Annotated in this window: 218 protein-coding genes, 2 tRNA genes and 2 pseudogenes (2 of these 222 running past the window's edge); 116 read left to right on the forward strand and 106 right to left on the reverse strand. The window is 50.2% G+C overall.

The genetic code is table 11. The features are described from left to right. Nucleotides 1–532, forward strand: the 3' portion of a protein-coding gene (lpxA, locus tag M2371_RS03505) for an acyl-ACP--UDP-N-acetylglucosamine O-acyltransferase (RefSeq protein WP_259266897.1). It extends 260 nt beyond the left edge of the window; only the last 532 of its 792 coding nucleotides appear in the window; the start codon falls outside the window, past its left edge; it ends in the stop codon at nt 530–532. A gap of 56 nt (nt 533–588) precedes the next feature. On the opposite strand, the gene argS is transcribed toward lpxA, so the two are convergent. Then, nucleotides 589–2,322, reverse strand: coding sequence for an arginine--tRNA ligase (gene argS, locus M2371_RS03510; protein ID WP_034496038.1), 1,734 nt, complete (start codon nt 2,320–2,322; stop codon nt 589–591). A 248-nt stretch (nt 2,323–2,570) separates the two neighbouring features. Here argS and M2371_RS03515 point away from each other — a divergent pair, with 248 nt between their 5' ends. After that, nucleotides 2,571–3,137 (forward strand): VOC family protein, encoded by a 567-nt coding sequence (locus M2371_RS03515; RefSeq protein WP_172893879.1) that lies wholly within the window; start codon nt 2,571–2,573, stop codon nt 3,135–3,137. Here the strand turns inward: M2371_RS03515 and M2371_RS03520 are convergent. After that, nucleotides 3,126–4,268, reverse strand: a complete 1,143-nt coding sequence (locus tag M2371_RS03520) for a MalY/PatB family protein (RefSeq protein WP_259267264.1) — start codon at nt 4,266–4,268, stop codon at nt 3,126–3,128. The two genes, M2371_RS03515 and M2371_RS03520, sit on opposite strands and share 12 nt — an antisense overlap. A 91-nt stretch (nt 4,269–4,359) precedes the next feature. Between M2371_RS03520 and cutC the strand changes: the two genes are divergently transcribed. Both cutC and fumD read left to right on the forward strand, forming a co-directional pair. After that, nucleotides 4,360–5,100 carry a copper homeostasis protein CutC gene (gene cutC / locus M2371_RS03525; RefSeq protein ID WP_259266898.1) on the forward strand — a complete coding sequence of 247 codons (741 nt, stop codon included), beginning with the start codon at nt 4,360–4,362 and terminating at the stop codon, nt 5,098–5,100. 171 nt (nt 5,101–5,271) lie between these two features. Then, entirely contained in the window at nt 5,272–5,484 is a 213-nt protein-coding gene (gene fumD / locus M2371_RS03530; RefSeq protein WP_172893881.1) for a fumarate hydratase FumD, read from the forward strand. A gap of 31 nt (nt 5,485–5,515) precedes the next feature. On the opposite strand, the gene cmoB is transcribed toward fumD, so the two are convergent. The 5 genes from cmoB to M2371_RS03555 all read right to left on the reverse strand — a co-directional run bounded on the left by cmoB (nt 5,516) and on the right by M2371_RS03555 (nt 9,121). Continuing rightward, nucleotides 5,516–6,487 carry a tRNA 5-methoxyuridine(34)/uridine 5-oxyacetic acid(34) synthase CmoB gene (gene cmoB, locus M2371_RS03535; protein WP_034496023.1) on the reverse strand — a complete coding sequence of 324 codons (972 nt, stop codon included), beginning with the start codon at nt 6,485–6,487 and terminating at the stop codon, nt 5,516–5,518. Next, on the reverse strand, nt 6,484–7,227 hold the full coding sequence (gene cmoA / locus M2371_RS03540) for a carboxy-S-adenosyl-L-methionine synthase CmoA (protein ID WP_259266899.1): 744 nt from the start codon (nt 7,225–7,227) through the stop codon (nt 6,484–6,486). Before cmoA ends, cmoB begins: the two co-directional genes overlap by 4 nt. Nucleotides 7,228–7,274: 47 nt before the next feature. Then, nucleotides 7,275–7,670 carry an MAPEG family protein gene (locus tag M2371_RS03545; RefSeq protein ID WP_259266900.1) on the reverse strand — a complete coding sequence of 132 codons (396 nt, stop codon included), beginning with the start codon at nt 7,668–7,670 and terminating at the stop codon, nt 7,275–7,277. 69 nt (nt 7,671–7,739) lie between these two features. After that, a complete protein-coding gene (locus tag M2371_RS03550; protein ID WP_259266901.1) occupies nt 7,740–8,558 on the reverse strand; it encodes a DUF72 domain-containing protein in 819 nt (272 codons plus the stop codon). Next, nucleotides 8,555–9,121, reverse strand: coding sequence for a hydrolase (locus M2371_RS03555; protein WP_172893886.1), 567 nt, complete (start codon nt 9,119–9,121; stop codon nt 8,555–8,557). The genes M2371_RS03550 and M2371_RS03555 overlap by 4 nt, the downstream gene beginning before the upstream one ends. 363 nt (nt 9,122–9,484) lie before the next feature. Here M2371_RS03555 and aspS point away from each other — a divergent pair, with 363 nt between their 5' ends. The 6 genes from aspS to ruvB all read left to right on the forward strand — a co-directional run bounded on the left by aspS (nt 9,485) and on the right by ruvB (nt 14,714). After that, a complete protein-coding gene (gene aspS, locus M2371_RS03560; protein WP_259266902.1) occupies nt 9,485–11,257 on the forward strand; it encodes an aspartate--tRNA ligase in 1,773 nt (590 codons plus the stop codon). Then, nucleotides 11,258–11,707, forward strand: coding sequence for a dihydroneopterin triphosphate diphosphatase (gene nudB / locus M2371_RS03565; RefSeq protein ID WP_034496013.1), 450 nt, complete (start codon nt 11,258–11,260; stop codon nt 11,705–11,707). A 19-nt stretch (nt 11,708–11,726) separates the two neighbouring features. Beyond that, complete coding sequence (locus tag M2371_RS03570; RefSeq protein ID WP_034496310.1) at nt 11,727–12,470, forward strand: YebC/PmpR family DNA-binding transcriptional regulator; 744 nt, start codon at nt 11,727–11,729, stop codon at nt 12,468–12,470. Beyond that, complete coding sequence (gene ruvC / locus M2371_RS03575) at nt 12,470–12,991, forward strand: crossover junction endodeoxyribonuclease RuvC (RefSeq protein ID WP_034496011.1); 522 nt, start codon at nt 12,470–12,472, stop codon at nt 12,989–12,991. Before M2371_RS03570 ends, ruvC begins: the two co-directional genes overlap by 1 nt. Before the next feature lie 79 nt (nt 12,992–13,070). Continuing rightward, nucleotides 13,071–13,682 carry a Holliday junction branch migration protein RuvA gene (gene ruvA / locus M2371_RS03580; RefSeq protein WP_034496009.1) on the forward strand — a complete coding sequence of 204 codons (612 nt, stop codon included), beginning with the start codon at nt 13,071–13,073 and terminating at the stop codon, nt 13,680–13,682. 21 nt (nt 13,683–13,703) lie between these two features. Continuing rightward, entirely contained in the window at nt 13,704–14,714 is a 1,011-nt protein-coding gene (ruvB, locus tag M2371_RS03585) for a Holliday junction branch migration DNA helicase RuvB (RefSeq protein ID WP_259266903.1), read from the forward strand. A 48-nt stretch (nt 14,715–14,762) separates the two neighbouring features. Here the strand turns inward: ruvB and znuB are convergent, their stop codons facing one another. Next, nucleotides 14,763–15,548, reverse strand: a complete 786-nt coding sequence (gene znuB / locus M2371_RS03590) for a zinc ABC transporter permease subunit ZnuB (RefSeq protein WP_034496005.1) — start codon at nt 15,546–15,548, stop codon at nt 14,763–14,765. Continuing rightward, the gene (gene znuC / locus M2371_RS03595) at nt 15,545–16,300 is read right to left on the reverse strand and encodes a zinc ABC transporter ATP-binding protein ZnuC (RefSeq protein WP_259266904.1); all 756 of its coding nucleotides are present in this window, start codon (nt 16,298–16,300) and stop codon (nt 15,545–15,547) included. The genes znuB and znuC overlap by 4 nt, the downstream gene beginning before the upstream one ends. Nucleotides 16,301–16,379: 79 nt before the next feature. Here znuC and znuA point away from each other — a divergent pair, with 79 nt between their 5' ends. The 3 genes from znuA to lpxM all read left to right on the forward strand — a co-directional run bounded on the left by znuA (nt 16,380) and on the right by lpxM (nt 19,760). Further along, complete coding sequence (gene znuA, locus M2371_RS03600; RefSeq protein ID WP_259266905.1) at nt 16,380–17,324, forward strand: zinc ABC transporter substrate-binding protein ZnuA; 945 nt, start codon at nt 16,380–16,382, stop codon at nt 17,322–17,324. A gap of 15 nt (nt 17,325–17,339) precedes the next feature. Beyond that, nucleotides 17,340–18,662 carry a murein DD-endopeptidase MepM gene (gene mepM, locus M2371_RS03605; protein ID WP_115628154.1) on the forward strand — a complete coding sequence of 441 codons (1,323 nt, stop codon included), beginning with the start codon at nt 17,340–17,342 and terminating at the stop codon, nt 18,660–18,662. Nucleotides 18,663–18,785: 123 nt separating this feature from the next. Then, nucleotides 18,786–19,760, forward strand: a complete 975-nt coding sequence (lpxM, locus tag M2371_RS03610) for a lauroyl-Kdo(2)-lipid IV(A) myristoyltransferase (protein ID WP_259266906.1) — start codon at nt 18,786–18,788, stop codon at nt 19,758–19,760. A gap of 58 nt (nt 19,761–19,818) precedes the next feature. On the opposite strand, the gene pyk is transcribed toward lpxM, so the two are convergent. Beyond that, entirely contained in the window at nt 19,819–21,261 is a 1,443-nt protein-coding gene (pyk, locus tag M2371_RS03615) for a pyruvate kinase (protein WP_034496000.1), read from the reverse strand. 130 nt (nt 21,262–21,391) lie between these two features. Continuing rightward, nucleotides 21,392–22,261 carry a MurR/RpiR family transcriptional regulator gene (locus tag M2371_RS03620; protein WP_034495998.1) on the reverse strand — a complete coding sequence of 290 codons (870 nt, stop codon included), beginning with the start codon at nt 22,259–22,261 and terminating at the stop codon, nt 21,392–21,394. Nucleotides 22,262–22,616: 355 nt separating this feature from the next. Here M2371_RS03620 and zwf point away from each other — a divergent pair, with 355 nt between their 5' ends. The 3 genes from zwf to M2371_RS03635 all read left to right on the forward strand — a co-directional run bounded on the left by zwf (nt 22,617) and on the right by M2371_RS03635 (nt 26,984). Next, nucleotides 22,617–24,092: a glucose-6-phosphate dehydrogenase gene (zwf, locus tag M2371_RS03625; RefSeq protein WP_034495997.1), complete on the forward strand. Its 1,476-nt coding sequence runs from the start codon at nt 22,617–22,619 to the stop codon at nt 24,090–24,092. 379 nt (nt 24,093–24,471) lie between these two features. Then, nucleotides 24,472–26,283 carry a phosphogluconate dehydratase gene (gene edd / locus M2371_RS03630; protein WP_259266907.1) on the forward strand — a complete coding sequence of 604 codons (1,812 nt, stop codon included), beginning with the start codon at nt 24,472–24,474 and terminating at the stop codon, nt 26,281–26,283. 62 nt (nt 26,284–26,345) lie between these two features. Then, nucleotides 26,346–26,984: a bifunctional 4-hydroxy-2-oxoglutarate aldolase/2-dehydro-3-deoxy-phosphogluconate aldolase gene (locus M2371_RS03635; protein WP_034455128.1), complete on the forward strand. Its 639-nt coding sequence runs from the start codon at nt 26,346–26,348 to the stop codon at nt 26,982–26,984. Nucleotides 26,985–27,138: 154 nt separating this feature from the next. Here the strand turns inward: M2371_RS03635 and purT are convergent, their stop codons facing one another. Further along, complete coding sequence (purT, locus tag M2371_RS03640) at nt 27,139–28,317, reverse strand: formate-dependent phosphoribosylglycinamide formyltransferase (protein WP_259266908.1); 1,179 nt, start codon at nt 28,315–28,317, stop codon at nt 27,139–27,141. A 139-nt stretch (nt 28,318–28,456) separates the two neighbouring features. Here purT and M2371_RS03645 point away from each other — a divergent pair, with 139 nt between their 5' ends. The 3 genes from M2371_RS03645 (at nt 28,457) to ptrB (ending at nt 31,764) form a co-directional block, all read left to right on the forward strand. Beyond that, complete coding sequence (locus M2371_RS03645) at nt 28,457–28,807, forward strand: YebG family protein (protein WP_172893894.1); 351 nt, start codon at nt 28,457–28,459, stop codon at nt 28,805–28,807. A 117-nt stretch (nt 28,808–28,924) separates the two neighbouring features. Next, nucleotides 28,925–29,623 carry a tellurite resistance TerB family protein gene (locus M2371_RS03650; RefSeq protein WP_172893895.1) on the forward strand — a complete coding sequence of 233 codons (699 nt, stop codon included), beginning with the start codon at nt 28,925–28,927 and terminating at the stop codon, nt 29,621–29,623. A 92-nt stretch (nt 29,624–29,715) separates the two neighbouring features. Continuing rightward, nucleotides 29,716–31,764 (forward strand): oligopeptidase B, encoded by a 2,049-nt coding sequence (gene ptrB / locus M2371_RS03655; protein WP_259266909.1) that lies wholly within the window; start codon nt 29,716–29,718, stop codon nt 31,762–31,764. A 6-nt stretch (nt 31,765–31,770) separates the two neighbouring features. Here ptrB and exoX read toward each other — a convergent pair whose 3' ends face one another. The 3 genes from exoX to M2371_RS03670 form a co-directional block, all read right to left on the reverse strand. Continuing rightward, nucleotides 31,771–32,433: an exodeoxyribonuclease X gene (gene exoX, locus M2371_RS03660; RefSeq protein WP_259266910.1), complete on the reverse strand. Its 663-nt coding sequence runs from the start codon at nt 32,431–32,433 to the stop codon at nt 31,771–31,773. A 38-nt stretch (nt 32,434–32,471) separates the two neighbouring features. Further along, nucleotides 32,472–33,203 (reverse strand): carbon-nitrogen hydrolase family protein, encoded by a 732-nt coding sequence (locus tag M2371_RS03665; RefSeq protein WP_172893897.1) that lies wholly within the window; start codon nt 33,201–33,203, stop codon nt 32,472–32,474. 132 nt (nt 33,204–33,335) lie between these two features. Further along, nucleotides 33,336–33,566: a DNA polymerase III subunit theta gene (locus M2371_RS03670; RefSeq protein WP_034495983.1), complete on the reverse strand. Its 231-nt coding sequence runs from the start codon at nt 33,564–33,566 to the stop codon at nt 33,336–33,338. Nucleotides 33,567–33,724: 158 nt separating this feature from the next. Here M2371_RS03670 and yobA point away from each other — a divergent pair, with 158 nt between their 5' ends. The 3 genes from yobA to M2371_RS03685 are packed head-to-tail and all read left to right on the forward strand — an operon-like array spanning nt 33,725 to nt 35,345. Then, nucleotides 33,725–34,099, forward strand: coding sequence for a CopC domain-containing protein YobA (gene yobA, locus M2371_RS03675; protein WP_034495982.1), 375 nt, complete (start codon nt 33,725–33,727; stop codon nt 34,097–34,099). A gap of 5 nt (nt 34,100–34,104) precedes the next feature. Further along, nucleotides 34,105–34,977, forward strand: a complete 873-nt coding sequence (gene copD / locus M2371_RS03680) for a copper homeostasis membrane protein CopD (RefSeq protein WP_259266911.1) — start codon at nt 34,105–34,107, stop codon at nt 34,975–34,977. 26 nt (nt 34,978–35,003) lie between these two features. Further along, a complete protein-coding gene (locus M2371_RS03685; protein WP_259266912.1) occupies nt 35,004–35,345 on the forward strand; it encodes a YebY family protein in 342 nt (113 codons plus the stop codon). Nucleotides 35,346–35,869: 524 nt separating this feature from the next. On the opposite strand, the gene M2371_RS03690 is transcribed toward M2371_RS03685, so the two are convergent. Then, the gene (locus tag M2371_RS03690) at nt 35,870–36,784 is read right to left on the reverse strand and encodes a transporter substrate-binding domain-containing protein (RefSeq protein WP_259266913.1); all 915 of its coding nucleotides are present in this window, start codon (nt 36,782–36,784) and stop codon (nt 35,870–35,872) included. A 312-nt stretch (nt 36,785–37,096) separates the two neighbouring features. On the opposite strand from M2371_RS03690, the gene M2371_RS03695 reads away from it, so the two are divergent. The 4 genes from M2371_RS03695 (at nt 37,097) to M2371_RS03710 (ending at nt 40,142) form a co-directional block, all read left to right on the forward strand. Then, a complete protein-coding gene (locus M2371_RS03695; protein ID WP_259266914.1) occupies nt 37,097–38,587 on the forward strand; it encodes a SulP family inorganic anion transporter in 1,491 nt (496 codons plus the stop codon). Between the two features lie 94 nt (nt 38,588–38,681). Continuing rightward, nucleotides 38,682–38,810 (forward strand): hypothetical protein, encoded by a 129-nt coding sequence (locus tag M2371_RS03700; protein WP_256682659.1) that lies wholly within the window; start codon nt 38,682–38,684, stop codon nt 38,808–38,810. A gap of 104 nt (nt 38,811–38,914) precedes the next feature. Then, the gene (locus tag M2371_RS03705) at nt 38,915–39,442 is read left to right on the forward strand and encodes a GNAT family N-acetyltransferase (protein WP_259266915.1); all 528 of its coding nucleotides are present in this window, start codon (nt 38,915–38,917) and stop codon (nt 39,440–39,442) included. Between the two features lie 55 nt (nt 39,443–39,497). Beyond that, complete coding sequence (locus tag M2371_RS03710; protein ID WP_259266916.1) at nt 39,498–40,142, forward strand: metallophosphoesterase; 645 nt, start codon at nt 39,498–39,500, stop codon at nt 40,140–40,142. Between the two features lie 32 nt (nt 40,143–40,174). Here M2371_RS03710 and M2371_RS03715 read toward each other — a convergent pair whose 3' ends face one another. The 5 genes from M2371_RS03715 to yebS all read right to left on the reverse strand — a co-directional run bounded on the left by M2371_RS03715 (nt 40,175) and on the right by yebS (nt 46,190). Further along, complete coding sequence (locus M2371_RS03715) at nt 40,175–40,366, reverse strand: YebW family protein (RefSeq protein ID WP_034495974.1); 192 nt, start codon at nt 40,364–40,366, stop codon at nt 40,175–40,177. Nucleotides 40,367–40,472: 106 nt separating this feature from the next. After that, nucleotides 40,473–40,712, reverse strand: a complete 240-nt coding sequence (locus M2371_RS03720) for a YebV family protein (protein WP_034495973.1) — start codon at nt 40,710–40,712, stop codon at nt 40,473–40,475. A gap of 113 nt (nt 40,713–40,825) precedes the next feature. Further along, the gene (gene rsmF, locus M2371_RS03725; protein WP_259266917.1) at nt 40,826–42,268 is read right to left on the reverse strand and encodes a 16S rRNA (cytosine(1407)-C(5))-methyltransferase RsmF; all 1,443 of its coding nucleotides are present in this window, start codon (nt 42,266–42,268) and stop codon (nt 40,826–40,828) included. 72 nt (nt 42,269–42,340) lie between these two features. After that, on the reverse strand, nt 42,341–44,977 hold the full coding sequence (locus M2371_RS03730) for a PqiB family protein (protein WP_259266918.1): 2,637 nt from the start codon (nt 44,975–44,977) through the stop codon (nt 42,341–42,343). Further along, nucleotides 44,946–46,190, reverse strand: coding sequence for a membrane integrity lipid transport subunit YebS (gene yebS, locus M2371_RS03735; protein ID WP_172893904.1), 1,245 nt, complete (start codon nt 46,188–46,190; stop codon nt 44,946–44,948). The genes M2371_RS03730 and yebS overlap by 32 nt, the downstream gene beginning before the upstream one ends. A gap of 171 nt (nt 46,191–46,361) precedes the next feature. Between yebS and M2371_RS03740 the strand changes: the two genes are divergently transcribed. From M2371_RS03740 to htpX, 4 genes are all read left to right on the forward strand, one after another. Continuing rightward, nucleotides 46,362–46,850 carry a GAF domain-containing protein gene (locus M2371_RS03740; protein WP_259266919.1) on the forward strand — a complete coding sequence of 163 codons (489 nt, stop codon included), beginning with the start codon at nt 46,362–46,364 and terminating at the stop codon, nt 46,848–46,850. A gap of 104 nt (nt 46,851–46,954) precedes the next feature. Beyond that, entirely contained in the window at nt 46,955–47,635 is a 681-nt protein-coding gene (gene proQ, locus M2371_RS03745) for an RNA chaperone ProQ (protein ID WP_034495962.1), read from the forward strand. A gap of 20 nt (nt 47,636–47,655) precedes the next feature. Beyond that, nucleotides 47,656–49,704 carry a carboxy terminal-processing peptidase gene (prc, locus tag M2371_RS03750; protein WP_259266920.1) on the forward strand — a complete coding sequence of 683 codons (2,049 nt, stop codon included), beginning with the start codon at nt 47,656–47,658 and terminating at the stop codon, nt 49,702–49,704. Nucleotides 49,705–49,896: 192 nt separating this feature from the next. Continuing rightward, a complete protein-coding gene (gene htpX / locus M2371_RS03755; RefSeq protein ID WP_259267265.1) occupies nt 49,897–50,778 on the forward strand; it encodes a protease HtpX in 882 nt (293 codons plus the stop codon). 46 nt (nt 50,779–50,824) lie between these two features. Here htpX and M2371_RS03760 read toward each other — a convergent pair whose 3' ends face one another. Continuing rightward, a complete protein-coding gene (locus M2371_RS03760) occupies nt 50,825–52,201 on the reverse strand; it encodes an MFS transporter (protein WP_259266921.1) in 1,377 nt (458 codons plus the stop codon). A 177-nt stretch (nt 52,202–52,378) separates the two neighbouring features. Between M2371_RS03760 and kdgR the strand changes: the two genes are divergently transcribed. After that, nucleotides 52,379–53,170, forward strand: coding sequence for a DNA-binding transcriptional regulator KdgR (kdgR, locus tag M2371_RS03765; RefSeq protein WP_034495954.1), 792 nt, complete (start codon nt 52,379–52,381; stop codon nt 53,168–53,170). A 47-nt stretch (nt 53,171–53,217) separates the two neighbouring features. On the opposite strand, the gene M2371_RS03770 is transcribed toward kdgR, so the two are convergent. Next, entirely contained in the window at nt 53,218–53,460 is a 243-nt protein-coding gene (locus tag M2371_RS03770) for a YobH family protein (protein ID WP_172893908.1), read from the reverse strand. Between the two features lie 159 nt (nt 53,461–53,619). Between M2371_RS03770 and mgrB the strand changes: the two genes are divergently transcribed. The 6 genes from mgrB to rlmA all read left to right on the forward strand — a co-directional run bounded on the left by mgrB (nt 53,620) and on the right by rlmA (nt 58,091). Beyond that, nucleotides 53,620–53,763, forward strand: a complete 144-nt coding sequence (gene mgrB / locus M2371_RS03775; protein WP_034495950.1) for a PhoP/PhoQ regulator MgrB — start codon at nt 53,620–53,622, stop codon at nt 53,761–53,763. A 73-nt stretch (nt 53,764–53,836) separates the two neighbouring features. Next, a complete protein-coding gene (locus M2371_RS03780; protein WP_172893909.1) occupies nt 53,837–54,124 on the forward strand; it encodes a YebO family protein in 288 nt (95 codons plus the stop codon). 733 nt (nt 54,125–54,857) lie between these two features. Then, entirely contained in the window at nt 54,858–55,001 is a 144-nt protein-coding gene (locus M2371_RS03785) for a DUF2627 domain-containing protein (RefSeq protein ID WP_072011169.1), read from the forward strand. Nucleotides 55,002–55,014: 13 nt separating this feature from the next. Continuing rightward, the gene (gene cspE / locus M2371_RS03790) at nt 55,015–55,224 is read left to right on the forward strand and encodes a transcription antiterminator/RNA stability regulator CspE (protein WP_001062678.1); all 210 of its coding nucleotides are present in this window, start codon (nt 55,015–55,017) and stop codon (nt 55,222–55,224) included. A gap of 233 nt (nt 55,225–55,457) precedes the next feature. Beyond that, a complete protein-coding gene (gene ftsI, locus M2371_RS03795) occupies nt 55,458–57,203 on the forward strand; it encodes a peptidoglycan glycosyltransferase FtsI (RefSeq protein ID WP_259266922.1) in 1,746 nt (581 codons plus the stop codon). Between the two features lie 63 nt (nt 57,204–57,266). Beyond that, nucleotides 57,267–58,091: a 23S rRNA (guanine(745)-N(1))-methyltransferase gene (gene rlmA / locus M2371_RS03800; protein ID WP_259266923.1), complete on the forward strand. Its 825-nt coding sequence runs from the start codon at nt 57,267–57,269 to the stop codon at nt 58,089–58,091. On the opposite strand, the gene mntP is transcribed toward rlmA, so the two are convergent. The 5 genes from mntP to manX all read right to left on the reverse strand — a co-directional run bounded on the left by mntP (nt 58,070) and on the right by manX (nt 62,279). Next, nucleotides 58,070–58,642: a manganese efflux pump MntP gene (mntP, locus tag M2371_RS03805; RefSeq protein ID WP_034495945.1), complete on the reverse strand. Its 573-nt coding sequence runs from the start codon at nt 58,640–58,642 to the stop codon at nt 58,070–58,072. The genes rlmA and mntP overlap by 22 nt on opposite strands. Nucleotides 58,643–59,050: 408 nt before the next feature. After that, nucleotides 59,051–59,509 (reverse strand): DUF986 family protein, encoded by a 459-nt coding sequence (locus M2371_RS03810; RefSeq protein WP_115628272.1) that lies wholly within the window; start codon nt 59,507–59,509, stop codon nt 59,051–59,053. 59 nt (nt 59,510–59,568) lie between these two features. Further along, nucleotides 59,569–60,423: a PTS mannose transporter subunit IID gene (locus M2371_RS03815; protein ID WP_034495941.1), complete on the reverse strand. Its 855-nt coding sequence runs from the start codon at nt 60,421–60,423 to the stop codon at nt 59,569–59,571. A 12-nt stretch (nt 60,424–60,435) separates the two neighbouring features. After that, complete coding sequence (locus tag M2371_RS03820) at nt 60,436–61,236, reverse strand: PTS mannose/fructose/sorbose transporter subunit IIC (RefSeq protein WP_034455198.1); 801 nt, start codon at nt 61,234–61,236, stop codon at nt 60,436–60,438. Between the two features lie 74 nt (nt 61,237–61,310). Beyond that, entirely contained in the window at nt 61,311–62,279 is a 969-nt protein-coding gene (gene manX / locus M2371_RS03825) for a PTS mannose transporter subunit IIAB (protein WP_034495940.1), read from the reverse strand. Nucleotides 62,280–62,755: 476 nt separating this feature from the next. On the opposite strand from manX, the gene yoaE reads away from it, so the two are divergent. Next, nucleotides 62,756–64,321: a CNNM family cation transport protein YoaE gene (gene yoaE / locus M2371_RS03830; protein ID WP_259266924.1), complete on the forward strand. Its 1,566-nt coding sequence runs from the start codon at nt 62,756–62,758 to the stop codon at nt 64,319–64,321. Nucleotide 64,322: 1 nt separating this feature from the next. Here the strand turns inward: yoaE and M2371_RS03835 are convergent, their stop codons facing one another. The 3 genes from M2371_RS03835 to M2371_RS03845 all read right to left on the reverse strand — a co-directional run bounded on the left by M2371_RS03835 (nt 64,323) and on the right by M2371_RS03845 (nt 68,441). Beyond that, complete coding sequence (locus tag M2371_RS03835; RefSeq protein ID WP_259266925.1) at nt 64,323–65,921, reverse strand: EAL domain-containing protein; 1,599 nt, start codon at nt 65,919–65,921, stop codon at nt 64,323–64,325. A 140-nt stretch (nt 65,922–66,061) separates the two neighbouring features. Then, nucleotides 66,062–67,240, reverse strand: a complete 1,179-nt coding sequence (locus M2371_RS03840) for an amidohydrolase (RefSeq protein WP_259266926.1) — start codon at nt 67,238–67,240, stop codon at nt 66,062–66,064. Between the two features lie 10 nt (nt 67,241–67,250). Beyond that, nucleotides 67,251–68,441, reverse strand: coding sequence for an MFS transporter (locus tag M2371_RS03845; RefSeq protein WP_259266927.1), 1,191 nt, complete (start codon nt 68,439–68,441; stop codon nt 67,251–67,253). A 149-nt stretch (nt 68,442–68,590) separates the two neighbouring features. Between M2371_RS03845 and M2371_RS03850 the strand changes: the two genes are divergently transcribed. Further along, nucleotides 68,591–69,499 carry a LysR substrate-binding domain-containing protein gene (locus tag M2371_RS03850; protein ID WP_259266928.1) on the forward strand — a complete coding sequence of 303 codons (909 nt, stop codon included), beginning with the start codon at nt 68,591–68,593 and terminating at the stop codon, nt 69,497–69,499. Between the two features lie 56 nt (nt 69,500–69,555). Here M2371_RS03850 and sdaA read toward each other — a convergent pair whose 3' ends face one another. The 3 genes from sdaA to pabB all read right to left on the reverse strand — a co-directional run bounded on the left by sdaA (nt 69,556) and on the right by pabB (nt 73,141). Further along, complete coding sequence (gene sdaA / locus M2371_RS03855) at nt 69,556–70,920, reverse strand: L-serine ammonia-lyase (protein WP_259266929.1); 1,365 nt, start codon at nt 70,918–70,920, stop codon at nt 69,556–69,558. Nucleotides 70,921–71,196: 276 nt separating this feature from the next. Further along, complete coding sequence (locus M2371_RS03860; protein ID WP_172893918.1) at nt 71,197–71,775, reverse strand: CoA pyrophosphatase; 579 nt, start codon at nt 71,773–71,775, stop codon at nt 71,197–71,199. 4 nt (nt 71,776–71,779) lie between these two features. Then, entirely contained in the window at nt 71,780–73,141 is a 1,362-nt protein-coding gene (gene pabB, locus M2371_RS03865) for an aminodeoxychorismate synthase component 1 (RefSeq protein ID WP_259266930.1), read from the reverse strand. A gap of 109 nt (nt 73,142–73,250) precedes the next feature. Between pabB and M2371_RS03870 the strand changes: the two are divergent. Beyond that, nucleotides 73,251–73,424: pseudogene (locus tag M2371_RS03870) on the forward strand (YoaH family protein); the annotation flags it as partial. A gap of 116 nt (nt 73,425–73,540) precedes the next feature. On the opposite strand, the gene M2371_RS03875 reads toward M2371_RS03870, so the two are convergent. Continuing rightward, a complete protein-coding gene (locus M2371_RS03875; protein ID WP_172893921.1) occupies nt 73,541–73,885 on the reverse strand; it encodes a RidA family protein in 345 nt (114 codons plus the stop codon). Nucleotides 73,886–74,014: 129 nt separating this feature from the next. Here M2371_RS03875 and M2371_RS03880 point away from each other — a divergent pair, with 129 nt between their 5' ends. From M2371_RS03880 to rnd, 5 genes are all read left to right on the forward strand, one after another. Further along, nucleotides 74,015–75,925, forward strand: coding sequence for an ATP-dependent DNA helicase (locus tag M2371_RS03880; protein WP_259266931.1), 1,911 nt, complete (start codon nt 74,015–74,017; stop codon nt 75,923–75,925). Between the two features lie 70 nt (nt 75,926–75,995). Next, nucleotides 75,996–76,691, forward strand: a complete 696-nt coding sequence (tsaB, locus tag M2371_RS03885) for a tRNA (adenosine(37)-N6)-threonylcarbamoyltransferase complex dimerization subunit type 1 TsaB (RefSeq protein WP_034495921.1) — start codon at nt 75,996–75,998, stop codon at nt 76,689–76,691. 80 nt (nt 76,692–76,771) lie between these two features. Continuing rightward, the gene (locus tag M2371_RS03890; protein ID WP_115631818.1) at nt 76,772–77,338 is read left to right on the forward strand and encodes a Slp family lipoprotein; all 567 of its coding nucleotides are present in this window, start codon (nt 76,772–76,774) and stop codon (nt 77,336–77,338) included. A gap of 203 nt (nt 77,339–77,541) precedes the next feature. Further along, nucleotides 77,542–79,227, forward strand: coding sequence for a long-chain-fatty-acid--CoA ligase FadD (gene fadD, locus M2371_RS03895; protein WP_259266932.1), 1,686 nt, complete (start codon nt 77,542–77,544; stop codon nt 79,225–79,227). 82 nt (nt 79,228–79,309) lie between these two features. Beyond that, on the forward strand, nt 79,310–80,419 hold the full coding sequence (gene rnd, locus M2371_RS03900) for a ribonuclease D (protein ID WP_259266933.1): 1,110 nt from the start codon (nt 79,310–79,312) through the stop codon (nt 80,417–80,419). A 160-nt stretch (nt 80,420–80,579) separates the two neighbouring features. Here rnd and minE read toward each other — a convergent pair whose 3' ends face one another. The 3 genes from minE to minC are packed head-to-tail and all read right to left on the reverse strand — an operon-like array spanning nt 80,580 to nt 82,406. Next, nucleotides 80,580–80,858 (reverse strand): cell division topological specificity factor MinE, encoded by a 279-nt coding sequence (minE, locus tag M2371_RS03905; protein WP_034455225.1) that lies wholly within the window; start codon nt 80,856–80,858, stop codon nt 80,580–80,582. A gap of 3 nt (nt 80,859–80,861) precedes the next feature. After that, the gene (gene minD / locus M2371_RS03910; protein ID WP_034495914.1) at nt 80,862–81,674 is read right to left on the reverse strand and encodes a septum site-determining protein MinD; all 813 of its coding nucleotides are present in this window, start codon (nt 81,672–81,674) and stop codon (nt 80,862–80,864) included. 24 nt (nt 81,675–81,698) lie between these two features. Next, nucleotides 81,699–82,406 carry a septum site-determining protein MinC gene (gene minC, locus M2371_RS03915; RefSeq protein WP_172893926.1) on the reverse strand — a complete coding sequence of 236 codons (708 nt, stop codon included), beginning with the start codon at nt 82,404–82,406 and terminating at the stop codon, nt 81,699–81,701. A 126-nt stretch (nt 82,407–82,532) separates the two neighbouring features. On the opposite strand from minC, the gene M2371_RS03920 reads away from it, so the two are divergent. The 7 genes from M2371_RS03920 to M2371_RS03950 all read left to right on the forward strand — a co-directional run bounded on the left by M2371_RS03920 (nt 82,533) and on the right by M2371_RS03950 (nt 87,676). Then, complete coding sequence (locus tag M2371_RS03920; protein WP_259266934.1) at nt 82,533–82,808, forward strand: YcgL domain-containing protein; 276 nt, start codon at nt 82,533–82,535, stop codon at nt 82,806–82,808. 71 nt (nt 82,809–82,879) lie between these two features. Further along, entirely contained in the window at nt 82,880–83,950 is a 1,071-nt protein-coding gene (locus M2371_RS03925) for a lytic transglycosylase domain-containing protein (protein WP_259266935.1), read from the forward strand. Between the two features lie 78 nt (nt 83,951–84,028). Next, a complete protein-coding gene (locus tag M2371_RS03930; protein WP_034495908.1) occupies nt 84,029–84,688 on the forward strand; it encodes a fumarylacetoacetate hydrolase family protein in 660 nt (219 codons plus the stop codon). A gap of 90 nt (nt 84,689–84,778) precedes the next feature. After that, nucleotides 84,779–85,225 (forward strand): YcgN family cysteine cluster protein, encoded by a 447-nt coding sequence (locus M2371_RS03935; protein ID WP_172893928.1) that lies wholly within the window; start codon nt 84,779–84,781, stop codon nt 85,223–85,225. 298 nt (nt 85,226–85,523) lie between these two features. Next, entirely contained in the window at nt 85,524–87,047 is a 1,524-nt protein-coding gene (locus M2371_RS03940) for a sensor domain-containing diguanylate cyclase (RefSeq protein WP_172893929.1), read from the forward strand. Between the two features lie 144 nt (nt 87,048–87,191). Next, nucleotides 87,192–87,368: a cold-shock protein gene (locus M2371_RS03945; protein WP_404979380.1), complete on the forward strand. Its 177-nt coding sequence runs from the start codon at nt 87,192–87,194 to the stop codon at nt 87,366–87,368. 71 nt (nt 87,369–87,439) lie between these two features. Next, nucleotides 87,440–87,676, forward strand: coding sequence for a DUF333 domain-containing protein (locus M2371_RS03950; protein ID WP_115628293.1), 237 nt, complete (start codon nt 87,440–87,442; stop codon nt 87,674–87,676). A 48-nt stretch (nt 87,677–87,724) separates the two neighbouring features. Here M2371_RS03950 and dsbB read toward each other — a convergent pair whose 3' ends face one another. Then, nucleotides 87,725–88,255 carry a disulfide bond formation protein DsbB gene (gene dsbB, locus M2371_RS03955; RefSeq protein WP_115628294.1) on the reverse strand — a complete coding sequence of 177 codons (531 nt, stop codon included), beginning with the start codon at nt 88,253–88,255 and terminating at the stop codon, nt 87,725–87,727. A 143-nt stretch (nt 88,256–88,398) separates the two neighbouring features. Further along, nucleotides 88,399–89,964, reverse strand: a complete 1,566-nt coding sequence (nhaB, locus tag M2371_RS03960) for a Na(+)/H(+) antiporter NhaB (RefSeq protein ID WP_259267266.1) — start codon at nt 89,962–89,964, stop codon at nt 88,399–88,401. Between the two features lie 298 nt (nt 89,965–90,262). On the opposite strand from nhaB, the gene fadR reads away from it, so the two are divergent. Continuing rightward, nucleotides 90,263–90,982, forward strand: coding sequence for a fatty acid metabolism transcriptional regulator FadR (fadR, locus tag M2371_RS03965; RefSeq protein WP_034495902.1), 720 nt, complete (start codon nt 90,263–90,265; stop codon nt 90,980–90,982). A 64-nt stretch (nt 90,983–91,046) separates the two neighbouring features. Here fadR and M2371_RS03970 read toward each other — a convergent pair whose 3' ends face one another. Continuing rightward, nucleotides 91,047–92,582, reverse strand: coding sequence for a SpoVR family protein (locus M2371_RS03970; RefSeq protein ID WP_034496297.1), 1,536 nt, complete (start codon nt 92,580–92,582; stop codon nt 91,047–91,049). A gap of 326 nt (nt 92,583–92,908) precedes the next feature. Between M2371_RS03970 and M2371_RS03975 the strand changes: the two genes are divergently transcribed. After that, a complete protein-coding gene (locus M2371_RS03975; protein ID WP_259267267.1) occupies nt 92,909–94,207 on the forward strand; it encodes a D-amino acid dehydrogenase in 1,299 nt (432 codons plus the stop codon). Between the two features lie 21 nt (nt 94,208–94,228). Then, nucleotides 94,229–95,302 (forward strand): catabolic alanine racemase DadX, encoded by a 1,074-nt coding sequence (gene dadX, locus M2371_RS03980; RefSeq protein ID WP_259266936.1) that lies wholly within the window; start codon nt 94,229–94,231, stop codon nt 95,300–95,302. Nucleotides 95,303–95,366: 64 nt separating this feature from the next. Here dadX and M2371_RS03985 read toward each other — a convergent pair whose 3' ends face one another. Both M2371_RS03985 and ldcA read right to left on the reverse strand, forming a co-directional pair. Beyond that, on the reverse strand, nt 95,367–97,097 hold the full coding sequence (locus tag M2371_RS03985) for a potassium/proton antiporter (protein WP_172893932.1): 1,731 nt from the start codon (nt 97,095–97,097) through the stop codon (nt 95,367–95,369). A gap of 91 nt (nt 97,098–97,188) precedes the next feature. Next, nucleotides 97,189–98,109: a muramoyltetrapeptide carboxypeptidase gene (ldcA, locus tag M2371_RS03990; protein WP_259266937.1), complete on the reverse strand. Its 921-nt coding sequence runs from the start codon at nt 98,107–98,109 to the stop codon at nt 97,189–97,191. A 97-nt stretch (nt 98,110–98,206) separates the two neighbouring features. Here ldcA and emtA point away from each other — a divergent pair, with 97 nt between their 5' ends. Beyond that, nucleotides 98,207–98,815 (forward strand): membrane-bound lytic murein transglycosylase EmtA, encoded by a 609-nt coding sequence (emtA, locus tag M2371_RS03995; protein WP_259266938.1) that lies wholly within the window; start codon nt 98,207–98,209, stop codon nt 98,813–98,815. Here emtA and M2371_RS04000 read toward each other — a convergent pair whose 3' ends face one another. Next, a complete protein-coding gene (locus tag M2371_RS04000; protein ID WP_115631820.1) occupies nt 98,816–99,547 on the reverse strand; it encodes a flagellar brake protein in 732 nt (243 codons plus the stop codon). Nucleotides 99,548–99,778: 231 nt separating this feature from the next. On the opposite strand from M2371_RS04000, the gene M2371_RS04005 reads away from it, so the two are divergent. Further along, the gene (locus M2371_RS04005; RefSeq protein WP_034495894.1) at nt 99,779–100,030 is read left to right on the forward strand and encodes a GlsB/YeaQ/YmgE family stress response membrane protein; all 252 of its coding nucleotides are present in this window, start codon (nt 99,779–99,781) and stop codon (nt 100,028–100,030) included. 174 nt (nt 100,031–100,204) lie between these two features. On the opposite strand, the gene ygjK is transcribed toward M2371_RS04005, so the two are convergent. After that, the gene (ygjK, locus tag M2371_RS04010) at nt 100,205–102,577 is read right to left on the reverse strand and encodes an alpha-glucosidase (protein ID WP_259266939.1); all 2,373 of its coding nucleotides are present in this window, start codon (nt 102,575–102,577) and stop codon (nt 100,205–100,207) included. Nucleotides 102,578–102,586: 9 nt separating this feature from the next. After that, nucleotides 102,587–103,654, reverse strand: coding sequence for a protein YgjJ (ygjJ, locus tag M2371_RS04015; RefSeq protein ID WP_259266940.1), 1,068 nt, complete (start codon nt 103,652–103,654; stop codon nt 102,587–102,589). Between the two features lie 333 nt (nt 103,655–103,987). Between ygjJ and ebgR the strand changes: the two genes are divergently transcribed. From ebgR to M2371_RS04035, 4 genes are all read left to right on the forward strand, one after another. Beyond that, nucleotides 103,988–104,974 (forward strand): transcriptional regulator EbgR, encoded by a 987-nt coding sequence (gene ebgR / locus M2371_RS04020; RefSeq protein WP_259266941.1) that lies wholly within the window; start codon nt 103,988–103,990, stop codon nt 104,972–104,974. Between the two features lie 150 nt (nt 104,975–105,124). Next, nucleotides 105,125–108,154: a beta-galactosidase subunit alpha gene (ebgA, locus tag M2371_RS04025; protein ID WP_259266942.1), complete on the forward strand. Its 3,030-nt coding sequence runs from the start codon at nt 105,125–105,127 to the stop codon at nt 108,152–108,154. A gap of 13 nt (nt 108,155–108,167) precedes the next feature. Next, a complete protein-coding gene (locus M2371_RS04030) occupies nt 108,168–108,620 on the forward strand; it encodes a beta-galactosidase subunit beta (RefSeq protein WP_259266943.1) in 453 nt (150 codons plus the stop codon). 93 nt (nt 108,621–108,713) lie between these two features. After that, the gene (locus tag M2371_RS04035) at nt 108,714–110,198 is read left to right on the forward strand and encodes an amino acid permease (RefSeq protein WP_259266944.1); all 1,485 of its coding nucleotides are present in this window, start codon (nt 108,714–108,716) and stop codon (nt 110,196–110,198) included. Between the two features lie 50 nt (nt 110,199–110,248). Here M2371_RS04035 and M2371_RS04040 read toward each other — a convergent pair whose 3' ends face one another. From M2371_RS04040 to M2371_RS04050, 3 genes are all read right to left on the reverse strand, one after another. Beyond that, complete coding sequence (locus M2371_RS04040; RefSeq protein ID WP_259266945.1) at nt 110,249–112,426, reverse strand: TonB-dependent siderophore receptor; 2,178 nt, start codon at nt 112,424–112,426, stop codon at nt 110,249–110,251. Nucleotides 112,427–112,766: 340 nt separating this feature from the next. Next, nucleotides 112,767–114,479: an alpha,alpha-trehalase gene (locus M2371_RS04045; protein ID WP_259266946.1), complete on the reverse strand. Its 1,713-nt coding sequence runs from the start codon at nt 114,477–114,479 to the stop codon at nt 112,767–112,769. Nucleotides 114,480–114,649: 170 nt separating this feature from the next. Next, nucleotides 114,650–115,507 carry a helix-turn-helix transcriptional regulator gene (locus M2371_RS04050; protein ID WP_259266947.1) on the reverse strand — a complete coding sequence of 286 codons (858 nt, stop codon included), beginning with the start codon at nt 115,505–115,507 and terminating at the stop codon, nt 114,650–114,652. 165 nt (nt 115,508–115,672) lie between these two features. Here M2371_RS04050 and M2371_RS04055 point away from each other — a divergent pair, with 165 nt between their 5' ends. The 5 genes from M2371_RS04055 to M2371_RS04075 all read left to right on the forward strand — a co-directional run bounded on the left by M2371_RS04055 (nt 115,673) and on the right by M2371_RS04075 (nt 120,784). After that, complete coding sequence (locus M2371_RS04055; RefSeq protein ID WP_259266948.1) at nt 115,673–117,385, forward strand: solute:sodium symporter family transporter; 1,713 nt, start codon at nt 115,673–115,675, stop codon at nt 117,383–117,385. Further along, nucleotides 117,385–118,884 carry a sulfatase-like hydrolase/transferase gene (locus M2371_RS04060; protein ID WP_259266949.1) on the forward strand — a complete coding sequence of 500 codons (1,500 nt, stop codon included), beginning with the start codon at nt 117,385–117,387 and terminating at the stop codon, nt 118,882–118,884. The genes M2371_RS04055 and M2371_RS04060 overlap by 1 nt, the downstream gene beginning before the upstream one ends. Before the next feature lie 67 nt (nt 118,885–118,951). Continuing rightward, nucleotides 118,952–119,299 (forward strand): YidH family protein, encoded by a 348-nt coding sequence (locus M2371_RS04065; protein ID WP_259266950.1) that lies wholly within the window; start codon nt 118,952–118,954, stop codon nt 119,297–119,299. Continuing rightward, on the forward strand, nt 119,289–119,648 hold the full coding sequence (locus M2371_RS04070) for a DUF202 domain-containing protein (RefSeq protein WP_259266951.1): 360 nt from the start codon (nt 119,289–119,291) through the stop codon (nt 119,646–119,648). The genes M2371_RS04065 and M2371_RS04070 overlap by 11 nt, the downstream gene beginning before the upstream one ends. A 17-nt stretch (nt 119,649–119,665) precedes the next feature. Next, nucleotides 119,666–120,784, forward strand: a complete 1,119-nt coding sequence (locus tag M2371_RS04075) for an anaerobic sulfatase maturase (protein ID WP_310473310.1) — start codon at nt 119,666–119,668, stop codon at nt 120,782–120,784. On the opposite strand, the gene M2371_RS04080 is transcribed toward M2371_RS04075, so the two are convergent. The 3 genes from M2371_RS04080 to M2371_RS04090 are packed head-to-tail and all read right to left on the reverse strand — an operon-like array spanning nt 120,768 to nt 123,699. Next, a complete protein-coding gene (locus M2371_RS04080; protein WP_259266953.1) occupies nt 120,768–122,156 on the reverse strand; it encodes a protein kinase domain-containing protein in 1,389 nt (462 codons plus the stop codon). The two genes, M2371_RS04075 and M2371_RS04080, sit on opposite strands and share 17 nt — an antisense overlap. A 40-nt stretch (nt 122,157–122,196) precedes the next feature. Then, nucleotides 122,197–123,147, reverse strand: coding sequence for a hypothetical protein (locus M2371_RS04085; protein ID WP_259266954.1), 951 nt, complete (start codon nt 123,145–123,147; stop codon nt 122,197–122,199). A gap of 57 nt (nt 123,148–123,204) precedes the next feature. Next, entirely contained in the window at nt 123,205–123,699 is a 495-nt protein-coding gene (locus M2371_RS04090; RefSeq protein WP_172893952.1) for an SH3 domain-containing protein, read from the reverse strand. Nucleotides 123,700–123,986: 287 nt separating this feature from the next. Here M2371_RS04090 and M2371_RS04095 point away from each other — a divergent pair, with 287 nt between their 5' ends. Both M2371_RS04095 and M2371_RS04100 read left to right on the forward strand, forming a co-directional pair. Then, nucleotides 123,987–125,858, forward strand: a complete 1,872-nt coding sequence (locus M2371_RS04095; RefSeq protein ID WP_259266955.1) for a putative nucleotidyltransferase substrate binding domain-containing protein — start codon at nt 123,987–123,989, stop codon at nt 125,856–125,858. Nucleotides 125,859–125,860: 2 nt separating this feature from the next. Then, complete coding sequence (locus M2371_RS04100) at nt 125,861–126,586, forward strand: exonuclease domain-containing protein (protein WP_259266956.1); 726 nt, start codon at nt 125,861–125,863, stop codon at nt 126,584–126,586. Here M2371_RS04100 and M2371_RS04105 read toward each other — a convergent pair. The 4 genes from M2371_RS04105 to M2371_RS04120 all read right to left on the reverse strand — a co-directional run bounded on the left by M2371_RS04105 (nt 126,583) and on the right by M2371_RS04120 (nt 130,041). Continuing rightward, nucleotides 126,583–127,500: a dihydrodipicolinate synthase family protein gene (locus tag M2371_RS04105; RefSeq protein WP_034495869.1), complete on the reverse strand. Its 918-nt coding sequence runs from the start codon at nt 127,498–127,500 to the stop codon at nt 126,583–126,585. The two genes, M2371_RS04100 and M2371_RS04105, sit on opposite strands and share 4 nt — an antisense overlap. Before the next feature lie 259 nt (nt 127,501–127,759). After that, entirely contained in the window at nt 127,760–128,407 is a 648-nt protein-coding gene (zinT, locus tag M2371_RS04110) for a metal-binding protein ZinT (protein WP_259266957.1), read from the reverse strand. 36 nt (nt 128,408–128,443) lie between these two features. Beyond that, a complete protein-coding gene (locus M2371_RS04115) occupies nt 128,444–129,202 on the reverse strand; it encodes a helix-turn-helix transcriptional regulator (RefSeq protein WP_259266958.1) in 759 nt (252 codons plus the stop codon). Nucleotides 129,203–129,399: 197 nt separating this feature from the next. After that, complete coding sequence (locus M2371_RS04120; protein WP_259266959.1) at nt 129,400–130,041, reverse strand: helix-turn-helix domain-containing protein; 642 nt, start codon at nt 130,039–130,041, stop codon at nt 129,400–129,402. A 335-nt stretch (nt 130,042–130,376) separates the two neighbouring features. Here M2371_RS04120 and M2371_RS04125 point away from each other — a divergent pair, with 335 nt between their 5' ends. The 5 genes from M2371_RS04125 to M2371_RS04145 all read left to right on the forward strand — a co-directional run bounded on the left by M2371_RS04125 (nt 130,377) and on the right by M2371_RS04145 (nt 135,912). Further along, nucleotides 130,377–130,922: a fimbrial protein gene (locus tag M2371_RS04125; RefSeq protein ID WP_259266960.1), complete on the forward strand. Its 546-nt coding sequence runs from the start codon at nt 130,377–130,379 to the stop codon at nt 130,920–130,922. A 66-nt stretch (nt 130,923–130,988) separates the two neighbouring features. Further along, the gene (locus M2371_RS04130) at nt 130,989–131,678 is read left to right on the forward strand and encodes a fimbria/pilus periplasmic chaperone (RefSeq protein WP_310473311.1); all 690 of its coding nucleotides are present in this window, start codon (nt 130,989–130,991) and stop codon (nt 131,676–131,678) included. Between the two features lie 51 nt (nt 131,679–131,729). Beyond that, complete coding sequence (locus M2371_RS04135) at nt 131,730–134,270, forward strand: fimbria/pilus outer membrane usher protein (protein ID WP_259266961.1); 2,541 nt, start codon at nt 131,730–131,732, stop codon at nt 134,268–134,270. Further along, nucleotides 134,254–134,796, forward strand: a complete 543-nt coding sequence (locus tag M2371_RS04140; RefSeq protein WP_172893961.1) for a fimbrial protein — start codon at nt 134,254–134,256, stop codon at nt 134,794–134,796. The genes M2371_RS04135 and M2371_RS04140 overlap by 17 nt, the downstream gene beginning before the upstream one ends. 12 nt (nt 134,797–134,808) lie before the next feature. Next, nucleotides 134,809–135,912: a type 1 fimbrial protein gene (locus M2371_RS04145; RefSeq protein WP_259266962.1), complete on the forward strand. Its 1,104-nt coding sequence runs from the start codon at nt 134,809–134,811 to the stop codon at nt 135,910–135,912. 5 nt (nt 135,913–135,917) lie between these two features. Here the strand turns inward: M2371_RS04145 and M2371_RS04150 are convergent, their stop codons facing one another. Beyond that, complete coding sequence (locus M2371_RS04150; protein ID WP_259266963.1) at nt 135,918–137,384, reverse strand: PLP-dependent aminotransferase family protein; 1,467 nt, start codon at nt 137,382–137,384, stop codon at nt 135,918–135,920. 110 nt (nt 137,385–137,494) lie between these two features. On the opposite strand from M2371_RS04150, the gene puuE reads away from it, so the two are divergent. From puuE to M2371_RS04165, 3 genes are all read left to right on the forward strand, one after another. Next, a complete protein-coding gene (puuE, locus tag M2371_RS04155) occupies nt 137,495–138,760 on the forward strand; it encodes a 4-aminobutyrate transaminase (protein WP_259266964.1) in 1,266 nt (421 codons plus the stop codon). An 11-nt stretch (nt 138,761–138,771) separates the two neighbouring features. Next, on the forward strand, nt 138,772–140,220 hold the full coding sequence (locus tag M2371_RS04160; RefSeq protein ID WP_259267269.1) for an NAD-dependent succinate-semialdehyde dehydrogenase: 1,449 nt from the start codon (nt 138,772–138,774) through the stop codon (nt 140,218–140,220). A gap of 224 nt (nt 140,221–140,444) precedes the next feature. Beyond that, nucleotides 140,445–141,923 carry an APC family permease gene (locus M2371_RS04165; RefSeq protein WP_259266965.1) on the forward strand — a complete coding sequence of 493 codons (1,479 nt, stop codon included), beginning with the start codon at nt 140,445–140,447 and terminating at the stop codon, nt 141,921–141,923. Nucleotides 141,924–141,951: 28 nt separating this feature from the next. Here the strand turns inward: M2371_RS04165 and M2371_RS04170 are convergent, their stop codons facing one another. Further along, nucleotides 141,952–142,632 carry a hypothetical protein gene (locus M2371_RS04170; RefSeq protein WP_259266966.1) on the reverse strand — a complete coding sequence of 227 codons (681 nt, stop codon included), beginning with the start codon at nt 142,630–142,632 and terminating at the stop codon, nt 141,952–141,954. A gap of 14 nt (nt 142,633–142,646) precedes the next feature. Then, nucleotides 142,647–143,372 (reverse strand): FadR/GntR family transcriptional regulator, encoded by a 726-nt coding sequence (locus M2371_RS04175; protein WP_259266967.1) that lies wholly within the window; start codon nt 143,370–143,372, stop codon nt 142,647–142,649. A 243-nt stretch (nt 143,373–143,615) separates the two neighbouring features. Here M2371_RS04175 and M2371_RS04180 point away from each other — a divergent pair, with 243 nt between their 5' ends. The 4 genes from M2371_RS04180 to M2371_RS04195 are packed head-to-tail and all read left to right on the forward strand — an operon-like array spanning nt 143,616 to nt 148,603. Then, complete coding sequence (locus M2371_RS04180; protein WP_259266968.1) at nt 143,616–145,043, forward strand: gamma-aminobutyraldehyde dehydrogenase; 1,428 nt, start codon at nt 143,616–143,618, stop codon at nt 145,041–145,043. A gap of 12 nt (nt 145,044–145,055) precedes the next feature. Beyond that, nucleotides 145,056–145,532 (forward strand): ester cyclase, encoded by a 477-nt coding sequence (locus M2371_RS04185; RefSeq protein ID WP_034495856.1) that lies wholly within the window; start codon nt 145,056–145,058, stop codon nt 145,530–145,532. An 8-nt stretch (nt 145,533–145,540) separates the two neighbouring features. Then, entirely contained in the window at nt 145,541–147,433 is a 1,893-nt protein-coding gene (locus M2371_RS04190; protein ID WP_259266969.1) for an NAD(P)/FAD-dependent oxidoreductase, read from the forward strand. 6 nt (nt 147,434–147,439) lie between these two features. Then, on the forward strand, nt 147,440–148,603 hold the full coding sequence (locus M2371_RS04195) for a cytochrome c (protein WP_259266970.1): 1,164 nt from the start codon (nt 147,440–147,442) through the stop codon (nt 148,601–148,603). A gap of 69 nt (nt 148,604–148,672) precedes the next feature. On the opposite strand, the gene M2371_RS04200 is transcribed toward M2371_RS04195, so the two are convergent. From M2371_RS04200 to paoA, 4 genes are all read right to left on the reverse strand, one after another. Beyond that, nucleotides 148,673–148,921, reverse strand: a complete 249-nt coding sequence (locus tag M2371_RS04200; protein WP_259266971.1) for a CsbD family protein — start codon at nt 148,919–148,921, stop codon at nt 148,673–148,675. A gap of 93 nt (nt 148,922–149,014) precedes the next feature. Further along, on the reverse strand, nt 149,015–151,213 hold the full coding sequence (gene paoC, locus M2371_RS04205) for an aldehyde oxidoreductase molybdenum-binding subunit PaoC (RefSeq protein ID WP_259266972.1): 2,199 nt from the start codon (nt 151,211–151,213) through the stop codon (nt 149,015–149,017). Nucleotides 151,214–151,217: 4 nt separating this feature from the next. After that, nucleotides 151,218–152,168 carry a xanthine dehydrogenase family protein subunit M gene (locus M2371_RS04210; RefSeq protein ID WP_259266973.1) on the reverse strand — a complete coding sequence of 317 codons (951 nt, stop codon included), beginning with the start codon at nt 152,166–152,168 and terminating at the stop codon, nt 151,218–151,220. Next, nucleotides 152,165–152,692, reverse strand: a complete 528-nt coding sequence (gene paoA / locus M2371_RS04215) for an aldehyde dehydrogenase iron-sulfur subunit PaoA (protein WP_259266974.1) — start codon at nt 152,690–152,692, stop codon at nt 152,165–152,167. Before paoA ends, M2371_RS04210 begins: the two co-directional genes overlap by 4 nt. A gap of 217 nt (nt 152,693–152,909) precedes the next feature. Here paoA and M2371_RS04220 point away from each other — a divergent pair, with 217 nt between their 5' ends. The 3 genes from M2371_RS04220 (at nt 152,910) to M2371_RS04230 (ending at nt 157,288) form a co-directional block, all read left to right on the forward strand. Next, nucleotides 152,910–153,992 (forward strand): YncE family protein, encoded by a 1,083-nt coding sequence (locus tag M2371_RS04220; protein WP_259266975.1) that lies wholly within the window; start codon nt 152,910–152,912, stop codon nt 153,990–153,992. Between the two features lie 57 nt (nt 153,993–154,049). After that, entirely contained in the window at nt 154,050–156,251 is a 2,202-nt protein-coding gene (locus M2371_RS04225; protein WP_259266976.1) for a TonB-dependent siderophore receptor, read from the forward strand. 128 nt (nt 156,252–156,379) lie between these two features. Next, nucleotides 156,380–157,288 carry an SDR family oxidoreductase gene (locus M2371_RS04230; RefSeq protein ID WP_259266977.1) on the forward strand — a complete coding sequence of 303 codons (909 nt, stop codon included), beginning with the start codon at nt 156,380–156,382 and terminating at the stop codon, nt 157,286–157,288. Nucleotides 157,289–157,356: 68 nt separating this feature from the next. Here the strand turns inward: M2371_RS04230 and M2371_RS04235 are convergent, their stop codons facing one another. Both M2371_RS04235 and M2371_RS04240 read right to left on the reverse strand, forming a co-directional pair. After that, nucleotides 157,357–158,265 carry a DMT family transporter gene (locus tag M2371_RS04235; RefSeq protein WP_259266978.1) on the reverse strand — a complete coding sequence of 303 codons (909 nt, stop codon included), beginning with the start codon at nt 158,263–158,265 and terminating at the stop codon, nt 157,357–157,359. 107 nt (nt 158,266–158,372) lie between these two features. Then, on the reverse strand, nt 158,373–159,992 hold the full coding sequence (locus M2371_RS04240) for a phosphoethanolamine transferase (RefSeq protein ID WP_259266979.1): 1,620 nt from the start codon (nt 159,990–159,992) through the stop codon (nt 158,373–158,375). Between the two features lie 320 nt (nt 159,993–160,312). Between M2371_RS04240 and arnB the strand changes: the two genes are divergently transcribed. The 7 genes from arnB (at nt 160,313) to arnF (ending at nt 167,813) form a co-directional block, all read left to right on the forward strand. Further along, entirely contained in the window at nt 160,313–161,452 is a 1,140-nt protein-coding gene (gene arnB / locus M2371_RS04245; protein WP_259266980.1) for a UDP-4-amino-4-deoxy-L-arabinose aminotransferase, read from the forward strand. A gap of 1 nt (nt 161,453) precedes the next feature. Further along, nucleotides 161,454–162,437 carry an undecaprenyl-phosphate 4-deoxy-4-formamido-L-arabinose transferase gene (gene arnC, locus M2371_RS04250; RefSeq protein WP_172893986.1) on the forward strand — a complete coding sequence of 328 codons (984 nt, stop codon included), beginning with the start codon at nt 161,454–161,456 and terminating at the stop codon, nt 162,435–162,437. Beyond that, nucleotides 162,434–164,416 (forward strand): bifunctional UDP-4-amino-4-deoxy-L-arabinose formyltransferase/UDP-glucuronic acid oxidase ArnA, encoded by a 1,983-nt coding sequence (arnA, locus tag M2371_RS04255; RefSeq protein ID WP_259266981.1) that lies wholly within the window; start codon nt 162,434–162,436, stop codon nt 164,414–164,416. The genes arnC and arnA overlap by 4 nt, the downstream gene beginning before the upstream one ends. Further along, complete coding sequence (gene arnD, locus M2371_RS04260; protein WP_259266982.1) at nt 164,413–165,315, forward strand: 4-deoxy-4-formamido-L-arabinose-phosphoundecaprenol deformylase; 903 nt, start codon at nt 164,413–164,415, stop codon at nt 165,313–165,315. The genes arnA and arnD overlap by 4 nt, the downstream gene beginning before the upstream one ends. Then, entirely contained in the window at nt 165,315–166,976 is a 1,662-nt protein-coding gene (arnT, locus tag M2371_RS04265) for a lipid IV(A) 4-amino-4-deoxy-L-arabinosyltransferase (protein ID WP_259266983.1), read from the forward strand. Before arnD ends, arnT begins: the two co-directional genes overlap by 1 nt. Nucleotides 166,977–167,109: 133 nt before the next feature. Further along, nucleotides 167,110–167,433 carry a 4-amino-4-deoxy-L-arabinose-phosphoundecaprenol flippase subunit ArnE gene (gene arnE, locus M2371_RS04270; RefSeq protein WP_034495821.1) on the forward strand — a complete coding sequence of 108 codons (324 nt, stop codon included), beginning with the start codon at nt 167,110–167,112 and terminating at the stop codon, nt 167,431–167,433. Continuing rightward, a complete protein-coding gene (arnF, locus tag M2371_RS04275) occupies nt 167,433–167,813 on the forward strand; it encodes a 4-amino-4-deoxy-L-arabinose-phosphoundecaprenol flippase subunit ArnF (protein WP_259266984.1) in 381 nt (126 codons plus the stop codon). Before arnE ends, arnF begins: the two co-directional genes overlap by 1 nt. A gap of 123 nt (nt 167,814–167,936) precedes the next feature. On the opposite strand, the gene M2371_RS04280 is transcribed toward arnF, so the two are convergent. The 4 genes and pseudogenes from M2371_RS04280 to M2371_RS04295 form a co-directional block, all read right to left on the reverse strand. Then, nucleotides 167,937–169,490 carry a peptide MFS transporter gene (locus M2371_RS04280; RefSeq protein ID WP_259266985.1) on the reverse strand — a complete coding sequence of 518 codons (1,554 nt, stop codon included), beginning with the start codon at nt 169,488–169,490 and terminating at the stop codon, nt 167,937–167,939. Nucleotides 169,491–169,790: 300 nt separating this feature from the next. Continuing rightward, nucleotides 169,791–170,144: pseudogene (gene arsC / locus M2371_RS04285) on the reverse strand (arsenate reductase (glutaredoxin)); the annotation flags it as partial. 9 nt (nt 170,145–170,153) lie between these two features. After that, nucleotides 170,154–171,446 (reverse strand): arsenic transporter, encoded by a 1,293-nt coding sequence (locus M2371_RS04290; RefSeq protein WP_172893992.1) that lies wholly within the window; start codon nt 171,444–171,446, stop codon nt 170,154–170,156. Between the two features lie 46 nt (nt 171,447–171,492). Then, complete coding sequence (locus M2371_RS04295; protein ID WP_259266986.1) at nt 171,493–171,813, reverse strand: metalloregulator ArsR/SmtB family transcription factor; 321 nt, start codon at nt 171,811–171,813, stop codon at nt 171,493–171,495. 86 nt (nt 171,814–171,899) lie between these two features. Between M2371_RS04295 and arsH the strand changes: the two genes are divergently transcribed. Then, the gene (gene arsH / locus M2371_RS04300; RefSeq protein ID WP_259266987.1) at nt 171,900–172,604 is read left to right on the forward strand and encodes an arsenical resistance protein ArsH; all 705 of its coding nucleotides are present in this window, start codon (nt 171,900–171,902) and stop codon (nt 172,602–172,604) included. Between the two features lie 752 nt (nt 172,605–173,356). On the opposite strand, the gene M2371_RS04305 is transcribed toward arsH, so the two are convergent. The 5 genes from M2371_RS04305 to ycgZ form a co-directional block, all read right to left on the reverse strand. Continuing rightward, nucleotides 173,357–173,863: a ferritin-like domain-containing protein gene (locus M2371_RS04305; protein ID WP_259266988.1), complete on the reverse strand. Its 507-nt coding sequence runs from the start codon at nt 173,861–173,863 to the stop codon at nt 173,357–173,359. A gap of 85 nt (nt 173,864–173,948) precedes the next feature. Continuing rightward, complete coding sequence (locus M2371_RS04310) at nt 173,949–174,944, reverse strand: DivIVA domain-containing protein (RefSeq protein WP_259266989.1); 996 nt, start codon at nt 174,942–174,944, stop codon at nt 173,949–173,951. A 313-nt stretch (nt 174,945–175,257) separates the two neighbouring features. Continuing rightward, nucleotides 175,258–175,536 carry a biofilm development regulator YmgB/AriR family protein gene (locus M2371_RS04315; RefSeq protein ID WP_034495815.1) on the reverse strand — a complete coding sequence of 93 codons (279 nt, stop codon included), beginning with the start codon at nt 175,534–175,536 and terminating at the stop codon, nt 175,258–175,260. 39 nt (nt 175,537–175,575) lie between these two features. Then, nucleotides 175,576–175,899 carry a hypothetical protein gene (locus tag M2371_RS04320; RefSeq protein ID WP_172893997.1) on the reverse strand — a complete coding sequence of 108 codons (324 nt, stop codon included), beginning with the start codon at nt 175,897–175,899 and terminating at the stop codon, nt 175,576–175,578. A 171-nt stretch (nt 175,900–176,070) separates the two neighbouring features. After that, nucleotides 176,071–176,310 (reverse strand): regulatory protein YcgZ, encoded by a 240-nt coding sequence (gene ycgZ / locus M2371_RS04325; protein WP_034495812.1) that lies wholly within the window; start codon nt 176,308–176,310, stop codon nt 176,071–176,073. 345 nt (nt 176,311–176,655) lie between these two features. Between ycgZ and M2371_RS04330 the strand changes: the two genes are divergently transcribed. The 4 genes from M2371_RS04330 (at nt 176,656) to M2371_RS04345 (ending at nt 181,068) form a co-directional block, all read left to right on the forward strand. Continuing rightward, a complete protein-coding gene (locus M2371_RS04330; RefSeq protein WP_259266990.1) occupies nt 176,656–177,891 on the forward strand; it encodes a diguanylate phosphodiesterase in 1,236 nt (411 codons plus the stop codon). Between the two features lie 92 nt (nt 177,892–177,983). Further along, complete coding sequence (locus M2371_RS04335) at nt 177,984–178,721, forward strand: MerR family transcriptional regulator (RefSeq protein ID WP_034495809.1); 738 nt, start codon at nt 177,984–177,986, stop codon at nt 178,719–178,721. 304 nt (nt 178,722–179,025) lie between these two features. Next, a complete protein-coding gene (locus tag M2371_RS04340) occupies nt 179,026–179,937 on the forward strand; it encodes a LysR family transcriptional regulator (RefSeq protein WP_259266991.1) in 912 nt (303 codons plus the stop codon). Nucleotides 179,938–179,973: 36 nt separating this feature from the next. Then, a complete protein-coding gene (locus M2371_RS04345) occupies nt 179,974–181,068 on the forward strand; it encodes an FUSC family protein (RefSeq protein WP_259266992.1) in 1,095 nt (364 codons plus the stop codon). Nucleotides 181,069–181,082: 14 nt separating this feature from the next. Here M2371_RS04345 and M2371_RS04350 read toward each other — a convergent pair whose 3' ends face one another. Next, on the reverse strand, nt 181,083–182,189 hold the full coding sequence (locus M2371_RS04350; protein WP_259266993.1) for an alkene reductase: 1,107 nt from the start codon (nt 182,187–182,189) through the stop codon (nt 181,083–181,085). A 102-nt stretch (nt 182,190–182,291) separates the two neighbouring features. On the opposite strand from M2371_RS04350, the gene M2371_RS04355 reads away from it, so the two are divergent. Both M2371_RS04355 and M2371_RS04360 read left to right on the forward strand, forming a co-directional pair. Next, the gene (locus tag M2371_RS04355) at nt 182,292–183,203 is read left to right on the forward strand and encodes a LysR family transcriptional regulator (protein WP_259266994.1); all 912 of its coding nucleotides are present in this window, start codon (nt 182,292–182,294) and stop codon (nt 183,201–183,203) included. Between the two features lie 102 nt (nt 183,204–183,305). Continuing rightward, nucleotides 183,306–185,273: a PhoX family phosphatase gene (locus M2371_RS04360; RefSeq protein WP_259266995.1), complete on the forward strand. Its 1,968-nt coding sequence runs from the start codon at nt 183,306–183,308 to the stop codon at nt 185,271–185,273. Between the two features lie 68 nt (nt 185,274–185,341). Here the strand turns inward: M2371_RS04360 and M2371_RS04365 are convergent, their stop codons facing one another. Next, nucleotides 185,342–185,986: a helix-turn-helix domain-containing protein gene (locus M2371_RS04365; RefSeq protein WP_259266996.1), complete on the reverse strand. Its 645-nt coding sequence runs from the start codon at nt 185,984–185,986 to the stop codon at nt 185,342–185,344. Nucleotides 185,987–186,112: 126 nt separating this feature from the next. Further along, on the reverse strand, nt 186,113–186,772 hold the full coding sequence (locus tag M2371_RS04370; protein ID WP_172894005.1) for a helix-turn-helix domain-containing protein: 660 nt from the start codon (nt 186,770–186,772) through the stop codon (nt 186,113–186,115). A 333-nt stretch (nt 186,773–187,105) separates the two neighbouring features. Here M2371_RS04370 and M2371_RS04375 point away from each other — a divergent pair, with 333 nt between their 5' ends. From M2371_RS04375 to M2371_RS04400, 6 genes are all read left to right on the forward strand, one after another. After that, nucleotides 187,106–187,633 (forward strand): fimbrial protein, encoded by a 528-nt coding sequence (locus M2371_RS04375; protein ID WP_259266997.1) that lies wholly within the window; start codon nt 187,106–187,108, stop codon nt 187,631–187,633. 86 nt (nt 187,634–187,719) lie between these two features. Beyond that, complete coding sequence (locus M2371_RS04380) at nt 187,720–188,397, forward strand: molecular chaperone (RefSeq protein ID WP_115627941.1); 678 nt, start codon at nt 187,720–187,722, stop codon at nt 188,395–188,397. Nucleotides 188,398–188,470: 73 nt separating this feature from the next. Beyond that, nucleotides 188,471–191,035: a fimbria/pilus outer membrane usher protein gene (locus M2371_RS04385; protein ID WP_404979370.1), complete on the forward strand. Its 2,565-nt coding sequence runs from the start codon at nt 188,471–188,473 to the stop codon at nt 191,033–191,035. 52 nt (nt 191,036–191,087) lie between these two features. Continuing rightward, nucleotides 191,088–192,077: a fimbrial protein gene (locus M2371_RS04390; RefSeq protein ID WP_259266998.1), complete on the forward strand. Its 990-nt coding sequence runs from the start codon at nt 191,088–191,090 to the stop codon at nt 192,075–192,077. Between the two features lie 52 nt (nt 192,078–192,129). Further along, on the forward strand, nt 192,130–192,654 hold the full coding sequence (locus M2371_RS04395) for a fimbrial protein (protein WP_172894010.1): 525 nt from the start codon (nt 192,130–192,132) through the stop codon (nt 192,652–192,654). Between the two features lie 129 nt (nt 192,655–192,783). Beyond that, complete coding sequence (locus M2371_RS04400; RefSeq protein WP_259266999.1) at nt 192,784–193,446, forward strand: helix-turn-helix transcriptional regulator; 663 nt, start codon at nt 192,784–192,786, stop codon at nt 193,444–193,446. Between the two features lie 74 nt (nt 193,447–193,520). Here M2371_RS04400 and M2371_RS04405 read toward each other — a convergent pair. From M2371_RS04405 to mdtK, 3 genes are all read right to left on the reverse strand, one after another. Further along, nucleotides 193,521–193,597 (reverse strand) — tRNA-Val (locus tag M2371_RS04405). A 41-nt stretch (nt 193,598–193,638) separates the two neighbouring features. After that, nucleotides 193,639–193,715, reverse strand: a tRNA-Val gene (locus M2371_RS04410). Between the two features lie 153 nt (nt 193,716–193,868). Continuing rightward, entirely contained in the window at nt 193,869–195,212 is a 1,344-nt protein-coding gene (gene mdtK / locus M2371_RS04415) for an MdtK family multidrug efflux MATE transporter (RefSeq protein ID WP_259267271.1), read from the reverse strand. A gap of 257 nt (nt 195,213–195,469) precedes the next feature. Here mdtK and M2371_RS04420 point away from each other — a divergent pair, with 257 nt between their 5' ends. Further along, entirely contained in the window at nt 195,470–196,111 is a 642-nt protein-coding gene (locus tag M2371_RS04420; RefSeq protein WP_172894013.1) for a riboflavin synthase subunit alpha, read from the forward strand. An 87-nt stretch (nt 196,112–196,198) separates the two neighbouring features. On the opposite strand, the gene M2371_RS04425 is transcribed toward M2371_RS04420, so the two are convergent. The 5 genes from M2371_RS04425 to punC all read right to left on the reverse strand — a co-directional run bounded on the left by M2371_RS04425 (nt 196,199) and on the right by punC (nt 202,782). Beyond that, the gene (locus M2371_RS04425; protein WP_259267000.1) at nt 196,199–197,122 is read right to left on the reverse strand and encodes a LacI family DNA-binding transcriptional regulator; all 924 of its coding nucleotides are present in this window, start codon (nt 197,120–197,122) and stop codon (nt 196,199–196,201) included. Nucleotides 197,123–197,178: 56 nt separating this feature from the next. After that, a complete protein-coding gene (locus tag M2371_RS04430; RefSeq protein ID WP_172894015.1) occupies nt 197,179–198,570 on the reverse strand; it encodes a glycoside hydrolase family 1 protein in 1,392 nt (463 codons plus the stop codon). A 55-nt stretch (nt 198,571–198,625) separates the two neighbouring features. Beyond that, entirely contained in the window at nt 198,626–199,945 is a 1,320-nt protein-coding gene (locus M2371_RS04435; RefSeq protein ID WP_034495798.1) for a PTS sugar transporter subunit IIC, read from the reverse strand. 207 nt (nt 199,946–200,152) lie between these two features. Next, on the reverse strand, nt 200,153–201,301 hold the full coding sequence (gene cfa / locus M2371_RS04440; RefSeq protein ID WP_259267001.1) for a cyclopropane fatty acyl phospholipid synthase: 1,149 nt from the start codon (nt 201,299–201,301) through the stop codon (nt 200,153–200,155). A 287-nt stretch (nt 201,302–201,588) separates the two neighbouring features. Beyond that, on the reverse strand, nt 201,589–202,782 hold the full coding sequence (punC, locus tag M2371_RS04445) for a purine nucleoside transporter PunC (protein WP_259267002.1): 1,194 nt from the start codon (nt 202,780–202,782) through the stop codon (nt 201,589–201,591). Nucleotides 202,783–202,897: 115 nt separating this feature from the next. Between punC and punR the strand changes: the two genes are divergently transcribed. Then, nucleotides 202,898–203,827, forward strand: a complete 930-nt coding sequence (gene punR, locus M2371_RS04450; protein WP_259267003.1) for a DNA-binding transcriptional activator PunR — start codon at nt 202,898–202,900, stop codon at nt 203,825–203,827. 79 nt (nt 203,828–203,906) lie between these two features. Here punR and purR read toward each other — a convergent pair whose 3' ends face one another. After that, complete coding sequence (purR, locus tag M2371_RS04455) at nt 203,907–204,932, reverse strand: HTH-type transcriptional repressor PurR (RefSeq protein ID WP_034495794.1); 1,026 nt, start codon at nt 204,930–204,932, stop codon at nt 203,907–203,909. A 296-nt stretch (nt 204,933–205,228) separates the two neighbouring features. On the opposite strand from purR, the gene M2371_RS04460 reads away from it, so the two are divergent. Next, nucleotides 205,229–205,318, forward strand: a complete 90-nt coding sequence (locus tag M2371_RS04460) for a YnhF family membrane protein (protein ID WP_034495793.1) — start codon at nt 205,229–205,231, stop codon at nt 205,316–205,318. Between the two features lie 39 nt (nt 205,319–205,357). Here M2371_RS04460 and sodB read toward each other — a convergent pair whose 3' ends face one another. Both sodB and M2371_RS04470 read right to left on the reverse strand, forming a co-directional pair. Further along, entirely contained in the window at nt 205,358–205,939 is a 582-nt protein-coding gene (gene sodB, locus M2371_RS04465) for a superoxide dismutase [Fe] (RefSeq protein WP_259267004.1), read from the reverse strand. Between the two features lie 177 nt (nt 205,940–206,116). Then, complete coding sequence (locus tag M2371_RS04470; protein WP_259267005.1) at nt 206,117–206,968, reverse strand: C40 family peptidase; 852 nt, start codon at nt 206,966–206,968, stop codon at nt 206,117–206,119. A gap of 362 nt (nt 206,969–207,330) precedes the next feature. Between M2371_RS04470 and M2371_RS04475 the strand changes: the two genes are divergently transcribed. Beyond that, nucleotides 207,331–207,675 carry a Grx4 family monothiol glutaredoxin gene (locus tag M2371_RS04475; RefSeq protein WP_115628382.1) on the forward strand — a complete coding sequence of 115 codons (345 nt, stop codon included), beginning with the start codon at nt 207,331–207,333 and terminating at the stop codon, nt 207,673–207,675. 62 nt (nt 207,676–207,737) lie between these two features. Here M2371_RS04475 and rnt read toward each other — a convergent pair whose 3' ends face one another. The 5 genes from rnt to M2371_RS04500 all read right to left on the reverse strand — a co-directional run bounded on the left by rnt (nt 207,738) and on the right by M2371_RS04500 (nt 211,001). Next, nucleotides 207,738–208,391 carry a ribonuclease T gene (gene rnt, locus M2371_RS04480; RefSeq protein ID WP_172894021.1) on the reverse strand — a complete coding sequence of 218 codons (654 nt, stop codon included), beginning with the start codon at nt 208,389–208,391 and terminating at the stop codon, nt 207,738–207,740. 95 nt (nt 208,392–208,486) lie between these two features. Further along, nucleotides 208,487–208,894 carry a lactoylglutathione lyase gene (gene gloA, locus M2371_RS04485; protein WP_115628383.1) on the reverse strand — a complete coding sequence of 136 codons (408 nt, stop codon included), beginning with the start codon at nt 208,892–208,894 and terminating at the stop codon, nt 208,487–208,489. 87 nt (nt 208,895–208,981) lie between these two features. After that, nucleotides 208,982–210,079, reverse strand: coding sequence for an alkene reductase (locus M2371_RS04490; protein WP_172894022.1), 1,098 nt, complete (start codon nt 210,077–210,079; stop codon nt 208,982–208,984). Nucleotides 210,080–210,147: 68 nt separating this feature from the next. Continuing rightward, entirely contained in the window at nt 210,148–210,747 is a 600-nt protein-coding gene (locus M2371_RS04495; protein WP_172894023.1) for a TetR/AcrR family transcriptional regulator, read from the reverse strand. Nucleotides 210,748–210,788: 41 nt separating this feature from the next. Then, nucleotides 210,789–211,001, reverse strand: coding sequence for a phosphoethanolamine transferase domain-containing protein (locus M2371_RS04500; protein ID WP_259267006.1), 213 nt, complete (start codon nt 210,999–211,001; stop codon nt 210,789–210,791). 290 nt (nt 211,002–211,291) lie between these two features. On the opposite strand from M2371_RS04500, the gene M2371_RS04505 reads away from it, so the two are divergent. The 3 genes from M2371_RS04505 to sodC all read left to right on the forward strand — a co-directional run bounded on the left by M2371_RS04505 (nt 211,292) and on the right by sodC (nt 213,089). Beyond that, entirely contained in the window at nt 211,292–211,531 is a 240-nt protein-coding gene (locus M2371_RS04505) for a DUF1289 domain-containing protein (RefSeq protein WP_034495784.1), read from the forward strand. Nucleotides 211,532–211,588: 57 nt separating this feature from the next. Continuing rightward, the gene (locus M2371_RS04510) at nt 211,589–212,485 is read left to right on the forward strand and encodes an aldo/keto reductase family oxidoreductase (RefSeq protein WP_172894024.1); all 897 of its coding nucleotides are present in this window, start codon (nt 211,589–211,591) and stop codon (nt 212,483–212,485) included. 82 nt (nt 212,486–212,567) lie between these two features. After that, nucleotides 212,568–213,089: a superoxide dismutase [Cu-Zn] SodC gene (gene sodC / locus M2371_RS04515; protein ID WP_259267007.1), complete on the forward strand. Its 522-nt coding sequence runs from the start codon at nt 212,568–212,570 to the stop codon at nt 213,087–213,089. Nucleotides 213,090–213,091: 2 nt separating this feature from the next. Here sodC and M2371_RS04520 read toward each other — a convergent pair whose 3' ends face one another. The 3 genes from M2371_RS04520 to M2371_RS04530 are packed head-to-tail and all read right to left on the reverse strand — an operon-like array spanning nt 213,092 to nt 216,219. Beyond that, nucleotides 213,092–215,113 carry an FUSC family protein gene (locus M2371_RS04520; RefSeq protein ID WP_259267008.1) on the reverse strand — a complete coding sequence of 674 codons (2,022 nt, stop codon included), beginning with the start codon at nt 215,111–215,113 and terminating at the stop codon, nt 213,092–213,094. Between the two features lie 8 nt (nt 215,114–215,121). Continuing rightward, nucleotides 215,122–215,979, reverse strand: a complete 858-nt coding sequence (locus tag M2371_RS04525) for an HlyD family secretion protein (RefSeq protein ID WP_172894027.1) — start codon at nt 215,977–215,979, stop codon at nt 215,122–215,124. Between the two features lie 3 nt (nt 215,980–215,982). Continuing rightward, nucleotides 215,983–216,219, reverse strand: a complete 237-nt coding sequence (locus tag M2371_RS04530; protein WP_034495778.1) for a DUF1656 domain-containing protein — start codon at nt 216,217–216,219, stop codon at nt 215,983–215,985. Nucleotides 216,220–216,400: 181 nt separating this feature from the next. Here M2371_RS04530 and slyA point away from each other — a divergent pair, with 181 nt between their 5' ends. Then, nucleotides 216,401–216,835 carry a transcriptional regulator SlyA gene (gene slyA / locus M2371_RS04535; protein ID WP_115631824.1) on the forward strand — a complete coding sequence of 145 codons (435 nt, stop codon included), beginning with the start codon at nt 216,401–216,403 and terminating at the stop codon, nt 216,833–216,835. 57 nt (nt 216,836–216,892) lie between these two features. Here the strand turns inward: slyA and slyB are convergent, their stop codons facing one another. Beyond that, the gene (gene slyB / locus M2371_RS04540; protein WP_034495775.1) at nt 216,893–217,360 is read right to left on the reverse strand and encodes an outer membrane lipoprotein SlyB; all 468 of its coding nucleotides are present in this window, start codon (nt 217,358–217,360) and stop codon (nt 216,893–216,895) included. 264 nt (nt 217,361–217,624) lie between these two features. On the opposite strand from slyB, the gene anmK reads away from it, so the two are divergent. The 5 genes from anmK (at nt 217,625) to pdxY (ending at nt 222,252) form a co-directional block, all read left to right on the forward strand. Next, on the forward strand, nt 217,625–218,746 hold the full coding sequence (gene anmK, locus M2371_RS04545) for an anhydro-N-acetylmuramic acid kinase (protein ID WP_172894028.1): 1,122 nt from the start codon (nt 217,625–217,627) through the stop codon (nt 218,744–218,746). Nucleotides 218,747–218,858: 112 nt separating this feature from the next. Beyond that, nucleotides 218,859–219,182, forward strand: a complete 324-nt coding sequence (gene mliC / locus M2371_RS04550; protein ID WP_115628392.1) for a C-type lysozyme inhibitor — start codon at nt 218,859–218,861, stop codon at nt 219,180–219,182. A 57-nt stretch (nt 219,183–219,239) separates the two neighbouring features. Next, complete coding sequence (pdxH, locus tag M2371_RS04555) at nt 219,240–219,896, forward strand: pyridoxamine 5'-phosphate oxidase (protein ID WP_034495771.1); 657 nt, start codon at nt 219,240–219,242, stop codon at nt 219,894–219,896. 142 nt (nt 219,897–220,038) lie between these two features. Continuing rightward, the gene (tyrS, locus tag M2371_RS04560; RefSeq protein ID WP_172894029.1) at nt 220,039–221,313 is read left to right on the forward strand and encodes a tyrosine--tRNA ligase; all 1,275 of its coding nucleotides are present in this window, start codon (nt 220,039–220,041) and stop codon (nt 221,311–221,313) included. A 78-nt stretch (nt 221,314–221,391) separates the two neighbouring features. After that, complete coding sequence (gene pdxY, locus M2371_RS04565) at nt 221,392–222,252, forward strand: pyridoxal kinase PdxY (RefSeq protein ID WP_259267009.1); 861 nt, start codon at nt 221,392–221,394, stop codon at nt 222,250–222,252. A 43-nt stretch (nt 222,253–222,295) separates the two neighbouring features. On the opposite strand, the gene gstA is transcribed toward pdxY, so the two are convergent. The 9 genes from gstA to rsxA form a co-directional block, all read right to left on the reverse strand. Next, on the reverse strand, nt 222,296–222,898 hold the full coding sequence (gene gstA / locus M2371_RS04570) for a glutathione transferase GstA (RefSeq protein ID WP_034495767.1): 603 nt from the start codon (nt 222,896–222,898) through the stop codon (nt 222,296–222,298). Nucleotides 222,899–223,007: 109 nt separating this feature from the next. Then, the gene (dtpA, locus tag M2371_RS04575) at nt 223,008–224,513 is read right to left on the reverse strand and encodes a dipeptide/tripeptide permease DtpA (RefSeq protein WP_259267010.1); all 1,506 of its coding nucleotides are present in this window, start codon (nt 224,511–224,513) and stop codon (nt 223,008–223,010) included. A 616-nt stretch (nt 224,514–225,129) separates the two neighbouring features. Then, the gene (nth, locus tag M2371_RS04580; RefSeq protein ID WP_259267011.1) at nt 225,130–225,765 is read right to left on the reverse strand and encodes an endonuclease III; all 636 of its coding nucleotides are present in this window, start codon (nt 225,763–225,765) and stop codon (nt 225,130–225,132) included. Next, nucleotides 225,765–226,451 (reverse strand): electron transport complex subunit E, encoded by a 687-nt coding sequence (locus M2371_RS04585; protein WP_115628397.1) that lies wholly within the window; start codon nt 226,449–226,451, stop codon nt 225,765–225,767. The genes nth and M2371_RS04585 overlap by 1 nt, the downstream gene beginning before the upstream one ends. Then, the gene (rsxG, locus tag M2371_RS04590; RefSeq protein WP_172894033.1) at nt 226,448–227,074 is read right to left on the reverse strand and encodes an electron transport complex subunit RsxG; all 627 of its coding nucleotides are present in this window, start codon (nt 227,072–227,074) and stop codon (nt 226,448–226,450) included. Before rsxG ends, M2371_RS04585 begins: the two co-directional genes overlap by 4 nt. A 9-nt stretch (nt 227,075–227,083) precedes the next feature. After that, complete coding sequence (rsxD, locus tag M2371_RS04595; protein WP_034495760.1) at nt 227,084–228,133, reverse strand: electron transport complex subunit RsxD; 1,050 nt, start codon at nt 228,131–228,133, stop codon at nt 227,084–227,086. Beyond that, nucleotides 228,134–230,095 carry an electron transport complex subunit RsxC gene (rsxC, locus tag M2371_RS04600; RefSeq protein ID WP_259267012.1) on the reverse strand — a complete coding sequence of 654 codons (1,962 nt, stop codon included), beginning with the start codon at nt 230,093–230,095 and terminating at the stop codon, nt 228,134–228,136. It abuts the gene before it with no gap. Beyond that, the gene (rsxB, locus tag M2371_RS04605; RefSeq protein ID WP_034495758.1) at nt 230,088–230,666 is read right to left on the reverse strand and encodes an electron transport complex subunit RsxB; all 579 of its coding nucleotides are present in this window, start codon (nt 230,664–230,666) and stop codon (nt 230,088–230,090) included. The genes rsxC and rsxB overlap by 8 nt, the downstream gene beginning before the upstream one ends. Further along, nucleotides 230,666–230,686, reverse strand: partial view of an electron transport complex subunit RsxA gene (gene rsxA / locus M2371_RS04610; RefSeq protein ID WP_034455395.1) — the 3' portion only. 561 nt of this gene lie beyond the right edge of the window; the window shows 21 of its 582 coding nt (coding positions 562–582); its start codon lies off the right edge, out of view; its stop codon occupies nt 230,666–230,668. Before rsxA ends, rsxB begins: the two co-directional genes overlap by 1 nt.

The raw sequence follows: 230,686 nt of genomic DNA on the forward strand, positions 1-230,686 counted from the left end.
CGGCGATCGCAACCTTATCGGCCACCACGCCACGTTTCATCGCGGTACGATTCAGGGCTCAGGCGTGACCCAGATTGGTAACGACAACCGCTTTAGTAATGGCGTGCATATCGGACACGATTGCGTCGTGGGAGATCACACGCAGATTGGCGATAACAGCGGCCTGGCCGGGCACGTGGAGCTGGATGATGATGCGCAAATTGGTTATATGTGCGCGATTCATCAGTTTTGCATGCTGGGGAACGGGGTGAAGATCCTCGACCAATCCGGAGTCGTTCAGGATGTGCCACCGTTTGTGATGGCCGGTGGGAACCATGCGCAGCCGCTGGGCGTCAACGTAAAATCTCGGGCGTTTCTGGCACTCAATCAGGAACAGCAGGATTTGGTTCATACGCTTTATGAGCGTTTTTACCATCAGGCGCTGTCGATTGATGAAGTGAAAATGTCGTTAAAAGTGATGGAAAGCGATTTTCCGGTGATTGGATTTTTTGATCGCTTTTTTGCGCGGTCGGCACGGGGCATCGTACGTTAAACAAATTAAAAAAGGCTCGCCATCAACGGCGAGCCTTTTGTTCATAAAAGCAAAAATTACATACGTTCTACGGTTTCAATCCCCAACGTATCCAGACCCAGCTTCAGCGTTTTCGCGGTCAACAGAGCCAGTTTCAGACGGCTGTTACGCGCTTCAGTGCTGTCAGCGGCCAGAATCGGGCAATGCTCATAGAAGCCTGAGAACAGACCCGCTACATCGTACAGATAAGTACACATCACATGTGGCGTACCGTCACGCGCAACCACGTTCAGCGTTTCTTCAAATTGCAGCAGGCGAGCCGCGAGCTGCGCTTCGCGATCTTCGGTAATCACCACAGGCGCTTTCAGCAACTCGGCTTCATCAATATTGGCTTTACGGAACACTGACAGCACACGGGTATAAGCATATTGCATATACGGTGCCGTGTTGCCTTCGAAGGCCAGCATGTTGTCCCAGTCGAAGATGTAGTCAGTGGTACGATTCTTGGACAGGTCCGCGTATTTCACAGCTCCAATACCGACGGCGTTTGCCAGCGCTTCTAACTCATCAGCAGGCATGTCCGGGTTCTTCTCGGTCACCAGACGACGAGCGCGTTCAAGGGCTTCATCCAGCAGATCAGTCAGTTTTACGGTCCCGCCAGAACGGGTTTTGAATGGCTTACCGTCTTTGCCCAACATCATGCCGAACATGTGGTGCTCTAATGGCACAGAATCTGGTACATAACCGGCTTTACGCACGATAGTCCAGGCTTGCATCAGATGCTGGTGCTGGCGGGAGTCGATGAAGTACAGCACGCGGTCAGCATGCAGGGTTTCAAAGCGATATTTCGCACAAGCGATATCGGTGGTGGTGTACAGGTAGCCGCCATCCTTTTTCTGGATGATAACGCCCATCGGCTCACCGTCTTTATTCTTGTATTCGTCGAGGAATACTACCGTAGCGCCTTCGCTTTCAACCGCCAGACCTTTTGCTTTCAGGTCAGCCACAATACCCGGAAGCATTGGGTTGTAGAGGCTTTCACCCATCACGTCGTCACGGGTTAATGTGACGTTCAGACGCTTATAAGTGATTTGGTTTTGCGTCATGGTCACATCGACCAGTTTGCGCCACATATTGCGGCAGTATTCGTCGCCGCCTTGCAGTTTCACCACGTATGCGCGAGCACGCTCGGCAAATTCTGCATCTTCGTCATAATGTTTCTTCGCCGCGCGGTAGAACTCTTCGAGGTCAGCCAGCGCCATTTCGCCTGCGTTTTCCTGCTGCTGTTTTTCGAGATACGCAATCAGCATCCCGAACTGCGTGCCCCAGTCGCCGACGTGGTTGGCGCGGATAACTTTATGGCCAAGGAATTCGAGGGTACGAACAGCGGCATCACCAATGATGGTTGAGCGCACGTGCCCGACGTGCATTTCTTTCGCAACGTTTGGCGCGGAGTAATCCACTACCACTGTTTTCGGTTCGGAAACGGTGACACCGACGCGATCGGAGGCGACAGCTTCATCGACACTCTTCGCCAGAAACGCCGCGTCGAGGAAAATGTTGATAAAACCAGGACCGGCGATTTCGACTTTGCTGGCAATTCCGGTCAAATCCAGATTAGCAATCACCAACTCGGCGACTTGTCGTGGTGGCTTGCCCAGTGATTTCGCAACTGACATCACGCCATTGGCCTGATAGTCGCCGAACTGAACTTTTGCTGACTGACGAACCTGTGGTTCGCAATCCGCAGGAGCACCTGCGGCAATCAGTGCCTGACTGACTTTATCTGAGAGAAGTGCCTGAATATTCACCGGGATACCTTACATTTTGCTTAAGACTGCTGTGACTGATACAGCAGCCGTATCGTTGGGGATAAAATTAGGGCGTAAGTATAACTGTTTTTAATCTCCCGAGTCAGCAAAAGCCTTGCTCTACGCGCCCTGTACTAACCTTAACGGTATAGTGATTAACCATTCAGAGCGTTCGCGGCTCCATGGGTGTTGGTGATGCTGGCCGAAAAAGGTAGATTACGCGCATTCGTGATTTCGAGGATAAGGCGATGGCCAACTGGCAGACAATTGCAGAACTGAGTGATATTTCAGAGGATCTCCCGCGTTTTATACAAGCGTTAACCCAACTGGCTGCACGTCTGGATCTCGAGATTGCCCCGCTCGACGCCGATCATATTTCCTTGCGCTGCCACCAGAATACGACGGCTGAACGCTGGCGTGCTGGTTTTGAAAAATGCGGCACGTTGCTTTCAGAAAATATTATTAACGATCGCCCCATCTGCCTGTTCAAACTCGATGAACCGGTCTGCGTTGCGCACTGGGAATTTAGCGTGGTGGAACTGCCATGGCCGGGTGAAAAACGTTACCCGCACGAAGGCTGGGAGCATGTCGAAATTGTCTTGCCGGGTGAGACTGAAACGCTGAATGCGCGGGCGCTGGATTTAATGTCTGACGCGGGATTGCGCCAGACGGGGATTTCGGTGAAAACCAGTTCGCCAAAAGGCGAACGTGAGCGCCTGCCAAATCCAACGCTCGCCGTCACCGACGGCAAAGTGACGATCAAATTCCATCCCTGGAGTATTGAAGAGATTGTCGCCAGCGAGTTAGCCGATTGATTTTACAGCGCTGTTCATCCGTTTAATCGCTTCTTCAAGCGTTGCGGATGTGCAGCCAAAGTTAATCCGCACGAATTTTTTCTCGCCAAAATCTGCCCCTGGCGAGAAACCCAGGCCCGCTTTCTGGAAGAACAGAGTCGGGTTTTCTACGGGCAAAGCAGTGGCATCGACCCAGCCCAGATACGTCGCTTGCGGCGAAACCATCGTCAGGCCAGGCATCTCGTTTACCGCGCTGACCAGACGGTCGCGATTGCGGCGCAAATACGGCAGTAACTCTTGCAACCACGGCTCGCCATCACGCCAGGCCGCGGTGGCCGCCGTCAGGGCGAGCACATCGACGCTCGGCACAATTCCATCACGCACTGTGTTAAAACGTTTGCGCAATTCCGGATCGGGAATAATCGCCAGTGAGGCGCCAAGCCCGGCGATGTTGAACGTTTTAGACGGTGAAAGCAGGGTGACGGATCGTTGCTCGGCATTGGCGCTGAGAGTGGCGAAGGGAATATGCTTCGCACCCGGTTCGAGCAGTAAATCGCAGTGGATCTCATCTGAACAAACAATCAGGTCATGGCGTTGCGCGAAAGCCAACTGTTGCTCTAATTCTTCCCGGGAGTAAATCGTGCCGCCAGGATTTTGCGGATTGCAGAGCATCAGTAATTTTTCTTTGCCGGTCCACTGAGATTCAAGGGCGTCTAAATCCATTACCCAGCGGCTTTTCTCAAGGCGCAGAGGGGCATTGAGTTGTGGGCGTTGTGCAAAAGCGGATGATTTTCGGAAAGGGGGATAAATCGGGCTGGGCGCAATCGTCGTTTCATCGGCTGCGGTAAATGCGCGAACGCTTAAATTCAACCCGGCGACTACACCGGGTAAAAAGACAATCCATTCAGGTTTGATTTGCCACTGGTAACGGCTGGCCATTCGCTCAACGACAACATCGACTAACTCCTGGGGCCGGGCACCGTAGCCAAAAACGCCGTGTTCAACACGCTGATGAAGGGCATCGAGAATACAGGGCGGGGAGCGAAAATCCATATCGGCGACCCACATTGGCAATACATCATTACCAAATTTATTCCACTTCGAACTGTCGCTGTGACGGCGGTCGATGCCATCATCAAAATTGAATGCCATCATTGATTACCTTTTTTGTGACTGTCGTTTGAGATTATCATTCTGAACCGTTGGCACAACCGCCAGGCTAAAGATTTTTAAGGAGTAATCAATGCCTTTGCTTGAGATATGTTGTTATGGAATAGACTGTGCAGTTACTGCGCAACAAGCCGGAGCGGATAGAATCGAATTATGTGCAGCGCCGAAAGAGGGCGGATTAACCCCTTCAGCGGGCGTGCTGCGTAAAGTTAAAGAGCGGGTGTCGATTCCTGTGCATCCGATTATTCGCCCGCGCGGCGGTGATTTTTGTTACACCGATGCTGAATTCGACACCATGCTGGAAGATATCGCTTTCGTGCGTGAACTCGGATATCCGGGTCTGGTCATCGGCATGTTAGATGGTGAAGGTCATATCGATATGCCGCGCATGAAACGGGTGATGGAGCAGGCGCAGGGAATGGCGGTAACGTTCCATCGGGCGTTCGATATGTGTCACAACCCGCATCAGGCGCTGGAGCAATTAACCGATTTGGGCGTGGCGCGTATCCTGACTTCGGGCCAACAACAGAATGCAGAGACAGGACTTTCATTACTTAGGGAACTAAAACAACATTCCCGTGCTCCAATCATTATGGCGGGTGCAGGAGTCAGGCTGAGCAACTTGAAAAAGTTCGTCGAAGCGGGTATTGACGAGATGCACAGCTCCGCAGGGCAGTCAGTGCCTTCACCGATGCGATACCGTAAGGCTGGCGTGTCAATGAGTGCGGATGCCGAAGCCGATGAGTTTAACCGTTACTGCGTTGATGGCGATGTAGTAGCTGCAATGAAAACGGTGTTAGTTGCCAGCAACTGAGCAACCCGACACTTAGATTTTTGCCCGCGCATCATGTCGCCCATGTGATGCTGCTCGTACCAGGCCCCGATGTTTTATCGGGGCTTTTTTTATGGCGATATTTATTAAAAACTTAACATGTTAGTTAATGAATTAAACGTGTTAGGCTCCCTCTAAACGACGGAGGGCAACATGAGTACCAAAGACAAAGAACTCTATGACGAGATGTGTAGGGTTGTTGGAAAGGTTGTGCTTGAAATGCGTGACTTAGGCCAGGAACCGAAACACGTTGTGATTGCAGGTGTGGTCAGAGCAATGTCTGCCAACAGCAAAATTCAACGTTCGCCGCTGACAAGTGCAGCGATGAGCGAAGTGATTCGTGCACTCGGGTTCGCCTCAAAATAATTAAGGCCACAAAATGTGGCCTTTCTGACTCTTACGGCTTACGTGCTACCAACACAGCACGTAGCGGTGCAGGGTAGCCTTCGACGGTTTTGCGTGGATCATTCGGGTCGAGGAAATCGGCCAATGATTCTGTCGTCAACCAGCTTGTGCGGCGCTGCTCTTCGCTTGTGGTATAGCAATGATCCACAATTCTCACATCAACGAAGCCGCACTTTTCCAGCCAGTTTTTCAACGCTAACGCCGACGGAATGTAATACACATTGCGCATTTGCGCATAACGGTCACCCGGCACCAGCACAGTATTTTCGTCGCCTTCGACAACCAACGTTTCCAGTACCAGTTCGCCATCTTTCACCAGTTGGTTTTTCAACTGATAAAGATGATCAAGCGGAGAACGGCGGTGGTAGAGCACGCCCATCGAGAACACCGTATCAAAGATATTCAGCTCAGGAAGTTGCTCAATGCCCAGCGGCAAAACATGCGCACGTTGGTCGTTACCCAGCAGTTTACGCACGGCTTCAAACTGGCAAACGAACAACTGCATCGGGTCGATACCCACCGCCAGATGCGCACCCGCACCAATCATGCGCCAAAGGTGATAACCGCTACCGCAGCCAACATCCAGAATGGTACGCCCGGCGAGCGGGGAAATATGCGGCAGAACGCGGTCCCATTTCAGGTCAGAACGCCATTCCGTGTCGATATCCACACCGTAGAGCGAATACGGCCCTTTACGCCACGGCATCAGGTTGCGCAGCAGTTTTTCGATGCCCAGGCGTTGACCTTCGCTCAGTGGGGCTTCTGATTCCGCCGTCACGCTATGCAATAAATCCAGACGATACGGCGCAAGTTCCGGCAGGTATTCAACAGTGTTGTACCAATGTTTGAACTGTCCGTGCAGATTCTCGCGCTGCCAGGTGGCAATTTGCGCAGGCAGGGTTTCTAGCCACGGAGCCAACGGGCTTTTCGCGATAAGCTGATAAAAATTACCAAAGTCGATCATGCAGATGTTCCTGATTTCAGTGCAACCAAAGAGCCAAAGTTAAAGCACTGGAACCATAATTCTGCGTGGTCAAATCCGGCTTGTTTGAGGCGTTGTTTATGAGTTTCGACGGAGTCGGTGAGCATGACGTTTTCCAGCATGCTGCGTTTTTGGCTGATTTCCAGCTCGCTATAACCGTTGGCGCGTTTAAAGTCGTGGTGCATGTTGAACAGCAGTTCACCGACTTCGCCATCTTCAAAGCTGAACTTCTCAGACAGCACGAGCGCGCCACCGGGGTTCAGGCCTTGATAGATTTTTTCGAGCAGCAGTTTACGGTCGTCTGGCTCAAGGAATTGCAGGGTGAAGTTCAGCACTACCATTGACGCATTTTCGATAACAATATCGCGAATATCGCCTTCGATAACGTCCACCGGAGTTTGCGCTTTAAACGCGTCGAGATGACGGCGACAGCGTTCGACCATTGCTGGTGAGTTGTCTACCGCGATAATTTTGCAGTTATCATGATGAATGTTGCGACGCACCGACAAGGTTGCCGCGCCAAGGGAACAGCCGAGATCATAAACCTGGCTACCCGGTGCCACAAAGCGCTCCGCCAGCATGCCAATCATCGAAATAATGTTGGAATAGCCGGGCACCGATCGTTGAATCATATCGGGGAAAACTTCTGCTACACGTTCATCAAAAGTCCAGTCACCTAATTTGGCGATGGGGGCGGAAAACAGCGTATCGCGGTCAGACATAATGTTAAATCCGGAAATTCGAAATTTCGAAAGGGGCATATTTTGCGTTAATGCAGCGAGAAAACCAACTCCCATGGCATATACCACAGGTTAGCCAGCACCATCAGCAGCAAAGAACACCAGGTGGCACTCATGCCAGAACGACGCCAGGTAATTAAACGATGATGAAAACCATAAGCATGCATCAGGCGCCCGGCAATCAGCAGAAGCCCGCAAATATGCACCATCCAGGTTTCGGCACCGTTCATTTCCATCAGCAATAAAAGTAGCAATGCCACCGGGATATATTCCACGGCATTACCATGAATTCGAATCGCACTCTGAAGTTCGCTAAAACCGCCATCGCCATATGAGACGCGGTACTGCAAACGCATACGAACAACATCAAACGAGAACTTAATCAGCAACAAAGCACCCAAAACGGCATAGAGCGCGCTTACCATACTCACATCCTATAGAGATAGTTCCAGCACGCCTATGATAGCAGCGCGAACCATATGCTGTCGCTACCCCTAAAATAGGGAGTTTTGTTTTGGAATTGCCGGTTCGTTACCCAGTTCAGGGAAGGCGTGTTGCAGCCCTGGCCATAATGTATGAACCAGGTCCTGCACCAGCCCGATATCTGGCGTGTGTAAAAAGAGGTATGGCGTGGTGGTCTGTTCCCACTTTGGCAAGGTTTTAATCCAGGCGTTAAAGAACGTCAGATTCTGCTCCATATCGTCGCTGCCGATAAATCGCACCATGGGATTTTTGGCCGTCACGAGTGCGTGAACCGGAACTATAGGCTTTTTGCGTTGCGCTTCACGAATGGCTTCATTGTGAGGTTTCGCGCTGTGAACCGGGCGACTATCCAAAATCACACGATTGACGCCGCGCTCGTGCAGGCCACGATTAAGCGCTTGCTCATCAGCACTTTTATCGAAGAAAGAAGGGTGGCGAACTTCAACGCCATAGGTGAAATCTTTTGGCAACGAATCGAGGAAAATCCACAACGCGGGTAAGTCAGAAGGCCCAAAGGTAGCCGGAAGCTGCAACCAGTATTGCCCGATGCGGTTTGCCAGGGGCGACATGCGGTCGAGAAATTCGGCGGTCAAATCGCCGCACTGGCGAAGGGCTGCATTGTGGGAAATCGTCGCCGGAAATTTAAAGCAGAAGCGGAAATCATCGGAGGTCATCTCGCGCCAGCGAAGCACTATTTCTGCCTTGGGTAGGGCGTACAGCGTGGTGTTGCCTTCCACACAATTAAAGTGGCGAGCGTAATCTTCAAGAGAAGTTATGCCTAATCGCACCCATTTTGGATGCGACCATTGTGGAAGGCCAACGTAGATCACAGCGCTGCAATGACCTCTTCAGTGCTGCGAACGCGGCCAATGCGCGGGAAGATATTCGTCATGCTGCCCTGGTGTTGTTCGCTGCTGGCGGCGCTACACGCATCTTCGGCAATGACCAGGTTAAAGCCCAGTTCCCACGCGTTACGCGCGGTGGACTCCACACCGATGTTAGTCGAAATCCCACATAGCACGATGGTGTCGATACCACGGCGGCGCAGTTGGAGTTCCAGGTCGGTGCCGTAAAATGCGCCCCACTGGCGTTTAGTCACTTCGATATCACTGTCTTTTTTACCTAAAGCTTGAGGGTAAACCCACCAGTTATCAGGCAAAGAATGTGCGCCAGCCTGCGCATCAACCGGCTGCTTGAGCGCTTCGGCAAAATCTTTAGACCAGCCCACGCGGACCATAATCACCGGCGCACCCTTTGCGCGGAATTTCTCTGCCAGTTTGGCTGAACGAGCCACCACGTCCTGTGCACTGTGCGGACCGCCCGCAAATGGCAGGATGCCTTCCTGCAAATCAATAACGACGAGTGCGGTTTTGGAAGTATTCAGTTCTAACATGAGGTGACTCCGGGTCAAAATAAGGTTATCGCGTAATACCTTACGACGGAACAGGAGCGCGATAGTTTACAAATTTTGTTAATTTTTGTGAGAATAAGCTAAACGAGGCGCTTTGAAACGCGTCAGTCCTTATCTTGGGGCGTAATTTCCAGTATAATACCCCCCTTTTTTCATACCCGTCATCCTTCGAGCCGCAGGGGTGTTGGCTGCACTCATGAACCCCTGTCACTTACTTTAGTAAGCTCCTGGGGATTCATTCCCTTGCCGCCTACCTGCAACTCGAATGCTATAGGGTATACAGACAAATATAGTGGCCACCGTTGCAGGTAATGGACAGTGAGCGGCTAATTTAAGGGATATCTCATGCGTACAGTATATTGCGGGCAGCTCAATCAATCCCATGTGGGACAACAAGTAACACTGTGTGGTTGGGTCAATCGTCGTCGTGACCTCGGTAGCCTTATCTTTATTGATATGCGCGATCGCGAAGGCATCGTGCAGGTGTTTTTCGACCCGGATCGTCAGGATGCTTTCCAGCTTGCTTCCGAACTGCGTAATGAGTTCTGCATCCAAATCACCGGTACCGTTCGCCCGCGTGATGAAAAAAACATCAATAAAGATATGGCAACGGGTGCGGTAGAAGTCTTCGCCACCGATTTGACCATCATCAACCGTTCCGAAGCGCTGCCGCTGGACTCTAACCACGTCAACACTGAAGAAGCGCGCTTGAAATTCCGTTACCTGGATCTGCGTCGCCCTGAAATGGCGAACCGCCTGAAGACCCGTGCGAAAATCACCAGCTTCGTGCGCCGCTTTATGGATGACCACGGTTTCCTGGATATCGAAACCCCAATGCTGACCAAAGCCACGCCGGAAGGTGCGCGTGACTACCTGGTGCCGAGCCGTGTGCATAAAGGCAAATTCTACGCGTTGCCGCAATCCCCTCAGCTGTTCAAACAGCTGCTGATGATGTCCGGTTTTGACCGTTACTATCAGATTGTTAAGTGCTTCCGTGATGAAGACTTACGTGCTGACCGTCAGCCTGAATTTACTCAAATCGACGTCGAAACTTCCTTCATGACCGCGCCACAAGTGCGTGAAGTGATGGAAAAACTGGTGCGCGATCTGTGGCTGGATGTGAAAAACGTCGATCTGGGCGATTTCCCAATCATGACTTTCGCAGAAGCGGAGCGTCGTTACGGTTCAGACAAACCAGATTTGCGTAACCCAATGGAGCTGGTGGACGTTGCTGACCTGCTCAAAGACGTTGAGTTTAAAGTCTTCGCGGGCCCGGCAAATGATGCTAAAGGCCGCGTTGCAGCGCTGCGAGTGCCAGGTGGCGCACAGTTAAGCCGTAAACAGATTGACGACTACGGCAAGTTCATTGAGATTTACGGCGCGAAAGGGCTGGCTTACATCAAAGTGAACGAGCGTGCGAAAGGCATCGAAGGTATCACTAGCCCTGTGGCTAAGTTCCTGAATGCTGAAATCGTTGAAGCTATTCTGGAGCGTACTGGTGCGCAAGATGGCGACATGATCTTCTTCGGCGCAGACAGCAAAAAAGTAGTTGCCGATGCACTTGGCGCGTTACGCCTGAAAATCGGTAAAGATCTGAGCATCACCGATGAAAAAGCATGGGCACCACTGTGGGTTATCGACTTCCCTATGTTTGAAGACAACGGCGAAGGCGGCCTGACCGCAATGCACCACCCGTTCACCGCCCCGAAAGATATGTCCCCGGAAGAACTGGCGGCAGATCCAGAAGCGGCTGTGGCAAACGCCTACGATATGGTTATCAACGGTTACGAAGTTGGCGGCGGTTCCGTACGTATCCACAACGGCCAGATGCAACAGACTGTGTTCGGCATTCTGGGTATCACGGAAGAAGACCAGCGCGAAAAGTTTGGCTTCCTGCTCGACGCCCTGAAATACGGTACACCGCCACACGCGGGCCTGGCGTTTGGTCTGGATCGTCTGACTATGCTGTTGACCGGCACCGACAACATCCGTGATGTTATCGCGTTCCCTAAAACTACAGCAGCAGCGTGTCTGATGACCGAAGCACCAAGCTTCGCCAACCCAACAGCGCTGGCTGAACTGGGTGTGGCAGTGATTAAAAAGGCTGAGAAAGAATAAATGGCCTTTAAGCCTCCCGTTTCGGTGTTAGTGGTCATTTATGCTCAAGACACCGGACGGGTGCTCATGTTACAGCGGCGCGACGATCCTGAATTCTGGCAGTCGGTTACCGGCAGCATAGAAGAAGGTGAAACCGCGTTGTATGCCGCGCAGCGTGAAGTAAAGGAAGAGGTCGATATCGACGTTGAGTCAGAGCATCTGACCTTGAATGACTGCCAACGCTGCGTGGAATTCGAGATTTTTACACATTTGCGTCATCGCTATGCGCCGGGCATTACGCGCAACACAGAATATTGGTTCTGTCTTGCGCTGCCAAACGAACGCCAGATAACCATTTCGGAACATCTGGCCTGGGAGTGGACGGACGCACCAGCTGCGGCGGCTATGACTAAGTCGTGGAGCAACCGGCAGGCGATTGAAGAGTTTGTAATTAATGCTGCCGCCAGGTAGCCATTTTGGAGATATTTTTATGGCAGGTCATAGTAAGTGGGCCAACACAAAGCACCGCAAAGCAGCGCAGGATTCCAAACGCGGTAAAATTTTCACCAAAATTATCCGTGAGCTGGTAACAGCAGCCCGTCTGGGCGGTGGTGATCCGGGTTCTAACCCACGTCTGCGTGCAGCGATTGATAAAGCGTTATCCAACAACATGACGCGTGACACCTTAAACCGTGCGATCGCACGTGGTGTGGGTGGCGATGAAGATACCAACATGGAAACCATCATCTATGAAGGTTACGGTCCGGGTGGTTCTGCGGTCATGGTTGAATGTCTGAGTGACAACCGTAACCGTACCGTGGCAGAAGTGCGTCACGCGTTCAATAAATGTGGCGGCAACCTGGGAACTGACGGTTCTGTAGCTTATCTGTTCACCAAAAAAGGTGTTATCTCTTATGCCCCAGGCAAAGATGAAGACACCGTGATGGAAGCGGCGCTGGAAGCGGGTGCTGAAGATGTTGTCTCTTATGACGACGGCGCAATTGACGTGTTCACCGCATGGGAAGAAATGGGTGCGGTACGTGACGCGCTTGAAGCTGCAGGCCTGAAAGCCGACGAAGCAGAAATTTCTATGATCCCATCTACCAAAGCGGATATGGACGCAGAAACTGCACCGAAACTGATGCGCCTTATCGACATGTTGGAAGATTGCGATGACGTGCAAGAGGTTTATCACAACGGCGAGATCTCTGACGAGGTTGCGGCAACTCTGTAATGGCGATCATTCTCGGTATTGACCCGGGATCGCGCGTCACCGGTTATGGCGTTATTCGCCAGACCGGACGGCAGCTTACCTATTTGGGTAGCGGCTGTATCCGTACTCAGGTGACCGACTTACCCTCGCGTTTGAAGCTTATCTACGCGGGGGTGAGCGAAATTATTACCCAGTTCCAGCCAGAATATTTCGCCATCGAATCGGTATTTATGGCGAAGAATGCAGATTCTGCTTTGAAACTCGGTCAGGCTCGTGGGGCGGCGATTGTCGCCGCCGTAAACCATGATTTGCCGGTGTTTGAGTATGCTGCTCGTCAGGTAAAACAGACGGTGGTGGGCATCGGTAGTGCGGAGAAAAGCCAGGTGCAACATATGGTGCGCACCTTGCTGAAACTCTCCGCGAATCCGCAAGCGGATGCGGCAGATGCGCTGGCAATTGCTATCACGCATTGCCACGTGACGCAGAACTCGATGCAGATGAGCGATACGCGGCTTAATTTGTCGCGGGGACGATTAAAATAAATATGGCTGGATATTCATCCAGCCTTTTTTATATGATAAGCAAAATTTTTGGCATAACCGCTAAACGCAGGAGCATATTGTGATTGGTCGACTCAGAGGCATCATCCTTGAAAAACAGCCGCCGCTGGTACTTATGGAAGTCGGTGGCGTGGGGTACGAAGTCCATATGCCGATGACCTGTTTCTATGAACTCCCGGAAATCGGTAAAGAAGCGGTGGTGTTTACCCAGTTTGTGGTGCGTGAAGACGCGCAGTTGCTCTACGGTTTCAATAACAAACAAGAACGCACGCTGTTCCGCGAGCTGATTAAAGTCAATGGCGTCGGCCCGAAACTGGCACTCGCTATTCTTTCTGGTATGTCGGCACAACAGTTTGTGAACGCCGTCGAGCGTGAAGAGATTGGCTCGCTGGTTAAGCTGCCTGGCGTGGGTAAGAAGACCGCCGAGCGCTTAATTGTTGAGATGAAAGACCGCTTCAAAGGCATGCATGGCGATCTGTTTACCCCGGCATCAGATCTGGTATTGACTGCACCGGAAAGTGGAGTCACTGACGACGCTGAACAGGAAGCAGTTGCCGCACTGGTATCGCTGGGCTATAAACCACAAGAAGCGAGTCGTATGGTGAGCAAAGTAGGCAAAGCGGGTGCCGATTGTGAAACCCTGATCCGCGAAGCGCTCCGTGCCGCACTTTGAAGCCCCTGAGGTAGAGAAAGGATGATTGAAGCAGACCGTCTGGTATCGCCAGACACCATCACCCCTGATGAGTTAATTGACCGCGCAATTCGCCCGCGTTTCCTGGCGGATTATGTCGGCCAGTCGCAGGTCACATCGCAAATGGAGATTTTCATCCAGGCGGCGAAACTGCGTGGGGATGCGCTCGATCATCTGTTAATTTTCGGCCCGCCAGGGTTGGGTAAAACGACGCTGGCGAATATTGTCGCCAATGAAATGGGTGTGAATCTGCGAACCACTTCCGGCCCGGTGCTGGAAAAAGCAGGGGATTTGGCAGCCATGCTGACCAATCTTGAACCCCATGACGTTCTCTTTATCGATGAAATCCACCGTTTATCGCCCGTTGTTGAAGAAGTGCTGTATCCAGCAATGGAAGATTATCAGCTCGATATCATGATTGGTGAAGGCCCGGCGGCACGTTCGATTAAAATTGATTTGCCGCCTTTTACCCTGATTGGCGCGACGACTCGTGCAGGCTCGTTGACTTCGCCACTGCGTGATCGTTTCGGCATTGTGCAGCGTCTGGAGTTTTACCAGGTCGCTGATTTGCAGCACATTGTAGGCCGCAGCGCGAGTGTACTGGGGCTTGAGATGAGCGAAGAGGGCGCATTCGAAGTGGCGAAACGAGCGCGTGGTACACCGCGTATTGCTAACCGCTTATTGCGCCGCGTACGTGATTTTTCGGAAGTCAGACATGATGGCACCATTAATGGTGACATTGCTTCGCAAGCGTTAGATATGCTGAACGTGGATACCGAAGGGTTTGACTATATGGACCGCAAGTTATTGCTGGCGGTGATAGACAAGTTCCTCGGTGGCCCGGTGGGGCTGGATAACCTTGCGGCTGCAATTGGGGAAGAACGGGAAACCATCGAAGATGTGCTGGAGCCATTTTTGATTCAGCAGGGCTTCCTGCAACGTACTCCTCGTGGCCGAATGGCAACACCAAGAGCCTGGACTCACTTCGGGATTGTGCCGCCCTCGTTACCATGAATCGCCATCTCCTTCTCCCTCAGGGAGAAGGTTGGGATGAGGGTTGTTTTAAGCCGCTTGCTTCTTCGCCATACTCAACACAAACAACACCGCTGAACTCAGCACGACTGAAGGCCCGGCGGGCGTGTCATAAAACGCTGAAAACGTCAGTCCACCTGTGACTGAGAGCATCCCGATAATCACTGCAAAACCTGCCATTTGCTCCGGTGTACGAGCAAAGCGACGTGCGGTTGCCGCTGGAATAATCAGTAGGGAAGTGATGATCAGCGCGCCGACAAATTTCATTGCCACACCGATAGTTAGCGCCGTTACCAGCATTAACAGCATCTTCACGCGTTGCAGATTAACCCCATCAACATGGGCCAGGTCCGGGCTAATGGTCATCGACAACAGATTTCGCCACTGCCAGAGAAGCACGCCAACGACCACGGCGACGCCCAAAGCAATAGAAATAATATCGGGCATTGTCACGGAGAGCAGATCGCCAAACAGATACGCCATCAAATCGACGCGTACGTTTGACATTAAACTGACAACCACCAGGCCAAGAGAAAGGGCACTGTGCGCCATAATGCCCAGCAACGTATCCAGTGCCAGATGCGGGCGCTTCTCAAGCCACACCAAACCCAGAGCCAGCATTAAGGTCACGGCAATCACCGCATAAAACGGATTTATATTGAGTAGCAGACCAAATGCCACGCCTAACAACGAAGCGTGGGCGAGGGTATCGCCAAAGTAGGACATCCTGCGCCAGACAACAAACGAGCCTAATGGCCCAGCGGCACACGCCAGCAAAATCCCGGCAAGCCAGCCGGGCAACAACAATTCAATCATGGCTGGCCATTCCCTCTGCGCAAAACAATACGTCCTGTAAGATCGTGACGGTGATTGTGGTGGTGACGGTAAATCCCTAATTGCTCAGCACCGCGCGCACCAAACATCGAAATAAATTCTGGATGCATCGACACCACTTCCGGAGTGCCAGAGCAGCAAATGTGGTGGTTGAGACACAACACATCATCCGTTTTTGCCATTACTAAATGCAGGTCGTGGGAAACCATCATCACTGCGCAATTTAACTCATGACGCAATTGGTCAATCAAGTTATAGAGAGCCAGTTGCCCATTAACATCAACACCCTGGGTGGGTTCATCCAACACCAGTAACTGTGGCTGATTTAATAAAGCGCGCGCCAGCAGTACACGTTGGTTCTCACCACCGGAAAGCTTTTGCATTGGGGCTTCAATCAGGTGAGCTGCCTGAACGCGTTTAAGCGCGGGCATAATATCTGCTTTTTTTACGCCTGGGCGTAAACGCATAAATCGACTCACCGTTAACGGCAGCGTGGTATCGAGATGCAGTTTTTGCGGCACATAACCTATACGCAAATCGCGGTCTCGCTTGATAACACCTTCATCCGGTGCTACCAGACCCAGCACCACGCGAACCAGCGTCGATTTTCCTGCACCATTTGGCCCCAGCAGCGTTAAAATTCTGCCAGGTTTGAGATCGAGCGAAATATCAGACAGCACGCGGCGTTGTCCGAATGAAACAGAGATATTTTCCAGTGATACCAGATTTGTCATGACAATTTCAGGGGTTGCAGAAGTTAGCGGATGTTATAATATCACACATCTCATATTCATAACGATGAAAAGTCGCATTATGTTACATAAAAACTCATTTCTTTGCGCAGCTTTAACAACTGCATTTTTGGGTGCCGCAGCCGCTCCGGCTCAGGCCGCCGTTGTTGCTTCTATCAAGCCATTAGGATTTATTGCTGCGGCAATCGCAGATGGCGTCACGCCAACTGAAGTTTTGCTGCCAGACGGTGCTTCTGAGCATGATTATGCACTTCGTCCATCTGATGTAAAACGCTTACAAAGCGCGGACTTAGTGGTGTGGGTCGGCCCAGAAATGGAAGCCTTCATGCAGAAGTCAGTCAGCCAATTAGCTGAACAAAAACAAGTGCAACTGGCGGCTTTGCCAGGCGTAAAACCGTTGCTCATGAAAGGCGACGACGATGATGACCACGGCCATGAAGGTCATGACCATTCAGCCGAAAATAGTGACGAAGATCACCATCACGGTGAATACAACATGCATATTTGGCTTTCCCCAGAGGTAGCGCGGCTGTCGGCGGTTGCAATCCACGATAAATTAGTGGAACTTATGCCCCAAAATAGAGCCAAACTAGACGCCAACTTGCAGACTTTCGAGTTAGGATTAGCCAATATCGATAAGCAAGTTGGTAGCGTGCTCGCACCGCTCAAAGGAAAAGGGTATTTCGTTTTTCACGACGCTTATGGCTACTTTGAAAAACATTACGGTCTAACGCCGCTTGGCCATTTTACCGTAAACCCTGAAATTCAGCCCGGTGCGCAGCGTTTACATGACATCAGAACACAGTTGGTTGAGCAAAAAGCCGTATGCGTTTTTGCTGAACCGCAATTCAGGCCAGCCGTCATCAATGCCGTTGCCCGTGGCACTAACGTTCGTTCCGGAACGCTGGACCCGCTGGGGATTGAGGTTAAGCTCGGCAAAGACAGCTATATGCAGTTTTTGAACGGGCTTGCGAATCAGTATGCGAGCTGCCTGAAAGGAGAATAGTGAGGAAGTGAATACGTGCAACAGATAGCCCGCTCTGTCGCCCTGGCATTCGACAATTTGTCCCGGCCCCATCGCGTTATGCTGGGGTCTCTTACAGTTCTTACACTTGCGGTCGCTGTCTGGCGACCGTACGTCTATCATCCTGAAGCCAGCCCCGTTATCAAAACCATTGAGCTTGAGAAAAACGAGATTCGCTCGTTACTTCCTGAAGCCAGTGAACCGCTTGATCAGTCCCCGGACGCCGAAGATGACACCATCCCTCAAGATGAACTCGATGATAAAACAGCGGGTGAAACCGGTGTTCATGAGTATGTTGTCTCCACAGGGGATACGCTTAGCAGCATTCTTAACCAGTACGGCATTGATATGGGCGATATCGGCCAGCTTGCCGCAGTGGATAAAGACCTGCGTAATCTGAAAATTGGTCAACAAATTTCCTGGACGCTCAACGATAACGGCGAATTACAGCGCATGACGTGGGAAATGTCGCGTCGTGAAACCCGTACTTACGACCGTTCAGGCAGTACTTTCAAACTCAGCAGTGAAATGCAGCAAGGCGAGTGGGTCAATAATGTGCTCAAAGGCACGGTTGGCGGCAGTTTTGTCAGCAGTGCGAAAGACGCCGGTTTAACCAGTGCTGAAATCAGCGCGGTTATCAAAGCTATGCAGTGGCAGATGGACTTCCGCAAACTGAAAAAAGGCGATGAATTCTCTGTCCTCATGTCCCGTGAAATGCTTGATGGAAAGCGTGAGCAAAGCCAGCTGGTCGGCGTTCGTTTGCGCAGCAGTGGTAAAGATTATTACGCCATTCGTGCGGAAGACGGTAAATTCTACGACCGTAACGGTTCCGGACTGGCTAAAGGCTTTATGCGTTTCCCAACGGCCAAGCAGTTCCGTATCTCGTCAAACTTTAACCCGCGCCGCCTCAACCCGGTAACGGGCCGTGTGGCTCCGCACAAGGGTGTTGATTTTGCGATGCCTCAGGGTACGCCAGTGCTGTCAGTGGGTGATGGCGAAGTGGTGATGGCAAAACGCAGCGGCGCTGCCGGTTATTTTGTTGCTATCCGTCACGGTCGCACTTATACCACGCGTTACATGCACCTGAAGAAACTGCTGGTTCAGCCTGGTCAAAAAGTTAAACGTGGTGATCGTATCGCGCTTTCCGGAAATACCGGGCGTTCAACTGGGCCGCATTTGCACTACGAAGTGTGGGTTAACCAGCAGGCGGTCAATCCATTAACCGCGAAACTACCGCGTACCGAAGGGCTAACCGGTTCAGATCGTAGTGATTATCTGGCGCAGGTTCGTGAAGTTACACCACAGCTTAGATTCAATTAATTAAGCTGTGTGAAAAAAGCCGGTACTCAGTGACCGGCTTTTTCTTTGTCTGATGGGCATTACCCCGCTAATATACTTACAAATTCATGTCATCAATGATTTGATGCTGTACTGAGAATATGCATGGAAAAAGCAAAAAAAAGTCACAGTGAGTTCATTCCAGAATTTCAAAACGCCTTCTTGCATCCGAAATTTTGGGGCGCCTGGTTAGGCGTTGGCGCGTTCGCTGGACTGGCAATGTTACCGCCTTCATTACGCGATCCTCTACTGGGTAAAGTAGGGTGCCTTGCCGGACGCTTTGGGAAAAGTGCCCGCCGTCGCGCGCAAATTAACTTATTGTATTGCTTCCCTGATATGCCTGAAGCAGAGCGTGAAGCGGTCATCGACGAGATGTTTGCCACCGCCCCGCAAGCGATGGTGATGATGGCGGAGCTGGCGATTAAAGGCCCGCAAAAAATCATGCCGCGTGTTGACTGGCATGGTTTAGAGATTATTGAAGAGATAAAACAACGCGAAGAGAACGTTATTTTCCTCGTTCCGCATGGTTGGGCCGTAGACATCCCCGCGATGTTATTGGCGTCCCAGGGCCAAAAAATGGCGGCGATGTTCCATAACCAGGGCAACCCGCTTTTTGACTATATGTGGAATACCGTGCGCCGTCGTTTTGGTGGACGTTTGCACGCGCGTAACGATGGGATTAAGCCGTTTATTAGCTCGGTGCGTCAGGGGTACTGGGGATATTATCTTCCCGATCAGGATCATGGCGCGGAGCACAGCGAATTTGTGGATTTCTTCGGGACTTATAAAGCCACACTGCCAGCCATTGGGCGTTTAATGAAAGTGTCGCGTGCACGGGTAGTGCCACTTTTCCCGGTGTACAACGGGAAAACGCATCGTCTGGATATTTATATTCGCCCGCCGATGGATGATTTACTTGAAGCCGATGACAACACCATTGCCCGGCGCATGAACGAAGAAGTCGAAATTTTAGTGGGACCAAATCTTGAGCAGTACACCTGGATTTTAAAACTGCTTAAAACCCGCAAAGAGGGGGAGACCGAACCCTACCAGCGTAAAGAGTTGTATCCTAAGAAATAAAGAATAAGAAATGATAAAGGGGCCAATCGGCCCCTTTTGCTTTTATGCTGTGGATGAATTACTCAACACACAGAATACGCGTGGTGTTGGTGGTACCAATGGTACTCATTACATCACCCTGGGTAACGATAACCAGATCGCCAGAAACCAGGTAGCCTTTGTCGCGCAGCAGATTGACCGCATCGGTTGCGGCAATAACGCCGTCGCTGGTGCTGTCGAAATACACAGGCGTAACGCCGCGGTACAAAGAGGTGAGGTTCAGTGTGCGCTCATGGCGAGACATAGCGAAGATTGGCAAACCGGAGCTGATACGTGAAGTCATCAATGCGGTGCGGCCAGACTCGGTCATGGTGATGATGGCAGTCACACCTTTCAGGTGGTTTGCTGCATACATTGCAGACATCGCAATGGCTTCTTCTGTATTGTCGAACTGAACGTCCAGGCGGTGCTTAGAAACGTTGATGCTTGGGATTTTCTCAGCGCCCAGGCAAACACGCGCCATCGCAGCAACGGTTTCAGCCGGATATTGACCTGCCGCCGTTTCAGCAGACAGCATTACCGCATCTGTACCATCCAGAACGGCGTTCGCTACGTCCATAACTTCTGCACGAGTTGGCATTGGGTTGGTAATCATCGACTCCATCATTTGAGTCGCAGTGATAACCGCACGGTTCAGCTTACGCGCGCGGCGAATCAGAGTCTTTTGAATACCGACCAGCTCAGGATCGCCGATTTCAACACCCAGGTCGCCACGAGCAACCATTACTACGTCGGAGGCCAGGATAACATCGTCCATCGCGGCTTCGCTGCAAACGGCTTCTGCACGTTCGACTTTCGCAACAATCTTCGCGTCACAACCTGCATCACGCGCCAGACGGCGAGCGTAGTTAATGTCTTCACCACAGCGAGGGAAAGAAACCGCCAGATAATCGACGCCGATTTTTGCCGCAGTCAAAATGTCGGCTTTGTCTTTGTCGGTCAGCGCTTCAGCGGACAGGCCGCCACCCAGCTTGTTGATACCTTTATTATTCGACAGCGGGCCACCCACGGTGACTTCTGTAAACACTTTCATACCCTGAACTTCAAGGACTTTTAACTGAACGCGACCATCATCAAGCAGCAGGATATCGCCGGTCACGACGTCAGCAGGCAAACCTTTGTAGTCGATACCGACTTTTTCTTTGTCGCCTTCGCCTTTGCCCAGGTTGGCATCAAGCAGGAATTTATCACCAATATTAAGGAAGACTTTGCCTTCTTTAAAAGTGGATACACGAATTTTTGGTCCTTGCAAATCGCCCAGAATAGCGACATGACGACCCAGTTTCGCGGCAATTTCACGAACTTTATCAGCACGGATCTGATGATCTTCTGCGGTGCCATGTGAAAAGTTCATACGCACCACGTTTGCGCCAGCAGCGATAATCTTTTCCAGATTATTGTCGCGGTCGGTAGCTGGGCCTAAAGTGGTAACGATTTTGGTTCTACGTAGCCGTCTGGACATGTATTACTCCGTTGACTGAAACAACTTTGGTGTTGCGTTAACAAAAAATTCGGTGAGTCAGGGTGCTTGAAAATTTCAAAACAACAACTTAACCGAATGACCTAAAAAGTTACAGCTTTGTTATAAAAACTTAGGTATTTTCGCCAGAGACGAACATACCCTTATCAAAACGCGATTCCTTGAGCGCTTCTTTGACTCGCTTCAAGTTATCTCTGAATTTTGCGCCACGACGTAATGTAAAACCGGTCGCCAGCACATCTATTACTGTTAGCTGCGCCAGTCGTGACACCATTGGCATATAGATATCGGTATCTTCAGGAACGTCGAGTAATAAAGAAAGCGTGGCCTCGCGAGCCAGTGGCGAACCTTCGGACGTTATCGCCAGTACAATGGCGTCGTTTTCCCGCGCCAGTTGGGCAAGTTCAACCAGGTTTTTTGTCCGACCGGTGTGCGAAATAAGGACAACGACATCTTCTTCGCTGCAATTCATGCAGCTCATGCGCTGTAAAACGACATCGTCGGAATAGATGACGGGGACATTGAAACGGAAGAATTTGTTCATGGCGTCATGTGCAACGGCGGCAGAGGAACCCAAACCAAAAAAGGCGATTTTTTTTGCCTGGGTGAGTAAATCTACAGCGCGATTGACCGCTGCCATATCCAGCGATTGCCTGACCTGGTCAAGACTCGCCATTGCAGATTCGAAAATTTTGCCGGTATAGGCTTCAACGCTATCGTCTTCGTCAACATTCCGGTTTACATAAGGTGTGCCATTCGCCAGACTTTGGGCTAAATGTAATTTAAAATCCGGGAAGCCCTTAGTTTCCAGACGGCGGCAGAAGCGGTTGACGGTCGGTTCACTGACTTCAGCACTGCGGGCGAGGGTGGCAATGCTTGAGTGAATGGCATCTTGTGGTGCGGTAAGAATCACTTCTGCGACTTTACGTTCTGATTTGCTAAGGTGTTCCAGTTGGGACTGGATTTTGTCCAGCATATTCATAGGTGTCCGGCACTCATGGATTTTGTCGATTTCAGCAATTGGAGAAATCGCAGCACGATTTAGCAAGAATATACTCTTGCCACTCCGTGAAGGGGCAAGTTAATCAGGGTAATGATGTTGTTTTTTTTCATTACATGATCAGTGTCTAACTTTAGGCACGATAGACATCGACAACAAGTCGTCAGAAAATTCACGATACATCGCCGTGAAATGGCACTGGTGGCCAAATCTTGCTCATGAATGCGATCAAATAATGCCTGAAGACTTACCTGGATTCATCAAAAGCAGTACATTGTTCTGTAATAAAATTACAAGAGCGACTCGGTACTAGATACCTGAAACGAGGAGAATAGACATGGCGGTAACGCAGACAGCTCAGGCATGTGACCTGGTGATTTTCGGTGCAAAAGGCGACCTTGCGCGTCGGAAACTGCTGCCATCCCTGTATCAGCTAGAAAAAGCGGGGCAAATCCACCCGGATACACGCATCCTGGGTGTGGGCCGCGCTGAGTGGGATAAAGAGGCTTATACCAAAGTTGTGCGCGAAGCGATTGAAACCTTCATGAAGGAAAAGATCGACGAAAGCCTGTGGGACAAGTTGAGCAGCCGTCTGGATTTTTGCAATCTGGATGTCAACGACACTGCCGCTTTTACCAAACTCGGTAAGATGCTCGATCAGCAAAATCGCGTCACCATCAACTACTTTGCGATGCCACCGAATACCTTTGGCGCAATCTGTAAAGGTCTGGGCAAGGCGAAGCTGAATGCTAAACCTGCGCGTGTCGTGATGGAAAAACCACTGGGTACTTCGCTTGCGACTTCTCAGGAAATCAACAACCAGGTTGGTGAGTATTTTGAGGAATGCCAGGTTTACCGTATCGACCATTACTTAGGTAAAGAAACGGTTCTGAACCTGTTGGCGCTACGTTTTGCTAACTCCTTGTTTGCGAATAACTGGGATAACAAAACTATCGATCACGTGGAAATCACTGTGGCCGAAGAAGTGGGGATTGAAGGGCGCTGGGGTTACTTTGATCAGGCCGGGCAGATGCGCGACATGATTCAAAACCACCTGCTGCAAATTCTGTGCATGATTGCCATGTCTCCGCCATCAGACCTTACCGCTGACCATATCCGCGACGAGAAAGTAAAAGTCCTGCAATCTCTGCGCCGTATCGATCGCAGTAATGTGCGTGAGAAAACCGTACGCGGCCAATACTCCGCAGGTTTTGCGCAAGGTAAAAAAGTCCCAGGTTATCTGGAAGAAGAAGGGGCGAACAAAAGCAGCAGCACTGAAACTTTTGTCGCTATCCGCGTAGATATCGACAACTGGCGTTGGGCCGGTGTGCCATTCTACCTGCGTACCGGTAAGCGTCTGCCGACTAAATGTTCTGAAGTCGTGGTCTATTTCAAAAGCCCATCTTTAAACCTGTTTAAAGATTCCTGGCAGGATCTGCCGCAGAACAAGCTCACTATTCGTCTGCAACCGGATGAAGGCGTGGATATTCAGGTGCTTAACAAGGTTCCAGGGCTTGAGCACAAGCACAACCTGCAAACCACTAAGCTTGATTTGAGCTACTCCGAAACCTTCAACGAATCACATCTGGCAGATGCTTACGAGCGCCTGTTGCTGGAAACCATGCGTGGGATTCAGGCACTGTTCGTGCGTCGTGATGAAGTAGAAGAAGCGTGGAAATGGGTCGACTCCATCACTGAAGCATGGGCTGCCGATAACGATGCACCGAAGCCGTACCAGGCCGGTACCTGGGGGCCAGTTGCCTCAGTTGCGATGATCACCCGTGATGGGCGTTCGTGGAACGAGTTCGAATAAATCTCCGTCATCCTTCGAGTTGCCTCTTCGTTGGCTTTCCTCGCTCACCCCAGTCACTTACTTGTGTAAGCTCCTGGGGATTCGCTGCGTCGCCGCCTCAATGCAACTCGAATGATTTAGGAGATTAAACTCCTCGGATTTGGCAAAAATCGTGTAACAAATGATTCATATTTTACCGGTAACATGATCTAACACCAAAGTGGTGCAAATTTTTTAATTTAAAAGCCCTGACTGGATTCACCAGCAGGGCTTTTTTATTTACACTAGCTGAAGCGATTTTGCCCTGATGGTACGGATTGCCGCCTCACGAGAAGAAAACAGAGCCGGTAACGTCGACCACCTGCCCAAAGCGACGGCAGCCACTTTTTGAGGAACTGTTATGAATCCTAATTTGTTACGCGTAACAAAACGCATCGTTGAACGCTCTCGTGAGACCCGTGAAACTTATCTGGCGAGAATTGAAAAAGCGAAGAGTAAAACCGTACATCGTTCAGAGCTTGCCTGTGGAAATTTAGCCCACGGCTTTGCGGCCTGTCAGCCAGAAGATAAAGCTGCGCTGAAAAGTATGCTGCGTAACAACATTGCGATCATCACCTCCTATAACGACATGCTTTCCGCGCACCAGCCGTATGAATACTATCCCGATCAAATTCGTAAAGCGCTGCATTCGGTTGGCGCGGTAGGGCAAGTTGCAGGCGGAGTTCCCGCTATGTGCGACGGCGTGACCCAGGGGCAGGATGGCATGGAACTGTCATTGCTCAGCCGCGAAATTATTGCGATGTCTACCGCAATCGGCCTGTCTCATAACATGTTCGATGGCGCGTTGTACCTCGGCGTTTGCGATAAAATCGTCCCAGGTTTAACCATGGCAGCATTGTCATTTGGCCATCTCCCGGCGGTATTTGTGCCATCAGGCCCAATGGCCAGTGGTTTACCCAATAAAGAAAAAGTGCGTATTCGCCAGCTGTATGCCGAAGGCAAAGTTGACCGCCTCGCATTGCTGGAATCAGAAGCGGCGTCTTATCACGCGCCGGGTACCTGCACATTTTATGGCACCGCCAATACCAACCAGATGGTGGTTGAGTTTATGGGGATGCAATTGCCTGGTTCTTCATTTGTTCACCCAGATGCGCCACTGCGCCATGAATTAACCGCCGCCGCTGCACGCCAGGTCACTCGTCTGACCGGAAACGGCAACGAGTGGATGCCCATCGGCAAAATGATTGATGAGAAAGTCGTGGTCAACGGCATTGTTGCGTTGCTGGCGACAGGCGGCTCAACCAACCACACCATGCACCTGGTGGCGATGGCGCGTGCAGCGGGCATTATCATCAACTGGGATGATTTCTCCGACCTTTCAGATGTGGTGCCGTTGCTGGCGAAGTTGTATCCAAACGGCCCGGCTGACATTAACCACTTTCAGGCTGCCGGTGGTGTTCCTGTGCTGATGCGCGAATTGCTCAAAGGCGGTTTGTTGCACGAAGACGTGAACACTGTCGCGGGCTTCGGTCTGCATCATTACACCATGGAGCCATGGCTGGATAACGGCCAACTGGCCTGGCGTGAAGGTGCAACTACCGCACTCGATACTGATGTTATCGCCACCTTCGATAAGCCTTTCTCAAAACATGGCGGTACAAAAGTACTTAGCGGCAACCTGGGTCGAGCCGTGATGAAAACGTCTGCTGTCCCTGTAGAAAACCAGGTTATCGAAGCGCCAGCGGTGATTTTTGAAAGCCAGCATGACGTATTACCGGCCTTCGAAGCAGGCCTGCTTGACCGTGATTGCGTGGTAGTTGTCCGTCATCAAGGGCCAAAAGCGAACGGCATGCCAGAATTACATAAACTTATGCCGCCACTTGGGGTATTATTGGACCGCTGTTTCAAAATAGCGTTAGTCACTGATGGAAGGCTGTCGGGTGCTTCAGGTAAGGTGCCCTCTGCAATCCATGTTACCCCAGAAGCGTATGATGGTGGGCTGCTGGCAAAAGTCCGTGATGGCGATATGATTCGCGTCAACGGTCAAACGGGTGAACTGACATTGCTGGTCGATGATGCCGAGCTTGAAAAACGCACTGCATATCACCCGGATCTCAGCGCGGATCGTGTTGGTACCGGCCGTGAACTATTTAGCGCGTTACGCGAACAGTTATCTGGCGCGGAACAGGGCGCGACCTGCATTAAATTTTAAGGACCGGATGTAGCACTTGCTGCGCTGGAAACGAATTATAAAGTTGGTTGAAGAGGCTTGAGATGAAAAACTGGAAAACTACTGCGGAACAGATCCTGAAAACAGGACCGGTTGTCCCGGTTATCGTAATTAACAAACTGGAACACGCAGTACCGATGGCTAAAGCATTAGTTGCTGGCGGCGTGCGCGTTCTGGAAGTGACTCTGCGTACTCCATGTGCAATGGACGCAATTCGCGCTATCGCTAAAGAAGTACCAGAAGCGATTATTGGTGCGGGTACCGTTCTGAACCCAGAGCAACTGGCAGAAGTGACCGAAGCTGGCGCGCAGTTCGCCATCAGCCCAGGCCTGACTGAGCCATTGTTGAAAGCAGCTACCGAAGGTTCCATTCCATTGATCCCGGGTATCAGCACTGTTTCTGAACTGATGCTGGGCCTGGACTACGGCTTGAAAGAATTCAAATTCTTCCCGGCTGAAGCAAATGGCGGCACCAAAGCGCTGCAAGCTATCGCAGGCCCATTCTCTCAGGTTCGTTTCTGCCCAACTGGCGGGATCACACCGGCAAACTACCGTGACTACCTGGCGCTGAAAAGCGTTCTGTGTATCGGTGGTTCTTGGTTGGTTCCGGCTGATGCGCTGGAAGCTGGCGATTACGATCGCATCACTACTCTGGCCCGTGAAGCTGTCGAAGGCGCTAAATAAGACTTCATTCTTCGAGCCGTAGATGCGTTGGCTACGTTCACTCACCCCGGTCACATAGTTATCTATGCTCCCGGGGATTCGTTCTCTTGCCGCCTTCCTACGACTCGAATGATTTGTGTTATTAAAATCCCTGCTCAATTGAGCGGGGTTTTTTTTATCCTTTAACGATCACCGCTTTGGTTGCTGCAATAGCACGTGCAATGGCATCTTCCACGCTGGAACCCGTTGCCAGTGCAACACCCATCCTACGCTTGCCGTTAATCTCCGGTTTACCAAACAGACGTACCTGCAAACCCGCACCTACCGCAGCACCCACATTGCCGTACTGAACGTTGTCGCTGGATAATTCCGGGAGAATGACCGCAGAAGCTGCGGGACCATACTGGCGAATATCACCAATTGGCAAGCCGAGGAAAGCGCGGACATGCAATGCAAATTCTGACAAGTCCTGGGAAATCAGCGTCACCATGCCGGTATCGTGTGGGCGAGGGGAGACTTCGCTGAAAATAACTTCATCACCGCAAACGAACAACTCAACGCCAAACAGCCCGTAGCCGCCCAACGCTTTTACGACTTTCTCAGCGACTTCCTGAGCACGAGTCAAAGCAACGTCGCTCATTTTTTGTGGCTGCCAGGATTCGCGATAATCGCCATCTTCCTGACGATGGCCAACCGGGGCGCAGAAATGCACGCCATCGACGGCACTAATGGTCAACAGAGTGATTTCGAAATCAAAATTCACCACGCCTTCGACAATCACTTTGCCTTTGCCAGCTCGGCCGCCTTCTTGTGCGTAGGCCCATGCTTTGGCTAACTGATCTGCTGTGCGGATAAAACTTTGCCCTTTGCCGGAAGAACTCATTACTGGTTTAACGATGCAAGGCAGGCCGATTTCTTCAACGGCTTTTAAGAACGCCGCTTCGCTGTCGGCAAAACGGTAGCTGGAGGTGGGAAGAGTTAAATCCTCCGCGGCCAGGCGACGAATACCTTCGCGGTTCATCGTCAGTTGTGTGGCTCTGGCGCAAGGCACCACACGCTGGCCTTGCTGCTCAAGCTCAACCAGCATATCGGTGGCAATCGCTTCAATTTCGGGAACGATGAAATCAGGCATTTCTCTGGCAACCAGCTTTTTAAGCTCTGCGCCATCCAGCATATTAATGACATGGCTGCGGTGCGCGACATGCATCGCAGGCGCATCGGCGTAGCGGTCTACGGCAATCACTTCCAGCCCAAGGCGCTGACACTCAATCGCCACTTCTTTTCCTAATTCACCTGATCCTAACAACATCACACGAGTCGCCGAAGGACGAAGCGCTGTTCCCAAAATTGACATAATATGTATACCCGAACGGAGAAAAATAGACCGGCGGATTATAAACGAAAACGTTTGCGTACGCAGTTTTTTTCCCCGCTTGCGATACAGGGTTAATATCATTACACTGTTTAAATAAACAGTTAAACGGAGCTGCAAAATGGCGGTTGAAATCAAATACGTTGTGGTACGAGAGGGGCAAGAAAAAATGTCTTTTGCCAGTAAAAAAGATGCAGACGCCTATGACAAAATGCTCGATCTTGCTGAAGTCCTGGGTGAATGGCTCACACATAGCCCGGTTGCACTTGAAGAAGGGCAAGGTGATGTGCTGGCGATGTGGATGGCAGAAAATAAAGATGTGCTCTCTACAGTGCTGAGAAGCGGCAAATTGCCAGAGCTTGAAACGACGGATGCGGCTGACGAAACATCTGGCGACGAAGTGATTTCTGAGGAAGCTGCTCCTGACGATAAGGTGGCTGAGCATCCTCGCAAGCGCACCAAAGCGGCCTGAGTTCGCACGCGTCGGGCTACCGGCGCGGTTCTTTTCTCATCTTTAGCCTTATCAGACACTTCTTGACAGCCTTTCGCTTAACCTCAGATGTTAGGTTCCTAATAAAGGGTGTCTCTTATGAGCAACTGGTTACAGCAGCTTCAGTCAATGCTGGGGCAAGCTACACAATCCGTACAAAATCATACAGGCCAGAATCAATCCTCTGGTAATCCTCAGGGAAATGGTTCGCAGGGGCTAAGTAAATTACTGGTGCCGGGTGCTCTGGGTGGTTTGGCGGGTTTATTACTGGCGAGCAAATCATCGCGTAAGTTACTGACTAAATACGGCACCAGCGCCTTACTGGCAGGTGGTGGTGCGGTTGCCGGAAGCGTGTTGTGGAATAAATACAAAGACCGCGTTCGTGAAGCCCATCAGGGTGAACCACAATTCGGACAGCAACAATCTCCGGTTGATGTGCGCACGCAGCGCCTGGTCATGGCGCTGGTTTTTGCCGCTAAAAGTGACGGGCACATCGACGATAAAGAACGTCAGATTATCGATCAGCAACTGCGTGATGCAGGCATTGAAGGCCAGGGCCGCAACCTGATTCAACAGGCTATCGATCAACCGCTTGATCCTCAGCGGCTGGTGCAAGGCGTTAATAACGAAGAAGAAGCATTAGAACTTTACTTCCTTAGCTGCGCGGCAATCGACATCGACCACTTTATGGAGCGCAGTTATCTGAATGCTTTAGGCGATGCGTTAAAAATCCCGCAAGATGTACGTGAAGGTATCGAACAAGATATTAAGCAACAGAAACTCAACCTGCCGGGATAATCCCGGCATTTTCCGCAAAATCCCACGTTACGCTTGCAAGGCTGTCTGAATTTGCCACCCTTACAGGGTGTTAACTCAAAAAGAAAAATGACATGCCACCAAAAGCAAAAAAAATCCCCCACACCCTGTCTATGCACGGTGATACCCGCGTCGATAACTATTACTGGTTGCGCGACGACGAGCGTGGTGATGCGCAGGTACTTGATTACCTTCATCAGGAAAATGATTACGGTCATCAGGTGATGAGCACCCAACAGGCGTTACAGGAACGCCTGCTCAAAGAGATGATCGACCGTATCCCGCAACGAGATATCTCCGCGCCCTATACGCAAAATGGCTATCGTTATCGTCAGATTTTTGAAACCGGGAATGAATACGCGATTTATCAGCGCCAGTCTGCGGTTTCTGCCGAATGGGATGAGTGGAGTACGCTGGTTGATGGCAATCGCCGTGCTGCCCACAGCGAATTTTACACCATGGGTGGAATGAGCATTACACCCGACAATACGGTGATGGCGCTGGCGGAGGATTTCCTGTCCCGCCGCCAGTATGGTTTGCGTTTCCGCAATCTTGAAACCGGGAACTGGTACCCGGAGGTGCTGGAAAACGTCTCCAGCAGTTTTGTCTGGGCTAATGACTCCGCAACGCTTTACTACGTGCGAAAACATCCCAAAACGCTGTTGCCGTATCAGGTCTGGCGGCACACCGTGGGGCATCCATCTTCTGAGGACCAATTGGTTTATGAAGAAAAAGACGAGATGTTTTATGTCAGCGTTCATAAAACCACCTCGAAGCATTTCATCCTCATATATCTGGGAAGCGCCACGACCAGTGAAGTGCTGCTGTTAGATGCCGAGCTGGTGGATGCGCAGCCTTTAAGTTTTGCCCCGCGCCGCAAAGATCATGAGTACACGCTTGATCACTTCCAACATAACTTCTATTTGCGCTCCAATCGCGAGGGTAAAAACTTTGGTTTGTATCGCAGTAAAGTGCGCGATGAAAGTCAGTGGGAAGTGCTGATCCCGCCGCGTGAAAACGTCATGCTGGAAGGGTTCACATTATTTACCGACTGGCTGGTGGTTGAGGAGCGCCAACAAGGGCTGACCAGCCTGCGGCAAATCAACCGCAAAACGCGTGAAGTGACCGGTATTGCTTTTGACGACCCAGCTTACGTGACCTGGCTTGGGCATAATCCCGAGCCGGAATCTTCACGGCTACGCTACGGTTATTCGTCAATGACAATGCCTGATACCCTGTTTGAACTCGATATGGATACCGGCGAACGGCGGGTAATAAAACAGACCGAAGTCGCAGGGTTTGAGTCCAGCCGTTACAAAAGCGAACATTTGTGGGTAACGGTGCGTGATGGCGTGCAGGTGCCGGTCTCCCTGGTTTACCATCGCGAACATTTCCAGCGCGGTAAAAACCCGTTGCTGGTTTACGGCTATGGTTCATACGGCAGCAGTATGGACGCTGATTTCAGTAGCAGTCGTCTGAGCCTGTTAGATCGCGGCTTTGTGTTTGCGATCGCCCATGTGCGCGGTGGCGGTGAACTGGGTCAACAGTGGTACGAAGATGGCAAGTACCTGAAAAAAATGAACACCTTCAACGATTATCTCGACGTCTGTGATGCGTTATTGAAGTTGGGATATGGCGATGAAAACTTGCTCTATTCGATGGGAGGAAGCGCAGGTGGCCTGTTAGTCGGCGCGGCAATCAATATGCGCCCTGAGTTGTTCCATGGCGTTGTGGCGCAGGTGCCATTTGTCGATGTGCTCACTACCATGTTGGACGAGTCGATTCCTTTGACTACCGGGGAGTTTGAAGAGTGGGGGAATCCTCAGGATGCGGAATATTATCACTACATCAAACAATACAGCCCTTACGATCAAATCACCGCTCAAGCCTATCCGCATATGTTAGTCACCACCGGTTTGCATGATTCGCAGGTGCAATACTGGGAGCCTGCAAAATGGGTGGCGAAGCTGCGCGAAATGCGCACCGATGATAATTTGCTGTTGTTATGTACCGATATGGACTCGGGGCATGGCGGGAAATCGGGGCGATTTAAATCTTACGAAGGTGTTGCGTTGGAATATGCGTTCCTGATTGCCCTGGCGCAGGGGACGCTGCCAGGGTAACGGTGTTTAGTTTTCGAGATAATGTTTGAGCGTCATTCTGAGGTCCGGGGCTAATTCTTTGATGTTATTTAACATCCAGCGTAAATAGCCCGGATCTTGCTCGGCGATTTCTGAAATCGGTTTGCCACGATACTTGCCAAACGCCATGGTGGAAACCAATGCCGGGCGGCCAGTAATCGTCACCATCTGCTCAGGCTCCCAGCCTGATTCATCCATAATCCGCAGCAGTAACGCGGCGGTTATGTAGCAATCAAACAGTGCCCGGTGATGATAAAGTCCGGCCGGGGTTTCCACTTCAAGTTTGAGTGATTTGTATAAACCCATGTTGCTGTATTTAATTCCCGGCCATAAGCGGCGCGCGAGTTTCACGGTACAAATCCACTCGCTATTGGGCAATTCAGGCAACATTCGCTGGTCGAAACTGGCGTTATGCGCAACGTAATAGGGGCTGCCGTAGTAACGGGGGATCACATCTTCAATCCACGGTTTATCCGCCACCATATCTTCAGTAATTCTATGGATTGCCATGGCCTGATGGCTGATCGGGCGATCCGGACGCACCAGATCGCTCATCGGATTCACTATCTCGCCGTTGACGATATCGACGGATGCTACTTCTACCACGCCGCCCTGCAAGCCACAGGTTTCCGTATCAATAATGCGCAGCATACTGACTCCATCACATCTTTGCTGATTTCATTAATACGCTAGCGTAATGGAATGATTTCTCCATGCCAACCTTTTGCGTCACGACGACCGACAGCTAACAACTCGCCATGGTCGGCACGAACCACTAATTCGCCGCGATCGTCCCAACATGCGCTACGCCCGGCTGAACGATATTTCCCATCCGACCAGGCATGATTTGCCAGTAATACCGGCAAATTGTACTTATGCGCCCAACGCTGCAAATACATTTCGTCTTGTTGGTAGCTGATTTCGTTGATGAATTTTCCGGTGGCATAAAGACTCGCCCCCATTTCAGCTGCACTGCGCGGCCAGGTTTCTTCATCACTGCCGGTGCTAAAGCCCATCGCCACACTACGGTTATGTAAGCCGACTAAGGGTGTGTGTTGTCCGGGCAGGTCCATATCGTTGCTGGTAGGTTTACAACATGCAACGCGGGAACCATCGGGCAAAAAACCAACCGAACCAGCCGTAACGCCTTTTTCGCATTGCAAAGGTAAACCCACCACAATGGTCATTTGGTGTTCTACGGCTGCATTTTGCAAAGGGTTAAGGCGTTCATCAGTAAAGGGAAGGGAGCAAGCGTGGTGATTTTCTATATTGAATCCGGTGAGAGAAAGCTCTGGGAAAATCAGAAGGTCAATTTGTTCGCGTACAGCACACCGGATAAATTCTAAATGATGTGAGATATTCGAGTCGAGGTCATCGAGGGTGGCGCCATACTGCGCCGCTGCAACATTCCAGACAGGCATACGTTCTTCCTTAATCAATCTACCCAACGGCCATCATCCTATGGCCTAAACAGGTAATTCCTGTGTTTCTCAGTCTTTTACCGAGAAAAATCTTAACACCATTTTTGTCAGGAAGTTTAAGGCAGCGGATTTTTATTTCACTTTAGGTTCGTATGGAAGTCGTGACAGATTAACGGAAGCCAGACGGTGTGCAATCAAACGTTCCCGGAACCAATCTCGCAAATGCGCCGGCTGTTCGCGCTCAACAACTTCGGCAATAACTGGCATGTTGTAACGCTCTTTAAAGGCAACGCCTGCAGCAGCAAGATCAACATTGATCTTATCCATTTCGTCCTGGGGTAATTCAGCAAGATTGTGGTTCATATCGGCCTCCTGTTTTGTGCCGCAAAGGTACTGGTTGCTGCCGTGGATGACAACCCTTTACGGCAATATTCAATCATTGATAGCTGTTCTCATCTCGACTTAGCCAGCACTCAAGGTTATCCTTTTGCCGTCTCGAATAAGAAAAAGGAATAGTTGATATGGCTTTCACTCGAACTCGTCTCTTAACCATCGCTACATTGTTTACCGCCCTCACAGCTTCCGGCTCTGCCTTGGCACACGCGCATTTAAAACATCAATATCCTGCGGCAGATGCTGCGGTAACGGCTTCACCACAGGCAATTACCCTTAATTTCTCTGAAGGTGTTGAGGCGAATTTTAGCGGACTCACGTTGACCGGGCCACAGCAAGCTGCGGTAAAAACGGGCACTGCGAAGCGCAATGAAAAAGATGAGAAGCAGCTGATTGTTCCTGTTGAAGAAGCTCTGAAGCCGGGTGACTATCAGGTCGACTGGCATGTCGTGTCGGTCGATGGGCATAAGACAAAAGGGAATTACCACTTCTCGGTGAAATAAACCGAATGTTGCCCTCTCTTTATATCGCGCTGCGATTCATTCATTTCACCGCCTTAATGGTACTGCTGGGCAGTACCATTTCATGCTCATTATTAGCCCCTAAGGCATTCAAACCGGTTCTCATTCGCAGGCTGAAATGGCTGTGGCAATCCGCTGTATGGATGACAATGCTGAGCGCCGTAATGTTGTTATGTGCGCAGGCGGGAATGATGGGAAGCGGTTGGCCAGATGCGATTAATCCGCAAGTCTGGCTGGCAGTTCTTGGCACGCGCTTTGGCTCCGTCTGGTTATGGCAGATCCTACTCGGCGTGGTGACGGTTGCGGTGCTGTTACTCAAACCACGTACCCTGCAGGCCATGTTACTTATTCTTGCGGCAGCGCAACTTATTTTACTGGCGGGCGTCGGCCATGCGGCGATGCGCGAAGGTTTCGTCGGCGGCTTGCAACGTCTGAATCATGCGGTGCATTTACTGAGCGCGGGCTGGTGGGCTGGTGGTTTATTGCCGCTGCTGATGTGTATGCGTATGGCGAAAAAGCCGCGCTGGCGAGGTGAGGCGATCACCGCGATGATGCGTTTTTCTCGTTACGGGCATTTAGCGGTTGCAGCGGTATTGCTCAGTGGTGTCGTCAACAGCCTGATGATTTTAGGTTGGTCGTTGCCACTGGATAGCGACTATGTGCGCTTCTTGCTGATGAAAGTTGTCTTTGTTGCCGTGATGGTTATCATCGCCCTATATAACCGCTATTTTTTGGTACCGCGCTTTAATCGCGCTCCGGCGGCAACAAAACGGTTTATTCAATTAACCTGGTTGGAAGTCATTTTATCCGTGGCGGTGATCCTTGCGGTTAGCATTTTCGCAACCTGGGAACCGTACTGATCGCGTTATTAGCTCAAGAGAGAATCATGAAAAAAAGTATTTTGACTTTGCTGATGCTGGCTTGCACTAGCAGTGCTTTTGCAGCACCACAAATTATCACCGTTAGCCGTTTTGAAATAGGTAAAGATAACTGGGCGTTTAACCGTGAAGAGGTGATGCTCAGTTGCCGTCCGGGGCATGCCTTGTTTGCAATCAACCCAAGTACATTAATGCAATACCCGCTAAATGACATTGCGCAACAGCAAGTTACCAGCGGTAAAACCACCGGCCAGCCGATTTCAGTGATTCAAATTGACGACCCTAAACAACCAGGGCAAAAAAAGAGTCTTGCACCATTTATTGAACGCGCCGAAAAATTGTGTAACTAAGCCTGCTTAACCTCATCATCTATAATAAAAAACCGCAATATCCGGAACCCGGTTATTGCGGTTTTAATCTAAAATGTCACCTGTAACACAGTTTTTTTCCGAACACTTTTGCGCCGGACTGGAAAAGCTGCGCCGGTAATCTATTCTTAGAAGGCAAGGCGAAGTCTGCCTGCATTAATGCCAACTTTTAGCGCACGGCTCTCTCCCAAGAGCCATTTCCCTGGACCGAATATAGGAATCGTATTCGGTCTTTTTTTATCTGTCATTTAAAACAACCGCTTAGCGGTGTTTACCCAAGAAAGACCAAAACTTCACTTTCAGTCTCCTGGGTTTTTCGTAACAGACCCATAACAACATAAACTGCTTTTCCCGCGAATCCAAACACTTTTCGGTCATTTTTTTGGGTGATAACCGGAGATTTTTAGGTGAAAGCCTTCTCGATATTTTCCAAATATCTAATTTTCTAGCCAATATCATTCTTTAACATATGGAACTGGCCTGGAAAGTTTACTGCGGCATCAGCGTTACTGCTGAGCCGAGTTATCTTGTGTATTCAGTAAGCGATTTTCTTGCTCGAGGAGATTTTCAGACATGGGTTGCTGGACACTTCCGCCAGAAGGGGAGACTGGAGACATAAACCACTTATTATATAATTTATCGAATCGCCCGGAGGTAAATATCGCTTTTATATCTTCATTGATAATATCTTTCATATTATATGCATCTTTTGCGACAACCAGTCCGTAGGATAATGTTTCACCAAAACCTTCGGGATTCATTTGATACTTTTCTCTGTCTGGAATATCAACCAGTTTCCCACGAATGATAATATCATCAGTAACAAATGCCGTAATATGGTCATCGGCAAGTAAACTAAATCCTTCGCTAAAGTCTCTGACTAATTTAACGGAAATAGAGTAATTAAATTGTTGGTTCATTTTTGCCAGCATGATTGCGGATGTCCCACCACTAATGACGCCTACAGTATGTCCTGCCAACATTTCTTTATTACTAATGTTATTTTCTTTTTTAGTCAGGTAATTCATTTTGGTATAAAGCCAGGGGGTAGAAAAACTCACTAATTTGTCACGTTGCCCGGTGTTAGCGGCAACGGCACAAAGGATATCCGCCTGGTTGTTCGCTATAACTTGAAAACGGGCGGCAGTAGCGACTTTCACCCACGTGACATTAATATTCGTTTTGTAACGCTGCTTTAGGTTTTCGACTACATCCAGGCAGATATCTATCGCCATGCCAGCGGGTTTTCCATTTGACAGCCATGAAATAGGTTTGGTGTTATCAACCCATGCGAGCCTGATATTATGAGTGTTAAGTATTTTATCCAGCACCGGGTCGGCAATAGCATTTTCACTAAATAGCACTATGCCTGCCAACAAAAAAGCACCAATCGATTTACAATAAGTCAAATGACTAAACAAAAGAAAACCTCCATTAATTAAAATGGCTAAAAATGAATGATTTTATAGAGAATTAGAAATGGCTGTCGATACTATAATGTTTTTGATGTTTGATTCCTAATAATAGTCGTACAGGTATTATCCATTTTTACTATTTGCCGTGTAATTTTCTGGACTGTCATCAACGCTTTTAATCCATCGCAATTCTGTGCGAAGCACTAGGGCTCGCAAAGAGATAGAGATCACATTAATTAGCATCCTTACTATCCTCTCTGTACAATCACGCCGGTTCAAAATGAACCACTATTAAAATAAACCTGCAAAGACGAAATTATGACCACAACTCAAACAGAAGCACATCGCCGGGAAAATTCTCTCGCCTATGTAGTGCGTAGTCCACGGCTCCTGGCACGTGAATCCCTCGCGGGGATAGTCACCGCTCTGGCACTGGTGCCGGAGATCATTTCATTTTCGGTGATTGCCGGTGTTGACCCAAAAGTTAGCCTGGTCGCCTCCATCGTATTGTGTATTTCGATGTCATTCCTCGGAGGCCGCCCCGCGATGGTGACAGCCGCTGCGGGTTCAGTCGCGTTAGTGATCGGGCCAATGGTGCATCAGCATGGGGTCGAATATATTTTTCCTGCCGTGCTGATGGCCGGCCTAATACAGATTTTGTTTGGGGTCACTGGCCTTGCACGCATGATGCGTTATATCCCGCTTTCAGTGATGACAGGCTTTGTGAATGCCCTAGGTATTCTGATTTTCTTCGCTCAGATGCCGCACATTTGGGGGGATGAACCGCTTGTCTGGGGGCTGTTTGCGCTCACATTGATCATCGTGCTGTTCCTCCCGCGCGTGTTTAAAATGGTTCCTTCTCCGCTGGTGGCCATTCTGGTGATTACCGCCTTGTGTATCGGGATGGGGTTCTCCGTGCCAACGGTGGGGGAATCCGGGCCGATGGCTGCTGGCTTGCCTGGTTTAACCGAGCTTTTAGTGCCGCTCAATCTCGACACTTTGCGGATTATCTGGCCGTGCGCCTTAAGCATCGCTTTTGTCGGCTTAATGGAGTCTTTGCTGACGGCCAAACTGGTCGATGAACTGACCGATACCCCTTCGAGCAAGCGTCGTGAATGCTGGGGATTAGGCGTATCGAATATTTTTGCAGGCTTCTATGGTGGCATTGCGGGTTGCGCGATGATTGGCCAGACCATGGTTAACGTGGAACTGGGGAAAGGGCGCACACGAGTTTCAACCCTGGCAGCGGGACTGGTCTTGCTGTTGTTGGTCACAGGGCTAAGTGAGCTGATGGCGAAGATCCCGATGGTGGTTTTGGCTGGCATCATGGTGATTGTTGCCGTCAAAACACTTAACTGGCACAGCGTTAAACCTGCCACATTAAAAAGGATACCGCTCCCGGAAACGCTGGTGATGGTAACGACTGTCGCCGTGACAGTTGCAACTGGAAACCTGGCTTTGGGTGTGGTGGGTGGTGTTATTTTTGCCATGATTTTGTTTGCTCGCCGTATCGCTCATGTGGTGCGTGCAGATAGAACGTTGTCAGATGACGGACATTCTGTCCGTTATACAGTGACCGGCCCGCTGTTTTTTGCCAGCAGCAACGATTTGTTTGAACATTTTCGTTATGCAGACGACCCACAAAAAGTGATTATTGATTTATCTCAGGCGCAAATTTGGGATGTCTCTACCGTCGCGGTACTGGATGCAATCGAAACGCGCTATCAACGCTATGAAAGCAAAGTGGATATTGTTGGTCTGGACTTACGCAGTAGCGATTTCCACGCACGATTGAGCGGAAAAATCTGACGCTATGAGTATTAGATGACAAAAGTGTGAATCTGCCGTTACTTTTATCATGAAGGGACTGCTAGATTAGTGTTAGTCCCAGAGTGAAACGGAGGTGCCAGAAAGTTTGAAACTGATCCTCAATAGTAAACTGGTGGGGTACATCGTGGGTTTGATTACCACCGTACTCTTAGGTGTAAGCCATATTGAAACGCTTGAAGAAGCGGAGAAATTTGCCAGATAACTCGTATCACATCCTATAAAGGCTGCATTGAATGCAGCCTTTTTTATTTTATGTTGGCAGAATATTGAAAATGTTTAATCAGTCATAAAGTTAAGGTCGTGAGCATGGTTATCGCAGCACCCCGTTTGGAAACTGAACGCTTGGTTTTACGTCATTTTACGTTGGATGATTTTCCTGATTTAGCCGCCTGCTGGGCTGACCCGGAAATGGTTAAATTTATCGGAGGCGGCCAGCCGCAAGGGCCGGAAATGACGTGGAGTCGGTTATTACGCTATATCGGCCACTGGCAGGCTCTTGGATATGGTTATTGGGGGGTATTTGAAAAAGATAACGAGCGTTATGTCGGTGCGTTTGGTTTTCAGAATGCGCATCGGGAACTGACTCCAGAACTTGAGTTTCCGGAAGCGGGCTGGACTTTAATTCCCTCAGTACACGGGAAAGGCTATGCCACAGAAGCCTTAGCCGCGATTTTACACTGGGCGGACCGTGAATTTTCCACGCCAGTTTGCTGTATTGTAGATAACGATAATCTGCGTTCCATCCATCTTGCGGAACGATTTGGTTTCCAGTTTCAACACAACGTCGATTACCACGGCAAGCAAATCAAAATGTTCATTCGCCCGACACGCTAACCATAGCCGCGCACTGGTTTATAATTGAGTAATAAACAACCAGTGCGGAGGCGGAATGTATCAGCGAATTGACGGTGAGAACTGGCGGCATGTATTTATTGTCGGTGATTTGCACGGCTGTCTTTCCGAGTTCATCAGCCAACTTAAACACCAACATTTTGATTACCACCAGGATCTGGTCATCTCGGTGGGGGATCTTATCGACAGGGGAGCTAACAGCCCTGGCTGTCTGGCATTGCTTGATAGCAAATGGTTCAGAGCGGTGAAAGGCAATCACGAAGCGATGGCCCTTGAAGCACTCGACGAAGGTGAAGGGATGCTCTGGCAAATAAATGGCGGGAACTGGTATCAGGAATTGCCTGAACAGGTTCAGCAAAAGGTGCAGCAAGCCTTATTACATTGTCGTGAGCTACCATTGGTGATTGAACTCCACACCCGGGGGAAGTTGTTGGTTATTGCTCACGCAGATTATCCCGCTTCGCAGTACCGCTGGAACCAACCGGTAGACGAGCATTTGCTAGTCTGGAGCCGTTCACGGCTAAATGAAAATTTACGTGGGGGAGGGGCAGATATTGACGGGGCCGATGAGTTCTACTTTGGACATACGCCGCTGAAAGAAGTCAGTCATTTCCACAATCAATTCTATATTGATACCGGCGCTGTCTTTGGTAATAAACTTACGATGGTTCAGGTTCAGTAAACAGTCATTCCTTTCACGATAAACCCAGTGCGCTACAACGTACTAAACTCGTGAGCCGGCCGCCAGAAGCCATCAATAAAGTCTTCGACCGGGAAACATCCACCATAGCGGATCCGTTGCTCATCCATAGCGAACAGACATTGATGTTCCGTGTTAAAAACGTCCACCACAATATCTTCACAGCCACCGTCCAGGTAGCAAACAAACAAAACCAACGCAAACATTCGTGCCTCTGAGTTGCACCGTTTGGCTTAATTGTAGGAGAAGTCACGGGAAGAGGGGTAATCAGACCACTTAATTAACCCGCCTGAGCGACGGGTTCATTTTGAATCAGGCAAGGCGCATGATCCAGGCATCAGATTTCTGGTCGTAATGTTGACGGTAAAGCACGGAATGTTCGCCATCTAAGACGGCGGGTATGCTGGTTTCATCATCCCAGGCATCAAGTTGCATGCACAGGTCCGGGTCTGATTTACAAGGGATGCTTAACGTTCGATCCCCCTGTTGCTCGCCATGTAATTCAGCATCATCAATTTCGAAGATGCCTATTCGTACGTTTGTTTTCGTCATCTCGCTCTCCTTGGGTCCGGATACATGTGGTATGACCAGTGAGATCACCCAATTTAGAGCGTAGACAACCGTGCGAAAACTGCAAATGACATGGCGATTATTTTTTATTGCGCTCAGCCTTTGTGAGCGAACAATTTCCCATCACGAACCAGGTCTCGCGGATAGCTATTTTTCAGGCGTGAGCCGACTTTTCTTGCCAGTCCAAGAGGTTGCCCTTGATAAGTGACAATCACTTCGTTGAGAGAAGGGGACTCATCAGGGTAAATATCGCGCCCGTGATACCATTCATCCGCTTCAAATTCGGTGAGCGCAAATGCAAGTGGGGAGTCTCCCGTCACCAGCGCAATCACGGCTTCGTGCTGCCAGCGGTAGCCTTTGTTGTATTGCTCGGCAAGGCGTAAACCAATGCGAGAAAAGCGCACCTGGCCGAATAGCGGGATAATTTCTTTTGGAAATAACCAAATTTCTTTATCGCGCAGCCAAAGCTGTTGATCATCTTGCCAGGCAATCCCTGATTGTTTTGCGGCAGCTTTCACTTCTGCTGCCTGTTTGCCATGCAGCGGGATGAAGGGGAATTTACCCACTTTGTAACCCGGTGCCGGGAGCGCTTCGATTGATGCCGTTTTGCGCAGGCGTGCGACAAAAAAACCTTCGCAATCATAAATTTGTGGGAATACATGCAGATAACCTTCCGCTGTAATCGCTTTACTGGCTTCAGGGAATAAATCATTGAGCGGCGCGATTTCAACTGCATCGGGCCACTCGTCGAGTAACCACTGGCAAATCTGCTGATTCTCTTCACGGTTTAATGTGCAGGTCGAATAAATCAATGTGCCGCCTGGGCGCAGGGCATGAAACGCGCTGGCGATAAGCTCGCGTTGGGTATCGGCAATGCCGGTGGTGCTTTCTGGCGTCCAGTTGCGCAGAGCGTCGGGATCTTTACGCACCACACCTTCACCGGAGCAGGGGGCATCAAGCAAAATCGCATCGAAGCATTCAGGTAACGCTGCACCAAATACCCGGCCATCGAAATGCGTGAGCGCCACGTTGCTAATACCACAGCGGCTGATGTTGGCATGCAGTACTTTCACCCGACTGGCGGAGTATTCGTTCGCCAGAATGGCGCCACGGTTGCCCATACGCGCGGCAATTTGAGTGGTTTTTGACCCCGGTGCGGCGGCGACATCCATAATGCGGTCGGGTTGATTACCGTCAGCGAACAGCGCGGCAACCGGCAGCATGGAACTGGCTTCCTGAATATAAAACAGACCGCTTAGATGTTCTGCGGTGCTACCCAATGGCAGGCTTTCTTCGTCTTCTCGCTCAATCCAGAAACCTTCCGCGCACCACGGAACCGGCGTCAGATGCCAGTCGTAAGGTGCAACAAGCGTAAGAAAGTCGCTGACTGAAATCTTGAGGGTATTCACGCGCAAGCTACGGCGCAGTGGACGTTGGCAGTATTCAATAAAACTATCGAGAGTTTGTCCTGCCGGGAGCGCATCACGAATAACATCAAGAAAGGCTTGCGGGAGAAAGGCGGTTTGAGAGTGAGCCACGAAGGAAGTCCAGGAAAAAATGAAGGCGCAAGTGTAGCACAATCGCCCCGGTGAAGCACCGGGGCGCGGGCATTAACGCGGTAGGGCCGTACCCCATTGGCGCCATTCTTTCGGTTCACTTTCTTCTAACAAGAAGTGCTTACCGGTTTCGGCTTTCGGTGCCAGCGGAGTACCAGGTGGTGTTGCAAAGGCAATTCCTCCCCGAATGAACTGGCTAAAGGTGCCGGTTTTCACCACTCCCCCTGTCAGACCGAAATCAAGACTGTAGCCAGACGCCAGCCAGAACACTGAGCTATCACGTACCAGGTGTTGGAAGCGTTTGCTGATACGCAAACCAATCATCACGCGGTCTGAGAGATTGCCCAACGTTAAGCCCGTTACCGTACCCACTTCTACGCCACGGAACAGGACCGGTGTACCAATGCTCAATGACCCGGCTTCCGGAACTTCCAGCACGATGCTCAGGCCATCTGAATAACGAGAGTCGGTGATAGACGTTTCCTGCAATTCAAAATCACGGCGGGCTGGGCCGCGTCCTGGTTCCACGTTGATGTACGGCTGAAGAATGGTATCGAGATTATCAACGCCGGAGGCTGAGATCTTCGGTGTTACCACCGAGAAACGTGTGCCACCACGAGCGAATGTCTGAACAAATTCCGGATAAAGCACCGCTTTGGCTTCGACCTCGCTGCGGGATGCCGTGAGATTGAGCGATTCCAACTGCCCAATATCGATGCCCAGATAGCGAATTGGCATGCCTGCAGAGAGTTTGCCAGCATCGAAGGTGTGCAGGGTAATCTGGCTACCCACGGCGCGAGCGGCGGTTTCAGAAGCGTATAACATCCGTTTGTCACCTTTTTTAAGGCCGACGCTGGCACCGGATAAGTTATCAAAACTGATCGCACCTTTTAAGGCACGTGAAAGCGGAGAGGCTTGAACGGTCAGCCCGCTGCCATTGAGTTGCACGCGGGCACCGCCTTCAGCCCAGAACACGCTATTGGCAGTCAGCAGGTTGCGATATTCCGGCTTGATATTCACATCGATATCGAAACTATTGGCACGAGGACGGACGCTGATAATCTCCCCGACCTGGAATTTACGATACAGCACCACGGAACCCGTCTGAATGTCTGGAAGGGTGGATGCGGTTAACGTTAATGTCGTCGTTGGCAGGTCACTCAGGCTGTTTTCAACCGCTTTTTCCAGGTTAGCGTAAAGCGGATAGCTTTCATTCATCGCCCCTTTTTTGCTGCCTGGAATAATACGCACACCGCCGTTGATCCACTCGCTGGCACTGGCACCTAAAAGCTCGATACCATCGATACCCATTTTCACGTCAATACGGCTATTCACGACGAATTTACTGTCGCCCTGAATCAGATGCCGATATTCAGGATCGATGGCAGCAGAGAAGGTGACGCCTTTGGCAGACAATGTGCGCTCCAGAATTTGGCCTACCTGAACGCCGTGCAAAATGATCGGCTGACCAGCATCAATGCCGTAACTTTCCGGAGCCGTCAGTTTGAGGGTAATAACATCAGGTTGTTGCAGCAGCGTTTTATCACTTGGGAAAACCACAAAGTGATTCTGTGGTTCGCCTTCGCCAGGGACTAGTTCAAACGTGCTTCCAGTAAGCAGACTGCTGAGATTCGGGTTACTGAGCGAAATTTTCGGATCACGAAGCTCAATACGCGTGCCGCTGCGCATCAAATTGACAACACTTGGGTCGACGGTCATTTGCCCGGTGACTGTGCTGCCTGGATTGAGATTAAGCTTGGTCAACGTACCCACTTCGAGGCCCTGGTACATTAACGCCGTGGAGCCAGCGGTTAAACCTTTGCCGCTTGGCAGATCGAGATCGATGATCACGCCGCGCTGGCTGTGCGCCAGGTCTTCATACAGGCCGAACTCGTCTTCAGCTTTGGCTTCAGCGGAGTTTTCCGGCGAGTCAAAGGCAATGGCACCGTTAACTAACGCGGCGAGGCTTTCCAGTTGCACCTGCGCGCCGGAAAGGCTGACGTTCGCTTTCACGCCAGAGACATTCCAGAAACGACTGCCTTTTTTCACCAGCTTGGCGAAGCGCCGATCGACCAGCACATCAATAGTGACACCCTGTTTATTGTTATTAATGGTGTAGTCGTAGACACGGCCGACCGGAATTTTGCGGTAATAGACCAGCGATCCGCTATTGAGAGAGCCTAAATCTGGCGCATGGAGGTGAATCATCAGCTCGCCGTTATTCAGGCGATATTTGGGCTGTGTATCGAGTGCGCTAAAGTGCTCTTGCGGTTCACCTTTACCGGGCATCATGCCGATATAGTTCCCGCCAACCAACGCATCCAGCCCGGAAACCCCGGCCAGTGAGGCTTTCGGCGTGACCAGCCAGAATTGGGTGTCCTCGCGCAGCGCGTTTTTCATATCGCTTTTAATACTGACTTTCACTTCTATTTTGCGCAGGTCTTTGCTCAGGCTCACGCTCTGCACGGTGCCGACTTCGACACCCTGATAACGGACAGGCGTGCGCCCGGCAACAATGCCGTCTGCGGAAATGAAATCAATGGTCGCTGTGGTGCCGCGTTCCTCCCAGGTTGTCCACATCAGCCAACTGGCAATCATCAAAGCGATAATTGGCAGCAACCAGAAGGGCGAAATACGGCGTTTTGTTTTAATTCGCGCTTCAGTCGGTGAAGCGGGCATTTCCTGACTCATGTGCGTCCCAAAGTAGTCGGCTATCCAGCCATTCGACAGCAAGAATAGTTAAAATAACCGCTGCGCCAAAATAAAACGCAGCCGGTCCCATAGTAAATGCCAATAACTGATCGCGATTAACCAGCGACATCGTAAGCGAAATAACAAAGAGGTCGAGAATGGACCAACGGCCAATCCAGGTAATAAAGCGTAGCAGTAAAATGCGTGTTCTAAGCCCTCTTTCACATTTGAAATGAATGCTTACCAGCAATGAAATCAAAACGATAACTTTGGTAAAAGGCACCAGAATACTGGCAATGAAAACCACAGCGGCAACCGCAATATTACTGTTGGCAAGGGAAATAATACCGGAAAGAATGGTGTCTTCCTGGCGCGAGCCATTTACGTAAAGTATTGATATTGGGAGTAGATTTGCAGGCAGCAGGAACACTAACGAGCCGATTAAAGCTGCCCAGGATTTTTGTAGACTATGGCGACGACGCACTCGCAAAGGCACGTGACAGCGTGGGCAACGTCCGCGATTATCCGGTACCCCCGTGAAATGGCAGCCCAGACACACTCGAAGTTGCGGGTTCCACGCACGGGGTGGTCGTTGCGGGTAGAAACGGGACCACAGCTGTTCCATGTTGAGATGAATCAGGGTCAACAGGCTCAGGATCACCAGCGCGATAAATGCCACCAGGCCGACACCCGGCTGGATGAACGCAAACTCGCGTACCTTTATGCAGGCCACGCCGATGGCGACCAGATAAATATCCAGCATCACCCATTCTTTGAGCTTCTCAAGCATCAGCAATACCGGGCGCAGGTTCATGCCCAGAATATGACCGAAATAGAGATAGGCGATACCGGCAACCAGAGTCGCAGGTGCACCCACCGCGCAGAACATGACCATTGCCGCGGTGAGCGGATCGCCCTGGCTGGTCATCTGCCAGATGCCCTGAAAAAGGTTAGCGTCAATGCGCGTGCCTAATAGATAGATGCGCACCAAAGGCTCGGAAAAAGCAACGGGCATGAGGAGCAACATGGCCACCGCCATGGCTGCCAGGCGAGTTAATGACCAGTCGCGTCCATGGTAAACTTTGGCGTCACAGCGCGGGCAATACGCGCTCTGCGATGATTTAACCAACGGTAACGAGAAAAGTGTATCGCATTGGGGGCAACGCTGATAACGTGCCTGCGGTACAGCATGGCTAATGGCGTGTATTTTCATGTGTCATCGTAAGCAGGGAATACCGTTGGCGCATGGGGCATCTCAATGGATTATGAAATATTCGTTAAGCGTATAGTAATTCACGGAATGATACACCTTGTGGCATAACGCATTTAATGCTTATTTTACTATGCTATGCAGTTGAGTAAGACAACATACTATGGTTAATCAATGAACAAAGAACAATTTTACGCGGACTTAAACCGCGATTTCAGTGCGCTAATGGCAGGTGAAACAAGTTTTCTGGCGACGCTGGCAAATACCAGTGCATTGCTATTTGAACGGCTTGAAGGAGTAAACTGGGCGGGTTTCTATCTATTAGAAGGCGACACTCTGGTACTCGGTCCATTCCAGGGGAAAATCGCCTGTGTGCGTATTCCTGTTGGAAAAGGTGTTTGCGGTACAGCGGTATCCACCAATAGCATTCAACGTGTAGAAGACGTGCATGCCTTTGATGGTCACATCGCCTGTGACGCGGCCAGCAACTCCGAAATTGTACTTCCATTGACGGTAAATGGTGGGGTAATTGGGGTTCTGGATATTGATAGCACTGAGTTTGGGCGCTTCACACCCGAAGACCAAATCGGCTTATCTCAACTGGTAACGCAGCTTTCGCTGATGCTTGCCGACACGGATTTTAAAAAATTCTTCACTCGATAGCATGATAAACAACGGATAACGTGGCATTTGCTGATAGCGTCATTATAATGTCGCCTGTTCATGCCTGCGGATTGTTGGCAACTCCGTTGTAATCAGGAAATTTCATGGAAAATCAACCCAAGTTGAATAGTAGCAAAGAAGTCATCGCCTTTTTGGCAGAGCGTTTCCCACAGTGCTTTAGTGCTGAAGGTGAAGCCCGCCCCCTGAAGATTGGTATCTTCCAGGATTTAGTCGCGCGCGTTGAAGGGGAGATGAGCCTCAGTAAAACTCAACTTCGTTCCGCGTTACGTCTTTACACTTCAAGCTGGCGTTACCTGTACGGTATCAAAGTCGGCGCAACCCGTGTGGATCTCGACGGCAACCCTTGCGGTGAACTCGATGAGCAACATGTTGAGCATGCTCGCAAGCAGCTTGAAGAAGCAAAAGCTCGTGTTCAAGCACAGCGCGCAGAACAGGCAGCGAAAAAACGCGAAGCGGCTATTGCTAACGGTGAAACCGTTGCTGATAAGCCTCGCCGTGAGCGCAAACCTCGTCCTGCACCGCGTCGCCCTGAAGCTGCAGAACGTAAACCACGTGCAGAAAAACCGGCTCCTCAGGCTCCGGTCGAAGAAAAACGCACTCCGGTTACGGACATTTCTGCTTTGCAGGTGGGTCAGGCAATCAAAGTCAAAGCGGGTAATAACGCGATGGATGCCACCGTACTGGAAATTACCAAAGATGGCGTCCGTGTACAGCTGACTTCTGGTATGGCAATGATCGTACGCGCAGAACACTTGCAGTTCTGAAACGGAGGCCAGACCCTGGCATGAACAAACTCTTTAAGCGTACGGCGGTCGCTAGTCTGTTGTTTCTTGCAGGTAGCGCACTGGCCGTCGAAAATATCACGCGTGCCGATCAAATCCCGCAGTTAAAGGAAGAGACTCAGCACGCTACAGTGAGTGAGCGTGTCACATCACGCTTTACTCGCTCGCATTACCGTCAGTTTGATCTGGATGAAAATTTTTCCGCAAAAATTTTCGATCGCTATCTAAACCTTCTCGACTATAGCCACAACGTACTGCTCGCCAGCGACGTTGAGCAGTTTGTGTCGCGCAAGAAACTGATAGGCGATGAATTGCGCACCGGCAAACTGGACGTCTTTTACGATCTCTACAATCTGGCCCAAAAACGTCGTTTTGAACGTTATCAATACGCGTTGAAGGTGCTGGAAAAGCCGATGGATTTCACAGGAAATGACACCTTCAACGTTGATCGCAGCAAATCGCCGTGGCCGACCAGCGTTGCAGAGTTAAACACCCTGTGGGATAGCAAAGTTAAGTTTGATGAACTGAGCCTGAAGCTGACCGGTAAAACCGATCAGGAAATTCGTGAAACGCTGACCAAGCGTTATCAGTTCGCGATTCGCCGTTTGGCTCAATCCAATAGCGAAGATGTTTTCTCGCTGGCGATGACCGCCTTTGCCCACGAAATCGACCCTCACACCAACTATTTGTCGCCGCGTAATACGGAACAATTCAATACCGAAATGAGTTTATCTCTGGAAGGTATTGGTGCCGTGTTGCAGATGGACGATGACTATACGGTAATTAACTCGATGGTTGCGGGTGGCCCGGCTGCGAAAAGCAAAGCGATTACCGTCGGTGATCGCATTGTCGGCGTAGGCCAAACCGGTAAAGCGATGATCGATGTCATTGGCTGGCGTCTTGATGACGTTGTTGCGTTGATCAAAGGGCCGAAAGGCAGCAAAGTTCGCCTGGAAATCTTGCCTGCTGGCAAGGGCACCAAAACGCGCATCGTAACATTAACGCGTGAACGTATCCGTCTTGAAGACCGCGCAGTTAAACTGACAATTAAAACGGTCGGCAAAGACAAAGTGGGCGTGCTGGATATTCCTGGTTTCTACGTTGGCCTGACGGATGACGTCAAAGTCCAGCTGCAGAAAATGGAAAAACAGAACGTTAAGAGTGTGATTATTGATTTACGCTCTAACGGCGGCGGGGCATTAACCGAAGCTGTTTCACTTTCTGGTTTGTTCATTCCAGGTGGCCCTGTTGTTCAGGTTCGTGATAACAACGGCAAAGTGCGCGAAGACAGCGATACTGACGGCGTGGTGTATTACAAAGGCCCACTGGTGGTGATGGTTGACCGTTTCAGTGCTTCTGCCTCTGAGATCTTCGCGGCAGCAATGCAGGATTATGGCCGCGCGCTGATTGTCGGCGAACCTACCTTTGGTAAAGGTACTGTTCAGCAATACCGTTCATTGAACCGTATCTACGATCAGATGTTGCGCCCGGAATGGCCAGCATTAGGCTCTGTGCAGTACACCATCCAGAAGTTTTACCGCATTAATGGCGGCAGTACTCAGCGTAAAGGTGTGACGCCAGACGTCATGATGCCAACAGGTACTGAAGAGACAGAAACCGGCGAGAAATTTGAAGACAATGCCCTCCCATGGGATAGCATTAACGCAGCGACTTACGTTAAGTCCGGCGACCTGTCTTCGTTTGAGCCGCAGTTGCTGAAACTCCATCAGGACAGAATTGCAGCCGATCCAGAGTTCCAGTACATCATGAAGGACATTGCTCGCTTCAATGCCCTGAAAGAGAAGCGCAATATTGTCTCTCTGAATCTTGCTCAACGAGAGAAAGAAAACCAGGAAGATGATGCCACGCGACTGGCACGTATTAACGATCGCTACAAGCGAGAAGGCAAAGCGCCGTTGAAGAAACTGGACGATTTGCCGAAGGATTATCAAGAACCCGATCCGTATCTTGATGAAACGGTACACATTGCGCTGGACCTTGCGAAAATGCAGCAAGATAAACCAGCCGAGCAACCGACTCCTGCTAAGTAACCCCTAACGGGCACAAAATTTTGTGCCCGTTTTTTTTACCTCTATCAAGCCGCGTAAACCTACCTCTTCTTAAATGTAAAGTTATGTATTATTAACCACTTGGACACGATGAATGCTTGAAAATGGCAGGCTTGCCCCTACGATGTGGGGTAACGCAGAATGCGTATTTTTAACCGAGGTAAAAAGAAAATTATGATGCGTATCGGGCTTTTCCTGTTGACCAACCTTGCGGTCATGGTCGTTTTCGGGCTAGTGCTAAGCCTGACGGGGATCCAGTCGAGCAGCGTACAGGGTCTGATGATCATGGCGGTGTTGTTTGGCTTTGGCGGTTCAATCATCTCATTGCTGATGTCCAAATGGATGGCGCTTCGTTCAGTCGGTGGGGAAGTGATTGAGCAACCACGTAACGAAACTGAGCGCTGGCTGATGGAAACGGTTCGCCAGCAGTCACAGCTGGCGGGTATCGCCATGCCACAGGTGGCTGTTTACCATGCGCCAGACATCAACGCGTTCGCAACCGGCGCACGTCGTAATGCATCACTGGTTGCGGTAAGTACGGGCCTGTTGCAGAACATGAGCCGTGATGAAGCGGAAGCGGTTATCGCTCACGAAATTAGCCATATCGCGAACGGTGACATGGTCACGATGACCCTGATTCAGGGCGTGGTGAACACCTTCGTCATCTTCATTTCTCGTATCATCGCGCAGGTCGCCTCTGGCTTCTTGTCCGGAAACAGGGATGAAGGTGAAAGCAACAATGGCAACCCGTTCGTTTATTTTGCGATTGCGACAGTACTGGAGCTGGTATTCGGTATCCTGGCGAGCATTATCACGATGTGGTTCTCGCGCCACCGTGAATTCCATGCTGATGCCGGTTCTGCAAAATTGGTTGGTCGTGAAAAAATGATTGCCGCTTTGCAGCGCCTGAAAACCAGCTATGAACCGCAAGAAGCCAGCAGCATGATGGCGTTTTGCATCAATGGTAAGGCTAAGTCAATGAGCGAATTGTTCATGACCCACCCGCCGTTGGATAAGCGTATTGAAGCGCTGCGTAATGGTGAATACCTGAAGTAGGAATAAATTGAGTTAAAAAGGCGTGCCATCGCTGGCACGCCTTTTTTTATGCCTGTGGGAGTCGAGACTGAGACATCCGTAAGCTACTGACAATGGCGGCGACAGTGGCAAAACTGCCAGCCAGCAATAACGAGGCGTGCGTTCCGTGAGTGGTGAACAGGTTGAACATCAGAGCTACCAAGGCCGCGCCACAACTTTGACCGAGTAACCGAGCGGTGCCTAACATGCCGCTGGCACCACCGCTGCGGTGACGCGGAGCGGAAGAGATAATGGTGTGATTGTTTGGTGACTGGAACAAACCAAAACCGGCACCACACAAAACCATGCGCCAGATGATATCAATATCGGACGGGTTATGAGGCAACATTGCCAGCGCAAACAAACCGCAGGCCATCACGGCTAAACCAATCCCACCAAGCAGCCCCGCATGCACTCGTTCAATTAAATGTCCCGCAATGGGAGCCATGATCATCGTCGCAATCGGCCAGGGAGTGAGTAGCAGGCCGGTTTCCACTTCACTGCGTCCTAGCGTCGATTGCAGGAAGAAAGGCAGTGAAACCATGGCGAGCATCTGCGCCGCAAAGGAACAGACTGACGTCCCAATAGATAGCGAAAATATCGGAACACGCAGTAAATCGACGGGCAATAAAGGGAAGGGAAGAGTCAGTTGTCGGCGGACAAAGAAGAACCCGATCACGGCTAGCGCAGCCAGCTCTCCGATAATCAGCCAACCAGATTGTCCCTGGGCAAAACCGCTTATCGCGGAGATGAGCAAACCAAACGTTAGAGCATTCATAATGGCGCTGGGTATGTCAAAGCGCTGGCCCTGTGATTTTTGTTGGTTTGGTGGCAGAAAACGCAAAGCCAGGATGAGAGCAACGATGCCGATCGGAACGTTAATCAAAAACAACCATTTCCATGATGCAACCGACAAAATAGCGGCGGCAATGGTTGGTCCGGCAGCAGATGAAACGGCAACAATAAACGAGTTAATTCCCATACCGCGGCCAAGGTACTTTTGCGGATAAATAAGCCGAATGAGTGCGGTATTAACGCTCATTAATGCCGCACCGCCAAATCCCTGGAGTACGCGAGCAAATGTCAGCATGGGTAATGAATTTGATAACGCACAAAAAAGGGAAGTCATGCAGAACAGAATTAATCCGCACTGATATACCCGGCGATAACCAAATATATCCCCCAGGAACGACATAGAAAGTAACGAAACAATTATCGCAATTTGGTAACTGTTCACAATCCAGATGGATTCAGCCGGGCTGGCATTAAGTTCTCGGGCAATGGTGGGAAGGGCGACGTTTGCGATTACGCCATCAAGTACGGCCATGGTTATACCTAACGCAATGGCTAAAATAGCACCATAGCGCTGCGGCAATGGCAGCCCATCAGCAAGGGTTTTATCCATAGGAATGTTTGACTTCACGAGGCGATATTCGAAGAGAAATAATAATAGCACTAAATTTACGGGATATGTCGCAGATTTGTAACGAAATAGAATAGATTCATTGCGATGACATGGTAGTCAACTTATACTAAAAACCGGTTCTGATTTTTATAAAACAAATGCGATCGAGGTGATTTAATGGCAATCGCAGATCTGGATAAACAACCTGATTCTGTCTCTTCTGTCCTGAAAGTTTTTGGCATCTTACAGGCTCTTGGCGAAGAACGCGAAATTGGTATCACTGAATTATCGCAACGCGTAATGATGTCAAAAAGCACCGTCTATCGCTTTTTGCAGACAATGAAATCCCTGGGTTATGTGGCACAGGAAGGCGAATCCGAAAAGTACTCGCTGACGCTGAAGCTATTTGAGTTGGGCGCACGTGCGTTGCAAAACGTTGATTTGATTCGCAGTGCGGACATTCAGATGCGCGAACTGTCGCGTCTGACAAAAGAAACCATCCACCTGGGTGCGTTGGATGAAGACAGTATTGTCTATATCCACAAAATTGATTCCATGTACAACCTGCGCATGTATTCGCGCATTGGTCGTCGTAATCCGCTCTACAGTACTGCGATTGGTAAAGTTCTGCTGGCCTGGCGTGACCGCGAAGAAGTGCGTGAAATTCTTGCTGATGTGGAATACACACGTAGCACTGAACGCACAATTACCAGCACTGATGAATTGCTGAAAGTGCTGGATACCGTTCGCGAGCAGGGCTATGGCGAAGATAATCAGGAACAAGAAGAAGGTCTGCGCTGTATCGGCGTACCGGTATTCGACCGTTTCGGTGTTGTCATTGCAGGGTTGAGTATTTCATTCCCGACGTTACGTTTCTCTGAAGACAGACTTCATGAATATGTGGCGATGCTTCATGACGCCGCTCGTACTATTTCTGAGCAAATGGGTTATCACGAATATCCATTCTGATGAAATAATCAACGCCGCGTAATAGCGGCGTTTTTCATTCAGCCTCTTTACTGACCATTGTCGATAACTTCGGCACTTTTGCGCAATATCGGGCAATCAGTAAGCCCTATAATCCCGCTATTGCTATGTATAAACTGGGCTGTGGTTATATTTCGCGCAGTAAGATATTTGCACTGCAACCCCAGACCCGCAACATTTTCCTGGCTTCCAATCAGAACGCCGTATCCTGAGAGCAGCAAGCCTATCCACAGAAGCGCTATTATGATTATCGCGCGAATCACCCTACGCATATATGCCTCTTATTAATAGGTTAATAGACTACTAAGCGTAACGGATGAGGTTGCTGTAGCAATATGATGATTCTTAAATAATATATGCGCTGATGTTACGCAATGTTTAAGATGCCTATGCCAAACTTATCTTTAAATTGTTACGAGGTGGAGAGAGTAGTGAGAAAGTACAGATGGTTCATTTTGGCTGCGGTTTTGTTCATCTGCCTGCTGCTATGGACTCAAATGGTCAATGTGATGTGCGATCAAGATGTACAATTCTTCAGCGGCATTTGCACGATTAATAAATTTATCCCCTGGTAGTGTCTTTTTATCAGCAGGAGGCTTACCTTGTGCCGTGGCAAGTGTAGAATACGGGTTTTGCTGAGGTGGTAAGATGAACGAATTAAGTGTTGGCGCGTTAAATATCGCGTCTTTGACAGTGTCTCTGGTTGTTCTGATCATCGGTCTCGTGATTTGGTTTTTTGTTAACCGAGCGAGCAGCCGTACTAATGAGCAGATTGAGCTGCTGGAAGAGCTGTTGGATCAACAAAAGCGCCAGAATGCGCTGTTACGCCGTTTGTGCGAAGCGAACGAGCCGGAAGTTGTGAAGGAAGAAGTTGAAGTTGTTAAGAAAGAAGACGACGAAGAAGATGATTTTATTCGTCTGGTCGCTGAGCGCTAATCCTGGTACTCGCACCCCTGCGCTGATCCCTTAAAATCTCATCACCAATTCGACGGTTTTCGACATCTGGAACCCCATTTCGCGAAAACCGGGTGATGTGAGCTTGGGCTAAAAGAACGCGAAGATTCCCCCGATACAATTCATGAAGCTAACGCTGTAGGATGTTGTTCAATTTCTAGACTTATCGGAATCAATGTTTAAAACAGCCTAAAAATCCTAAAGCGATATTTAGCACAACGCTAAGACGTTTATATTAGTTGATGAATATAGCGAAACGTTTTTATTGCTTCATTGTGAAGCAGCGTGTCATTAAACTTTCATTATTTTGGTGCAATATAAACAATTAATCGCTCAAGCTTTATTCACCCAGTCATTTCTCCTATTTAACTATCCAGACTTGTTCATTTTTTGGTACGACAACATTGTTCATTTTTTGAATAGCTATGCTAAAAAAATCATAAGGATAATGTCTACATCATCGAATTTTTGACACTTCGCCTGGACGAATAGATCTCTTTGGGCTATGGTAAAAACGTTGTTTACGTTCTTCAAACTAATGTCCGGAATCATCGTTGCTTAATGTTAATTCTATGCATTTATTGTGCATTTCATTTTCATTAACAATAAGGGTTTCGGGATTTGTGCGACAGATCGATACATACCGAAAAATGGCTTGCCATTGATTGCGTAGTATGTGATAACACTTTGGGTTAAACGAGGTACAGTTCTGTTTATGTGTGGCATTTTCAGTAAAGAAGACCTGAGTAAACACGTTGTCGTTGAATACCGCTTCTCTGCCGAGCCTTATATTAGTGCCTCATGCAGTAATGTCTCTGTTTTAGCTAAGTTATGCCTGCGGGCGAAGAAAACAATCTAAGGAATTTTGCAAAATGGCAAAGATTAAAGGTCAAGTTAAGTGGTTCAACGAGTCTAAAGGTTTTGGCTTCATTACTCCTGCTGACGGCAGCAAAGACGTGTTCGTACACTTCTCTGCAATCCAGGGTAACGGCTTCAAAACTCTGGCTGAAGGCCAGAACGTTGAGTTCGAAATCCAGGACGGCCAGAAAGGCCCTGCAGCGGTTAACGTAACTGCTATCTAATTCCGTTGAATTAGACCTGGCGCGAATAACGCCAAATTCTGATAAAAGCCCCGCTCTTGTAGCGGGGCTTTTTCATGTTTGATACTTAATCATTGTTTTTCTAAGTGTTTCTGAATCATCTCGCCAGTTATGTCTTGTAGCAAAGCAGCGCATCTTGTAGCACTGTTCCTGTCTGGTTACTTTCCTCATTATGTTTAAATTTTCAATCGCTTAGTTGTCGTTAAGGATTGGATGTGAGAAAAATCGCTCCTGGAATCGTGGGGAATTTTGTTCAGTGGCGTTTTGCTCTGCTTTGCATCGCTATCTTCATGTGTCTGGTGTTTTTGCTTGGAAGAGTCGCGTGGTTACAAATCATCTCGCCAGACAATCTGGTCAAGCAAGAAGACATGCGTTCCCTACGCGAAGAAGCCGTGGTTGTACCGCGGGGGATGATTGAAGATCGTAGCGGACGTCCATTAGCAGTAAGCGTTCCGGTAAAAGCTATCTGGGCTGACCCGAAATCGGTAATGGAAAAAGGTGGCGTGCAGATAAGCAGCCGCTGGCAAGCGCTGGCGACAACGCTAAACATGCCACTTAATGACATCGCCGCCCGCATTCGTCGTAATCCCGCCGATCGATTTATCTATCTCGCACGCCAACTCGACCCACAGCAAGCGCAATATATAGAGAGTTTGAAACTGCCTGGAATTTTCCTGCGTGATGAATCCCGACGTTTTTATCCAGCAGGTCATGTCGCTGCGAATTTGCTCGGATTTACAAACATCGACGACCAGGGAATTGAAGGGGTTGAGAAGAGTTTTAATCGCCAGTTGACCGGTAAGGCGGGCGAAAGATTAGTCCGCAAAGACCGGCACGGCCACGTTATTGAGAATATAACGGAAACTGCAGCTACTCCTGCCCATAACCTGATGCTCAGTATTGATGAGCGTTTGCAAACTGTTACCGAAGATGCGCTAAGCAATGCCGTTTCATGGAACAAAGCTGAATCTGCCGCAGCCGTTATTCTGGATGTTAATACCGGTGAAGTATTGGCAATGGCGAGTTGCCCAACATTTAACCCGAACAATCGCGAAGGCGCCACGCTTAACGAATTTCGCAACCGTGCCATTAGTGACACTTTTGAACCGGGTTCAACGGTCAAACCGATGGTGGTTATGACGGCTTTGCAGCAGGGGATCGTTCAACCTGACAGCGTAATAGATACCCACCCTTATATTATTGATGGGCATCGTATTCGCGACGTGGGTTACTACCCGCAACTGACGCTAACCGGTATTTTGCAAAAATCGAGCGACACGGGTGTGTCACGCCTTTCTCTGGCTATGCCTATTCAGAAACTACTGGATACATACAAAAACTTCGGCTTTGGCATGCCGACGGGATTGGGCCTGACCGGGGAAAGTAGCGGCCTGCTACCGCATCGCAGATTTTGGGGTGAACTGGATCGCGCCACGTTTTCTTTCGGCTACGGTTTAATGGTCACGCCGCTGCAACTGGCCCACGTTTACGCCACTATTGGCAGCTACGGCATTTCCGGGCCGCTTTCAATCACGCGTGTTGATCCGCCAGTTGTCGGGCAACGAGTCATGTCGGAAGCTATTGCTCACCAGGTTGAACATATGATGGAAAGCGTTGCTCTGCCGGGCGGCGGCGGGGTAAAAGCAGCCGTGCGTGGCTATCGTGTGGCGATTAAAACAGGGACGGCGAAGAAAATTGGCGACGACGGAAAATATATCAATAAATATATTGCTTACACCGCAGGCGTTGCGCCTGCAAGTAACCCACGCTTTGCGCTGGTGGTGGTGATTAACGATCCTGAAAACGGCGCGTATTATGGTGGGGCGGTATCAGCCCCCGTATTCAGCCAGATAATGAGCGATGTTTTGCGACTGGAAAATATTGAGCCTGATGGTTTACCCGCCGGGAACGAAAATGTGACAGTGTTAAACAAGTCCTCCAGAGATAACTCCGCAGGTTAGTGGCTTTTCGAAACCGGGCGTTTAGCGTTACACTTGCGACCTTTACGATTGCCCGGAGTTTCTATGTCTTATCTTTGCCCGCTATGTCACGCGCCCCTTGCTCCTGAAGGGCGGAGCTTTGTTTGCCCGCAAGGTCATCAATTCGATAAGGCAAAAGAGGGATATGTGAATTTGCTGCCCGTTCAGCATAAGCGTTCTAAAGATCCGGGTGATAGCAGTGAAATGATGCAGGCGCGCAGAGCTTTTCTTGATGCCGGGCACTATCAGCCGCTGCGCGATACCATTTGCCAGATTTTAGAACAGGCCACGCCTGCAACATTGCTGGATATCGGTTGTGGGGAAGGGTACTACACCGCCGGATTTGCGGAGATCGTCGCAAAACAAAATGGGACTACCTGGGGATTAGACGTCGCAAAAATAGCAATTCGCTATGCGGCAAAACGCTATCCGCAAGTACATTTTTGCGTGGCTTCAAGCCACCGTTTGCCTTTCGACGATAATAGCCTTGATGCTGTAGTGCGTATTTTTGCCCCGTGTAAAGCTGAAGAGTTAGCGCGAGTGGTTAAACCTGGCGGCGTTGTGATTACGGCAACCCCAGGGCCGCGACACCTGATGCAGCTTAAAGGCTTAATCTATGACAACGTGATGTTACACAGCGCGGAGTCCGAGTCTTTACCGGGGTTCATTGCCGTGCAAACGCAACAAATTGGTTGGTCGATGAGGTTAAAGGGAGATGAGGCGGTGGCTTTGTTGCAGATGACGCCGTTTGCCTGGCGTGCTCGCCCTGAAGTCTGGCAAGCACTCGCGGCTGAAACGGCGTTCAATTGTGAGACAGATTTTGTGATTCGTGTCTGGCGTCGCGAAGATCAGCTCAACGTGCTGAAATGACCGTATAGAATCTGGCAGCCGATTCCTATTAGCACGACACCGCCGAGGATCTCGGCGCGTTTGCCCAGCAGCGGGCCGATAAAACGGCCCAGCATCATACCCAGCGTGGACATGATCATGGTCGCGCAGCCAATCGCTAGCGCAGTTTCGATAATATTGACCTGCAGAAAAGCCAGACCCACGCCGACGGCCATGGCATCCAGACTGGTGGCGATTGCGGTGGTGACTAATAACCAGAACCCATGACGTTGAAGCTTAGGCGCTTCTTCGTCATCGTTACCGCGCACCCCTTCATAAATCATTCGAATGCCAAGAAACACCAGCAAGATGAAAGCAACCCAATGATTCCATTCCAGCACCACCTGGCTTGCCAAAAGCCCTAAACACCAGCCAATAAGTGGGGTGATTGTTTCGATGACGCCAAAGATAAGACCAGTGCGTAATGCTTCTGAAAACTTAGGTTTATGGAGTGAGGCACCTTTCCCGATTGATGCAGCAAACGCATCCATCGACATGCCGAAAGCGAGAATAATTGTTGCGGAGAGATTCATTAAAACGCCTCAGTTGGGAATATCCATATACACGCAATCCATCCCCAACTAAAACGATGGCTACGTGCCTATGGTCTCGCCTACTCAGCATCTGAGTCGTACATGCCACGTTATATTTCTGATTAAAAAATTTATTTAAACCAGTAACGAGTATGTTGACATGTACATTTTCGCAATCGCGAAAATCGGCTACTCCCCAACGACGGGCGCAACCTTAACATATTTTTCAAAGATAAAACAATTATTGAAAGCTATTATTGTTGACTTTTAAATGATAACGATTTTCATTTGCCTCATCAGGTAATCAAAGCGTTAAAATAAAAGCACACTAACTGTGCGAAATAGCATCGGCTATATTTATGTGCTGTACAAAAAATATAGGAATATAGTCTTTGCTATTTCTATAATTTACTGATTATTAACCATTAATTTATAAATTCTTTCCAGGTCATCAATATCTTTGACCCGAATAAGCAAACGGCGTTGTTCCAATTGCATCACCAGTACACCATCTTCAGATAAATTCATTTCTTTAATACGGGAGTATAAAATCCACACGTTTGCAAAGAAGAAACCTTCTGATTTGAATAGCAGTTTAGGCTGGCGAATCCATGAAATATAAATAGCTAATAAAGCCAGAGCAGATAATAACCAGGTGGTGAGCGCAGTGCCATTGGTGGTGACGTTGTTGTAGATGAGGATTACGACCAGGCCAACGAAGATGGTACTGTCGATACGATTACGGCGTAGTAGGGTGATTTTTAACAGGGTTTTGCCCTTGAGCTTATCCATAATGAATTCATCATAAATGGCCCAGCCAAGCAACAGCACGATAAATACCAGTAGAACGACATCTGTTAACGTCATGACACCTCCCAAAATAAAAAAACCGGGGGCAGGCCCCCGGTTGTACTCAAATGCTCAAATTACAGACCCAGCAGGCCGATGGCATAACCGACGATACCGATAACGAAGAAGCCCATGATGATCCACAGCGCGTTGACTTTCTTACGCAGCAGCCACATACAAGCAAACGTTAACAGCAACGGTACAAGGCCAGGCATCAACTGATCAAGAATGGTTTGAACGGTGGTCACTTTAACTGCGCCAGTCTGGTCGGTTATCTTCGACACGACCAGCGGTATATTAACGTGCGTCCACTTGTTAACCAGCGCCCCCATGACAAAGAGGCCGAGAATTGACGCCCCCTCAGTCAGTTTCTGCAGGAAGCCGCCGCCCATATCTTTTACGATATCAATACCTTTACGGTAACCGTAAGCCACGCCGTAATAACGAGTCAGCAAACGCACCGCGTTGAACAGGATGAAGAACAGCAATGGCCCAAGCAGGCTACCGCTCATCGCGATACCAGCACCCAGCGCTGCGAATACTGGACGTACAGTACCCCAGAAGATTGGGTCACCGACACCGGCCAGCGGCCCCATCAAACCAACTTTGATACCGTTGATGGCACCATCGTCAATTTCTGCACCATTTGCACGTTGCTCTTCCATCGCAAGGGTAACGCCCAGAACGGGAGCCGCTACATATGGATGGGTGTTAAAGAATTCCAGGTGGCGTTTAATCGCTTGTTTACGCGCATCGTTATTCTCAGGATACAGGCGTTTGATGGCCGGAATCATTGAGAAGCAGAAGCCTAGCGCCTGCATACGTTCGAAGTTCCATGAACCCTGGAACAGGTTTGAACGCAGGAATACGCCACGAATATCACCTGGGGTGAGTTTTTTCTCGGTAGTCGTTGTTTTGGTGGTATCAACCATTTCGCTCACCTATTAATCTAATTCGTTATCGAGATCGTTAGCACCGGCTGCTGGCGCTGGTGCACCGGCGGAACGGTTGTATTTCGGGCTTAACTGGATGTACAGAATTGCCATCACAGCACCAATCACACCCAGTGCAACCAGGTTGAAGTTGGTGAAAGCCGCGGTAACGAAGCCCAGATAGAAGAATGGCATCAGGTAGCCTGCGCGCATCATGTTGATGACCATCGCATAACCCACAACAACAATCATGCCGCCAGCAATGTTCAGACCACTTGTCACCACTTCAGGAATGGCGTTCAACATGTTCTGTACTTCGCTTGTACCGACGGAAACCGCGACGATAACAGCAGGGATTGCGATACGCATTGCTTGCAAGAACAGGGAGGAAACGTGAATCCAGGACAGGGCCGATAAGTTGCCATTTTCGGCCGCCTTATCTGCTGCGTGCTGGAAGCCCACGGTGATGGTACGAACGATAATGGTCAGAACCTGGCCTGCTGCTGCCAGTGGAATGGCCAGAGCGATACCAGAACCGATGCCCTGGTGTCCGGCTATAACCAGAATGGTTGAGATAATCGACGCCAGGGCCGCATCGGGAGCAACCGCCGCACCGATGTTCATCCAACCCAGAGCAATCATTTCTAACGTACCACCGATAATAATACCGGTTTTCATATCACCCAGTACCAGACCAATTAAGGTACAGGCGACCAGCGGGCGGTGGAACTGAAATTCATCGAGCACCGACTCCATACCGGCAATACAGGCTACGACAAACACCAGCACAATCTGAAGAGTGGTAATCTCCATTGTACTTCTCCTTAAACGTGTGACTTATGTGTGAAAACTGTGCAAAACGTTGATTGAGCAAATTACCTGCGTAATTAGCTTTTCACCTTCGCGATCAGATCCATCATTTTCAATTTTTGATCGGTAGAAACTTTACGCGCTTCCAGCTCAATGCCGCGCTCGTTCAGTTTCTTAAAGGCTTCGATATCTTTTTCATCGACAGAAATCGCGTTGTTCACCTGGGTTTTACCCTGACGGAACGCCATACCACCGATGTTCACTGACTTGATATTCACACCACCTTCTACGACGCGTTCGACGTCGGTTGGGTTGGTGAACAGCAGCATCACACGGTCGCCTGCATATTTCGGGTTATTCCACACGCGGATCATTTTAGCGACATCAACGACGTGAGCCGTGACACCTGGAGGAGCCACTTGCGTCAACAGTGTTTTACGCACGGTATCAGCTGCCACTTCATCACTGACGACAATAATGCGTGTTACGTTGGTTTCTTTGGTCCAGCGGGTTGCGACCTGGCCATGAATTAAACGGTCATCGATACGCGCAAGACCGATATTCATATAGTCATTTGGACCCATTGGCTTGAGCGGTGCTGCGGCTTTAGGTGCAGCAACTGGCGCAACGGGTTCAGCCTTTTCAACAGGTTTAGCTTTCAGGGCTTTCACCCCTTCACGGCCTGTTTCAACAGCGAGTGCCACTAACTCATCAAACGAAGGGTTATCATCACGGGCCATCAAGGTTTCAACTAGCATCGGAATATTGACCCCGGCGACGACCTCGTAATGCTCTTTATCGACGACAATACGGCTCGCCGCATTGAACGGGCTTCCGCCCCAGGTATCGACGAGAAACAGCACACCTTTGTCGGTGTTCAGGTTTGCCAGTTGAGCGTTGTACTTCTCGATTAGAGTTTCGGCGTTTTCACCGGGAACGAAATCTATCCAGCCAACGTTTTCTTGTTCGCCCAATAGCATTTCTGCGGTTTTCAGCAATTGTTCTGCTGCCCAGCCATGCGTGCCTATGACAATAGCAATAGTCACTTGCTACCTCCTGTGTTGGTATAGCCACACCCTTAATAGGTGTTTTGTAGATTATCCGTTTCTCAAGCGAATCGATTCAGATAACGGTATGAGTAAAGATGTGTAACTTAAGACGGATTTATTTTAGTCAGTGAAAAAAATATTTTATGTGATGAAGATCCGTAATTTAGCTTTGCTAACAACTTAATGATTCGCCGGGTAAATAATGAACGAGGTCAATGACAGAAAAATTGCAAAATCAGGTAAATCTTTGCAAAAGGGTATTTTGCTCTGATATTGTTTGCTTCTCGTTTAATTACTAAGGAGTAAGGGGCAGTAGCCCACCGTATGGACCGTCACCGACGTCTTTTCAATCTCAGGTCTGAATGTTCAGCCCATCACAATGGCGTTTCACGCCTTATAAATATCTCAACACTACTCTCTGCGTCCGCGTTAAGCGTGATGCCGCTTAGTTATTCCCAAAGCAGGAGCTTGTCATGGAACTCTTAATGGATCCCCAGATTTGGGTGGGTTTACTGACGCTGATTGTGCTGGAAATCGTGCTGGGTATTGATAACCTGGTATTCATTGCCATTCTTGCGGATAAACTGCCACCAAAACAACGTGATAAAGCCAGACTTATTGGTTTATCCCTTGCTTTGATAATGCGACTTGGTCTGCTGTCATTAATCTCATGGATGGTGACGCTCACCCAGCCGCTGTTTACCGTTGCAAATCTGACCTTCTCCGGTCGCGACCTCATCATGCTCTTTGGTGGTCTGTTCTTGCTGTTTAAAGCGACAACAGAGCTGCACGAACGGCTGGAAAATCGCCAGCACGATGACGGGCACGGTAAGGGCTACGCCAGTTTCTGGGTCGTGGTATTGCAGATTGTGGTATTGGATGCGGTGTTCTCATTGGATGCGGTCATTACCGCAGTGGGGATGGTCAACCATCTGCCAGTGATGATGGCGGCGGTGGTTATCGCAATGGGTGTGATGCTGTTGGCATCAAAACCGTTAACGAACTTTGTTAACCAACACCCGACGGTAGTGGTGCTGTGCCTGAGCTTCTTATTGATGATTGGTCTGAGTCTGGTAGCAGAAGGCTTCGGCTTCCATATTCCTAAGGGCTATTTGTACGCTGCGATTGGTTTCTCGATAATCATCGAGTTCTTCAACCAGATTGCGCGTCGCAACTTTATCCGCCATCAGTCGAATGTGCCGCTGCGCGCCCGTACGGCTGATGCGATTTTGCGCCTGATGAACGGCAAACGCCAGGCGCGTCCGCAAAATCAACATGAAGACCACAAGACGATAACGCCAATTGAAGCAGAATCTTTTGCTGAAGAAGAACGTTATATGATTAACGGCGTGCTGACGCTGGCTTCTCGTTCGCTGCGCAGCATCATGACGCCACGCGGTGAGATTTCCTGGGTTGATGCCGATAAATCGAAGGCTGAAATCCGTGAGCAATTACTGGAATCACCACACAGTTTGTTCCCGGTTTGCCGGGGCGAACTTGATGAAATCATCGGTATCGTACGTGCTAAAGAGTTGCTGGTGGCGCTGGAAAATAACGGTGATGTAGCCGCCATTGCGGCACAATCACCAGCGATTGTGGTGCCTGAAACGCTGGACCCTATCAACCTGTTAGGTGTGTTGCGTCGTGCTCGCGGCAGCTTCGTGATTGTGAACAACGAGTTTGGTGTGGTGCAGGGTCTGGTCACGCCGCTGGATGTTCTTGAAGCGATTGCCGGTGAGTTCCCTGATGCTGACGAAACGCCAGAAATCGTCCGCGATGGCGACGGTTGGCTGGTGAAAGGTTCAACTGACCTGCATGCGATTCAGCAGCACCTGGATATCAATACCCTGGTTGACGATGACGAAAATATCGCATCGATTGCGGGTCTTGTTATTGCGGTAAATGGTCAAATCCCGAAAGTGGGCGACATCATTGAAATTGCTCCGCTTCGAATCCAGATTGTTGAAGCCAATGATTACCGTGTGGACCTGGTCCGCGTGGAAAAAGAACGCTCTGAACATGAAGACGAAGAAGAGTGATTTAGCGTAGCGGGATAATCGGCACCGGGTGTCCTTTACGTCGCTGAGGGGGAGTGTTATTCCCCCTCAGCCAACGCGGAAACTCGCTCAATGGCATTGGTCTCGCAAATAAATAACCCTGTAAAACATTCACGCCGCGGCGGCGCAGATATTCTGCCTGCTGCTGCGTTTCTACTCCCTCCGCCACCAAATCAATTCCCAGTCGTTGTGCCAGCGCAATGATGATGTCAGTGACCGTTGAGTTAACCGCATCTGTGCCAATCGCCGCCGTAAACGACTTATCAATTTTCAGCACATTAGGATTTAGCGTTTCCAGATACGCCAGGGAACTCTGCCCGGTGCCGAAATCATCAATGGCCAAATCCACCCCCATCCGGTGCAAGTCACGGACTACGCGGTGATCGACATCCGGTAAAGCGTCGCGCTCGGTTAACTCTAATGTCAGCTTTTGAATGGGTTGCGCCGGGAACCAATGGCGGCGAAGATCGGTGATAATCTCACCTTCATGAAAATGGCTGGCGGCGACGTTAATACCAATGTGGAAGTCACGTGATTTTGGGAAAATATCGATTTGACGAATCGTTTCCTCAAGGACAAAACGGGTCAACGGGGCGATTAAATTTTGCTGTTCAGCAAGGGGAATAAACACATCTGGCGAGATCCATCCCTGACGCGGATTATGCCATCGCAGCAGCAGTTCTACCCCGACACACTGCAAATTTCGGGCGCTCATTAGTGGCTGACAAAATACCTCAAATTCATGTGAGGCCAATCCAACATTAATTTCCCATGAAAAACTCATGCGATTGGCTGTCGCCAGCCAGGCGATGTAACCGATCAGCATACTGAGGATCAGCGCCAGTGGGAGTTGTGTCGGCAAGTTGCCTAATGCCATCGCGCCTGCTGCAGGGCCAATAGTGGTGACGGAAAACGCGAATTTTTCAGAAGCCATTTCATGGCTAACCTGTCCTTCATCCACACTAATTCTCTGCAATAATCCTTTGCCATATTCAAGATGCGAATCTGAAACATTCAATATTGCGCGTGATACCCACGGGCGCTCAGGTTCAAGAATTAATCCGGTCAGCAACTCAATATTGATTATCTGCATCACACCATCGTGGCGACTGTTTGCCAGCGGGATCCAGGATAATAAAATCGGCGTTCCTTTCAATAATGAATGGTCGATTGTAAGAAATAACAGCGGCTGCGCGGAGGGAAGTCGGGGTTGCAGCAGGTTAATCGGCACGGCCCGCGCACCAAAAATGCTTGAGCAATAAAGAATGTCGTCCTTAATCAGTCCGATAGATCGCACCGTTTGCAAGCGCGCGGCATGCTCGCGCATTTTTAACTGCGCGGCCTGGCAGGACATTCCCACTAACGGCATGACATCTTTATTGGCCTGCTCGAGTGGGACAAGAATACTTTCCAGCGTGCTAATGACACGTTGATTAAACGCCTGCATCCGCTGTTCATTTACGTTGCGCTCGGAAACGTAGCGGGCGCTGAGAGTCAGGAAGAGTGCCAGAACAGCTAACGCAACACAGACAATTAAACGCCTGCGGCGATAACCTCTTAAAATGCGTTGAGCCGTCTGCATTCTGTTTGCACCTTGTATGTAACCGCGACCGAAATCGGCACGCAGAACATACAAAGTGTAGTGGGGGATTAGACTTACGTTGTGAAAATCATGCTTTATCGTGACCGGGCAGCACCGATTAATACGTGTTGCCCGGTACACTAACTCACGATAAGCGGGCTAATTAGGCTGAGATGCGTTTTAATGCCCACTTTCATCGCATCTTCATCTAACAGGAAATGAGGGTTGTGGACATTCCACACGGCACCTTTTTCGGGGTTTCGACATCCTACGAAAATAAAACAGCCGGGAACATGTTGCTGATAAGACGAGAAATCCTCGCTGCCAAATAGCGGTGTTGTCACCGTTTGCAGCGTCTGTTCCGGGAAATGTTGTTGAATCACATTGCGCGCAATTTCACACGCCTCGGGATGGTTATTACCGACCGCATAACCTGGTTGCCACTCAATTTCAAAGCTGGCGCCATGAGCGGCAACGATTCCGGCAATCACTTGCTGCATCAGTTGAGGAACTAACTCACGAACCTGCTGATTGTGCGTACGCAATGTGCCTGCAAGGCGGGCGCTATTGGGGATGACGTTGTAACTTTCGCCCGACTGGAAGGTGGCGATGGTTAAAACTGGCGCGTGAAGTGGGTCCAGTTTGCGTGCGACGATTTGCTGCAAAGCGCTTACGATTTCGGCCCCGATAACAATCGGGTCAACGCACAAATGGGGCATTGATCCGTGCCCACCTTTCCCGGTGATAACAATATCGAAATTATCACTCGACGCGCTGAACACGCCTTCTTTTAATGACAGGGTTTGAGTGGGTTTATCGGGCATGACATGCAGGCCGAAAATGTATTCCACATTTTCTAATACGCCCAGATTCACCAGTTCCTGCGCGCCACCCGGCGGCACTTCTTCGGCATGCTGAAAAATAAAGCGCACCGATCCGTTGAGCTGCTCCTGGAAATGGCAAAGCACTTTTGCCGCGCCCATTAACATGGCGCTATGCGCGTCATGTCCACAGGCGTGCATCACGCCAGGCTTACATGAGGAGAAGGTTTCACCGCTCTCTTCCTGAAGAGGAAGCGCGTCAATATCTGCCCGTAGCGCCCACACCGGGCCAGGATGTTTCCCGCGTAATTCGGCGACCACACTGTTAGAGGTTAAGCGCCGTAATTCAAGATGACCAAAGCTTGCAAGCTCAGCGGCAATGTAATCTGCGGTGGCCATTTCCTGGAAGGACAGATCAGGATTCGCATGAATATGCTGGCGCCAGCGAGACACATCATGGGCAACTTCTTCGGTCAGAATATCAATATTGAAAGTCATAATGGCTCCGTTATTCGGTCACTGTGTTTAGCGCGGTTTTCTTTGCCATCAGCGGTATGACGGCAAGTGCGGCACAAATCATCGACAAAGATAAGAAGATAAAAGTGGTGTAGTAGTCCTGGCTGATGCCAATCAGATAACCCATCACAATCGGCGAGACGAATCCGCCCAGCGTACCGCCCGTGTTAATCAGGCCAATCGCCGCTCCCATGGTTTCGACCGGCAACCGTTTCATTGGTAGGGTGAAGGCGGTAACAAAACTGCCCATTAAAAAGACCTGACCTAAAAACAGGAACACGCTGGCCGCTATCGGGGAAGCCATGTGGTAAATCGTGAAGATGCACAGAGCGCTGGCAATGGCGCAGGCGACAATCACTAACGGTTCGCGGCCCTGGAAATACTTGCCGACCAACCAACCGGTTCCCAGCGAGGAAATCCAAATCCCTAAACCACCTGCCGCAATAACCAGACCCGAGGTTTCAAGTGGCATATGGCGTTGCTGGACTAAAAACTTAGGCAGCCACGCCATCAGGCCATAGCTTGGAATATTGATGCAGAAAATAGAGACAAACAGAAGAACCACGGTTGGGTTTTTGAGCAGCGTGCGGTAACTGACGGTAGATGCCTTTTTGGCTGCAACAGGCGGTTTTTGTACCAGCATAAAAATAACAATCGCGACGGCGCACGCCAGCAAACCTAAACCCGCGAACGAACCTCGCCAGCCGATATGCGTCAAGGCACTGACCGCCACCATCGGGCCGATTGTCATCGCAAGTCCTGCCGATGACAGCAGAATTGACTGTGCAAAAGTCCTTTTCTCAATGCTGAAATTAGTCACGACGGCTTTGGCGCAGGAGCACGGATAGCCTGAATGGCCAATCCCGGAGAGAAAGCGGAACACGATCAACATGCCAAAACTTAATCCCAACACACCAAAGCACAAGGCAAACCCGCCGAGCAGGCAAAGTGAAGCAACCAGCATGGTACGAAAACCGATGCGGTCATTCAGCCAGCCTGCGGGAATTTGAAACAGCGAATAAGACAGAAAGAAAATGCCAGTGATGTAACCCAGTTGTTGAGTTGAAACACCAAACTCTTTTTCGATGGGCAATAATGCGAAGCCCATCACCGTTTTATCTATATAGACAATGACATAGCCCAGAAATAACAGGAAAATCATCAAAGAGTGATTCTTTTTCATTATGCGGACCCTTATGCGGAATTCCGTCCCAGTGGGCTAGTTGCCCCGGTTCAGACAACAAACGTTGATATCTATATAAGCAGTGCGGGTAATCCGGCAAAAGATGCAATTTTGTTTGGGGTGATGCTTTTTGTTGATAGGGGGTGCGAATGAAATATTTACCGAAAATGCAGCAACTACATGTTTTCAGGCAGGTGGTACGCAGCCGCAGCATTCGCGGAGCAGCGAGGGTCATGGGGCAGTCTCAGCCCGCAGTAAGCCGCACGTTACGAGAGCTGGAGCAAGTTTTATCTGCACAACTTTTTTTACGCGGTAACGAAGGCATCACCTTAACGGAAGCGGGAGAGGCATTTGCCCGTCGTGCTGAGTGGATTCTGGAGGAGTTGCAACGTGCCGCCGAAGAAGTGGAGCAAATTAACCACTTTTCCCAGGGCAAGTTGAATATTGGTTTTTCTTCACTGATCGCGCTAAGTGTGTTTCCCGCGGTGGCAGACAGTTTCAAATCGCGATTGCCGCAGGCCAGTTTGCATATCAAAGAAGGGCAACTGGCGACCTTACTTCCTCTGTTGCAGCAGGGGGAACTGGATTTAGCGATAGGCACCATTAATCCGGCTAAAGTGCCTGAAGATGTGATGGTCGAACCGCTTTTTAGCGCGCCATTTTGTGTGATTGCCCGGCGGGATCATCCGCTGGCCGATGCCACTTCGCTTGCACAATTGAGAAAGGCGAAATGGTTATTGCCTGAGGCGAATATTGGCTATTACCAACAGCTTCAGGATGAACTGAACGAATTTTATGGTCAGATGCATGAAGCGCCGATTCGCACAGATTCTGTGATTTGCGGACTGAATATGGTGTTGCATTCGGATTATCTGACGATTGTCGCCAGAGCGATGAGCACGCCGCTATTTTTGCAGGACCGGCTAACCGTGTTGCCAATCACCACGCTTCCGTCGGCGCAATATTGCGTCATCTGGTCGCAGAAGTCTGATTTGACGGCAACAGCGCGCCAGTTTTTATTAGCGCTTCGTCAGCAGTGCCAGAATTACCCGTGGTAGATATAAAAACGGCCCTCTTTGCAGAGGGCCGGAAGGGGATGAGTCACACTGGACGGTTAGTAACACTGAACCTTGATGGCCAGGCCGCCACGTGAAGTTTCACGGTATTTGGAGTTCATGTCTTTGCCAGTTTCGTACATGGTTTCAATCACTTTATCGAGAGAAACACGCGGCTCGCTGGTGCGGCGCATCGCCATACGGGTGGCGTTAATCGCTTTAACCGACGCAATGGCGTTACGTTCGATACATGGCACCTGAACCTGGCCTGCGACCGGGTCACAGGTCAAGCCAAGGTTGTGTTCCATGCCGATTTCCGCTGCAACACAAACTTGCTCCGGACTCGCGCCGAGAATCTCAGCAAGCCCTGCGGCAGCCATAGAACAGGCCACGCCGACTTCACCCTGGCAGCCCACTTCAGCACCCGAAATTGACGCGTTCATTTTATAAAGCGCACCAATCGCACCGGAGGCGAGGAAGTAACGAATATAGGTATCCGGGCTTACCGACTCGATAAAGTGGTCATAGTAAGCCAGAACAGCCGGAACAATTCCGCACGCGCCGTTAGTCGGGGCGGTGACAACACGTCCGCCCGCAGCGTTTTCTTCGTTAACCGCCAGAGCAAACATGTTTACCCAGTCAATCACGTTCATCGGGTCGTGGGACAGTTTATCGCTTGAAACCAGCATACGACGCAGCGCGGAGGCGCGGCGCGGCACACGCAATGGGCCAGGCAGCACGCCTTCGGTATTCACACCGCGATCGATACAGGCACGCATGGTTTGCCAGACGTTAGCAAAATACTCTTCGATTTCTTTACGGCTGTGCAGAGCCAGCTCGTTCTGCATAATCACGCCAGAAAGGGACATGCCTGTCTCTTTACAATGGTTGAGCATCTCTTCGGCGGAATTGAATGAGTAAGGTACGACAATTTCGTTAGCGGCATCTTTGCCGAAGTTTTCTTCATCAACGATAAAACCGCCGCCGATGGAATAATAGGTCTTTCTGTAGATCTCTTGCTCGCCATTAAAGGCGTGGATGGTCATGCCATTTTCATGCAGAGACAGGTTGTCATTGCGGAAACACATGCCGGAGTCTTTCGGGAAATCGACTTCATGACGACCCTGGGCAAGCCACAAGCGGTTACGAGTTTCTACATCACGAATAAACGCCGGGATAGAGTCGATATCAACGGTAGCAGGTTCGTTACCTGCAAGACCCATGATAATAGCAATATCGGTATGGTGCCCTTTGCCTGTCAGAGAGAGAGAACCGTAAACGTCGACACTGATACGGGTCGTCATTTCCAGTAATTCTTTTTCGACCAGGTCATCGACAAATAACTTACCGGCCTTCATTGGACCGACGGTATGGGAACTGGATGGCCCAATGCCTACCTTGAACATGTCGAATATGCTAATCACGCTAAAACTCCTTTCAGGACACCGGCTAAATAAAATTTGCTGCTGCAAAATCGCAGCTGGCTAGTTTAAAAATTTATTGGTCACCGTGGTAAACTATTCACATGAATTAAACTAATGGTTAACCGTAGCTTGACTAATCCGGCCTGTAGAGTGCGTTTCCAGGGCGGTCGGCGGCAGCGGTATCCATCAATTCATTACCCATTTCATCTGTATGGGAATGAAACCACAACGAGACACTCTGCTAAATATAGCTGGTTTCGCAGGATTAAAGAGTGATCAGGGTTCCACACCTATCTGTAAAGCTAACTCACGGATAATTCCGGCCGTCATCCCCCAGACAAAGTAATGTTGATACCAGGAAAGCCAGACGCGGTGGGCATTGCCACGGCGGTGAATATCCAGCGGATGGTAACGCCCAAGAGTTAATGCTTCCATTAACGGCATTTCAAACACGGCGGCCACTTCGTCTTCACTGGCTTGATACGGTAAATTGGGAGGGATGATGCCCACGACGGGCGTGACCTGAAATCCCGTGACGCTATCCACAGGTGGGAGTGTGCCAATCACTTCGACGCTGTCTGGCGAGATAGCGACTTCTTCCCAGGCTTCGCGCAATGCCGCAGCAATCAAAGACTCGTCGGTGTCGTCCACCGCGCCGCCTGGGAAAGCAACTTGCCCCGCATGTTTGCGCATCAGCGCCGAGCGCTGTGTCAGCAGAAGTCCGGGCTGTGGACGACGCACGATAGGGATCAACACTGCGGCCTGGCGTTTGTTACCGCTCACGCGGGTGACAGGCGGTTGCAGCAGCTGAAAACGGGATAAAAAATCATTCATGCTCAGGGACGAACCAGACATCACTTCAACTCTCTAGTTGCGGCAAGATACGATTAACTTTATCAAAAGTTTCCTGATATTCCGCAGATTCAACACTATCGGCCACAATGCCGCCACCTGCGGAGCAATATAATTTCCCCCCTTCAGCGGTGAGCGTTCGGATAGTAATACTGGTGTCCATATTGCCGCAGAAGCTCAGATAGCCAATGCTTCCACACCATGCGTTGCGGCGCTGAGGCTCCAGTTCTTCAATCACTTCCATCGCTCGTACTTTCGGCGCGCCAGTAATCGAACCGCCAGGGAAACACGCTCTCAGCAGATCTGTCGCCTGTAAATGCGCAGGCAACTGCGCGGTGATCGTGCTGACCAGATGATGCACCGCCGGGAAGGGTTCCACGACAAACAGTTCCGGGACTTTTACGCTGCCGGGCACGGCAACGCGACCAATATCATTGCGCAATAAATCCACAATCATCAGGTTTTCAGCACGATCTTTCGGTGAATTTGCCAGTTTTTCAGCCTGCTGTGCATCGGCAACGGGGTCTTCAAGACGCGGCAGCGTGCCTTTTATCGGGCGCGTCTGGATCATCTTGTCTTCAAGCAGAATAAATCGCTCTGGCGACAGGCTCAAAACGGCGCTTTCAGGTAAACGAATAAAGGCACTGAACGGCGCGCGGTTCGCCGCGTTCAGTCGCTCGAACGCTTGCCACTCATCGCCTTCATAACTGGCATGAAAACGTTGCGCGAGGTTGACCTGATAGCAGTCGCCGCTTTTGAGATATTCCTGTACCTGACGGAATTTAAGTCCATACTGCTCGCGGGTCATATTGGACTGCCATGCGCTGGTCAGATGGAACGGCTCGTTTGCGATGGGAACCTGAGACTCAAGCCAGTTGAGTCGGGCTGAATTGTCTCCCCAGCAAACCAGCGTGAGCATTTTTAAATGATGGTCAGCAATAAGTGCCCAGTCATAAATACCCACCGCCATGTCCGGTGTAGTGAGTTCAGCCTGCGCATATTCAGGCAATTTTTCAAAATGACGTCCGAGGTCGTAACCGAACAAACCCAGTGCTCCCCCTAAAAAGGGCAAGTCCGCGTGTGTTGCGGGCTGATAACCGAAACGGTCCAGCGTGTGCTGTAACAATTTTAGCGGACAACCATGATGCGCTGACTGCGCACCTGCTTTGCAAATTGTGGTTTCCACACCGCGTGTGACCAACGTTGCGACAGGATCCGCTGCCAGAATATCAAAACGATTATGCGGATGGTCAGCGAAGCCGGAATGCAGCAGCATGGCCCAGGGTTGATGTGCCAACGCTCTGAAAGTCTGTTGAACAGCATCCGGATGCCACGGCAAAGTTTGATAAGTTAGAGTTTGCAACGTCATAAACCACAACTAGAAAATAGACAGATAGCCCTGCCAGACCAGGAAACCCTCTGGAAACCCCGACAGCAGCGTGAAATAATTAACCCAGGCAATGTAACAGGAGTCGAAAATGTTTGCAGGATTACCCTCATTATCCCATGAGCAGCAGCAGAAAGCAGTCGAGAGAATTCAGGAACTGATGGCCAACGGAATGAGCAGTGGGGAAGCCATTACGCTTGTCGCGGCCGAAATTCGTGCCACTCACACCGGTGAAATGGTTGCGGTTCGCTTTGAAGATGACGATGTTGGTGACGCTGAAAGCGATGAAGAAAACGAAAGTAACGACGATGAAGAAAGATACGTCGATCATTATGAAGAGAATGATGACGATAAGTGACGTGGGCAGTAGCCCACGCCAATTTAAACTGCTGCGATAATCTTAATTTCTACTTTGTAACGCGGGTTCATCAATTTTGCCTGAACGGTACAACGTACCGGCGCATGACCCGCGACGACCCACTCATCCCATGCTTTATTCATGGCTGCAAAATCACTGCCTTCTGGCAGGAAAATAGTGGCATCAAGGATTTTGCTTTTATCACTGCCTTGCTCAAGAAGCACCGTGTCGATTTGCGCCAGGGTATTGGCGGTTTGTTCGTAAGCATCCGCATCCAGGTTTTCTGGCACACCGGTGTAATAAAGGGTGTGGTTATGGATGACCGCATCAGACCAACGCGCTTCAGGTTTTATACGCAAAATACTCATCACTGTTTCCTATTCAGGGTACATATTATCGAGGCACAGACTGCCACAATCCGCCGGGCGCTTCCACAGGCTTGCTGGATTAACACCGCTCAGGCTGACATAATACTGTCAATAAACCCAGGGGGTATTGTGACAGACGATTTTGCAGCAGACGGCCAACTCGCCACGGCGATAACTGGTTTTAAACCGCGTGAACCGCAGCGCCAGATGGCAGAAGCCGTCACCAGAGCTATCGCTTCCGGGCGTGAGCTGGTGGTGGAAGCGGGAACCGGGACCGGTAAAACCTATGCGTATCTGGCTCCGGCTCTGCGCTCAGGCAAAAAAGTCATTATTTCAACGGGTTCAAAGGCTTTGCAGGATCAGCTTTTTTCGCGTGATTTACCCACCGTTGCCAAAGCACTGGATTTCAAAGGGCGGTTGGCTCTGCTCAAAGGGCGTTCCAACTATCTGTGTCTCGAGCGTTTAGAGCAAAACGCGCTGGCAGGCGGTGATCTCCAGGTCCAGACGCTAAGTGAGATCGTTAAGTTGCGCGGTTGGGCGATTGAAACCGTGGATGGTGATATCAGTACCTGCACCAGCGTGGCGGAAGATTCTAACGTTTGGCCATTAGTCACCAGCACCAATGATAACTGCCTGGGGCAAGACTGCCCGCTTTATAAAGACTGCTTTGTAGTAAAAGCGCGTAAAAAAGCCATGGACTCTGACGTCATCGTGGTCAATCACCATCTCTTTTTGGCTGATATGGTGGTGAAAGAGGGCGGTTTCGGTGAACTCATTCCCGAAGCGGAAGTGATGATTTTCGATGAAGCGCATCAAATCCCGGATATCGCCAGCCAGTATTTTGGGCAATCGGTATCGAGCCGACAACTGCTCGACATCGCCAAAGATATTTCGATTGCTTATCGCACCGAAGTCCGTGACGCCCAGCAATTACAGAAAAGTGCCGACCGTCTGGCACAAAGCACTCAGGATTTCAGGCTGAAACTCGGCGACCCGGGTTATCGCGGCAATCTGCGCGAACTGTTAGCCGAACCGTCTATCCAACGCGCATTGTTATTGCTCGATGATGCGCTTGAGCTTTGTTATGACGTGGCGAAAATGTCGCTGGGTCGTTCCGCTTTGCTTGATGCAGCTTTTGAACGGACGGTGATTTTACGCGGGCGAATCAAACGCCTGAAAGAAGTCGACACGCCGGGCTACAGCTACTGGTATGAATGCAATTCGCGCAATTTCACGCTGGCGTTAACGCCGCTATCTGTCGCTGATAAATTCAAAGAAGTGATTAGTGAAAAAGCAGGCACCTGGATTTTCACCTCCGCAACACTTTCGGTTAACGACAAACTCAGCCACTTTACCGACCGTCTCGGTATTGATAATGCAGAAACTCTGCTGCTAGCCAGCCCGTTTGATTACGCCACTCAGGCGTTGCTGTGTGTACCGCGCGGCTTACCGACACCCAACCAACCCGCCGCAGGTAAGCACCTGGCAAAATTGCTTAAGCCGTTGATTGAAGCCAACAATGGCCGCTGCTTTATGCTGTGTACTTCCCACGCCATGATGCGCGATCTGGCCGAGCAATTTCGCGCCACGATGACCTTACCGGTTTTGCTGCAAGGTGAAACCAGCAAAGGCCAGTTGTTGCAGCAATTTGTCGATGCGGGAAATGCTCTGTTGGTGGCGACCAGTAGTTTCTGGGAAGGGGTGGACGTGCGTGGTGATGCACTTTCATTAGTGATAATCGATAAACTGCCGTTTACCTCGCCGGAGGATCCCTTACTCAAAGCGCGTATGGAAGATTGTCGTTTGCGTGGCGGGGAACCGTTTGATGACGTGCAACTTCCGGATGCCGTGATCACCCTAAAACAGGGCGTGGGGCGCTTAATCCGCGATGTCGATGACCGGGGCGTGCTGGTCATTTGCGATAACCGACTGGTGATGCGTCCGTACGGCGCCGTGTTCCTTAACAGCCTGCCAGCGACGCCGCGCACGCGCGATATCAATCGGGCAGTTGAGTTCCTTAAGTTCCGACCGGAGCAGTAATTTGTGCCAGACTATGGTATGATGCGCGCCGATTTTTGACCCTATTTTCCCGCCAGAGGTTGGCAATACCATGCGAATTTTAGCCATCGACACTGCGACAGAAGCTTGTTCAGTTGCCCTGTATAACGAAGGGAAGTCTAGCGCCCATTTTGAACTCTGCCCACGCGAACACACGCAACGTATTCTTCCGCTGGTGCGTGACATCCTCAATGAAGGTGGCGTTGGTCTGACCGCATTGAATGCGCTTGCTTATGGCCGTGGCCCAGGTAGTTTTACCGGTGTGCGCATTGGCATTGGCATTGCTCAAGGGCTGGCTCTGGGTGCTGAATTACCGATGATTGGTATTTCGACTCTGGCTACCATGGCGCAAGGTGCCTGGCGAATGACGGGTGCAACCCGTGTACTGGCCGCAATTGATGCGCGAATGGGTGAAGTCTACTGGGCTGAATACCAGCGCGATGAAAACGGCGTGTGGCACGGTGAAGAAACAGAAGCAGTCTTAAAACCTGAAGCGGTTGCCGAGCGATTGAAACAACTTCAGGGGGAATGGGCTACAGTCGGTACAGGTTGGCAAGCCTGGCCGGATATGGCGCAGGGAAGTGAACTGGTCATCCGTGATGGCGAAGTGACTCTTCCTGCGGCTGAAGATATGTTGCCTCTGGCAATTCAGGCATTAAATGATGGTTGTACGGTGGCGGTAGAACATGCCGAACCGGTATATCTGCGTAACGAAGTGACATGGAAGAAACTTCCAGGCAGAGAATAGTTCACAACGCTCGTGAGGCCGATACGGCGTTAAGGAGAAAGGATATGTCTGGTTTACATGTCAGGATTGTTACCCGTTTAATGGCAGTAGCTGCCGTCGTGATGCTCAGCGGTTGTGTCACAGTCCCCGATGCCATTAAAGGCACGAGTGCGACACCGCAACAAGATTTAGTGCGGGTGATGAATGCACCTCAGCTTTACGTCGGGCAGGAAGCGCGTTTCGGCGGGCGAGTGGTCAACATCGATAACAGAAAAGGAATTACGCGTCTGGAAATTGCGACCGTGAACCTCGACGAAGGTGCTCGTCCACAATTGGGTGAGCCATCGAAAGGGCGCATTTACGCAGATGTGAATGGCTTCCTGGATCCGGTCGATTTCCGTGGGCAGTTGGTCACAGTGGTCGGCCCAATTACCGGCACAGTTGAAGGCAAGGTAGGCGAAACACCGTATAAATTTATGGTGATGCAGGTGAACGGCTATAAACGCTGGCGTGTCACCCAGCAAGTGGTGATGCCACCTCAACCGATTGACCCGTGGTTCTGGGGCGGGCCATATCCCTATCGAGGCCGCTATGGTTACGGCGGCATGTGGGGCGGCGGATGGTATAATCCAGGCCCTGCGCAGGTGCAGACTATCGTAACTGAGTAATAACGTGTTTTACCGAAATGAAGAGGCAGCGGCATGTCCGCTGCCTCTTCATTTTGTCATGGAATAAAAATAATTAGTGATGTGCTTCGCAACCTTAAATCAGTCTAATTAATAAACTGGTACGCTGAGTTAATATTATGTTAACGGCGTGTTTCTATATTGGGGTTGTGATGACGACGAATAATAAATTCAGAGGTGGATCCTTGAAGAAGGTTTGGCTTAACCGCTACCCAGCCGATGTTGCGGCTGAGATAAATCCTGACCGTTATCAGTCCCTGGTAGATATGTTTGAGCAAGCGACGGCGCGTTACGCCGATCAGCCTGCATTTATGAACATGGGCGAAGTGATGACGTTCCGCAAACTGGAAGAGCGGAGCCGCGCATTTGCTGCTTATTTGCAACAGGGTCTGGGCCTGCAAAAAGGCGACCGTGTTGCGTTAATGATGCCCAATTTATTGCAATATCCGGTCGCGTTGTTTGGCATTTTGCGTGCGGGAATGGTGGTGGTGAACGTTAACCCACTGTATACGCCACGCGAGCTTGAGCATCAGCTCAACGACAGCGGTGCCAGCGCGATTGTGATTGTTTCGAACTTCGCGCATACCCTGGAAAAAGTCGTTGATAAAACCCAGGTGAAGCACGTTATTTTGACGCGTATGGGCGATCAGCTTTCTGCGGCGAAAGGGACGTTGGTCAACTTCGTGGTTAAATACATCAAACGTCTGGTGCCGAAATACCATCTGCCGGATGCCATTTCATTCCGTAGCGCGTTGCAACACGGCTATCGTCTTCAGTACATCAAGCCGGAGATTATTAATAACGATCTCGCGTTCTTGCAATATACCGGCGGTACGACTGGCGTGGCGAAAGGGGCGATGCTGACGCATCGCAACATGCTGGCGAACCTTGAGCAAGTCCGCGCGGCCTATAGCCCGCTGCTGTATGAGCGAAAAGAGCTGGTGGTCACCGCATTACCGCTCTATCACATCTTCGCGCTGACCATGAACTGCCTGCTGTTTATTGAGCTTGGTGGCCAGAACTTGCTGATCACTAACCCGCGTGATATCCCGGGGCTGGTGAAAGAGTTAGCGAAATATCCGTTTACCGCGATGACGGGTGTTAACACGCTCTTCAATGCGCTGCTCAATAACAAAGAATTCCAGCAGCTCGATTTCTCAAGCCTGCATCTTTCGGCGGGTGGCGGAATGCCAGTGCAGCATGCTGTTGCGGAACGCTGGGAAAAACTCACCGGACGTTTCCTGCTCGAAGGTTACGGCCTGACTGAATGCGCACCGTTAGTCAGTGCCAATCCACATGATATGGATTACCACAGCGGGAGCATTGGCTTGCCGGTGCCATCCACGGAAGTGAAACTGATTGATGACGAAGGCGAAGAGGTTCCTGCAGGTGAACCGGGTGAGCTGTGCGTGAAAGGGCCGCAGGTGATGCTGGGTTACTGGCAGCGCCCGGATGCAACCGATCAAATTCTGCAAGATGGCTGGCTGCGCACCGGTGATATCGCGGTGATGGACGAAGAGGGCTTTATGCGCATCGTCGACCGCAAGAAAGATATGATTCTGGTTTCCGGTTTTAACGTCTATCCGAACGAAATCGAAGATGTGGTTATGCAGCACAGCGGTGTATTAGAAGTCGCGGCAGTTGGCGTGCCGAGCGGCGCATCCGGTGAAGCGGTAAAAATCTTTGTTGTGAAGAAAGATGCGTCGTTGACCGAAGAAGCGCTGGTGGTATTTTGTCGCCGCCACCTCACCGGTTACAAAGTGCCGAAGCTGGTGGAGTTCCGCGAAGAACTACCAAAATCGAACGTAGGTAAAATATTACGACGAGAACTACGTGACGAATCGGTCAGTAAAGGCAACAATAACGCCTGAGCTCCGAGTCAGTCGCCCTAACGCCGGTTCGCCGGCGTTTTTTATGGGCGCAAACCTATGAGAACTGAATTTGACTTACCAAATGATTACGACCGATGAAGCCCTTGTCCGCGTTTGCGAAGCGGCTCGTCAATTTTCAGCCGTCGCGCTGGATACCGAATTTGTGCGCACTCGCACCTATTACCCGCAACTGGGCTTGATTCAGCTTTACGATAGCGAAACCGCTTCGCTTATCGACCCGCTGACAATCACCGACTGGTCGCCGTTCAAAGCGTTGTTGCAAGACACCGCGGTGATTAAATTCCTGCATGCTGGCAGCGAAGATCTGGAAGTGTTCCTTAATGCTTTTGGTATGTTGCCCGATCCATTTATTGATACGCAGATTCTGGCTGCTTTCAGTGGACGTCCGCTTTCGTGCGGTTTTGCGACCATCGTCGAATCGTTTACCGGTATTGCACTGGATAAAAGCGAATCTCGTACCGACTGGATTGCGCGCCCGCTCACTGAACGCCAGTGTGAATACGCTGCCGCAGACGTGCTCTATTTGCTGCCTATCGCGCATAAACTGATGGAAGAGACAAAAGCGGCGGGTTGGATGGATGCTGCGCTGGACGAGTGCAATTTGATGGCTGCACGTCGTCAGGATGTTCTGGACCCAGAAGAAGCCTGGCGCGAAATCGGCAATGCCTGGCAGCTTAGAACGCGTCAGTTGGCGTGCCTGAAGAAACTGGCATCCTGGCGTCTGCGTAAAGCGCGTGAACGCGATATGGCGGTTAATTTCGTGGTGCGCGAAGAACATCTCTGGCAGGTCGCACGTTATATGCCGGGTTCATTGGGTGAGCTTGAGCACCTGGGCCTGAGCGGCAGTGAAATTCGTTTCCACGGCAAATCGCTATTGGCAATGGTGGTGGAAGCGCAGGCTTTGTCGGACGAGGAATTACCCGAGCCGCTAAGCAATCTTGTTGATATGCCGGGTTATCGTCGTGTCTTTAAAGCGATTAAAGCTCTGGTGCAGCAGGTGAGTGAAACCAGCGGCTTAAGTGCTGAATTACTGGCGTCGCGTAGACAAATTAATCAGTTGCTAAACTGGCACTGGAAATTAAAAACGCAATCAACGCAACCAGAATTAATCGTTGGCTGGCGTGGTCGTCTTATGGGCGAATCGCTAAAAACGTTATTGGCTGATTTTTAATATTGACTAAAAGGTTACTGGGAATAATTACAGTATTAGCTTCTGTAATAATGGAATAGAGAAATTAACCTTTAAGAATAGTCTGTATTAAGAAGTGTGTTAGCGTAAAAATAAATAAACCCCCTCGATATTTCCAGGGGGTTTATTATGCGAACAACCATTACGCAGATTTTGTTGTTGCTTCCTGCGTCTCTGGTAACGTTACGTTAAGTTCCAGAACAGAAATATCATCATCTTTTTGATCGAGAACGACGGTTAACATCTCCGGATCGATTTTGACATATTTGCAAATCACTTCCAGAATATCGCGTTTTAATTGCGGCAAATAGTGCGGTTCACTATCACCACGGCGGCGTTCTGCAACAATGATTTGCAGGCGTTCTTTTGCGATGTTGGCGGTGTTCTTTTTCCGTGAGAGAAAAAAGTCTAGTAATGCCATAACTTATCCTCCGAACAGGCGTTTGAGGAAGCCTTTCTTCTCTTCTTCAATGAAGCGGAAAGGGCGATCTTCGCCAAGCAGGCGCTCAACAGTATCTGCATACGCTTTACCGGCATCAGCCTCCTGGTCAAGAATGACCGGCTCACCCTGGTTTGAAGCACGCAGCACAGATTGATCTTCAGGAATCACGCCAACCAGAGGAATGCGCAGGATTTCCAGCACATCTTCCATGCTTAGCATGTCACCGCGGTTTACACGGCCTGGGTTGTAGCGAGTTAACAACAGGTGTTCTTTAATCGGTGCTTCACCGTTTTCGGCGCGGCGCGATTTAGAAGAAAGAATCCCAAGAATACGGTCAGAGTCGCGTACTGAGGAAACTTCAGGGTTAGTGGTGATAACCGCTTCATCAGCAAAGTAGAGCGCCATTAGCGCGCCAGTTTCGATGCCCGCAGGGGAATCGCAAACGATAAATTCGAAGTCCATATTTTTCAGGTCTTCAAGCACCTTCGCCACGCCTTCGCGGGTAAGGGCGTCTTTATCGCGGGTCTGAGAAGCGGGCAGAATATAAAGCTGCTCAGTGCGTTTATCTCTGATTAACGCCTGGTTTAATGTGGCATCGCCTTGAATAACGTTCACGAAGTCATAAACCACGCGACGCTCGCAGCCCATAATTAAATCCAGGTTACGCAGGCCAATATCAAAATCGATAACGACGGTTTTTCTTCCCTTCTGGGCCAAACCCGTAGCGATGGCCGCGCTGGACGTGGTCTTACCGACGCCCCCTTTACCCGATGTAACAACAATAATGCGTGCCATAAAGGAATTCCTTGTTAAAAGGGCTTAATTCAAAGGTTGAACGGAGAGAGCACCACTCGCCAGACTCAGGCGCGCCGCTTTCCCATAATAATCGGCTGGTATTTGCTCACTCAGCCAGTATTCACCCGCTATTGAGACCAACTCAGCAGCAAGATTTGTACAGAATATTTGTGCATCACGATCGCCACTGGCACCCGCCAGAGCACGGCCACGCATCATGCCGTAAACATGAATATTACCATCAGCGATAAGTTCTGCACCGGCACTGACGTGATTGGTGATAATCAAATCACAGTTTGGTGCATAAATGCGCTGACCGGAACGAACCGGGGTATCAATCAAACGCGTTTTTGTGACAGGGTTAACAACTGGCTCGACGGAGGGCGCAACCTCAACAGGCGCGGCCTTCGTACGTGAATTTTTTTCTTTCCCTTCAGTCAGAAGCGGTAAGCCGGCGCGTTCAATTTCTTTCTTCAACGCTTCGTCTTTACAGCCACTAATCCCTACGACGCGTAAACCCGAAGAAACCACGGCTTGCTGGATTTTCTTCCAGTTTACTGAACCATCAAGGCCGGCAACATTCACCACCACCGGTGCATTTTTCAGAAAGGCTGGAGCCTGAGAAACTTTGTCCTGAAGGGCCTGGAGAATCACCTCGGGTTGTGCGTCATGTAAGTGAAGCACTGATAAGGTAAAACTGCTGCCTTTTAACTCGATCGGCGTGTTTGACATCCTGCCCTTACTCAATTCAGTTTTAATCCCCACCGGTGTGGGACGATATTCCGAAGTACATCTGGCATGTTATAGTCACAGGTATATTCAGGCAAGCCACCATCTGGCGAAAATAGAGTAAAAAAAATGTTTTGTGTGATCTACAGAAGTAGTAAACGTGACCAGACATATCTTTATGTCGAAAAAAAAGACGATTTCTCTCGCGTGCCGGAAGAATTGATGAAAGGTTTTGGTGTACCTCAATTGGCGATGATATTACCGCTTGATGGGACTAAAAAACTGGCCAATGCTGATTTTGAAAAAGTGAAACAAGCACTCAAAGATGATGGCTATTATTTACAGTTACCGCCGCCGCCAGAAAGTTTGTTAAAAATTCACCTGGAAAATAGTCCGAAAAAATAACTTTAGGACTAGCGCCAAATCTTCTCTATACATAAAGGTAGATGATATTTACAACAAATAACCCGGGGAAAATGATGAATACTCCAGCAATTTGTTTAACAGTCATCACCTTTATGCTCACCTCTTTCAGCGCGACTTCTGTCAGTGCGCAGACGCAATCACCTGTAAACGCACCGGTTGTGGGGCAATCTGAGGCAAAGCCTGCGGCCCCAACGCTTGCACAAGAAGGGCGTAACCCCGACGAGTTTCCCGCCTATCTCGAAACACTCAAAGCCCAGGCGAGAGTTCAGGGAATCAGCGAAAACACCATCAACAACGCGTTCGCGAATGCACATTTTGTTGATCGGGTCATAAAATCAGACCAGAACCAGCTCGAAAAGAAAATTATGCTTGATGAATACCTGGCGCGAGTGATCACGCCGGAAAAAATTCAACAGGCGCGTGAGCAATTCAAGCAACATCAAAATGAATTAAGCGCGATAAGCAGCCGTACCGGCGTACAGAGCCAGTACATCGTTGCGCTGTGGGCAATGGAAAGTCATTTCGGTGAAATCCAGGGCAAGGAGGACATCGTTTCTGCGCTGGCCACACTGGCATTTGAGGGGCGGCGTGAGGCGTTCTTCACCAAAGAATTAATGTCATCATTAAAGATTCTCGACCAGGGGCATATTACGGTTGATGAACTAAAAGGCTCCTGGGCGGGCGCGATGGGGCAGAACCAGTTTATGCCGAGTTCGTATCTGCGTTATGGCGCAGACGGAGACGGCGACGGGAAAATAGATATCTGGACAAACACCAGCGACGTTTTCGCCTCAACCGCGAATTACCTGAAAACCGAAGGCTGGAGAGCCGGAGGGGATTGGGGAACGGCAGTCATTTTGCCTGTGGATTTTGACAGCACATTAGCAGGCACAAAAACGGGGCAGGGCAAAACGGTTAGCCAGTGGGAAAAACTAGGCGTCAAATTTGAAGAAGGTGTCAAACAACCAGCATCTTCGCAAAAAGCCTGGGTCATCACGCCTGACGACAACCTGGGGCGCTCATTCCTTGTCTACAACAACTTCCGCACGATTATGCACTGGAACCGCTCTTACTACTTTGCGATAAGCATCGCGACTATGGCCGATGCAATCGCACAATAACTGATACTCATCAGTATTCAGTCGGGATTTTTTTCTCTAGTATCAAATGTAGTTAACACAACGACGCAGAGGAAAGGCATGTATCAGCATCATAACTGGCAGGGCGCGCTGCTGGATTTTCCGGTCAGCAAAGTAGTGTGCGTAGGCAGTAACTACGCAAAACATATCAAAGAGATGGGCAGTGCAACGCCCGATGAACCCGTATTGTTTATTAAACCTGAAAGTGCGCTGTGTGATATTCGCCAGCCGCTGGTACTGCCACAAGATTTTGGTTCAGTGCATCACGAAGTTGAACTGGCGATTCTGATTGGTTCTACCCTGCGACAGGCCACTGAAGATCACGTTACTAAGGCCATTGCGGGATATGGAGTGGCGCTGGACCTGACGTTGCGCGACTTGCAAGGTAAACTGAAAAAAGCAGGGCAGCCTTGGGAAAAGGCAAAAGGCTTCGATAACTCTTGCCCCATTTCAGGTTTTATTCCTGCCAGTGAATTTAAAGGTGATCCGCAAAACTCTCCGATAGCCTTAAAGATCAATGGCGAAGTCCGCCAGCAAGGCTCTACTTCTGACATGATCCACAAGATCGTGCCGCTCATTGCCTACATGAGCCGGTTCTTCACTTTGCGAGCGGGCGATGTGATCCTTACCGGCACCCCGGAAGGGGTTGGGCCACTTAATAGCGGCGATGAACTGGAAGTCAGTTTTGCCGATCGTAGTTTGACCACCCGCGTTCTATAATGAATTTGCCGCCTGCGGGCGGCAAAACTTGCATCTGTAGCCCAGACTGTTTATAAGGTGCGCTTGTTTTTTTATTACCGGATAAACATTATGACTACAGTACCGTTCTGGCAGTGCAAAACTCTGGACGAAATGAGTGACTCAGAATGGGAGTCTCTCTGTGACGGCTGTGGTCAATGCTGTCTCAATAAATTGATGGATGAAGACACAGACGAAATCTATTTCACCAACGTCGCCTGTAAGCAACTCAACATCAAAACCTGCCAGTGCAAGAACTACGAGCGTCGTTTTGAGTTCGAACCCGATTGCATCAAACTCACCCGTGAAAATTTGCCGACTTTCGAATGGCTTCCGCATACTTGCGCTTATCGCTTGTTAGCTGAAGGCAAAGACTTGCCTGCATGGCACCCGTTGTTGACTGGTTCAAAAGCGGCCATGCACGGGGAACGAATTTCTGTGCGTCATATCGCTGTGAAAGAGTCCGAAGTGCGCGACTGGCAAGACCACATTTTAAACAAACCTGAGTGGGCGAAATAACCCTACGGTGGAATAGCGCTATAGCTTTGGGGTATAGCGCTAAAATGTATTGTAGACCGCATATTTCACAATATTTAATTCTTTAAAATCTCTTTAGATTTCCTTTTATTAATATTACAAATATTAACGATGCGCATTGTTTTTGTATTTGATTTGATAAATGTTTGTAAAATAAAATTTATTCTAATAAATAATGTATCTTTCTCGAATTTGTATATAATTAGCGCCCGTTTTAACAGTGTAGAACTATTTCTCAATTGAGAATGTGATTTTATTAGTGTTCGTGGCGATTTTAGAAATGAAGAAACTATCGACAAACAAAGCCATAATAATCAACATGTCTGTCATGTTGATTCCTTTTATCTTTCTTTGCACTTGTGCATTTTTCTACATTAAATACGAAAAAGAAAGCGATTTTAGAGACACAATGAGAAGGTTTACCGATAACTCTGCAAAATCCTGCGTGGAGCGCCCGGTGGACGAGATGAAATTATTATTGCTTTCACTGTCAGATAATATGAAAGGGGATGCAATTGAAAAGTATTTGTCTTCAGAATACATCGATCTCAATATGGTTATCCCTTCAATTGTTGACTCGACAATGTTTTTTAGTTCTGCGTTGGTTTCTGATGTGTTTGAAAATTACAAAATTTACCCAGAAATTAAAATAAGTCCATTTGCTCCAAGTGCGAGGCCATGGTACCCACACGCAGGAATAAAAGATGAAATAATATTTTCTGACCCTTATGAGACATTGAAGCTGGATAGGTCTCAAGAACAGTCCAAACTTTCTGTCACTGTCAGTATGAATATATTCGACGCGCATTCGCAACAAGTAGGAAACGTTGCGTTCGATCTCGATATGAAGAACATGAGCAGAATGCTTCAGGAGGTCTCGATACCTTATGATGGCAGGTTTGAAATTGCCTCGCGAAGCGGTGTTGTTGTCATGTACTCAAATACCGATGATGTATTTAAGCGGACAATACCGAAGTCATGGCTAGTTAAAACCACCGAACGCTATGGCTCTTTTGTTGATGAGGAAACTGGGAAGATTGTTTATTACCGTGCATATAACAATCCTGGTTGGATAGCCTATACATCTGTAAATATAGCAACCTATACCAATACTTTTGAATCTGAATACAAACTACTGGCTTTGGTTATTCTTATATCATCTGTTTTTTATTTTGTTGTGATTGCACTGTTTAGAATCTATTTCAAGCGTTTGATTAGCCTGTTATACATGAGTAGTAATGGTCTTGAGGTTAATAGCCAGGTTGAAAACTTTGAAAGTCTTTATGAAGGGATGGTGCAAAAACATAAGCATCTTAAAGAAGTTGAAACTCTGTCTGTAACCGATACCTTAACTCAGGCAGGAACGCGTCGTAAATTTGAGCAAGATGCCGCCGATTTACACAACAAGAATATCAGCTTCCACCTCGCCATCATCGACCTGGATAACTTCAAGCAAATTAATGACACGTTTGGGCATCCCGTGGGTGACACAGTGCTGAAAAATGTCTGTCGCATTGGGACAAGAATAATGGGGGACGATTATTCGATTTACCGTTTTGGCGGCGAAGAACTGGTGGTGATTTTCCCTGATATCACATTTAAACAATCTTACGAATTGATGGACGAATGGCGAAATGAAGTTGCTGAACGAATCTGGCGTGAAGAATCACTCAAAGTGACGTTTAGCTGTGGAATGGTAGAAGCTGATTCTGCGCAGGGTCTGGATAAAATGTTAGAGCAGGCGGATAAACTTCTATATCAGGCTAAAAAGAACGGCAAGAATTGCATTGTAGCAGCCATATAAAATCTAAATTTATTCGCTAGCCCCAGTGGAATGGGGCGATGCAGACTAAACTGCTAAGGTTTGTCCGACTTGTGAAAATAAATCGTACAAACCTGTTTTTCCCTGATACAGTATCCTTTCAATAACAAATAAAAGTAGGTTTTTATCCAATATCTATCATTTAAGTGTCCGTCATGTGGCGGTTCACAGTATCGCACTTCCCCCTACGATGTCCGAGAAACAAATCCCTTTGGCGCTGTTTGTATCTTCTGTAAATCAGGGATGCACCTCCTTCATCGTCCGATGAGTGCGATTCATCAACATAATGCAGTGGCTCGCTAAGAGCTGATTCCGCTGGTTTTGCTTTTCCCACTCCTGCACTGTTACCATTTGGCCTCCATAACGGAGGAATAATGAAAAAAATAACAATACTGCTTGGGGCGATCATTCTCAGCGGTTGTTCATCACCTGAACCCACCGCACCCAAACCACCACAGGTTATCGGCATGCCGAACCCAGCGTCTGTTTACTGCCAGGCTAAAGGCGGGGAATTACGGACGGTGAAAACCGATTTGGGTGAGCGTGGCGATTGCTTGCTGCCGAGTGGAGAACGGATGGACCAGTGGGAGTTATATCGACGCGACCACTAATAATAAAAAACCCGCCAAGGCGGGTTTTTGTATTTCTGGAAAATGATATTAGCGTCCGAACAGATCACGACGCTTTGGCTTGAAAGGCTGAGCAATCAAGACCAGTACTGCAATCAGCAGGAAGATAGCAAAAATACCCACTAACCACTGCACCATATCCAGTGTCAGGAACTCCCATTGGCGCACGGAACAATCACCAGTTGCCACAAACACGGACGGCAGCCACTTATCGAGTGGGAGCCAGCTTGGGAAACGTGCGGCAAAATCGCAAGTCACAAACGGGGAAGGGTGAAGCTGAAGCATGGTGTGTTCCCATGCTAATTGCAGACCTTTCCCGGCGCTGTAAATCCACAGTGCAATCCCGGCATAGCGCAACGGTGTTTTTGGCGCAATCGCGCCGACAATCCCTGCACCCATAATGCCAAACAGCGCACAACGCTCGTAAATACACATCACACAAGGTTTCAGCATCATCACGTGCTGGAACCACAATGCCACCATTTCCAGAGCGAAGGCAGTGAAGGCCAGAAGAAGCCATGCACCGCGCCCGCGGGAGCATTGGTTTAAATATCGCAACATAATCAGTATCCCTGCAACATGCGTTGAGTCGGCAGTGTAAACGAATTCGATTTCTGTGCCAGTAGGCACATCAAAATAACACGCTAATTGAATGTTTATCAGACAAAAAACTAAACGAGTTGTAGACAACCCGTTAGTTTTGTTTAGTGCTTTACGGCACCCATAATTGGCGATGAAATCCAACCGGCATGTGTCATCCACTCGGTTGCCGGTACCAAAGTAAATTCAACGCACAACAGACCGACAAGCGTCAGTACCAGCGTATACGGCAATGCCATTAGCACCATGCGCCCGTACGAAAGACGAATGAGCGGAGCCAGCGCTGAAGTCAGCAGGAACAAGAATGCGGCCTGGCCGTTTGGCGTGGCGACTGAAGGTAAATTCGTGCCGGTGTTAATCGCTACCGCCAATAACTCAAACTGTTTGAGATCGATAATACCGTGGGTAAGAGCGGCTTTCGCTTCGTTGATGTAAACGGTGCCGACGAACACATTATCGGAAATCGACGACAAAATGCCGTTGAACAGATAGAACAACGCCAGCTGCGAATGCGGTTCAGCCTGCAATACAAAGTGGATAACGGGTGTAAACAAATGCTGGTCGATTATCACGGCCACAACAGCGAAAAACACCGTAAGCAGGGCAGTGAAGGGTAACGCCTCGGTAAATGCTTTGCCTATCTGATGTTCATCAGTCACGCCGCACAGCGAGGTAGCAAAGATAATCACCGATAACCCGATTAACCCAACCTCGGCTAAATGCAGTGCCAGAGCAATCACCAGCCAGACGCCAATTAACGCCTGAATCACCAGTTTCACTTTGTCCTGACGGGTACGTTTTTGCGCACTTTGGGTATCGTAGTCTTGCAAAATACTGCGAACTTTTTCCGGCAGCTTTTCGCCATAACCGAGGATCTTAGTTATCTCCAGCAGTACGCAGGTCGCTAAACCACAGATCAGAACAGGAATTGTCACCGGTGCCATACGCAGAAGGAAATCACCAAAATGCCAACCCGCACTTTTCGCGATAATCAGGTTCTGCGGCTCGCCGACCATCGTCATCACGCCACCGAGCGCGGTGCCGACACCGGCATGCATCATCAGGCTGCGTAAAAATGCGCGGAATTGTTCGAGAGTGGAACGGTTATCGGAATCAAGGAGAGTGTCATCCTGGATATCATCGTCGAGACACCCGGTAGAGGCAACACGGTGGTAAATATCATAAAAACCCACCGCGACGCTGATGACGACCGCGACCACTGTGAGGGCATCCAGAAATGCGGATAAAAATGCCGCAGCAATACAAAAAGAGAGTGAAAGCAGAATTTTTGAACGGATACCCAGCAGCAACTTGGTAAAGACCAGAAGCAAAAGCTGCTTCATAAAGTAGATGCCCGCCACCATAAATATCAGCAGCAGCAACACTTCAAGATTTGAGGCAATTTCTTCCCGCACATGATCGGCACTGGTCATCCCAACAAACACCGCTTCAATGGCCAGCAGGCCACCAGGCAAAAGCGGATAGCATTTCAATGCCATTGCGAGGGTGAAAATAAACTCTGCAACCAACAGCCAGCCTGCAATAAATGGGCTGACAAACCAAAAGACCAACGGGTTAATGACTAAAAAAGTCAGTAAAGTCAGTTTGTACCAGTTCGGTGATTGACCTAAGAAGTTGCGGAATAGCGCGCGCCCGGTAGACATTTCCATCGTAGAATTTTCATGCTCCATTTATCCGTATTACCTCGAAGCCGGGTGAGGTGAAGCCATCTCCCCGATCTTAAAAGCGAAATAGTGCGGATAAATATAAAGTTGCGTTCAGTTGTGTCGTTTCAGGGTACTCGCGCACAAGATATCAATCAAGGCATAGGAATATTCTTTAGTTGTGTGATTGACCCACAAAATTAAACCATGATTCCAGAATTGGCGCTTGTCACCGCTACCTGCGCCGCAAGGCATCTGGTATGATGAGTCTCTTTAGCAAAACCTGTGTAATGGAAAGCATACTATGGTCATTAAGGCGCAGAGCCCAGCGGGTTTCGCGGAAGAATACATCATCGAAAGTATCTGGAATAACCGCTTCGCGCCGGGAACTATTCTTCCGGCAGAACGCGAATTATCCGAACTGATTGGTGTGACCCGTACCACATTGCGCGAGGTGCTTCAGCGTCTGGCGCGTGATGGCTGGTTAACGATTCAGCATGGTAAGCCGACCAAAGTGAACAACTTCTGGGAAACCTCCGGTTTAAACATTCTGGAAACTCTGGCGCGTCTCGATCACGACAGCGTGCCGCAGTTGATCGATAACCTGTTGTCAGTGCGAACGAACATCGCGACTATTTTTATTCGTACCGCTGTTCGTCAGCATCCGGATAAAGCGCAAGAAGTTCTGGCGACCGCGAACAGTGTTGAAGACCATGCTGATGCGTTTGCAAAGCTTGATTACAACATTTTCCGTGGCCTGGCATTTGCTTCAGGAAACCCGATCTACGGTCTAATCCTCAATGGAATGAAAGGGTTATATACCCGTATCGGGCGTCATTATTTCTCAAGTCCGGAAGCACGCAGCCTGGCGTTAGGTTTCTACCATCGTCTGGCTGAAATTTGCCAACAAGGTTTGCACGATCAAGTCTTTGATACCGTGCGTACTTACGGGCGTGAAAGTGGTGATATCTGGCATCGAATGCAGAAAAATTTACCGGGCGATTTGGCGATGCACAGCCGATAGGCGAACATCATCCGTGCCGATAGCAAAACGAAAAACGCTTCCCGAAGGAAGCGTTTTTTTATGCTTACAGACTATTGAGCCTTGGAGGGCAGCGTTCAAGTAACTCAACACTGCCATCTTCATTTTGCTGCTCAAGAGTGACATCAAAACCCCAAAGGCGATGAACATGCTTCAGCACTTCACGACGGCCTTTATCCAGCGGGGCGCGGTTATGCGGGATGTATCGCAAAGTCAGCGAACGGTCGCCACGTAGATCAACGTTCCAGACCTGAATGTTAGGCTCAAGGTTACTCAGATTGTACTGAGCAGACAGCTCGGCACGAATCTTACGATAACCCTCTTCGTTATGAATGGCGGCAATTTCAAGATAGTTATTGCGGTCATCGTCCAGCACCGTAAACAGGCGGAAATCACGCATCAGTTTTGGCGACAAAAACTGGCTGATAAAGCTTTCATCTTTGAAATCGCGCATTGCGAAATGCAGCGTTTCCAGCCAATCTTTACCCGCAATATCCGGGAACCAATAACGGTCTTCTTCAGTTGGTGACTGACAAATCCGCTTGATGTCCTGAAACATCGCGAAGCCGAGTGCATACGGGTTAATTCCGTTGTACCACGGGCTGTTATACGGCGGCTGGAACACCACATTAGTGTGGCTATGCAAGAACTCCAGCATAAACCTGTCGGTCACTTTTCCTTCATCATACAGATGGTTAAGAATGGTGTAGTGCCAGAACGTCGCCCAGCCTTCGTTCATCACCTGAGTCTGTTTCTGCGGGTAAAAATACTGGCTGACTTTACGCACGATACGTAAAATCTCACGCTGCCAGGACTCCAGCAACGGCGCATTTTTCTCCATAAAATAGAGTAAGTTTTCCTGTGGCTCAGAAGGATAACGGCGCGCTTCGGCCACCGTCTTTTCTTCTTCACGACGTGGGAGCGTGCGCCACAACGTGTTCACCTGGCTTTGCAGATACTCCTCGCGGCTTTTTTGCCGGGCGGTCTCTTCTTGCAGGGATATTTTTTGCGGACGTTTGTAACGGTCAACGCCGTAGTTCATCAACGCATGGCAAGAGTCGAGCAGACGTTCAACTTCGTCCACGCCGTAGCGTTCTTCACACTCGGTAATATATTTACGCGCGAAAATCAGGTAATCGATAATCGAGCTGGCATCCGTCCAGCTACGGAATAAGTAGTTGTTTTTGAAGAAGGAGTTATGCCCGTAGCACGCATGAGCAATCACCAGCGCCTGCATCGTGATGGTGTTTTCTTCCATCAGATAGGCGATACACGGATTGGAGTTGATGACAATTTCGTAGGCCAGACCCTGTTGCCCGTGCTTATACAGCCGTTCCGTTTCAATGAATTTTTTACCAAACGACCAATGAGGATAGTTAATCGGCATCCCGACACTCGAATACGCATCCATCATTTGTTCGGAGGTAATCACTTCAATTTGATGAGGATAAGTCTCCAGACGATAGAGTTTGGCAACACGGTCTATCTCAGCGAGATAGACATCAAGCAGCTCGAACGTCCAATCAGGTCCATCACTTAGACGTTTAGAATCCTTTGTGGCGGAATCAGTAACAATAGCCATCAGCGCGCCCTCATTGTTGGCGGCTCTCTCTGAATGGAAAGCCTCACTTTCAAGAATAGACAACTCCTGAAACTTAGCTGCTGCAAGCAAAATTTTTTCCACGCGATTTACGTATTCCAATGCCCCGTTATTAATCCAATAAGTAGCATAATATTTTGTTGAAAATATTGTACCAAGCAGGAGATTCCAATAATCACGAAGCGGCTATGTCAGGCCAGGATGTGAGGGAAGTCACTATAACAAAGCCATATGTTGAATAACATTTTCATCTGAGTTATCAATTTGTAATCAGAAGATTATTCTTTTAGCTAAATGGTGGAATGGTTATGCATGTTGTGGTGCTGGGAAGTGGCGTAGTCGGTGTCAGCAGTGCCTGGTATTTGCGCCAGGCTGGGCATGATGTCACGGTTATCGACAGGGAAGTTGGGCCGGCAATGGAAACCAGCGCGGCGAATGCCGGGCAAATTTCGCCGGGTTATGCCGCGCCATGGGCAGCACCTGGCGTTCCGCTCAAAGCCATTAAATGGATGTTTCAGCGCCATGCGCCGTTGGCAATCAGCCTCGATGGCACACAGTTCCAGCTCAAATGGATGCTGCAAATGTTGCGTAACTGCGACATGCGCCATTACATGGAAAACAAAGGTCGCATGGTGCGTCTTGCGGAATATAGTCGCGACTGCCTGAAAGAATTGCGCCATACCACCAATATTCAGTACGAAGGACGGCAGGGCGGCACGCTTCAGTTGTTCCGCACCGCGCAGCAATACGAAAACGCTGCCAAAGATATCGCTGTTCTCAAAGATGCAGGCGTGCCTTATCAGCTACTTGAAGCCAGTCGCTTAGCCGAGGTCGAACCTGCCCTGGCTGATGTCGCCCATAAACTGACCGGTGGATTGCGGTTACCCAATGATGAAACGGGTGATTGCCAACTGTTTACCCAAAATCTGGCGCGTATGGCGGCAGAGGCGGGCGTTGAGTTTCGTTTCAACACGCCTGTCGATCGTTTGCTGTATGAAGGGCAAAGTATTTATGGCGTGCAGTGCGGTAAAGAGGTCGTCAAAGCGGATGCTTATGTCGTCGCTTTCGGCTCCTATTCGACTGGTTTACTGAAAAATATCGTTGATATTCCTGTCTATCCGCTCAAAGGCTATTCACTGACCATCCCGATTGCCGATGAGCAAGGCGCGCCGGTTTCGACTATTCTCGATGAAACATACAAAATTGCTATCACGCGTTTTGACCAGCGCATCCGCGTGGGCGGGATGGCAGAAATTGTTGGCTTTAACACTGAGTTGCTGCAACCGCGTCGTGAGACTCTGGAAATGGTCGTGCGTGATCTTTATCCGCGTGGTGGGCATGTGGAGCAGGCAACATTCTGGACCGGTCTACGTCCGATGACGCCAGATGGCACACCGATTGTTGGGCGCACTCCGTTCAAAAATTTGTGGCTCAATACCGGCCATGGCACGCTGGGTTGGACGATGGCCTGTGGCTCAGGCCAGATGCTCAGTGACTTAATTTCTGGAAGAACGCCCGCCATTCCTTTTGATGATCTCGCGGTGGTGCGTTACTCACCGGGTTTCAGGCCGACAGGCTCGCAGCGTCTGCACAACGCTCATAACTAAATTAAAACAAGGAGAGGACACATGTCCCGTCCGGTTGTTGCGACGCTGAACCTCAGCGCGCTGCGTAACAATTTAAACATTGTCCGCCAGGCTGCTCCCCATTCGCGTGTCTGGTCCGTCGTTAAAGCGAATGCTTATGGTCATGGAATTGAGCGCGTCTGGTCTGCATTAAGTGATACCGACGGCTTCGCAATGTTAAATATTGAAGAGGCGATTTTACTGCGTGAGCGCGGATGGAAAGGGCCGATTCTCATGCTCGAAGGTTTCTTTCACGCCGATGAATTGCCGTTGTTTGATGAGTATCGGTTAACCACCAGTTTGCACAGCAACTGGCAGGTCAAAGCCTTAGCCAAGGCCAAACTGAATGCGCCATTAGATGTGTACCTGAAGATAAACAGTGGGATGAACCGCCTGGGGTTTAACCCTGACCGTGTTCATTCCATCTGGCAACAGCTACGCTTTATTGCCAACGTTGGGCAACTCACGCTGATGGCGCATTTTGCCGATGCGGAGCAACACGACGGCATAGTCGAGCCGATGAAACGCATCGAGCAAGCAGCAGAAGGGCTGGATTGCCCGCGTTCTGTTTCTAATTCGGCGGCCACGTTGTGGCATCCGGAAGCGCATTATGACTGGGTTCGTCCGGGGATCATCCTGTATGGCGCATCGCCAAGCGGCCAGTGGTGTGATGTTGCCACCAGCGGTCTGCAACCGGTCATGAGTTTGCAAAGTGAAATTATCGGTGTCCAGAATCTGAAAGCGGGCGATACGGTAGGTTATGGCAGCCGTTATCGGGCAGATGCCGAACAGCGGATTGGTATCGTCGCCTGCGGTTATGCTGACGGCTATCCGCGCATTGCGCCGACAGGCACGCCAGTGCGTGTTGACGGCGTGCTCACTCATATCGTTGGCGCCATTTCCATGGATATGCTGACCGTTGACCTGACCCCTTGCCCGAATGCGGGAATTGGCAGTCCGGTTGAATTGTGGGGGAATGCGGTGAAAATTGATGATGTGGCGCAGGCGGCGGGAACGGTAGGGTATGAATTAATGTGTGCCCTGGCTCCGCGCGTGCCAGTAGTGACAACATCCTGATTTTTAACCTGGTCCAGCATTTGTAGGCCGGATAAGCGCAAGCGTCATCCGGCACAAACCTAATTTACTCCGTTTCTTCGCTTTCTACGCGCACACCGATTTTACGCACCTGGTTATCTTCTTTCTCGGCGACCGTCCAAATCATCCCGGCAAACTCCACCTGGTCACCGACAACTGGCGCGCCGCCTAACATGCCGACCACAAATTCGCCCAACGTTTGCTGGGTATCGACGTTGTCATCCAGTTCCAGCCCGTAAATGGTTGCCACATCGGCAAACTGCGCGCTGGCCTCGAGAATAAAGTCACCAAAGAAGCGCTGATCGAGCGCCACTGGCGGCGACTGGCTAAACATTTTACCCAGCGCGGGTAAATCACGCTCGCGGCCAATCACACACAGCACATCGCCGACTTGCAAACGGGTGCGGTCATTCGGGTGCAGCAGCGTATTGTCGCGGAACAGCGCGGCAATTCGCGTGTCTTTCGGCATTTTTAGGTCGCGCAATGAAGCGCCAATACACCATTTGTCTTCACTCAACTGATAAACAAACTGCTCCCACGGGTTTTCCGGGTGGATATCCAGGCCAACGCGAGAAACGGGCCAGCCGACGGGCGGCACCACAACTTTGGCTTTTTTAGCCGCCCAACCGAGCGATGTGCCTTGCAGTAACAGCGACACCAGCACAACGAAGAACGCAACATTAAAGAACAGCCGCGCGTTCTCAAGCCCTGCCATCATCGGGAATACCGCAAGGATAATCGGCACCGCGCCGCGTAACCCAACCCAACTGATAAACACCCGCTCGCGCAGATTAAAGCCACGGAACGGCAGCAGACCGAGGAACACAGAAAGAGGTCGGGCAAAGAAAATCATCCAGATGGACAACAGCAGCGCCGGAATGGCAATCGGCAACAGATCGGTGGGATTAACCAGCAGCCCCAACACCAGGAACATGCCGATTTGTGCAAACCACGCCAGGCCGTCAAAGTTTTGCAAAATGCCAAAGCGGCTGCGAATAGGGCGGTTGCCGAGCAAGAATCCACACAGATAAACCGCCAGAATCCCGCTACCGTCTAAAGCGGTGGTGATACCAAACACCATAATCCCGCCGCTTAATGCGAGCAGGGGATACAAGCCCTGCGGCAGCGTAATACGATTGATCATTTGCAACAGCAAATAACCGCCGCCAAGGCCAAGCACAATTCCCAGACCAAACTGTTGAATGATATCCATGAGGAACATCCAGCTCAGGCCAGTTTGCCCATGCTGAATCATCTCGATGAGCGTGATGGTTAAAAACACCGCCATCGGATCGTTACTACCGGACTCAATTTCGAGCGTCGCGCCAACACGTTCGTTCAGCCCTTTACCGCCCAGCAAGGAGAACACCGCTGCCGCATCGGTCGAGCCAACAATGGCACCTATCAGCAGGCCTTCAATCAGGTTGAGGTTAAACAACCATGCGGCAGCCATGCCCGTTAAGCCCGACGTGATCAGCACGCCAACGGTGGCAAGCGAAAGTGCGGGGCCAAGGGCGACGCGAAACGAACTGGCCTGGGTGCGCATTCCGCCATCAAGCAGGATCACCGCCAGCGCCAGGTTACTGATTAAATACGCGAAAGGATAATTATCAAACGGAATGCCGCCAATTCCATCAACTCCTGCCAGCATGCCGATGGCGAGGAAGATAACCAGAATGGGGATACCAAGACGCGAGGAAAAAGAACTCAATAAGATGCTACAAGTTACCAGAACGGAACCTAAAATAAACAGACTGACTATCGCCCCTGCGTCCAAAATTATCTTTCTCCTTTGCGTGTGACTCTTTTCGTGAAGCAAATTTTAACACGGAAAGCATTGATTCATTGTGCTTTCTGAGGGGCATATTCTACTTATTTTGTCTCATTACTGGATGACCGCTGATGGTGAGACTCGCAGTCTGCCCGTCGTGTTGCAGTTCTCCATAAGCGCCTAATGGCAGGGTAACGGTTTCTGGTTCGTGTCCAAACGGTAAACCACGCAGCACAGGAATAGACAACCGCTGCTGCAACATTCGACACATCTCATCGAAATTATAGTCGCCGTCATAGTCGCTTAAGGTTGCGCCATTGAAGCTACCCAAAATCAGCGCTTTCTGGCGCGCTAAAATCCCGGCGTGATGAAGTTGCAACAACAATCGCTCCACACGGAAAGGATGTTCGTTGATATCTTCGACCACCAAAATACCGCCATCAATCACGCTCAGCCACGGCGAGCCAATCAGCGAAACAAGCATCGCCAGGTTACCGCCCCAAAGTGTGCCGCTCGCGGAGCACGCAGGCGTCGGGCTTTGCCAATTCAGCGTGAATTTCGGTTCAGTGATCGCCTGCCAGAAATGCTGCCAGGTAAAACTATTGAGCTCATCTGCACCAAAATTACCGGACAGCATGGGGCCACTAAACGTGACGGTACCGGTCTGCGACAGCAGCGCGAGTTGAATAGCCGTGAAATCGCTATGCCCGCAGATAATCGGCGTACGTTGGCGGAAGGCAAGTCCGAGCCGGGAATAGTCGATACGTTCGAGCAGGCGTGTGGCACCGTAGCCTCCACGCACCGCCAGAACGATGTCGCAATCTTCAGGAAGTGCAGATAAATCCTGAATATCTGCCAGTCGTTGTTCTTCCGTTCCGGCAAAACGCTGAAAACGCCGTGGTACCACAGATTGGTTTTCTACCCGGTGGCCCGAGGCTTTCAGGCGCTCGATACCGCGAGCCGCGGCGGCCTGATTAACACAGAAACCTGAAGGGGCAATTAAACGAATCGTCGACATGGCATTTCCTTGCTGAAAGTGAATTGGTTATCATGCCGCTTGAAACGGGTGTTGTCACCCGCCTGACGGCGATGAATATTAGTAAAGGATAATACGTGTGAATATAAGATGGCTGATTGTGTTGGTTCTGTTTATAGCTGGCTGTTCCAGCCACTCCACAAAACAACCCGAGTGGGATCCGACAAAACCGGTTCAACGCGCACTAACATGGATGCCGATCACCGATCAGGCTGCAAAAGAGTGGGGCGTTAGCCCGCGAGTCGTTACTGCGATTATTGCGGTGGAGTCAGGTGGCAACCCTACGCTTGTCAGTAAGTCCAATGCGGTTGGCCTGATGCAGATTAAAGCCTCAACGGCAGGCAAAGATGTGTATCGTCATTTAGGTTGGGGCGGGCAGCCGTCAACCAGCGAGCTAAAAGACCCGGCACGTAATATCTCGATTGGGACGGCTTACTTAAGCATTCTCGAGCACGGGATTCTGGCGGGCATCGAAGATCCGCAAACGATGCAATACGCATTGCTGGCGTCTTACGCCAATGGTGCAGGCGCATTGCTAAGAACGTTTTCCTCCGATCGCAAAAAGGCCATTGACGAAATCAATGACCTCAGCCCGGACGAATTTTACGAATACATCGCGAAGAACCACCCGGCACCACAGGCACCGCGTTATTTGTACAAAGTTTCTAAGGCACTCAACGCCATGTAATTATTTAACCCGGCCTGCTTTCTCACGAGCGGAACGCTCCAGTGCGAAAATAATGCGCTGTAGTTCACGTTCTACGGCCGGGTTAACGTTCAGAAAGCGGAAGCTCAGGCGCGGCGTGCTGACCGTCTGATTTTTGCTGTCGATCACTTTTCGTTCCGAAAGCGTTATCAACTGCATATCAAAGTGGAATTTCCCCCACTGCACTAAATCCATTTCCACCTGCGAGAAACGCATTCCCGCGCTTAACCCGTCGGGCAATGGCCCGTCAAGCAGCGCCCCCATCCCGCCTAATGACAAATCACAAAGCCTGAACTGAAAGGGAGAACCATCCGCAAGTGTGGTGCTGCAGTGGTAATACGGTTGCAGCGGGGCCGTGATGCGGAAATATTCCCGGCGCTGCACAAACCACAGCGCAGGCGGGAGCGGGGCGTGGAAGGCGGGCAAATTCAGGTAATTTACCGCCTGCATTTTAGGCAAAATAAATTCCACCTTTGCACCCTCGGTTTCGGCGATGAACTGAATATTCGTTGCCTTTTGCGCCGCCTGGTTTTCCTGCGTCTGGCTACCAAAATCCACAATCAAACCTGAAGCTGTGACCTCAAGAATCTTGCTAATAAACTGCCCGGATGACCAACTCAACCGTATTGGCACCTGGTTTTTATGAAGATCACGTAACACGCCTAATACTGCCAGAGGACTTTGTTTCAGAAACTGCTCGTTATAGTTACTCAAGGCCAGGTCCATGTTGTGTTTTTGATAGTTGTGCAAGCAGTTATCGGCATAAAGCAAAAAAACTTAAGATAAATCTCAGAGAGTTAATGGGATAAATTCAATAACTTAGTGAGGTCAGTCACATTTTTCTAACACTTGATTATACTTAGCGTACCGACAGACAGAACCCATTGCCAAACCAATGTGGATTCTGGCTTGTTACCACACACAATAATGAAGAGGACGTTCAATATGGGTATTCTGGCCTGGATTATTTTCGGTTTGATTGCTGGTGTAATTGCAAAACTGATTATGCCTGGTAAAGATGGCGGCGGTTTCATCGTGACCTGTATTTTGGGGATCATCGGTGCGGTTGTTGGTGGATGGATTGCCACATTCCTGCATATCGGCGGCAGTGTGACGGGCTTTAATTTTCCAAGCTTCCTGGTCGCAGTGGCGGGGGCGATTATTGTGTTGATTATTTATCGCATGGTACGACGCTAACTATCCTCGTCATACTTGAAGCCGCCTCGGCGTTGGCTGCACTCACTCACCCCAGTCACTTACTCGAGTAAGCTCCTGGGGATTCCTGAGTTTGCCGCCTTGATGCAACTCCAATTATTTAGAGGATAGGTCTTAACCTATTGTGTAACGGCCCCTTTTGGGGCCGTTTTACGTTTACTGTTTTTGAGTAAAGAAATCGTTGTACAACATATAAAGGTGCGCAGCACTCCATGAGAAGTTCGGCGCGCCCTGTTGTTCGCCGTTAAGCGGGTTGTAGTTTTCGCGAATAGGGCCGTCACTCGTCAGGCCATTGGCATGAGCAAAGAATCGGTTCGCCATCTCCACCGCGTCCGCACGATAACCGTAACGCTCCATCCCTTTCAGACCAAAGTAGAACTGATCCACCCACACGCGCCCTCGCCAGTAAATATCTGCTCCAAAGGCCGGGTTGGTGAGTGCCGCCGTCCCCAATGGCACGTAGGTATTAAACTCTTTCGGGTCTTTCATAACTTCTACCACAGCATCGGCATGTGCCTGAGTTGCCGCGCCATTAAACAGCGGTGACCATCCCTCCGGCCCTTTGCCGCGAGCGACTAACGGTTTGCCTGCACAGCCATTTGCCAGCGGTTTATCTTCGATACGAATGTCGTAATAGAACCCGGTGATATCGTCAAACATGCAGGTGTTGATGTAATCAGCCAGTTTTTTGGCGTGCTGGCTAAAGCGTTGTTCATCTTCAGACTTGCCGAGGATCTTCGCCATTTCTGCCAGATAGCTGCTGTCGCTATACATGTAGCTTGCCTGGTCCACTGACTCTTGCAGCAGCGAATAGCCAAGCAGAGTGCCATCGGGGGCGTGGTTTTCAGCAAACAGAACCTGCCAGTCTTCACGTTTGCCGCCTTTATCCAGGTAACGTTGCAGCTGATCCGGGTCGATAAAACCGAATACGGAAGCGTCATCGCGCCCGGACTCCCACGATGCGGCAACCTGCGCAGGAATATCAATGCTGTCATATTTCCCGCTGCGCAAGACGCGGTTGTAATTATCCAGTCCCACCATTTTTTGTTCTTTATTGCCGCGTTTGACGGTAAAGATCATCTCGCCTTTGGCGGTGTTATGGGCTTTGTCGCGCGCTGCACCATATTCAGGAATCCCATTCCCGTTGTGGTCACGGTTGCGCAGCCACCAGTCGTGATAGGCCACCAAATGCGGATACATTTCTTCAAGCCAGCCTTTGTCGCCGGTGGTTTTGTATACCTCCATCACCGACCAGGCGGCAAGGCTTGGTTTGGTGTTGCGCTCGTTCCAGTTGCCACCGTCACCGCCGCGTTCCGGGCTGGTGTTATAGGCAATTAAATCCGGCACAAAGCCTGCGTCCCACGGGCGAATCGGGTCGTCTTTCGGGATTTGCCAGGCAAAAACGGCACGAATATTATCTTTGGCGACGTCCGGGTTAAAATGCGCCATCGCGTACGCCTGCTTCCAGGTGTCCCACGGCCATGTCTGGTTGCCTGAGAACCAGCGCCCGGTCACGGACGGCGTCACCGAATCAAATTTCATCGCACCCGCCACGCCGCGCCAGTTGCCATTGAGCGTTTCGATAGCTTTCACCGCCACGCGAGTTTGCGCCGTCGTTGCATCCGGGTTATTCAAACCCGTTTTCAAATAGCCTTCCCAGCGTTGTTCCGATGCGGTCAGATACGTTTGCGGATTATTGAGAATATCGTGAATCTTGCCCTGTTCTTTCTGGACTTCCGCCGCCGTTAACAGGTGAGAGTAGGTGGTGTAAACGGTGGTTGAGCCTTCAATATTGGCTTTGGCCACGAATCGATGGCCGTCGATTTGTGTGCGCATTGGCATGGTTTTATGGATTTGATATTGCGACTCGCCGGAAGTCATCAGGTTGGATGGCGCTCGCACTTTGCCAAATGTCACATTCAGGCCATCCGGCGTGGCATGCAGCACACGGTTATAATCCGGGAAGGCCTGGGTAATGGTTTCAGTGGACTTTGGTTTTTGCTCCTGAAGATGATATTTCTCGAGCAATTCACCATCCCACACCAGCTCAAGTGGTGCGTCGGTGGTGATTTCTGTCGCCAGCAATGATGTGCGCGATGTGACAAACCGCAGCGTCATTTTTACCGTGACGCCAGGGGCGGTCAGCGTCTGAATCAGAGCGCCTGGAATGCTGTACGCCTGCAGGGTAAACGCCACTTTTTGGCCGTTTTTATACACGCTCAGACGGTCAAAATTATTCGCCATAAAATTGATGTATTCTTCGGTCAGCAGTGCCGGACCGGGGAATCCCCCCATTCCTTCACTGTTGGCTGGCAGCAAATGCCCATGCCAGGCACCGTCATCAAAGAGCGGATTAAATCGCTGATGTTCATCAAAATCGTAATCGAGCATCGCCTGCGGTGCGCCAGTGCGGTCGATAACATTGCGAAACTGACTGGCTTGTAACGCCTGGGTATCGTGATGTGGAGCTTTGCACCCGGCAACAACCAGCAGGGCGGCAATCGGTGCAAGACGGAAGAGGGGTTTCATGTCGTATCCTTACCAGTAAAAATATTGCATGACGAAGACCGAATTGCTGGCCTCGGTGGTGTCGTTATCAAGATAAAAACGGCTGTCCAGCGCGGTGGCGAGTTTCCCGCCAAAATACTCGTACCAGATACCAAACTGTGCGTAGGAGGTCGTTTGGTCATCGGCGTTATCCAGTTCGTGTTTGGCGTAACTGTATGCGGTAGAAAGATATAAGCCTTTAGCGGGTTCAATCATGCCGCTCATCATCATGCCGCTTTCACTCCCCGGGTTGTAACCATCACCTTTACCGGTGTGATGCCAGGCGCGTCCTGCAAGGTGTTTGCCCTGCAAGCCAATCAGGTAAAGTTGCCCGGTACCATCGGTGACTTCCAGCCCATTGAGCAGGGTTAAACCTTCCTGAATATCATATTGAAGATAGCCGTTTATCATGGCCCGATACGTGTACTTATCTGAATAACGGTCATATTTTCCAAAATGCAGCCACGCCTTGCTTTCATCGACACGGCTTTCCGGTGCTGCTGTGACACTGTAACGTAATTTGCCCGTCAGGTTTTGCAACTTGGCGGCGTAGGTTAAATCGCGGGTGTTTGGGATGACGTAGCCGTATTCCGGGGTGAAATCGCCCCACCATTGCAAATCGTCCAGCGACGAATCGTTACGCCCACTTAGAATCCATTCGGTACCTTTGTCGGTGCGGTAGCCGCCATAAAAACGGTTGATACCGCCTTCAAAACCGCCCCAGCTATGGTCGGGAACCCAGGCATTGCCTTGATGGTCAGCTTGCACCGTCCAGCCCTCGCCATACAACAACCCGAACCAGTTACCGTGTTTGACTTCAAGGCCGCCTTCGATGTAGGTGCCGTCACTGTATTTGTGTTTGTCGTCGCCATTGAGATAAACGCTGCCCCCTAAACCCATTTCACCGTAAAAGCGAAATGTCGTTTTAGCGTTGTCTTCCACAAGTGCAGGGGGGGCTGGAGTTTGCCGTTCAGCCGGAACAACGGCTTCAGCGGCGTGTAAACTCCCTAACGGGGCCAGCAGTAACACCAGCGATATTCCGGATAAAATCCTTGCCATGAAATCCATTCCTTGTCGTTTTTGCTGTTATCAGTCAGTGGAATGGTTGTCATGTTAGTTAATATTTTACTAAAAAATATACTTAAATTGATAAACCGATAACTGCGTCACAACTTCAAATTGCGACTACGCAGGTTAAACGCAGGGGTATACAGAGACTCGCGATGACATTAATCTATACCTGTCATACTTCAAGCTGCATCATTGTTGGCTACGCTCGCTCACCCAGGTCACTTAGTTTACTAAGCTCCCAGGGACTCGCTCTCTTGCCGCCGCGATGCAACTCGAATTATTCTGGGTATATTGTTTTCATCGCATGATTATTAGGATGTTATGGCTACTTTGAAGGAAATCGCGCAAGCGGCTCAGGTGTCTGTCGCCACGGTTTCACGCGTGCTCAATGACGATCCCACGTTGAGCGTGAAAAGCCAGACTCGCCAGAAAATCCTCGAAGCCGCAGAACGGCTGGAATATAAAGTTCCAAGCGCAAAACGCCAGGCCAGTCAGCGTCTGACGTTCGCTGCCCTCTATACGCACGGGCAAGAGTTAGAAATTAACGATCCCTATTATCTGGCGATGCGCTATGGCATTGAAACTCAATGTGAAAAATTGGGTATCACCCTGGTATCTTGCTATGACTTTAAAGGCGACCGCGCATTGGCGTCCGCGGATGGTTTACTGATAATTGGTAAACCTCAGCCAGCCGCTCAGGCGCTGCTCGAGCAGCATGAACTGCCGCTGGTTTATCTTGATGGCATCACCAGCGACCCGCGCTTTGACTGTGTCAGTGTGGATTTAGCCGAAATCAGCCAGAAAGTCATCGACTACTTTATTTCCCGGGGCTATCAACGCATCGGTTTTATTGGCGGGCGCGATGACCTTGATTATGCCGATCAACGTGAGCTGGCGTTTGTGGAATACGGTCGCCGCAAGAAAGTGGTAAAGGCAGAAGATGTCTATTTCGGCGATTTTAGTAGCCAGGCCGGCTATCAGAGTGCGCTGAAAATGCTTTCTACATCAGATGATTATCCACCGGCGCTGTTTGTAGCGACCGATTCCATCGCGATTGGCGTTTTACGTGCGCTACATGAGCACGGTGTGAAAGTACCCGAGCAAATGGCGCTGATTAGCGTCAACGATATTCCTACCGCGCGTTTTGTTTACCCGGCGCTTTCTACCGTGCGCATTCATTCTGAAACCATCGGTGCGCAGGCGGTTAACCTGCTGATGGAGCGCATTCGTGATGAACGAACCATTCCTCTTTCGGTCTTCGTTCCCAGTTCGCTACAGTTGCGCGACACCACCACTCCATCTGAATAAAATCAATAAATAACAGACAATCGTCCTGATCCCGGTGAAAACGACCAGGGCGATTTATTGTGATCCCCTCGTCATTTAGTAAATTTTAATTTTTAGTTTTAGTAAATATTTACTATTGTTTGCCCAGACACACGTAAAGAGGATGTAAGCGTGAAGAACTGGGAAAACATAGATAAACAATCTGAGAACCGACTGCCAGCTCGCGCCTGGTTCCATAGCTACAAAAGCGTTGAACAGGCCAAAGAACTTAACCGCGATTCAAGCCAGGGGTTTATGTTGCTCAGTGGCAAGTGGGCCTTTAACTACTTCGATCACCCTGAAAAAGTCCCCGCCGAATTTTACCGTGAGCCGATGAACACCTGGGGCGAAATCACCGTTCCGGGGATGTGGCAAATGGAAGGCCACGGCAATCTGCAATATACCGACGAAGGATATCCATTCCCGATTGATGTCCCGCACGTCCCGACCAACAACCCTACCGGGGCATATCAGCGCGAATTCACGCTGCCTGCCGACTGGTTGCAACGCCAAATCATCATCAAATTCGATGGTGTAGAAACCTATTTTGAAGTTTATCTGAACGGTCACTATGTCGGGTTCAGCAAAGGTAGCCGCCTGAGTGCCGAGTTTGACCTCAGCCCTTATGCCCACGCAGGCGCAAATTTACTGAGCGTACGGGTGATGCAATGGGCCGATTCCACCTATATCGAAGATCAGGATATGTGGTGGATGGCGGGAATCTTCCGCGACGTTTATTTGATAGGCCAGCCACTCGTTCACTTGCAAGACTTCACCGTTGTCACTGAGTTTGATGAAAACTACTGTGATGCCGAACTCCAGATCTCTTGCGTGCTACACAACAACACCGCAACGGTGGCGGAAGGCTATCAACTTCACGCACAACTTTTTGACGGCGAGAAATGCGTCGCGCAACAAAACCACGCTGCGCTGACCGTGCAGCGTGAATCGTCCTGCCAGTTTGTTATGCCAGTCCATCAGCCAAAACAGTGGAACGCCGAACATCCCAATCTCTATTTGTTGCTGTTAACCCTGCGCGACTCCCAGGGCGATATTGTCGAAGTGGTGCCGCAGCAGGTTGGATTCCGCGATATTAAAGTCCGCGATGGCCTGTTTTATGTAAACGGTCGCTACCTGAAATTACATGGCGTAAACCGCCACGATCATCACCATCAGAAAGGGCGCGCCGTGGATATGGCGCGTGTTGAGCGCGACATCATTCTGATGAAGCAGCACAACATTAACTCCGTTCGCACCGCCCATTATCCGAACGACCCGCGTTTTTACGCGCTATGCGACCAGTACGGTCTATTTGTGATGGCGGAAACTGACCTCGAAAGCCATGGTTTTGCCAACGTCGGCAACATCAGCCGGATTACCGACGACCCTGCGTGGGAACACGCTTATGTCGAACGTATTGAGCGCCACGTTGAGGCGCAGAAAAACCATGCGTCGATCATCATCTGGTCGTTGGGTAACGAGTCGGGTTACGGCTGTAATATTCGTGCCATGGCAGCGCGCTGCAAGCAACTCGACCCCATGCGACTGGTGCATTACGAAGAAGACCGCGACGCCGAAGTGGTGGACGTGATCAGCACCATGTATTCCCGTGTTTCTATGATGAATGCCTTCGGTGAATATCCGCATCCAAAGCCGCGCATTATCTGCGAATACGCCCACGCAATGGGCAATGGGCCGGGCGGACTGGCGCAGTATCAGGCGGTGTTTAACCAGCATAAATCTTTGCAAGGGCATTACATCTGGGAGTGGTGCGACCACGGTTTACTGGTGCATGACGAGCAAGGACGCGAGCGTTACCAGTACGGCGGGGATTATGGCGATTACCCGAACAACTATAACTTCTGCATGGATGGTCTTATTTACCCCGATCAGCGTCCTGGGCCGGGTTTGCGCGAATACAAACAAGTGCTTTGCCCGGTAAACATTGTTGAAACTTCGCAGGCCGACGTTTTGCAGGTGGAAAACCGCTACTGGTATAGCACGCTGGGTGATATTGAATTCCGTGTGGCTTATCAGGTTGACGGCAAAATCCTCGCGCAACAAACGTTGGCACTGCCGCATTTGCTGCCGGGCGAGTCCGAAGCGTTACCGCTAACACCGCCAGAATTGCCGGCGGGTGAAGTGTTCATCAACGTTGAAATCGTGAAACGCAGCGCCACACCTTACAGCGAAGCGATGCACCCGCTCGGTCATTTCCAGGTTTTACGCCAGCCAGCGGCAGAACATGAACCGCTGCCGGTGGAGAAATCCGACGCACTTCAAAGTGAAACCCTGCAACATCAGCAGGTGATTCGCGGGCAGGGCTTTACTCTGACCTTCTGTCGCCTGAGCGGCGAGCTGACATCATGGTTAGTCGACGGCGAAGAAATTGTTGGGCGTGCGCCGCATCTGACTTTCTTTAAGCCGACGATTGATAACCACAAGCAGGAATTTGAAGGGTTGTGGCAGCCGTATCACGTCCATCTGATGCAGCATAACTTCCGCGAAATGCGCCATTTCTCGCAGGGTGATGATGTGGTGATTGAAATTGACAGCACCATTGCACCGCCGGTGTTTGATTTCGGTATGCGCTGCACTTATCAGTGGCGAATTACACCTTCAGGCCACGTCACGCTGAATTTATCCGGCCAGCCGTATGGCAACTATCAGGCCATTATTCCCAAAATCGGTCTCGATTTTGGCATCAGCAAACGCTTTAAGCAGGTGGAATATTACGGACGCGGGCCGGGTGAAAACTATGGCGATAGCTGCCAGAGCAACCTGATTGGTTGTTATCGCCAGCCCGTTGAAAGCCTGTTTGAAAACTACCCGTTCCCGCAAGACAACGGTAATCGACAAGACGTGCGCTGGCTGAGCGTGGAAGATGAAAAGGGCAACGGAATTTTCATTCAGCCGCGTAGGCCGATTAACTTCAGCCTCTGGCCGTACAGCGCAGAAATGCTGCAACAGGCGCAACACATCAACGAACTGGAAGCGAGTGATTACCTGACGCTCAACCTTGACGACCAAATCCTCGGCCTGGGTTCCAACTCCTGGGGTTCCGAAGTGCTGGACTCGTTCCGGGTGTATCTCAAAACATTCGAATACGGTTTCACTATGGTGCCATTCCGTAAATCACAAACCGATTGCGCACATTCCTGATGAGGCAAGCAACATGATTATTTTAAATACCTTAGAAGAATTTAAGAGCGTTTATCGGGCGGGCAAAAAATGGCAGCGCTGTATCGAGGCCATTAATAACCTTAATAACATTAAGCCAAATGTTTTTTATTCGATTGGTGACTCGCTGGTTTATCGCCTTGCCGAAGGTAATGCACACAATGCGGAATTATTTGAAGGCAACCGCCGCTATTTCGATGTGCATTATTACCTTAGCGGGCACGAGTCCATTGAGGTTGCGGATAAAAGCGCTTTGACGCCTGAGATGGCTTATCGCGATGAAAGTGACCGCGAGTTTTTCAGCGGGCAGGGCGTGCGGCATGAACTGAAAGCAGGCAACGTCGTTATTTTTGAAAATCACGAAGCGCAACGTTTTTCTCAGGGGAAAGATATGCGCAAAGTGATCTTAAAAGTCACCGTTGAGGAAACGTATTTCTTAAACAAATAAGGTGCGGACGTAACACAAATGTCGGATGGCGCTTGCGCTAATCCGACCTACGAAAAGCACTAATTAAAGTATCCTACACAATGTGGAGTTCTCATGGCTTCAACAAACAGAAACACGATTGGCAAGTTCGGATTATTAGCCATGACGTTTGCGGCGGTATTTAGCTTCAACAACGTTATTAATAATAATATCCAACTCGGCATTGCCTCCGCGCCGGTTTTCCTGGTGGCAACGCTGATTTACTTTATTCCATTCTGTTTAATTATTGCGGAATTTGTCTCACTCAACCGTAATTCAGAAGCAGGCGTTTATGCATGGGTGAAAAGTGCACTCGGTGGACGCTGGGCGTTTATCACCGCTTACACTTACTGGTTTGTGAACCTGTTTTTCTTCACGGCATTATTGCCAAGGGTTATTGCTTACGCGTCCTATGCGTTCCTCGGTTATGACTATATTTTCACGCCATTAACCACGGCCATAATTTCTATCTGCCTGTTTGCTTTCTCGACCTGGATTTCTAACCATGGCGCGAAATTGCTTGGACCTATGACATCAGTCACTTCCACATTGATGTTATTGCTGACTTTCTCTTACATCATTCTGGCGGGTGCGGCAGTTATCGGTGGAGTGGAACCGGCAGACCCTATCAACGTTGAGGCGATTACGCCGCAGTTTAGCTGGGCATTCTTAGGGATTATCGCGTGGATATTCCAGGCTGCGGGTGGCGCGGAATCCGTGGCGGTTTACGTTAACGACGTCAAAGGCGGCAGCAAGGCATTTGTTAAAGTCATTATCCTGTCGGGCTTGTTTATTGGCGGCCTGTACACCATTTCCTCCTTGCTGATTAACGTCTTTGTGCATAAAGCTGACTTGCACTACACCGGCGGTACGGTGCAGGTGTTTGAAGGGCTGGCGCGTCATTTCGGCCTGCCAACTACGGTAATGAATCGCTTCGTCGGGATTGTTTCCTTTACTGCGATGTTTGGCTCGTTGCTGATGTGGACGGCGGCGCCGGTGAAAATCTTCTTTACCGAAATTCCTAAAGGTATTTTTGGTGAGAAAACCGTGCGCCTGAACCAGCATGGCGTGCCAACACGCGCAGCCTGGATTCAGTTCTTAATCGTCATTCCGCTGATGCTTATCCCAACCGTAGGCTCCGGTAGCGTGCAGGAATTGATGAACACGTTGATTAACATGACCGCTGCGGCTTCCATGTTGCCACCGCTGTTTATCATGCTGGCGTACCTGAACTTGCGCCTGAAGTACGACGAAGTGAATCGTGACTTCCGCATGGGGTCGCGGATGCAAGGTATCGCCATTGTCAGCGTGCTGATTGTCATTTTCACCGTCGGATTTATCGCTTCGACATTCCCAACCGGGGCGAGCATCATGACCATCGTGTTTTATAACGTGGGCGGGCTGGTGATCTTCCTCGGTTATGCGTGGTGGAAATACAATAAATACGAGAAGACGCTGGATAAAGCCGGGCGTTATGAAGCGGATACACCGCTGGCGAAGATTGCGCTGGAGCAGCAGGGCGGCGCAAAGACCGTTGAGGAGAGACACGTGACTTTGTAGGTCAAATAAATGTCGGATGGCGCTAGCCCATCCGACATCCCACTCACAGATTAAAAATCATATCCCACGGTCGCAATCACAGAACGCTCGGCACCCCAGTAGCAGTAACCCGTTCCATAACAGCCCGCGACGTAATCACGGCCCGTCAGGTTGGTGGCATTCACCTGCACGAACGCCCCTTTCAGCGAAGGAGTCCACGCGCCCATATCTGCACGAACCATCGCATCCATCAGGGTGGCAGAAGGCACACGCAGGGTGTTTTCGTTATCCGCCCATTGCTTGCCGATATAACGCACGCCCGCGCCGACACTAATACCAAAATCTGCCTTGAACATACCCCACAGGCTGGCCATCTGGTCAGGCGTCACGTACGGCGTGTTGCCGTCGTTACCGTCAATCGCATCTTTGAAGCGCACTTTATTGTAAGTGTACCCGGCGATGGTTGAGAAACGCTGCGTCCACTGGGAATGCGCTTCCAGTTCAACACCTTGCGAGTGAACTTTGCCCGCAGGCTCGTAGTAGCTGCCCTGCACGACACGGTTGCCGACATCTTTCTGCGTCAGATCATACAGCGCCACGGTATACATATCCGCGGTGCCCACCGGCTGATATTTCACGCCTGCTTCGTACTGCTCGGCAGTGGTAGGTTTCAGCAGTTTGCCATCGGCGCCCGGCAGAACCTGCGGGGTAATGGCCTGGCTGTAGCTGATATACGGCGAAACACCATTGGTGAAGGCATAGAGTAATGATGCCCGGCCACTGAAATGGTCATCGGTACGGTTATCCGTCACGTCGCTATCAATGGCTTCTGCCACAATATGGCTCTTCGTCACGATATGGTCGTAACGACCAGACAGCGTCATATGCCACTGATTCCACTTCATATCATCCTGCAAATAAACGCCGGTCTGTTCGTACTGGCGCTTGCCTGCTTTGGTCAGCAAACCCTGGTTGATGGTCGAGTAAGTCGGGTCACGCGGGTCGTAATAGTAGAAACCGCCAGGGCCGCCGGACTCGCCGGTCCATGGGTTGATATTGGTGGTATATGCGGAATCATCAGACAGGTTATTGGTGTATTTATGGAACTCACCGCCGAGCACCACTTTATGATCCAGCTCGCCAGTGGCGAAATCTGCTTCCAGCTGGTTATCAATGGCATAAGCATCAAGAGATGAGGTTTCGCCGCTGTAATAACGCATCAGTTCGTCATGCTGCGCATCAGCCCAGCCAATCTGATAAGCCTGTTTCAGCCCAACGTTGGAATGGGTGTAACTGGCGTTAGAACGGAATGCCCATACTTCATCGAATTTATGCGCAAACTCATAGCTGTAAATCTGCTGGTGGCGTTTGAACTCGTCATTACCCGGCTCGACGTCAGAGAACCCGGTGCTGATTTTGCGGCCCGTCGAAGAATAAATACTGCCGTCTGCCGGAACTGAACCGTGGAAGCCGCCGGAAGGATCTTTTTCCAGATACGCACGCATCACCAGCGAAGTATTTTCGTCCGGCTGCCAGAGCAGGGACGGGGAGATGGCGTAGCGTTCATCACGGGTATTTTCATATTGGGTATCGGTATTTTTGGTCATCCCGATAATGCGATACGCCCATTCGTCGTTGATCGCATTGGTGTAATCAAACGCCGTGCCGTTGGTGCTGTTATTGCCGTACATCGCGCGAACGTGGCCTTCCTCGATAAACTGCGGGCGCTTCGAGGTTTCCATTACCAGGCCGCCAGGAATAGTCTGTCCGTAAAGCGCAGAAGAAGGCCCTTTGATAACATCAATGCGTTCGAGGAACCACGGGTCAACCTGAACCACGTTGTAGCTGCCGGCGTCGCTCATCAGGCGCAGGCCATCAAGGAAAATGTTATTCACATCACCGCCGTGGAAACCGCGCAGGGCAACGGTGTCATAACGTGTTGCGCCACCCGCAAAGCCGGTGAATACGCCAGGCGTATAATTCAGTGCGCTGTTAACCGATAACGCGCCCTGGTCGTCCATTTGCTGACGCGTAATCACTGAAACCGACTGAGCGGTGGTGATGATTGGCTCATCAGTTTTGGTCGCACCTTTGCTCACCGGCGAGGTATAGCCTTCCGTCGCGCTGGTGGAAGTAGGCGCAGGTGCTGCGGTCACGACGACGGTATCTTCCGCCATGACGTAAGTCGGCGCAGACAAAGCAAGCGCGCAAAGTAAAGCGGGGCGCTTTACGGTAAATGCCAGTTTCATGAAGTGTAATCCCTGAAGCCAAAATGTAATTGCTTGTAATAATGGAATGCGAATTATTATCGTTATTGTTTGCGGTTTCAAGTGCAGATATTTGCAGGGAGGAAATGAAAGACCATGAAAATAAAGGGGAATGGGGAGGGGGGAGAGTCCTCTCCTGTGGTCTCTCTCTTATACGCAACGTTGAGGGTAGGTTTCTGCCGATACGGAGAAAGTTCCGTTCACTAAACGTTCACCGTTAACAACGGATGCAGAGATAACCAGACGTTCGGGTGGACGGAAAAACACCACAACTTCCAGATCTCACCCTGACAAAATTGCCAGGGTGAGGGCAGGAGGAAAACTACTGCGCGGTTGCCGGAGCAGGCTTCGTCGCCTCAGTCACCGGCCCTGGCGTTGCCGAAGGCAATTTGTCTGGCGTCGAATCGCATGGCTTTTCAGTGCCGCATAGCAAATCGAGCATTTTTAGCGTCACACCGTTAGTCCAGCCGAAGCCATCCTGTAACGGATATTCGCCGCCACCGCCGCCTGTACCGGTAGAAGAGACATCATATTTCTCCACCAGTTTTTTCTCCCGGTTGTAGGTGTGCTGCACGTTGGTCAGGAACCGCCAGCTCACTTCCATGGCTAAATCCTGGTGCCCGTAGTTTTGCAAACCTTCGGTTGCCACCCATTGCAACGGTGCCCAGCCATTTGGCGCATCCCATTGCTGGCCAGTTTTCAGGTTGGTGGTGGCAAGGCCGCCAGCTTTCAGCAACTGCGCCCGGGTAATAGTTGCCATTTTGTCGGCGTGTTCTTTCGATGCTGAATGTACATACAGCGGGAATAGCGACGCGGCAGTCAGCTGTGAACGAACTGCGTTAGTTTTCAGGTCGTAATCCGCGTACCAGCCTTGTTTCGCATTCCACAGATGCTTTTCCATGGCTTTCTGGCGAGCATCAGCCAGTTGCTGATATTGTGCTGCGGCATTGCTGTCTTTAGCCACACTGCTGGCGTGAGCAAGCGTTTTTTCCATCTGGAACAACAGCGCGTTCAAATCGACCGGCACAATCGAGGTGGTGCGAATCGAACCCAGTTGTTCCGGGTTATCCATCCAACGCGAGCTGAAATCCCAACCGGACGCGGCGGCAGCACGCAAATCACGGTAGATTTCCGTCGCCGGGCGATTCGGGTTGTTTTTCGCCGTCGTCACATCGTCGAGATACGATTCAGTACGCGGTGTATCGCGGTCATCCCAGTAACGGTTCAGCACCGAACCATCTTTGAGTTTCACCACTCGCAGGTTCTGCGCACCAGGTTCAAGCGCATCGCTGCCCTGCATCCAGTAGGCGTACTCTTTTTTCAGCTGCGGCAGGTAAGTGGTGTACGTATCATCGCCATTGTGGCTGGCGAGCAGTTTGACCATAAAGGCGAAGAACGGCGGTTGCGAGCGGCTCAGATAATAGCTGCGGTTGCCGTTGGGAATATGTCCCCAGGCGTCAATTTCATGGGCGAAGTTATCGACCATATCCTGCACTTTGTTCCAGTGGCCGCTTTCCGCAAGCCCCAGCATCGTAAAGTAGCTGTCCCAATAATAGACTTCACGAAAACGCCCACCCGGAACCACATACGGCTTCGGCAGCGGCAGCAAAGAATCCCATTTGCTTGCGCTATCTGTGGTGCGCGTCAGCACCGGCCACAGGCTATCAATATGTTCACGCAACGACTGGCCTTCTGGCGGAACATATTTTTCACCTTCTTTCGGCAGCACAAAATTCACATTCACAAAGTGGCGCAAATCGAAGCCCGACTGGTTTCTCTGCATCCGGTAATCGGCGAGGATCATCAGCGGATCGTTTTTCGGCACCGCATCGGCAAAGGTCTTTTGGTCAGGGAACAGCTTCGCCGTCTGGACATCAGTGAACAATGGGCCAAGCAGAATATCAGGCGGTTGCGGCAGGGGTTGTACACTCTCATCGGCTGTTGCTGGCAGGGTAAAATTCACGAAGGCACAACCGATAGCTATTTGAATCGCAATAAATAAAGTGCGAGGACGGCGCAAAACAGGAATCGTCATTTATTTTTCTCCTTGTCAGGTTCGCGTGAAATTTTCGCGATCAACCCTATGAAAACCTTAGACGATTTTCCGCGCTGTGGAAGGAGAGAAGTCGCAACTTGCAACAAAGCAGATAATTTACCTGTACACGCCTGCTTGCCAGCAAGTGATGCGCAGTGAGGGGGAGAAGACTAATTTGCCTTGGTTGCAGAGGGCGCATAACCAAATTTTTTCTTAAACGCTTTACTGAAATGGAACGAGTCAAAGAAATTGAGCAGATCCGCGACCTGGTTCACGCTGTAACTCCCCTGGCGTAGCAGCGAAAGCGCCAATTCCAGGCGCGCATCGAGGTAATACTCTTTTGGCCCTTTTCCGGTGTATTTCAGGAATAACCGCCGCAAGTATTGTTCACTGCACTGCATCCACTCCGCCATTTGCGTAACCGTCCAACGCTGCTGGATATCGGTGTGAATGAGCGAGAGCAATTTTTCAATTTGAATCAGCTGTTTATCTTTGGTGCCCGTTTGCACTATCAGACAAACCCATTGATAAATTAATTTAGTGATAAATGCGACGGCGAGGTTTTTATTTAATGAAATCTCGCTACAGATTAATTCTGTAACTTCGGCTAATTCTTTATTAAAAATGTCGCCATTATAAATAATGGCCTGCTGGGATAATGGAATTTCCATCGCACCGGTAGGGATAAACTCCATCCAGTACTGTTCCCAAATTAATCCCTCGCAGTGGTAAGACTTTATATCAGTGGGTTTTAGGAATATGACGCAATTGCCATTCAACGTAATGTGTGAATTGTCCTTCAGAAATATCTTTCCACTGCCCTGAAGGGTATAGACCGCCACCCATGAATTTTCAATCAACGGTTTCTTTTTGTCTCTTGGCCAGACAACCTGGTAATTCTCATCAGCCAGTGTGTGCCATAGAGAGATAAGTGATATCCCGCTTGAGATCACATTTTCATCAATAACCAGCGGGATATTGTAAGTTGTTTCGTTTTTTACATCCCAGAGGTGTGTTTTTCCATTCATTTAACTTCCCCGCCAGGGTTTCATGATCATAACGCGTGCCAGAAATTTAACAGATTCTGACTGCACCGCGAAAAATCTATATCTTAAACAGCCTATGACCTGACACAAGCGTAATTCCCTACAGACTTTTACGCGCCGGGACATAATGATAATAAGGGCAGTAAGATGAATATTCAGCAAATTGTCACCTTTTTTGCTTTTACCTTACTGGTGGCATTAATAACATGGTGGAAGCTGCGAAAAGCCGACACCAGATCGCAACAAGGTTATTTCCTCGCGGGGCGATCGTTAAAAGCGCCGGTGATTGCGGCCTCGCTGATGCTAACCAATCTTTCAACTGAACAGTTAGTCGGGTTGAGCGGACAGGCCTATCGCAATGGCATGTCGGTTATGGCGTGGGAGGTTATCTCTGCTATCCCCCTTATCTTCCTGGCGCTCATTTTTTTACCGAAGTATTTGCAGCGCGGGATAGCCACAATCCCCGATTTCATTGAGGAGCGTTTTGACAAAACCACGCGCATCATCGTGGACTGCTGTTTTCTGATTGCCACAGGCGTCTGCTTCCTGCCGATAGTCCTTTACTCTGGCGCTCTGGCGTTAAACAGCTTGTTCCATGTGGGCGAATCGCTGGGTATTTCTCAAGGGAGCGCGATGTGGCTGATGGTGGTCTTGTTGGGGCTGGCAGGGATTGCCTATGCCGTGGTCGGTGGGCTGCGTGCTATTGCTATTGCGGATGTCATTAACGGCATCGGGCTAGTGATTGGCGGCTTGATGGTACCGTTCTTCGGGTTAATGGCGATGGGTAACGGGAGCGTGCTGCGTGGTATCGAGCAACTCACCACGGTCCATAGCGAGAAACTTAACTCGATCGGGGGAAGCCACGATCCGGTGCCAATCGGTGCCGCGCTCACAGGTTTAATTCTGGTAAACACATTTTACTGGTGTACTAATCAGGGCATTGTGCAGCGTACTCTGGCCTCTAAAAGCCTTGCCGAAGGGCAAAAAGGCGCGCTGTTAACGGCGGTGCTGAAAATGCTCGACCCGCTGATTCTTGTGCTGCCAGGGATTATTGCTTTCCATCTGTTCCAGGACTTACCCAAGCACGACATGGCGTATCCGGCCTTAGTGAATAAAGTTATGCCGCTTCCGCTGGTCGGCTTCTTTGGCGCGGTGTTGTTTGGCGCGATCATCAGTACTTTCAACGGTTTTTTAAACAGTGCGAGTACCTTGTTTAGCCTCGGCATTTACAACCGCATCATTAACCAGAGTGCGACATCAGAGCAGTTGGTGCGCGTTGGCCGCAAATTTGGACTCGCTATCGCCCTGGTTTCTGTGCTGGTCGCGCCGTGGATTGCTAACGCGCCAGAAGGTTTGTATAGCTGGATGAAACAGCTTAACGGTATCTACAACGTGCCATTGGTGACGATTGTCATCATGGGATTCTTCTTCCCACGTATTCCGGCTATCGCCGCGAAAGCCGCGCTATTGTTTGGTATTTGTAGCTATATCATTATCAACTATGTGGTTTCCTTTGATATTCACTTCTTGTACGTACTGTTCTTCACTTTCTGCATCAACGTGATGTTGATGCTGGCAATCGGGGTCGTCAAACCTCGCGCAATGCCATTTAAATTCCAGGATGCTTTCGCCGTCGATATGGTGCCATGGCGTAACGCCAAAATTGCCTCGGTGGGGGTGTTGTTTGCCATGATCGGCGTTTACGCAGGGCTCGCACAATTTGGCGGCTACCAGACACAATTCATCACAATCATCAGTTATGTGATTGTCGCCGCGGTGGTGGTTTACCTGATTTACAGTAGCTGGCGGTCGCGTCAGGACTCCCGTGTTGTCTATTCTTCTGCACCTGAGGATAAGTAATGGAACGCCCTAATATCTTATTGATCATGACCGATACCCAGGCCACCAATATGGTGGGCTGCTACAGCGGTAAAGCGCTAAACACCCATAACATTGACAGCCTGGCCGAAGAGGGGATTCGTTTTAATTCGGCATACACCTGCGCTCCGGTTTGCACTCCCGCGCGCGCCGGGCTGTTCACGGGTATCTATTCAAACCAGTCGGGGCCGTGGACTAACAATGTCGCACCAGGCAAAAACATTTCCACTATGGGCCGCTATTTTAAAGATGCAGGCTACAAAACTTGTTACATCGGCAAATGGCATCTCGACGGACATGACTACTTTGGCACCGGGATCTGCCCGCCGGAGTGGGATGAAGACTATTGGTTTGACGGCGCAAATTATCTCGCGGAACTAACGGATAAACAGATTGGCCTGTGGCGTAATGGTTTAAACAACGTGGCAGATTTGGTTGAAAACAGTATCGATAAAAGCTTTACCTGGGCGCATCGAATCAGTAATCGGGCGATTGATTTCCTTGAGCAGCCGCAGCGCAACGCAGAACCGTTCCTGATGGTTGTCTCCTATGACGAGCCGCATCATCCGTTTACGTGTCCGGTCGAATATCTTGAGAAATATGAAGATTTTTATTACGACCTTGGCGCGAAAGCGTTCGATAACTTAGCCAACAAACCGGAGCATCACCGTTTGTGGGCAGAGGCGATGCCTTCGCCAGTTGGCGCTGACGGGCATTACCACCATCCGCTTTATTTCGCCTGCAATGATTTTGTCGATGATGAAATTGGCCGCGTGGTTGAAGCCCTGTCACCGGCCCAGCGTGAAAACACGTGGGTGGTTTATACATCCGATCACGGCGAGATGATGGGCGCTCACAAGCTGATCAGTAAAGGCGCTGCGATGTACGACGATATTACCCGTATCCCGCTCATCATGCGTCCGCCCATTGGCACGCGGGAACCTGAGCAAATAGATACACCTGTTAGCCACGTTGATATCCTGCCAACGCTGATGAAACTGGCAGGTATTCATCAGCCGGATATTTTGCCAGGTGAGGACATTCTCGACATTGAAACCACACGCGGCGTGATGGTGGAGTTCAACCGCTACGAGATTGAACACGATAGTTTTGGCGGGTTTATTCCCGTACGCGGATGGGTGACGAACCATCACAAGTTGGTGCTGAACCTGTTTACCAGCGATGAACTGTACGACAGGCAAAATGACCCGGACGAACTGTATAACCTTATTGATCACCCTGACTATGTAATTAAACGCGATGAGCTACACGATCAACTAATGGATTACATGGATAAAATTCGCGACCCATTCCGCAGTTATCAATGGTCGTGCCGCCCGTGGCGTAAGCAGGCGAAGCCGCGTTGGATGGGAGCATTCCGCCCGCGCCCGGAAGACGACTACTCCCCGGTTGTGCGGGATTACGATACCGGAATGCCAACGCAAGGCGTGAAAGTCGAAGAGAAGAAACAGAAGTTTTAACCATACATAGGGCTACGTAAGGCGGATAAACACAACGCTATCCGCCAGCCCTTTTCAGGGAATAGAAATGAAAATAGGCAGAGTGGGTGAAGCACCGGATTATCGCTTTTCACTGGCAAATGAACGCACTTTTCTGGCATGGATTCGCACCGCATTAGGGTTTCTGGCCGCAGGCGTTGGGCTCGATCAGCTCGCGTCCGATCTCGCCACACCACTGGTGCGTGAAATAGTCGCCTTATTGCTGTGCCTGTTTGCCGGAGTGTTGGCGGTTTATGGTTATCTGCGCTGGCTGCGGAATGAAAAGGCGATGCGACTGAAGCAAGATTTACCCTATACCCGCAGTCTGAAAGCCATCAGCCTGGTGATGACCCTTGTTGCGGCGGCGGTCATGGTGATGGTGATTTATGGCCGATAGTCGCCGCCAACGGCGCATTATTGACCCGGGTTTGCAGCCGGAACGCACGTCGCTTGCCTGGTTTCGCACGCTTCTTGGATACGGCGCATTACTCATCCTTGCGCTGCGTCACCACCGGCATCACTCAGGTAACTTTTTCTGGCTGACGTTTATCGTGCTTACCCTGGTGATGGTCGTCATTTATCGCTACGCCCGGCAACGCAATCTCATGGATATCGCCGTGTGCGACTTTTCAGACTCACGCACGACGCGCGCTAAATTGCTTATCGCCCTTGCGGTGTGCAGCCTGGCGTTACTCTTTGCTTCTGCTCATGTTAGTCAGCTTGTGATGTTATGGGAGAAAATGTAATGCGTGGATGTCATGTGATGGCTAAACCGACAAGCTCACAGTGCAATATTCAGTGCCAGTACTGTTTCTATCTCGATAAACCACAGCAACCCGTAATGGATGACGCCACACTCGACACGTTTATTCGCCAGCATATCGCCGCGCAACCGGGTGATGTGGTGGAGTTTGCCTGGCAAGGAGGGGAGCCGACGCTTGCGGGAATCGCGTTTTATCAACGTGTAATGGCGCGGCAATTGCGCTACTGCGGGGGAAAGCTCATTCAAAACACTATCCAGACCAATGGCATTTTGCTTAATGATGCCTGGTGCCAATTCTTCAAAAAAAACGGCTGGTTGGTTGGGATCTCAATTGATGGCCCGGCGGATCTTCACGACTTTTACCGACGTTCGCGCAGCGGAAAACCGACTCATCATCACGTTATCTCAGCCATCGAAAAGCTAAAAGCTCACCGTGTCGACTTCAATTTACTGGCAGTGATAAGCCAGCATAATAGCCAACAACCTGAGCGGTTATATCGCTACCTGAAAACGCTCGGCAGTGCATTTATACAATTTATTCCGTTGGTCGAACGAAGTGAAAGGGGGGCAGTCACACCGGAATCTGTTTCACCCGCGCAATTTGGCACATTCCTGAAAAGCGTGTTTGATATTTGGGTACGGGAAGATATTGGTCATATTTTTGTGCAGTTGTTCGATTCAACACTTGGCGTGTGGAGCGGCCATCCTTCGCAAATGTGCAGTCTGAGCGAAACCTGCGGCCACGCCTTCGCATTAGAATCCAATGGCGATCTCTACCAGTGCGACCATTACGTTTACCCGGATGACAAGTTGGGAAATTTACATGACACACCGCTTCAGGCACTTAATGACTCACATGCCGCCATTCGCTTCGGTGAAAACAAGCGCGATTTATTGCCTGCTGACTGCCGGGTCTGTACTGTCAAACCGTTATGCCACGGCGACTGCCCAAAGCATCGCTTCAGTGAAGGGAAAAGCTATCTTTGCAGCAGTTATCATGCATTTTTCACCCACAGTGCGCCGTACATGAAAATCATGAGCCAGCTTCTGGCTCAACGGCGTCCCCCCGCGGAAGTGATGAGGATTTTAGGTCGCGGTAAATTTATCCCTGCGGATTAATCAGCCATGTTCCCGCTTTTTCGACCGATAACGTCATATTTCGCGTTTGATTGCTATCACTTAACGTAATGGTGTAGTTCCCCACCGGTAATTGCAGGAAGCCATAACCGTTCGCGCCCGGTGTCACTTGTTGTGTTTTTCCGTTCACAGACAGCGTTTCGCCATCGTTCATGCGCACATAAATCCGCGTCATTATCCCATCGGCGGCAGGAACTACGCTTTTCGCCGTGGCAGACTCGGCTTTGTCCTGGGAGGTAGTCTGTTCAACTTTCGCGCTTTCAGGACGCGAACCCGCAGAAAAATGGCCGCCAAAAATCACGGCGCCAATGGCAATGCCGGCCAGCAAACTCGCGCCCGTCAGCAGGGGTAATTTATAGCGCTTTTGAAATGGCGAAAGCGGCGTTATCTCCGCATCTTCGACGGCGACCAACATGGTACCCGGCTGTTTGAGCGGCGCGAGGCCATGAATATTCGTCAAGGGGATTTCAGCCAGCGCGGCAAATTCCGCAATCGACTGCGGGCGGTCTTCCGGTTTCAGCGCCAGGGCGCAGTCAACGGCGTGTAACAGGCTGTGGGAATAACCTTCCGGGCGGTTTTTCGCAAGTTTAACGCACGGGTCCTGAATGGTGCGCGTCACGCTGGCCGGAGGGCAGGTGCCGGTAATCAGGGTATACAAAATGGCACCGAGCGCATATATATCGGTCCACGGGCCGAGCTGGTTTTCGAGGTCGTCGGCATATTGCTCAAGCGGCGCGAAACCAGGGTTCAGCGACGTTTTTATCTCTTCACCGCTCTCAGGATGAGTCCGGCGTGGCGCTCCCGCATTGAGCAACAGCGGCGTTCCGTTGTCCCGAATCTGAATGCTGCGCAGCGACAAATCGCGATGAACAAACCCTTCGTCATGTAACGTTGCCAGCGCGCTGCACAACATCGGTAACATGCGGCGGATCCACGCATCGTTAATGACTTCGGGTTGCTGCTGATGCAACTCGGCAAGCGTCATTCCACTGGAGTAGGTCGTTGCCGCATACGCGGTTTCGTTTTGTGTCCAGAAACTCAACACCTGCAACAGATTCGGGTGGTTAAACTGTGCCAGCAGACGCGCGGATTGTACAAAACGACTCATGCCGTTGTTGAACGCCTGGCTATCTTGCTTGCTGCGCAGCACCAGTTGCATGTTATCACTGCGAACAGTCAGCGCTCGCGGCATAAACTCGTGGATCGTCACCGGGCGCTCGAGCTGGTGATCCCACGCTTTATACACCACGTTAGTGTGGGTGGACTCGGTGACTTGCTGAATCTCAAATTCGTCGAAGCGGAAACCAGGCGGCAGAGCGTCGGGAAGTTCTGGGTCGTAATCTTTATCAGTCATGATGGCCTTTCTCTGCACGAAATCGACGAAAAATCACAAATTACTTCTGGGCGCGCCATGCGCCAACCGCCGGGTCACGCAATTGCGGACGCAGGGAGTCAATCAACAGCAGCGTGATCGGGGTATCCGGGGCAAGCCATGCCGACCAGACTTTGCGCACTTCATTCAAACGCGCCTGAATGTTTGATTCGTCTATCGTCATTTCACGAGAGACTTCCACCGCTACGGTGCCGGTCGCTTGCCAGCCATTTAACTCAGCGTTATAAGGCAAAATCATCCAGCTTTGCGGCGCATGTTCATTGCTCACGACCATGCGTTCGTTATTCAGACTGGTGATAAGCAGGCTGTCTGAACTTGCGTCATTGCTTAATCCGCTCACCGGGAAACCGTGTACAAACGTCATTTCATGGCGTTTTTCACCATGCACGCCGCTTTGAATGATTTCGCTGCGACCGTTGAGCCAGCCGCCTTTTTCACATTTCCCGTTGGGGATAAACATGGCCGACGCGTTAGCATCGCCTTGCCAGAAGGTGCGCAAATGGCAGCCATCTTGCAGCGTAAACTCCTGCCATGGGGTGCGGTCTGCCAGCGGTGAGTTTTCATCGGTTCGCGACGTGCTGTTCGGTTCGCTCGAAATATCAGGGGCGACAATCACCGCCCAGTCGCTGCTTTTGGTCGCGGTGCCAACTGCCAGCGTGTCGCCCTGCGGGCTTTCCAGCTTCCAGCTCACCAGTTGAACGGTGCTGCACTGGCTTTCCAGAAGCGTGCCGAGGCGCGGCATAAAAGTATTGAGTACCGTAGGTTTTTTATCGCCATTGGCCACAATTCGCAGCGGTAGCTCGGCGGCACACCAGCTTTGCGGGGTGTTATCAGCAACATTATCAATCCAGACATCCAGCTTTTGCGAGGGAGACTGGACGATACGATAATTCCCCGCCCACGCCGTGGAGGAAGCCAGCAGCAGCGCCAGACCCGAAAGCCAGAGTTTCATAAAAATCCTTGTTAGCCGAACAACTTAAACAAAAGTCATGACGTTAAACGTCAACGATTAATCAATAATCCACGTGCCGCTATTGGCGTTCTGGCAGGCTTTGCTGGCATCATCGACCGCAACACAGGTGGTTTTCTTGGCCGCTTTGCGTGGACGTGGGCGATCTTTTTTCAGCGTTTGCGCATACAGCTCGCTTTTCACCAGCGCACGCATTGGCACATAACCCAGCATCTCGGTTTTATCCAGCTCGGCAATCGCCAGCCAGTTATGTTCAACCTGGCCTAACACGGTATAACTTTGTCCGTTCTCTAGGGTGCTGATGACTTTCCCGCCAAAGTCCGGTTTGCTCATAATTGAGCCTGGATACAGCGCCCGATAGCTGGCGTTTACAGGGGTAAATTCAGTGGGAGCCGCCACCGCGTATCGGTGAGTCAGCGTAACGCCATTGATTTCACTGGTCACGATTGTATCGTCCGTCATTTTTGGCGGTGGCGCTTTACAACCCACGACTGTGGCCACAACAGCAAGGATCAACAGGCTTCGCAATTTCATCGTAACTTTCCCTGAAAAAATGGTTCAAACCTGGTCGCCGGCGGGGATGAAAAGGGCGAAAGTGAAAGCCAGGTATTTGAAGAAGTATTCACAACAGTTATACATGGTAACGTTAATTTTACATCGCTTGATTCACAATTCAATGGTGATGTAACTGATTGACATTATTAAATGTTAAGCCGGTCAAGAACAGCGCGTATCAGGTTAATTGACATGCTGAATAGTATGGCTATTTGGTCACCTGCCAGCCTATATTATGAAACAGGATTTCAACTTTAGGATAAATAATGACGATGGAACCGTTATTGCCCAATATCTGCGATTTTATCGCGCATGTTTCGCCACTCAACGCCCTCCCTGCGGACGCGCAAAACGATATCGCACGCTCTATCAGCATCAGTTATCTGGCGGTAGGCGAAACACTGGCTTTTGATATTGCGGCGCGTGAACGTTACCTCTACATCGTCCGTACCGGTTCGCTTGAACAGCGCTGGAGCGATGGCGTGCTGCGCGCCCGTCTGGGGCCGGAAGATTTATTTGGCTTCACTTTTCTTGAAGGCATTCCGGGAAATCCTGAAGATTGTTACAACGTCACGGCGATTGAAAACACGCTGCTGTACCAAATTCCCCACCGCGTTCTGAAACAGGTGCTGCACGCACATCCGCAGTACGCCACGCACTTTTCGATTAACGCCCATGACCGCCTGAACTCCGCGATAGACGTCGTCTGGAGCGACGAAGACAAAGGCATGTTTGTGCGCAAAGTTTCTGACCTCGCGAGCGGAACGGTGTCGGTCGTGGAAGCGTCCACCTCGATTCAGGAAACGGCGAAACAAATGCGCTGTGTCGATCGCTGTTCCACGGCGGTGATAATGGAAAATGACCACATCATCGGCATCATCAGCGATCGTGACATGACCCGGCGCGTGGTAGCCGAAGGGTTTGATATTACACGCGCGGTCAAAGAGGTGATGACTGCCGCCCCGGTGACGGTTTCTTCTGGCGACCTGGTCATGCATGCCGTGTCGCTGATGATGAGCCATGGCGTGAGCAGTTTGCCAGTGGTCGATAATCATCAACCCGTCGGCCTGCTGACCGCCTCACACCTGGTACAGCATCATCGCGTGCAGGCCATTTTCCTGATTGAGCGGATTAGCCATTGCCAGTCGGTTGCAGAATTAGCGGCCCTGCAAGTGGATCGCCAGGCCATATTTGAAGCGCTGGTGCAGGGTAACTTGCGCAGCGGCGTGGTCGAAATGGTGATGTCGATGCTGATGGACGCCTTCACGCGTCGGCTCATTGAACTCGCGCTCGTGGAATTTGGCGAGCCACCCTGTGAGTTCTCCTGGGTCATCGCCGGGTCGCACGCCCGCAATGAAGTTCATGTTCATTCTGACCAGGATAGCGCCATCATATTGCCGGACGGTACCGGCCTTGAAGAGCAAATGTGGTTTTTGCGCTTTGCGAGAAGCGTCTGCCTGGGGCTTGATCAATGCGGTTATCCGCTCTGTACCGGGAATTTTATGGCGTCAGAAAGACGCTGGTGCCAACCGCTGTCGGTGTGGCTGGCCTGCATTCGCAAATGGGTAACTAACCCGGAATATACCCAATTATTAAATGCCACGGTGTTTCTGGAAACGCGTGCTTTCTACGGCAACACCTGGCTACATGACGCATTCCAGCAGGCTTTGTTAACCGAGATTTCCGCGCATCCAGGCTTCTTGCGCTCGCTCACGCGCGATGCCACCAGTACTTCGCCACCGTTGGGTATCTTCAATAATCTGGTGCTGGAAAAAAGCGGAAACGACAGCAAAACCCTGAACATCAAACGTTACGCCTTAACGCTGATTATTGACCTTTCGCGCATTTATGCGCTGGCTGCCGGATGCAGTGAAACCCATACCGAAGCGCGTTTTTACGCTGCAAGAGACAAAGGACTTATGTCCGCAGAAGGCTGCACCGACATCATCGACGCCTTCCGTTTTTTAACCCGTCAGCGTTTTAACCATCAGCTTTCGCAGTTGCGTAAAGGGCTGGCACCAGACAACCACATCGACCCGCGCGAGTTCGGCAGCTTCGAGCGTAAACATCTAAAAGACGCGTTTCGCATTATTGCCCGCCAGCAAGAACTGGCCCGCATGCTGTTTGTGAAGGGATAACGATGGGCCTTTTGTCACGAATTTTCCCGCCATCACTCACTCAGCAGGTTGAGTCGCAGCGCAAGAGATGGCGCAACATCCCAGGGCTGAGTCCGGCACTGCAACAGCTATTGGCGACACCTGTACCGAACTTCACCGCAGACGTTTTTAGCGTCCCGTGGCTGGCTTTTGATTTTGAAACCAGCGGCCTTGATGCGAATCAGGACCGGATCTTGTCGATAGGCAGCGTGATGGTGCAAAGCGGCCAAATTCTGCTGGCGAGTGCGCAGCACCAGTACATTTCCAGTGATCCGCAGATCAATGCGCACAGTGCAGTCATCAACCACATCACGCCGGAAATGCTGCGTGATGGCGAAGCGCTTGATGAGGCGATGGAAACGTTATTCCTGCGCCTCGCCGGGCGCGTGGCTGTGGTGCATGGGAAAATGGTGGAAAGGGCGTTTATCAATGCCTGGCTGCAAACCCGTTACGGTGCAGAAGACCTGCCGATTCTGTGGATAGACACGCTGGAGATTGAGCGGCGATATCAGCAGGCCAGGAGACAAATGCAAAATGATTTGCGGCTTTCCAGTCTTCGCCGCGAATACCGGCTTCCCGATTACCCGGCGCACCATGCGCTGTGTGACGCGGTGGCGACCGCCGAGCTTGCGCTGGTGCAACTTCAGCCGCAGCGACAGGCTCGCGCTCAGGGGAAATGTTTGCCGCTGAACGCGTGTCTGTGCGGTTAAGAGGCTGAATTAATCACGCCTGCACGACGCAGAATATTGCCAATCTCAACTTTCATTTCTTCGGTCAACGGCGTCGCGGGTGCCAGCGAATGCACCGGAATATTCACTCCGGTTAATTTAATGGCATATTTCACTGCGTTGTAAAACGGCAAATCCGTACTGTAAAGCGACGGGATCCATGAAAGTGATTGCTGTAATTCAATGGCGCGGGAGAGGTCTTGTTTACGCCAGGCGTCTAAAATCCCGCAGGTCAGTTGCGGCGCAAAGTTGGCACTAGCGGGAATGCAGCCATCACCGCCGAGAATCAACGTCCCAAGCAAATACTCATCATAACCGGCAAAAACAGCGAAGTCGGGGCGCTCAGGCTTCACCGCGTGCAGGGTTTCACGAATATGCGAGAGGGTATCGACGGTATCTTTTAGCCCGACAATATTCGGACAGCTTAACGCCAGTTCTCGGATGACATTCACCGGAATAGACTGGCCGGTAAGCGCCGGGAAGTTATACAGAAGAATCGGCAACTCGAGTGCGCTGGCAATGGTTTTATAATGGCGCAACAGATTCGCTTCACTCAGCGGGTTGTACCAAGGGTTGACCACCACGACGCCACTGGCACCAACCTTTTGCGCATGCAGCCCGGCATCAATGGTTTGCTGCGTGCCGCAGTGGGCGATGCCAATCAAAACCGGCTTTCTGCCAGCGACTTTCTTCACGCAAAATTCTGCTACCTGAGCGCGTTGCGCTTCAGACATATGCGCAAATTCCCCGGCGCTGCCTAAAAAAAACAGGCCGTTAATCGGGGAGGCGACCAGATGCTCAATAAGTAACGCCTGCGCGGTGCCATCAAATTCACCATGCTCATCAAATAAGGTAGGAACGGGGGGGATAACACCACTAAAACGAGGCTGATTCATTCACTTCTCCTCAGGGGGTAAATTAATTGTTCGTTGATTTAATTAGCGAATACCTTCAATTGTAGCGGAACAAAAAATTCTGTACGCCTGCCATGTCTCATTATCGGACTGTCGTTTCAGTTTGCGGTTTTTCCGAGCCATTAGAGGGAAGTAGCGGATTAATGTGGTTGGTAAAATTGGCGTGTTATTAAGCTTTTCATCATTGTTGTGCGCGATTGTGCGCCGGAAATCGTGATGGCCCCGGCGCAGTTTGCAGGTATTAGTGTTCAAGCATCTCGTGGACAACCTGATTTTTGCTTAACGAGTACTCGTAAAAGGTCGGCCAGTTGTCCATCTCTTTCAATAGCGACTCTTGTGAGTCATTGCCCATGAAAATATGGAAGTGTTCAGATTTACGTGGGCCAATAATATGATCGCTAAACTGCACGTATTTCGGTGCTTTTGACTGGCTGTCTTTGCACTCAAACAAATAGCGCACGCCTTTTTTCCCGGAGGTATAGTTCAGGATTTTAAAGCCCGAATAATCGTACTTGCAGGCATTAACCATTTTACCCACATGAAATTCAATTACATTGTTTTCAATACCAATGGTATCAATATCCGTCGCATAACCTTTCTTATAATACTCTTTGTACTGCGCCGCTGTTTTGCTTCCATCTTTCTGCGCTTTTTTCTCCATCACCAGATCTAAATCGCCGTTTAACAAGTACGGATTAACTGACTGCCACATGCCATCCCAGTCGGTCAGGGCGCGATCTTTAACCTGTTGATTCTCAAAAACGCCTTCGCTGGCTTTCTTTTCTGCCTCTGTAAGAGGCGTTCCGTGCGAATGCCCATGTGCCAGAGCGCTGGTACTACTGAGCAAAATGCCCAGGCTGAGAACGGCAGTGGGGAAACGTGATGTCATAAAAACTCCAGAGAAAACCATGAATGTATGATTATGTTATAACATAACATTTCTGGAGTGCAATAGCGTGGTTAAATAAGCAGGAATGCCAGTAGAAACATCATGTAAAACCGGCTTTGATAGTTCAGGGGTCTTTCTATACTCGGAACCTAAGGTGGAACTGAACACAGAATCTAACTCTGGCAACATGAAGTCATAGCACTGTACTAAATCCAACTTTGCGCGTGATAACTCGAGCAGCAGACTGTCCGCCTTTTGTTTGAAGACAATTTTTTCAACCAGTTTGGGGATGTTTTTAACATTTACTTTTTTCATTATCGAACGTTTATGTGCGCTAATGGTTTTAACGGATAATGCCGACATTTCCGCGATATAACACAAGCTATTACCCTGGAGCAATAAGCTTAAAACGTGACTTTCCATCGATGTTAATAGCGCTCTTTTAACCGGTTGATTAATCCGAGATCTTTTTTTAACATCCCCTTTATTAATTATAGTGGTGAGTGTGTTACATACACCTCGTGTTGCATTTCTGCTGATGAAGTGGATTGTGCAAATGGTCGAAAGGTAACTTATTAATTTTTTGTCAAAAAGTCTCCTGTCTTCTATGTTTTCCATCATAAAAATAATAGTGCTTACTTGATCAAGATTAATATTCAGATTTATCTTTGGTAAATATTTTATGTCAACGATAATTATTGTTTTGCGGTTTACACAGTCACTGATTCCAGAATTAAAAAGACTACGCATACCGAATTCAAAAAAACTATCATTGCTCAATACGATAAAAGCCATTGCATTTCTCTTTGGGGTGTTTGAATTATTAGTTATCTAATATTGGGCGTCATTAATAAGTATGTTTGGGGCCATGCAACAAGTTGAATTTTTTGAAATATATCTTACAAATAGTATCCATCGAGAAAGTGAGGGGGTAGCAGCAAATTTTAATGAGTGTGGTTATCGAAAACGATAATTTTCATAAATCAGAAACTCTAAAATTTTTCTGGAAGAGAGTGTATTTTATTTAATATGCCATTCTTAATGAGAATATATTCGCCATCATTCAATTTCTTCAAAATGTCCATCACCCGGCTACGGGAAAGCATGCTGCGGTTAGTGATGAATTTCACCGCTGTTGTGGAGTAACGTTCTTCGACAGGTAATGACATCAATAAATATAGATGATGCTTTATAATGTGATAAGCATCACGAGCGATCAGATTCATATCACGCTCAACATAAACTTTAATAATCTTTCCAAGAACAATAGCAACTTCATGCCACAATCCTTCCTGTTCAATAATTCTTAACGCAGAATCCCTGGAAACAACTTTGACAGATAGCTTGCTATGCGCAAAAAGGATAACCTCGGGTTTATGTGAAACCATCACAAGGCCAAAGATGGCAGAAGCAAAAGTCTCTTGCATTAACAGGCGGTCGTTTTGGCGATAAAAGCCAAAAGCACCTGATTCTATTAGTAATATATTTTGTTCATTGCTTTTGAAATCAAAAAAAGCTTCATTATTTTTATAGGTGCGTTTCTCTCCAATGCCGTTCATGGCGGCAAAGAGCCTTTCTACTGCTGCAGCATATTCCGCGTCAACGTCCATTAGGTTGTTCAATGTTCTTTCCATAAATCCTCACTAAGTTAGTCTGAACGTCTCGGCAGTGAGCTGCGCATCAATAACTATAGTTTATATTTAATTTGAGAATTATCTAGTGCTTTAATAGCTGTGTCTAAATATTTTTAGAGTATTATATCGGATATCTAGTCCGATATTGGATTTCTGATCCAGAAATGGGCTTATATTCCAGTTGTGTATCATCAGTGCTATTGTAAAATGTATCTCGAATTTTCAATTTAAAGTGGTGATACGCATTTTTAATAATTAAAGAATCGTAGTCACTAAAACCTCTCTCAAAATATATTGAGCCACATAGTGTCATCTAATTTTTTTTCGGAGTATATATGAATATTAAGACTATGAATGTGCTGAGCTTAAGCGTGTTTACCATTGCGATGGTAACAGCAAGTTCTGCTTTTGCAGTAAATAAAATTACTTTTTCAGGAAAGGTAATTGATACAGCATGTACCGTAGTAATTAACGACGGTACTGCGACACTCGACTTAGGTGAAACATCTTTAACCGATCTTAATGCTGCTGGCCTGACAGGGGCACCAAAAGAATTCACTATCGCTTTAACAGATTGCCCGGCTGCCGCAGCAGGTGTGCCAACCAAGGCTTATATTAAATTTAGTGGTACCACTGATGGTGATAACACCTATTTTAAGAATGACCTTTCTGATACCGATGCTGCTTCTAATGTTGGAGTTATAATTAAAGATCCAGCAGGAACAGCTATTGTTAATAATGATGGCAATGGTGCGATAGCTATTAATGCTGAGGGTGGTGATCAAAGCCTTGAATATACTGCCAGCATGGTGGCTACCGCCACAGGCGCGACCAAAGGAAATGTTTCTACCGCAGTGACTTATAACGTCAGTTACGAATAAAAATCTTAATTATCAGGTGCTGTAATTATTATCTCCAGCACCTGATAACTTTATCGAGTATTAGTTATGAACGTAATGAAACGATCTTCACTTTATTTGTTGATATTAACTATTTTCGCCGGTGGCGCTGAAGCTAGTGTCACTGTCGGGGGCACTCGCGTCATTTATGATGGCAGTAAAAAAGAGACTTCACTTTCTGTAGAGAATAAAGACAGTGTTGCAAACCTGGTTCAGTCATGGATAAGTCCACTGGATGCAAAGGGACCTTCTACGGATGCAATTATTATCACTCCTCCGTTATTTCGCCTTAACGCGGGTGAGAAAAATGTTCTGCGTATTGTGCGTTCCGGCCTTGCTTTACCTGACGACAAAGAAAGCATGTATTGGCTGAATGTGAAAGGTATCCCCGCAACTAATGGTGATCAACCTAATAACAGTGTTCAAATAGCGGTTAATTCACGGATCAAACTTATTTATCGGCCAAAAGCATTGAAAGATACTTCACCTGAAAATGTCACGGGACAACTTAGTTGGAATTTGTCAGGGGATATTCTTACCGTCAGCAACCCAACTAAATACTATATGAACTTTGCATCCGTGAAAATAGACGGTAAAGAAATACCCTCTACCACCTTCGTCGCGCCTGGGGATAAAGCCAATTATAAAGTATCTCATGACGTTAATTCAGGGGGGATTACGTGGAGGATTTATAATGACTTCGGCATGGCCGGGCCTGAGCATAAATCTAAAATTTAATTGATAAAAATATGTATTTGTTATACGCAATATGAGGCCTGATGAAATTATATGAATTATAAATTTAATTATTTCGTTGTGTCTTGTGTATTGGCATCAGCCTTATCGCCTGTCTGTCATGTCATGGCTTCGGAGCGCTTCAATCCTGCGTTACTGGAAATGACAGATTCGACAATATCTGCTGCGGATCTTTCTGGCTTTGAAAGAGGCGAGCAAGCGCCGGGGAAATATCACCTCGACATTTTCATTAACAGTGAACAAGTTGATACACAGGAAATCACTTTTATTTCGGGCAAGGATGCCAAAGGGGCGTCTATGCTACAGGCATGCTTTACATCCCAGCAGTTAAAAGCATGGGGAGTAAAGATTGAGGAATATCCAAAGCTTAGCTTAAATGCAGATCAGTGCGCTGATTTTTCGGCTATTCCTCAGGCAACCGCCGAGTTGGATTTTAACAAGCAAAGATTGAATTTAAGCATTCCACAAATCGCCCTCGAATCAAACGTACGTGGCTATATATCACCTGATAAATGGGATGAAGGAATTAACGCATTCCTTTTAAATTACAGCCTGAGCGGGGTAACGACTAAAAATCGTCAAGCCAACCACGAAACGCTGAACAGCCAATATGGTAATTTTCATCCTGGTGTTAATCTAGGCCCATGGCGTTTCAGAAACTATTCCACATGGAACCATGATACAGATGGTAAAAGTGAATGGGACTCTGTGAATAATTATATCTCACGAGATATTAAGTCGTTACGGTCGCAGTTCACGGCAGGTGATAGTAATACCGCCGGAGATATTTTTGACAGTCTGGCATTTACTGGAGCACAACTGGCTTCCGATGAAGATATGACTCCTGATAGCCTTAAGGGATACGCTCCTGTTATTCGTGGAATCGCCAGAACAAACGCCGAAGTGACTGTATTTCAGAATGGGCACAGCATCTATAAAGCGTCTGTTGCCCCTGGTCCGTTTGAAATCAATGATATGTTTCCCACAGGTGGGGCCGGAGACATGTCGGTTACGATTACAGAGTCCGACGGTAGTGAGCAACATTTCACTGTCGCCTACGCATCATTGCCAATTTTGCAGCGTGAAGGTCATTTCAAATATTCAATGACGATGGGCAATACACGCACTGGGGGTAATAAAGATGCAAGTTTCGCTGAGTTAACGGCTATTTATGGCTTGCCGCATGGTATTACCGTTTATGGTGGAATCGAAGGCACTGATATTGGTTTTAACTCTGCATCTTTGGGGCTAGGGGTGAATTTAGGCGAATTTGGTGCTGTTTCTACTGACGTCACTCAGGCATGGGCCACGATAAATAGCGGTGAACAGGAGGGTGAAACGAGTCAAAAACAGAGCGGCCAGTCTCTACGTTTACGCTACAGCAAAAATATGCTTAAGACCGGGACGAATGTCACCATTGCTGGTTATCGCTATTCTACTTCTGGTTACTATTCTTTGCAGGACACCTTGCAGAGCTATAACTACGATGACGCCGATGATAACAAAAGGCGTAAAAACAGAACGGAATTTTCCGTCTCACAAGATATAGTTTATGGTTCATTGTCTGCAAACCTGGTCAATGAATCGTACTGGAATAATAAAAAAGAATCATCTATCGGCTTAAGTTATAACAATAGCTGGAATGGAATTAGTTATGGTTTTAATTATTCTTATAATATTAATTCTGAAAACAGCGAAGGTGAACCTGAGGAAAATGAAAATGATCAACAATTTTCATTTAATATCAGTGTCCCGTTGGATAAATTCTTACCATCGGCAACAGCAACGTATGGCATGAATAGCAGTAATACCGGTCCAGCTACGCATAATATTGGAGTCAATGGTACGGCATTTGATGATCGCTCACTTAACTGGAATGTCCAGGAAGGTTATTCAGAAGCGGATAAAAAAACCAATGGCGGGGTAAGCGCTAATTATAAAGGGCGATATTCGCAACTCACAGGGGGATATGCCTATGATGCTAATGTTAATCGTCTGAATTATGGTGTGCAGGGTGGGGTATTAATTCACTCCGGCGGTATAACCTTTTCTCAGCCTTACAACGATACGATTGTCTTAGTTAATACATCAGGTGCCGAAGGTGTACCATTAAATAACCAGACCGGTATTAAAACAGATAACAAAGGATTCGCGGTGGTGCCTTACGCCAGCCCTTACCGTAAAAATAGTATCTCACTTTCCACAGAGAACCTTGAAAACAGTGATGTGGACCTTGAGGATACGAGTAAGAATGTCATTCCAACTCGCGGTGCCGTTGTGGTCGCCAAATATAATGCGAGTTTGGGTTATCGCGCATTGATAACATTATCTCGACCTCAGGGTAGGTCTATACCATTTGGTGCGACGGTGACAAATAGCGCTGCTGATATTGAAAAGCGACATAGTAGTATCGTTGGTGATGAGCAAAAAGTTTATGTCACTGGACTTGAGACATCAGGGACTCTATTGGTTGTCTGGGGGCGTGCTAACGATGAACATTGTTCAGTGAATTATCATTTACCCAATAAGAAAAGTGAATCTGGAGTGGAGATTCTTCATGAACAATGCAACTAAAACTTTCTTTTTCTGTATTAGTCTGTGTCTGGCTTCCAATGCGTTTGCATTTAAGAGTTCAGATGCCATTAATGTTAATATCACAGGTGAGATAGTTGCACCATCTTGTAATGTTGATGTTACGGATACCGTACAGTTGGGCCAGTATTTACGTTCAGACTTGTCTATCCCTGGGGCGAACAGTGGATTAGTGACTTTAGATATTAATCTTAGTGGTTGTTCTGACCAGGCATCATTAGCGACGGTTGCATTTTCGGGTACGCCTTATTCTGCCGACCCCGCTTTCGCCAGTGCGATTTATGCGAATGATATTACAGATGGAACTCAAGATATTGGTTTACAACTCTTTAATTTAGATGGGAAACCTCTTACTAATTTAGCAAATGGTATTAGCTATAGCTTCCCGATCAATGCCGAAACGGGTACTGGCACACTGAAACTTGCTTCACGCTTATATTCACCACATGGTGCTCCTACTGCTGGAGATTTCAAAGCAACAGTGACATTAAACTTCTCATATCAATAAATTGCGGTAAACATGATGAAATGTACATATGGTAGGCTAATAAGAAATATAGCGGCTCTCTTTATCCTGGCTGTTTTTATTATTCCTCACGAGAGTTTTGCAGCTTGCAAACGCGGTGGTGGGATTTTTGCAGATAAAAGTATTTCAACAACAACAATTAGCCTGCCAAAGGACCTTGTTATTGAAAGCCGTGATTATAATGCAGGCGAGGTCCTTTATACTTCAGGTGTGAAGGACGGCTCTAACGATGATTTAACGATAACGGGTTGTAGCAGCAGGTATATGGTTGGTTTTTTTTACAATCACTCTCCGCAAGTTGAAGCTACGGCATACCAGGGTGTTATGCCAACGAATATTCAGGGACTAGGAGTTCAGGTTATGGCTTATAATCAGGCCGGCCCTTATGATGGGGAAATGATCATAGATAATAGCTGGCATGATGGTGATGGTTCTCGAGGGGACCATACCCTTAGAAGTTCCTCGTATATGATTTCGCTCGTCGCGACGGGTGGGCCGATTTCATCGGGAACATTAACTTTCGGTAGCCCTGTTGCGCAAGTGGATTTCCGGGAAAGTGCTTCTCATAGTGATGACGGTGATGTCGCATCAAATTTATCGCTCTCCAATGCCAATGTGGTGGTTAAAGCAATGGGCTGCTCGGCAGATGTTTCCGCGATTAGTTTTCCTTTCGGCAAAATCAACCTGGATCAATTTAACGGACAAACTAAGGTGGGTTCGGTCCCCACTCAGGATGTCAATCTGAGTTGTGAACCGGGAACCAATGTCTCGTTATCCGTTACAGCAGTTGAATCAAAAGAAGACGAAGCTAATCATACGGTCATCGCGCTAACGGGGGCCGGAAACGAAGGTGTCGCGAGTGGCGTTGGAGTGCAGTTGGGGTTAAAAACCAGCGGCTATGATAGCGGGTCAAATGGTTTAGCATTGAACACTAGCATTCCACTCATCACATCTAACCGTGATGGAGGAACGGTTATCTCCGGAGGTGCTTCCGGGCAGGAAAAGTTAACCTTCAGCGCAATATATTATAAAACCGCAGCGGTGGTAAAACCTGGAACAGCCAATGCCACGGCGACACTGACTTTAACCTATAACTAATCTGTTTAACGCTTAATAATTTCCACCAGGCGCAGAAAAGAGGGCAACATGTCGTCGTCCTGAACGCTGGCAAATCCAACTAATAACCCTTTTGATTTCTGCGCATTAAAATAGTAGCGCGACAGCGGCCTGACCAGAATACCTTCGGCATTCGCAAGGTTCGCAATATGGATATCGTCTGCTGCGGCGGGAAGCTGAATGATTAAATGTAAACCCGCATTGCTGTTGTAATAGCCGAGATATTCTTCCCCTAAATGCCGCTTAATTAACTCGACCAGTTGGTTGCGTCGTTTGCTATATAACTGGCGCATTTTGCGGATATGCGCGGCGTAATAGCCTTCGCGGATAAACTCCGCAAGTGCCGCCTGAATCACCTGATGACCGCTGCGATATAATTCGTTGTGAACTTTTTTCAGCGGAGCGGCGAGCACTTTGGGTAATACCACATAACCCAGGCGCAGTGCAGGGTAGAGCGTTTTACTGAACGTGCCGATGTAAATGACCGGACTGTTCTCCTCAAGCCCCTGAAGCGAGGGAATCGGCTGGCCGGAAAAACGAAATTCGCTGTCGTAATCATCTTCAACAATCCAGCTCTGGAATTCCCTGGCCTGCGAAAGTAATAGCTGGCGGCGCGGCAGGCTCATCACAGAACCCAGCGGATACTGATGCGAGGGCGTAACAAAAATTAATTTTGGCTTTTCATCGGCATTTGCCTGCGGCATTAATCCCTGATCGTCAACCTCCAGCGCCGAAATATTCACCGCATTCATGCGCAGAATATTTTTAATTCCCCAGTAGCCGGGTTCTTCAATCCACGCATTGTCGCCAGGATTACACAGCGTGCGGGTGACTAAATCCAACGCCTGGTGGATCCCTTCGGTAATGAGAATCTGGTCGGTGGTGCATTTTACGCCGCGTGCGGTGCGCAGATAATCCGAGAGTGCAGATTTTAACTCCTCCAGTCCGGATGCGGCGTCGTAGGTCAGATATTCAGGATTCGGGCGTCTGGCGACGCGGTCGCAGATTTTCTTAAACGTACGATGCGGAAAGCTTTCGACATCCGGCACGCCAGGGATGAAGTCCCCCCATTGCGCCGGGCTGGCGCTGGCGTTTTCCAGCAATTCAAGGCAGCGCAGGGAAAGACTGGCGCGGTCTTCTGGCGCAGTGGCTGGCACCCTGCGTGCGGCCTGCGTATTCAGGTTATCCAGCACGCTTTCGGTGACAAACGTGCCGCTGCTGGTGCGCGTTGAAATATACCCTTCGGCCTGTAATTGCTCATACACCCGTAGCACGGTGTTACGCGAAAGCGATAACTCATTGGCCAAATCGCGGGTTGGCGGCATTCGCGCCGCAGGGCGCAAACTTCCCTCAAGAATACAATTACATATCGCGGCATAAAGTTTCTTATGCAGTTTCTCGGCAGGCGTCTGGAGAAATGCCTGCTTGATCACATCTACGGTAAGTGAACGCATTTGGATCCTATGAATAAAACGATTTGGCTCTCGATTCAGGTACCAGATACTGTCTAAATGAAATTTGACAATCAACCTGTAAATCTTAATTTCGTGTGAGGGATAAAAAAATGAGCAATAACGAACTCCACCAACGTCGTCTGGCCGCTACTCCGCGTGGCGTGGGCGTGATGTGTAATTTCTTTGCGCAAACGGCTGAAAACAGCACCATTACCGATGTGGAAGGGAAGCAATATATCGATTTTGCTGCGGGCATTGCGGTACTCAACACCGGCCATCGCCACCCGCGCCTGGTTCAGGCCATCGAACAGCAGCTTCATGCGTTTACCCACACCGCTTATCAGATTGTCCCTTACGAAAGTTATGTCGCGCTGGCAGAAAAAATTAACGCCGCCGCCCCGATTATTGGCCCTAAGAAAACGGCGTTTTTCACCACTGGCGCTGAAGCCGTTGAAAATGCCGTTAAAATCGCTCGTGCCCATACCGGCCGCCCAGGCGTGATTGCTTTTAGCGGTGGATTCCATGGCCGCACCTATATGACGATGGCGCTGACGGGCAAAGTGGCTCCCTACAAAATTGGCTTTGGCCCATTCCCCGGCTCCGTATTCCACGCGCCGTACCCGTCTGAGCTCAGTGGTATTTCCACCGAAGATGCGGTGAAAGCCATCGAGCGCCTGTTCAAATCTGACATTGAAGCGACGCAAGTAGCCGCGATCATCTTCGAGCCTGTTCAGGGCGAAGGCGGTTTTAACGTGGCTCCGCCTGAATTTGTGGCGGCTATTCGCCAGATTTGTAACACCCACGGCATCGTGATGATTGCCGACGAAGTGCAAAGCGGTTTTGCCCGTACCGGCAAAATGTTTGCCATGAACCACTATTCCCATCAGCCCGATTTGATGACGATGGCGAAAAGCCTGGCGGGTGGGATGCCGTTATCCGGCGTGGTCGGCAAAGCAGAAATCATGGATGCGCCAGCGCCGGGCGGACTAGGGGGAACCTACGCCGGGAACCCGCTTGCCGTTGCTTCGGCTCACGCGGTGCTGGATGTCATTGCGGACGAAAAACTCTGCTTACGCGCGCAAACACTGGGCGAACGCCTGACTTCACGGCTGCGTGAAATCACCGCCACCTGTCCTGCGCTGGTTGAAATCCGTGGCCTGGGTTCGATGGTTGCGGCTGAGTTTTACGACCCGGCAACCGGAGAACCGTCTGCAGCCGTCGCGCAACAAGTGCAAAAACGTGCGCTGGAGCAAGGCTTGCTGCTGCTGACCTGCGGGCAAAATGGCAACGTGATTCGCTTCTTGTACCCGCTGACGATTCCCGATGCGCAGTTCGATCAGGCGCTGGATATCCTTAAAACCGCGACGCAGATGTGAGACTCAAAATGATCAATTTGAAAAATAGCGATTTGCTGCGCGATGCCTGCCTGATTGCAGGGGAATGGAGCCATGCGCAGTCGGGTAAAACCATGCCGGTTGTGAATGCTGCCACCGGGGAAAAAATAGCGGATGTGCCTTCAATGGCGCAGGCCGAAACGCAATGCGCCATTGAAGCTGCTGAAGTTGCGCAAAAAAAGTGGAAGACGCAAACAGCAGCCAGTCGCGCCAAAATCCTGCATAGCTGGGTAAACCTGATTCAGGAAAACAGTGAAGATCTGGCGCGACTGATGACTCTGGAAGGCGGCAAACCGCTGGCGGAGGCGCGGGGTGAAATCAATTACGCCGCCTCGTTTATTACCTGGTTTGCCGAAGAAGCCAAAAGGGTGGACGGCGTTTTATTACAGCCAACGGCGGCGGATCAACGTTTTATCGTCTCGAAACAACCGATCGGCGTTTGCGCGGCAATTACACCGTGGAATTTCCCGGCGGCGATGATCACCCGCAAAGTCGCGCCGGCACTTGCCGCAGGCTGCGCGATTATCGTAAAACCCGCGGAGCAAACCCCGCTGACCTCATTGGCGCTGGCAAAACTGGCAGAGCTGGCGGGCTTGCCGCAAGGGTTGTTGCAGGTAATCACAGGGGACGCCAAAGAAATTGGCGGTGAACTGTGCCGCAACGCGACGGTTCGTAAACTGAGTTTTACCGGCTCCACGGACACCGGGCGTTTGTTAATGGCGCAGTGCGCGCCGACCATCAAAAAATTGTCGCTGGAGTTAGGGGGCAATGCGCCCGTTATCGTCTTCGATGACGCCGATCTTGAGTTGGCCGTGAAAGGCATTATGGCGTCGAAATTCCGTAATAGCGGCCAGACATGCGTGTGCGCGAACCGAATTTATGTGCAAAGCGGGATATATCAGGCACTCAGCGCGGAACTGGTCAAAGCGGTGGACGCGCTGAAGGTCGGCAACGGCATGGATGACGGCGTCACTCAAGGGCCGCTAATCAATGCCAAAGCGATTGAGAAGGTGGAACTCCATATTCATGACGCGGTAGAAAAGGGTGCAACAGTATTAATCGGCGGTCACAAACACGCGTTAGGCGGAAACTTTTTCGCGCCGACGGTGGTGGCAAATGTGACGCAAAATATGCGCTTTGCGAAAGAAGAAACCTTCGGGCCAGTTGCGCCGCTATTTAAATTTGAAACCGATGCCGAAGCGGTTAATTACGCCAACGACACCGAATTTGGTTTAGCCGCTTATATCTTCACTCAGGATGCAAAACGCCAATGGCTCATCCCAGAGGCCCTGGAATATGGCATGGTTGGCGTCAATACCGGGCTGATTTCTAATGAAGTTGCACCGTTTGGCGGGATTAAACAGTCCGGCCTGGGGCGAGAAGGTTCGCGTTTTGGCATAGATGAGTATCTGGAGATGAAGTATGTCTGCGTAAAACTCTGACTTTGTAAAATGGTGGATGACGCTTCGCTTATCCACCCTACAATTCATCGCGCCATAGCCTTTCGTAGGTCGGATAAGCGAAGCGTCATCCGACAAAATCCCACCTGTTAAAAAACCCGTCAAAATCGTTAACAATTATGTGACATTGAGCGTATACATATAACATATTATGTTTTATAAAATACGCACACTGCCTGCCCTTATGCCACATAAAGAGAAAAGATATGGAACAGACGACAGACAAAGAAAATCTTCAACATCAGCCAGTTAAAGGCGAGCAATTCAACCGCTCGATAGGGCTGATGTCTAACTTCGCATTGGGATTCACTTATCTTTCGCCGCTCACTGCGGTGTATTCGCTGTTCGCCCTCGCGGTGACGCTGGCTGGGCCACCGGCAATCTGGTGGATTTTAATTGTTGCCTGCGGTCAATTGCTGGTGGCATTAGTCTTTGGCGAAGTGGCTTCGCAATATCCGATTACTGGCGGTTTATATCCGTGGGCGAGAAGATTGTGGGGTAAAAAATATGCCTGGATTGCCGCATGGATTTATCTCTGGGCATTGGTGGTCACTATCACCTCAATTGCCGAATATACCGCCACCTTCGTTGCGTCACTGTTTCACTATGCAACCAGCGCGGGCAACATGATGCTGACTTCCGTCGTCCTGCTGTTGATTATGATGGGGGTCAATATGTCCGGGACCAAAAACTTAGCCCGCGTCGCTAAAATTGGTTTCTGGTGCGAAATTATCAGCGTGATTGCGCTGGGTATTTACCTGTTAATTTTCCACCGCGCCCAGCCGTTCTCCGTGGTATTTGATTCCATGGGTGTGCTTTCTGCCGACGGCAATTACACCACCGCGTTTATGTCCGCCTCATTAATGGGCTTGTTTATGTTCTTTGGCTTTGAAGCCTGCGGCAACGTGGCGGAAGAGGTTAAAAACCCAGGCAAGAAGATTCCAGTGGCGATGATTTTAAGTATCGTGTTTGGGGCTATTTCAGCGGTTATCTCAATCATGGGGTATTTACTCTCTTCACCCGACTTGCAGGATATTGTTAACGGCAAAATCTCAGACCCGATCCCGACCATTCTTAACCAGGCGCTGGGTGAAACCGGGGCGACAATATTTATCGTGGTCGCTGTTATCGCCATGCTGTCTTGTATTCTTTCTTTGCAAGCCGCATTGAGCCGCCTGATCTTCTCTTTCTCCCGCGATAACATGCTGCCGGGTAGCGAGTGGATGTCGAAGATTTCCAGACACAGCGTGCCGGATAACGCGATGATGGTGAGCTGCTTATTGCCGGTGATTATTTGTGTCTGGGTTTACTTCCAGCCGGATAGCCTGGCGCGAATCACAGCCTTTGCGGTTATCGGTATCTATATTTCATTCCAGATGGTGGTGCTGGCGGCATTGCGTCAACGCCTGAAAGGCTGGAAACCAGCAGGGGAATGGACGGTCGGTTCATGGGGAATTATCGTCAATGTGCTGGCGCTGGCTTATGGTTTGTGCGGGATTTGGTTACTGGCGCAACCGGCGGCAGGCGAGAGTTTTGTGGATCGCTGGATGGTATTAGTCGGGCTGGCAATTGTGATCATTTCCGGTCTGCTTTACATGTTTATCACTAAACCGTTTGGCCGTTCGAATGCACCAGAAAACGATGCGATTGAATATGCGCGCAAGCTGAATGCGGAACAGTCATAAACATAAGGGCGGGTTTTACCCGCCCATTTCACTTTGCCTGATATAAATTAAAGTAATCATTTTCATAAACCACAGATGCCAGGCTGACATCAAGCAAGTCACCCACGCGGAATTTTGGATGGCTCGAAAATACAATTCTGCGCTCTTTATTGGTAAGAAAAACTTTATCATTCGTCGCAAAAGGTAATAACTCATCCTCTACACGACTCACCAATAAATCAATCGCCGCCACGCCTAAGAATTGCTGGTTGAAATAAACCGGGACGGCGGAGGTAATGGTGTACGAAGTATTGCAGATATAATCAACGTAGGGACCATGAATAAATGCGTTACCCACAGCTGGCGCTTGTTTGAACCACTCAAAGGTTCTGAAATCCAGGCGCTGTTGGGTAGCCTGGTCTAAGTCAAGATTCACCTGCTTTACGCCGTCGGCCTTCTTATACCACCACTCCAGTAGCCAGAATTCCTTATTTTTTCCAGTGGCTTCGATATGGCTGGCAAACCCCGCGCCCGAACAATAAACATTGCTGTTTAATGTCTTTTTAATATGTTCCTGAATGGTCTTTCTGACGGAAGGTTCAAGCAGATGTTCAAGATTAACCCCTTCAATTTCAGCAAGCGAAGTTTCAATATCCTTCGCCAGCATCCCGGTGGAATCAATCATCGAATTGATGATGCTGTCTATTTTTTTGCATAGGGTCGTTAGCATATTTATGCCTGTTGTTATTTTATATTGTGCTTCAATTTATTTTCTATCAGATAGAAAGTAAACGTGTCGATTAACTTTTTGGCAAGGTTAACGGACTCCGCTTCATTGTGTGAAGCCAGAGTGTCAATTAACGTGGTATACAGCTCAACAATTTCGCGATGGATATTTTCTGAACGGAACAAAATCGCCACCAGCGATGACCATTCTGATTGTAAAATCAATTCCTGGTTCGCCAGGCGGGCTGATTGAGAACACGCCGCAATCGCTAACAAACAGCGCATATCCGCCTGAGTGCGTGCTTCAGGAGATTGGGCTGTGTCGAGAACCGAAACAAAATCACGCAGGCGCGTAATATCTGCCTGGGTCATTCTTCTCGAGGCTAATCTTGCACTGTGGCTAATAATGGCGCAGTGCATTTCACCGAGGTCGGAAAGGTAATCGGTGCTTAATGATTTAAAAGGATTAAGCGTTTGACTTAATTCCCAGGCTTGTTCGCAAACAAAACTTCCACCATTACGCCCACGTACCGTGTGGATTAAATTGTTGGCACGCAGCGTATTTAACGCTTCGCGGATAGTGATGTGAGAAACCCCCATCATTTTCGCCAGATCCGCTTCATTAGGAAGTTGCTCATTAGCCTCAAGCAGGCCGGTAATAATGGCATTGGAAAGTCGCTGAACGATTTGATCGGAACGGCTGGCCTGACCGATTGGCGCAAATATCACCGCATGAGTAATCATAATATTCCCTGGTGAGATAATCCCTGAAAAGAGCCTTTGAACATAGCATACAACCCCTTGTTAATGAAGGAAGCCTTAAGTATTCGTGTTCAGGCACTTCACTTTGATGAGCTGCGCAATTGCAGCGCAAAAAATCGTTTTGGAATGAGATGCATATCAAATTGTTAGTAAATTGTTATTGAATTTATCTCGCTCAAAACATATTACATAATATAGTTTATGTTTTAACGAGCGGAGAGCGCGATGAAAGTACTGAAGCACTTTATCAATGGGCAGTACCAGGCAGGTTCGCAGGATAATCTTTTTGACCTGGTCAGCCCGGTCAACGGCGAAACTTACGCGCTGTCGCCGAGTGCAGGGCGAGAAGAAGTGGAGCAGGCGTACGGCGCGGCGAAAAGCGCGTTTGCGGTCTGGAAACTTTCCACGCCTGCGCAACGCCAGTTAGCGCTCCTGAAGCTGGCGGATGAAATCGAACGCAATGTTGACCGACTGGTGAGCGCGCAAAGTGAAGAAACCGGGCAGTTGCGCCACTTCATTGAGAAAGAGGAAATTGCAGCTTCTTGCGACGCACTGCGGTTTTTTGCGGGTGCAGCACGTTGCCTTGAAGGTAAAGCGTCGTACGAATATGCCGCCGGTTTAACCTCCACTATTCGCCGCGAACCACTCGGAATCGTAGGCCAGGTCACGCCGTGGAATTACCCGTTTATGATGGCGGTGTGGAAAATTGCCCCGGCGCTGGCGGCGGGGAACACGGTGGTGCTCAAACCGAGTGACACCACGCCTGTCAGCACCTTAATTCTGGCAGAACTGGCCGCACCGCTATTCCCGCAGGGCGCATTTAACGTGGTGCTCGGTAAAGCGGAAACCGGATCGCTGGTGGTCTCCAGCCCGGAAGCCTCGCTGGTGTCGATTACCGGTTCGGTCCGCGCCGGTCTGCAAGTTGCGGCCTCGGCGGCAGCAAACCTCACCAAAGCGCATCTCGAACTGGGCGGCAAAGCGCCGGTGATTGTCTTTGCCGACGCCGACATTAATAAAGCCGTCGATACCATCACCACCGCCGGGTTCTTCAACGCCGGGCAAGATTGCACCTCCGCCACGCGCATCCTGATTGAAGAGTCGATTTACGCATCGTTTGTCGAAAAACTGGTGAGCAAAACCCGCGAAATTACCTTCGGCACGCCAGAAGACAAAAATGCGTTATACGGTGCGCTCAACAGCCGCAGCCAGCTTGAACAGGTGAAAGGGTTTATCAGCCGCCTCCCGGCTCACGCCAAAATTGAAACCGGCGGCAAACCTGGCGCAGGCCCAGGTTTTTACTTTGAACCGACGATTATTTCCGGCCTTGAACAGCGCGACGAAGCAATTCAGCACGAGGTTTTTGGCCCGGTCATGACGGTGCAAAAATTCTCCTCAGAAGCCGAAGCGCTCGAAAAAGCAAACGACGTGGAATATGGCCTGGCGTCCAGCGTCTGGACCAGTAACCATGGTCGTGCCCAGCGCTTTAGTATCCGCCTGGATTTCGGCACCGTGTGGATTAACAACCACATTCCTCTGTGCGCTGAAATGCCCCACGGCGGCTTTAAAAAATCCGGCTACGGCAAGGATTTGTCCTCGTACTCGCTGGATGAATACACCCGCGTAAAACACATCATGTGCGATGTTTCTGAATAATAAGGTGATGAAATGAAAGCAATAAAAGCCGCTGCGTTATCTTTTGTACTATTCTCAAATTTAGCGTTGGCCGAGGTTTCGCCGTTAACCGTCGTTAAAGATTATATGTCCGCGTGGAATGCGCATGATGCTGCGAAAGCCGCGCAATATTTAGCACCGGACGTGGTTTATTACGACGCCGCAAGCGGTACGCCAGTGAATGGCAAAAGCAATGCAGAAAAAGAGGTGATTGGGGCCTTTATTAAAGCCGTACCAGATTTAACCTGGAAAATGACCAGTAAACCGGTTTATGACCACGACACCATCGCCTTTCGCTGGGAATTCAGCGGCAAAAATAGCGGCGAATGGGCGGGAAGCCCGGCGACCAATAACCCGATTAAATTTGAAGGGGTGAGTTACATCACCGTCAATAACGGGAAAATTACCTGGCAGGGCGATTATTACGACTCCAAAAAGCTCGATGAAGAATTAAAGCCAAAAAATAAATAAGGTCTTATATGTCGATTACCAGACGTGATTTTCTCAATGGGGTGGCAATTACCATTGCCGCAGGGATGACGCCGCTCGATCTTGCTAAAGCCGCCGGAAAAGCCACCACAATAATGGGCGATGATTATTACCCGCCGCAGTTAACAGGCCTGCGTGGGAATCATCCCGGTTCATTTGAAATGGCCCACGCCGTGGGGCGCGACCATGAAAAATTCAGTACCGACCACCTTCCCATTAAAGAAGAATACGATCTGGTCATTGTCGGTGGCGGGCTAAGTGGTTTAGCCGCCGCCAGCTTCTGGCACGACGTAATGGGTAAAGAGAGCAAAGTGCTGGTTCTCGACAACCACGATGATTTTGGCGGACATGCCAAACGCAATGAGTTTAACGCCGGCGGCAAAAAAATCATCGGCTATGGCGGCAGCGAAGCCTTTCAGTCGCCGACACGAAATTTTAGCGAGGTCGTCAACGGGCTGATGTCCACGGTCGGTGTCAGCGTCACGCGCATGAAGCAAAGTTTTGATGTTAATTTCTACCCCAACTTAAACCTCAGCCGTGGCGTGTTCTTTGATAAAAAGAACTTCGGTGAAACGAAAATTGTTGGCGGCGACCCTGGGCGTGCGGTGGCCGATGACATTCCACCCGACAGGCTCAATGGCCGCCCGCTGGCTGAGTTTATCAACGATTTCCCGTTAAGCGAAAGTGACCGCAAAGCCATTCTTGACCTGTACGTGAACCCGGTTGATTACCTGAAAGGGATGTCGGTAGATGAAAAAATTGCCTGGATGGACACCCACAACTATCACGATTTCCTGACTGAGAAAGTGGGGTTAAGCAAAATGGCGATGATGTATTTCCAGCAGCGCACCAACGACTTTTTCGCCATCGGTATAGAAGGCGTGAGTTGTTCCGACGCCAGAACCTGCGCGCTCCCAGGGATGGATGCCATGGAGCTGCCGCCGCTGGATGAAGAAGCTCTCGCCGACCTCGAAGAGCCGTACGTTTATCATTTGCCGGATGGCAATGCGGGCCTGGCGCGTTTGATTGTTCGCCACCTGGTGCCTGAAGCGTTACCCGGACATACCATGGAGGATTCTGTCACCTCGCGGCTCAATTACGAAAAGCTTGACCACCCGGAAAACACCACCCGAATCCGTCTTAACAGTATTGTGATTAATGCTAAAAACACCGACGACGGCGTGGTTGTGACCTATGTTAACGATGGCAAAGCGTACCGTGTGAAAGGGCGCAACGCGATCATGGCCGGTTACAACATGATGATCCCGTATCTGGTGCCAGAAACACCGGAAGAGCAAAAAGCCGATCTGCGCCTGAATGTCAAAGCGCCGCTGGTTTACACCAATGTGGTGGTCAAAAACTGGCAGGCGTTCAAGCAACTGGGTATTCACGAATTTTATTCTCCGGCGGCCCCGTACAGCCGCGTGAAGCTCGATTACCCGGTCAGTCTCGGCAGTTATCAGCATCCGCAAAACCCGGATGAACCGATGTGCCTGCATATGGTTTATGTCCCGACCTATCCGGGCAGCAAATTGAGCGCGCGCGAGCAGTTCCGCCAGGGGCGAGCGTATTTACTGGGTACGACGTTTGACACTCACGAGCAAATGATTCGTTCCCAACTTCAGGAAATGCTCGGGCATACCGGCTTTGACCATCAACGCGATATCACGGCGATTACCGTTAACCGCTGGGCGCATGGTTATGCGTATTACGCCAGCGCGTTGTTCGATGATATGGACAAAATGGACGCCATTAAAGATAACGCGCGCAAACCGATTGGGCGGATTGCGATTGCCAACTCTGACTCAGACTGGGACGCCTACGCGCACACGGCGATTGACCAGGCCTGGCGCGCGGTCAACGAACTTAAGGCAATGGGGTGATTTGAGATGAAACAAACTCTATTGGCTATCGGATGTTTGATGGTTGCCGGAAATGCTGCGGCTGATTCTTCACCCGGTAAATACATAGCGCGGGCCTCAGACTGCGTGGCATGCCATACCGCCGAAGGCGGGCAACCGATGGCGGGCGGCAAGAAATTTTCAACGCCGGTTGGGGATATTTACGCCACCAATATCACGCCGGATAAAACCGCCGGGATCGGCAATTACTCTTACGAAGATTTCGAAAAAGCCGTGAGGCAGGGGATTGCGAAAGACGGGCACGCGCTCTATCCGGCGATGCCATATCCTTCCTACGCCAGAATGACCGACAAAGATATTCATGATTTGTACGATTACTTTATGAATGAAGTCCCGCCGTCGGCGCAAAAGAATAAAGATAATGATATCCCGTGGCTATTATCCGCTCGCTGGCCGCTGCATATCTGGAATTGGCTTTATGTCGATGACACTCACTCGGTTAATAACACCAATAAGCCCGATGAACAGCACAATGTATTATTGAGCCGGGGCGCATATTTAGTAGAAGGGCCCGGGCATTGTGGCGCCTGCCATACTCCACGCGGCGTCACGATGCAGGAAAAAGCCTATGACGCCTCCAGCGATGTTTATTTGAGCGGTGCGATGATTGACGGCTGGAATGCCCCGTCGCTCAGAAACATCTCGAAGTCACCGGAAGAATTAAAATCCTTGTTGCGGACCGGTAAAAGCCAGCATGACGCGCTCTCCGGGCCGATGAGCGAAGTGGTGACGCAGAGTACGCAATATATGACCGACGGTGACCTGGAAGCGATTTCATATTATTTGCTCAATTTTAACCATCCCAATGCAGGTGCGGTGTCTACAAGCGGGGCAATAACCTATGCGCCGAAAGACGGTAAAACGCTTTATTCCATGTATTGCTCGACCTGCCACGGCGATGACGGCAAAGGCAAAGATTTTACCGTGCCATCGCTTGTAAATAACTCCATCGTCATGGCGAAAGACCCGGCCTCACTGCTTTCAGTCATTAATGACGGAACCCAGACACCGCAGACGCAAGGGAATATTTCTTTCAAAATGCCAGCTTACAAACAGGTTATGTCTGAGGAAGAGAGAAATAACGTGGTGAATTACGTGCGCGGAACCTGGGGTAAACAAGCCGATAAATAAAGGGGATTTGTAGGGTGGATAAGCGTTAGCGTCATCCACCATAAATGCCCGGAAACCGGGCATTCCAATTTATTTCCGACCCAACAGGAAACCAAACACCACGCCCACCGCGGCGGCAACGGCTAACCCGGCAATCGGGTTGGTTGAAACCTGGTCACGGACGTTATCGGTCGCATCTCTCACCGCGTAACTGGCCTGGGAGGCATATTTACGTGCCGCGCCTTTAAACTGATCATCCGGGTTATGCGCATGCTTACCGTACAATTCTCGCGCTGTGCCTGCTGCTTCGTTGATTTTGTCTGTGGCTTTATCAAACATACCGAACTCCTTAAAGGACAATGAATGGTTAAGTATAGTTGGCCTGAGCGCAACGCCGGGGAATTAGGATAATGTGAAGTCGCGCAGCCTGAATCAACTCAGTTCGGGCAAGTGTTTGAGCAATATATCCAGCGTGATGGGGTAGTTGCGCACCCGCACGCCCGTGGCGTTATAAATCGCATTGGCGATAGCCGCACTTACGCCGCATAGCCCCAATTCCCCCACACCTTTGGCTTTCATCGGGGATGAAACCGGGTCGGTGTCTTCGAGGAAAATCACCTCCTGGGCGGGAATATCCGCATGAACCGGGACTTCGTATCCCGCAAGGTCGTGATTAACGAAATACCCCAGGCGCGTATCGACGGCTAATTCTTCCATTAGCGCAGCCCCCACGCCCATGGTCATCGCGCCGATCACCTGGCTGCGTGCCGTTTTAGGGTTGAGGATCCGGCCCGCCGCGCAGACAGCCAGCATACGGCGCACGCGGGTTTCGCCCGTAGCAACGTCGACGCCGACTTCGATAAAATGCGCCGCGAAGGTGGATTGCTGGAATGTCTTTTCCAGGTCGCCAAATTCAATACTGTCTTCGACACTCAGTTTTCCCCCGGAGGCCGCATCGCTAAGTTGAGCGGTACGGGCGCCGAATTTGATTTGCCCGTCTGCAAATACCGCCGTGTTCGCGTCAAACCCAAGCGTGTTGGCGATGGCCTCACGTAATTTCACGCAGGCGGCATAGACCCCCGCCGTCGAACTGTTCGCTCCCCATTGCCCGCCTGAACCCGCAGACACCGGGAAATCAGAATCCCCCAGGCGCACCACGACGCTTTCCAGCGGCACGCCTAACATTTCCGCCGCGGTCTGGGCAATAATGGTGTAACTCCCGGTCCCAATATCCGTCATATCCGTTTCAACGGTGATGATGCCTTGTGCATCAAGGTGAACCCGTGCGCCGGATTTCATCACCATGTTATTGCGAAAACCTGCCGCCACACCGATACCGACCAGCCAGCGCCCGTCACGCACTTGCGCCGGTTTGGGGTTGCGGTGCTGCCAGCCAAAATGTTCAGCCCCGGTACGCAGGCATTCCACTAACTGGCGGCGCGAGAAGAAGCGCTCAGGATGTGCAGGGTCCACCTGGGTGTCGTTGATCACACGAAATTCGATGGGGTCCACGCCAGCTTTTTCGGCCATTTCGTCGATAGCGATTTCCAACGCCATTAATCCTGGCGCTTCTCCGGGCGCGCGCATGGCGTTGCCTTCGGGTAAATCGAGTTCCGCCAGGCGTAATCCGGTGTGGCGATTGGCTCCCGCATAAAGCAATTCACTTTGCTGGACGGCGGTTTCCGGCGGGCCACCCGCGACATTACCTGACCAGCTTTGGTGCGAGATGGCGCTAATGCGCCCGGTGGTATCGGTGCCGATTTGAATATGCTGGATGGTGGCCGGGCGGTGCGTGGTGTTGTTAGGGATAAGCGGCCTTTGCAGCGCGATTTTCACCGGGCGTTTAGCCGCGCGAGCGCTGAGTGCCGCCAGCAGCGCATCGCTACGCACAAATAGCTTGCCGCCAAAGCCACCGCCGATATAAGGCGATATCACCCGGACATTTTCCTTCGGCAGTTTCAGCGTCAGGCTCAAATCGCTGCGACACCAGTCCACCATCTGATTAGAGGTCCAGACCGTGAGTTTATCGCCGTTCCACGCCGCCATGGAGGCATGAGGTTCCATCGCCATATGGCTTTGATCCGGCGTGGTGTAGGTGGCGTCGAGCTGTACGGCGGCAGCGGCAAAGGCACTGGCAAAATCACCGACGGATTTGTCCGGTTCATCTTCGGGCGGTATGGAAACTGACGGTTTTTCGCAGGCTAAATCGTAACGGCCTGGCTCGCGATGGTAATCCACGCTAATAAGTTCGGCTGCCGCACGCGCTTGCTCGAACGTTTGTGCGACCACTACGGCGATGGCCTGGTGGTAATGGTCAATTTCCGGGCCACCGAGCAGTTTTGCCGGGTTTTTCTCGCCTTTACCCAAAGGCCCGGCGTTTTCGGCGGTGACAATCGTAATGACGCCTGCGGCTTTCTCGGCGGCAGAGAGATCGAACGCCTGAATGCGGCCTTTGGCAATCGCCGCGCCCACGATATAGCCATATGCGGCATCGGGCTGTTCGTCATGCCACTCGTAGGCATAATGCGCGGTACCGGTGGTTTTCAACGGGCCGTCGATACGGTCGTGCGGTTGGCCGACCACGTTAAGCTGGTCGATAGGGTTATCTTTGGCAGGATTTTCAAATTTCATCGGCTTATCCCCTCGCTTCCGTCAGTACCGAGGCGAGCGTGCGCTTCGCCAACAGCAACTTGAATTCGTTTTCGGGCGTCGGGTGGGCGCTTGCGAATAACCGCTCGTAGACGCTTTGACTGCCGTTGGGCAGTTGTGCATCGGCTTCTTCAAGCCGCCAGGGTTTGTGCGCCACGCCGCCCAGCGCCACGCGGCCCGAACCATCGCGTTGCACAACCGCGGCGACGGAAACCAGGGCAAAAGCGTATGACGCGCGGTCACGGACTTTACGATAAATATGGGTTCCGCCAAGCGGTGCCGGGAGGGTGACGGCGGTAATAAGTTCTCCCGCATTTAACACGGTTTCTTGATGGGGCGTGTTGCCGGGCGCGGGCCAGAAATCTGCAACCGGGATTTTGCGCTCAAAGCCATTGGGGTTCACGGTCTCAATGACGGCATCCAGCAGGCGCATTGCCACCGCCATATCGCTCGGATGGGTGGCGATGCAACTTTGACTGCCGCCCACCACGGCATGCTGGCGGCTGAAACCGTTAAGTGCCGCGCAACCGCTGCCGGGATGCCGCTTATTGCAGGGCTGATGGGTATCGTAAAAGTAGGGGCAGCGCGTGCGCTGAAGCAAATTCCCGGCGGTGGTCGCCTGGTTGCGTAGCTGGCCCGACGCGCCTGCAAGCAGCGCTCTGGATAGCACCGCGTAATCCCGCCGCACCCGTGTGTCTGCCGCAAGATCGGTGTTACGCACCAGGGCGCCAATCCGTAGCCCTCCGTCGGGCGTCGGCTCAATTTTATCCAGCGCGAGGCCGTTGACATCAATCAGATGCGTGGGCGTTTCAATCTCAAGCTTCATTAAATCCAGCAGGTTGGTGCCGCCAGCAATAAATTTAGCACCGGGTTTTGTCACAGCGCGGGTGGCGGCCTCAGCGGGGGTATTCACGCGTTCATAAGTAAAAGCCTTCATGATTTCTGCCCTCCGGCCACATCTTCAATGGCGGCAAGAATGTTGGCATAAGCGCCGCAGCGGCAGATATTCCCGCTCATCCGCTCGCGTATTTCATCACTGGTGGCGTGAGGCGCTGAGACTAAATCGAGGGTCACGTGGCTGGGAATTCCCTGCTCGATTTCGCTGAGAACCGCCAGCGAGGAGCAAATTTGCCCTGGCGTGCAGTAACCACACTGGTAGCCATCATGTTTGATGAATGCGGCCTGCATCGGGTGGAGATTTTCCGGCGTGCCTATCCCTTCGATGGTGGTGATGTCTGCACCTTCCTGCATCACCGCAAGGGTCAGGCAAGCGTTTATCCGACGCCCGTCCACCAACACTGTACATGCACCGCACTGGCCGTGGTCACAGCCTTTTTTGGTGCCGGTAAGATGCAAGTTTTCGCGCAGTGCATCCAACAGCGTGGTGCGCGTATCAACCTCCAGCCGCCGGGTTTCGCTGTTGATTTTTAGGGTTACGTTTGCCATTTCAGGGTTGCTCATGCCGCCTCCTGTATTCTGAACTATTAAGCATAGTCGGCACTGGCGGTGGGATTAATCCTGAAAGCGCATCAGGCTGATAAGTCACTCCAGACAAACTCAAAGCGTCATCTGACCCAGCATTTTTCATCCATTCAATCATTTACACTTGATTACAAAACGCTAATGCGTATAGTTCTCGTTCTCTTTTTTATTGACAGATCTGACAGGGATTTTCCTGATGAAAATAAAATTCTCCGCCGTTGCACTGTTTTTGACAGTGGCACTGAGCGGTTGCGCAACTCAGCAAACCTCGCAAACCTCGCAAACCACGCCTCCCGCCACGCAAAAAGCCGTCGCCACCGATACCACTCAGCGCGATTTAGCCGCCGGACTTTACGAAATGGCGCTCGGCCCAAAGGGCGACGTGCTGTATGTCGCCAGCGCTGAAGGGTTTAAAGATGTGCAGGGCGGGGTGATCTACAAGCTGGATGCCACTACGCTTAAAACCGTTGGTTCGAGCCACACTGACCTGAAAAACTTCGGGATGGCAATCTCCCCGGATGGGCAGATTGTGTATGTGACTAACTCTCTGGATGGCGGTCTGAGTGCGGTGAGCACCGCAGATGGCAAAGTGAAATCACGTATTTTATTTAGCGAGCGCAACAAAGAGGGCTTCCCATACGGCGCTCGTGAAGTGTTGCTGCATAACGGCTTGCTTTACATCGGTGCGGTTGCTGACCCGGCGCAAATCTGGGTGGTGGATGCCGAAACTCTGAAGCTTAAAACGCGCATCAAAAATACCGGCAAATGGATGACCGGCCTGCATTATTCCCAAACCACCGACCGCATATACGCCGCCAATGGCAGCGGTGAGATTCTGGTCATTAACCCGAAAACAAATCGCGTCGAAAAACGCTGGAAACCGCTGGGTGATAAACCGGCATTGCTGCTCAATATGGCAGAAGACAGCGCGACGGGGCGTCTGTTTGTCACGGATAACTCGAAAGCGAAAACCACGCTGGTGCTGAATATCCGTACCGGAGAGGTGATTAAGCAGCTGGCGGTGGGCGATTCGCTGGCAGTGAAATTCAACGCCAAACGCAATGAGATTTACATCACTCAGCGCGAGTCCGGCAAGCTACTGAGCCTCGATGGCACCACTTATGCGGTGAAGAAATCGTGGGATTTAAAGCCCAATCCAAACAGTCTGCTGCTCTCTGACGACGGGCAAATTCTGTATGTCACCGTCAAGCAAGCCTTTAACAAAGATCATTCCACGAATGGCCCGGACAGCATCGTGAGAATCGACCTCAAAAAATAAGCACCAGGCCCGGTTGCGGGCCATTTTGTTTTATTTGGATTTTTTGGCGAGAAAATTATGCACAACACCCTGGGTAAAACCCGTTTATTACGTAAATCTCTGATTGCGATGACAATTGGAGCGATCACGCAAACCACTCACGCAGCCAGCAACGACGCGTCCACACAGCAGAATCAAGAGGAGTCGATTGTCGTGCAGGGCAATGCCGATAGCGCATTTAAACCCGGCGGCAACGAACTGGTTCCGGCATACATGGACGGGCAAATCGCACACGGCGGGCGTTTGGGCATGTTAGGCGAACAAAAAGCGATGGACGTGCCGTTCAACGTGATCGGCTATACCGCCAAACTGGTTCAGGACCAGCAGGCCAAAACCATTGGCGATGTTGTCAGCAATGATGCGGGCGTGCAGGCGGTGCAGGGGTACGGCAACTTCTCCGAAACCTACCGTATTCGTGGCTTCAAACTCGATGGCGACGATATGACGATGGGTGGCCTGTCGGGCGTGGTACCGCGCCAGGTGATGGACACTCAGATGCTCGAACGTGTCGAAGTTTTTAAAGGCGCGAATGCTTTACTCAATGGCGCTGCGGGCAGCGGCGTTGGCGGCATGATTAACCTCGAGCCAAAACGTGCCGAGGCGTTACCGACCACCCAGATTGGCGTCGATTACACCTCAGATTCCCAGGTAGGCGGTTCGCTGGATGTCGGACGCCGTTTCGGCGATAACGACCAGTTTGGCGCGCGCGTGAATCTGGTGCATCGCGAAGGGGAAGCGGCGGTCGATGATGACAAACGCCGCACCACGCTTGCCTCTATTGGCCTCGATTATAAAACCGTTCGCTCGCGCTCATCTCTGGATTTTGGCTATCAGAAGAAAACGTTCCATGGCGGCACGATGGGCATCAATATCAGCGGCGTTGATTTCATTCCTGACGTGCCGGGCAGCACCAAAAACTACAGCCAGAAATGGGGCTACAGCGATATCGAAAACGAATTCGGCATGGCAAAAACCGAGTTTGATTTGACCGATAGCTGGACGACCTATGCGGCATTAGGCGCACAACACGCTCACGAAACCGGTACTTATAGCGCCCCAAAATTGTTGAATGAGAACGGTGATGCCACCGTCGGCCGTCTGGATACCAATCGTATTATTGATGCCTTTAGCGGCATGGCGGGGATGCGCGGTGATTTCGATACCGGCGCGATTTCTCATAAAGTGAACGTCGGCTATTCGGCGCAAATCAAACGCGACGCAACCGCGTGGCGCATGTCTGCCAAAAATCCAACCACGAATATTTATGATAATCACGCAGTGCCAGAACCGACGAATGCGTACTTTGGCGGCGACTATTTTGACCCGCTGACCACGGCGCGTAACCGCACGCAGGGCTGGCTGCTGAGTGACACGTTTGGCTTCCTGGATGACAGCGTGCTGTTTACCGCCGCTGCCCGTCATCAAAAAGTGGTGGTGCGTAACTACAGCAACAAAACTGGCCTCGAAGACACTTCCTCGCGGTATACGCAAAGCCGCTGGATGCCGACCTTCGGGCTGGTGTACAAGCCGTGGAATGAAATCTCTCTCTATGCGAACCATACCGAAGCCTTGCAGCCAGGAAGCAACGCGCCAAAAGGGGCGGCCAACTACGGGCAAAGCACCGGTATCGCGCACTCTAAACAAGATGAAGCCGGGGTGAAAATTGATTACGAGCGTGTCGGCGGTTCGCTGGCGCTTTTCGAGATCAAAAAACCCTCTGCCGTTTTGAATGCCAGTAACTATTACGCGCTCGACGGCGAGCAGCGCAACCGGGGCGTGGAGCTGAACGTGTTTGGCGAGCCAATGTTAGGCTTGCGCTTAAACGGCAGCACGATGTGGCTGGACCCGGAGCAGACCCACACCGCAGGCGGCAAAACTGACGGCAAAGACGCCATTGGTGTCTCCCGTTTCTACATGGTGGTGGGCGCGGAATACGACATCAAGCCGGTTAACGGACTGACGGCGACGGCGAAAGTGAACCACACCGGTTCGCAATATGCCGATGCGGCGAATACCAAAAAACTCGACAGTTACACCACGCTTGATCTCGGTGTCCGCTATCGGATGAACCTGAATGCCGATCGCAATGAAATGGTGGTGCGGGCGGGCGTTGATAACGTCACCAACGAGAAATACTGGTCTGGCGTAGAAGATTTAGGCACCTATATCTTCCAGGGCGAGCCGCGCACGCTGAAAGTGTCAATGACCTATGATTTCTGATTAGCGTGTTGTCGGGTGGCGCTGCGCTATCCGGCCTGGGAAGAATCTTGTTCTCAGCTTTAAGGCCACCTCGGTGGCCTTTTGTTCTATGCTTTCTGTTCTGCGAATGAAAATCACAGGAGCTGAATATGCAAAGCAAGAATGGGATCCCCGATTCACGAAATAGAACCCACTCCGATGCTTATCCATCGCCACCATTTGAACATCAGAAGCAGCCATTTCCGGGGCTTGCCAAAAACATGATCCCGGTCCCCGATCACGGTGAAACATCCTATAAAGGCAGCGACAGACTTATTGGGCGTAAGGCGTTAATTACCGGCGGAGATTCAGGAATAGGGCGGGCCGTGGCCATTGCCTTTGCTCGTGAAGGGGCCGATGTGGCGATTAATTATCTGCCCGAGGAAGAGGAAGATGCCGTTGAAGTGATTGCGCTGATTCGCGCCGAGGGATGTAAGGCCGTCGCCATTCCGGGCGATATCCGCAACGAAGCGTTTTGCCGGCAACTGGTGACGCAGGCCGCACAGGAATTGGGCGGATTAGATTTGCTGATTAACAACGCAGGGCGTCAACAGTTCTGCGAATCCATCAAAGACCTCACGACTGAAGCGTTTGATGCCACTTTCAAAACCAATGTGTACGCCATGTTCTGGATAACCAAAGCGGCGCTGAGCTATCTGCCACGCGGTGCGGCAATCATTAATACCGCGTCCGTGCAGGCTTATCTACCCAGTGATAATTTGCTTGATTACTCTCAGACCAAGGCCGCTATTGTGGCATTCACCAAATCTCTCGCGAAGCAGCTCGCACCCGAAGGGATCCGGGTCAATGCTGTCGCGCCAGGCCCGTACTGGACGGTTTTGCAGTGCAGCGGCGGGCAGCCGCAGGAAAAAATTGAAAAGTTTGGCGCTTCTGCACCGCTTGGACGCCCAGGGCAACCGGCGGAAATTGCGTCACTTTACGTGACGTTTGCTTCGCCGGAATCCAGCTTTACCTCAGGGCAGGTCTGGTGTTCAGATGGTGGGACTGGCACGCTGTAATGCGTGAATGAGCAAAGCGTTAAATGTTTCGAGGCACCCCATGGGGTGCCTCTTTTATATGTGCGTTTTTACGCTTGTTGGGTGATGACGCGACGGCGTGAGTCCAGCGAAATCAGAATAACTGAAGATAAAATCATCAGGGTGCCCAGCCAGTCGGAAACCGTAAAGGTAATGCCCAGCAATAATAGCGAAAGGAACGTGCTGCTTAACGGTTCGGTGCAACTCAAAATACTGGCTTTTGGCCCGCCAATAAGCTGCGCACCTTTTAAATAGAGGCTGAAAGTGAGTGACGTTCCGATAACCACCAGATAGAAAAAGGCCAACAGCACATTTCCGGTTATCACAAAGTCGCCCCCCTGGCCGGCATAAAATGGCAGAAGCATCGCGCCGCCTATTAACATACTCCAGCCGACAATCGGCAGGGTGCCGTACCGGGCGATTAAACGCGAAGGCCAGGTGGTGTAAAACGCGGCGGCGAAAGCCGAGGCAATCCCCCAGAATAATGCGCTACCGGAAATCGTGAGCGACGTCGGGTCGCCATGGGTCACTAATAAAAAGGTGCCCAGCAACGAGGTGCCAATAGCCGCAAAAACCAATATGCCGGGGCGGGATTTACGCACCAGCGAGAACCAGGCCACGATTATGGTAGGGGATAAAAACTGGAGCACGGTGGCGGTGGCAGCGTTGGATTTTTCAATGGTCATCAGGAAGGTGAGTTGCACGGCCAGCGCACCCACCAGGGAGAATACCAGCAGGCTGATGGCATCCTGGCGGTTTTTGAAAATGCGGAAAATTGTCTCGCCCTGAATAAAGGACAGCGTCAGCAAAATTAACCCGGCAAACAGCAGGCGCGTCATCGTTAAAAACTGCGATGACATCTGGCTCTGCTCCATAATGTATTGCGCGCAAACCCCAGAACTTCCCCACAAAATCGCTGCCGTTAAGACGTTCAGCGCACCTCTTTTACTCGAACCCACTTGATTTACCCATGCCATTTTTTGCCGAAATCATAGCATGAGTCATAAAAAAGCTTTTCAGTTATTGGGGTTGCCACCCAGGAATCAGGTGGCAATTAAATCAACTATTAACTCCGGCATCCACGGAATATATCCTGGTCGGGTTTATAAACGCTGGTGCTAATATCCCAAAGCCCCAGCACGGACGAGAACAAATTGTCGTGGGAATAAGCGTTCTTGAGCGCGTTATTTTGCAGGCACGTCATATTCATGTGTTTTTCCGCAATAAAGCCGGGTGACATCCAAACTTGCATCGGAATATGTGTTTGTTCCTCTGGCGCAATTTTGTATGGGGTGCCGTGCAGGTATAAACCTTTTTCGCCTAATGATTCGCCGTGGTCGGAAACGTAAATCAGCACGGTGTTATAGCGGTCACTGTATTGTTTGAGTTTTTCAATCATTTGCGCCATCACACGGTCGGTATTACGGATGGTATTGTCGTAGGAATTGACGAGCTGTTCCTGGGTGCAGTTTTCAATATCGCTGCGTGCACATTCCGGCATGTAATGGCGTTGATCCGCAGGATATCGCTGGAAATAGGTTGGGCCGTGGCTGCCAATTAAATGGAATGTCAGCATTTTATCGCCTGCCATTTTAGAAATATCCCGATCGATATTGTCCAGCAGCACTTCGTCATAGCAGGTTTGCCCATCACAAAGTTTTGGGTCGGCGGTCGGCTTAATCTCGATAGTCGGGATACGCGTGCAAGCGCCTTTACAGCCGCCGTCATTGTCCTTCCAGAGCATTGAAACGCCCGCTTTGCGCACCACATCGAGAAGACCTTCGCTGTTGGCGGCTCTTTTGTGGGAGTACTCGGTGCGATTCATATCAGAGAACATACACGGCACCGAGACTGCGGTGGCGGTGCCACAAGAATGTACATTGGCAAAGGAAATAACGCCGCCAATCTGGCGGGTCCAGGCGTTGGTGTCGCGTGAATAGCCATTCATTGAGAAGTTTTTGCTGCGCGCCGTTTCCCCAATCACCAGGAACATCAGCGTCGGTTTATCTGCACTGGCTACGCGTTTGGCGTCATCACCCAACGTCTGGAACGGTTCTTTGGTCGTAAAGTACGTGTCTTTCACATAGCCAAAGGTGCTGTAAACGTAGTTGGTCGGGATAATTTCTTTGTTTAACGTGGAGTTATTGCGGCCCACGGAAGCGTAATCCTGGTAATAGAGCGCGGCCACACCGGCGATAAGCGCCAGAGAAGCCACCATCGACAGCGCGCGCCAGGCCACACCTTTATACCATTTCGATGGGTACTCAATTTTTATTAAAAACAGCAAGACAGCCGGAAGAACCCCCGTCAGTAACAACCACAAAATGATCGAGCCGTTCAGGTAGGAATGGGCTTCTTGCGGGTTGGTTTCAACGATGTTCTGGATCATGGATTGATCAAACATCACTTTATACTTAAGTGTCGAATAACTGACCATCGACCCGGTAATCAGCAGCACCGCAAAGAACGGTTTGAGCAGATAACGGACAGAGAAGGGCATAAAGACGAAGTTGAGTGCGGCCACCAGGACAAACGGGATGGAGAGAACAAAGCCGGCTTTATCATGCTCAAGATGCGACAAAATATCGTAAAAATGCAGCAGCACTGGCCAGTTGAGTAAGAAGGCAAAAACCATCGCCAACAGCAAAACCAGTGGGATAACTTTCATCCTGAAAAGTACAGGCATTTACATCTCCAACGATATTGTTTTTTTAGCTAAAAAAAGGGATTAACAAATTCGCAAACAAGTTTTTGACGTGACTATTTACGCCTGCAAATTACGAAAGGGATTATTTACCCCGAACCTTAATTTAACCTTAATGTTGCCCTTCTAAATTTTCACTGTGATTCCGACCATCTTAATATTGAGCTAAGGAATCTCTGCCAGGATGGTTTTGTTTTAATCCGGTTTAATTTGGCGCGCAGTAACGCAATCATGTTGCGCTTTCATTTAATTAACCTGTCTCATGATTAAAAAAGCCATATAGATAATTACAGGGATATCCAATGAGCGAATTTCTGCCTTTCTCACGTCCTGCGATGGGACCCGAAGAAATCAACGCAGTGAGTGAAGTTTTGCAGTCTGGTTGGATAACAACTGGCCCTAAAAATCAGGCACTTGAACAGGCATTTTGCGAGTTAACCGGCAATAAGTATGCGATTGCGGTGAGCTCTGCAACGGCGGGTATGCATGTCGCATTGATGGCGCTGGGCATAGGGGCGGGCGACGAAGTGATCACGCCGTCGCTGACCTGGGTTTCCACCCTGAATATGATTGTATTGCTCGGTGGCGAACCGGTGATGATTGACGTTGACCGCGATACGTTAATGGTCACGGCGCAGGTGATTGAAGCCGCGATTACTCCTCGCACCCGCGCCATTATTCCGGTTCATTACGCCGGAGCGCCGGTGGATATTGACGCCATCCGTGCTGTGGGCGAACGCCACGGGATCCCTGTGATTGAAGATGCTGCGCACGCTGCGGGAACTCACTACAAAGGCAAACATGTTGGCGACAAAGGAACGGCGATATTCTCCTTCCACGCCATCAAAAACATGACCTGCGCCGAAGGCGGGTTGATTGTTACCGATGATGAGCAACTGGCGAATAAAATGCGCAGCCTGAAGTTCCACGGCCTGGGCGTCGATGCGTTCGACCGCCAGACGCTGGGGCGTGCACCGCAGGCGGAAGTTATCTCGCCGGGATATAAATACAACCTCGCGGATATTAATGCGGCCATTGCGCTGGTTCAGTTAAATAAACTCGAACAAAACAACGCGCGCCGTACTGAAATAGCCGAACGTTATTTAAGCGAATTAGTGAATATGCCTTATTTACCGCTTATTCACCCAGGTTGGGCACATAAACATGCCTGGCATCTTTTTATTCTGCGCATAGATGAAACTCGCTGTGGAATTTCCCGTAATGAATTCATGGATGCTTTAAAGGCAAAAGGGATGGGAACAGGACTGCATTTCAGAGCCGCACATACACAAAAATATTACCGCGAGCGTTATTCCACTCTTTCGTTGCCCGACACCGAATGGAATAGCGAACGTATTTGTTCCATTCCGTTATTCCCAACGATGACCGATGACGATGTGACTCGCGTAATTACCGCCTTACGTGAAGTAGCAGGAAAATAATATGACCAAACCAGAAGTAATCCGCAAAGTTTCTGTCGTGATCCCGGTTTATAACGAGCAGGAAAGTTTGCCTGAACTGATCAGGCGAACCACGGCTGCATGCGAAACCCTGGGGAAAGATTACGAAATTCTGCTGGTGGATGACGGCAGCACGGATAACTCGGCAGAGATGTTAAGCGATGCTGCCGAAGCACCCGGCAGCCATGTTGTCGCGGTTTTGCTCAACCGAAATTACGGCCAGCACAACGCCATTATGGCCGGTTTTAGCCATGTCACCGGGGATTTAATTGTCACCCTTGATGCGGATCTGCAAAACCCACCGGAAGAGATCCCGCGCCTGGTCGCCAAAGCCGATGAAGGGTACGACGTGGTCGGCACTGTGCGCCAGAACCGCCAGGATACCTGGTTTCGCAAACGCGCATCGCGTGTGATTAACCGCCTGATTCAAAGCACCACCGGTAAAGCGATGGGCGATTATGGCTGCATGTTGCGTGCTTATCGCCACCACATTATCGACGCCATGCTGCATTGCCACGAACGCAGCACATTTATTCCCATTCTCGCCAATACCTTCGCGCGTAAAGCGGTTGAGATCCCTGTGCATCACGCCGAGCGTGAATTTGGTGAATCGAAATACAGCTTTATGCGCCTGATTAATTTGATGTACGACCTGGTCACCTGCCTGACCACCACGCCGCTGCGCATGCTCAGCGTGTTCGGCAGCATCATTGCGGTGTTGGGTTTTGCGCTTTCGGTATTGCTGGTGGTGTTGCGTCTTGCCTTCGGGCCGCAATGGGCGGCGGAAGGGGTCTTCATGCTGTTTGCGGTGCTGTTTATGTTTATCGGTGCGCAGTTTGTCGGCATGGGTCTGTTAGGGGAATACATCGGCCGAATATATACCGATGTCCGTGCACGCCCCCGTTACTTTATTCAGCGCGTCGTTAGCCGCGACTGTGTTTCAACTTCAGAGGAAAATCAGCAATGAAAGCTGTCGTATTTGCTTATCACGATATGGGGTGCGCCGGAGTTAATGCCCTGGTTGCTGCCGGTTATGACATCACGGCGATTTATACCCATCCGGACTCGCCTGCTGAAAATCACTTCTTTGGCTCGGTGGCGCGAACGGCAGCGGAACACGGTATTCCGGTTTACGCACCTGACGATGTGAATCACCCGCTGTGGGTAGATCGCATCAAGTCGGCGCAGCCCGATGTGATTTTCTCTTTCTATTACCGCAACTTGCTGAACGATGAAATTTTAAATAGTGCCTCCGTTGGCGCATTTAACCTGCATGGCTCATTGTTACCTGCGTACCGTGGCCGCGCACCGCTGAACTGGGCATTAGTCAATGGTGAAACTGAAACGGGCGTCACGCTGCATCGTATGGTCAGCCGTGCTGATGCCGGAGCGATTGTGGCGCAGCATCCCGTAGCAATTGCCGCGACGGATACGGCCTTAACGCTGCACCATAAATTGACGGAAGCGGCATCTGATCTGCTGGACGATATGCTGCCGGTTATCAAAACCGGGCATTTCCCGCAGGTTGAACAAGACCACAGCAAAGCGACGGTTTTTGGCCGCCGCACGCCACAGGACGGCTGTATTAACTGGCAATCGACCGCTCGCGAAATCAATAACCTGGTACGTGCGGTGACGGATCCATGGCCGGGTGCTTTTGGCTATGTGGGCGGCAGCAAGTTTATCGTCTGGAAATCGCGCGTGCTGGAAGGTTTTCAGGCGGCGAAAGCAGGAACGGTTTTGTCCATCAACCCGCTGGTGATTGCCACCGGCGGCGGGGCGCTGGAAATCGTGACCGGGCAAACCGAAAACGGCGTCTACATGCAGGGCTCGCAACTGGCACAAAGTCTCGGTTTAGTCGCCGGGGCATTGCTTTGCAGCAAGCCGGTGTCGGCGATTAAACGCCGCACGCGCGTGTTGATTCTTGGGGTGAACGGTTTTATCGGCAACCACCTGACCGAGCGTCTGTTGCAGGACGACAACTTTGAAGTGTATGGCCTGGATATTGGCTCAGACGCCATCAGCCGTTTCCTCGGCAATGAGCGTTTCCACTTTGTCGAAGGTGACATCAGTATTCATTCCGAGTGGATTGAATATCACATTAAAAAATGTGATGTGGTTCTGCCGCTGGTGGCGATTGCCACGCCGATTGAATACACCCGTAACCCATTGCGCGTATTTGAGCTGGATTTTGAAGAGAACCTGAAAATTATTCGTGACTGTGTGAAATACCAGAAGCGCATTATTTTCCCGTCCACGTCAGAAGTGTATGGCATGTGCAGCGACAAAATGTTCGATGAAGATAACTCGAACCTGATTGTTGGCCCGATTAACAAACAGCGCTGGATTTACTCGGTATCCAAGCAATTGCTCGACCGTGTGATCTGGGCTTATGGCGAGAAAGAAGGTTTACGTTTCACGCTGTTCCGCCCGTTTAACTGGATGGGGCCGCGCCTGGATAACCTGAATGCCGCCCGTATCGGCAGCTCGCGCGCGATTACTCAACTGATCCTTAACCTGGTGGAAGGCTCGCCCATTAAGTTGATTGATGGTGGGCGTCAAAAACGTTGTTTCACCGATATTAGCGACGGTATCGAAGCGCTGTTCCGCATTATTGCGAACAAAGACAATAACTGCGACGGGCAAATTATTAATATCGGCAACCCGGATAACGAAGCGAGCATTAAAGAATTGGCTGAAATGCTGCTGGTGAGTTTTGAAAAACATCCGCTGCGCCACCATTTCCCCCCGTTTGCCGGTTTCCGCGAAGTGGAAAGCAGCACCTATTATGGTAAAGGTTATCAGGACGTGGAGCACCGCAAGCCGAGCATTCGTAATGCGCATCGCTTACTGAACTGGACGCCAACGGTTGAGATGGAAAAAACCGTCGACGAAACCCTGGATTTCTTCCTCAAAACAGTTGAACTGACGGAACCTCAGGCATGAGAAAAGTTGGCCTGCGCATTGATGTAGATACATGGCGGGGCACCCAACAAGGGGTTCCTCATCTTCTCGAAATCTTAAGTTTGCACGGTATTCAGGCCACATTTTTCTTCAGTGTTGGGCCGGATAACATGGGCCGCCATTTGTGGCGGCTGGTGAAACCGCAATTCCTGTGGAAGATGCTGCGCTCCAAAGCGGCATCGCTCTACGGCTGGGATATTTTATTGGCAGGAACCGCATGGCCGGGGCGGAAAATCGGCGAAGGCAATGCGGAGATCATTTCCGCTGCGGCGGATCATCATGAAGTCGGCCTGCACGCGTGGGATCACTTCGCCTGGCAAACCTGGGCGGGAGTCTGGGACAACAACCATCTTGAGAAGCAAATTCGTCTTGGGAGGGAGGCGTTGAGCCAGATTATCGAACAACCGGTGACTTGCTCTGCGGTAGCGGGCTGGCGAGCCGATCAACGTGTGGTGCGGGCAAAAGAGTCTTTCGGTTTTAGCTATAACAGCGACTGCCGTGGCACCACACCGTTTCGTCCGCTGTTACCCGATGGCAGCACCGGGACGGTACAAATTCCGGTGACGCTCCCCACCTGGGATGAAGTGATGGGTAAAGACGTCAGTCGCGAAGGGTATAACCGTTTTATTCTTGACCGTATCAAACAAGACGCCGGGACGCCGGTGTACACCATCCACGCCGAGGTGGAAGGGATTGTGATGCAAAACGATTTTAACGAATTGCTGACCATGGCGGCGCATGAAGGGATTGAATTTTGCCCATTGAGCGAGCTGTTACCGGAAGATTTAACCTCGCTGCCATTGGGTAAAATCGTACGCGGTATTATCCCCGGCCGAGAAGGGTGGCTGGGATGCCAGCAAATTGTTTTGGGTATGAACTGATGAAGTCAGCAAAACCTGTATTTATCCTGGCGGTGTTTTTTGCTCTGTTTTACCTGTTACCCCTCGAGTTCCGCGCCCTCTGGCAACCGGATGAAACGCGTTATGCGGAAATCAGCCGTGAAATGCTGGCGGCGGGTAACTGGATAGTCCCGCATTTTCTGGATGTGCGTTATTTCGAAAAACCGGTCGCCGGGTACTGGATCAATAATCTCAGCCAGTTGATCTTCGGCCATACCCACTTTGCGGTGCGGTTTGGTTCGGTGTTTTCGATAACGCTCAGCGCGTTGTTGGTTTCCTGGCTGGCGTTTCGCTTGTGGCTTGATACACGTGTCGCGGTGCTCTCAGGTGTGATTTTTCTGACCTGCCTGCTGGTTTACGGGGTCGGCACTTACGCCATTCTCGACCCGATGATCACCCTGTGGCTGGTGGCGGCCATGTCTAGCTTCTGGCTGGCGGCCAATGCACAAACCACGCCTGGCAAGGTGGGCGGTTATCTGCTGCTGGGTGTTGCTTGCGGCATGGGCGTCATGACCAAAGGTTTTCTGGCGCTGGCGGTGCCGGTGCTGGGTGTGTTGCCGTGGGTGATTGCGCAAAAACGCTGGAAAGAGGTGTTGTTGTTCGGACCGCTGGCCATCATCAGCGCCACGCTGATAACGTTGCCGTGGGCGTTGGCTATCGCTAAAGCGGAGCCGACTTTCTGGCACTACTTCTTTTGGGTGGAGCACATTCAGCGTTTCGCTGAAAAAGACGCCCAGCATAAAGCCCCATTCTGGTATTACATTCCCTTCTTGATTGCCGGATGTTTGCCGTGGGTGGCGTTATTACCTGGCGCTTTAAAACGCAGTTGGCAGGCGCGTAAATTTGAAAGCGGCTCGCTCTATTTGCTGGGCTGGGTCGTGATGCCTTTACTGTTTTTCAGTATCGCAAAAGGCAAATTACCGACCTATATTCTGCCGTGTTTTGCCCCGCTGGCGATTCTTTTGGCCCGCCATGCCACGCAATTACTGGCGACATCTCGCACGCTGAAAATTAACGGTTGGATTAACGTCATTTTTGGCACCCTATGTAGTCTCGTCGTGCTGGTGGTGTTGGCTCCCTGGGGTGTGGCAAAACATCCCGTGTATGCCAGCCAGGAAGTGCTGAAAGTGGTTCAGGCTACGGTGGCGTTTGCGGTGTGGGCGCTGGTGGGGTTCATCACCACGCGCGATAACGCCCGGCTCTGGCAGTGGGCGGCAATTTGCCCGCTGGGTATTGCGTTGTTAGTCGGCGGTGTTATTCCCGCTAAGGTTATCGACTCCAAGCACCCGCAGGCATTTATCAATGTGGTACGCCCGCAACTGGAGAGCAGCCGCTATATTCTCGCTGATAGCGTAGGCGTTGGCGCGGGTGTTGCCTGGGAGTTAAAGCGCGATGATATTACGCTGTATGCCAAACCCGGTGAGCTGGATTACGGCCTGAAGAATTTCGCTGATGCGAAAGATAACTTTGTCTCGCGTGAAGATTTTGCGCACTGGCTCGCGGTTCATCGCAAAGAAGGCAATGTGTCGCTTGTGATGCTGATGTCGAAAGACACATTGCCTGAAGACCATGATGTCCCCACGCCGGATAACCTTTATCGCAAAGGGCGCTTTGTGCTCTTCTTCTACGAAAAAACGCCATAATAGCTTGCGGATAAAGGCGGAAAATCAGTTTTTGTAGGGTGGATAAGCGCAAGCGTCATCCACCATTTCCACCGGTTGTGTCGGATGGCGCTAACGCTTATCCGACCTACGAAAAAGGTTTGTCATCAGTCTCATGAGTTATCTGCTAATCGTATTGGCCAGTTTATTGAGTTGTGGTGGCCAGCTTTGCCAGAAACAGGCCACCTGGCGGCCTGGTCGTCGCCACTTGCTCTGCTGGCTGGCATTGAGTGTTTTACTGCTCGGCTGCGCGATGTTGCTGTGGTTGCTAGTGTTACAACGCATTCCGGTCAGCGTGGCTTACCCGATGTTAAGCCTGAATTTTATCTTTATTACCTTTGCCGCACGTTTCATCTGGCATGAGCCTGTTTCACTGCGCCACTGGCTCGGTGTGGTGCTGATTATTGCAGGTATTTCTATCCTCGGCGGGGCCGCCTGATGGGCTACTTCTGGGCATTGATGAGCGTGCTGTTAGTCAGTGGTGCGCAACTGATCATGAAATGGGCGATGGTGGAACTACCTTTGGTTAACCAGCCGCATGAGCTAGTCACAGCCGTTTTGTCGCTCACCCCTGGTGCCGTGGCGTTGTTAACAGGATTGTGTGCTTACGCCTGTTCGATGGGATGCTGGTTTTTGGCGCTGCGCAAAATTGCGCTGAGTAAAGCTTATCCGTTGCTGAGTTTAAGCTACGTTATTGTGTGGGCTGCCGCTATCTGGCTGCCGTGGCTGCATGAAAGTTTTAGCGTCGGGAAATTGGCCGGGGTGGGGGTGATTTTTATTGGCTTGCTGTTGGTGTGTATTCCCGACAGGAAACGTTAAATTTATCGCTGTCCCCCACACTCCCGTCATTAAGAGCAGCAGGGTTAAAGATAAACGCAGAGGCCGGTCGAAAGACCGGCCTCTGCGTATGGGCAAAGTTAATCACCCAGCCTGCGAGTTTAATCAGGCACTGGTGGCGGGTTTCTGCTCTGCTTTAACCTGAGCGTTTGCCAGCATTCTGCGCACCGGAATAATCAAAACGAACAGCACCGCGGCGCAAATCAGAAGCGCAATGGAACAACGTGCGAACAGGTTCGGCAGCATATCCAACTGGTCGGCTTTAACGTGCCCGCCAATCAGACCCGCAGCCAGGTTGCCCAGCGCACTGGCGCAGAACCAAAGCCCCATCATCTGGCCACGCATTCTTTCCGGTGCCAGCAGCGTCATGGTTGCCAGGCCAATCGGGCTGAGGCACAACTCGCCCAGTGTCAGCATCAGGATGCTTCCCACCAGCCACAATGGTGATACACCCGCGCCGCCGTTATTGAGCACGTCTTGCGCGGCCAACATCATGATGCCGAACCCTGCCGCCGCACACAGAATACCGATAACAAATTTGGTGATGCTACCCGGACGCACATTGTTGCGTGCCAGCGCGGGCCATGCCCAGCTAAACACCGGTGCCAGTATAATGATAAACAATGCGTTGATTGACTGGAACCACACGGCGGGTATTTCAAAGTCGCCAATCATGCGGTTGGTATAGTCATTTGCGAAGAGGTTAAACGAAGTCGGTTTTTGCTCAAACGCTGACCAGAAGAAGGCGGCGGAAACCAGCAAAATAAAGCAAACCAGCAGTCGGGCACGCTCTTTTCTGTTCAGGTCTGCAAAGACGAAAAGATAGATAAAGTAGAGCGCAACCGAGGCGGCAATCACATACACCAGCATGCTGGCAACGGCGACAGGGTTAATCACGATAACACCCTGTGCAATCAGCGTAACGAGAATCGCCACACCCACCGCTAACACCAGCAACCAGGCTCCGACACCGTTTTTCTTCGCCACCGGATTGTTCCAGGTTGAGTCCAGGCCCACTTCGCTGTCGTAACGTTTCATCGCCGGAACGGCATACAGGCGGAAAATAATCAGCGCCACCAACATACCGATACCACCAATACCAAAGCCCCAATGCCAGCCGTGCGTTTTTATCAGCCAGCCGGAAATCAGCGGGGCGATAAACGAACCCATGTTAATACCCATGTAAAACAGTGAAAAACCACCGTCACGACGCGCATCGCCTTTCTTATAGAGCGTCCCCACCATCACTGAGATACAGGTCTTAAACAGGCCAGAACCCAGCACGATAAACATCAGGCCGATGAAGAACAGGTTGTTGCCCATAAATGCAGACAAGGCAATCGACAAATGTCCGAGGGCGATGAGAATCGAGCCATACCAGACGGCTCTTTGTTGCCCAAGCCAGTTATCCGCAAGCCACCCACCCGGCAATGCGGCGAGGTACATGCAACCGGCAAAGATGCCGACGATGGCGGAGGCGTTTTCGCGTGCCAGCCCCATGCCTCCGTCATAAACCGTTGCCGCCATAAACAAAATCAGTAACGGGCGGATGCCGTAAAACGAAAAGCGTTCCCACATTTCTGTGAAGAATAATGAGCCTAGCGGATAAGGATGGCCGAAAAACGTTCGGCTCTCGTTTTGGTTTGCAGAGGAATACATAAAATCTCCAGAAAAGGTCTGTAATACGTACTTGTGAAGACCGAAATGGCGACGGCTATCTGGCAGGCCGCTCTTTAACATTTCATCAACAATATTGGGTCACCGGATACTAGTGTTGTCTGGTGCGAAGTGCAGGACTTTAAGATGAAAAGTCGACAATTGTCTACTTTTACAGATTTTCTGGCGTTGCGAAGCGCACAACAATTGACATTAATGCGACGAGATCATCTTAGTGCGGAGGATGTCTCTGTATTCCCCAGAAATAAAAAAGATCGCCTGAAGAGGCGATCTTTTTTGCTAATTGGGCAAAATGTCCAGGACTGTTTCTGAGGGGCGACATAGCCGGGTTGCTATGGGGGTGACAACAATCGGGCGGTTAATCAGAATCGGATGCTGCAACATGAAGTCAATGATCTGATCGTCGGTGAATGATCCTTCCGCCAGTTTTAATTGTTCATACGGTTCTACATTTTTGCGTAGCAGCGCCTGCACTGTAATGCCCATATCCGCGATCAATTTGACCAGTTCCTCACGGGAAGGAGGTGTTTCCAGATATAAAATAATGTTGGGTTCAGTGCCCGTATTGCGAATGAACTCCAGCACGTTGCGAGAGGTTCCACAGGCCGGATTGTGATAGATAGTGATATTGCTCATTTTAGATTCTCATTTGAGGGTGAAAGTCAGGCGCAGTGCCAGGGCGACCAGCGTGACGAAAAGGACCGGAAGAGTCATGACAATCCCCACGCGGAAGTAATATCCCCAGGTGATTTTGATATTTTTCTGCGACAGAACATGGAGCCAAAGCAGCGTTGCCAGACTGCCAATCGGGGTGATTTTCGGCCCAAGATCGCTGCCAATAACGTTGGCATAAATCATCGCTTCTTTGATAACGCCTGTCGCCGTGCTGCCATCAATCGACAGCGCTCCAACCAGCACGGTTGGCATATTGTTCATCACCGACGAAAGAAATGCCGTCAGGAAGCCGGTCCCCAGTGTCGCTATCCACAGCCCTTGTTCTGCCAGTTGATTGAGCACAGCTGAGAGAAAGTGAGTCAGTCCGGCGTTTCGTAACCCGTAGACCACCAGATACATACCGAGCGAGAAGATAACGATTTGCCACGGTGCGCCACGCAAGACTTTGCCCGTATTAATGGCATGACCTTTGCGGGCAACACCCAGCAAAATTAGCGCGCCAACAGCCGCGACCAGGCTGACGGGGACACCGAGTGGCTCCAGAGCGAAAAAACCGACCAGCAGCAGAATCAGAACCAGCCAACCGGTTTTGAAGGTATTCACATCCCGGATCGCGTCTTTTGGTTCTTTTAACAGCGAAACATCGTAAGTGGCGGGAATATCTTTGCGGAAAAACAGATGCAGCATCACCAGCGTGGTGGCAATGGCGGCGAGGTTAACAGGCACCATCACGGCGGCGTATTCTGTAAACCCGAGCTTAAAGAAATCCGCAGAGACGATATTGACCAGGTTCGAGATGATAAGCGGCAGGCTGGCGGTATCGGCGATGAACCCTGCGGCCATCACAAACGCTAAGGTGGCTCCCTGGCTGAAACCCAGTGCCAGAAGCATCGCAATGACTATCGGCGTCAGAATCAGTGCGGCACCGTCATTGGCGAAGAGGGCCGCAACCATCGCGCCTAACAGGATTATCCAAGTAAACAGCAGCCGACCCCGTCCATTTCCCCAACGGGCAACATGCAGCGCAGCCCATTCAAAAAAGCCAGATTCATCAAGCAGTAAACTGATGATAATCACGGCGATAAAAGTGGCGGTGGCATTCCAGACTATCTGCCAGACTACCGGAATATCACTCAGGTGAACGACGCCTGTGAGTAACGCCAGACCCGCACCCAGCGCCGCACTCCAGCCAATCCCCAATCCTCTGGGTTGCCAGATGACCAGAACGAGAGTGAGCAAGAAAATAGCCCCAGCCAATAGCATTATAAACTCCCTTCATATTTGTTTTTGTGTATGTGAACTCTTGTTTTTAACATGATGTTATTGACGCGTGGCTCAGTTTGCTACGAACAACGTCACGTTCACAATTCCAGGCCGCATCAATGATGGCTGCAGCCCAGGCAGGCATATGTGGCGACAGGCGATAATGCACCCACTTTCCTTCACGTCGATCAATAACCAGCTCCGCTTCCCGCAACAGAGCCATGTGGCGGGAAACTTTAGGCTGTGACTCTTTCGTAGCGCCGCAGATGTCACAAACGCACAGCTCACCGGATTCCCTGAGCAACATCACAATGGATGAACGAGTTTCATCAGCAAGCAGTTTAAAAAGCTGAACAGGCTGTAGCATTTTTAACCTCGGTGTAAAATGACTATACATATGATAATTCATATGTGATAAATTTTAAAGAACAGCTATTGAAAAGGATAATATTCATGACACATTTACCAGCCCTCGAACAGGCGCACTTTGATGATGCAATAAGCAGCAAACTTGATGCCTGCGACCAGGCGGCCCCGCGAATTCTGATCCTGTATGGGTCAGTGCGCGAGCGCTCATACAGTCGGTTTGCCGCCGAGGAAGCAGGGCGGTTACTGACAAAAATGGGGGCCGAGGTGAAAATATTTAACCCATCTGGCCTACCGTTACCCGATGACGCACCGGTTACTCACCCCAAAGTTCTCGAATTGCGGGAGCTGGTGAGGTGGTGTGACGGAATGGTCTGGAGTTCACCGGAAAGACATGGCGCGATGAGTTCGGTGATGAAGGCTCAGATTGACTGGATACCCTTAAGTGAAGGCGCTGTTCGCCCATCCCAGGGAAAAACGCTGGCCGTGATGCAGGTCTGTGGGGGTTCGCAATCATTCAACACCGTGAATCAGATGCGAATTCTGGGACGCTGGATGCGGATGTTCACTATTCCCAATCAGTCTTCAGTCCCCAAGGCGTGGCAGGAGTTTAATGATGATGGTCGAATGAAACCTTCCGCCTGGTACGACAGAATTGTTGATGTGGCTGAAGAGCTGTTTAAAATTACGTTAATACTCAAGGGAAATGCCGATTATCTCGCAGACCGATATAGTGAAAGAAAGGAAAGCCATCAGGCACTTTCGCAACGGGTCAATCAGGCGAAAATTTAGCAGGACGTGTGGACTAAAATGACCGGGCAATTTCAGGCGAAAGATACATGGATGCGCGGACTGTAATGTAAAAAAGTAGTTTTTGGCGACACTAACCTAATAAGAAACAAACCGCCCTTAGGCGGTTTGGATTAAACCCCAACTCAATTACCTTACTGGATCTATGACGTCTGGGTCTTCAGGGTCAAGAGGATCTATAACATCCGGGATATCGGGAATGGTGTCTCCAGGGAGGGGTTCATCAACCGGAACGGGATCGACCAAATCAGGGCGTTCAGACATATGACCTCCAACGACGAAATAAGAAGCTAACAAATCAAACCAGAATTATTTTTGGTTTTGTTTAGGCTTTTTCTCGTCATTTTTAGGGGCTTTGTCTGGGTTTTTTGGCTGATCTTTAGAGACGTTCATTATTAAATATTTCATTAGTAACTCCGGTTCTGGTAAACAGCGTATTGCTGTTATTACAGTATAGTTTTGTTTAATTTTAATGCGAGCGAGACGGTATTTACATGCATTGTATTTGTCTTGATTTTACTTTAATTTCAACAGGCTAAGGACTTTAAAAATATCAATTTAATTTTTTCATTCAGAATATTCCATTTTTGAATTTGAAGATGTTTTTATTAAAATAAAATATTACATTTCATGTCGATTTAGCAAAACATAAAATATTAGGGGTGAATGTTATTTGTTCATTGAAACAATTTGACTCAAATAACAAATTATTTATCCTTGTGTTTGAGCATAAATTAGCGTTGTGAATTATTCTCTGCATCTGGATTAACGGTAGACTCAGCAATAGTACTTAATTTGCTGTCTGCGGCTTTCTCTTCTTCAAGCGTTTCGCCCAATAATTGTTTTGCTGCGCTATAACCCAATTGATGAGCCAGAGTACACAACGTGCCGTAAGCTGCGATTTCATAATGTTCAACTTTTTGCGCGGCAGCAATCAGTCCTGCATCCCGGACCGGCCCTTCATTTATGCTTTCTATGATCTCAGCGCCTTCCTCAACGAGTCCTTCCATAGCCACGCATTTGATCCTTGCAAGTTTAAGACCTTCAATACTTTCCACGACAGCATCAATACGTTCTATCTGTCCGCGCGTTTCCTCAAGATGGCTGCGGAATGCCTCTTCAAGTGACGGATCCTGTGCCGCTCGGGCAAGTTTTGGTAAAGCACGAATGAGTTGCTTTTCAGCACTGTAAGTATCTGACAGCAAATGTTTAAATAATTCTTCAAGCGTTTTGATTTGCATAGCTATTGTTCCGTAGTTGACTTGAGTGGGGCCTGTCTAACCGGTATTGCGGCGACAGGCCAGGAAGTTAAGTAGGGACTGGTTATTAAAGTGGACGCTCATCGGCCAGAACTTTGCGCGGTTGATGCCTGTAACCCAGCATCCCCATTGCACCCGCCAGCACAGCCTCGACAATCAAAATGAAAAAGCTAAACCAGCTGGCTTTAGCAGTGGCGGCTGCGGCTTTTTCGCCAGCCTCACGGGCTTTTTGTTCAGCCTGTTTTTTCAGCTCTTCATATTTAGCACGTGCAGCCTGATAATTTTTCTCTGCCTGAGCGACGATTTGCTCGGCTTCTGCGTCACTTTTACCGGTTCGCGCGACGATAATATTTTTTAACGCATCACGGTCGGCGGCTTCAAACGTTGCGCTGTTTCTCTCTGCAAGTCCTTTCAGGAACTGGGTGATGTCACCGCCCTGAGCTATCTGATCCTGCGCATTATTGCCCTCAGTTGCTGCCTGTTGCTGTAATGCTCCAGGCTGTAACTCGGGTTTGTTGGTCTGGCGTAGGGTTGTTTCCAGTTGGTTCTGTAAATCATCAAGCTTGAGACCACTGTCGCTGAGTTTCTCTTTTGCCACCTGCGTGATGGAAGGGGCGACAGCTGAAACTCCGCTCCCCAGTGCCTGCAAGCCGGTACCGGCCGCACTCATAGCTCCCGTCACCGCACTGTTTGCTATCATCATTAAAAAAGCTGTGCAGATCAGCGTGTTAACACCAAACATTAATACGCCATGCACGGCCCCATCACGAAAAGCGTAACGACCGCTTGCGTACCCCCCGGCAGCAATCGCGATAAGCATGCTCAGGCCGGTCCAGATGGCTGCACCGGTTGCAATCCCCTCCAGAGGGTCTTGTTCTTTAAGGGGATCGATAGTGCTGGCACCAATGGCGGTACCAAGAATGGCCAGTAATAAATAAACCACCATTGAAATAACCACACCGGCAAAAATAGCACTCCAGGAAATACGTTTTAAAGGTAAGTCATTAACTTTTCTGTAGGTTGAGTCGTGATGCCGTTCTTCAGGAACGTAGTAATTTGTCATTTTAACTCTCCAACGTTTTCAGAGAAATAAAGGATGCTCAAGGTTAAATAATGGTTTTCACAACCTAAACGTAAGTCTTAAGAATAGTCTGCGAATGAAGTGAGGTGTTTAAATATTTCCAGTTATGCTTTTAAAATATCTAAAAAAAAGAGGGGGGGAGATGATGCTGAGTGTCGCTTTTAAATAATAATATGGCTATGAATCAACACTTCACTGATTAAGCGAAGCGTTAATTCATAGCCTGAGAAAATAAAAAATTGGCTGAAAGTAAACGAGGCTGTGAGAAAAAATAATGCGAAATTATAACCCCCTGTTAAATATCGTCCGTAGTATGGTCAACAACGATTTCCAGGGTCTTACGTACGATATCAATGGTCACGACATCGTCCGTGGATTCAATGGCCTCAATTAACCGTTGAATAATGGCTTTATTAGTAAGATGTCCATCAGTAGCAAGAATACTGCGTATTACCGCTCCGAGTAATACAGCCTCATCAGCCAGCATGTCGCCAGCATTACGGAAATATGCAGTCAGTGCAGTGTTTGGCAGAGTGGCATAAATTTCTGATTTATGAAGCGTTATTTGGGTCATTTACTTCACCATTATTAAGTTATGAGTTAATAGAGGCAGTCAGTGTTTTTTACTGCTACCAGGTACCGGACTTTCGTCAAACAACGAATATACATTGTTACTTTGCTCAATCTGGCCGTCCCTGTCCCCATCGTTTTGCGCAGGAATCAAAGCACGTCGCGAGAGCCCCAGGCGGTGGTTGCTAATATCTGCAATCACATCGGCTATGACATCACGTCGGTGATCATCTCTTTCTGTCGCTTCCATTATTTGCAGCCTTTCTACCAACGATCGGGTGCTTATGGCTCCGTTATCGTAAAGGATTGATAAAACTGCTTCTCCGATCAGCTGATCGATTAATTTCTCTCTTTTACTTCTGTTCATAACTGCGTCTCTGCTTGCCAGCGTGGTTCGTTTCCGAAACGTGGCATGAAATCAGCTTTCTCAGGCAGGAGGTGAGCTGAAGGTTGCCAGGCTTTCCGATATAGCCTGAAATAATACTCCCGAAAATGTTTACTAATAAACCCGTAATTTGTGCTTGTTTACCGTTTGAACCTAACGATCAAAAAGCAGGCCAATTAAAGTGTGGTAGTGGCTCTCTTCTTCCGGACCGGACGCGTGTTCAACTCGACGCAACAATTTTGTACAGATTGATTTGCGATTCAAACTGCGCCCGTCACTCAGGATTTCAACGACTATTTGCCCCAGAGTTTCTTGTTGGGAAGGCAAAGATGCCTTTGAGAAATAGCGTGTGATGGCGTTAGCCGCGTCGGGAACGTAGTTGTTCTGTTGCACTAGTCACTCCTGTAAACATGCAGTCATTAGTTAATGTACAAATAAAGTTATACAAATATTAAAAATCTGTACATAGAAAAACGTAAAGAATTGTCTTAAATTCTTAAGCATTAAATGCTATATGTTTAATTTCAGTTGCTTAGGCTGCTAATTTTTTTATGGAGTTAAAAAATCATGTACAGATATATTGTTTTTTGCACATAGTCACACCGTGAAATCTGTTTATAGGGTGTACGTGTGTTCATTTTTTGTTAATAAGTTATTAATATTAATGTATTTTTAGTGTGGGATTTGGTTATTCATCTGCTACTGTAAACACTTAAATCGCCTCCAATTGGACACTGAATGCTCACAACCATCATTTACCGCAGTCATATCTGTAAGAACGTTCCCTTTACCTCGGTCATGGATATGGTTGCCGTCGCCAATGTTAAAAATGCACAGGCCGATGTGACAGGCATACTGCTGTTTAACGGCACACACTTCTTTCAGCTGATTGAAGGCCCGGAAGCGAGTGTTTTGAACATCTACCAGCATATTTGTCAGGACGAGCGTCACCACAACATCGTGGAGCTGCTGTGTGACTACGCCCCGGCGCGACGGTTTGGCAAAACCGGTATGGAACTCTTTGATTTAAGAGAATATGAAGGGCATGAAGTCCTGCAAGCGGTGCTCGATAAAGGGACAACCAAGTATCAGCTTATTTATAACGATCGGGCGCTTAAATTTTTGCGTACATTCGTTGAGTCGACTGAAAAAGAAAACTATTTTGAAATTCCGCCAGCGGACTCCTGGGTCTTTGTTACGGGCGACAAAAAACTCAGCCACACGAACGTTCATACAGGGGCAGTGGTTCCTGAAAACGCCGCAGATTGTAGCTTTGCATTCCAGCCAATGGTCGACCCGTTTGCCCAGAAAATTTTGTCTACTGAAGCTTTGCTACGCACTCCCGGCGGCGATTCTCCGGCCAGCTATTTTGCCGGGCTTAGCGGTAACGCGCTTTACGAAGCCGACCTGAATAGCAAAAAAGTGGCCTTTGCGATGGCGAGTGCGCTCAAACTTGGCGAGCACTCTGTTTCGGTGAACCTGTTCCCCATGACGCTGGTGATGGTTCCCGACGCAGTTGATTTTTTGCTAAGGGAGATTCAGCTAAATGGACTGGTCGCGGAACAGGTAACGGTAGAGTTCACTGAAAGCGAGGTGATTTCGCGCATTGATGAATTCACTGGTGCCATCAGGCAACTGAAAGCCGCAGGAATTAGCGTCGCAATAGACCATTTTGGTGCGGGTTTTGGCGGCCTTTTATTACTGGCTCAGTTTCAGCCAGACAGAATTAAAATCAACAGCGAACTGATTAAGAATGTTCATAAAAGTGGCCCGCGTCAGGCCATCATTCAGGCGATTATTAAGTGCTGTGCTTCGCTGGAAATCTCCATTTCAGCGGTGGGAGTGGAGAAGGCCGAGGAGTGGATGTGGCTGGAATCCGCTGGAATTACGCAGTTCCAGGGGAACTTATTTGCCAGCGCTTGTCTGAACGGAATATCCGCCGTGGCCTGGCCTGAAAGGAAAGCAGATCTCTGAATCAGGTTGTACAATGAAAAAAATAAGTTGTACAACCCGCACGGAGTCGTTAGTTTCGACAGGGAAGTGTTAAGTTCACAACGAGGGAATGAATGACCTTATACAGTATCGGTGAAGTTGCCGAACGATGTGCAATCAACCCCGTCACGCTGCGCGCGTGGCAGCGTCGCTACGGTCTCCTCAAACCGCAGAGGAGCGAGGGCGGGCATCGGCAGTTTGATGACGAAGATATCCTGCGTATCGAAGAGATTAAACGCCTGATTAAGAGCGGCGTGTCCGTAGGCAAGGTGAAAGCTTTGCTTGAAGCAAACCAGACTACGGCTCACGACCATGATGCCTGGCGGTTACAGCAAGAAGAGGTGATGACCGTTTTGCGTTTTGTCCAACCGGCAAAACTGCGTGCAAAAATCGCGTCCATGGGGCGTGAAATCCCGGTTGATACCCTGATTGACCATGTTTTTATCCCGGTTCGTCAATGCCTTAGCCTCGATAAATATACCTCCAGAGCAATGATAAGCCTGCTTGATGGGTTGCTGATTGACTACGTTGTCCAGCGCCTTGCTGAATCACGCAATACTGAAGGTCAGGACACCTTAATGATTGGCTGGGAAAGCGATGACCGCACCCGCCTGTGGCTCGAGGCCTGGCGTCTGTCACAACATGGCTGGCGTCCTGATGTGCTGGCCGATCCGCTAGATTCACCCCGTCCGGAATTATTCCCAGGCCAACATGTTTTTGTCTGGACAGGAAAGGCACTAACTCTGCGCCAACAAGAACAACTGGAACACTGGCAAAAACAAGGGTTTGCCATCAAATTTCACGCTGGTTAAGGATGACCGGACTGACTCCTCATCTTATTGAGACTGCCGTTTAATTTTGTACGAATCCTACAGAACGGACAGTGCCACTCCGTACTAAAATTACACAACCCATATAAAAAACATATACCAAAGCCCTGTGTCATATCATTGCTCGTGCTTTTGGGGAGAGATATAGTCTGCGTCACAGTTTGACGATGTAATAAAATTACGAATTCAGTTTTATTACCCAAATTTCTCTCTATCAGGTTGCAGTGAAAATTTCAGGCAGCCTGATACGCTTTAATGAATCGCTATCAGACAGGCATGTAAGCAAATGGAGTTAAGACACATCCGTTATTTTTTGGCCGTTGCCGATGCCAAAAGCTTTACCTATGCAGCAGAAAAATTGGGTATTGGTCAACCTCCACTGAGCATACAGATCCGTGATCTGGAGAACGAAGTTGGCACCAAACTTTTCCATCGAATTGCGCGGGGTATCGAATTAACTGCTGCGGGCATTGCATTTTATAATGCGGTAAAAGTGCTGCCGGGTTTGGTTGAAGAGGCAAAGTTATCAGCACTTTTAGCTTCGCGTGGCGAATTGGGCGTCCTGCAAGTGGGTTTTACCTCGTCATCGGCATTTAATTCAGTCGTGACCCGCAGTATCAAAAAATTCAATAACGACTACAAAAACGTCAGTCTGCAATTAGACGAAGCGCATACCGACAACCTGATTAAAGCGGTAGAAAACGGCACCATTGATGTTGCTTTTGTGCGTACCGATCATCTTTATAGCGATTCGCTGAAGCTGCAATTATTGTTGCAGGAGCCTTTGACCATCGTGCTCCCGGAGCATCATGCCTATATCGCGCAAAGCCACATCACACTGAATCAACTGGCAAACGAAGAGATGATTTTGTGTCCGCGTAATTACAGCGTCCAATTGCATGACACGATTTACGCTCTCTTTGAACGAGCAGGGTGCACGCCAACCGTGAAGCAAACTGCGCCACAGTTATCCTCGATAATTAATCTGGTTTCGGCGGGTATAGGTGTTTCGATTGTGCCTTCATCCATGAAGACAATGAGCCATTCTTCATCAGGTGTTGCATTTTATGACATCGTTGAAGAGGGGGCTTATATTCCATTATCGGTAGTGAGTCGAACGCACGATTCATCACCTATTGTGAAAAACTTTATTAATAACGTGCTGGCTACGCACGCGGAAATGCTATCAGGCCAATAGTTGTCCGGAATATTCTTGATTTATTGTGAAGCGTAAATGAAAAAATCTATTTTTGCGGTTCGTCGTGACAAAGCCTTAACACCTCTGGAGTTATACGCTCATCAGCACTACCGCATTATTCATGGCATTCGCATCGCCGTGGCATTTGTCCTGACATTTCTGATTATCAGAATGGCTAATTTACCCGATCATTCCTGGCCGCTGATTACCTTAGTGGTGGTGATGGGACCCATCAGCTTTTGGGGTAATGTCATTCCGCGCGCCTTTGAGCGTATGGCGGGAACGGTCACGGGGGCGATTTTAGGCATCATCGCTTTACATATAGAAATGTATTCTCTGCCATTAATGCTGGTGTGGTGCGGCTGTGCGGCATTTCTTTGCGGTTATTTGACCATGAGTAAGCGCCCGTATGCCGCACTGCTGATTGGGATCACACTGGCGGTGGTGAGCAGTGCCCCAGCGGGGGATATTCAGACCGCAATATGGCGCAGTACAAATATCATTCTGGGCTGTATTCTGGCGATGTTTTTCACCAGTATATATCCGCAGCGGGCTTTTATTCACTGGCGCATTCAGCTGGCTACATTCCTGAATGATTTTGCAAAAGTCAGCGCCAGCGGATTCTCGTGGAATATTTTGAGCCGTCCGAATCTCACCAAACTTAATTCACGTATTCTGGGGAATGTCGTGAAAATGCGTAGCCTGATTATGCCGGTCAGTAAAGAAACGGGAATTTCAAAACAACATCTGGATGAGATTCAATCTATTTCCAGAGATATGATTGCCACGCAGCAATTACAAGTTGAGGCGCATTGGGCATCTCGCGGGAGTCGTTTTCTGATTCTGAATTCGCGCTCACTCGCCGAAGTGCAAAAAATGACGCAACAAACATTACAGGTGTTAGCTCACGCCTTATATGAAGGCAACCCTTCTCCTGCGGCGGCGAATAGCGAACGACTCAATGACATCACTACTGAATTACATGAATTGTTATTGGCGCATTCGGGAGATGAAGTGGTTGAGAGCGCCGTCCATGGCTACGTCTGGTTGAGTATTCAACTGGCTATCAAACTTGAACGATTATCGACGGTTATCACCGAGGCTCTGACGGAGCAAAAATGCACCGCCTGAGCATAAGCGTCGTCTCAGACTTCAGCCGCCAGCAAGGGATAATCGGTATAACCGACTTCGGTGCCACCAAATAGGGTCGCCGGATTGCCAATACCTGCCAGAGGAAGATTGCCTTTCAGACGACGTGGGAAATCCGGGTTGGCGATAAACGGACGACCAAAAGCCACCAGGTCCACCACTCCTGCTGCCAGCAGTTTGTCGGCTTTTTCACGCGTGTAATTGCCCGCGACGATGATCGCCCCGCTGAATGTCGCCCGCAGAGTTTCTCTGAACTCATATGGCACCTGCGGCGCATCATCCCAGTCTGCTTCGGCAAGGTGAATAAAGGCAATGCCTTTGGTTTCACACCAGGCGGCCAGGGCCAGAATGGCTTCACTGGTCTGCGAGTCGTCCATCCCACGCTGGGTAATAAACGGTGCAAGGCGAATGCCGGTGCGATCTGCGCCAATGGCATCGCTGATGGCTTCCAACACTTCCTGTGCAAAACGCACCCGGTTTGCCAGACTGCCGCCATATTCATCGGTACGCTTATTCGAGGTGCGTCGCAAAAACTGGTCAATCAGATAGCCGTTTCCACCGTGGATTTCCACACCGTCAAACCCGGCAGCCATGGCATTAATGGCCGCCTGGCGGTAATCCGCAATCACCTGTTGAATATCATCATGAGTCAGTTCACGTGGCACCGGGCAGGCGACCATTTCCCCGACGCCATTGCTGTTTACCACCCACACCTGCGCGTCTGGCGACAACGCGGAAGGGGCAACAGGCTTGCCGTCGGGATGAAAACTTTCATGAGACATGCGCCCCACGTGCCATAGCTGAGAGAATATTTTGCCATCGACTTTATGGACGGCGTCCGTCACCAGCCGCCAACCCGCGACCTGTTCCGCAGAATGAATACCCGGCGTCCAGGAATATCCCTGACCCTGGGGAGAAATTTGTGTGGCTTCGGTGATGATAAGCCCGGCTCCGGCTCGCTGCTGGTAATACTCTGCCATCAATGCCGTGGGGATATTGCCCGGTTGTGCAGCGCGGGCGCGGGTCATCGGGGCCATCACGATTCGGCTTTTCAGTTCGACAGCGCCAACTTGTGTGTTCTCAAACAGGGTACGTTGCTTCATGTTTTATTCTCCAGGGAGGTCAGTTATGGCTTGACTTTACGCCCTGCGAATCGCTTTGATAATGGCAGCGAAAACTGATTCTCTATTCAGGAAAACAAAATAATGGGCAAGCTCGAAGATATTACGTTGCTGGTGGAAGTGGTTGAGGCGGGTGGGCTGGCTGCTGCCGGACGCCGGATGAACCTTTCTCCTGCCACCATGACGGCCAGGCTGAAAGCGCTGGAGGAGCGATATCAGACCCGGTTTTTTAACCGCTCCACGCGCGCCATCGCTCTGACTCGAGCCGGGGAGGAGTTTTATCATGCCGCGCTGCGCGTGCTGGAAGAAATGGCGCAGGCCGAATCGAAACTGACGCAAAAAGAGGGTGTGCTGAGCGGCAGCCTGCGGATCTCAGCATCGTCAGATTTTGGCCGCCAGTATCTGTCGCCCGCGTTACTCGATTTTTCCCGTCTCCACCCTGAAGTCAGAAGCTCGGTGTATCTCAGCGAGAATGTGGTGGATTTGATTGCCAACCGTCTGGACATGAGCGTGCGTTTCGGCAACCTTCCGGACAGCAATCTGGTGACTAAATTTATTCGCCCCAACCACCGTGTGCTCGTGGCGGCGAAAAGCTACCTTGAAACGCACGGCATTCCCCAGCATCCCGATGAGCTGCACGCGCATCGCTGTCTGGTGATGGATCAACGCGGCACGCTGATGAACGAGTGGCGCTTTGAAGAAAAGGGCGAATCAGCCGTGGTTCGGGTCACGCCTGCGATGGTGTGTGATGACGGCGCACTGCTGCGCCAGTGGGTGCTGGCAGGGGCGGGTATCGCCAGTAAATCGTGGTGGGACGTTAAGCGTGATGTGGAGCAGGGGCGGCTGGCGGTTCTGTTTGCGGAGTGTTTTATCGGTTTCAGCCGCCATGACAAAAAACAGGTCGGCCTCCAGTTTGTCTACCCGCAACGGCGTTTCCAGCCTTTGCAGGTGACTGCTTTCAGCGAGTTTTTCATCAACTGGCTGGATAATGAATAACGCGGCCATGATGGATTTAATTCTGGCGTCTGTTGTTATAAATCTGTAACAAATCCTTCTTACACTGCTCACTTCTGATAACAATATCGAAAGGAAGCCATGATGAGCAGACCCCTTAAGCCGCTGTTTAAAAAAGAACACAGCAACGAAATCAGCAATTGCAGCGCTAACCCCGTTTTCTCAGATGTTGCCAGTGCTTTTGTCAGCCGCCGCCGCTTCCTGCAACTGGGTATACTCGCCGGCACGGCGGTGACATTCCCGGCGCTGCTGAAATCGCCTGCCGCATGGGCGGTTGAGACTGCCATGGTGCGGCCTTCATCACTCGGTTTTACCAGTATCGGCGTTTCGACCGACGACACCGTTCACGTGCCTGAAGGCTACGTGGCGCGACCGTTTTACCGCTGGGGCGATGCGGTGGGTTTAAAAGGCAATCTGCCGGAATTTAAAACCGATGGCAGCAACACCACTGATGAGCAGGCAGCTCAGGCGGGAATGCACCATGACGGCATGGCGTGGTTTGGTCTGCCGCAGGGCAGTGATGACCCGCATCACGGGTTGTTGGCGATGAACCATGAATACATCGACAACGGTTTGCTGTTTAAAGATGGTGTGGCGAACTGGAGCCTGGATAAAGTCCGCAAAGGGCAGAATGCGATGGGGGTTTCGGTTATCGAGGTGAAAAAAGAGGGGGGAAACTGGGCAGTGGTTCGCCCCTCTGAGTTTGCACGTCGTATCACCGTGAACACTCCAATGACTTTAACCGGGCCTGCGAAACATCATGCCCTGATGAAAACCGCAGCCGACCCGCAGGGTGAAACGGTGCTGGGCACCATGCAAAATTGCGCCAACGGGCATACACCGTGGGGAACTTATCTGACGTGTGAAGAAAACTGGTCGGATATTTTCGTTAAGAAAGCCGCGCCGAATGCACTCGAAAAACGCTATGGCATTAGCGACAGCGATGACTCCTACCGCTGGAGTGAAGTTGACCCGCGTTTTAACGTGGACGCCACACCGAATGAACCCAACCGCTTCGGCTGGGTGGTGGAAATCGACCCGTATAATCCGGCGTCAACTCCGCGTAAACATACCGCGCTCGGGCGTTTTAAGCATGAAGGGGCGGCGGTGACGCTGGCTGCGGATAACCGCGTTGTTGCCTATATGGGCGATGACCAGAAATTCGAGTACATCTATAAATTTGTTTCCACAGGCATTTACGATGCCAGCAATCGCGAATCGGCAATGGACCTGCTTTCTGAAGGCACGCTGTATGTAGCGAAATTTAATGACGATGGCAGCGGTGTCTGGTTGCCACTGGTTTATGGGCAATCAGGACTTGATCACAGTAACGGTTTTGCAAGCCAGGGCGAGTTGCTGATCAAAACCCGTCTTGCCGCTGATGTGGTTGGCGCAACGAAAATGGACCGACCGGAGTGGATTGCGGTCGATACCCATACCGCGGGGAGCGTGTACTGCACGTTGACCAATAACAGCGATCGCGGCAAAGAAGGCAAAGCCCCGGTAGATGCCGCTAACCCGCGTGCTAACAATGTTTACGGGCACATCATGCACTGGTGGAGCGAGGAGAACAGCGACCCGGCATCAACCACCTTTAAGTGGGACATTCTGGTGTTGGGCGGCAAACCCGATAGTGCGGATGAAAAAACCAAAGGCTCAATGACCGGGGCTGAATTTGGAAGTGCGGATGGTTTGTCGTTTGACCATCGCGGCGTGTTATGGATTCAGACGGATGTCTCGTCCAGCACCATCAACAAAAAAGCCTACGAGGGCATGGGCAATAACCAAATGCTCGCCACCGTACCTGGCTCCAATGAATATCGCCGTTTCCTCACCGGCCCGCGCGGCTGCGAGATAACCGGCATCGCCTTTACCCCGGACAACCGCACACTGTTTATTAATATCCAGCACCCCGGCGAACCTGGCGATGATATCAGCGACCCGGCGAATCCTACTGCCGTTTCAACCTGGCCTGATGGCGATAAAACTAGTCGTCCGCGTTCTTCCACGGTGGTGATTGTGAAAGCAGATGGCGGAGTCATCGGCAGCTAATCAGTAACGGCCTCTGCGAAGAGGCCGTATTTATATGCAGTGTATCGGCTGTGTTTTACGCTTTCAGATTACAAATCCTCAGGCAAATCATTGATCCCAATTAAAATGCCTTTCTCTATAACGATGTGATTCCCTTCTTTCAGCTTAGCCAATATCTTTAACACGCCACTGCGGGACAGCTTTGATCTTTCACAGACATAGCGCTCGACGGTAATAGAGTGGCGAATGTTTACAGGCTGGTTAATAAAATCGATAAGCAAGTGACGCAAGACCTCATACGAGGTGGGGGCTGTAATAAACATATTCTGTAGATACAATCTATTAGCGACTATTTCGGCATGTTTGGCATAGGTTTCCCACAAATTCTTTTCAGCAATAACACTAAATGCCTTTTCTCTGGAGATGACGGCTATCTCGCTTTCAAAGAGGGTGTAAATTCTAAAATCCACGGCACTGGATAGCAGGGTAATAAAACCCAATATAGCCGGGGCTTGTTGAATACTGATCACTCTGTCGTTAGGGTCAGCACAAATATTAATGGCCCCCGCACGCAGCAGGAAACAATTATGACGCCCATTATCTTCAGTATTAAAACGGGTTCTGGGTGGATAGATTTTGAACTTCACCCCTTCAGAAAGTTCCCGCAACAACTCCTGCGCGTAAGGCGAGGGAACATTTAAAAACTCTTGAATAATCGTTCTTTTATCTTTCATGGCTGCTACACATACAGGCCAATAAACATTTAAAAAATATAGCACATCCCATTTGTCTACTGCATTGAACGACTCAGATACTGCGATTCGCGGGGAAGAAAACCGTAACTGTCAGTGAAATAAATTTCAATAGCGGGAAGGGAGTTGGTTGACTTTCTTTAACAACCCTTTATCGATGTCAATGAAGCCGCCAGCTTTCAATTCTGCCAGGATTCGCATAATGCCGCTACGCGATAAAAAGGTACGTTCTTTAATGTAACTGGCTGCCGAAACGGTATTTCTTACGCTGGTTGATTCATTCATTAACTCAAAAAGCTGGTGGCGGATTATCTCGTAAGATGAGGCCTGAGAGAGTTGCGAGTAGTTGGTAAACACGCGCGCGGCGATATACATCATGATATGACACGATGCCTCCCAGAGGTTGTTCTTGGTAATGATTTCATTGGCTTTGTCCAAAGGCAGGTAACTTATTTTGCTTGTTTCCTGGGTGCGCATGAAAACATTACCGGAATAGGTGATTTGTTTGCACAAACCAAAAATGAAGGGCGCACGTTCGGAGCTTATAATCATGCCGTCATTACATCGATTCAACGCAATACTGCCTTCATGAAGCAAATATATTAGTTTTCCTTCTGAATCGGGAAGGTTGATTTTTTGCCTACCCATTGTAGCTATATTGCTGGAGTTTGGTTGCAATATTGTTATGAGCTTATTGATGTCTGAAAAAGGCTTAATTAAGCTTGATTCATAGGTGTTTGATTTTCCTGTCTTTTGCAGGTTATTCATTTTGTATTTCCTTCGCAGGTATTCTACGGATGAAAAAAATTCAGGAAGGAAATTATGACGAGCAATCTATTACTTTATGAAGGCTTTCAGGGTCTAAAAATAGACACTGAACATCTTGAAACTATTTATTGAATACTGGAATATCACTTTAGTAAAAACTGGAGTGGATGCAAGCTGAATCATTTTACAATAAAGTGATTTTGCAATATATGCCTTCTGTTTTTATTTCCTGCCCGCTCTGGGCCTGCAAGGAATAAAGCCGCCTTCTAAATAACTCCATTTGGAATTGGTGCTCTTTATTTGTGGTAAATAAAACCAATAAGGAATTTTGAAATGAAAAAGAATTTAATCACTATGGCTTTCGCTGCAGTTGCAATTATCTCTTCCGCCTCTGTATTCGCAACGGGTGGTCAGGTTAATTTCCAGGGTGAAATCATCGATACGGGTTGTGATGTGGTCAATACCCCATCCACCCCATTGATTGTGAATTTAGGCAGCGTAGCCAAATCTGAATTCAACGCCTCAGGCGATACTTCCGCAGCAACAGGTTTCACCCTGAAACTGACTAACTGCCCGGCGACGGCGAGCGCGGCAAAAATCAAATTTGATGGCGCTGCGCTTAACGGTGACAACAGCGTACTGAAACTGACTCAGGTTTCCGGTGTTGCAACCGGCGTCGGCATCCAGATTTCTGACGTTGCCGATGTGTTGCCACTGTTCCAGGACTCCACGGCGTATACCTTGCAATCCGGTAGCGTTGAAAACGATCTGAACTTCACCGCGCGTTATATCTCTGTTTCCAACACCGTGACCGCGGGCCCGGCAAACTCTTCTGCAAACTTTAGCGTGACTTACAACTAAATCCTTATCTTTTAGATAATTACGCCCTTAGTCATTCCTTGCCGGTGACGCTGTTACCGGCCTTTTAACTGCTTTGAGAACATTTTATGAAATTTTTAACCGGTTTAGTGCTGGCAACGGTTTGTTTTACTTCGGCCTTTGCTCAGGCTGGCGTGGTGGTTGGCGGTACGCGTCTTATTTACGACGCAAGTAAGAAGGAGTCTTCACTGAGCGTCAATAACCCGGATAACGTGCCCTACCTGATTCAGACCTGGGTGGAAACGACCGCGGGTGGTGCTGAGAAAGCCCCCTTTATTGTGACGCCGCCGCTGTTTCGTCTTGATGGAGGGCAAAACAACGTGCTGCGCGTGGTGCGGGCTGGCGGAAATCTGCCTTCAAACCAGGAATCACTGTACTGGCTGAACATCAAAGCCATTCCTTCCGGGGACGGGAAAACCACCCAGAACACCTTACAGATTGCGGTGAAGAGCCGTATCAAACTGATTTTCCGTCCACAGGGGTTAACAGGAGTGCCGGAAGACGTCGCGGGGCAACTGAGCTGGAAACGCAGCGGCAGCAGTGTTCTGGTCACTAACCCAACGCCTTTCTATATGAACTTTATGGAAGTGAGTGTGGGTGGGAAACCACTGAAAGACGCGACATTTGTCGCCCCGTTGAGTCACGCGAATTTCAAATTACCTGCCGGTGTTAATAGCGGTGCCGTGAGCTGGAAAGTGATCAGCGACTACGGCGCTATTGGCCCGGAACACAAAGGCACGATGTAAGTATTTGGCCACAATTACAGGGCGGAAATGGTTAAACATTTTCACAGTATTGCCAGCACACGGGAATAACCAGATGAATAACAATAAAAGTCGGGTGCCAAAACAACCCGCATTACGCATCAGTCGGCTGGCTTTATTTATTACGGCACATTTAATGTTTCTGGGTAGCGTAGAGGCGCGAGATATATTTAACCCGGCACTGCTGGAAGTTAATCCAGCACAACAGGCTGCAACAGATCTTTCTGTTTTTGAAATAGGCGCCGGTCAGGCACCCGGTATTTATCATGTCGATATATACCTCAATAACGAAATACAAGACACGCGTGACGTTGAATTCAAAACTCAGGAAGATTTGCAGGGGAAAGAGAGTCTTCAGCCTTGTTTGAGCGTGGCGCAACTCGCAGCCTTTGGGGTGAAAACGGATTTGTTCCCGGCGTTGGGTGACAAAAATACGCCGTGCGCCAGGTTGAGTGCTATTCCACAGGCTAGTGCAGAATTTCGCTTCAGCGGGCAGCAACTCTTGCTGAGCATTCCGCAGGCGGCGGTTTCACAAAATGCACGCGGTTATGTTCCGGAAACCCAGTGGGATAACGGAATTCCAGCATTTTTGCTTAACTACAGCTTGAGCGGCGCGAACAACTTTTCCCGCAACGGAAGTGGGGCTAACAGCGATACGCAATACGCCAACTTGCGGCCTGGTTTGAATATCGGCGCCTGGCGGTTGCGTAATTACACCACCTGGAGCCGTGATAGTGACGGTCAGGATAAGTGGAACACGGTGTATACCTACGCATCGCGCAGCATTATTTCACTCAAAAGTCAGTTGACGCTGGGTGACAGTAACTCGCCGTCAGACGTATTCGACAGCGTACCGTTTCGTGGTGCGCAACTGGCTTCCGACGACGACATGATGCCGGACAGCATGAAAGGCTATGCGCCAGTGGTGCGCGGGATTGCTCGCACCAATGCCCAGGTGATTATTCGCCAGAACGGTTATGTCATTTATCAAAGCTACGTTGCACCCGGTGCTTTTGAAATTACCGATATGTACCCGACCGGCGGCTCCGGCGATTTATACGTCACCATCAAAGAGGCCGATGGCAGTGAACAATTGCTGGTGGTGCCGTTTGCTTCTCTGCCCGTTTTGCAGCGTGAAGGGCGGCTGAAATATAGCATTACCGGCGGCCAGTATCGTTCATACGACAGCAGTGTGGATAAAACACCGTTCGCACAAGGGACGACAATCTACGGTTTACCAAAAGGATTCACGCTTTACGGCGGTGGGCAGCTTGCCGACCACTATCAATCGATGGCGCTGGGCTTAGGTAAAAATCTCGGTGAGTTCGGCGCGCTGTCAACTGACATCACGCAGGCGTGGGCGACGTTGCAGGAGCAGGCGCAAAGTAATGGCCAGTCCTGGCGCGTGCGCTACAGCAAAAACTTTGTGCAAACAGGCACTAATTTCGCCATCGCGGGTTATCGGTATTCAACGGATGGCTACTACAGCCTGCAAGAGGTGATGGACACCTGGCGTGATGGTAACCGCCCATTGCTGACTGAGCGGCGTCGCAACCGCAGTGAACTGAGCATCAGCCAGGATCTTACTCACAATCTGGGGACGTTATCCGCCAGTTGGGTCAGTGAAGATTATTGGAACAGTGGGCGCACTATGCGCTCGATTGGCGGCGGGTATAACAACACGTGGAATGGTGTGAGTTACAGCCTCAATTACAGCTATAACGAGAATTCCACCTCCAGCAGCAGCGCGGGTTACGGGCGTATTTACGACCGCGACCAGGTATTTAGTTTCAACATCAGCGTGCCGTTAAACCTATTTATGTCGAACACTTATGCCAGCTATAACTTGAGCACCAGTAAGCATGGGAATACCACCAATAGCGTGGGGCTCAATGGCACAGCACTGGAGGGCAACAACCTGAGTTGGGGTATCCAACAAGGTTATGGCAGCCAGGGCGCAGGTTATACCGGCAACTTAAATGCTGATTATCGTGGCAGCTACGGCGAAGTGACGGGTGGTTATGCTTACGACCAGAATAGCCAACGCCTGAATTATGGCTTGCAGGGTGGAGTTATTGCCCATCAAAACGGCGTGACCTTTGGTCAACCGATGGGGGAAACCGTCGCGTTAGTGTCGGCGCCTGGCGCGAGCGGTGTCGGCGTTGACAACCAGCCTGGCGTGAAAACCGACTGGCGTGGTTATGCCATCGTGCCATATACCAGTCCGTATCGTAAAAATGCGGTGCAGCTTAATACTCAGTCGCTGCCAGATGATGTCGACTTAACGCTCAATAACCAGAATGTGGTGCCAACAAGGGGAGCGGTAGTGCGCGCAAACTTCAACGCAAGCGTTGGTCAGCGTGCCTTGATGACCCTTATCCGTTTGGGCGGTGCGCCCGTTCCATTCGGCGCAATCGTGACCGACATGGCGCATAAAAATGATGATGGTTTTATTGTCGGTGATGCGGGGCAGGTTTATCTCACGGGCCTGGCTGACAGTGGCCATTTATTAGTGAAGTGGGGGAGTGATAAGCAAGAGCAATGTCAGGTCAGTTATCAGCTTAGCCGAACGACTGTGGCGAATGCCGGTGTGCAAACGCTTAATGGCCAATGCCATTAACCTTTCCACTAATTTCTGTTAAAGAACCCAACACTATTTAAGAGATACAGTAATGAAAGCAAGTATTGATTTCCCACACCTGAATAAAAGCCATTGGCCCCGCGTTATCCGTGGTGTATTGCGCCAGGCCATATTAGTGGCACTTTTTTTAATTGCGTTAACTACCGGGTATACGCAAGCAGCTTGCCCGGTAATATATAACGCGACACCACCTGCTGATTTAAATATTGACCCGTCTTTACCTGTCGGATCGGTATTGGCGACTATGCAATTAAGCTGGCCTTTGCAAAATGGTTGCCAGGTGAACGGATCGGGTGCGGGGTTTCATGTTGGCCAATATGGCAACGGCGTCCCAAATGGTAATCTTTACCCGACTGGCCTGGCCGGCGTTTCCTACCGCGGAAAAATTGAAGGCTGGTACAACAGTGCTTATTGGCCAACGGTTTATGACACATCAGCCGTTCAAATGACCGCTATAGGAAGCGGAACGGCGACCATTGAATTTGTGAAAACCGGGCCGGTGGAAGCCGGCATACTTCCGCCGATGGATTATTTGCGGGTACAAGCGACAGACGTAAGCGGCACGCCTGATGCGACGATGCTGATCATTCGTACCGGCGTGCCTATTCCCGTCGATCCTGTCATCAACTCATGTTCAGCAACGCCTGTGGTCCCCGTGTCATTAAATACCGTTCTAAACGATGACCTGGCAACAGTGGGTGCAACGGCAGGGGATAAAACATTTAATATTAATGTGACCTGTACCGGCCCGGCGAATATCTCTTTGATGTTTACCGGCGATGTGGTGGATAGCAACAATGCCGTATTTAGAAACAGCGATGCCATTACGGGAAGCACAATTGGAATCCAAATATTAAACAATAACAGCGCTGTTCCCATAGGCGCAGGGCGTTATATGAATTTAAATGTGGTGAATGGCACTGTTTCACCCACATTTACTGCCCGATATTATGCTTTTGCCCAGCCTGTTATCGCCGGGAATGTGAACGCTATTGCTTACGCCACCATTGTTTATAACTGATGCTTTAATTTGTCTCACAGCTAAATACCTCTATATAAAAACCAGGACTTAAATGATGAATAAAAAATTATGCATTAGCCTGCTGGCTACCCTCACCACGTTGGCATTAACAAAGAGTGTTAACGCGACAGATGTGACGATTAATATCTCCGGGAAAGTAGTGGCTTCCCCATGTGTACTTGATGGCTCTGGCACCATTAACGTTGACCTGGGGCAGACTCTTCAGGCGGCTGATTTAGAGACGGCAGGCTCATTTAGCAACTGGGTGCCGTTCACTATTAATATGAAGAATTGCCCGGTCAGTACGAATAACGTGATTGCCACATTCAGTGGCGCGGCTGACGCATTGGATGCTTCCCGTTTATATACCAGCACAGGCACTGCGAATAACGTGGCGGTGGAATTGCAAAGTAGTGATGCCACGCATACTCCATTGGGTAACACCAAAACGCTGACCATCCCACGCGCTGCAGATAACACGGCGGTTTTCCCTTTACAGAGCCGCGTGTGGTCTAAAGGCAACGTCACCACCGGTACCATTGCTTCGATTGTGAATGTGACGTTTACCTATAACTAAAATACCCCTCGCAAAGTGGCACATGAAGTGGCACAGGGAAACGTGCCTCTTCGCCAGAATGAAACGTTAGTATCTCGTTTAAATCGACCAGTGCATATCTGCGTTCAACCATAGATTCACGGGGCATCCATGCTAAATATTGCTATAGACGACTCAAATACTTTTTATCGGTATGGACTCGAACGTTTTCTCGAAAATATTTTTCTTATTGAGAAAAACAAAGTGGTTAAGTTCCAGATGTTAACAAAATTAAATATTAATGAAGCTGATGTTGTTGTACAAAACTTTGTTGCTGGGGAAGAGTACTCTTGCCATTATAAGTTAAAATACCGTAGCAAACCGGGATTGGTTATTGGGTTATATGAGAAAGAACGCGGCAAGATTCTTTATGAATTACCAAATTGTATTCGAAACGTTGTCATTATTAATCGAACGGATTCAATGAGCGATTGCCGGGATAAGATCATTTCGGCCTGGGATGAAGTTGCAACCCAGTCCCAAGCGAAGGACTATAGAAAATGCTTTAGCTGCAAATACCTGACGCTGACATCACAGCAATTGACGATTGCCAAAAAGATGCTGCATGGCCAGGATATTTCACAAATTGCTCAGGCTTTGGGCATTAATGTCAAAACAGTCAGCGCTCATAAACGTTTAATCATGCAAAAATTTAATCTACGAAATGATTTTGAGCTGATGCATTTACTTTACAATATGAAATCGCATAACCCACCCATACACCTCTATTCCTGGAGCAATGAAATGGACAATAAGCGAAGAGGTACTTGTTGAAAGCGCGAATCAAATAATTAATTTGTAAAGGCTTGGTTTTGCAAAGGGAGAAAATAAGGGATTTTTACTACGAATGGTGCGTCCGAGTGGACTCGAACCACCGACCCCCACCATGTCAAGGTGGTGCTCTAACCAACTGAGCTACGGACGCACTGTTTGTTGCGGTACTGCTGATTGCGGTAAAACGTTAAATGGTGCGTCCGAGTGGACTCGAACCACCGACCCCTACCATGTCAAGGTAGTGCTCTAACCAACTGAGCTACGGACGCACTGTGTTGTCTGTGACAACGGGGACGAATATTAGCGGCAGCACCCGAGCCTTGCAAGCGCTAAACAGTAAATTTCTTCCATATTTCACTCGTTTGCTGCGCATCTGCGCAACTCGGTGTAAAAATAGCCGCCAAAAAGGCGGCTATGAACATTTACCGTGCAGCGCGTTGCAAAATCGTGATTGAAGGTTGGCGCTGTAACCAACGCATCCGCAGCATCATCATGATGGCCGCAGACGTCAGGCCGATGATAAATCCAATCCAGAAACCAGCCGGGCCCATCGGTTCAACCACCCAGTCCGTCAGCGCCAGAATGTAACCGCTTGGCAATCCCAACACCCAGTAGGCGATAAACGTGATAAAGAAAATCGAGCGTGTATCTTTATAGCCGCGCAGCACGCCGCTGCCGATAACCTGCACAGAATCAGAAAGCTGATACACCGCCGCCAGCAGCATCAAGTGCGCAGCCAGCGCGACAACTTCAGGATTGCTGTTGTAGAGCAGGGCGATGTGTTCGCGCATCACTACCGTGAAAATCGCAGTCAGCATCGCCATACACATTCCCACGCCGATGCCGGTCCAGGCCGCCGTTTGCGCGTCGAGCGTTGAACCCTGGCCCAGACGGAAGCCTACGCGTATCGTGACCGCCGCAGAAAGGGACATCGGCAGGACAAACATCAGCGAGCTGAAGTTAAGGGCAATCTGGTGCCCAGCCACATCGATAATCCCCAGAGGCGCAACCAGTAGCGCGACCACGGCGAACAGCGTCACTTCAAAGAACAGCGCCAGCGCAATCGGCAGCCCCAGTTGGGTTAAGCGATACATCACTTTCCAGTCGGGTTTAATGAAGCCTTTTGGCAACTTCAAATCGCGCATCGAGCGGGCTTTCTTCACATAGGAAATCATGCTGAAGAACATCACCCAATATACGGCAGCCGTTGCGACACCGCAGCCTACGCCGCCGAGTTCGGGCATGCCAAGATGACCGTAAATAAAGATGTAGTTAACTGGAATGTTGACTAGTAAACCGATAAAACCCATCACCATGCCGGGTTTGGTTTTCGCCAGGCCTTCACACTGGTTACGCGCCACCTGGAAGAATAAATACCCCGGGACGCCCCATAGCAATGCACGCAAGTAGCCAACGGCTTTATCGGCCAGTTGTGGGTCGATATTTTTCATCGCATGGATGATATAACCCGCGTTCCACAGCACAATCATGATCAGCGCCGAAACAATGCCAGCCAGCCAGAAGCCCTGGCGAATCTGGTGCGCGATACGCTCACGGCGACCAGACCCGTTGAGTTGTGCCACGGTAGGCGTCAGCGCCATTAACAAACCATGGCCGAACAGAATAGCGGGTAGCCAAATAGAGGTACCGATTGCCACAGCGGCCATATCGGTTGCGCTGTAGCCACCGGCCATCACGGTATCGACAAAGCCCATCGAGGTTTGTGCGATTTGCGCGAGGATGACAGGTATCGCCAGCGCGAGCAGCTAGCGGGCTTCAACTATGTACTTCTGCATTTTTAACACCTGATTATTATTAGTTATTAGAAAGACAACAAGACCGCCAGAAATGGCAGAAAAATAGGAATTGCAGGGGAATTAGCCTGACTATTGTAGCGGCAGAAAACGAATACGCCAGCCAAATAATGGTGGGGTAGTGCGGATAGCTGGCAAGCTGTTTTTCCAACTGTTAAAGTGCTGCATTACGAATTATCAGCAGCCGAATAATTACCAGGAGTTTGACGATGTTTACAGGTATTGTGCAGGGTACTGCGACCCTGGTCTCCATTGATGAGAAACCCAATTTCCGGACCCACGTAATTGAAATGCCAGATGAGATGTTACCTGGCCTTGAAACAGGCGCGTCGGTGGCACACAACGGCTGTTGCCTGACCGTCACCGAAATCAATGGCAACCACGTCAGCTTTGATTTAATGAAAGAGACGCTGCGTATTACCAATCTCGGCGAGTTAGTTGTGGGTGATAGTGTTAACGTCGAACGCGCGGCTAAATTTAATGATGAAATCGGCGGGCATCTTATGTCCGGTCATATTATGACGACCGCTGAAGTAGCAAAGATTCTGACCTCAGAAAATAACCGCCAGATCTGGTTTAAAATGCGCGATAAAACCTTGATGAAATATATTCTGCATAAAGGATATATCGGCATTGATGGTATTAGCCTGACAGTCGGTGAAGTCACAGCTTCGCGTTTCTGCGTACATTTAATTCCGGAAACGCTTGAGCGCACCACACTTGGCAGTAAAAAACTGGGGAATCGTATTAATATCGAAATCGACCCGCAAACCCAGGCGATAGTTGACACCGTCGAGCGCGTGCTCGCGCAGCGTGAAGCGACATTGGATGCGTTGGTACCGAAGGCGTGATGTTGAAACGGTGGATGATGCCTACGGCTTATCCACCCTGTAGTTTCGAGCGTTAGGTCGGATTAGCGTAAGCGACATCCGACTTTCTTATGCAATCAACAAACTTCCGCGCACCAAATCACTGGTATGCCGATCCCCAAGCAATAATTCCACCGCCCGACGCGCAATACTTTCCAGGGGATATTTAATCGCTGGAATGGCGTTTGCCCCCGGCATTCGGGTTGAACCATCAAGACTGAATACCATCACTTGTTCAGGCACTTGTAACTGGTACTGATTTAGCATCATCACGGCTTCCTGCGCTTGCGTGTCATCGGTCACTAACAATGCGGAAAACTTCACACCGCGATTGATCAGCCGTTGCAGCGCGATGCGCACCGAGGATTCATCCTCAATCACCAACTGCCGGTTAAAAGGCACCACGTGGTTGTGCAGCGCCTGGTGATAACCTTCAAGAGTTTGGGCTGCCGCTTCACCGCTGGCAAAGTTTATCAGGGCGATTTGCCGCCGTTTCTGGTTACACAAATAGTGCACGGCGGTTTCTGCCGCGAAAACGTGATCGCATTGAATACTCAGCGCATTCGAACCGCTCAGGCAATCAATTAGCATAATATCGTCGTCGAGCGGAGGGAGTGAGAAACGCGCCCCCACAACCAGCAACGCATCACATAAGCCGTTTGAAAGTTCCTGAGCCGCCAGCGCCACGCTGTCGTGGTCATTAGCGAAGCGTAACAGCAGGTGTTTATGATGCTGGTTAAGCTGTTTCTCCAGCGCTTGCAGGTAGCCTGTGGACTGCTGAATATGCTCGGTGGCACAGATTACGCCAATGCAATTGGTTGATTGGGAACTCAAAGATTGAGCAATCGCATTGGGCTTGTAGTTAAGTATTTCTGCCGCGCGCAAAACGGCCTGGCGACTCTCTTCTTTCACGCCGCGACTGCCGCTTAAAACACGCGAAACGGTGGCTTTAGAAACCTGTGCAAGGCGTGCTACATCATTAATATTCGACATGGTGTGAGTTTCCCGCTTCTCAGCCAGAAACGGGCCTTGCGGCCCGAATACTGAGATTACGTACGATCGTTAAAGCCATTTTCTGCGGAAGTTGCTTTGTACCACTCACCGCTTTTCTTGATAGTGCGTTGCTGAGTCTCAAGATTTAACGAGACAAAGCCATAACGGTTTTTGTATGCATTGCACCAGGACCAGTTATCAATAAACGTCCACATGTGATAACCCAGGCAATTACTGCCTTCACTAATGCCTTTATGCAGCCATTTCAGGTGATCGCGCACGAAATCAATGCGGTAGTCATCCTGAATCTGGCCGTTCTCGTCGAAACGCTGTTCGTTTTCAACGCCCATGCCGTTCTCAGAAATATAGCAATTTGGGTTGCCATAATTTTCACGCAGGTTGGTGAGAATATCGTAAATCCCTTGCTCGTAAATTTCCCAGCCACGATACGGGTTCATTTTGCGGCCCGGCATTTCGTAGGCTTCAAAGAACCATTCCGGCATAAACGGGCTGTCCGGGTTAACCAGTGAGTCGCGGCATTTGATGCGGCGCGGCTGGTAGTAGTTGATACCCAGTAAATCGACGACACCCGCTGCAAGCAGCTCTTTGTCACCCGCCTGGCACTCAGGCAGTTGACCATGTTCTTTCAGCAGCGCAACCAGTTCTTGCGGATATTCACCACGCAAAGCCGGGTCGAGGAAGCTGCGGTTGAACATCAGGTCAGCGATGTTTGCCGCTTTAACATCCGCAGGGTTTTGCGAACGCGGGTAAGAAGGGGTGAGGTTGAGGATGATCCCAATTTCGCCGCCGTCATTACGCTCGTGGTAAGCCTTTACCGCCAGGGAGTGGGCAATCATGGTGTGGTAGGCAACGGTTGCAGCACGTTTGAAATCCACCACGTTCGGGTAATGGAAATCATACAGATAGCCGCCTTCGACAGGCACGACCGGCTCGTTGAACGTGAACCAATGCTTCACGCGGTCGCCAAACAGCTCGAAGCAAACGTTCGCAAATTCCGCGTAGGCCGTGACAACGTCACGATTTTCCCAGCCGCCTTGCTGCTGCATAACCATCGGCATATCAAAGTGGAACAGGTTGATAAACGGTTTAATGCCCTGCGCCACCAGTTCGTCGATAACCTGATTGTAGAAGGTAACGGCTTCCTGGTTAACCGCGCCACGGCCTTCAGGAATCAGACGTGCCCAGGAAATCGAGGTGCGGAAGGTGTTGTGATTCAGCTCTTTGAGCAGGGCGATATCTTGCTTCCAGTTTTTGTAGAATGTGGAAGTATCTGCTGGGCCTACGCCGTTGTGGAAGCGGGTTGGTTGTTCCTTATACCATTGATCCCAGATAGTGGCGGACTTGCCAAAAGAGAGGGTTTCGCCTTCGGTTTGTGGCGCTGAACTTGCGCTGCCCCACCAGAAATTTTCAGGAAATACGTATTTCATTACAGTTCCTCTTGTGACGGACGAGCCTGCCATACCGGCAGGCAAAAGTAGTTGGTTAGTTCACGGTAATCGGGTTTTCACTTTCCTGCGCGCTACGCTCTTCATCCTGTTTGATCAGAGTGCGTTCGTAAGCTTTCAGGAATGGGTAATACATCACAGCCGACATGACCATACAAATTAGACACATGATTACGGGACTTACCGCCCAGTTTGCGGCCCACGAGGCCCCAATCGGCGCAGGCGTTGTCCACGGAGTGAGCGATACCACTTGAGCAACCCAACCTAATTTGGTCGCGATATAGGCCAGTGTTGCGTTAATCATCGGCACCAGCGTAAACGGCAGGAAAAACAGCGGGTTCATGATGATTGGCGTACCGAACAGAATCGGTTCGTTGATGTTAAAGAAGCTAGGAACCACACCCATTTTGCCGATGGTGCGCAGGTGAATGGCACGGCTACGCAGCAATAAGAAGGCCAGCGGGAGCGTTGAACCTACGCCGCCAATCAGCAGATAGTGATCCCAAAAACCTTGCAGATAGATGTGCGGCAGAACATTACCCGCGGCAAGCGCCGTCTGGTTAGCGGAAAGGTTAGCCATCCAGAACGGGTTCATAATCCCGGTGACGATTAACGCGCCGTGAATACCAGCAAACCACAGGATTTGGCAGATAAATACTGAAATCAGAATCGCAGGCAAGGAGTCTGATGCTGAAACCAGTGGCGCTAAAAGGTGCATAATGGCTTCAGGAATAATCATGCCGGTGGTGGACTCGATGAACAGGTTCAGAGGGTGCAGCGTGGCGACAATCACCACCACCGGGATCAGTATTTCAAAGGAGCGCGCCACGCCGGTAGGCACTTCTTTTGGCAGGCGAATAGTGATGTTGTGGCGTTTTAAGAACGCGTACATTTCACTGGCGTAAATCGCCGTAATCAGCGCGGTAAAGATGCCCTGGCCCGAGAAATACTGCGTCGAAATCTGCCCGTCTTTATAAGGGGCGGCGACCAGCAAAAAGGCCATAAATGCCAACAGGCCCGTCATGATAGGGTCGAGCTTGTAGTGCTTGCCAAGACTTGCGCCGATACCGACGGAGATAAAGAACGTCATCACGCCCATGCTGAGGTTAAACGGCAGCATGAGTTGTTCACGATAAGTGAGCGAGAAATTCAGCCACGAGCGGGCAAAACTCCAGGTGCTGTCAGGCGAGAACGGAGGGAAAATAAACACTAACAAGAACGAACCGATAATCATGAACGGCAGAGCTGAGATAAAACCATCGCGGATAGCGATGACATGGCGCTGAGAACCCATTGCTCCGGCCATGGGGGTGACTTTGTGCTCAATCACATTGACCATTTTTTGGTAGATGCTCATGGCGGTATCCTTGTTATTGTTTCGGGAAGTGCGGGTATTGTGAAACAAAACGGAAACCGGTTTCCAACTGAGAAACGAATAAGTGTTAACGGGATCAAACTCAGGAAGAAAGGAGACCAGGAAACGTGAGGAGGGTCACGCTTTGTTAAGAAAATGCTACAGAGTTGCAGTAAATAGTGACCCCGGAGATACCGGGGCCATTACTCATTAATGAGGAACTCGTAAGCCGTCTTCAATGCCGCGACTAAAGACTATTTGCCAAAGCTGAATATCACGGGCGCGGAAGGCTCCGGCACAGGCATTCAGATAATAACTAAACATGCGTTTAAAACGTTCGGAATAGTTATCGGCGATTTCAGGCCAGTGCTGCAAGAAACGCTCATTCCAGGCCATTAAGGTTTTATCGTAATCGGCACCAAAGTTATGCCAGTCTTCCATCACGAAATGCTTTTCACTGGATTGTGCAATTTGGCACACCGACGGCAGACAGCCATTCGGGAAGATATATTTATCAATCCACGGATCCACGCTGTTATTGGTTTTATTGGAACCAATGGTGTGCAGCAGGAAAATCCCTTCCGGTTTCAGATTACGGTCGACGACACTAAAATAGGTGGCATAGTTTTTTGGCCCGACATGTTCAAACATGCCGACGGAAACAATGCGGTCAAATTGCATATCCAGTTCGCGATAGTCTTGCAGCAAAATAGTGACATCAAGACCCGCACACCGTTCCTGCGCCATTTTTTGTTGTTCGGCAGAGATCGTGACACCGTGCACCGCGACACCGTAATGTCGGGCAGCATATTGCGCAAGACCACCCCAACCGCAACCAATATCCAGCAGCGTCATCCCTGGTTCCAGTTGCAGTTTATCGCAGATCATTTTTAGTTTGGCGTTCTGCGCATCGCTGAGCGTGGTGGCTTCTTTCCAGTAACCACAGGAATATTGCATATGCTCGTCAAGCATGCGGCTAAATAAATCGTTGCCGAGATCGTAATGTTCTTTGCCAACAATCCAGGCGCGTTTTTTTGATTGCAGATTCATTATCCGGGCAGCGGCAATGCGTAGCGTGTCTTTTAAATGGCGGGGAAGTTGATCCTCGAGTCCTGCACGAATGGCATTATTGAAAAATATATCCAGACGCTCGCAGTCCCACCAACCGTCCATATAGCTTTCACCCAGCCCGAGTGAACCCTCTCGCAGGACGCGTTTAAAAAAATCGGGGTGCTTAACCTGGATATCGAAAGGGCGCGGGCCGTTGATTTCCACACCGGCTTTAGCAAGCATTTCGTTAACAATTCGATACCACGGGTTATTTCTTATGCTGACTTCTTCTATACACGATGAACTCATAGCTTCTCCATCACCAGTGTGTGAGGAACCTTCAAACAGCGTAGACGCTATTTTGGGCATGTGAGAAATGTCACGGAAAAAACCGTGAGCCTGATATCCGACGTAGAACAGAGAAAGGGGCGAGTGCCCACAAAAAAAAGCTCTCAAAACAACAAACGGGAGCACAAAGGCTCCCGTCACGATTTCATTATAATTGTGCTGACAACCGAGCCGTTAATGAGTATAGGCTCGCCTGTTTAGTGATTCAATGAAATATTGTTAGCACGCTAAGTTATTCACTAATATCATTAATGCGCATCGGATTCAGCAGGTTGCCAGACCTCTGCATTTTTACGGCGCTGCATCAGATAACCTAACATTGCCAGCGCAATGGTCACCAGCATCACGCTGGTGGTCGTCAGCAGCGGCGTTGCCACAAGCCAGGACACCATCAAACTTGCCAGGAAGCACAGGCCCAATTGCAGCGTGTTTTGCAGCGCAGCGGCTTTACCCGTGGCCTGTGGGAACGGCAACAGTGCGGAAGCGACAACAATGGGGTAAATTGCGCCGTTGGCTATTGCCATGATACAGAATGGGATCAGCAGCAGCGTCAGGGTCGCGTGACCGCTTATCGAAACCGCCCAGGTGCCGAAAATACTCAGCGTATATAAAGCCAGCAGCCAGGGCAGCATTTGCTTGCCGTTCCATTTTTGCAGTGCGCTGCGACAACCGTAACCGCCAATCAGGAAGGCAATGGTTTGTGGCACGTAGCTCAGGCCGATTGCCGCCGGGCTGTAACCCATATCGTTCAGGATGAATGGGGAACCGGTCAACCAGGCAAAGAAGCTTGCGGAACACGCGGCATAAATCAATACGTTGCCGCTATATACGCGATTGCGCAGCAACGACATAAAGCTGACTTTGTTGTCTTCAGTTTGCGGATGATGCTGAGTCCGTGGTTTCAGGCGCAGCGTAGGGATCATCAACACCAGGGTGATAGCAAACAGGGTCGCGAAAATCGCCTGCCAGTCGAAGTGAGTCAAAATCCAGCTACCGAGCAGCGGTGCCAGTGCCGGAGACAAACCAACCAGCGGCATAATTGTTGCGAAAATACGATTTGCGCGGTTTGCCGGGTAGTAATCTGTCACCAGTGCCTGCCAGCTCACCGCCGCAGAACACACGCCAACGGCCTGTACAAAGCGCAGGACCAGCAGCGCGGTGGCGCTTTCGACCCACAACATGCCGATACAACCGATGGCAAACATACTCAACCCGGCCAGTAACACAGGTTTGCGGCCGAAATGGTCAGACAGCGGCCCCCACATTAACTGGGCGAACGCAAATCCAGCAAGGAACAAACTCAGGCTTGCGCTCACCGCGGAAGCATCGGTCTGTAAATCTTGCTGAATAGCCGCGAAAGCAGGCAGATACATGTCTGTGGCGAGGAACCCCAGCACACTTAATCCGGCCAGCCAGATAAGAAATCCTTTTGATGGTTGCATGTTTTTCTCTTGATTTATCTTGCAGGTTGATTGCCGCGAGAGTGTACGGAGTGCAATTACGCTTGTGAAACGCTAATATTTGTCTATTGCGTTCAAAAAATTTGTGAGCAGAAAAATGTGGTCTGAATATTCGCTGGAAGTGATAGATGCGGTGGCGCGCAATGGCAGTTTCAGCGGTGCCGCACAAGAGTTGCACCGCGTTCCGTCTGCCATCAGCTATACGGTACGGCAATTGGAAGAGTGGTTGGCAGTTCCACTGTTTGAACGCCGTCATCGTGATGTCGAATTAACCCCCGCAGGCGTCTTTTTTTTGAAGGAAGGGCGCTCTGTTATCAAAAAAATGATGACGACACGGCAGCAGTGCCAGCAGATCGCAAATGGATGGCGCGGACACCTGGCGATTGCGGTCGATAATATTGTAAAACCGGAGCGCACGCGCCAGCTGGTGTTGGATTTCTACCGTCATTTCCCGGATATCGAGCTGCATATTTATCAGGAAGTGTTTAACGGTGTGTGGGACGCGCTGGCGGATGGGCGCGTTGAAGTTGCGATTGGCGCAACGCAGGCCATTCCTGTCGGTGGGCGTTTTGCCTTCCGGGACATGGGGACACTGAGCTGGCGTTGCGTGGTGGCTGCAAATCATCCCCTGGCGGTACAAGGCGGTACATTAAGTGATGACGACTTACGTGCCTGGCCGTCGCTGGTTCTGGAAGATACCTCGCGTTCCTTACCAAAACGTATTACCTGGCTGCTGGATAACCAGCGGCGTGTAGTGGTGCCAGACTGGGAGTCGGGTTCCGATTGCCTGAGTGCAGGTTTGTGTATCGGTATGGTGCCATTGCATATCGCCAGACCGTGGGTAGATTCTGGTAAATGGTGCGAGCTGACGCTGGATAACCCATTCCCGGATGCCGCGTGTTGCCTGACGTGGAAGCAAAATGATGCGTCACCCGCGCTAGCCTGGTTATTAGATTATCTGGGAGATAGTGAGACGATGAATCAGGAGTGGTTGCAGGAGCCTGACAGCGCTGATTCACAGAGTTAGTAGGGTGGATAAGCCGTAGGCGTCATCCACCATTTACGTCAGAACTGTCGGATGACGCTGCTGTACGACCTACGCTATTTTAGCGGCGGTAATCGCGGAACGGGCCGTCGGCTACGGAGCGGCGTTCAATCAGGCGCGGATGCACTTCAATGGACTGCGACTCTTCGCGTTTGTTGACGATTCTGTCCAGCAACATGTTAAACGCCGTTTCACCCAACGAATCTTTTGGCTGGTGAATGGTGGTCAGGGCTGGCGAGAAGAAACGGGCGTTACGCACGTTATCGTAGCCAATAATTGAAATATCCTGCGGCACACGCAGACCCATTTCATCAGCGGCACAAATCGCGCCCATTGCCATAATATCCCCGCCACAGAATACTGCCGTTGGACGATGAGACTGGCCGAGGATCTGCTGCATCGCACGGTAGCCAGACTCTGGCTCAAAGTCGCCCTGAACAATCCAGTTTTCTGGAATGGCGATACCGGCTTCTTCCAGCGCTTTCATAAAGCCTGCATGACGACCGCCGCCGGTGTTACGTTCCATTTGGCCCGGAATGGCGCCAATTTCACGGTGGCCACGTTCAATCAAATAACGCCCGGCCAGATAACCGCCGTGGAACGCGTTATCGACCACAGAGTCGGTGAAGTCTGCGCGAGCTTCGCCCCAGTCCATCACCACCATTGGGATATGGCGATATTCTTCGAGCATGGTCAGCAGTGATTCCGGATACTCAGAACACATCACCAGCAGACCATCGACGCGCTTTTGCGCCATCATTGATAAATAAGCGCGCTGTTTTTCAAAGTTGTTGTGCGCATTGCCCAGAATCAGGGTATAGCCTTTTTCAAAGCAGCTATTTTCCACGGCTTCGATGATCTCGGCGAAATAAGGGGCTTCGCTGGAAGTGGCAAGCAGACCAATCGTTTTGGTGTGATTAACTTTAAGACTGCGTGCGACGGCACTGGGTGAATAGTGCAATTCTTTGATTGCCGCCCAGACCGCATTGCGAGTCTCTTCCGCCACAAAGCGAGTTTTGTTAATCACATGTGATACGGTTGTAGTGGAAACGTTTGCGCGCTTCGCCACGTCCTTGATTGTCGCCATTAAATTTCACTCCAGGCCATATCGTAAACTCCTGATAACTAATATGTTAAACGTTTGCGTACACTGACTCCTGAGGCAACGTTTGGGTTGCGGGTATGCCGGGATTGCGACATAAAACGGAAGGAGGGCATAGAATTGATGGTACGCAATAAATTAGCGAGGGATTTTGGCCTATCCGGAAGAAAAGTGGAAGAGGGAAAAGCGATATCAGGTTAAAACCAGGAGGATTTTTATTTCTGGTTGTGGGAAAATCACTCTGACACACCGATTGTAAGGTAATTAAAAGGAGTTTATTGATGAGTACAGATTTGAAATTTTCAATCACCACAACGGTTATTGTTCTGGCACTGATCGTATGTGGCGCGCTAACCGCCGTACTGCACTGATTAAAATGGGCCGCAATCGCGGCCCATATCATTTAGGTATTACGCTGCCAGATTCTTCGCAACAAATTCCCAGTTTACCAGCGCCCAGAAATGCTCAAGGTAGCCTGCACGAGCATTACGGTAGTCGATGTAGTAAGCATGTTCCCATACGTCTACCGTCAACAGCGGTTTTGCCGCAGTGGTCAGCGGGGTGCCGGCATTAGACGTTGAAACGATAGCTAATGCGCCATCTTCTTGCTTAACCAGCCAGGTCCAACCCGCGCCAAAGTTTTTGATAGCCGCGTCGGTAAACTGCTGTTTGAACTCAGCAAAGCTACCGAAAGATTTATTGATGGCTTCCAGCAGTGCGCCTGTTGGCTCGCCACCTGCGTTTGGTGCCAGGCAATTCCAGTAGAATGTGTGGTTCCACACCTGTGCTGCGTTGTTGAATACGCCGCCGTCTGAAGTACGAACGATCTCTTCCAGAGTTTTACCTTCAAGCGCGGTGCCCTTAACCAGATTGTTCAGGTTAGTGACGTAGGCTTGATGGTGCTTACCGTAATGGTATTCCAGCGTTTCGGCAGAGATGTGTGGGGCTAAAGCATCTTTCGCATATGGTAGTGCAGGTAATTCGAACGACATTGCAAACTCCTTATTACCCGTCATTCTTCGAGCCGCATCGTTGACTCAAATGAGTTAGGGTATCTATTGTTAAATAAACACTTTTAGTGCGGGTTTAGGTTAACAAATTGAAAGGAAAAGCAAAAGAGAAACGCACTCACCCGTTTATGGGCAAGTGCGAGTTTTTACGAAGAGGGATTAGCGAATGGTTTTTGAGGTCATAACGCGTTTGGCACCCACATAATGGCGCTGCCAGTAATCTTCACTTAAAGACGTGATTTGAATATCGCGACCCGTGCGAGGTGACTGGATGAATTTGCCATTTCCAACATACACGCCAACGTGATCAGCGGTGCCGCGACCACGGGTGCGGAAGAAGACCAGATCGCCTGTTTCCAGTTCGCCACGGTCTACTGAAGAAGCATCACGCAGATGATACATCTCGTTCGCGGTGCGCGGAATGCGGAATTTCACCAGATCTTTATAAGCGTAGTAAACCAGACCACTGCAATCGAAGCCGGTATTTGGCGACGTGCCTCCCCAGCGATACGGTTTGCCAATCTGGCCCATCAATTTATTCATTGCCGTTTTTTGTGCTTTTTGCACGCGGACTTTATGCGCCTGAGCAATAGTCGTTGGATGTTCTGCTTTAACTTTCACACAACGCGTTTTGTAACCTTTGCGAGGTTTACTGCATTTTTCGGTGAAAGTAACAGGCTGGACTTTTGCGAGCTGAGAGGATTTTTTGCGGTCGGTTTTGGCAAGACTCTTGGTTTTGGTGCTGCTGGCATTTTTAGCGGTTTTACTTTTCGCGGCAGCGGTTTCTTTTTTCTTGCTTGCGGTCCTGGTGGTGGTGCTTTTCTTGCTGGCGGTAGTGGTTTTCTGTTTACTCTTACTGCTCTTTTCTGTGCTCTTCGTTGTGGATTTCACAACGTGCGCCTTTTGCGCGACCACGGGACGAGCGTGTTCAGACGCCTGCGTCAATGGTATATACGGCAAGGTAAATAGCAGAGCACAGAGCGTGATAGATGTTTTTGTTATCCGCGCCACTCGACATTCCCCTGGTTAAAATAAATGCATGATAAATACCATCATGCCCGTGTATGATTTTGCGAAACCCGCCGATTCTAATCCATAAGGCGCAATAAAGTTAATAACCTTTTTCGATTCCTCTTCCTGTTTCGTTACCGAACGCAAAAAAAATGACCAAACTAATGGTTGTGAGGCTATTTATTGATCGTGCTTATAGTTATTTCCTGATTTGCAGCCGCGGGAAAAGTGTTATTCTTGATGCATGTTGTCCCTCCATCGCGCAGCACAGAAAAACCCTGTAAAAAATGGTGTTTTCTGGAGAGGGTGTCAATCGCTACAATGGCAGGCTAATGCCAGTACTTGGTTTGAGGAAGCAAGCAATGAGCACTATTGAAAAAATCCAACAACAGATCACCGAGAACCCAATTCTTCTTTATATGAAAGGTTCTCCGAAACTGCCTAGCTGTGGTTTCTCTGCCCAGGCTGTGCAGGCGCTGTCTGCCTGTGGCGAGCGTTTTGCATACGTTGATATTTTACAGAACCCAGACATCCGTGCTGAGCTGCCAAAATACGCAAACTGGCCGACTTTCCCGCAGCTGTGGGTTGATGGCGAGCTGGTTGGCGGCTGCGACATCATCATCGAAATGTATCAGCGTGGTGAGTTGCAATCTCTGATTAAAGAGACCGCAGCGAAGCATAAATCTGAAGAGCCAGACGCAGAGTAATTATTTGCTCATGTGTTTTGTGCTAATAAAAAAGCGACCGGTTTGGGTCGCTTTTTTTATGCTTACGATTCAGGTTCTGCCGGAAGCGGAAGAGGCCATCCACCTAAGCGTTTCCAGCGATTGACGATTTCGCAAAACAGATGTGCTGTTTGCTCGGTGTCATACAGAGCAGAGTGCGCCTGGCTGCTGTCAAACGGCATGCCCGCGGCGATGCACGCTTTGGCCAACACCGTTTGACCTAATGCCAGTCCGCTTAACGCGGCGGTATCAAAGGTGACAAACGGATGGAACGGGTTACGTTTGAGTGATGCGCGTTCTGCCGCTGCCATCATAAAGCTGTGATCGAATGTGGCGTTATGGGCGACCATAATCGCACGGTTGCATCCGCTGTCTTTGATGCCTTTACGCACCATTTTGAAAATCGCATGCAGCGCATCATATTCGCTGACGGCACCACGCAACGGGTTGTGCGGGTCGATACCATTAAAGGCCAGCGCTTCAGGCTGAAGGATGGCACCCTCAAACGGTTCGACATGGAAATGCAGGGTTTCATCCGGCGATAACCAGCCGTCTTGATCCATCTTTAAAGTGATGGCTGCGACTTCCAGTAAAGCATCGGTTTTCGCGTTGAAGCCAGCAGTTTCTACATCAATGACTACCGGATAAAAACCACGAAAACGGTCGCACAGGCTATGCAGTTGCGTGTTGTCAGACATCAGGATCTCTTAATACGGGGAAAAAGCAGCGCGCATTATGGCAAATTTTAGGGAGGGTTGCAGTAGCGGGCGCAAAAATGCCCGCTACTCGGGTATTAGTGACCCAGACCTTTGCCAGCGTCTTTACTTTCGATCAGCTCAATTTTGTAGCCGTCTGGATCTTCCACGAAAGCGATAACGGTGGAGCCGCCTTTTACCGGGCCCGCTTCACGCGTCACATTGCCACCGTTTTGGCGAATACGTTCGCAAGCTTCGGCTGCATTATCAACGCTCAGGGCGATGTGACCGTAGGCATTTCCCAAATCATAGCTTTCGGTGCCCCAGTTATAAGTCAGCTCAATAACCGCTTCTTCCGTTTCCGGACCGTAGCCCACGAAGGCCAGAGAGTATTTATATTCAGGGTTTTCGCTGGTACGCAGTAGGGTCATGCCCAGTACGTTAGTGTAAAACTCGATGGAGCGTTGCAGGTTGCCGACACGCAGCATGGTATGAAGTAAGCGCATAAATTCCTCGAAGAATTAGAAGGTTAATTTCTAAATGTGAGGTAAGTATAGCGGCGAATAAACGCCGCTATCAACGGAAGACTCTGATTATAAGGTCGGATAATCGGTATAACCTTCAGCGCCACCGCCGTAGAAGGTTTCAGGGCGCTGGGCGTTGAGTTCTGCATTGTGATGCAGGCGCTCAACCAAATCAGGGTTCGCGATGTAATCACGGCCAAACGCGACAGCGTCAATCAAACCTTTTTCGATTAATGCTTCTGCTTTTTCTGGGGTATAAGCGCCTGCACCAATGATCACACCGTTGAAACATTCGCGTACTTTCTGACGGAATGCCTCGGTGTATGGCTTGCCGCCGGCCCAGTCTGGTTCAGACATGTGCAGATAAGCGATGCCACGTTTGTTCAGTTCTTCAATCAGATACAACGCATCGGCTTCTTCATCCGGGCCGTTGTCCACATTCTGGAATGAACCGACTGGAGAGACACGAATACCAATACGGTCAGCGCTCCATTCTTTGCTCACAGCATCAACCACTTCCAGCACCAGGCGCGCGCGGTTTTCACGGCTACCGCCGTACTCATCGGTGCGATGGTTAGAAGATGGTGAGAGGAACTGGTGCAACAAATAACCGTGTGCAGAGTGCAGTTCAACCATATCAAAACCAGCGTCACGTGCGTTTCCTACCGCCTGGCGGAAGTCATTCACGATGCCCGGAATTTCATTGAGCTCAAGTGCGCGCGGCATGGATGTATCGACGCGAATGGCATGGCCGTTTTCATCACGAAGCGAAGTGCGGGTACCGGCAGAAAGAGCGGATGGAGCAACAGGCGCTTGCTGTCCAGGCTGAATACTGGTGTGGGAAATACGACCGGTATGCCACAGTTGCACAGCAATACGGCCATCTGCGGCGTGAACGCCCGCCGTAATTTTCTTCCAGGCAGCAATTTGCTCATCGCTATGCAAACCTGGTGCGCCTTCATAACCTTTCGCTTGGGCTGAAATCTGCGTCGCTTCACTGATGATAAGCCCTGAGCTGGCACGCTGGCGGTAATATTCACCCATCAAAGGCGTCGGGATATCACCCGGCACGATGCTGCGCAGGCGGGTCAGTGGAGCCATAAAAATGCGGTTCGGGGCGGTAATAGCACCCACTTTCAGTGGAGTAAATAATTTATCTGCTGACATATAAAACGCCTCTAATAGACCGGTCGTCTACCGTTTGATTAAATAAAAAGTACTGAAATAAAAGCCTGTCAGGAGACAGGCTCCGCTAATAATTGAGTGACGTGGGCGAGGGCGCATTCCAGCGGTATCGCGCTACGTGAAATCTTCGCCTGCAAGCTCGCTCCGAGCCAAAGGGCATAAATCACCTGAGCCTGGCTGAACGCGGAATCGGTCAATTTCAGGCTTTTCTCTGCGTGACCTTTTTCCAGTGCATCTGCAAGCTGGGAAACAATTTGTGCCGAGCCTTGATTCAGCGCCGCACGCATATCTTCTGAAAGGTCGCAAACCTCTGCCGAAAGTTTGACCGTCAAACAGCTGATCAGGCTACCGTGCTGGGAAAACCAGTTAACAGTTTCCTGATACCAGGCCAGCAATCTTTCGCGGTACGTTCCCGCGCCACAGGAAAAGTGCTGCTGCAATCGCAGGTTATAAGCCGTGTAATAGCGCTCCAGCATCGCCACGCCAAACGCTTCTTTAGAGCGAAAGTAATGGTAGAAAGAGCCTTTCGGGACTTCGGCAGTGCTCAACAACTCGCTCAACCCCATGCCAGTAAACCCGCGTTGCAGGCAAAGCTGCTCGCCGGTCGCAAGGAGGTGTTCGCGTGTGTCATGGTCAGGATGTCTGTTCATGGGGAAAGACTGTAATAGACCAGTCGGTCTAACGCAAGTTTTTAGGGGGGAATTTTTACGATGTTTTTGTAACTAATGAACAGCGATGCGTAATCTCTATAAAAAACTGAAGCCACCAGAATAATGATCAACAGTCCCGCCAGAACGCCGACCAGGCGGATGAGTAGGGTGTACCACCAGCGCGAGGCCTGGATTTTAATCGCTGACAGAAACAATGCGGACACCAGTCCAGCCAGCCCGATCCAGAGCAGCAATTGCGGGGTAATTAACCCGGATGCTTTATGGGAGTCGGTTTCAAAGACGCTACTTACGCGCGTTTTATGAACAGTGAATTAATCAGAGTAAAGAAAAAGGCACAGCACAGGTTAAATCTGGATTCGTTACACTGTAACCTTTTATTGATTTCCATAACGCCCGTACGACACGAATATAATGGACGTAGACTAATTTAATAAGATTAGGTGAACCTTAATTTCACCGCATCGCTTGCAACATTCTGCGTGTCAGGCTTCAATTGAAGCAATGTGCTTGAAGAGGTTTGCGAGTGTCTGAACAGTTAGAGTTTTTCCCGATACAAAGTCCGTGTCGCGGGATCTGCCAGTCAGATGAGCGCGGCTTTTGCCGTGGATGTATGCGCAGCCGTGACGAACGCTTTCAGTGGCAGCAACTGAGCGATGGGCAAAAACAAGAAGTGCTACGCTTATGCCGCCAGCGTTTAATGCGTAAATTACGTGCAAACAAGAGCGCATCCCCCGAAGAACCGCAACAACCTTCACTTTTTTAATTCCCTGATCCCTCTATACTCAGTCGCAGAATTCATTTAACACTGAGGACAGGCTTTATGGTACAGCGCATTACGATTTCCCCGCAGGGACCAGAACTTTCCCGTCTGGTGATGGGGTATTGGCGTTTGATGGAGTGGAATATGTCCGCCCCTCAACTGGCCAGCTTTATTGAAGAGCATGTCGACCTGGGTATTACCACTGCTGACCACGCTGATATCTATGGTGGTTATCAATGCGAAGCCGCGTTTGGCGAGGCAATGCGCCTGGCTCCGCATCTGCGTCAAAAAATGGAAATCGTTACGAAGTGTGGGATTGCTACCACGGCAAAACCCGATCACGCTTTGGGGCACTACATCACCGACAAATCTCACATCATCAGCAGCGCGGAAAAGTCACTTCAGAACCTGGCCACTGACTATCTGGACCTGCTGTTAATTCACCGTCCTGATCCTCTAATGGATGCTGACGAAGTGGCGGAAGCGTTCACTATGCTGCATCAGAGCGGCAAAGTGCGTCACTTTGGCGTATCAAACTTTACACCTGCTCAGTTTTCATTGTTGCAATCGCGTCTGCCGTTTACGCTTGCGACCAATCAGGTGGAAATTTCTCCGGTACATCAGCCGACTATTCTTGATGGCACGCTGGATCAATGCCAGCAGTTGCGCGTTCATCCGATGGCATGGTCATGTCTGGGCGGTGGTAGCCTGTTTAATGACGAAGCCTTCCAGCCGCTGCGTGATGAGTTACAAGCGGTAGCAAATGAGATTGGTGCTGAAACTATCGAGCAAGTGGTTTACGCATGGGTGATGCGTTTGCCGTCTAAACCGTTGCCAATTATCGGCTCCGGTAAAATTGAACGAGTGCGTTCAGCCATTCATTCTCTGAGCCTGGATATGAGCCGTCAACAATGGTTCCGCATTCGTAAAGCCGCTCTGGGTTACGACGTGCCATAACCCGCAAAAATAGTTATCTCCCGGAGGATTCCACCTGTCTGGCCTATGCTTAACAGGGTAAAAATGAATCCGGGAGATAAATATGAAGCGAATGAGTCTGGCGTTACTGATCTTATTGAGTTGTGGAGCAGCTCAGGCTGCAAGCACCGACGTTCAAATGAATCTCGTCACGGCTGAGGGGATTGGTCACTCTCTTGGCAATGTCAAAATCACCGAGACCGATAAAGGACTGGTTTTTGCACCGGACCTGCGAACACTTCCCCCAGGTGAGCATGGGTTCCATGTCCACGCCAAAGGCAGCTGTGATACTGCTATGAAAGATGGCAAACCTTCAGCCGCTGAAGCCGCCGGTGGGCATCTTGATCCTGAACATACTGGCAAACATATGGGTCCAATGGGTGTTGGTCATCTGGGTGATTTACCCGTGCTGGTGGTTGATAACGACGGCAGCGCGACCCAGCCTGTTACCGCACCGCGCCTGAAAAAACTCGATGATGTAAAAGGCAAGGCGTTAATGGTGCATGTTGATGGCGATAATATGTCCGATCAACCGAAACCACTTGGCGGTGGTGGGGCGCGCTACGCTTGCGGCGTTATCCAGTAAAACTAGTGGCTGCCTGCCAACGTTCCGGCAGGTGGCGCTTGTTCCAGTTGGGAAAGCGAACAATAGAGTCGCCAAATGATTCCGGCGAGTTCTCGGGCATCCGAATTATGGTGATGCGACAGAGTGTCCGACATTTTCTGTAATTCCTGCAACGTTGCTGCCAGCGATCGTTGCTGAACCCCACGTTCACTCATCACGTCCCGCAAGGTATGAATACACACATCACGCACCTGCGAAAGCGGGTCGGACCGTGTTTCCCAACTCCGCAATTGCCAGACTACATGCGAGCAGTTCAGTAACACCACTCCCCAACGCAACAGCCAGCGGCGCGCCGTTTCATCTTTGCTGTTACTCAGTTGGCTAATATGGTGATAGGCGAGCGATTCAAATTGGTTTTCCGTGTGGATGGGTTTGCGGCTTAATTGATCGACAAAACCACGTCGCAAGGCCCGAATATGGCGGCGACTCTTACGCGTGTCTGAACCCGGTCGCAGAATGGAAAACGCCACCCACGAAAGGCCCACGCCTATCACTTTTGCCAGATTATCATTCAGGAAATCTGCAAAGTCATAAACCGGCGGGTTGGTCACTGCGATAAACGAACCCATGAAAACGATCAGTTGCCCCCATAAGCCCGCCAGCTTGGGTTGTTGCAGCTTGAGTAACTGCATGGTCGCCAGCAGCGGCAATAAGAAAATCAGGAACTGCCAGAGGTCGGTGATTTGCACCATCAGGCCGAATTTCACCAGGAAGCTAAATAGCGATAGCCATAGCAATGTGCGCATCAGCAAGGTGAGCGAATTAAGCGGCGAGGCGACAGACGAATAGAGCACGCAGCTTATTGCCGCCAGCGATAGCGCACCGCTCCCACCATCCCATTGGGTGCTGATACACCAGGCTCCGGTCACGGTGATTACGCAGAAGGTGCGAATTGCGCTCCACAAGGCCTCGGTGTTATCGGTATGCCGCGCCAGTGGCGGAGTTTTCGGTGGTTCTAGCTCTGATACAGGCGTCGCATTTTCCAGTTCACGCAACCATCGCGAACTGTTCAGATACAACCAGCAGAAATAACGCAGACGATGCCAGAACGCCTGATACCGATAGTCATCATCGACGCCGGGGGCAATCTGCTGTAACAGGCGGGCGATGTGATATTTATGGGTATCCTCCCGCGCCAGCTCTTTAATTAAGGCTTCCAGGACTGGCCATAAATTTTCTGGTGGGTCAGGCCAATTCATCAACATCCGACGCAGGCCGGAGATAACACTGGTGAGGCGGAGTTGTTGATGAATCAAATAATTGAGCAAATTATTCTGGCGGCGAAAACGATAATGACTCCAGAACGCCTGAATCCTTAAAAGATTCATGGTCAGAATCTGCCCGATAACCCCTTCGTGCGCCATGCGAATCGCATCGGTGGTTTCGGGTTTCCACAGCATCGAAGCGTGTTCCAGCAAACGGGCATGCATATTTCGCAGCGCACTCAGTAGCGTGGTGCCGTCAGAGGTGCTGGGGAGCACCATCATCATAAAACCACCGCATAAAATCCCGACGATAACTTCGCAAACACGTGCCTGAGTAATATCCCACAGCTGCGTGGTTTCAACCGTATTCACCATCGGGAAAGCGATAATCGCGGCGGTGTAGCCCGCCAGCATAAAGGCATACGCGACGTTATTCTGGAAATGGCTTGAGCTCCAGGTGCACAGCGCCAGCCACGCAGCCATAGCAAAAGTAAATAGCCACGGGTCGTTTAGCGTATTCCCGGCAATAATCAGCGAGGCCATAGCACCAATCAAACTGCCTGCCACGCGCCCCAGACTTTTACTGACCACGCCGCCGACGGTAGGGAAGCTCACGACCGCCGCTGAAGTCATTGCCCAGTAGGGCTCATCTAAATTCAGGTAATAAGCGATGGTTAATGCCAGACACATCGCAATGGCGTTGCGCAGGGCATAACGCCATTGCCCGGCGTTTGCTTTGCCCCAGGGTGTATTTCGCCATGCCAACGCTGCGAGTTTCATCAGTGCTGTCAGTGCTTAATGGATACAGTGCAGGTGGTGCCGGATACTAATGTGACTCCTTGCGGAATCTCATCGAGCTTGATGCGCACCGGAACACGTTGGGCCAGTCGCACCCAGGGCACGTTGGGTTTGATATCCGGCACTAAATTGCTGTCGCTTTCTACACTCTGATCGTAGATGGCGCGACCAATGCTTTGTACTTTGCCGCTTAAAGGAATATGGCCGCTATACAACACGATTTGCGCGGCATTGCCGGGTTGGATATGGCGAAGTTTGGTCTCTTCGAAATACCCGACAACATAAAAAGAGTGGCTATCGACCAGTGCAAATACCGGCTGCCCGGCGGTGGCGTAATTGCCGGTTCGTGTTGAAAGATTCGTCACCCAGCCATCAACGGGCGCGGTCACGGTCGTTTGCGTAATCTGCCATCTTGCCTGTTCAAGCGTGGCTTCAGCCGCTTTTACTGCGGCCTGCGCGGCTTTGACATTGATATTGGCGGTATCCATATCTTCCGCAGAGATGTAATTGCGTGGCAAATTCTTGCGGCGATTGGCTTCGTTGCTGGCCTTGCCCAGTTCGGACTGCGCCTGGGCTAACTGTGCCTGCGCGTTGAGTTCGGCAATGTGGTAAGGCGTGACGTCAATGGTGAACAAAATCGAACCCGCTTTGACGAACTGATTATCTTCAATATTAAGCTTTGTAATGGTCCCTGAAACTTGCGGCGTAATGCTGACTTGCTCTGCGCGAACTTTCCCATCTCGCGTCCACGGTGATTGCATGTAATAATTCCATAACATCCAGCCAACAACTATGGCTACAGCAAAAACCAGCAGCGTGGAAAAGTACTTAATTGTTTTCATATTCATGCTTTACCACACCACCAAAATGACCAGGCCTGCGCTGACTGAGAGTGAGAATAACGACAAATCCATTAATGTCGGATGCCAGATTTCACCGGAATACATCCAGTCACGTAACAAATGATGCAGGATGAGCCAGATAAAAAAACCAACGAGAACCGCTTTAAAAAGAGGGGGAAAGTAGATAGAAGCACCCAAAATCAGGTCCTGAATGGGTAAGCCTGAGGTCAGTAAATTAAAGCTCACGTCAGATAATCCTTTAAAATTCCGGGGACGACTGCCGTTTCCCCTGACTTAGATGTAAACTAAAAGTATAGCTGGTTGCATAACGTCAGCAAAAATAAGGATTTTGTTTTTTCAATTAAAGCCTGCACAGTAGTTTAAAATCAGTATAATATGTTAGCAAGCTAATTATAAGGAGATGAAATTGGAATCGCCATTAGGATCAGATCTGGCACGATTGGTGCGCATTTGGCGTGCTCTGATTGACCATCGCCTGAAACCACTTGAATTGACACAAACGCATTGGGTTACGTTGCACAATATTCATCAGTTGCCGCCCGAGCAGTCGCAGATTCAACTGGCCAAAGCGATCGGCATTGAGCAACCATCATTGGTCAGAACACTTGATCAACTTGAGGAGAAAGGTCTTATTTCTCGTCAGACTTGTGCGAACGACCGTCGCGCGAAGCGTATTAAACTCACTGAGCGGGCAGATCCCATCATCACTGAGATGGAAACGGTTATCAAAAAGACGCGCGATGAAATTCTGTTGGGTATCAGCCCCGAAGAGCAGACACTTTTGCTTAACCTGATAAACCGGCTGGAAAAAAACATCGTTGATTTACAGACGAAAGAATAATTTTTTGATCGAAAGCCTCGCTGCAAAGCGAGGCTTTCTGCTTTATAGAAGCATTAATTAGTTCGGTGAAACAGTGGTCTGGCTGCCGTTACTAGCGATTCTCACACGTTGACCCGCAGAGAATTTAGTGTCGCCTTGTTTTTGTACAACCAGAATGGTGTTGCCGTCATCTTTACGAATTTCCAGCTCAACACCCTGAGTTTTGTTCATTGCACCCTGAACACTCTGACCTGCCACGCCACCTGCTACCGCACCCGCAGCTGTTGCCAGTGAACGACCGGTACCGCCGCCGACGGTGTTACCCAGGAAGCCACCCAGAACAGCCCCGCCAATCGCACCCATCACGTTTGAATCATTTCCTGCCTGAATCTGAACAGGGCGAGCAGAAACCAACGTACCGTACGTGACGCTCTGCACTTGTTTGGCATCAGAGGCGCTGTACACGTCGCCGGAAAGTGAACTGGTGTTGCTGCAACCAGCCAAAGTTAACCCAACTAATGTTACTGCCAGTACACGTGAAATCATTTTTTGACTCTCCTGAACACCTGAAACGCCCAACTGAGCATCCTTCATGGATAAATTATATGGTATTTAGGTGCTGAATTTAAAATTAGTTCCGATGCATTATGGCATTGATACTAAAAAACCTTAACTTAACCGTGCCTAAACCAGCGCAATATTCTTTGTGACACACGCATTGTTGTTAAAAAGTATTAATGAATCATCGAATTGAGTGTTAATTTATGATGGAGTTAACCCCCTAAAATGGCGAGTCTACAGGAGTAACAGATGAAATCAGGGCGTTATATCGGTGTGATGTCGGGCACCAGTCTGGACGGTATTGATGTCGTTCTGGCAGCGATTGATGAGCATCTTGTTGCGCAGCAGGCGAGTTACAGCCACCCGATTCCTTTAGATATCAAAAATGCCATTCTGGCGATCTGTCAGGGGCAGCAGTTAACGCTTTCTCAGCTTGGGCAGCTCGATAATCGCCTGGGGAAATTGTTCGCCGAAGCGGTGCAAACGTTGATGGATGAACAGGGGCTGACTTATACCGACATCACGGCTATCGGGTGCCACGGGCAAACCGTCTGGCATGAACCGCAAGGTGATGCGCCGCACACGATGCAAATTGGTGATAACAACCAAATTGTTGCGCGCACCGGTGTGACAGTCGTAGGGGATTTTCGCCGCCGCGATATGGCGCTTGGTGGACAAGGCGCGCCCCTGGTTCCGGCATTCCATCATGCTTTATTAGCCCATCCGACCGAACACCGCATGGTGCTCAACATCGGTGGGATTGCCAACCTTTCTTTGCTGATACCGGAACAACCCATCCGTGGGTTTGATACCGGCCCCGGAAATATGTTGATTGATGCATGGATCTGGCGTCAGCGCGGCAAGGCGTACGATAAAGACGCCGAATGGGCGAGCAGCGGTAAAGTTATCATTCCTTTATTGCAGCAAATGCTTAGTGACCCGTACTTTGCCATGCCTGCGCCGAAAAGCACCGGTCGCGAGTATTTCAACTATGGTTGGCTTGAACGCCAGTTGGCTGCATTCCCAGGGCTTGCCGGGGAAGATGTTCAGGCCACACTCACGGAACTCACCGCGGTGACTATTTCCGAGCAAGTTTTATTAAGCGGTGGTTGTGAACGCCTGATGGTGTGCGGTGGTGGGAGCCGTAACCCGCTACTGATGGCGCGTTTAGGTGGTTTGCTGCCTGGAATCGAAGTGACAACCACTGATGATGCAGGCATTAGCGGCGATGATATGGAAGCACTGGCATTCGCCTGGCTTGCGTACCGTACTATGTCGGGCCTGCCGGGAAATCTGCCGTCCGTGACCGGTGCAACAGCCGCTAGCGTGATTGGTGCCATATTTCCCGCAAACCCGCTCCATCTTCCCTGAAGAATCGGAGTTAACTGAAATTCACGACAGCACTAAAACTCTAAACTGAAGTGATGGGGGACGCTAAGCTCCCCCCTTTTATAAGAAATTATAAGAACTTCAGGACATGCAGATGAAAAAACTACTTATTGCCACTATTCCTTTCATGCTCGCCGGATGCAGCTATTACAACACCTTTGTTGAGCGTATGCAGACCGATACCCTGCAATATCAGTGCGACGAAAAACCCCTTACCGTCAAACTCAATAATCAGAAACAGATGGTCAACTTTGTCTACGACAACGAATACCTGTCGCTGACTCAGGGTCTGTCTGCCTCGGGTACGCGTTATACCGACGGGGTGTACGTGTTCTGGTCGAAAGGCGATACCGCCACGGTTTACCGTAAAGACACTGTCGTTCTGGATAATTGCCAGCTTCAAAATCCGAAACATTGAGATTTTTGAGGGTGGAGCGCACAATAGCTCCACCTGACAATTGCCTGACGTAAAGCCATGTCTGATAACGACTCTTTGCAACAAATTGCGCATTTGCGCCGCGAATACACTAAAGGTGGTTTGCGCCGCACTGATCTTACCGAACAACCACTGCCTTTGTTTGAGCGCTGGTTAGCTCAGGCATGTGATGCAAAACTTGCCGATCCTACCGCGATGGTAGTGGCAACCGTTGATGAAAACGGCCAGCCATATCAGCGCATTGTTTTGCTCAAACACTTCGATGAACGAGGACTCGTGTTTTACACCAATCTTGGTTCACGCAAAGCGCATCACCTCGAAACGAATCCTCGAATCAGTCTGCATTTCCCTTGGCATATGCTCGATCGCCAGGTCATGGTGCAGGGAACGGCGGAACGCTTATCCACCATTGAAGTGCTGAAATATTTCCACAGCCGTCCGCGTGATAGCCAAATTGGCGCCTGGGTTTCAAAACAATCCAGCCGTATTTCCGCGCGCGGTATTCTGGAAAGTAAATTCCTCGAACTAAAACAAAAATTCCAGCAGGGCGAAATTCCTCTACCGAGTTTCTGGGGCGGATATCGCGTAACGATTGACCAAATGGAATTCTGGCAGGGCGGTGAACATCGCCTGCACGATCGTTTTTTATACCAGCGTGACGGCAGTGCCTGGAAAATAGACCGCCTGGCTCCGTAGCATCGGGAATTTGTTGTGTTAAGCGCTGGTACTCCACGTGCCAGCTCTCTATTATATGTCCCCTAAGAAATTAACTCCTTTCGCCACCAGGCGAAAAACCGTGTACCGGTAAAGGTGCAGTCGTATATAGATGGAGAATTTGATGGCGAGCATCAATTTGATAAAACAATTGCAAGAGCGGGGCTTAGTCGCCCAGGTAACGGATGAAGAAGCGTTAGCACAGCGACTGGCGCAAGGGCCAATTGCTCTGTATTGCGGCTTTGATCCTACCGCTGACAGCTTGCATTTGGGCCATCTGGTTCCACTGCTGTGCCTGAAACGCTTCCAGGAAGCGGGTCACAAACCGGTTGCGCTGGTCGGTGGTGCAACAGGCCTGATTGGCGATCCAAGTTTTAAAGCCTCCGAGCGCAAACTGAATACCGAAGATACCGTGCAAGAGTGGGTTGAAAAAATCCGCCGCCAGGTTGCACCATTCCTCGATTTTGACTGTGGCGAAAACTCAGCGGTTGCGGCGAATAACTACGACTGGTTTGGCGGAATGAATGTTCTGACCTTCCTGCGTGATATTGGTAAGCACTTTTCCGTAAACCAGATGATCAACAAAGAAGCGGTGAAGCAGCGTCTGAACCGTGATGATGTGGGCATCTCCTTTACCGAGTTTTCCTACAACCTGCTGCAAGGTTACGATTTCGCCTGCCTGAACAAACTGCACGGCGTGGTTCTGCAAATTGGCGGTTCCGATCAGTGGGGTAACATCACCTCTGGCATCGACCTGACCCGTCGCCTGCACCAGCAACAAGCGTTTGGTCTGACTGTTCCGCTGATCACCAAATCTGATGGCACCAAATTCGGTAAAACCGAAGGTGGCGCGGTCTGGCTTGATCCGAAGAAAACCAGCCCGTACAAATTCTACCAATTCTGGATTAACACCGCGGACTCCGACGTTTATCGCTTCCTGAAGTTCTTCACCTTCATGAGTCTGGAAGAAATCGACGCGCTGGAAGAAGAAGACAAAAACAGTGGCGCGGCTCCGCGTGCGCAATATGTGCTGGCAGAGCAGGTGACTCGTCTGGTTCACGGTGAAGAAGGTCTGGAAGCGGCGAAACGTATTACCAGCAGCCTGTTTAACGGCAACCTGAGCGATTTGACCGAAGCTGACCTTGAACAACTGGCTCAGGACGGCGTGCCAATGGTTGAAATGGAACGCGGCGCTGATTTACAACAAGCGTTGGTCGATTCTGAACTGCAACCCTCTCGTGGTCAGGCGCGTAAAACTATCGCGCAAAATGCTATCACCATTAACGGTGAGAAGCAGTCCGACCCGGAATATACCTTTGCTGATAGCGATATTCTGTTCAATCGCTACACCTTGCTGCGCCGGGGTAAGAAAAATTACTGCCTCGTTTGCTGGAAGTAATTAAGAAAGACCAGAAGGGCGTGGGAAACCACGCCCTTTATTTTTGCGATATATTCCCAGAGTAGCCCGAGTAGAGAAATGAAAAACATTCTTGCCATCCAGTCCCATGTGGTTTTTGGTCATGCCGGTAATAGTGCTGCCGAATTCCCGATGCGCCGCCTGGGCGCCAATGTGTGGTCGCTGAACACCGTTCAGTTCTCCAATCACACCCAATACGGAAAATGGACAGGCGACGTCATGCCTGCCAGCCATCTCAGTGAGATTGTGCAGGGAATTGCAGATATCGGTCAGTTGCAGCGTTGTGACGCGGTGCTGAGTGGTTATCTGGGCTCTGCGGAGCAGGGTGAACACATTCTTTCTATCGTGCGCAAAGTGAAAGAAGCGAATCCGCAGGCGAAGTATTTCTGTGATCCGGTTATGGGGCACCCTGAAAAGGGTTGTATCGTCGCACCTGGTGTAGCCGAATTCCATACACGCTATGCGCTACCAGCCAGCGATATTATTGCGCCAAACCTGATTGAGCTTGAAATTCTCAGCGGCCATGCAGTGAATACCGTTGAAGAAGCGGTTGCCACGGCGCGTGAACTTATCTCCAAAGGCCCGCAAATTGTACTGGTGAAACACCTGGCACGTGCCGCTTATCAGCAAGATCGCTTTGAGATGTTGTTGGTGACAGCCGATGAAGCCTGGCATATTCATCGTCCGCTGGTGGACTTTGGCGAGCGCCAGCCAGTTGGCGTAGGCGATGTGACAAGTGGCCTGTTGCTGGTGAAGTTGTTGCAGGGAGCCACGCTTCGCGAAGCGCTTGAGCACGTGACTGCTGCGGTCTATGACGTAATGGTTGTGACGAATAAAATGGAAGAGTACGAACTGCAACTGGTTGCGGCGCAAGAAGGTATTGCGAAACCAGAGCACTATTTCACCGCGGTGAAACTGTAAAACACAAACGCCCTCAGTAGAGGGCGTTTTCACTTCAAGCAGATTAAATCCCTTCAGCTGTTAACGCCGCCGCCACTGCCGGACGCGCTTTCATACGTTCCATAAACGCGTCGATGTTGCTCAATCCTTCCAGATTGAGTTTCAGTGCCTGCGCCCAGCGCAATACGGTAAACAGATACGCATCCGCCACGCTAAAACGCAGACCCATCAGCCACTGTTTGTCATTCAACTCTTCGTTCACGTATTTGAATTTTTTCTCAAGTGCGGCACGCGTAAGTGTTTTGAAATCGTCAGGCGTTGCTGGATTAAATAATGGCGAGAAGCCTTTGTGAAGCTCTGTCGCAATGTAGTTAAGCCACTCGAGCGTGTGGTAGCGCGTCATGCTGCCTGCGGGAGCGAGCAACTGGCGGTCAGGCACTTTATCTGCGAGGAACTGCACAATCGCAACCCCTTCAGTCAGCAGCGAACCGTCATCAAGTACCAGTGCCGGAACCTGGCCTTTGGCATTCACTTCAAGATAATCGTCACCCGTTTCGGTTTTCTTTGCCGCTAAATCGACTTTGACGAGGGAGAAATCTACACCGGTTTCGCGCAGGATGATGTGGGGGGAGAGGGAACAGGCACCAGCTTTATAATACAGTTTCATTACTGAACTCCTATGGGGCGCTAAGATACCCTATGTTAGTGCGCAAACGGGCAAAAAAAAAGCCGTTAGCGAAAAGCTAACGGCTGAAAAAATCATGTTTCCCGCTACATTACGCGGAGGCTGTTTCCGTGGTGGTTTCAGCTTTTTCGTCACTCTGTGCCATACGGCTCAGTTTCGGTGCCGTAATCATCATCAGAACCGCGATAACAGCGGTAGCAATACCGATTTGCATGAATACGTGACCGTAAACTGCCAGTGACTGCAATGGATCTGTCACGTTTTCCGGTACAGCCATCAGGTTGGCAACTTTACCTGCAATGATTGCCGCACCAGCAGTCGTCAGGAACCAGCTACCCATGATGAAGCCCATCAGACGCTGTGGCACCAATTGTGCAACCATCGCCAGACCCAGACCAGAAATCATCAATTCGCCGATACTTTGCAGCGCATAGCTCAGGATCAACCAGCTTACTGAAACGATACCCGCATCGGATGCAAACTTAGCACCGACTGGCAGCACCAGGAACGCAAGGGAGCACAGAACCATACCGAATGCGAACTTGTGCGGCATTGGGATGCGGTCGCCCATTTTGTTATAGATTGCAGCCAGAATCGGGCTACCAATCATGATCCAGAATGGGTTCAGTGCCTGGAACTGCTCTGGCTCAAACGCGATACCCAGAATGGAGTGCTCAACGTTACGAATAGCAAAGAAGTTTAGAGAGGTCGGCATTTGGCTATACAGCACAAAGAACACGATCGCTTCAACCATCAGGATGAACGCAACAATCATCTTACGACGCGCTGTGCCTTTCATGGCGAAGGTTTCTTTAGCAAAGATAACCACGATGCCCAGAGCGACTACGCCCAGAACCATACGTGCGATACCCTGGTTGTGCAGCAGCCAGGTTGCTGCGGTAACCAGCACCAGAACGCCGACAATAGTCGTGGCCAGTTTACCGAAATGAACAGGCTGGAAATCAGGTTTGGAACCGTGGTTCTTCACCCACTTCTTACAGAACATGAAGTTCACGAGGGTAATCAGCATACCCACGAAGCTCAGAGAGAACGCAACGCTCCAGCCATACTTCGCTGCCAGCCATGGTGTAGCCAACATAGAGAAGAATGAACCGATGTTGATGGACATGTAGTACATGGTAAATGCACCGTCCAGACGTGGGTCATCCTTTTCATAGCAAGTTGAAAGCAGGGAAGACGGGTTAGCCTTGAACAGACCGTTACCCACAGCGATTGTTGCCATACCCATATACACGACAGCAACATCGTGGCCGGAATAAGCTACCAGCGCGTAACCGATAGCCAGGACGATTGTACCGAGCACAATGACACGCTTGGTGCCGAGAACTTTATCGCCCAACCAACCACCAATAGCGACCATTCCGTAGACCAGTGCGCTGAAGGAGGAGAAAAGGGTGATGGAGTCAGCTTCGGACATACCCAGCATTTTGACCAGGTAAACGGCCATGATGCCTTGCAGGCCGTAGTAGCCAAAACGCTCCCACAACTCGATAGAGAAAATCAGGTAGAACGATTTTGGTTGTTTGAAAGCGTTCAGACTTACGCTTTCTGTTGGTTTTTGGTTTGCAGTCGACACATATACCTCTTTTTTTACATCCCACTTTAACAGGAGTTTTCTAAGCGTCATGCCGGGTGGGCATTCGCTTTTTTAGTTATAAGGAAGGGGAAACGGCGGGTAATGTTCACTATCCTGCGCAATCAGGCAAGAGGTTTGTAATACTCTGTTACATATATCCGAAGCGGAATAAAGCTCCGAAAAGCAATTTGTTATTCAGCGTTAAATTTTATCAAAATGCGCTTTACCAATTTATTCTCTTCTGGAATATCAAAATTAAATCAATTTAGTTATATATTCTGCTCTAAAGGCGAATGTGTAGTGATATGGGCGGGGTGTAAAGATATGTGCAGGCTATTGTACTGCCTAAGTTGAGTATTCACTGGTGAATGAGAGGTTATTTGTTTCATTTTGATGACTTAAATTTAACATCAGGTTATCAGTGTGATCTGTGTCACATAGTTATGGAAAATTCTTATCGTAAAAAAACGATTAACCTGTTCGGGTAATTATTCACCGCAGGATGTAAACGAGGCGGTAATGATTTGCAGAACAAAGCAACAGAATATGGCGAATAGGGAGAGAGGAGAAATTGAGAGTTGAAGCGGCCTGCCACGAACCCAGCAGGCGGAAGAAATCAGATATCGACTTTCTCTTTATACTCACAGAGATCTTCGATGATACACGAGCCGCAGCGCGGCTTACGGGCGATACAGGTATAGCGACCGTGAAGAATCAGCCAGTGATGGCAATCCACTTTAAATTCTGCTGGAACCACTTTGAGCAGTTTTTCCTCTACCTGCTCAACATTTTTACCCGGCGCAAAGTGGGTACGGTTACAAACGCGGAAGATATGGGTATCTACCGCGATGGTTGGCCAGCCAAACGCGGTATTAAGCACCACGTTTGCTGTTTTACGCCCTACACCGGGTAACGCTTCCAGCGCGGCACGGTCTTCCGGGACTTCGCCATTATGCAATTCAATCAGCATCCGGCAGGTCTTAATCACGTTCTCAGCCTTGCTGTTAAACAGGCCGATGGTTTTGATATACGACTTGATGCCATCCACGCCCAGCTCCAGCATCGCTTGCGGTGTATTTGCAACCGGATAAAGCTTCGCCGTAGCTTTGTTGACGCTGACATCTGTCGCCTGCGCGGACAACAACACGGCTATCAGCAGCTCAAACGGGGTACTGAATTGCAGCTCTGTCGTAGGATGAGGATTGTTGTCACGCAGGCGCGTGAGGATCTCTAACCTTTTGCTCTTATTCATTACGCTTTCTCTGGATGTCCTTCCGTGGCGACAGCTTTCGCTGCGCGGCGCGTTTTCATTTTCTCATCAATAAGATATTTAACAGCAAGCATCAAACCCAAACCAATAAATGCCCCCGGTGGCAGCATAGCCAGCAGGAAAGGGGTATCAGTATGGAACACTTCAATACGCAGCACTTTTGCCCAGTTGCCTAATAGCGCGTCAGCCCCATCAAACAGCGTTCCGTTGCCAATAATTTCGCGCAGCGAGCCGAGAACAAACATCGCGCTGGTCGCACCCATGCCGATGGCAAATCCATCGAGAGCGGCAAGCGGTACGCTACTTTTAGCGGCAAAAGCTTCGGCGCGGCCAATAACAATGCAGTTGGTCACAATCAAAGGAATAAAAATCCCCAGCGATTGATACAAACCGTAGGCGTAAGCATTGATCAACATCTGTACGGTGCTGACCACCGACGCGATAATCATCACGTAAATCGGGATACGAATTTCAGCTGGAACCCAGCGGCGCAGTGCAGAAACGGCGCTGTTGGTTAGCACTAAGACCAACGTTGTGGCGAGGCCAAGCCCAAGGGCGTTGGTGGCTGTGGATGTTACCGCCAGCAGCGGGCACAGGCCCAGTAACTGCACCAGCGCGGAGTTATTTTTCCATAGCCCCTGAACGACAATATCTTTTACTTCGCTCATGGTTGTGCTCCACAAACAGGTAAGTTATCTACTTGAGAGGGTAATGTTTTTGCGAACAATCCTGCACGTTTTACCGCATTGACAACCGCGCGCGGGGTAATCGTCGCGCCGGTAAACTGATCAAACTGACCGCCGTCTTTCTTCACCGCCCAGCTTGGGTCATCATTACCCTGAATGGTTTTACCCGCAAAATGGGTAATCCAGTCGCTCAGGCGCGTTTCGATTTTGTCACCCAGACCGGGTGTTTCATGGTGTTCGGTCACTCGTGAGCCCAATACTTTACCGTTGAAATCCGCCGCAACCAGCAACTGAATAGCGCCAGAATAGCCATCGGGCGCAGTCGCTTCCATCACCACGGCTACCGGCTGCGACCCTTTACGCGCAACATAGATTTCGCGAGCACCTTTGCCTAATGGCGAATTGTTCACCACCACGCAACTGGCCTGAATATTGTTGTCGTAACTATCAGATGAAATCACCTGATCGAACAAGACCTTCTGTTGAGCAACGGCTTGCTGCTCGATGGTGTCTTTGGTCAGCGCGTTAACGACTGCGGTAAGTCCTGTTGCCAGCGCGGCAAATAGCGCCAGAGTCACGCCATGTTTTTGCATTGTTTTCAGCATGACGATTCCTTAGCGATGCCCGTAAGCACGAGGGCGGGTGTAGTAATCAATCAACGGCACGGTGATGTTAGCCAGCAAAACGGCAAACGCGACGCCATCAGGATAACCGCCGTATGTGCGAATCAGCCAGACCAGCAAACCGGCCAGCGCGCCGAAAATCAGACGCCCACGATTGGTTGTCGATGCGGTAACGGGGTCGGTGAGAATAAAGAATGCACCCAGCATCGTTGCGCCAGAGAACAGATGGATCAGCGGTGATGCACATTTTTCCGGAGCAAACATCCAGCCAAGGGTGGAACACACCGCCAGCGCCAGCAAGAAGCTGACCGGAATATGCCAGCGAATGGCACCTTTCACCAGTAAGAACAGCCCGCCTACAAGGAATGCGAGATTCACCCACTGCCAACCAATTCCCGCCAGCACGCCGGTATAAATCGGCTCTTGCAACAGGTCGGTGGCGGAATGCCCGGCGCGTAATCCGGTTTTAAACGTGTCGAGCGGAGTGGCCTGACTTATACCATCTATACCCATCCGCAATTGCGACATGGTATCGCCAGCCGCCGTCGTGCCAGAAAATATCACGTGCAGCGAGTCGGCAAAACCAGGTACCGTTGCGGCAAGCGTATGCGGTGGCAACCAGGATGTCATTTGCACCGGGAAGGCAATCAACAACACCACATAACCGACCATTGCCGGGTTAAATGGGTTGTGCCCCAGGCCGCCATATAATTGTTTCGCGATAATCACGGCGAACACGGTACCAAGGATCACCATCCACCAAGGAGCAAACGGTGGAATACTGATGCCAAGTAACAGGCCGGTGAGCGCGGCAGAATTATCGCCCAGGATCCGTAGCGGCTGTTTGCGCAGTTTGAGCACCAGCAGTTCAGCGGCGACAGCCGTCAAAATACCTAATGCGATTTGCACCAGACTGCCCCAGCCAAACCAGTACCACAGCATTGCCATTCCTGGCAATGTGGCATAAGTCACCAGCAGCATAATTCGCGATGTGCTACGTTGGTTATGGGTATAAGGGGAGCTTGCTATCTTAAAAACCATTTATTCCTCTGATGCCATTTGTTGCGCTGCTTTTCGTGCCTGGACACGAGCAATTGCCGCGGCAACGGCGGCTTTACGCGGATCTTGTTCTTCGGCAGGTGTTTCTTCAGATTGTTGTTCGGCCTTCGCGGCTTTACGGGCTTTCGCTCGGGCAATGGCGGCTTCGACCGCCGCTTTGCGCGGATCAACCGTTTCGGCTTTAGCCACTTCGACCGGGGCTGTTACTGCTTCGTTTGCCTGAGCCGCTTTGCGTGCTTTCGCTCGGGCAATCGCTGCTTCGACCGCGGCTTTACGCGGATCAACAACACCGGTTACTGCTGGAATTTCTTGCGCTTCTTTCTCAACCTGACGAGCGCGCGCCTGCGCTTTACGCGCTTCGCGGGCGGCAATCACTTGCTGGTTGTCCGGCAAGGTTCCCGCTTTGATAACAATCGGCTCATTGCCTTGTGCATTCTTGCTTTTCACCCGGGCGAGGGCGGCCTGAATGGCATCATTATCTTTAGCTGTAGGTTGAACGGCTGCTTGTTTATGGCGTTCAAGACGAGCGGCTTTTTCGCGTTCGAGTCGCGCCTGGCGCGCTTCAAAGCGCTCTTTGGCTTCAGCAGTGCGTTTGGCTTCCAGCTCGATTTCACGGATCTCGGCTTTTTCCTGGCGGAAATATTGCACCAGCGGAATATTGCTTGGGCAAACGTACGCGCAAGCCCCGCATTCGATGCAATCTTTGAGATTATGGGCCTGCGCTTTATCGTGCTGTTGCCCACGGCTAAACCAGTAGAGTTGCTGTGGCAAAAGATCTGCCGGGCAGGAATCAGCGCAGGCGCTGCAACGAATGCAGCTCTGTTCTTCTTGTTGCTCACCCATTTCGAGACTGGAAGGTGCCAGCAAACAGTTGGTGATTTTGACGACAGGAACATCCAGCCACGGCAGGCTAAAGCCCATTAACGGCCCGCCCATAATCACTTGCTGATCATGACCCGGACGGAATCCGACAAAATCCAACAGATGGCGGACTGGCGTTCCCAGACGCGCCCAGACATTTCCCGGTTGCTGAACGGCCCCGCCGGTTAACGTCACCACACGCTCGGTTAAAGGTTCTCCATCCATAACGGCGCGTTTCACGGCAAAAGCGGTGCCGACGTTTTGCATCAGCACGCCAATATCAGACGAGCGGCCACCTTGTGGAACTTGTTTCCCGGTCAGGATTTGAGTCAGTTGCTTTGCGCCGCCAGACGGATATTTGGTTGGGATCACCCGCAACTCAATACCGTGTGTATTGCAAAGCACCGCACGCATCATAGAAATGGCCTGCGGCTTGTTATCTTCAATACCAATTAACACGCGCTTTGGCTGCAAAATATGCGCAAGAATACGCACGCCGTCGATGATTTGCGCCGCGCAATCCTGCATCAGGCGGTCATCGGCGGTAATGTAAGGCTCGCATTCCGCGGCATTGATGATCAGCGTGTCGATTTTATCGCCGCCACCGAGCAATTTATTTCCGGTCGGGAAGCCTGCGCCGCCCAGACCGGCAACACCAAATTGATGAATACGCGCAATTAATTCTTCACGACTATGCGACGCATAATCATGCCAGCCGTCACGTTCAATCCAGGTATCTTCGCCATCGGCTTCAATAATCACACTCAGCTCAGCCAATGCAGAAGGATGGGCGGTCGAGTGGGGCGCAATGGCGGTGATGGTTCCGGAAGTGGGAGCATGAACAGGCAACATGCGACCACGCCCACGTGTCAAGGGTTGACCACGCAGTACATAATCGCCGGCTTTCACGCACAGTTCACCTTCAGCGCCAATGTGCTGCTTCAACGGAATAACCAGCTTTTGTGGCAAAGGAACCTGGCGCAGCGGCGTGCCGTTTGACTGAGTTTTCATTTCTGGTGGATGAATGCCACCATCGAAATCCCAGATTTTGTCTTTTTTGAAACGGGTAAATAACTTAAGCATTTTGCTCCACCGGAATGAGTCTAACCGGGATGGTTTGCAGATCCCACTTCCAGCTTTCTGTGGTGGTTTCGACCGGGCGCAGCTCAATACAGCGAGTTGGGCATGGGTCGACACATAAATTGCATCCGGTGCAAAGGTCACTAATTACGGTATGCATGGCGCGAGTGGCACCGACAATGGCATCCACCGGGCAGGCCTGAATGCACTTGGTGCAGCCAATACAATTCGGTTCGTCGATAACGGCTAACATGCGAACGGGTTCCAATGCCTGAGCATCGCCTTCAATGGGCTGAGGATCCACGTTAAGCAAAGTCGCAATTTTGTGCATCACGGCTTCACCGCCAGGTGCGCACAAGTTGATTTTTGCACCCTGATTACCCACAGCTTCCGCATAAGGGCGGCAGCCTGGATAACCGCATTGCCCGCATTGACTCTGGGGTAACAGTTCGTCAATTTTATCGACAATCGGGTCTTCTTCGACGCGAAAACGACGCGAGGCATACCCGAGGATCAGCCCGAAGACCAGACCCAACAGGCCCAGCGCAATAACAGCAATCCAAATCGTACTCATCAGAACTTCACCAACCCGCT

Source organism: Buttiauxella sp. BIGb0471, from assembly GCF_024807715.1.
Classification (GTDB): domain Bacteria; phylum Pseudomonadota; class Gammaproteobacteria; order Enterobacterales; family Enterobacteriaceae; genus Buttiauxella; species Buttiauxella agrestis.

Coding starts and splice junctions, on each gene's coding strand:
- M2371_RS03515 (WP_172893879.1), top strand. CDS start 2,571: ATGGCCAACTGGCAGACAATTGCAGAACTGAGTGATATTTCAGAGGAT.
- M2371_RS03520 (WP_259267264.1), bottom strand. CDS start 4,268: ATGGCATTCAATTTTGATGATGGCATCGACCGCCGTCACAGCGACAGT.
- cutC (WP_259266898.1), top strand. CDS start 4,360: ATGCCTTTGCTTGAGATATGTTGTTATGGAATAGACTGTGCAGTTACT.
- fumD (WP_172893881.1), top strand. CDS start 5,272: ATGAGTACCAAAGACAAAGAACTCTATGACGAGATGTGTAGGGTTGTT.
- cmoB (WP_034496023.1), bottom strand. CDS start 6,487: ATGATCGACTTTGGTAATTTTTATCAGCTTATCGCGAAAAGCCCGTTG.
- cmoA (WP_259266899.1), bottom strand. CDS start 7,227: ATGTCTGACCGCGATACGCTGTTTTCCGCCCCCATCGCCAAATTAGGT.
- M2371_RS03545 (WP_259266900.1), bottom strand. CDS start 7,670: ATGGTAAGCGCGCTCTATGCCGTTTTGGGTGCTTTGTTGCTGATTAAG.
- M2371_RS03555 (WP_172893886.1), bottom strand. CDS start 9,121: ATGTTAGAACTGAATACTTCCAAAACCGCACTCGTCGTTATTGATTTG.
- aspS (WP_259266902.1), top strand. CDS start 9,485: ATGCGTACAGTATATTGCGGGCAGCTCAATCAATCCCATGTGGGACAA.
- nudB (WP_034496013.1), top strand. CDS start 11,258: ATGGCCTTTAAGCCTCCCGTTTCGGTGTTAGTGGTCATTTATGCTCAA.
- M2371_RS03570 (WP_034496310.1), top strand. CDS start 11,727: ATGGCAGGTCATAGTAAGTGGGCCAACACAAAGCACCGCAAAGCAGCG.
- ruvC (WP_034496011.1), top strand. CDS start 12,470: ATGGCGATCATTCTCGGTATTGACCCGGGATCGCGCGTCACCGGTTAT.
- ruvB (WP_259266903.1), top strand. CDS start 13,704: ATGATTGAAGCAGACCGTCTGGTATCGCCAGACACCATCACCCCTGAT.
- znuB (WP_034496005.1), bottom strand. CDS start 15,548: ATGATTGAATTGTTGTTGCCCGGCTGGCTTGCCGGGATTTTGCTGGCG.
- znuC (WP_259266904.1), bottom strand. CDS start 16,300: ATGACAAATCTGGTATCACTGGAAAATATCTCTGTTTCATTCGGACAA.
- znuA (WP_259266905.1), top strand. CDS start 16,380: ATGTTACATAAAAACTCATTTCTTTGCGCAGCTTTAACAACTGCATTT.
- lpxM (WP_259266906.1), top strand. CDS start 18,786: ATGGAAAAAGCAAAAAAAAGTCACAGTGAGTTCATTCCAGAATTTCAA.
- pyk (WP_034496000.1), bottom strand. CDS start 21,261: ATGTCCAGACGGCTACGTAGAACCAAAATCGTTACCACTTTAGGCCCA.
- M2371_RS03620 (WP_034495998.1), bottom strand. CDS start 22,261: ATGAATATGCTGGACAAAATCCAGTCCCAACTGGAACACCTTAGCAAA.
- zwf (WP_034495997.1), top strand. CDS start 22,617: ATGGCGGTAACGCAGACAGCTCAGGCATGTGACCTGGTGATTTTCGGT.
- edd (WP_259266907.1), top strand. CDS start 24,472: ATGAATCCTAATTTGTTACGCGTAACAAAACGCATCGTTGAACGCTCT.
- M2371_RS03635 (WP_034455128.1), top strand. CDS start 26,346: ATGAAAAACTGGAAAACTACTGCGGAACAGATCCTGAAAACAGGACCG.
- purT (WP_259266908.1), bottom strand. CDS start 28,317: ATGTCAATTTTGGGAACAGCGCTTCGTCCTTCGGCGACTCGTGTGATG.
- M2371_RS03645 (WP_172893894.1), top strand. CDS start 28,457: ATGGCGGTTGAAATCAAATACGTTGTGGTACGAGAGGGGCAAGAAAAA.
- M2371_RS03650 (WP_172893895.1), top strand. CDS start 28,925: ATGAGCAACTGGTTACAGCAGCTTCAGTCAATGCTGGGGCAAGCTACA.
- ptrB (WP_259266909.1), top strand. CDS start 29,716: ATGCCACCAAAAGCAAAAAAAATCCCCCACACCCTGTCTATGCACGGT.
- exoX (WP_259266910.1), bottom strand. CDS start 32,433: ATGCTGCGCATTATTGATACGGAAACCTGTGGCTTGCAGGGCGGCGTG.
- M2371_RS03665 (WP_172893897.1), bottom strand. CDS start 33,203: ATGCCTGTCTGGAATGTTGCAGCGGCGCAGTATGGCGCCACCCTCGAT.
- M2371_RS03670 (WP_034495983.1), bottom strand. CDS start 33,566: ATGAACCACAATCTTGCTGAATTACCCCAGGACGAAATGGATAAGATC.
- yobA (WP_034495982.1), top strand. CDS start 33,725: ATGGCTTTCACTCGAACTCGTCTCTTAACCATCGCTACATTGTTTACC.
- copD (WP_259266911.1), top strand. CDS start 34,105: ATGTTGCCCTCTCTTTATATCGCGCTGCGATTCATTCATTTCACCGCC.
- M2371_RS03685 (WP_259266912.1), top strand. CDS start 35,004: ATGAAAAAAAGTATTTTGACTTTGCTGATGCTGGCTTGCACTAGCAGT.
- M2371_RS03695 (WP_259266914.1), top strand. CDS start 37,097: ATGACCACAACTCAAACAGAAGCACATCGCCGGGAAAATTCTCTCGCC.
- M2371_RS03705 (WP_259266915.1), top strand. CDS start 38,915: ATGGTTATCGCAGCACCCCGTTTGGAAACTGAACGCTTGGTTTTACGT.
- M2371_RS03710 (WP_259266916.1), top strand. CDS start 39,498: ATGTATCAGCGAATTGACGGTGAGAACTGGCGGCATGTATTTATTGTC.
- M2371_RS03715 (WP_034495974.1), bottom strand. CDS start 40,366: ATGTTTGCGTTGGTTTTGTTTGTTTGCTACCTGGACGGTGGCTGTGAA.
- M2371_RS03720 (WP_034495973.1), bottom strand. CDS start 40,712: ATGACGAAAACAAACGTACGAATAGGCATCTTCGAAATTGATGATGCT.
- M2371_RS03730 (WP_259266918.1), bottom strand. CDS start 44,977: ATGAGTCAGGAAATGCCCGCTTCACCGACTGAAGCGCGAATTAAAACA.
- yebS (WP_172893904.1), bottom strand. CDS start 46,190: ATGAAAATACACGCCATTAGCCATGCTGTACCGCAGGCACGTTATCAG.
- M2371_RS03740 (WP_259266919.1), top strand. CDS start 46,362: ATGAACAAAGAACAATTTTACGCGGACTTAAACCGCGATTTCAGTGCG.
- proQ (WP_034495962.1), top strand. CDS start 46,955: ATGGAAAATCAACCCAAGTTGAATAGTAGCAAAGAAGTCATCGCCTTT.
- prc (WP_259266920.1), top strand. CDS start 47,656: ATGAACAAACTCTTTAAGCGTACGGCGGTCGCTAGTCTGTTGTTTCTT.
- htpX (WP_259267265.1), top strand. CDS start 49,897: ATGATGCGTATCGGGCTTTTCCTGTTGACCAACCTTGCGGTCATGGTC.
- M2371_RS03760 (WP_259266921.1), bottom strand. CDS start 52,201: ATGGATAAAACCCTTGCTGATGGGCTGCCATTGCCGCAGCGCTATGGT.
- kdgR (WP_034495954.1), top strand. CDS start 52,379: ATGGCAATCGCAGATCTGGATAAACAACCTGATTCTGTCTCTTCTGTC.
- M2371_RS03770 (WP_172893908.1), bottom strand. CDS start 53,460: ATGCGTAGGGTGATTCGCGCGATAATCATAATAGCGCTTCTGTGGATA.
- M2371_RS03780 (WP_172893909.1), top strand. CDS start 53,837: ATGAACGAATTAAGTGTTGGCGCGTTAAATATCGCGTCTTTGACAGTG.
- M2371_RS03785 (WP_072011169.1), top strand. CDS start 54,858: ATGTGTGGCATTTTCAGTAAAGAAGACCTGAGTAAACACGTTGTCGTT.
- cspE (WP_001062678.1), top strand. CDS start 55,015: ATGGCAAAGATTAAAGGTCAAGTTAAGTGGTTCAACGAGTCTAAAGGT.
- rlmA (WP_259266923.1), top strand. CDS start 57,267: ATGTCTTATCTTTGCCCGCTATGTCACGCGCCCCTTGCTCCTGAAGGG.
- mntP (WP_034495945.1), bottom strand. CDS start 58,642: ATGAATCTCTCCGCAACAATTATTCTCGCTTTCGGCATGTCGATGGAT.
- M2371_RS03810 (WP_115628272.1), bottom strand. CDS start 59,509: ATGACGTTAACAGATGTCGTTCTACTGGTATTTATCGTGCTGTTGCTT.
- M2371_RS03815 (WP_034495941.1), bottom strand. CDS start 60,423: ATGGTTGATACCACCAAAACAACGACTACCGAGAAAAAACTCACCCCA.
- M2371_RS03820 (WP_034455198.1), bottom strand. CDS start 61,236: ATGGAGATTACCACTCTTCAGATTGTGCTGGTGTTTGTCGTAGCCTGT.
- yoaE (WP_259266924.1), top strand. CDS start 62,756: ATGGAACTCTTAATGGATCCCCAGATTTGGGTGGGTTTACTGACGCTG.
- M2371_RS03835 (WP_259266925.1), bottom strand. CDS start 65,921: ATGCAGACGGCTCAACGCATTTTAAGAGGTTATCGCCGCAGGCGTTTA.
- M2371_RS03840 (WP_259266926.1), bottom strand. CDS start 67,240: ATGACTTTCAATATTGATATTCTGACCGAAGAAGTTGCCCATGATGTG.
- M2371_RS03845 (WP_259266927.1), bottom strand. CDS start 68,441: ATGAAAAAGAATCACTCTTTGATGATTTTCCTGTTATTTCTGGGCTAT.
- M2371_RS03850 (WP_259266928.1), top strand. CDS start 68,591: ATGAAATATTTACCGAAAATGCAGCAACTACATGTTTTCAGGCAGGTG.
- M2371_RS03860 (WP_172893918.1), bottom strand. CDS start 71,775: ATGTCTGGTTCGTCCCTGAGCATGAATGATTTTTTATCCCGTTTTCAG.
- pabB (WP_259266930.1), bottom strand. CDS start 73,141: ATGACGTTGCAAACTCTAACTTATCAAACTTTGCCGTGGCATCCGGAT.
- M2371_RS03875 (WP_172893921.1), bottom strand. CDS start 73,885: ATGAGTATTTTGCGTATAAAACCTGAAGCGCGTTGGTCTGATGCGGTC.
- tsaB (WP_034495921.1), top strand. CDS start 75,996: ATGCGAATTTTAGCCATCGACACTGCGACAGAAGCTTGTTCAGTTGCC.
- M2371_RS03890 (WP_115631818.1), top strand. CDS start 76,772: ATGGCAGTAGCTGCCGTCGTGATGCTCAGCGGTTGTGTCACAGTCCCC.
- rnd (WP_259266933.1), top strand. CDS start 79,310: ATGATTACGACCGATGAAGCCCTTGTCCGCGTTTGCGAAGCGGCTCGT.
- minE (WP_034455225.1), bottom strand. CDS start 80,858: ATGGCATTACTAGACTTTTTTCTCTCACGGAAAAAGAACACCGCCAAC.
- minD (WP_034495914.1), bottom strand. CDS start 81,674: ATGGCACGCATTATTGTTGTTACATCGGGTAAAGGGGGCGTCGGTAAG.
- minC (WP_172893926.1), bottom strand. CDS start 82,406: ATGTCAAACACGCCGATCGAGTTAAAAGGCAGCAGTTTTACCTTATCA.
- M2371_RS03920 (WP_259266934.1), top strand. CDS start 82,533: ATGTTTTGTGTGATCTACAGAAGTAGTAAACGTGACCAGACATATCTT.
- M2371_RS03925 (WP_259266935.1), top strand. CDS start 82,880: ATGATGAATACTCCAGCAATTTGTTTAACAGTCATCACCTTTATGCTC.
- M2371_RS03930 (WP_034495908.1), top strand. CDS start 84,029: ATGTATCAGCATCATAACTGGCAGGGCGCGCTGCTGGATTTTCCGGTC.
- M2371_RS03935 (WP_172893928.1), top strand. CDS start 84,779: ATGACTACAGTACCGTTCTGGCAGTGCAAAACTCTGGACGAAATGAGT.
- M2371_RS03940 (WP_172893929.1), top strand. CDS start 85,524: ATGAAGAAACTATCGACAAACAAAGCCATAATAATCAACATGTCTGTC.
- M2371_RS03950 (WP_115628293.1), top strand. CDS start 87,440: ATGAAAAAAATAACAATACTGCTTGGGGCGATCATTCTCAGCGGTTGT.
- dsbB (WP_115628294.1), bottom strand. CDS start 88,255: ATGTTGCGATATTTAAACCAATGCTCCCGCGGGCGCGGTGCATGGCTT.
- nhaB (WP_259267266.1), bottom strand. CDS start 89,964: ATGGAAATGTCTACCGGGCGCGCGCTATTCCGCAACTTCTTAGGTCAA.
- fadR (WP_034495902.1), top strand. CDS start 90,263: ATGGTCATTAAGGCGCAGAGCCCAGCGGGTTTCGCGGAAGAATACATC.
- M2371_RS03970 (WP_034496297.1), bottom strand. CDS start 92,582: ATGGCTATTGTTACTGATTCCGCCACAAAGGATTCTAAACGTCTAAGT.
- M2371_RS03975 (WP_259267267.1), top strand. CDS start 92,909: ATGCATGTTGTGGTGCTGGGAAGTGGCGTAGTCGGTGTCAGCAGTGCC.
- dadX (WP_259266936.1), top strand. CDS start 94,229: ATGTCCCGTCCGGTTGTTGCGACGCTGAACCTCAGCGCGCTGCGTAAC.
- ldcA (WP_259266937.1), bottom strand. CDS start 98,109: ATGTCGACGATTCGTTTAATTGCCCCTTCAGGTTTCTGTGTTAATCAG.
- M2371_RS04005 (WP_034495894.1), top strand. CDS start 99,779: ATGGGTATTCTGGCCTGGATTATTTTCGGTTTGATTGCTGGTGTAATT.
- ygjK (WP_259266939.1), bottom strand. CDS start 102,577: ATGAAACCCCTCTTCCGTCTTGCACCGATTGCCGCCCTGCTGGTTGTT.
- ygjJ (WP_259266940.1), bottom strand. CDS start 103,654: ATGGCAAGGATTTTATCCGGAATATCGCTGGTGTTACTGCTGGCCCCG.
- ebgR (WP_259266941.1), top strand. CDS start 103,988: ATGGCTACTTTGAAGGAAATCGCGCAAGCGGCTCAGGTGTCTGTCGCC.
- M2371_RS04030 (WP_259266943.1), top strand. CDS start 108,168: ATGATTATTTTAAATACCTTAGAAGAATTTAAGAGCGTTTATCGGGCG.
- M2371_RS04035 (WP_259266944.1), top strand. CDS start 108,714: ATGGCTTCAACAAACAGAAACACGATTGGCAAGTTCGGATTATTAGCC.
- M2371_RS04040 (WP_259266945.1), bottom strand. CDS start 112,426: ATGAAACTGGCATTTACCGTAAAGCGCCCCGCTTTACTTTGCGCGCTT.
- M2371_RS04045 (WP_259266946.1), bottom strand. CDS start 114,479: ATGACGATTCCTGTTTTGCGCCGTCCTCGCACTTTATTTATTGCGATT.
- M2371_RS04050 (WP_259266947.1), bottom strand. CDS start 115,507: ATGAATGGAAAAACACACCTCTGGGATGTAAAAAACGAAACAACTTAC.
- M2371_RS04055 (WP_259266948.1), top strand. CDS start 115,673: ATGAATATTCAGCAAATTGTCACCTTTTTTGCTTTTACCTTACTGGTG.
- M2371_RS04060 (WP_259266949.1), top strand. CDS start 117,385: ATGGAACGCCCTAATATCTTATTGATCATGACCGATACCCAGGCCACC.
- M2371_RS04065 (WP_259266950.1), top strand. CDS start 118,952: ATGAAAATAGGCAGAGTGGGTGAAGCACCGGATTATCGCTTTTCACTG.
- M2371_RS04070 (WP_259266951.1), top strand. CDS start 119,289: ATGGCCGATAGTCGCCGCCAACGGCGCATTATTGACCCGGGTTTGCAG.
- M2371_RS04075 (WP_310473310.1), top strand. CDS start 119,666: ATGGCTAAACCGACAAGCTCACAGTGCAATATTCAGTGCCAGTACTGT.
- M2371_RS04080 (WP_259266953.1), bottom strand. CDS start 122,156: ATGACTGATAAAGATTACGACCCAGAACTTCCCGACGCTCTGCCGCCT.
- M2371_RS04085 (WP_259266954.1), bottom strand. CDS start 123,147: ATGAAACTCTGGCTTTCGGGTCTGGCGCTGCTGCTGGCTTCCTCCACG.
- M2371_RS04090 (WP_172893952.1), bottom strand. CDS start 123,699: ATGAAATTGCGAAGCCTGTTGATCCTTGCTGTTGTGGCCACAGTCGTG.
- M2371_RS04095 (WP_259266955.1), top strand. CDS start 123,987: ATGACGATGGAACCGTTATTGCCCAATATCTGCGATTTTATCGCGCAT.
- M2371_RS04100 (WP_259266956.1), top strand. CDS start 125,861: ATGGGCCTTTTGTCACGAATTTTCCCGCCATCACTCACTCAGCAGGTT.
- M2371_RS04105 (WP_034495869.1), bottom strand. CDS start 127,500: ATGAATCAGCCTCGTTTTAGTGGTGTTATCCCCCCCGTTCCTACCTTA.
- zinT (WP_259266957.1), bottom strand. CDS start 128,407: ATGACATCACGTTTCCCCACTGCCGTTCTCAGCCTGGGCATTTTGCTC.
- M2371_RS04115 (WP_259266958.1), bottom strand. CDS start 129,202: ATGGCTTTTATCGTATTGAGCAATGATAGTTTTTTTGAATTCGGTATG.
- M2371_RS04120 (WP_259266959.1), bottom strand. CDS start 130,041: ATGGAAAGAACATTGAACAACCTAATGGACGTTGACGCGGAATATGCT.
- M2371_RS04125 (WP_259266960.1), top strand. CDS start 130,377: ATGAATATTAAGACTATGAATGTGCTGAGCTTAAGCGTGTTTACCATT.
- M2371_RS04130 (WP_310473311.1), top strand. CDS start 130,989: ATGAACGTAATGAAACGATCTTCACTTTATTTGTTGATATTAACTATT.
- M2371_RS04135 (WP_259266961.1), top strand. CDS start 131,730: ATGAATTATAAATTTAATTATTTCGTTGTGTCTTGTGTATTGGCATCA.
- M2371_RS04140 (WP_172893961.1), top strand. CDS start 134,254: ATGAACAATGCAACTAAAACTTTCTTTTTCTGTATTAGTCTGTGTCTG.
- M2371_RS04145 (WP_259266962.1), top strand. CDS start 134,809: ATGATGAAATGTACATATGGTAGGCTAATAAGAAATATAGCGGCTCTC.
- M2371_RS04150 (WP_259266963.1), bottom strand. CDS start 137,384: ATGCGTTCACTTACCGTAGATGTGATCAAGCAGGCATTTCTCCAGACG.
- puuE (WP_259266964.1), top strand. CDS start 137,495: ATGAGCAATAACGAACTCCACCAACGTCGTCTGGCCGCTACTCCGCGT.
- M2371_RS04165 (WP_259266965.1), top strand. CDS start 140,445: ATGGAACAGACGACAGACAAAGAAAATCTTCAACATCAGCCAGTTAAA.
- M2371_RS04170 (WP_259266966.1), bottom strand. CDS start 142,632: ATGCTAACGACCCTATGCAAAAAAATAGACAGCATCATCAATTCGATG.
- M2371_RS04175 (WP_259266967.1), bottom strand. CDS start 143,372: ATGATTACTCATGCGGTGATATTTGCGCCAATCGGTCAGGCCAGCCGT.
- M2371_RS04180 (WP_259266968.1), top strand. CDS start 143,616: ATGAAAGTACTGAAGCACTTTATCAATGGGCAGTACCAGGCAGGTTCG.
- M2371_RS04185 (WP_034495856.1), top strand. CDS start 145,056: ATGAAAGCAATAAAAGCCGCTGCGTTATCTTTTGTACTATTCTCAAAT.
- M2371_RS04190 (WP_259266969.1), top strand. CDS start 145,541: ATGTCGATTACCAGACGTGATTTTCTCAATGGGGTGGCAATTACCATT.
- M2371_RS04195 (WP_259266970.1), top strand. CDS start 147,440: ATGAAACAAACTCTATTGGCTATCGGATGTTTGATGGTTGCCGGAAAT.
- M2371_RS04200 (WP_259266971.1), bottom strand. CDS start 148,921: ATGTTTGATAAAGCCACAGACAAAATCAACGAAGCAGCAGGCACAGCG.
- paoC (WP_259266972.1), bottom strand. CDS start 151,213: ATGAAATTTGAAAATCCTGCCAAAGATAACCCTATCGACCAGCTTAAC.
- M2371_RS04210 (WP_259266973.1), bottom strand. CDS start 152,168: ATGAAGGCTTTTACTTATGAACGCGTGAATACCCCCGCTGAGGCCGCC.
- paoA (WP_259266974.1), bottom strand. CDS start 152,692: ATGAGCAACCCTGAAATGGCAAACGTAACCCTAAAAATCAACAGCGAA.
- M2371_RS04220 (WP_259266975.1), top strand. CDS start 152,910: ATGAAAATAAAATTCTCCGCCGTTGCACTGTTTTTGACAGTGGCACTG.
- M2371_RS04225 (WP_259266976.1), top strand. CDS start 154,050: ATGCACAACACCCTGGGTAAAACCCGTTTATTACGTAAATCTCTGATT.
- M2371_RS04230 (WP_259266977.1), top strand. CDS start 156,380: ATGCAAAGCAAGAATGGGATCCCCGATTCACGAAATAGAACCCACTCC.
- M2371_RS04240 (WP_259266979.1), bottom strand. CDS start 159,992: ATGCCTGTACTTTTCAGGATGAAAGTTATCCCACTGGTTTTGCTGTTG.
- arnB (WP_259266980.1), top strand. CDS start 160,313: ATGAGCGAATTTCTGCCTTTCTCACGTCCTGCGATGGGACCCGAAGAA.
- arnC (WP_172893986.1), top strand. CDS start 161,454: ATGACCAAACCAGAAGTAATCCGCAAAGTTTCTGTCGTGATCCCGGTT.
- arnA (WP_259266981.1), top strand. CDS start 162,434: ATGAAAGCTGTCGTATTTGCTTATCACGATATGGGGTGCGCCGGAGTT.
- arnD (WP_259266982.1), top strand. CDS start 164,413: ATGAGAAAAGTTGGCCTGCGCATTGATGTAGATACATGGCGGGGCACC.
- arnT (WP_259266983.1), top strand. CDS start 165,315: ATGAAGTCAGCAAAACCTGTATTTATCCTGGCGGTGTTTTTTGCTCTG.
- arnE (WP_034495821.1), top strand. CDS start 167,110: ATGAGTTATCTGCTAATCGTATTGGCCAGTTTATTGAGTTGTGGTGGC.
- arnF (WP_259266984.1), top strand. CDS start 167,433: ATGGGCTACTTCTGGGCATTGATGAGCGTGCTGTTAGTCAGTGGTGCG.
- M2371_RS04280 (WP_259266985.1), bottom strand. CDS start 169,490: ATGTATTCCTCTGCAAACCAAAACGAGAGCCGAACGTTTTTCGGCCAT.
- M2371_RS04290 (WP_172893992.1), bottom strand. CDS start 171,446: ATGCTATTGGCTGGGGCTATTTTCTTGCTCACTCTCGTTCTGGTCATC.
- M2371_RS04295 (WP_259266986.1), bottom strand. CDS start 171,813: ATGCTACAGCCTGTTCAGCTTTTTAAACTGCTTGCTGATGAAACTCGT.
- arsH (WP_259266987.1), top strand. CDS start 171,900: ATGACACATTTACCAGCCCTCGAACAGGCGCACTTTGATGATGCAATA.
- M2371_RS04305 (WP_259266988.1), bottom strand. CDS start 173,863: ATGCAAATCAAAACGCTTGAAGAATTATTTAAACATTTGCTGTCAGAT.
- M2371_RS04310 (WP_259266989.1), bottom strand. CDS start 174,944: ATGACAAATTACTACGTTCCTGAAGAACGGCATCACGACTCAACCTAC.
- M2371_RS04315 (WP_034495815.1), bottom strand. CDS start 175,536: ATGACCCAAATAACGCTTCATAAATCAGAAATTTATGCCACTCTGCCA.
- M2371_RS04320 (WP_172893997.1), bottom strand. CDS start 175,899: ATGAACAGAAGTAAAAGAGAGAAATTAATCGATCAGCTGATCGGAGAA.
- M2371_RS04330 (WP_259266990.1), top strand. CDS start 176,656: ATGCTCACAACCATCATTTACCGCAGTCATATCTGTAAGAACGTTCCC.
- M2371_RS04335 (WP_034495809.1), top strand. CDS start 177,984: ATGACCTTATACAGTATCGGTGAAGTTGCCGAACGATGTGCAATCAAC.
- M2371_RS04340 (WP_259266991.1), top strand. CDS start 179,026: ATGGAGTTAAGACACATCCGTTATTTTTTGGCCGTTGCCGATGCCAAA.
- M2371_RS04345 (WP_259266992.1), top strand. CDS start 179,974: ATGAAAAAATCTATTTTTGCGGTTCGTCGTGACAAAGCCTTAACACCT.
- M2371_RS04350 (WP_259266993.1), bottom strand. CDS start 182,189: ATGAAGCAACGTACCCTGTTTGAGAACACACAAGTTGGCGCTGTCGAA.
- M2371_RS04355 (WP_259266994.1), top strand. CDS start 182,292: ATGGGCAAGCTCGAAGATATTACGTTGCTGGTGGAAGTGGTTGAGGCG.
- M2371_RS04360 (WP_259266995.1), top strand. CDS start 183,306: ATGAGCAGACCCCTTAAGCCGCTGTTTAAAAAAGAACACAGCAACGAA.
- M2371_RS04365 (WP_259266996.1), bottom strand. CDS start 185,986: ATGAAAGATAAAAGAACGATTATTCAAGAGTTTTTAAATGTTCCCTCG.
- M2371_RS04370 (WP_172894005.1), bottom strand. CDS start 186,772: ATGAATAACCTGCAAAAGACAGGAAAATCAAACACCTATGAATCAAGC.
- M2371_RS04375 (WP_259266997.1), top strand. CDS start 187,106: ATGAAAAAGAATTTAATCACTATGGCTTTCGCTGCAGTTGCAATTATC.
- M2371_RS04380 (WP_115627941.1), top strand. CDS start 187,720: ATGAAATTTTTAACCGGTTTAGTGCTGGCAACGGTTTGTTTTACTTCG.
- M2371_RS04385 (WP_404979370.1), top strand. CDS start 188,471: ATGAATAACAATAAAAGTCGGGTGCCAAAACAACCCGCATTACGCATC.
- M2371_RS04390 (WP_259266998.1), top strand. CDS start 191,088: ATGAAAGCAAGTATTGATTTCCCACACCTGAATAAAAGCCATTGGCCC.
- M2371_RS04395 (WP_172894010.1), top strand. CDS start 192,130: ATGATGAATAAAAAATTATGCATTAGCCTGCTGGCTACCCTCACCACG.
- M2371_RS04400 (WP_259266999.1), top strand. CDS start 192,784: ATGCTAAATATTGCTATAGACGACTCAAATACTTTTTATCGGTATGGA.
- M2371_RS04420 (WP_172894013.1), top strand. CDS start 195,470: ATGTTTACAGGTATTGTGCAGGGTACTGCGACCCTGGTCTCCATTGAT.
- M2371_RS04425 (WP_259267000.1), bottom strand. CDS start 197,122: ATGTCGAATATTAATGATGTAGCACGCCTTGCACAGGTTTCTAAAGCC.
- M2371_RS04430 (WP_172894015.1), bottom strand. CDS start 198,570: ATGAAATACGTATTTCCTGAAAATTTCTGGTGGGGCAGCGCAAGTTCA.
- M2371_RS04435 (WP_034495798.1), bottom strand. CDS start 199,945: ATGAGCATCTACCAAAAAATGGTCAATGTGATTGAGCACAAAGTCACC.
- cfa (WP_259267001.1), bottom strand. CDS start 201,301: ATGAGTTCATCGTGTATAGAAGAAGTCAGCATAAGAAATAACCCGTGG.
- punC (WP_259267002.1), bottom strand. CDS start 202,782: ATGCAACCATCAAAAGGATTTCTTATCTGGCTGGCCGGATTAAGTGTG.
- punR (WP_259267003.1), top strand. CDS start 202,898: ATGTGGTCTGAATATTCGCTGGAAGTGATAGATGCGGTGGCGCGCAAT.
- purR (WP_034495794.1), bottom strand. CDS start 204,932: ATGGCGACAATCAAGGACGTGGCGAAGCGCGCAAACGTTTCCACTACA.
- M2371_RS04460 (WP_034495793.1), top strand. CDS start 205,229: ATGAGTACAGATTTGAAATTTTCAATCACCACAACGGTTATTGTTCTG.
- sodB (WP_259267004.1), bottom strand. CDS start 205,939: ATGTCGTTCGAATTACCTGCACTACCATATGCGAAAGATGCTTTAGCC.
- M2371_RS04475 (WP_115628382.1), top strand. CDS start 207,331: ATGAGCACTATTGAAAAAATCCAACAACAGATCACCGAGAACCCAATT.
- rnt (WP_172894021.1), bottom strand. CDS start 208,391: ATGTCTGACAACACGCAACTGCATAGCCTGTGCGACCGTTTTCGTGGT.
- gloA (WP_115628383.1), bottom strand. CDS start 208,894: ATGCGCTTACTTCATACCATGCTGCGTGTCGGCAACCTGCAACGCTCC.
- M2371_RS04490 (WP_172894022.1), bottom strand. CDS start 210,079: ATGTCAGCAGATAAATTATTTACTCCACTGAAAGTGGGTGCTATTACC.
- M2371_RS04495 (WP_172894023.1), bottom strand. CDS start 210,747: ATGAACAGACATCCTGACCATGACACACGCGAACACCTCCTTGCGACC.
- M2371_RS04510 (WP_172894024.1), top strand. CDS start 211,589: ATGGTACAGCGCATTACGATTTCCCCGCAGGGACCAGAACTTTCCCGT.
- sodC (WP_259267007.1), top strand. CDS start 212,568: ATGAAGCGAATGAGTCTGGCGTTACTGATCTTATTGAGTTGTGGAGCA.
- M2371_RS04520 (WP_259267008.1), bottom strand. CDS start 215,113: ATGAAACTCGCAGCGTTGGCATGGCGAAATACACCCTGGGGCAAAGCA.
- M2371_RS04525 (WP_172894027.1), bottom strand. CDS start 215,979: ATGAATATGAAAACAATTAAGTACTTTTCCACGCTGCTGGTTTTTGCT.
- slyB (WP_034495775.1), bottom strand. CDS start 217,360: ATGATTTCACGTGTACTGGCAGTAACATTAGTTGGGTTAACTTTGGCT.
- anmK (WP_172894028.1), top strand. CDS start 217,625: ATGAAATCAGGGCGTTATATCGGTGTGATGTCGGGCACCAGTCTGGAC.
- mliC (WP_115628392.1), top strand. CDS start 218,859: ATGAAAAAACTACTTATTGCCACTATTCCTTTCATGCTCGCCGGATGC.
- pdxH (WP_034495771.1), top strand. CDS start 219,240: ATGTCTGATAACGACTCTTTGCAACAAATTGCGCATTTGCGCCGCGAA.
- tyrS (WP_172894029.1), top strand. CDS start 220,039: ATGGCGAGCATCAATTTGATAAAACAATTGCAAGAGCGGGGCTTAGTC.
- pdxY (WP_259267009.1), top strand. CDS start 221,392: ATGAAAAACATTCTTGCCATCCAGTCCCATGTGGTTTTTGGTCATGCC.
- gstA (WP_034495767.1), bottom strand. CDS start 222,898: ATGAAACTGTATTATAAAGCTGGTGCCTGTTCCCTCTCCCCCCACATC.
- nth (WP_259267011.1), bottom strand. CDS start 225,765: ATGAATAAGAGCAAAAGGTTAGAGATCCTCACGCGCCTGCGTGACAAC.
- M2371_RS04585 (WP_115628397.1), bottom strand. CDS start 226,451: ATGAGCGAAGTAAAAGATATTGTCGTTCAGGGGCTATGGAAAAATAAC.
- rsxG (WP_172894033.1), bottom strand. CDS start 227,074: ATGCTGAAAACAATGCAAAAACATGGCGTGACTCTGGCGCTATTTGCC.
- rsxD (WP_034495760.1), bottom strand. CDS start 228,133: ATGGTTTTTAAGATAGCAAGCTCCCCTTATACCCATAACCAACGTAGC.
- rsxC (WP_259267012.1), bottom strand. CDS start 230,095: ATGCTTAAGTTATTTACCCGTTTCAAAAAAGACAAAATCTGGGATTTC.
- rsxB (WP_034495758.1), bottom strand. CDS start 230,666: ATGAGTACGATTTGGATTGCTGTTATTGCGCTGGGCCTGTTGGGTCTG.